The organism is Herbaspirillum rhizosphaerae (assembly GCF_001189965.1).
Lineage (GTDB): Bacteria > Pseudomonadota > Gammaproteobacteria > Burkholderiales > Burkholderiaceae_D > Herbaspirillum > Herbaspirillum rhizosphaerae.
The window spans coordinates 1-167,985 of the sequence record NZ_LFLU01000013.1 but is presented as its reverse complement, the minus strand read 5'-3'; the positions used below and the strand labels follow the sequence as shown (position 1 = coordinate 167,985).

Below are 167,985 nucleotides of genomic sequence, written 5' to 3'. Positions count from 1 at the left end.
GGTCATGGAAAACCGCACCCTGTCCATGCCGGGCAGCGTCGACAGCATCCCGTCCAAGGGCAACAGCGAAGACCACATCTCCAACTCGACCTGGTGCGCCCGCAAGGCCGCCACCGTGGTCGCCAACACCCAATACATCGTCGGCGTGGAAATGCTGCTGGCGGCGCAGGGGCTGACCATGACCGAAGAGTTGCTGAAAGACTTCGTGCTGGGCGAGGGCACGCAAGCGGCGTACGAAGAAATCCGCAAGCAGATCCCGGCGTGCCTGGACGGCGATCGCTGGTTCCACAACGATATTCAGGTGGCGCATTCCTTTATCACCAGCGGGTCGGTGCGGGAGGCGGTGGTTGGGCGGATTGGCAAGTTTGTCTGACCGCAGGAAGTTCACAACACCTTACGTAATAGCAGTCCTATAAAAAGCCAGGGAAGGGTCACCATGTTTACGTCGATCAGAACGCGTATTTTGTTTTTCAGTATTGCCTTGCTCATTGCGAGTCTGGGAGTGGTCGGTGCAGTGTCGTATGTCATCGTCAAGACCGACAACGACCTCGCCATCGACCAGAGTTCGCGTTCCATCGCCGACGGTTATGCTTCGGCGATCAACGAGTGGGTGGCGGCCAAGGCCAGCATGGCGGCGGCTGCGGCCGATGGGGTGTTGCAGGCGGATCCGGTATTCGTCATCAAGCAGTTGCAAAAGAGCGGGGGGTTCTACGTCACCACCTTCGGCAAGGAAGACAAGACCGCCTTCACCTCGGCGGCCGAGGGATTGCCGCCCGGTTACGATCCGACCGGACGGTCGTGGTATCAGCAATCGGTCAAGGCCGGCAAGGCGGTGGTGACCAAGCCTTACACCGATGTCGTCACCAAGAAACCGATGGTGTCTTTCACCGCGCAGGTGAAGAAAGACGGCGTCTTGCAGGGCGTGGTGGCGGCAGCGGTGTTTCTTGACGGCGTCAGCAATGTGGTCAAGGCGGTGCACCCGACACCGGCCAGCTTCGCCTTCCTGGTCGACCGCGACGGCATGATGCTGGCGCATCCCGATGCGCAGTGGATCAACAAGCCGGTCAAGGACTGGAATCCTGAATTGACGGCCGAGCGTCTCAATGCCTTCGCCGGTGACGACGCAAAAAGAGAGATCGTGCTCAACGGCGCCGCCAAGCTGGTGCAGGCCATCCCCGTGAAAGACACTGAATGGACCTTGCTGGTGGCGATCGACAAGGCCGACGTCAACGCCGGCATGCGTCACGCGACGCAGTCGTCGCTGATTGCCATCGTGCTGGTGGCGGCGTTGGCGGCGCTGATCCTGGGCATGATCACCAAAGCCGTATTCAAGCGCCTGTCGCAGGTGCGCAATGCCATGGACAGCATCGGTTCCGGCGACGGCGACCTGACCATGCGCCTGCCGGAAGACGGCAAGGATGAAGTCAGCCAGATCGCCCGATCATTCAACGTCTTCGTGCAAAAGATCACGACGATCCTGCAGGAGATCCGGCGCACCAGCGATGCCGTCAAAGTATCCTCGTCCGAGATCGCTAGCGGCAACCTCGACTTGTCGGGCCGCACCGAGCAGCAAGCCGGCGCGCTGGAAGAAACCGCTTCCGCCATGGAAGAGCTGACGTCGACCGTCAAGCAGAATTCCGACAATGCGCGCCAGGCCAACGAGCTGGCGCTGGCGGCGTCGGCCATCGCGGCGGAAGGCGGGGAAGTGGTCGGCAATGTCGTCGCCACCATGGAAGCGATCAATCAGTCGTCGCGCCAGATCGTCGATATCATCGGCGTGATTGACGGCATCGCCTTCCAGACCAATATCCTCGCCTTGAATGCGGCCGTTGAAGCAGCGCGCGCCGGCGAACAAGGCCGCGGCTTTGCGGTGGTCGCGAGCGAAGTGCGGAGCCTCGCGCAACGCAGTGCGCAGGCGGCCAAAGAGATCAAGGTGCTGATCGATTCATCGGTGTCGAAGGTGACCGACGGCGGCCATCTGGTGGAGAAGGCCGGGCAGACCATGGTGGAAATCGTGGCCAGTGTGAAGAACGTCAGCGCGATCGTCAGCGAAATCGCCAATGCCAGCTCCGAGCAAAGCACCGGTATCGAAGAAATCAATCGCGCCATCACGCACATGGACGAGGGCACGCAGCAAAATGCGGCCCTGGTGGAACAGGCCGCCGCCGCTGCGCAGTCTTTGCAGGATCAGGCGACGCGGCTGGCGACGATAGTCGGCGGTTTCAAGATGGATCGCTGACCGAACGCAATCGCCAACGGCGCGTTGGTGACCTCAATTGATCTGCCGGCATGGCATCTGGCGCGCCCCGAATGATCGCGTCCGGACTAGCTTTGCGCCTGATCCTGATGCACGCAACGCTTGTCAGGAAGGCAAATAAACAGGTACCCTTAGACGCCCACGATAACTACAGGGCGAATCTAACAGGAGGGGGACCTGTGCAGGCGCTATCGACCGCAGATAAAGAAGAATTCAAATCGGTTCGTGTCGTTCTTACCGACATGGACGAAACCTTGACCCATGGCGGGCGGCTTGCCGCCGCGACCTATGGTGCGCTGGAAGCTTTGCAAGCCGACGGCGTACGGGTGATCCCGGTCACCGCAGCGCCCGCGGGCTGGTGCGATCAGATGGCGCGCATGTGGCCCATCGACGGCGTCATCGGTGAAAACGGCGGCTTGTTTTTTCGCCGTGGCGAAGACGGACAGGGCGTCGTCAGGCAGTTTTGGCACGATGATCTCGGCCGGATGGAGAGTACGATGCGGCTGCAGGCGATCGTGTCGCGCATCCAGAAGGCTATCCCCGAGGCAACTGTTGCCGACGATCAAGCATTTCGCATGACCAGCATCGCCTTTTTCATTCCCAGGAATGCGGAGACGCGCGAACGCATTGTCGCTGCGCTACGCAACGAAGGCGCCGACGTCGCCATCAACAATCTCTGGATCCTCGGCTGGCTCGGCGGCTACGACAAACTATCGATGACGCGCCGCGTGCTTGCCGGATATTACGGCGTCGACATCGACGATGCCTCCGGTCGCGATGCCGTCCTGTACAGCGGCGACTCCGTCAATGACGCGCCCATGTTCGGATTTTTCCGGCATACCGTCGGTGTCAGCACCGTGGTGCATTATCTCGATCAGATTGCCGTTCATCCGCGCTGGATTACCGCCGGCCCGGGTGGCTCGGGATTCGTCGAGGCCAGCGCAGCAGTGATGCGCTCGCGGGCGGATCGCAGCCGATAATCTGCCTGCTGCGCACCGGCTTTTCCTCTCTTGCGATATGCGCATGCATGCGCAGACGCGCAACGCACCGATGAGATCGTGATAAAAAGTTTCGCATAACGACATACGAATTCATTCGTTTGTCGCCAGTTTTCCCTTACCTATACTTGATCGCAGATTTTTGCTCCGCGATGGCGGCCATTTGCATCATCAGGTAACGAAAGGGAAATCCATGACTTTGGATCGCAGAACCGTGCTCAAGCATCTTGCCGCCGGCGGCGTCGGCGCAGGTGCTGCATTACTGGGTCTGCAAGCCCGCGCAGAGAATCAGCCGGCGACCATACGCATCGGCGTGGCGCAGCCGGGCATCGGTAATCCGCCGCAGTTTTCAGGCAGTTCGGCCGCCGTCGCCAATGCCAAGGGCTGGGTCGAAGAAGAGTTCAAGGCCGACGGCATCAAGGTCGAGTGGTTCTTCTTCAAAGGCGCCGGACCGGCCGTCAACGAAGCGCTGACCAACAAGCAGCTCGACTTTGCATTCCAGGGTGATCTGCCGGCTATCGTCGCCAGGTCGGCGGGCCTCAAGACCAAGCTGGTGCTCGCCACCGGTGTGCGTTCCAATATCTATCTTGCAGTGCCGCCCGATTCTCCCATCCAGTCGGTCAAGGATTTGCGCGGCAAGCGCGTGGCGATCTTCAAGGGCACCAACGCGCAACTGCCGATCAACCGCGTGCTCGAAGCGAACGGCCTGCAGGAGCGCGATCTGCGCGCCATCAACCTCGATCAGGCGACCACGCTGGCGGCCTTGAGCACCAAGGATATCGATGCCGCATTCGGCAATATCAACCTGCTGCGCCTGCGCGACAAGAACGCCGCGCGCATCGTCTACAGCAGCAAGGGCGGCTCGCCGATTTTCACCACCCAGTCGCACGTTCTGGTGACCGAAGAGTTCGCGCAAAAATATCCTGCGATCACTACACGCGTGGTCAAGACTTTCGTGAAGACCTCGAAGTGGGCCTCGGATGAAGTCAACCGCGAAGAGGTCCTGCGCCTGTGGGCCAAGGCCGGCACGCCCTACGAGCATTGGCGCGAAGACTACGACGGCGAACCGCTGCGCGTGCGCATCAATCCCAACTTCGATCCCTTTCTCGTGGCGCGCTACAAGGACTCGGTGGAGCAGGCCTATCGCCTCAAGCTGAGCCGCGCCAAGTTCGATGTCGACCAATGGATCGATCAGAGCTACCTGAAGGCGGCGCTGAAAGAACTGCGCCTGGAAACCTATTGGCCGGTATTCCAGGTCAACGGCAAGATTCTGGGGACCTGAGCCATGAGTACGCAGCAGGCAGCGCTGGAGTTGTCGCCACCTTCACCATCTGCGCCATCCAGACCGGCTCATGCCGCGGCAGCGTCTGCGTTGCCGCAGGCGCGCTTCTACAGCAAGTGGTCGCCGCGCTGGCTGGCGCTGCCGTTTCCCTTGTTTCTGTTGCTGCTCTGGTATGTTGCGGCCCGGTTCGAATGGGTTGCGCCGCAGGTCTTGCCGTCGCCGCAGTCGGTGCTGCTGACGTTTGGCGATCTGGTCGCGTCGGGCGAAATGTTCGACAACCTCAGGATCAGTCTGCTGCGGGTGTTGTTCGGCTTCGGCGTCGGGCTGATCGGCGGTTTGCTGCTCGGCGTGGCGATGGGCTTGTCGCCGGTATTCAAGGATTACGTCTATCCCTTGTTCAAGGCCTTCAGCCAGGTGCCGGTGCTGGGCTGGCTGCCCTTGCTGATGCTGCTGGTGGGCATCGACGAAGCGCTCAAGATCATCCTGATCTCCAAGGCGGCGCTGGTGCCGATCGCACTCAATACCTACAAGGGCATCGAGAACGTGCCGGCGCGCTATGTCGAAGTGGCGCGCGTGCTGAAATTCTCGCGCTGGCAATTGCTGTGGCGCGTGATTTTCCCCGCAGCGCTGCCGCCGATCTGGAACGGCGTGCGCTACGGTTTTACGCATGCCTGGCTGGCGCTGGTAGTGGTGGAGTTGCTGGCGTCGTCGGAAGGCTTGGGCTACATGATCGTTTTCGGTCGCCAGTTGTTCCAGCTGGATGTGGTGATGGCGGCCGTGGTCGTGGTCGGGGTGGTGGGCTACACGCTGGATCAGGTGCTGGCGCGGATTGAAGTGCTCTTGCTCGGCTGGCGCCGCAGCGGATTCTGACAGGAGATCGCCATGTCCTTTTTGCATCCCGAAGACAAACATCCCGTGCCGAAAGTCTTGCGCGGCTGGGTCTTGCCGATCGTGCTGCTGGCGCTGTGGTGGCTGGCCGCCCGTTTTCACTGGACGACTTCGCCCTTGCTGGTGCCGGTCGACAAGGTGTGGGACACCGCAGTCGAACAAGTGCGCAGCGGAGAATTGTGGGACGCGCTCGCGGCCAGCCTGCGGCGCGACCTCATCGGTTTCGCCATCGGCGTCGCCGGCGGGCTGGCGTTCGGCATTGCGTTCGGTTTGTCGCGCCTGTTCGAACGCATGATCGGCCCGACCTTCCATACGCTCAAGCAGATTTCCCTGTTCGCCTGGATTCCCTTGCTGTCGGTCTGGTTCGGCCTGGGCGATGCCGCGAAGGTGGCCTTCCTGTCGCTGGCGGCATTCTTCCCGGTGGTGCTCAATACCTTTGAAGGCATACGCAGCGTGCCGGGCGAACTGATCGAAGCGGCGCGCGTGTTGAAGTTCAATCGTCGCCAGTGGCTGTTCAAGCTGATCCTGCCGGCGGCGTCGCCATCTATCCTGGCCGGCATTCATCTGGCGCTGATCTATGCGTGGCTGGCGACGCTGGGCGCGGAATACCTGCTGGTGTCGGGCAAGGGCATCGGCAACACCATGATCGACGGGCGCGAATTGTTTCTGATGGACCTGGTGATTTTCGGCGTGATCGTGGTCGGCTTTGTCGGCTTTGCGCTGAACTGGCTGGCGGCGCGCCTGGAGCGTCGTCTGCTGGCATGGCGCGGCCGCTCTGTCGCGCAATTTTAAGGAGTGAAGATGTCATTGGCCGGTACGCTGGATATCCAGCATCTCAGTAAATCCTATCCCGTCAAACAGGGCGACCTGGCGGTGCTGGAAGACGTGACGCTCACGATTACACCAGGCGAGTTCGTCAGCATCGTGGGCTCCAGCGGTTGCGGCAAGTCGACCTTGCTGCGCCTGATCGTCGGTCTTGAAGAGGATTATCAGGGGCAGGTGCTGCTCGACGGCGAGCGCATTGTCGGCACCAGTCTGCGACGTGGCATCGTGTTTCAGGAACACCGGCTGTTTCCCTGGCTGACGGTGGAGCACAACATCCAGCTGGGCTTGCTCAATGCCGAACTGACGCCGGGACAGAAGCGCCAGGCCGTGCGCGAGCACATTGCTCTGGTCGGTTTGGAAGGCTTTGAAAAATCCTATCCGCATCAACTGTCGGGCGGCATGGCGCAGCGTGTGGCGATTGCGCGCGCCCTGGTCAGCAAGCCGGAGATCCTGCTGCTGGATGAGCCTTTTGGCGCGCTCGACGCATTGACGCGCGCGTATCTGCAACAGGAACTGCATCGCATCTGGCAGGCCGAGGGCATCACCATGATTCTGGTGACGCACGATGTGGAAGAGGCCATTTATCTCGGCGATAAAGTCGTCGTGATGGAGCCGCGGCCGGGACGTATCCGGCGCATCGTGCCGGTTGATCTGGCGCATCCGCGCGAGCGTGCCGGGACAGGTTTTGCGGAAGTCAAACAAGAGGTGCTCAAGGAGTTTTCCGGCGACAGCGCCAGCCTGGCGGAGCCTCCTTTGCGCGCCGACCCTATCGATCCGGATCAGATTCGCCAGTGGCAATTCGCGATTTGAAAATAACAAGAAACCGACGGAGACGATGCGGCCATGAGCAGCGAAACAAGTCCTGAAACAGGACGCAGGCGCTTTTTGCGCGGCGGCGCGAGCCTGGGCGGAGCGCTAGTCGGCGCAGCGCTGGCGCCGGGAGCGCGCGCCGAACCGCTGGAGGTGGCGCCATGGAGCAAGACGCCGGGCGAGCCGGTGTTGTGGCATCCCTACGGCCAGCCGTCGCCGTATGAAAAAAATGTGGTGCGCCGCTCGCGTGGCGCAGCGCCGCTGCCGGGGGCGAACTCATCGATGACGCCTTTGCAGAATCTGCACGGCATCATTACGCCGACCGGTCTGGTGTTTGAGCGGCATCACGCCGGCATACCGCAGATCGATCCCGATCGGCACCGCCTGGCAGTGCATGGACTGGTGGAGCGGCCGACGATTTTCACGATGGACGATCTGGTGCGCTTGCCGTCGGTGTCGCGCATCCATTTTCTGGAGTGTTCCGGCAACACCGGGCGCGAATGGAAAGGTCCCGGCACCGCCTCGCTGCAGTTCAGCCACGGCTTGCTGTCTTGCTGCGAATGGACCGGCGTGCCGTTGGCCGTCGTGCTGGAAGAAGTCGGTATCAAGCCGGAAGGTTTGTGGATTCTGGCGGAAGGCAGCGATTCGGCAGGCATGACGCGCAGCATTCCGTTGAGCAAGGCGCTGGACGACGCCTTGCTGGTGTATGCCCAGAACGGCGAGCGCCTGAGACCGGAGCATGGTTATCCCCTGCGTCTTTTTTTGCCCGGTTTCGAGGGCAACATGAGCGTCAAATGGTTGCGCCGCCTGAAGGTCGGGCGTGAGCCTTTCATGACGCGCGAAGAGACGTCGAAGTACACGGATTCGATGCCGGACGGTACGGCGCGCCAGTTCACGTTTCTGATGGAAACCAAGTCGGTGATTACTTTTCCGGCGCCCGATCACCGGCTCAAGGACAAGGGCTTTTACGAAATATCCGGGCTGGCCTGGACCGGGCGCGGTCGCATCAAGCGTGTCGACGTGTCGACCGATGGCGGACGCAGCTGGAATGCCGCGCAATTGCAGGAACCGGTATTGGATAGAGCGTTGACGCGCTTTCGTTTTCCGTGGCGCTGGGATGGCGCGCCGACGGTGTTGCAAAGCAGGGCTGTGGATGAAACCGGTTATGTGCAACCGAAGGCGACCCAGTTGGTTGAGGCGCGCGGCGTCGAATCGAATTATCACTTCAACGCCATACAGAGCTGGAAAGTGGCAAGCGACGGAGTTATCACCAATGTCCAGGTTTAGGTCGCTTTCCATTTTTGCGATGGCTTGCTGCGCCACGATCCTGTTCGCGCTGCCGGCTGCACAGGCGCAGATCTACCGCATCGGCCGTGCCGCCGGCGAGCGCGACCTGGCGGCATGGAACATCGACGTCGCTGCGGATGGCGCAGGATTGCCGAAGGGCAGCGGCAGTGTGGAGCGCGGCCGCAGCGTCTATGCGCAGCAATGCGCGGCTTGCCATGGCGCCAGGGGCGAAGGCGGGCTGGCTGATCAGCTGGTCGGCGGCAAAGGTTCGCTGGCGACGGCCAAGCCGGTGAAAACCATCGGCAGCTTCTGGCCCTATGCGACCACCGTGTTTGATTTCATCAACCGGGCGATGCCCTACAACGCACCGCAGAGCCTGAGTGCCGACGAGGTGTATGCAGTGACGGCGTACCTGCTGAACCTGAACGGCATCGTCGCCGACAACGCCGTGCTCGATGCGCAGGCCTTGCCGAAAGTGCGCATGCCGAATCGCGACGGTTTCATCAACGACAGCCGTCCGGATACCGCCAATGTCGCCTGCCAAAAAAATTGTCGTCCGTCTTCCGCCGCTCAACCGTAAGACGTCATCTTAGCCAGCGTTATTTCAGTCAAGGAGATACAAGATGTCAGAAGCATTGCTTGATTTGCACCCCGTCGCCGGCCGTATCGGCGCGGAGATTCGCGACGTGCGCCTGTCCGGCGATCTGGGCGCAACGACCTTTGGCGCCATTCGCCAGGCGCTGCTGAAGTACAAGGTCTTGTTCTTCCGCGGCCAGCAGCATTTTGACGATGCGGGACAGGAAGCTTTCGCGGCCTTGTTCGGCGACCCGGTGGCGCATCCGACGGTGCCGGTGCGCGAGGGTACGGGTTATCTGCTGGAGCTGGATTCCGCGCATGGCGGCCGAGCAAATTCTTGGCACACCGACGTGACCTTCGATGTAGCATATCCGCAGGCATCGATTCTGCGTGCGGTGGAGATTCCTGCCTACGGCGGCGATACGGTCTGGGCCAATACCGCACAAGCCTACCTGGACCTGCCGCCGGCGCTGCGTCAGCTGGCCGACAATCTGTGGGCCTTGCATACCAACGACTATGACTACGCCTCGCGTTTCAATGCCAGCGAAACGGGCCTGAAGCGCTATCGCGAAGTCTTCACCTCGACCATCTACGAAGCCGAGCATCCGGTGGTGCGGGTGCATCCGGAAACCGGCGAACGTACGCTGGTGCTGGGGCATTTCGTCAAGAAGCTGCTGGGTTATCCGACTGCCGACTCCGAGCATCTGCTGAAGCTGCTCGACAGCTATGTCACGCGATTGGAGAACACGGTGCGCTGGCGCTGGTCGCCGAGCGATGTGGCGATCTGGGACAACCGCGCGACGCAGCACTATGCGATCAACGACTACGGCGATCAGCATCGCGTGGTCCGTCGCGTGACAATCGCCGGCGACGTGCCGGTCAGCGTCGACGGACGTCGCAGCGTGGCGCGCAACGCGCCTGAGAAGACGCGTTCTGCCGAGACGGTTTCTGCGGCGGTGGCATCATGAGCTCGCAAAAAAAACAATTGAAGCTCGGCGCCTTTTTGCAGGCGACCGGCCATCACGTGGCCGGCTGGCGCCATCCCCGGGCGCAGGCCGATGCCGGGCAGAATATCGCGCATTACCGGCAGATCGCGCAGACTGCCGAGCGCGGCAAGTTCGATGCGCTGTTCCTGGCGGATGGCGTAGCGATCCGCTCGCACGATGCGGATACCTTGCATCTGACCTCGCGTGCGGCGACCTTCGAGCCGTTGACCTTGCTATCGGCGTTGTCGCAGGTGACGGAACATATCGGCCTGGTGGCGACGGTGTCCACCACGTACAACGAGCCGTATCATGTCGCGCGCAAATTTGCGTCTCTCGATCACCTGAGCAACGGCCGCGCCGGCTGGAACGTGGTGACCTCCTGGTCGGAATCGGAGGCGCACAACTTCAATCTCGACAAGCATCCCGAACATGGCGCCCGTTATGAACGTGCGGAAGAGTTCGTCGATGTCGTGAACGGCTTGTGGGACAGTTGGGAGGATGACGCCTTCCGTTTCGATCAGGCCGAGGGCGTGCATTTCGATTTCAATAAGCTGCATGCGATCAATCACAAGGGCAAGCATTTTTCCGTGCGCGGGCCCTTGAACGTGGCGCGTCCCGTGCAGGGGCATCCGGTGGTGGTGCAGGCCGGGTCTTCCGAGCCGGGGCAGGAGCTGGCGGCGCGCACGGCTGAGGTGATTTTCACCGCGCAGCAATCGCTGCAGGATGCGCAACAGTTTTACAGCAGCCTGAAAGGGCGTCTCGACAAATACGGCCGTCATCCGGACGAGTTGAAGATCATGCCGGGCGTGTTTCCGGTGGTGGGCCGCAGCGAGAGCGAGGCGCAGGAAAAATTCGAAGAGCTGCAATCGCTGATTCATCCGACCGTCGGCTTGTCGCTGTTGCAGCAGCATCTGGGCGGCATCGATTTGTCCGGCTATCCGCTCGACGGACCGTTGCCGGAGAACCTGCAGGAGCCGAACGGCACCAAGAGCCGCTTCCAGCTGGTGACGGCGCTGGCGCGCCGCGAGAACCTGAGCATCCGCCAACTCTATCTGCGCGTGGCGACGGCGCGCGGCCATTGGTCGATTCACGGGACGCCGGAGAGCATCGTGGACCGCCTGGAAGAATGGTTCCTGAAGGGCGGCGCCGACGGCTTCAACATCATGCCGCCGACCTTGCCGGGCGGGCTGGACGATTTCGTCGCGCTGGTGTTGCCGGAGCTGCGCCGACGCGGTTTGTTCCGCACCGAATATGAAGGCAAGACCTTGCGCGAGAATCTCGGCCTGGCCCGGCCTGCGCACAAGCTGTACCGGCAGGCAGAGGGAGAATTGCTGGGCCGGGTGGCGTAAGCCTGCTGTCCCCAATGAAAAACGGCCTGGCTGCTTTCGCAGACCAGGCCGTTTTTTATGCTTTATCGATTGATTATGTCAGCGCGCGATTGACGCTCAACGCTGCCAGCGAGCAGACCGCGCCCGACAGCAGATAGATGCTGACGTATGCCAGGCCAAAGTGTGCCGACAAGCCCAGCGCCACCAGCGGTGCAAAACCTGCACCAACCAGCCATGCCAGATCGGAGGTCAGCGCTGCGCCGGTGTAGCGATACTTGGCAGGGAAGTTGGCCGTCACGGCGCCGGCAGCCTGACCATACGACAAACCGAGCAGGGCGAAGCCGACCAGGATGAAGATGTCCTGACCGGTGTCGCCGCCATTGATCAGCGTCGGCACGAAACCGCTCAGCACCGCAATCAGCACCGCCAGCGCGCCCAGTGTGGTGCGGCGGCCGAAGCGGTCGGCAATCGGGCCGGACAGGACGATACCGACCATCATCAGCACCGCGCCGAACACCTGCACCATCAGGAAGTCGCTGATCGAGCGCATCGAATACAGCGAGATCCACGACAGCGGGAATACCGACACCAGATGGAACAGCGCGTAGCTGGCCAATGCCGCCAGTGCGCCGATGATCAGGTTGCGGCCTTGCGAGCGGCCGATTTCAACCACGCTGGTCGGTTCCAGTTCGCGCTCTTCCAGCAGGCTGGCATATTCTTCCGAAGCCACCAGGCGCAGACGGGCGAACAAGGCCACCACGTTGATGGCGAATGCCACATAGAACGGATAGCGCCAGCCCCAGTCGAGGAAGTCTTCCGAAGTCAGGTTGCCCATCAGGTAGGCGAACACCAGGCCGGCGATGATGAAACCCACCGGCGCGCCGAGCTGACCCAGCATGGCGTACCAGCCGCGCTTGTTTTTCGGCACGTTCAGCGCCAGCAGCGACGGCAAGCCGTCCCACGATCCGCCCAGCGCCAGGCCCTGGCCGATGCGCAGCACCGCGAGCAGCACGATCGCGGTCACGCCGAGATGGTCGTAAGTCGGCAGGAAGGCGATGCCGGCCGTGGACAGGCCCAGCAGGAAGAGCGCCATGGTCAGCTTGACCTCGCGCCCGACCTTTTTTTGTATTGCCATGAAGATAACTGTGCCGAACGGGCGCGCGATGAAAGCGAAGGAAAAGATGACGAAAGCGTAGAGCGTGCCTTCAAGACGTTGTTCAAAAGGAAAGAACACTGTGGGAAAAACCAACACCGAGGCTATGGCATACACGAAGAAATCAAAGTATTCTGAAGCCCTTCCGATGACCACACCGATCGCTATGTCTCCTGGCGCAACGGCATGCTGGTTGCCTGGATGATCAGATTTGGCATGTCGAGAACCACCGTCAGGCGTATTTGTAGAAAAATTGCCAGGGAGTTCGCTATGAGAAGTATGAGTGCTAGCCATGATCATTGTCTCTCTTTCTTGGTTCGGTCTATAACGCCGTTTAAGTCCCGTTTTGCCATTGGATCGGACAACGAGGTAGGACAAATTGTCCAATCGCCAATGCATAGCGGTAAGTGTACATTAGCATGATTTGATAGCTCCGATTGGACTTTCCCTGCATGTTCTCACACCTCATTCGCCGCGGATTCATTTTCCTGCCTGCAATTTTGTTGGCTGGCTGCAACACGGTCGTCTTGAATCCTTCGGGTGACATCGCCAACCAGCAAGGTCGCCTTATCCTCATTTCGACAGCGCTGATGCTGCTGATCATCATTCCGGTGATTGCGCTGATCGTCCTGTTCGCATGGCGCTATCGCCAGAGCAACACCGCTGCGCGCTACGAGCCGGACTGGGATCACTCGACCCAGCTCGAGCTGATCATCTGGGGTGCGCCGCTGCTGATCATCATTGCGCTGGGCCTGTTGACCTGGATCAGCACCCATACGCTGGATCCCTATCGCAAGCTGTCGCGCCTTGATGCACAACGCCCGATTCCCGAGAACGTCAAGCCGATCACCATTGAAGTGGTGGCGCTGGACTGGAAGTGGCTGTTCATCTATCCGGAGCAAGGCATCGCTACCGTCAATGAACTGGCTGCGCCGGTTGACGTGCCGGTGCATTTCAAGATCACGGCTTCGTCGGTGATGAATTCCTTCTATATTCCTGCGCTGGCCGGTCAGATCTACGCCATGCCGGGCATGCAGACCGAACTCAACGCGGTGATCAACAAGCCGGGCGAGTTTGAAGGTTTCTCGGCCAACTACAGCGGCGCCGGTTTCTCGGACATGCGCTTCAAGTTCCACGGCGTGAGCAACGAAGGTTTCGACGAGTGGGTCAAGAAGGTCAAGGCCGCCGGCGGCGCACTCAAGCGTGACGACTACCTCGCGCTGGAAAAGCCGAGCATCAAGGATCCGGTGCGTCATTACAATGCGGTCGATGCGACGCTGTACCACGCCATCCTGAACCGCTGCGTTGAAGCCGGCCAGGTCTGCATGGACAAGCAAATGGCGACCGACGTCAACGTCAAGGAAGGCGCCAAGAAGGAAGCGGAATCAGAAGCAGGCGCCAAGGCTGACAAGTCCGCGCTGAACGCCTCGGGCGTCAAACTTGCAGCTGCAATGCCGGCGTCAGTGCCGATGGCAAGCCAGCACCACCATGAATAATCAATCGAAAGAACAGCCGGCGGCAGTAGTGCATGCAGCCGACAGGGGCGCCGTGCAGGATGTAATGCATGGCGTCGCGACCTTCTTTTTCAGCGGAAAGTAACGATGCTAGACCAAATTGACATGACCAAGCTGATCTTCGGCCGTCTCAGCTGGGAAGCGATTCCCTTTCATGAACCCATCCTGCTGATCACCTTCATCGGCGTGCTGATCGGTGGCGTCGCCGTACTCGGCGGCATTACCTATTTCCGCCTGTGGGGTCCTTTGTGGCGCGACTGGATCACCAGCATCGACCACAAGAAAATCGGCATCATGTATGTCATCCTCGGCATCGTCATGCTGCTGCGCGGCTTCGCCGATGCGCTGATGATGCGCGCGCAACAGGCGCTGTCCTTCGGCGATTCGGCCGGCTTCCTGCCGCCGCATCACTACGACCAGGTCTTCACCGCCCACGGCGTGATCATGATCTTCTTCGTGGCGATGCCGCTGGTGACCGGTCTGATGAACTACGTCGTGCCGCTGCAAATCGGCGCACGCGACGTGGCGTTCCCGTTCCTGAACAACTTCAGCTTCTGGATGACGACATTCGGCGCCGGCCTGGTCATGGCTTCGCTGTTCGTCGGCGAATTCGCCCGCACCGGCTGGCTGGCCTATCCACCGCTGTCGGGTATCCTCGGCAGTCCTGATGTGGGGGTGGACTATTACATATGGTCATTGCAGATTGCCGGGGTAGGGACGCTGCTGTCAGGGATCAACCTGATCGCCACCATCGTCAAGATGCGCGCGCCCGGCATGAACATGATGAAGATGCCCGTCTTCACCTGGACTGCACTGTGCACCAACGTGCTGATCGTCGCCGCTTTCCCGATCCTGACCGCCGTTCTGGGCATGCTGTCGCTGGACCGCGTGTTCGGCACCAACTTCTTCACCAACGATCTCGGCGGCAACGCCATGATGTACGTGAACCTGATCTGGATCTGGGGTCACCCTGAGGTTTACATCCTGATCCTGCCGGCCTTCGGCATTTTCTCGGAAATCGTCTCGACCTTCAGCGGCAAGCGCCTGTTCGGCTACACCTCGATGGTGTATGCGACCGTCGTGATCACCATCCTGTCCTACCTGGTCTGGCTGCATCACTTCTTCACCATGGGTTCCGGGGCGAGCGTCAATTCGTTCTTCGGCATCACCACGATGATCATCTCGATCCCGACCGGCGCCAAGATTTTCAACTGGCTGTTCACCATGTACCGCGGCCGCATCCGTTTCGAAGTGCCCATGCTGTGGACCATCGGCTTCATGATCACCTTCGTCATCGGCGGCATGACCGGCGTGATGCTGGCGGTTCCGCCGGCCGACTTCGTGCTGCATAACAGCCTGTTCCTGATTGCTCACTTCCACAACGTGATCATCGGCGGCGTGGTGTTCGGCATGTTCGCCGGTATCAACTTCTGGTTCCCGAAGGCTTTCGGTTACAAGCTGGACGATTTCTGGGGCCGTTGCAGCTTCTGGTTCTGGTGCATCGGTTTCTGGGTTGCGTTCACACCGCTGTACGTGCTGGGCTTCATGGGCGTTACCCGCCGCATGAGCCACTTCGAAGATCCATCGCTGCAGATCTGGTTCCAGATCGCTGCGTTCGGCGCCTTCCTGATTGCACTGGGCATCGGTTCGTTCATCATCCAGCTGGTGGTCAGCTACCTGCGCCGCGACAAGCTGCGCGACACCACCGGCGATCCATGGGGCGCCCGTACCCTGGAATGGTCGACTTCGTCGCCGCCGCCGGACTACAACTTCGCGTTCACTCCGCGCGTGCATGACAACGACGCCTGGGCCGACATGAAGGCCAACGGCTACACCCGTCCGCAGGAAGGTTTCGTGCCTATCCACATGCCCAAGAACACTGGCGCAGGCTTCATCATTGCGGCATTGAGCGCAGTGATCGGCTTTGGCCTGATCTGGCAAATGTGGCTGCTGGCCGGCGCCGGCTTCATCGCCCTGATGGCCGCGATCATCACACATACCTTCAATTACAAACGCGATTACTACATCCCGGCCGACGACGTCGTCCGTGTTGAAGCCAACCGCACACGCTTGCTGGATAGCCATGTCTGAGATTTCTAATTCCTCCGCCGCAACCATGGGCGCATCGCCAAGTTCGCGTTACTACGTCAAGGAACATCATCCGGAAAACGGCACTTTGCTGGGTTTCTGGATGTACCTGATGAGCGACTGCCTGATCTTCGCCTGCCTGTTTGCCACTTACGCCGTGCTGGGCCGCAACTATGCGGGCGGCCCGACCGGCGCCGAGCTGTTCGATCTGCCGCTGGTGGCGATCAATACTTCCTTGCTGCTGTTGTCGTCGATCACCTACGGCTTCGCCATGCTGGAAATGGCAAAGAAGAAGGTCAAGACCACGCTGATCTGGCTCGCCGTCACCGGCTTGCTGGGCGCCGGTTTCATCTACCTGGAACTGTATGAGTTCATCCATCTGATCCACGAAGGCGCAGGTCCGCAACGCAGCGGCTTCCTGACCTCGTTCTTCGCACTGGTGGCAACCCACGGTCTGCACGTCAGCTTCGGCATCGTCTGGCTGATCACGCTGATGTTCCAGATCAACAAGCATGGTCTGACACCTGAAAACGGCCGTCGCCTGATGTGCCTCTCGATGTTCTGGCACTTTTTGGACGTGGTCTGGATCGGCGTCTTCACCTTTGTTTATCTGATGGGAGTCCTGCCATGAGCGCGCCACAACATCAAGCCCACCCATCGCACGCCGAGAAGTACGGCCATGAGGACGGTTTTGACGTCCACCATCACGACCACACCGCCGACCACGGCAGCCTGAAGAGCTACACCATCGGCTTCGTGCTGGCGGTGATCCTGACCGCGATTCCGTTCTGGCTGGTCATGGGCAACGTGATCGAGAAGTCGAGCACCGCAGGTTTCGTCCTGCTGGGCCTGGCAGTGGTGCAGATCGTCGTGCACATGATTTATTTCCTGCACATGAACTCCAAGTCCGAAGGCGGCTGGACCATCCTGGCGCTGATCTTCACGATCATGGTCGTGGTCATCATGCTGGCCGGTTCGCTGTGGGTCATGTATCACCTGAATCACAACATGATGCCTGGCATGAGCCAGGATCTGATCCAGGAAGCCGTGCCGGGTTCGATGCAAAACATGCAACACAACATGCCTGGCATGAAGTGACCTGCAGCTGATTTGCATCTTCCAGGCATCTTTCAGTGACAGATAGTCAGTCTCCAGGGCGCGCTGCAGCTTCTGCAACAACGGAAGCGGCAACGCGCCCTCGGTCTTCCGGGCTGCGCGTTTTCCTTGCGCTTTGCATGCTCGTCGTTTTTCTCGGTTTCCTCGCCCTCGGCACCTGGCAGGTCAAACGCCTGTTCTGGAAGCTGGATCTGATCGAACGCGTCGATCGCCGTGTGCACGCCGCACCCGTTGCCGCACCCGGGCCTGCTGACTGGCCGGCGATCACCGCCGACTCGCACGAATATCTTCACGTTCGCGTGACCGGCACTTATCTCTATGAGCAGACTGCGCGCGTGCAGGCCGTCACCATCTACGGCAGCGGTTACTGGCTGCTGACGCCGCTGCGCAGCGCCGACGGCACGATCACGCTGGTCAATCGCGGCTATATCGCCACGGGCACGCGCGACGTGAAGGAGGGCGCAAGCGACGCTCCTGCGGACGTGACCGGGCTGCTGCGGATCAGCGAGCGGGGCGGCGGCTTCCTGCGCCACAACGATCCTGCCGCCGATCGCTGGTTTTCGCGCGACGTGCAAGCCATCGCAGCAGTGCGCAAGCTCGGCAATGTCGCGCCTTATTTCATCGATGCCGACGCCGGCTCCGCCGGTTCCGCACGGCAAGATGGGCGCGCTGTTGCAGGCGAACCTGTCGGCGGTCTGACAGTAATTGCTTTCCCCAACAACCACTTGGTTTATGCTCTCACCTGGTACGGACTGGCGCTGATGACGGCCGGCGCCGGCTTCTGGGTCATGCGCGACGAAAAACGCCGCCGCGCGGCCCGACTGAACCAGGAAAGCAACAATGGCAAGCAAGGCTGACAATACAGAATTCACCATCCCTCACGACATCCATTCCCATCAGCAAGATGCGCTGACGGACGATATCTCGCCGCTCGGCGCTGAAAAATCCGCCAACGCCCCCGACCGCGCCGCCGGTCACAAGAACATGCTGCAACTGATCCAGTTGCGCTGGATCGCGGTGTTCGGGCAGATCACCACCATCATCGTGGTGATCTTCGGTTTCGACATTCATTTGCCCTTGCCGCACATGCTGGAAGTGCTGGCCTGCCTGATCGCCTTCAACATCGCCAGCCACCTGCGCTGGCACGAGCGGCCCTTCGTGACCAACCGCGAGCTGTTCCTGGCCCTGCTGGTCGACGTGGCCACGCTGACGGCCCAGCTTTACCTGAGCGGCGGCGCCACCAATCCCTTCGCCTTCCTGTACCTGCTGCAGATCATCATCAGCGCGGTGCTGCTGGCGGCCTGGTCGACCTGGACCATCGTCGTCATCACCAGCCTGTGTTTTGCCGGCTTGTCGCAATTCTTCATACCCTTGTCGCTGCCGCCGGACCACGGCAACGGCGTCTTCAGCCTGTATGTCGAAGGCATGCTGATCTGCTTCATCCTGATCGCCGCCTTGCTGGCCATCTTCATCACGCGCATCAGCAGCATCCGCCGCGCCGGCGATGCCCAGCTGGCCGCCTTGCGCCAGCGCGCGGCGGAAGAGGACCACATTGTGCGCATGGGCCTGCTGGCCTCCGGCGCCGCGCATGAACTCGGCACGCCGCTGGCGACCTTGTCGGTGATCCTCGGCGACTGGCGGCGCATGCCTGAATTCAGCAGCAATCCGGAACTGCTGGAAGAAATCGGCGAGATGCAGATCCAACTGCAGCGCTGCAAGACCATCGTCAGCGGCGTGCTGCTGTCGGCCGGCGAAGCGCGCGGCGAGTCCTCGGTCAAGACCACGCTCAATACCTTCCTGAGCGACATCGCGGAAGAATTCCGCGCCACGCGTCCCATCGTCGCCTTCGATTTTGAAAACCGCATTGAGCAAGATATGCCGGTGGCCTTCGACTCGGCGCTCAAGCAAATGATCTGCAACGTGCTCGACAATGCGCTGGAAGCCTCGCCGCGCTGGCTGCGCTTCACCGCCACGCGCGAGGGCAACGAACTCAAGGTCGCCGTCGACGACACCGGCCCCGGTTTCATGCCGGGCATGCTGGACCAGCTGGGCAAACCGTATCAATCGACGAAGGGCAAGACCGGCGGCGGGTTGGGATTGTTTTTTGTCGTCAATGTCGCGCGCAAGCTGGGCGGCGCCGTCACCGCGCACAATCGCGAAGAAGACGGTATCATCGCCGGCGCCACGGTTTGCCTGACGCTGCCTTTGTCGGCAATCAGCCTGGAGGCAGACGCGTCAGCGACAGAGCACGAGCTGGAAGCGCAAGAAAATCCATCATCATCCATGAAAGAGAATTCGCAACATGTCCACTGAGCGTCTGCTGTTGATCATCGAAGACGACGAGGCGTTTGCGCGCACGCTGAGTCGTTCGTTCGAGCGGCGCGGATATCGCGTGTTGCAGGCGGCCAGCCAGGACGAGGCCGAAGTCGTACTCAGGCAACACAATCCCGGCTATGCGGTGGTGGATCTCAAACTCAACGGCAGCACCTCCGGCCTGGCCTGCGTGCAGATGCTGCATCAGCACGATGAAAACATGCTGATCGTGGTGCTGACCGGCTTCGCCAGCATCGGCACCGCGGTCGAAGCGATCAAGCTTGGCGCCTGCCAGTACCTCGCCAAGCCGTCCAACACCGACGACATCGAAGCCGCCTTCGGCCATGTTGCCGGCGCGACGGAAATCGAACTGACCAGCCGCTCGACCTCGATCAAGACGCTGGAGTGGGAACGCATCCACGAAGTCCTGGTGGAAACCGACTTCAACATTTCCGAAACCGCGCGCCGTCTCGGCATGCACCGGCGCACGCTGGCGCGCAAGCTGGAAAAGCAGCGCGTAAAGTAATCAGGGACGGTGCTCGGCGGACGAGCGCCGAGGTTGCTGCAACGCCTGTGCATGCATCGCGCGCTTGACGCTGCCGGCCAGTTCCGAGATCTGGAACGGCTTGCGCAGCACGGCTTCCAGCGCAATCACTTTTTCCACCGCCTGCATGTCGGCATAACCCGTCGCCATGAGGATAGGCAGGTCGGGATGACGCGCCCGGGCCGCCGCAATGACTTCCGCACCGTTCATGCCCGGCATCAGAAAATCCACGATCAGCAGATCGAAACGCCCGGCCTGCAGCTTCTCCAGGCCGAACCAACCGTTTTCCGCCTGTTCCACGGTATAACCCAGAATCTCCAGGCATTCGACGATGAACTGCCGGACTTCGTCATCGTCTTCAATCACCAGGATGTTGCCGCTTTCCTTCGGCATCAGTTCGTGGTCGAGCGGCTCCTGATACTGTTCCTGCACCGGCCGCGTGCCGGCTACCGGCAGCCAGACTTCCACCGTCGTGCCTTTGCCGACCGTGCTTTCGATGCGCGCCATGCCGCCGGACTGATCGGCGATGCCATACACCTGGCTCAGGCCGAGGCCGGTGCCTTTGCCCACGGACTTGGTGGTGAAGAAGGGATCGAACACCTTGCTCAGGATGTCTTGCGTAATCCCCGATCCCGAGTCTTTGACGGCGATCACGACATACTCGCCGCGCTTCAGTACGCCGTCGTAGGCTTCGCGCTGACGCGCCTCGATGCGCAGGTTGCCGCCTTCCGGCATGGCGTCGCGGGCGTTGATGGCAAGATTGAGAATCGCCATTTCGATCTGGTTGGCGTCGGCGACGGCGCGCGGCAGAGCAGGGGCGATATCCACCGTCACATGGATGCCGGCGCCGACCGAGACGGCGATCAGGTCCTTCATGCCGTCGATCACCGATTCGATGTCCACCGGCTTCAGATCCAGGCTCTGGTTGCGGGAGAAGGCCAGCAGCTGTCCCGTCAGCTTGGCGCCGCGCTTGGTGGCGTTGCGCGCCGCGCCGGCCATGCGCTTGATGCGCTCGTCGCCCGACAGCCGTTCGATCAGGTCGACGTTGCCGATGATGACATTGAGCAGGTTGTTGAAATCGTGCGCGATGCCGCCGGTCAGGCGGCCGACGGCTTCCATCTTTTGCGCCTGCACCAGCGCGATCTGCGTACGCTCGCGCTCGGCCATCTCGCGCATCAGGCGGTCATTGGCCTGAGCCAGCTCGGAGGTGCGTTCTTCGATGCGGACTTCCAGCGTTTCATTGAACTGCTGCAGGGCGCTCTGGCTTTCCAGCAGGCGGTTTTCGGCCTCGCGGCGTTCGCTGATGTCGAGCGATACCCCGGCCATGCGCACCGGCACGCCGACGCGGTTGCGCATGGTCTGGCCGCGAATCTGCACCCAGTGCACCGACTGATCGGGCCAGACCACCTTGTACTCGATGGCGAAATCTTCCTTCGACAGGACGGCCGCCTCGATGACGTCGAGATGGCGCTGGCGGTCGTCAGCATGGATGGCCTGCAGCAGATCGTCATAGGTGAATTCGCTCTCCGGCGCAATGCCGAAATGTATCTTGCAGGTTTCCGAGACGATCAGGATCGAGGTCTCCAGCTCCAGGCTCCACGAGCCCAGGCGGCCGGCATGCAGCGCCAGGCGAAGGTGTTCTTCGGACCGCGCGCGCTCGTGCAGATGGCTGCGGCTGAGATATTGGCGGCGACGCGCGCGCAATGCGGAGACGCTGGCCCGCAGCAGCGTTTCCGCATTGACCGGACGCTCCAGCAGGATCATGTTGATCAGCCGCTCCAGCACATCGAGCGATGGATGGCGATCCTGGCCGCGCTGGCGGGCGCTGAGAATGACGAAAGGAAAATCCGACCAGGACTCCTGCGCCTCGACCCATTGCTCAAGGATGCTGAAGTCCATGTCGACCAGCGCCTCTTCCGTGATCAGCGCCGCGCCGGCGCCGCGCGAGAGCTCTTCCAACAGCGTCGCGTAATCGGTGCAGGAGGTGCAGCTCAGCCGCTCGCGCGACAGCGTCTGCGCAATCACTTCTGCATCGCGACCGTGCGGAGCGAGTATCAGGATGCGTTCTTCAAGCGAGGAATTAACCGGCATTGTTCAGCATAGGCGTCTTGCCGCGGTAAGACGGCAGGCCGCTCATGATGCCCTCGAAGTCCTGCAAAGGTTCACCGATCTGGACTCCATGGCTGGCGCTGAGACGGAATTCGTGAATCGTTCTTGCATGATGATTGGTGCGGCTCTTGATGACCGAGACCGCAGTGGAGATGTCGCCGTGCGCCTCGAAGAAGCGGAACATCAGGATCGTGTCGCTCAGATAGCTCAGGTCCACGTCGGAACGAATCTCGCCCACCAGGCCGTGTTGTCCCAGCACCAGCAAGGCGGTTACCCCTTGCAGGCTGAGGTAGGTCAAGACCTCGTGCATCTGCAACAGCAGGAATTTCTCGCCCGGCATCGCCTGCAGATAGGCGTTGAGGCTGTCGATGACGACGAAGGTGCGGTCCTCCTGCTCGACGGCCTGGCGGATGCGGCTGGCGAATTCGCCAGGCGACATTTCGGCCGGATTGATCTGATACAGCGTCAGGCTGCCGTCGGCAATGTAGGGCGCGATATCCATGCCCAGTGCGCGCGAGCGGATCAGCAGGGTGCCGACGCCCTCGTCGAACAAATAGTAAGCCGCACGCTCGCCGCGCCTGAGCGCACTCAGCACGCAGCAGATCGAAGTGGTGGTTTTGCCGACGCCCGAGGGGCCGCTCAGCAATGTATTGGTGCCGCGCACCAGGCCGCCGCCGAGCAGCGTATCCAGCTCGGTAACACCGGTGCTGACAACGGCGTCTTCGAATTCGATGGCGTGGTCGGCCGCCACCAGCCGCGGGAACACGCGCATGCCGCCGGTTTCCAGCAGGAAGTCGTGGTAGCCGCCGCTGAATTTGATGCCGCGCATCTTGACCACGCGCAGGCGGCGGCGTTCGCTGCCGAATTCCTGCGCAAGCTGTTCGAGGGTGATCACGCCGTGCGCAATGCTGTGCAATTGCAGATCGCCGGGATCGCTGGTGCGGTCGTCCAGCATCAGCACAGTACAGTTGCGGGTCGCGAAGAAATGCTTCAGCGCCAGGATCTGGCGCCGGTAGCGCAGCGGGTTTTGCGCCAGCAGGCGCATTTCCGACAGGCTGTCGAAAATCACCCGCGACGGCTTCAGTTCATTCACGCGCACCATCACGCTCCGGATGGTTTCCCCGAGTTCGACCTCGGACGGATGCAAGATGGATTGCTGGTAGTCGGGACTGAGGTCTGCCTCGTCGATCATCTCGAACAGAGACAGCCCCTCCAGCGACCAGCCGTGCGAAGCGGCCACGGCCTTGAGTTCGGATGCGGTTTCCGACAGCGTGATATAGAGTCCGGATTCACCCTTGGCCGCCCCCTCAAGCAGAAACTGCAGGCCGAAAGTGGTTTTGCCGGTGCCGGGAGTACCTTCTACGAGATAGAGCCGATGCGCGGTGATGCCGCCTGCAAGCACGGCGTCCAGCCCTGCGATGCCGGTTGCGGCGCGATCGGAATGACCGGGAAGGCGACCTGAAGTGAGGTTATTTTTGTGTTGATCCATCACATTAATGTCGTTTGAGTTGTCAGAATAAAACGCTTTTTTATGATGACTTACTGTAGCAGGAGGGACTTTTTACCCCTGTCAGATGACTCCTGAAACCCTTGTAAGACAATCTGAAGTCCCGCCGCCAAGCCGCTATGGAAAAGGTTTCCTGCGTTTTGGCGAGAATCCGTCTTTCTGTCGCCGGCATGTGAATTTGCGACGGGGATGGATTACTATCGATGCTGTGTATCCGACAGCGGCGCCGACTGCCCTGCGCATGCATACGGTACACAACACGATGTTGAATCAACAACACTGGCAAATAATGATGACAAGCTTATCCACCTCTTTATCGACACCTTCCGCAACCGAAGACAGCGCCGGTCTGCACATCCTCGTGGTGGAAGACAACCTCGACTCGCAACAGCTGGTGTGCGAACTGCTCGCTGCGCTTGGTCATTTCGCCGAAGGAGTAGGCAGCGGCGAGCAGGCGCTCGTCGCGCTGGAGCAGCAATCCTTCGACGTGTTGTTTACCGACGTCAATCTGCCGGGCATGTCCGGCATCGAGCTGGCGCAACAGATCAACGTGCGCATTCCTGCGCTGAAAATCATTTTCGCCTCCGGCTACGGCGCACAGATCAGCAAGAACGTCGGCACTGCCTCGTTTTCGCTGCCCAAGCCCTACGATATCGACCAGTTGCAGAATATCCTCGACGGCATCAGCCGCGAGCTGCAACGCGGCGGCGGCCTGGCGCATTGACGCCCGGTGACCGACCTACAGAGGGAGAACAGTATCAACACGCTTCAGGCATTGGCAGATCTGGTGGAACGCAACCGCGAAGGCCTCCTGACGCGCTGGCGCAATCTGGTGCGGGCCTTGCCGTCGGCCCAGAATCTCAGTATTCCCACGCTCAACGATCATGTCCCGGCGCTGCTGGACGAGATCGCCATGGCGTTCCGGCGCAATTCGGACGAATCCATCGCCGAGGTGCTGGCCGACGGCACGCCGCCCGAACATGGCCTGCAACGCCTGCACAACGGCTACATGATTGAAGAAGTGGTCGCCGAATACAACCTGCTGCGCGGCTGCGTCCATGATCTGGCGACCCAGCATCAGATCAATCTGCAGGGCAAGCCTTTCCATGTCATGAACCTGGTGTTCGACAGCGCCATCGGGCTGGCGGTGCAGACTTTTTCGATCAACCGCGCGCTGGAAGTGCAGCGCCGCCGCGAAGAATATCTCTCCTTCATCGCGCACGATCTGCGTACGCCGCTCAATGCGGTCGCCCTGGCGTCCAAGGTTCTGGAAGCCTCCTTCACGGCCTTGCCGGTGGACCAGCGCGCCGCCAGGATGATCAAGATCCTGCAGCGCAATGTGCAAAGCATGTCGTCGCTGGTGGCCAAAGTCATTGAAGAAAACGACAACCTGCGCACCGAGAGCGGCGTCAAGCTGGAGCGGCGCAACATCGATCTGTGGCCGCTGGTGGAAAGCATGGTCTACGATCTGAATCCGGTCGCCGGCACCGGCAGCACGCGGCTGCTCAACGATGTCCCGGAAGATCTGGTGATCTATGCCGACGCCGATCTTCTGCGCCGCATGATGCAAAATCTGATTGCCAATGCGCTCACCCACACGCCGCAAGGCGAAGTGGTGATCGGCGCGGCGCCGATTACCGGCGGCGGGGTGGAATGCTGGGTCAGCGACAACGGCATGGGCATTTCGAAAGACCGGCTGGAATTGATTTTTGAAAAATTCGAGTCGGAAACCAAAGACAAGGGCGGCCTCGGCCTGGGGCTGGCCATTTTCAAAACCTTCGTCGAAGCACATGACGGCACCCTGAAAGTCGACAGCGAAATCGGTCGCGGATCGCGCTTCAGTTTCATTCTGCCGGGGCGTGCCCAGTACTGACGCAATAAACGCAAAGCTCAAAAAAATCGGCCGCCCAGGATTTCCTGCGCGGCCGATTTTTCTTTGGATGTATTCATTGCGTCTGTTCCTTGCAATCAAGGCAGAAGAGGGCGGGCAAGGACAAACCCGCAGCCCCGATTCAACCGTCGCTTTGCGGCGAGCTGCCGTCAAATACGCCGAAGGCTTCGTCTTCATGGCGCGGCGGCGCTGCCGGCGCGGCGCCCTTGATTGCCATGTCTTTCTGTCTGCTGCCGGGTTGCAGGCCGGAAGGCGCTTCCGGCTTGTCGCGCACATCGGCGTGCCGCTGATCGCGGCGGGCCCGTTCGTGCTCCTGATGAGATGCGTGAGACATCGTTTCCTCCTTCCAATAAGCGCACTGCAGCCGCCCGGCAAGGGCCGCTGCAGTGGCAAGAACCCATGAATCAGCGTTTCTCGGGATGCGGCTTGCCGTCGTTGCTGTCGGCCATGTCGGCGAAACCATCCACACCTTCGATGCCGGCAATGCGGATCGCCGTGCGATGACGCGCCTGCTGGACTTCCGCTTCCGCAGCATTGGCTTGCGGCGCCTGTTGCGGCAGTTTGCCGGCGGCGTTTGCCTGCGTTGTGCTGGACTTGGTCATGGTGCTTCTCCTTGAAGTAACGGGAAATGGGAAAGACGGAAATGCCTGTGTCGACATCACCTTAATCCGCCCGCCGTCCCGCAGCCATCAGTGCGCGCCGCATCATCTTGTAAGACGAGCGGCAGCGCCAGTCTCTCCTACAGCGCTTTAAGCAAGGCGCTTATAGGTTCTCCTGCGCCATCTGTCTAGCCTGAACAACCAGCCTGAACACCGTTCAGGATAGACAGTCCGCCAAAGCAAGGAGATCGCCATGAACACATCGCAGACCCGCGGCAGCCACAGCTACAAGATCATCGAAGTCGTCGGTAGTTCGGAGCAGGGCAGCGACGACGCCATCCGTAATGCCGTCAGGGACGCCTCGCACACGCTCAAGCATCTCGACTGGTTCGAAGTCATCGAGCAGCGCGGCCATATCGACGAGGGCAAGGTCGCGCATTTTCAGGTCACGCTGAAACTCGGTTTCCGCATTGGCGACTGACCGAAGAGGTTTCGGCGGACACGACGGTAGGAGGCATCCTACAGTGATATGCGCCGCTGTCCGATGGTTCACTGCAACATGATTGGCTAACGTAGAAGCTACAGAGCAAAGTCTGCAAAGAATAAACATGACCCGGACCTTGATGCCCCTCGCTTTGCTTTCTGAAAAAACCTTTCCAATCCACGCAGACAATAACGGGGTGATCAATTGCAAGCTCGCGTCCTCTTAGTCAGTTCCGAAGCCGTTCCTCTCGTCAAAACCGGCGGACTCGCCGACGTCATCACGGCGCTGGCGGTCAGCCTGCGCAAGTGCAACATCGACGCCAGCATCCTCATGCCCGGTTACGCCGCCGCCATTGCCGGCGCCGAAGCGCATGCCGCTCAATCCGGCCAGCCCTTGACGTCCGTTGCCTTGCCGCGGCCTTTGCCGGGCGGTCCCGGGCGCCTGTTGCAAGGCGTCATGCCAGGCACCGATGTGCCGGTGCTGCTGCTCGACACCGAGCGCTTCAGCCAGCGCCGCGCCAATCCCTACATCGATCAGAGCGGGCAGGAGTTCTGCGACAACGCGATCTGCTTTTCCGACCTGGCGCACGCCGCCGTCGCCATCTGCACCGGCGAGACCAGCCTGCCGGCGCCGCATGTGGTGCATGCCAACGACTGGCACGCCGGCCTGATTCCCTTCCTGTTGAAAACCGCCGGCCTGCACCACATCGGTTCCATGCTGACGATCCACAACCTGGCCTTCCAGGGCAACTACCATTTCGACCTCGCGGCTCAGCTCGGTCTGGCGCAGATGCCCTCCGACAGCATCGCCAGCCTGGAATACTGGGGCAAGATCAGCTACCTCAAGGCCGGCATCCAGCACGCCGATTGCGTCACCACCGTGAGCAAGACCTACGCCGCAGAAATCCTCACGCCGCGTTTCGGCTACGGCATGGAAGGCGTACTCAATGCACGCCGCCATGTCTTGCGCGCCATCCCTAACGGCATCGACAGCGATGTCTGGGATCCGCAGAACGATCCTTTGTCCAGGGCGCCGTTCAGCATCGACCGGATGCGCGGCAAGGTAATCTGCAAATCCGACCTGCAAGCCATGTTCGGCCTGCTGCCGGTGGATCCCTTCGCACCGATCCTCGGTATCGGCAGCCGCATGTCGCACCAGAAGATGGCCGACGTCGCCTTGCAGGCCCTGCCGGCCATCCTCGATCGCCACGAGCGCATGCAACTGGTCGTGCTCGGCTGCGGCGAGCGCAGCTATGAAGAAGGCTTCGCCGACCTGGCGCAGCGCTATCCGGGACGCGTGGGCGTACACATCGGCTATGACGAGCGTCGCGCCCACGCCTTGCATGCCGGCAGCGACATGCTGCTGCACGCCAGCCGCTTCGAACCCTTCGGCCTGACGCCGTTGTACTCAATGCGTTACGGCACGATCCCGATCGCTTCGCGTGTCGGCGGACTGACCGACACCATCGCCGATGCCGGCATGCAGGGCGCGGCTACTCCAGGCGCCAGCGGCGTGCTGTTCGACGGCGAAGCCGCGCAGGACATGGAAGCCGCCGTGCAGCGCGCCTTCGATCTCTACGGCAGCCGCAGCGAATGGCAAGCCATGCAGCGCAATGCGATGCAGACCGATTTCGACTGGCAAACCTCAGCCGCCGCCTACATCGACGCCTACAAGGAAATCGCCGCCGGCGAAGCGAAGACGGCTTTCCGCACCGCATTGCAACCGAAGACCGCGGGCAATGTTGCCGCGGTCGCCATTCAGGCCGCGTAGTTTTGAAAAAAGTGAGCGTCATCATTGGAAAACCCTGTCATGGCGGATTTTTCGCCGCGCATCTACTGTATCGATCCGACGCTGGTGGCCCGCGCCGGCTGGAACGATCTGCTCGAACGTTGCGCAGCCATGGGCTTCGATCATGTCCTCCTGTGCGGCGACAATCTGGTTGCCGATCTTCTTGCAGAATCTGAATCCGGAAGCGGCGTTGCGCCGGCTGATTCCGGCCTGAGCAGCCTGGCGCAGCTGGAACAGCTGGCGCATCTCTGCACCGAACACCGGCTGCGCGTGCTGCTCGACTTGTCGCTCACCCGCGTGCATGCCGATGACGCCGCCGTATTGCGGCATCCGGAATGGTTCGCGCTGACCGGTTCGTCGTCGGCGGCATCCACGCCGGGACGCGACGTCTTGCCGGATCCGCGTCATCCCGGCGCCGGCCTGCCGGTCAACACGCCGCGCCTCGATGTACCCGAGGTTGCCGAGGCGATGCTGGCGTGGTGGCATGCGCGTCTGGCAGTGCTGATCGACGCCGGCGTGGCCGGATTCTGCTGCCGCGAGCCGGCCAGCTTTCCGGCGCAATTCTGGTGCCGTCTCATCGACCTGACGCGCGAACAGCGCTCCTGCTGCCACTTCCTCGCCTGGACGCCGGGCTGCACGCATCGCCAGCTGGACGACATGGCCGGTTGCGGTTTCGACGGCGTGTTTTCTTCCGGCGCCTGGTGGGATTTCCGCGCGCCATGGTATTTCCGCGAATACGACAAACTGGCGGCGATTGCTCCGGTGCTGGCTTTTCCAGAGGATCCTTTCGGTCCGCGCCTGGCGCGCATCCATGGCTTTCGCGATAAGCAGGCACGTCGTCTGGGCGCGCTGCGGGCTTTGCATTTCGCCACCGTCAGCGGCGCCGGCTGGCTGATGACGATGGGTTTTGAATTCGGCCTGACCGATACCCTCAGCGTTGCCCGTCACGCCGGCGCCGCCAATCGCCTGAGCACGCCGCAAGACTACGCACAGGCCTGCGCCGATGCCGAGTTCGATCTCAGCAAGGACGTGCTGGAAGCCAATCGCGCCATGGCCAAACGCCGTATCGAGAGCGGCAGTCCTCTTTTGCGTTCATCATTGCGTCCCCTCAGCGCACCTGATGCGTCGCTATTGTTCATCGAGCGCCGCGATGCCGACGCCAGCCAACTGATCGCCGTCAATCCGCAACTCGATCATGCCGTCCGCATCAGCGACCTTGGCGACACCGGCTGGCAGCAGCGTCTGGCCGGCAGCGCCGTGCAATGGCATGGCGAGGACCGCCAGGTGCCGCCCGGCGCGGTGCGCCTGCTGGATTTGGAGGCGCCGCCTGCGGTCGGCAGCGATCCCGGCCGCCGCAAGAAACCGGTGCCGGACAAGGTGCGCTCGGCGCGCATCGTCATCGAACACATCGCGCCTGCCGTCGACGACGGCAAGTTTGCCGCCAAGCGCACGGTAGGCGAGCGTTTCATCGTCAGCGCCGACATCTTCATGGACGGTCACGAACACCTGGCCGCATCGGTGCTGGTGCGCGCCGCCGATGAGAAGCAATGGCGCCGGATTACCATGCATCATCACGGCAACGACCGCTGGCAAGCGACGCTGTCATTGACGCGGCTGGGGCGTCACTACTTTTGCATCGAAGCCTGGAGCGACGTCTTCGAGACGTATCGCGACGGCCTGAAAAAGAAACATGCCGCCGGCGTGAACGTACAGCTGGAGCTGGAAGAAGGCCGCATACTGGTCGCCGCACTGGTGGAGCAGGGGCTGGAAAACGGCGTCGACGGCACCGTGCTGGAACGCAGCGCTGCCTTGCTCAAAGCGCTGACGCCGGCTTCTGCCAAGAAGCGCGGCGCCGGCAAAGATCATGTCAAAGACAGCAAGCCCGAGGTCACTGAAGCAGAACGGCTGGCCTTATTGTGCGCTGACGACACTGCGCAGCTGATTGAACAATTGACCGCGCTGGCAGGCGCGCGCGCCTTTCTGGCGCGTAGCGCCGCCGAATATCCGCTGGAAGCCGAACGCGCCGCCGCTACCTATGCCAGCTGGTACGAGCTGTTCCCCCGTTCACAGAGCGGGCGCGCCGACGTGCACGGCAACTTCGACGACGTCATTGCCCGTCTGCCCGCCATTCGCGCCATGGGTTTCGACACTTTGTATTTCCCGCCGATTCATCCGATCGGAGAAAAGAACCGCAAGGGCAAGAACAACGCACTCGACGCCGGTCCGGAAGATCCCGGCAGTCCGTATGCGATCGGCAGCGCGGAAGGCGGCCATGACGCCATTCATCCGCAGCTCGGCACGCTGGAGGACTTCCTGCGGCTGCGCGACGCGGCCGAGGAACACGGCCTTGAGCTCGCGCTCGATTTCGCGATTCAGTGCGCGCCGGATCATCCCTGGCTGCGCGAGCATCCCGGCTGGTTTGCCTGGCGCCCCGACGGTTCGATGCGCTATGCCGAAAATCCGCCGAAGAAATATCAGGACATCGTCAACGTCGACTTTTACGCTGACGAAGCGATTCCGGATCTGTGGGTGGCCTTGCGCGATGTGGTGATCTATTGGGTGCAGCAGGGCGTGAACGTGTTTCGCGTCGACAATCCGCACACCAAGCCGTTTCCGTTCTGGGAGTGGATGATCGGCGCGGTGCGCAGCCGCTATCCGCAAGTGATCTTCCTGTCGGAAGCCTTCACCCGGCCCAAGCCGATGTACCGCCTGGCCAAGGTGGGATTCTCTCAGTCTTATACCTATTTCACCTGGCGTCACACCAAGCAGGAGTTCATCGATTACCTGACCGAGCTGACCGCCGACAGCGACGGCATTGATCAGCCGCGCGATTTTTTCCGGCCGCACTTTTTTGTCAATACGCCGGATATCAACCCCGAATTCCTGCAGCGTTCCGGCCGGGCCGGTTTTCAAATGCGCGCCGCACTGGCAGCCACCTTGTCCGGCTTATGGGGCGTCTACAGCGGCTTCGAATTGTGCGAAGCCCAAGCCATCCCCGGCAAGGAAGAATATCTCAACTCCGAGAAGTACGAAATCCGCGCCTGGGACTGGCAACAGCCCGGCAACATCATCGAGGACATTACGTTACTTAACCACATCCGCGCGGAGAACCCCGCCCTGCAGTCCCATCTCGGCGTGCGCTTCCTGACCGTGACGAACGACAACATTCTTTACTTCGTCAAGTCGACCCGTGCATCGCCGCCCTCAGTGAAGTCGTCAATGAAGTCTTCAACATCGGGAGCGGCGGCCCGCTTCGGCGACAACGTCGTGTTGGTCGCCATCAGTCTCGATCCGTTTCAGCCGCAGCAGGGCGACATCGAATTACCGCTGGAGGGTTTCGGCCTGGCCGACGACGGTCGTGTGCACGTGGAGGATCTGGTCACCGAACGGCGCTTCACCTGGAGCGGCCGCCGGCAATCGGTGCGCCTCGATCCGCACACGCGGCCGTATGCCATCTGGCGCATTCGCGCAGGGGAGGCTTGAGATGGATATTCCTTCAGACGGCGCCATCCTGCGCAAACGCGAACCGCCGGCCGGCGACGACAAAAGCGGCAAGAGCGGCAAAGACGATGGCGGCAAAGGCCGCAAACAAAGCACCAGCAAGGCGGAAAAAGCCAAGGCCACGCGTGCCGGCCGGGCCGGTCTGCGCTTCACCGACGATCCGTTGTGGTACAAGGACGCGATCATTTACCAGATCCACGTCAAGTCCTATTTCGACGCCAACGACGACGGCATCGGCGACTTCGCCGGCCTGATCAAGAAGCTCGATTACATCAAGGGTCTAGGCGTCAACACCATCTGGCTGCTGCCGTTCTATCCATCTCCGCGCCGCGACGACGGCTATGACATCGCCGATTACAAGGGCGTCCATCCCGATTACGGCAACATGAGCGATGTGCGACGCTTCATCGCCGCCGCGCACGAGCACGGCCTGCGCATCATCACCGAACTGGTCATCAACCACACCTCGGACCAGCATCCCTGGTTCCAGCGCGCGCGGCAGGCGCGGGCCGGGTCGGTGGCGCGCAACTTCTATGTCTGGTCGGACAACGACAAGAGCTATAGCGGCACGCGCATCATCTTCCTCGATACCGAAAAATCCAACTGGACCTGGGACCCGGTCGCCAAGGCCTATTTCTGGCATCGCTTCTATTCGCACCAGCCCGACCTCAATTTCGACAATCCGCAAGTGCTCAAAGCCGTGCTCAACGTCATGTCGTTCTGGCTCGACCTCGGCATCGACGGCCTGCGGCTGGATGCCGTGCCTTACCTGATCGAACGCGAAGGCACCTCCAACGAAAACCTGCCCGAGACCCACGCCATCCTCAAGCGCATCCGCGCCGAGATGGACCGCAAATATCCCGACCGCATGCTGCTGGCCGAAGCCAACATGTGGCCGGAAGACGTGCAGCAGTATTTCGGCGACAGCGACGAATGCCACATGGCTTTCCACTTTCCGCTGATGCCGCGCATGTACATGGCGCTGGCCAGCCAGGATCGCTTTCCGATCACCGACATCCTGCGCCAGACGCCGGATATTCCGGCCGAATGCCAGTGGGCGATTTTTCTGCGCAACCACGACGAGCTGACGCTGGAAATGGTCACCGACGCCGAGCGCGACTATCTGTGGAATTTCTACGCGCCGGACCGCCGCGCGCGCCTCAATCTCGGTATCCGTCGCCGGCTGGCGCCGCTGGTGGAACGCGACTGGCGGCGCATCCAGCTGCTCAACAGTTTTCTGCTGTCGATGCCCGGCACGCCGGTGATCTATTACGGCGATGAAATCGGCATGGGCGACAACATCCATCTGGGCGACCGCGACGGCGTGCGCACGCCGATGCAATGGACGCTGGACCGCAACGGCGGCTTCTCGCGGGCCGATCCGGCGCGACTGGTGCTGCCGCCGCTGATGGATCCGCAATACGGCTACCAGACCATCAACGTCGAAGCACAGAACGACGACCGCCACTCCATGCTCAACTGGATGCGCCGGCTGCTCAATGTGCGCAAGCTGCACCAGGCCTTCGGCCGCGGCACGCTGAAGCTGATTTACCCGAGCAACCGCAAGATCCTGGCCTACCTGCGCGAGTACAGCGATCCCAAGAAAGGCGGCGCGACAGAAACCATTTTATGCGTCGCCAACCTGTCGCAATCGGCGCAGGCGGTCGAACTGGAATTGTCCGCCTTCGCCGAGCGCATCCCGATCGAGATGATGGGCGGCACGGCGTTCCCGCCGATCGGCAAGCTCAACTACCTGCTGACGCTGCCGCCGTTCGGCTTCTACTGGTTCCTGCTGGCGACCGAGGCCAACATGCCGTCCTGGTACGCCGCTACGCCCGAGCCTTTGCCCGAGTATGTGACGCTGGTGCTGCGCCAGGGCGTCGGGGAAATCATGGAGTCGCCGGCACGCACCGTGCTGGAACGCGAAGTGCTGCCGCATTACCTTCTCAAGCGTCGCTGGTACGCCGGCAAGCAGCAACAGATCGATGCGGTCGAGATGGTCGACGCCACCACGCTGCCGATGTCGAAGAACGTGCCCGGCAATCTGCCGGTGGTGCTGAGCGAGATCGAAGTGCACGCCGGCGGGCAGGTGCAGCGTTACCTGCTGCCGCTGGGCTTCATCCGCGAGGAAGACACGGTCTCGGCCTTGCCGCATCAGCTGGCGCTGTCGCGTGTGCGGCGCAACCGGCATGTCGGTTTCCTGACCGACGCGTTTGCACTCGACTCTTTCATCATGACCGTGCTGGAACTGCTGGCGGAAGACGCCGAAGTGCCGGCCGGCGAGGGCAAGTTGCGCTTCGTCCCGACCGCCGCCTTCGACGCCGCCGTCCTCAAGGCGCCGCTGCAATTGCGCCGCGTCGCGCAGGAGCAGTCCAACAGTTCGGTCGTCATCAACGACGCCATGGTCATGAAGGTGCTGCGCCTGGTCAAGCCGGGCGTGCATCCGGAAATCGAGATGGGACGCTACCTGACCGGCCACGGTTTCCCCAACGTCCCGGCCACGCTGGGCGAAGTCACGCGCATAGGCGCAGACGGTACGCCGTATGCGCTGATCGTGCTGCAACGCTATGTCGACAACCAGGGCGATGCCTGGCAATGGACCATGGATACGCTGGAGCGCGCGATCCAGAGCGACGCTCCGGGCGATCCGGCCCAGCACCACCGCAGCAACACCAATACCGCGCTGGCCGAACTCGCCACCTTTTCGCGCCTGCTGGGCCAACGCCTGGGCGAGATGCACACCTTGCTTGGCAAGCCCAGCGACGATCCCGCGTTTGCACCGGAAACCGTGCGCGCATCGACCTGGCAATCGTGGGCGCGCTCGGCCGCCGCGCAGCTCAATGCCGCCTGCGAGATCCTGCGCAAGAAGAACGACTGGGTCAACATCGACGAAGCGCGCCAGGTCGGGCGTCTGCTGGCGCAACGCGAACCCTTGCTCAAACGCATCGAGCAGCTGGCGCAGGCCGGCGAAAATTCGCTGTGCATGCGCCTGCACGGCGACCTGCATCTGGGGCAGGTGCTGATCGCGTTCAACGACGTCTTCATCATCGATTTCGAAGGCGAACCGGCGCGCTCGCTGGAAGAACGGCGCGCCAAAGGCAGTCCGCTGCGTGATGTCGCCGGGCTGATGCGCTCCTTCGACTATGCGGCGGCTTTCGGCCACAACATGGGTCCGGGCGATCTGGACGAAGCCGCCCGCGCCGACAAGGAGCATGTCTTGCAGCGCTTTGCACCGGAATGCCAGGCCGCTTTCCTGGAAGGTTATCGCGTCGGCAATCCGACATTGGCGCAAAGCCTGCCGCTGTCGGCGCAGAACGACTTGCTCGATCTGTTCACCCTGGAAAAAGCAGCCTACGAGATTTGCTACGAAGCCGCCAACCGGCCGGCCTGGATGCACGTGCCTCTGCACGGCATCTACACCATCGCAAATCGATTATTGGATAGTAAAAAGCAGTAGCAAAAAAAGGGAGCAACGATGGCATTGCCGCAACTGATGAGCACCATGGACACCGACCGCGATCATTTACCAGACCTGGCCTTGGCTGCCAGCTTGCAGCAAGGCACGCTGGGCGATCCGTTTGCGCTGCTCGGGCCGCGTTACGCCAGGTTGCCGCAGGATGAACAGGCATTGCGGCTGTGCTGCTATTACCCCGGCGCCTGCGCGGTGCAGGTGTTTTCACGGCCGGCCGACGAGCCCGATCCGCATGGCGTCCTGCTGGGCAACCTGCAACAGCTGGGCGCGGAAGGCGGCGACAAGGACGGTGACAAGGGCAACGGCATCTTCTACGGTGAAGTCGTGTTGCCGGCCCATGCCGCCAGGCGCGAGATCCCCTATGTCTTGCATGTGGCGTGGCCGGCCGCCGACGGCAAGGAAGAGGTGCAGATTACGGAAGACGTCTACGCCTTCGGCTTGCAACTGAGCGATTTCGACCTGCACCTGCTTCGCGAAGGCCGCCATCGCCAGCTGGGGCGCTGCCTCGGCGCGCAGGTAGTCACGATTGACGACGTCGACGGCGTGCGCTTTGCCGTGTGGGCGCCGAATGCGCGCCGCGTCTCCGTGATCGGCGACTTCAACCAGTGGGACGGCCGCCGCCATCCGATGCGCCTGCGCCAGAGCGCCGGCGTCTGGGAATTGTTCATTCCGCGGCTGCGCGACGGCGCGCTGTACAAATATGAAATCGTCGGCCCCGACGGCCGCGTGCTGCCGGCCAAGGCCGATCCCATGGCGCGTGCAACCGAGGCGCCGCCGGCCACCGCCTCGCGCGTGATCGACGACCGCAGCGGCCGGCGCTGGCACGACGAAGCCTGGATGCGGCAGCGTGCAGAGCGGCAGTCGGCGCAGGCGCCGATGTCCATCTATGAAGTGCACGCGGCATCGTGGATGCGCATCCTTGAAGAAGACGGCCGCAACCTCGACTGGAACGAGCTGGCCGAACGCCTGATTCCCTATGTCAAGGGCATGGGCTTCACCCATGTCGAGCTGTTGCCGGTGATGGAACATCCTTTCGGCGGTTCCTGGGGCTATCAGCCGCTGTCGCAGTTTGCGCCCAGCGCGCGCTTCGGCTCTGCGGCGGATTTCGCCGGTTTTGTCGACGCCTGCCATGGCGAAGGCATAGGCGTGATCCTCGATTGGGTGCCGGCCCATTTTCCTTCCGATCCGCACGGCCTGGCGCTGTTCGACGGCACGCCGCTGTACGAACACGGCGATCCGCGCGAGGGTTTTCATCAGGACTGGAATACGCTGATCTACAACCTCGGCCGGCATGAAGTGCGCGGTTTCCTGATCGCCAGCGCGCTGGAGTGGCTGGAGCATTTCCACGTCGACGGCTTGCGCGTCGACGCTGTCGCCTCGATGCTGTACCGCGACTACAGCCGCAACGCCGGCGAATGGGTGCCGAACGTCCACGGCGGCCGCGAAAACCTGGAGGCGGTCGCCTTCCTGCGTGAGCTGAACCAGACGGTCGCCGAGCGCTGTCCCGGCGCGCTGATGATCGCCGAAGAATCCACCGCCTGGCCCGGCGTGACGGCGCCGGTGGAGCAGGGCGGCCTGGGATTTTCCTATAAATGGAACATGGGCTGGATGCACGACACCTTGCGCTATGTGGAGCAGGACAGCATCTATCGCCGCTACCACCATCACGATTTCACCTTCGGCATGATTTACGCGTTTTCGGAATCCTTCGTATTGCCGATTTCGCACGACGAGGTGGTGCACGGCAAACGCACCCTGCTCAACAAGATGTCGGGCGACTACTGGCAGAAGTTCGCCAACCTGCGCGCCTATTTCGGTTTCATGTGGACGCATCCGGGCAAGAAGCTGCTGTTCATGGGCAGCGAGTTCGGCCAGTACGATGAGTTCGACCACGACAAGTCGCCGCAGTGGGAGTTGCTCGATGATCCGCGCCACCGCAGCATCCAGCGCCTGGTGCGCGACCTCAACCGCTTGTATGTCGACGTACCGGCCCTGCACCGCTGGGATACGCGTGCCGAAGGCTTTTCCTGGGTGGTCGGCAACGACAGCGTCAACAGCGTGTTTGCCTACTTCCGCCATGGCGATGAAGGCGACGCCACCGTGCTGGTGGTCGTCAACATGACGCCGGTGCTGCGCCACAACTACCGCATCGGTGTGCCGCCCGGTGCCGCCAATCAGTACGAGTGGGAGGAAATTCTCAACACCGACGCCGACATCTACGGCGGCAGCAATCTCGGCAATGCCGGGCACGTGACTGCGCAGCAGGAGGAGTGGCACGGTTATCCAGCGTCCGTCCTGCTGACCTTGCCGCCGCTTTCCACCATCATCCTGCGCCGCCGCTAACCTGAGACAACAACAATGACACTGATCACGCCAAGAAAACTGCAAGCCGGAGCGCCGTATCCTCTGGGAGCCCGTTTCGACGGACTCGGCATCAACTTCGCCGTGTTTTCCGCGCATGCCACCAAGATGGAATTGTGCATTTTCGACGCCACCGGACGCCGCGAAGTCGAGCGCCTGATGCTGCCCGAATGCACCGATGAGGTGTGGCATGGCTATCTGCCCGACACCTCGCCGGGACTGGTCTACGGCTATCGCGCCTACGGCCCGTACGAGCCGCAAAAGGGGCACCGCTTCAATCCCAACAAGCTGCTGCTCGATCCCTATGCGCGCAAGCTGGTGGGGCAGGTGCGCTGGACCGACGCCTTGTTCGGCTATCGCCTGCATTCGCCCAAGGGCGACCTCAGCTACGACCGCCGCGACAGCGCCGCCGCCATGCCCAAGGGCGTCGTGATCGAAGAGATGCCGGTCGGCCAGAACTATCCGCGTCCGCGCGTGCCGTGGTCGAAGACCGTGATCTACGAAGCGCATGTGCGCGGCATTTCCATGCTGCGCGAAGGCGTCATGCCGCACGAGCGCGGCACTTTTGCGGCGCTGGGGCATCCCGATTTCATTGCGCATCTGCAAAAACTGGGCGTCACCACGCTGGAGCTGATGCCGGTGCATTCCTTCCTGCAGGAAAATTTCCTGCTGCAGCGCGACCTGCGCAATTACTGGGGTTACAGCACGCTGGGCTTCTTCGCCCCGGAGCCGAGCTACCTGTCCACCGGCGACCTCAACGAGGTGCGCATGGCGGTGCGGCATTTCCACGCCGCCGGCATCGAGGTGATCCTGGATGTGGTCTACAACCACACCTGTTCCGGCAGCGAACTGGGGCCGACGCTGAGTTTTCGCGGTCTCGACAATGCCAGCTATTACCGGCTGATCCCCGGGCAGGAGCGCTATTACATCAACGATACCGGCTGCGGCAACACCGTCAACATGTCGCATCCGCGGGTGATCCAGATGGTGCTGGATTCGCTGCGCTACTGGGCGCAGGCGTTCGACATCGACGGCTTCCGTTTCGACCTGTGCTCGACGCTGGGGCGCGAACCGACCGGCTTCGATCCGCATAGCGGCTTCTTCGACGCACTGATGCAAGACCCGGTGCTGTCGCAGCTCAAGCTCATTGCCGAACCGTGGGATATCGGCCCGGGCGGTTACCAGCTGGGCCAGCATCCGCCGCGTTTTGCCGAATGGAACGACAAATTCCGCGACGGCGTACGCCATTTCTGGGCCGGCGGCGAAGGCTTGCGCGGCGAGTTCGCCGGACGCATGCTGGGCTCGTCGGATCTGTTCGACCATCATCACCGCAAGCCGTGGGCCTCGGTCAACTTCATCGCCTCGCATGACGGCTTCACTTTGCGCGACCTGGTCAGTTACGAGACCAAGCACAACGAAGCCAACGGCGAAAACGGCAACGACGGCCATAACGACAACTACAGCGCCAACTGGGGCGTGGAAGGCGCGACCGACGACGCCGTCATCCTGCAATTGCGCGAGACGGTGCAGCGCTCGATGCTGACCTGCGTTTTTCTCGCGCAGGGTACGCCGATGCTGCTGGCAGGCGACGAATTCCATCGCAGCCAGAACGGCAACAACAATGCCTATTGCCAGGACAATGAGACCTCGTGGGTGGACTGGAACGCCGCCGGCAGCGAGGCGGCGGTGGCGCTGACCACCTACGTGGGCCGCCTGACTGCGATCCGGCGCGATTTTCCGGTATTGCAGGGCGATCATTTTTTGCACGGCCATCGCGAGATCAGCAAGGGCTTGCACGACGTCGCCTGGTTCGACGAGCGCGCCACGCCGATTTCCGTCGAAGACTGGCAAAACCCGGTGGCGCGCGCGCTGACGTTGCAGTACGCCGGCACGGGCAATGTCGCAACCGAAGCAGCCGATACGGAGGCGCCGCCGTCGCCGGACATCGTCCTGATGTTCTTCAACGCAGGGCACGAAGCCATCGAATTCACTTTTCCGCGTCCCGAGGATGCGCACTACCTGCTCATCGACAGCAATATTCCCGACGGTGCGGCATCCGCTGATGTTTACAACGGGACCAGTGTTGAAGTCGCGGCCCACAGCGTGCAGGTATTCGCCAATCGCCCATGCAGGGAACAATCATGAATAGTCTGGTTCCGCTTCATCCCAATAATGTTCGCTTCCACTACAAGCTGCCGTTCGGCGCCGAATACCAGGGCAGCGGCCGCACGCGTTTTCGCCTGTGGGCGCCGCTGGCCAAGACGGCTGCGGTTGAACTCGATGGACAGCGCCGGGTGCCGATGGCGCCTTCGGAATCGGGAGACGGCTGGTTTGAAGTCGAAACCGAGTGCGAGGCCCTGACCCAGTATCGCTATGTGCTGATGTCGCAGATCGATGGCGAGATCAAGGTGCCCGATCCGGCGTCGCGCTGCCAGGCCGGCGACGTGCATGCCGACAGCGTGGTCATCGACGCCTCGGCCTATGAATGGCAGACGCTGGACTGGCGCGGCCGCCCGTGGCATGAGACGGTGCTGTACGAGCTGCACGTGGGCGCGCTGGGCGGCTTTGCCGGCGTCATGCAGCGCCTGCCGGAGCTGGCCGAACTCGGCATCACGGCGGTCGAGCTGATGCCGGTCTCGGAATTCCCCGGCGCCTACAACTGGGGCTACGACGGCGTGCTGCCGTATGCGCCCGATGCCAGCTATGGCACGCCGGAACAGTTGAAGCAGTTGATCGACACCGCGCACGATCTCGGCATGATGGTCTTCCTCGACGTGGTGTACAACCACTTCGGACCGGACGGTAACTATCTGGCCAGCTATGCGCCGTTCTTCCGCAGCGACACCGCGACGCCCTGGGGCCAGACCATCGATTTCCATCGTCCCGAGGTCGCCGACTTCTTTGCGCAGAACGCCTTGTACTGGCTGCAGGAGTATCGTTTTGACGGCTTGCGGCTGGACGCCGTGCACGCCATCTGCGACCAGAACTGGCTGCGTGCACTGGCGGAAAAAGTGCGCACGGCGATCACGCTGGAAGATCAGGAAATCGGCCTCGAAAAGCGCCACGTGCATCTGGTGCTGGAGCATGACGGCAATGCCGCGTCGCTGCTCGACGGCGGCGCCGGCAAGCGCCGTGGCGGCAAGTACGAGGCGCAGTGGAACGACGACGGCCATCACGTCCTGCATGTGCTGCTGACCGGCGAGACCGGCGGTTACTACGCCGACTACGCGATCCAGCCGGCCGAGAAGCTGGCGCGCTGCCTGCGCGAAGGCTTCATCTATCAGGGCGAGCCGTCGCCGTACCGCGACAACGAGACGCGCGGCGAGAGCAGCGTGGAGCTGCCGCCGACGGCGTTCGTGCTGTTCCTGCAAAACCATGACCAGATCGGCAACCGGGCCCGCGGCGAACGATTGACGGCGCTGGCCGATCCGGCGGCCTTGCGTGCGGCCCAGGCCTTGCTGCTGTTGTCGCCGCAAATCCCGATGCTGTTCATGGGCGAGGAATACGGCGCGGCGCAGTCGTTTTACTACTTCACCAGCCACGCCGACGACAAGCTCGCCGAGGCGGTGCGCTCCGGACGGCGCAAAGAGTTTTCCCGCTTCCCGGAATTTTCCGATCCTGCAGCGCTCGACGCCTTGCCGGATCCGAACAGTTTTTCCACGTTCATGGCGTCGATTCCCGAACCGGTGGCGCCGGAAGAAGACGGCAGCGCGGGGCAGTGGATGGGCTGGTGCTACCGCCTGCTGATGATCCGGCGCGAAGCGATCACGCCTTTCCTGCCCGGCGCCGTTGCGCTGGATGCGCAAGCCATCGGCCCCGCTGCGGTGTATGCGCGCTGGCGGCTCAACAATGCCACGGTGCTGTGCATCACGGTCAATCTCGGCAAGCAGGCCGTGAACGAATCGCTGGATACGCTTGCGACGCCGGCCGGGGCCGACGTGCTGTTCGATAGCGGCGGCGTACTCGATGCACTGGCGGGCGGCGTGTTGCCGCCGCATTCCATCCTGGTGATCATGGAGGCGGCAAGATGAACACCCGGCCTGAAGAGACAAGCGTCAGCGATTACGACCAGGCCGTCTATAACCTGGCGGCGCTGGCCGGCATCGCGGTCAACTGGATCGATGCCTACGACCAGCCGCAAACGGTATCGCCGGCATCGCTGCGCACCATCCTGGCGACGCTCGGTCTGCCGTGCGACAGCCACCGGCAAGCGGATGAAAGCCGCGCACGTCTGCAAGAGATCAACCGCTCAGCCGCGCTGCCGCCGCTGATCACTGCTGAAATCGGCAAGGACATCGTCTTGCCGGCCCAATGCGGCCTGCAAGGACAATCCTGCCTGATTATTCTGGAGACCGGCGAGCGCGTGGCGCGCAAGATATCCGGCAAGGACGGTAACGGCAGCGAAGCACCGACCATTGCCGCCATCGACCGCTACGGTTATCACCGGCTGCAGGTGGCCGGCATCGAAGTCACATTGGCGGTGGCGCCGCCGCGTTGCTACAGCGTGGCGGACGCCTTTCTCGACAAGGGCGACGCCGGCCGGCACGGTTGGGGGCTGGCGCTGCAACTCTACGGATTGCGCAGCGACAACGACGGCGGCATCGGCAGCTTCGGCGGGTTGGCGCAACTGGCGGCGAAGGCCGGCAAGGAAGGCGCAAGCGCGCTGGCGATCTCGCCGGTGCACGCCATGTTTGCCGCCGACACGCATCGCTTCAGCCCGTACTCGCCCTCGAGCCGCTTGTTCCTCAATGTGCTGCACATCGACCCTGCAAATATCCTGGGACGCGATGCACTGCGCCAGGCATTGCAGGAAGCAGGCCCGGAAGCGACTGCGCTGCAACTGCGTCTGGAGCAGGCGTCCCAGGTCAACTGGCCGGAAGCGGGGCGTCATCGCCTGCAACTGTTGCGGCGCTTGTATGGCATGTTCCGCATGCAGGGCGCGCCTTCGGCCGAATTCGCCGCGTTTCGTCTGCAGGGCGGACAGGCGCTGGCCGACCACGCATTGTTCGAAGCGCTGCATCACACGCTGGCGGCCAGGACGCCGGGCATCGCGAGCGACTGGCGGCACTGGCCGGAACGCTGCCATCGTCCCGATTCGGCGGAGATGCGTCGCTTTGCGCAAGAGCAGGGCGGCGAGATCGACTTCCACATCTTTCTGCAGTGGCAGGCGGCGCGCGGTTTGCAGCACGCCCAGCAGGCGGCGCGCGACAGCGGCATGGCGGTTGGCCTGATCGCCGACCTGGCGGTAGGCGCCGACAACGGCGGCAGCCAGGCCTGGAGCCACAGCGCAGAAATGATTGCCGGCCTATCGGTGGGCGCACCGCCTGATTTGCTCAATACCCGCGGACAGAACTGGGGCATAGGCGCGTTTTCGCCGCTGGCGATGCGGGCTGAAGGATTCCGTTCTTACATCGCGATGTTGCGTTCCGTGTTTGCCCATGCCGGCGGCGTGCGCATCGATCATGTGATGGGGCTGACGCGCCTGTGGCTGACGCCGGAAGGCGCCGACGCCAATGACGGCGCCTATCTGCGCTATCCGGCGCAGGATCTGTTGCGCCTGATTGCGCTGGAGTCGTGGCGGCATCGCGCCATTGTGATCGGCGAAGATCTCGGCACCGTGCCGGAAGGTTTCGATGCGCAATTGAAGGACAGCGGATTGCTTGGCATCGGCGTGCTCTGGTTTGAGCGGGAGCAAAGGCGGTTCATGGCGCCCAAGGCGTGGCCGGCGCATGCCATCGCCACCACGTCCACACACGATCTGCCGACCGTGGCAGGCTGGTGGCGCGGCCGCGACATTGAATGGCGCGCCGAACTCGACCTGTTGATGCCGGGCGACACGGCAGCACAGGCGCTTGACGACCGCAAGCAAGACCGGAGTTCGCTGTGGCAAGCCTTGCTCGACGCCGGTTGCGTGAGCGGCGGGCAACCCGCCGACGATCAGCCGGAAGCCGTGGTCGACGGCGCCGCCGCCTACATCGCACATACGCCGGCGCCGCTGGCCTTGCTGCCGGTGGAAGATCTGCTCGGCCTCGACGAACAACCCAATCTGCCCGGCACCGTCGCCGTCCATCCCAACTGGCAACGCCGCTTGCCGGCGACGGCGGACAGCCTGCTGGAGCAGACGACATGCCGCCGGCGCATGCGCCTGCTCAAGCGCATCGGCGCAGAAAAATAATCATCCCATGTCCACCATCGATTACACCAGCGCCACCAATGCCGTCCGTCCGCCGCCAACCGCCATCCGGGCCACCATCCGCCTGCAGTTTCACCGCGGCTTCACCTTCGACGATGCACTGGCGCAGATCGACTATTACGCCGCGCTGGGCATCAGCCATGTGTATGCCTCGCCGATCCTGACGGCCCGCAGCGGATCGACGCACGGTTACGACGGCGTCGATCCGGATCGCGTGAATGCCGAGCTGGGCGGCGAAGAAGCGCTACGCCGGCTGGTGCAGGCGCTGCATGCCCGGCACATGGGATTGATCGTCGACATCGTGCCCAATCATATGGCGATCGGCGCGCAGAACGCCTGGTGGTGCGACGTCCTCTTGTGGGGCCGGCACAGCCGTTACGCCAACTGGTTCGACATCGAGTGGCTGGGCGCCGACCCGGCCTTGCACGGCAAGGTCTTGCTGCCGGTGCTGGGCCGCGCGTACGGCCAGGTGTTGCGGGACGGGGAAATCGGTTTGGGTTTCGAGCCGGCGTCCGCACGCCTGCATATCGAGATTCCCGGCAACCGCCTGCCGGTCGCGCCGGAAGACTACGTCGAGATCCTGTCCGCCGCCGATGCGCTGCGGCTGGGCGAGGCGGTGTCGGCCTTTCGCCGCGTGCAGGAAGCAGCGGTGCAGGAAGAGCGTTGCGTAGCCGCCGACCATGCCTGGCAGGTGCTGGGCAAGGCCGTGGAAGATCCCGAAGCGCTGGCGGATGTGCACGCCGCGCTGGCCAACTTCTCCGCCGCGACGCCGCACGGGATGCAGGCCTTGCACGCCTTGCTGGAACGCCAGCACTACCGCCTGTGCGACTGGCGCAATGCCGGCGACGAAATCAACTGGCGCCGCTTCTTTGAAATCGGCGACCTGATCGGCATGCGGGTAGAGCAGGACGAGGTCTTCGAGGCGACGCACGCAACCCTGTTCCGTCTGTACGGCGAGGGCCTGATCGACGGCGTGCGCATCGATCATATCGACGGTCTGGCCGATCCGGCCGCCTATGTGCAGCAGCTGCGCAGGCGCCTGCAAGGACTGCGGGCAAATATGCATCCCTACATCATCGCCGAGAAAATCCTGGCGGCCGAAGAAAACCTGCGCAACAGCTGGGGACTGGACGGCACCACCGGCTACGACTTCATGGATCAGGTCAGCGGTGTATTGCATGACGGTCAGGGCGCGACGGTGCTCGATGCGATCTGGAAGGAATACCGCGCCGACCCGGACGGTTTCGGCTTCGTCGTGCTGGCGGCCAGACGTCGCCTGCTGAGCCAGAATTTCGCCAGCGAATTCAATGCGCTCACCTCCGCGCTGCATGCGCTGGCGCGCTCCTCGGTCGGTACGCGCGACATCTCGCTGATGTCGATACGGCGCTGCATGCTGGAGCTGCTGGCATATTTTCCGGTCTACCGCACCTATGGCGATCGCGAAGGCTGCGACAAGCGCGACGCCTTCCTGATCCGCACCACGGCCGCACGCGTTCGCGACAGCCTGCGCAAGCCGGATCAGGCTACACTCGACGCCCTCTGCGCCTGGCTGGCGGATTCGCCGCAACTGGAAATGCAGGACGAGCGCCACAGTCAGTTGCACTGGCGCTCGCTGACGCGCTTCCAGCAGTTGACGCCGCCGTTGACGGCCAAGTCCACCGAGGACACGGCGTTCTATCGCTACGGCCGGCTGCTCTCGCGTAATGAAGTGGGTTCGGAGCCGGCGCAACTGGCGTTGCCGGTGGAGGATTTTCATCGCGACGTGCTGCGGCGCCAGCGCGATTTCCCTTGCAGCATGCTGGCGACGGCGACCCACGATCATAAACGCGGCGAGGACAGCCGCATGCGGCTGGCGGTGCTGAGCGAAGCGCCGGCGCACTGGCAGCAGATCTTGCAGCGCTGGCGCGCGCTTAACCACGCTGCGCGCGTGCAGACGGCTATCGATGCGGTGGATGAGTTGATGCTTTACCAGACCCTGATCGGCGTCTGGCCCTTGCAGCAGGCCGAAGAGACCAAGGCCCTGCAGTCTGGCGAGCTGGTCGGGCGCGTGTCCGAGTGGCAGCGCAAGGCCTTGCGCGAAGCCAAGCGGCGCACCGACTGGAACGCTCCCGATCTTGCCTACGAGGCTCATTGCGAGGGCTTTCTGCAACGTATTTTGCGGCTGGATGCGGACAATCATTTTTTGCCGGCGCTGCGCAGTTTCGTGCAGGAAATCGCCGCCGCCGGCGTGCTCAACAGCCTCAGCCAGACGATGCTGAAACTGACGGCGCCCGGCATTCCCGATTTGTACCAGGGCTGCGAGCTCTGGGATTTCAGCCTGGTCGATCCGGACAACCGCCGTCCGGTGGACTATGCCTGGCGGCAGGAGCTGATGGCGCGCGAGCAGGCGCACGCGCTGACCCTGGAAGGCTGGCGCGACGGGGCCTGCAAGCAGCAGCTGATCCGGACGCTGCTGCATTTTCGCAGCGGCCGCGAAATCCTGCTGACCAGTGCCGACTACATCCCGCTCACGGTAACGGGAGAACTTGAGCAGCATCTGCTGGCCTTCGCCCGCAGCACCGGCGATCTCACCGTGGTCATCTTGTGCAGCCGGCATGCCGCACGCCTGATCGCGGGCGGCCATTCGGCGCAATCGCTGCAATCTGCTGTGCCGCTGATTCCGCCGCAGCGCTGGGGCGATACCCGCGTGCATCTGCCGCTGGAATGGACCGACGGCCAATGGCAAAGCATCCTGTCGGGCGGCCGGGGCGCGGTGCGCGAACAGCGTATTGCCGTGGGCGAAGCGCTCCAGACCTTTCCGGTCGATTTGCTGGTGTTGTCGCGCTAGCGTCGGGCGCGGAGGATTAACGCCAAGTCCTACAGGCAAATGCGTGGCGCGCCTATCGCACCATCCGGCAGGCCGCGATAGCCTTCAGTGAGACCAGGCGCAGACCAGGGGCGAGCCCCATGGGACTCTCGATGACCTCTAACCGGAAGGAGATTCATATCATGTCCTCTATCATTGTCGGCAGATTTCAACTGCAGGACGAAACCGAATACGCCGTGGACGAACTGGTGCAGGCCGGTTATCCGCGCGACGCCATCACCACTTTTTATCTCAATCCGGCCGGCCAGCATGATTTGTATCCAGTCGGCGGCGACCGCGACAAATCGCCTGGCGCCAAGGACACCGATGCCGGCGTTGCCGCCGGGGCGGCTACCGGCGCGATTGTCGGCGCAACGGTAGGGTCGGCCACGGCGCCGGTGACCGGACCTGTCGGGCCTGCGCTGGGCGGTCTGGTCGGCGCCCATGTGGGTTCGCTGGTCGGCTCGCTCAATGCCACCGACGACACCGATCGCGGCCTTCGCCATACCCAGGAAGTGGAAGTGCGCAAGGCCGGCATGCGCGTGGCGGTCGAGGTGGAAGACACGCCGCAGGAAAACCAGGCGATCGCTTTGCTGCATTCGCTCAAGGCGGCCGATATCGAACGCAGCGAAGGCCATATCGATCACGGCGACTGGGACGATTTCGATCCGCTGACGCCGCCGCGCTATGTGGATTTGCAGGGCAACCGCTCCTACACCGGGCGCATCTGATCCGGCCGGATTGCGGCGGATTCATGCCCGGATCATAGCCAGATCATGGCCGGATTACGGCCAGGGCATGGGCGTCACGTCTTCGTACTGTGCGTTGGCCGGCCCGGCTTGCGGTTCTCCGGCATGCAGGCGCGCGCCCAGCAGCAACAGCAGTTCGCGGTCGCTGGCGACGAAATCGGATTGCACCAGCGGCTGTTTCGTATTGGGCCAGTTTTCCACGGCCCAGCGGCGCAGTTCTCGATAGCGGCGCACCATTTCTTCGGCGTAGTGTTCGCGCGCCTGCGTTTCGTTCGGATGGGTGTCCATGGTGGGTTCCTGAAGGGTGAGTCGATAGCGAAGCCTAACGCCGTCGCATCTGCGCAGGCATCGGACAGGACCTGAATGCCTTGTAGGACGGATGCGGCGACGTGCAGGTCCGGGATTCAATCGTCGGCGGCGAAACCCAGCCGCTGGTGCCATTCCAGCAGCGACTCCTTTGGGAATTGTCCGAACTGCTTGTCCTTGCGGCCGGCCTTGACCTCCACCCACGGCGCCTTGTCATCGAGCAGCAGGTGCGTGTATTCGGGCGGCGTCGGCAAGGGTGTATCGATGGCCGAGGCGAAGGGATGCACCAGGTCCGGCCAGGTCGGGTCGTACAGCCACAGGGCGCTGCCGCAGAGGCGGCAAAAGTGGCGCTGCGCGGTGCTGGTGTGGATGCGCTTTTCGCCTTTGCGTTTGAGGCGGGCGTGATAGACGCTGACGTCGTCGGCCCCCTTGACCTTGAGACTGTGGAAGTCGCCGCCGAGATTGACCGCATAACCGCCGCCGCCCTGGGTCTTGCGACAGATCGAGCAATAGCAGCGCTGATACGGATAGGGCGTGTCGCTGTCGAGCGAGAAGGTCACGGCGCCGCAGTGGCAGGAGCCTTTGAGTTTCATGCTTTCCTCGTGCGAAGTTGGAACAAGCGCAGTTTAGTCTTAATTTCCGCCCATGGAGATCATCGCTTCCTTGATCTTGGCCATGCCGAAGTGCCAGATCTGGTCGAGCTTGATGTGGGGCATGACCGGCAGTTCGGACGGGTCGATGAAGACGTTGAGCACGGCCGGTCCTGGCGACGCCAGGAAGGGGCCCATGGCTTCTTCCAGTTCCGCCGGCGTCTTCGCGGTATAGCCGCCGGCCCCGCAGGCGGTGGCGAACATGGCGAAGTCGAGGTTGGGGAAGTTCGATCCTTCAAAGGCGGGCAGGCCGGCTTCTTCCATTTCCAGATGGACCAGTCCCCATTCGCGGTTGTTGAACACCACCACCTTGACCGGCAGCTTGTGTTCGACCGCCGTCATGAATTCGCCCAGCAGCATGGTAAAGCCGCCGTCGCCCACCGCCACGATCACCTGCCGCTCACGGTCCAGCGCCTGGATGCCGTTGCCCTGGCCGAGCGAGGTGCCGACAGCGGCGTTGTTGAAGGAGGCCAGGATACGCTGCTTGCCGGTCTGGCGGATCCAGTTGCCGCACCAGAGCGTGACCACGCCGGTGTCGACCACGAAGACGGCGTCTTCATTGGCGCGATCGCTGAGGCGCCGCGCGAGATATTGAGGCTTGATCGGGCCTTTTTCGGGATTGGCCGGCGGGGCGGCGTGTTTGTCGAGCGTCATGTTCCAGTTGTGACGATGATCGCCGACCTTGTTCAGGAAGGCGGCATCGGTCTTGCCGTGTACCTGTTGCAGCAGTTGCGCCACCGCCGGTCCGACCGAGCCGGTGATGCCGAGATCGACCGGCATGCGGCGGCCGAGCACAAAACCGCGCTCGTCGATCTGGATGGTCTGGGTGCGTGTCGGCAGGAATTCGGAATAGGGGTAGTCGGTGCCCAGCATCAGCAGCAGCTCGGCATCGCGCATCGCATCCATGCCGGGGGCGCCGCCGATCAGGCCGACGCCGCCTATCCAGTGCGGATGGTCGTAGGGCAGCATGTCCTTGCCGCGGAAAGTATGGATCACCGGCGCCTGCAATTTCTCTGCGAGGGCGGCGATCTCCTGGATGCTGGAACGGCCGCCGTTGCCGACGAAGATGGCGACCGATCTGGCGGCATCGATCAGTCGCGCGGCCTGGCCGATTTCGCTCTCGGGAGGCATGACCTCGGGTTGCGGACGCAAGGTGTTGATGCTCACTACTGATGCGCCAGTGGCGATCTTGCCGCCGATCACATCGGCCGGGATGCTGATATGCGCCACGCCGCGCTGATGGTAGGCCTGCGCGATGGCCTGGTGCACGACTTGCACCGCCTGTGCCGGATTGATGATGGTTTGGGTATAGGCGGCGACGTCGCGAAACAGCAGGTCGGGCACGTTTTCCTGCAGGTAGTCGATGCCACGCCGGCTGGCCGGCACACCACCGGAAATCGCCAGCACCGGCGCATGGTCCTTGCACGCCTCGTACAGGCCGGCGACCAGATGGTTGGCGCCGGGGCCGGTGGTGCCGCAACAGACCGCCAGCTTGCCGGTCAGTTTGGCTTGCCCGGCGGCGGCCAGCGCTGCGCCTTCTTCATGACGCACGCCTATCCATTCGATGCGTTTGTCTTTACGCACGGCTTCGGTCAGGGGATTGAGCGCATCGCCGACGACGCCGAAAATCTGGCGTACGCCGATGCGATGCAGGGTTTCGACGAGCATCTCGGCAACGGTGGTTGACATGGGAATCCTTGGTCTGGCGGATGAATGGACGGTAGTGCAGGGCTTTGTGAACAACTGCCGTTCAGCATAGGCCTGCCCACCGGCAATCTCTATCGGCCACTGCGGTAAATCGCTGTAGGAATCGACCGTGCAGGGTTTGCCGCGGCAACACGCAAAGGCGTCGGGATTCTTCAACACTCCTCGATTCTTACAAGCAGCAGCGGCGATGTCCGATTTCTTTGCGGCGGCTGCGGCACTACATTGACACCATGTTGTTTGCCGCAATGTCCGGTTTCAGCCGGCAAAGGCGCAGACCCGCTTTCATTCATAAGGAGAATCACCATGTCGCAGCCGCAATTTCGTCCACAGTTACGCATGCAAACGGCACGCCGCTCCGGTGCCATGTTCAAGATCCTCGGCCTGACCGCCATCAGCGTGGCCGGCCTGGCGCTGGCGATTAGCCATGCGCGCGCCGACGACCTGCCGCGCGCCGACAAGAGCTTCATCAACAGCGCAGCGGAAGCCGGCAATGCCGAAGTCAAGGCCAGCAAGATTGCGCTGGAAAAGACCACCAATCCCGACGTCAAGGATTTCGCGACGCTGATGGTCGACGAACACACCACTGTCGGCGACAACCTCAAGAAGCTGGCCGCCAGCAAGAACGTGGAAGCGCCGACTGAACCGAGCATGGCGCAACGCGCCAAGATCGCGGTGCTGGAAAAACTGGACGGCGCCACCTTCGACAAGCAATACGTGCGCATGATCGGCGTGGCGGCGCACAAGGATGCCGTCAAGCTGTTCCGCAAGAACGCCAGCGACGCCAAGGATCCGGACGTGAAGGATTTCGCGGCCAAGACCTTGCCTAACCTGGAGCATCACCTGGAAATGGCCAACGCCCTCAAGGCCAAGCTGGATGCCAAGAAATAAGGCAGGTCATGCAGCCGGTACTGAATTAAGCAGTAAGCCAAAGCAGCACGCATAACAATAACGGGACCCCGCTCATCGGGTTCCCCCTCTGCCGTCAGGATGCGGTTCCCCATTGAAACGCTCCTGACGGCGTTTTTTTACTTTGCCTTTACTGTGTTGGTGACTGTTTGTGCATTCTCGTCCGGGAGGAAGCATGAGAAAGACAACCGTGAAAATCGCCGCCGCGCAAGCGGTTGAATTCATCCCGTGCGTGCTCAAGCTCGACAAGCGCAAATTCGCTTGCTACGTCGAGGAATACATCGACCGCGTGCCGCCGCTGGGCATGGCCGCGAATGCAGTGAAAATCTTCTCCAGACGAAAAAAGGCCTGGCGCACCGCCATGGCCATGGCGCGCGCCCATAGTCACGACAGTCACCACAGTCATCGCGCCGGCAACGCCGGCAACAAGAGCGGCAGCAAATCAGCCAAGAACATCCGGGCTTAGCCGGACTGCGCATCTTTCATCCGTCAACAACGCGCCGACGATCTTGTCGGCATCAACCACGGAGGATATTTGCAAATGACGACATCCACTGCCTGCGCACTGACCGCAGGCCAACGCGAAATCCATCGTCTGCTCGCAGACAATCAGGCCAAAGACGGCAACGGCGACATGAAAGAACAGATGCAGAACTGCATCGATGCCTGTACCCAATGCCACCTGGCATGCCGGCGCGTGTTGGCGGCGCTGAGCCGCCGCCGCAGCGGAATGCAGGTCGAGCCCAGCACGCAGGTCTTGCTGGAATGCAGCGACTTGTGCGCCTTGTCGGCCAGCCTGCAACTGGAGCAATCGCCTTACAGCCGGCGGGTGCGCGAGATTTGCGCCGACGCTTGCCGCGAGTGCGAGCATCAGTGCATGGGCACTGCAATCGGCGAAGAGTGCGCGCAAGCCTGCCGCGTCTGCGCCGAAAGCTGCGAGGCGATGGCGGCTTAGCGGCTCTTAGTCGTGCGGTTGTTCTTCCAGCACCAGCTCGAAGCAGATCAGCACCGGATTGCGTCCGCGCGCCAGCACGCCTTCGCAGACATTGCCGCGCGGGTCGATCAGCGCGATGTCCAGATGGCAGCGCAGGCCGTCAGCAGTCGGTCGCACCTCGCCGTTGCGCACCAGGATCTCGGTCGCGAGATCTTCCACCACACGTCCATCCTCGAACTCGGCGCCGATAATGCTGCCGACGCTGCCGCGCACCCTGGCGCGGCGGATGCCGTGCGTGCGGCAGACCTCTTCAATCGCCATGTTCAGATCCTGATCCGGACGAATACGGGCCAGCACCGTGCGTGGGCCGCCGGTCTTGCCGGCGGCGTCGTGATCGACCACGGCAGGGTGGAACAGCGTGAAATTGGTTTCCGGGTCGAAGCGCGTTTCCATCGTGGCGTTGCGCAAGCCCCAGGCGTGTGCGACAGCAGGCTCGGCGACGACGGTCTGGTCCATCAGCATGTGGCCGCCCTGGCGCTTGCCGTCGGCGTCGCGCCAGATGGCGTGGCAATGCACGAACGGGGCGCCGTCGCGGCGGCCGTAGGTGGCGCAGGCCAGTTCGATGACAACGCCGCCCGCGACTTCATGCGGCGCGCTGTAAAACGCCGCGTGCTTGCCGTCATGCGACAAGGCCGGCATCAGGAAATGATGCGGCGACACGCGCAGATTCTCGAACCGCACCGTCGCGCCGCTGATGCCAGCAGCAGCCAGCGGCGTACTGATGGCGTCGCGCAGGTTCATGCCGGCTTGCAGGGTAAAGCCGGCAGCGGCCGCATCGCCGGCAAGGCTGACGATGCGAACCGGATCCGGCGATCCGGGATGGCGGGCGCTGCGGGCGAAGGGCAGGGGTGCCGGTTGTAGTGAAGATGCTTGCATGCGTGTCTCCTGGCCGGGCGATATGTGCTCTCGGCTTGCTGGTGTGTTGTCCATGGCGTCATGGCGGGGAGCGAACATGGTAGCGCGCTTTCGGCTTTTTCGTCGGCGCTGTGTCCGGCGACGATTTCCTCAGCCATCAATGCTCAGCATGTTTCCATGTGGAATTATTTAATGCAGTGCGTGCTTTTTCCATCGGCACTGAAGCAGTAAATTTATCCTTCTTATTTCCTTTTGGTATTTTGTTGTCATGCGGAAGTAATACTTGAGTGCAAGAATGCTGCGGCGTCGAGAGTGGTTGACCGGTCGGATAACAAAACCACGCGCATGCCTACCGCCACCAGGGAAAACTCCACATGACTATCCGTCTGCGCATTACCTTGCTCGTCATTCTCACGTTCATTGCAATTTCCGCCATCGGCGGTTATGCGGTGTTCCAGTCCCGCGGCAGCGCCGTGGAAGTGAAGTCGGTCACTGAAGGCGTGGTGCCCAGCGTGCTGGCCTCGTCCGATCTGGTCGGGCAACTGAAGGATGTGCAACTGGCCGCGATGGTCATGGTGACCGAGACCGACAACAACCTGGTCGGTCAGGAAAACGAAAAGCTGGCGGCCAAGAAGGCGACGCTGGAAAAAGCGCTTGAATTCCAGGCCAGCCAGGCGGTGAGCCAGGCGCAAAAAGGCCTGATCGAACAAGCGAAGGAAAGCCTCGACAACTACTTCGGCGCCATCGACAACACCGCCAAGTTCAAGCTGGCCGGCAAGGAAGCACTGGCGCAAGCCTCGTTCTTCGGCGGCGTGGTGCAATACCAGGCCGAGCTGGAAGGCGTGGTCGATACCCTGCGCATCGAAAAGAACCGCAGCAAGGACACCGCCATCGCTGCGCTGAATGCGAACCTGGCGTCGACCACGACCATGATCTCCATCGTGACGGCGGTCGCCGTGGTGGTGCTGACCCTGATCGGCTTCCTGCTGTATCGCCAGATCACCGGCCCGATCAGCCGCATGCAGACCATGATGACCGAGATCGCCGTCAACCAGGACTTCACGCGCCGCCTGCCGGTGCACAGCATGGATGAAGTCGGCCACTCCATCGTCGCCTTCAACGGCATGATCGAGAAGATCCAGGAAGCCTCGGCCCAGGTCAAGCAAAAGACCGCCGACATGCAAGCCATGCTGCAAAACATCCCGCAAGGCATTTTGACCGTGGTCGACGGCAACAAGGTGCATCCGGAATATTCGGCCTTCCTTGAAACCGTGTTCGAGACTACCGACATCGCCGGCCGCGACCTGATGGATCTGGTCTTCACCGGCACCACGCTGGGTGCGGATACGCTGTCGCAGATTGAAGCCATCGGCGGCGCCTGTATCGGCGAAGACGTGATGAACTTCGAATTCAACGAACACCTGATGGTCGGCGAAGTCGAGAAGAAGATGACCGACGGCCGCGTCAAGATCCTCGACCTGAGCTGGTCGCCGATCACCGACGACGCCGACCAGGTGATCCGCCTGATGCTGTGCGTACGCGACGTGACCGAGTTGCGCAAGCTGGCTGCCGAAGCCAACGAACAAAAGAACGAGCTGGAAATCATCGGCGAGATCCTGGCCGTGAGCGCGCCGAAGTTCCAGGAATTCATCGTGACCTCGCGCCGCTTCCTCGACGAGAACGAACAACTGGTGCATCAGAACCCGGAAGCCACCGCCTTCGCCATCGCCAAGCTGTTCCGCAACATGCATACGATCAAGGGCAACGGCCGCACTTACGGCCTGCTGCACCTGAGCAACGTGGTGCACAGCGTTGAAGAGCATTACGACGACCTGCGCCATCCGGAAACCGGCGCCGTCTGGGATCAGGAATACCTGCTGCAGGACCTGGCCAAGGTGCGCGTCGCCATCGACCGCTACGCCCGCATCAACGAAGTCACGTTGGGCCGCCAGGCTGCGCCGGAACAGGCTGCCGCGGTCGAACGCCACATCATGACCATCGATCGCAAGCACATCCTGGAAAGCCTGCACCGCCTGGAAACCGTCAACACCGCCAACCTGCACGAACTGGTCGCGGTCCGTAATGCCGTGCGCAAGACCTTGCGTCTGCTGGGCACGGAAACGATCAATGAAGTGCTGGCCAGCGTGACCGATTCGCTGCCGGCATTGGCGACTGAGCTGGGCAAGGCTGCGCCGGTGGTCGAGATCGAAGACAACGGTTATGTTATCCACACGCATTCGTCGGCGCTGCTGAAAAATGTCTTCATGCATCTGATCCGCAACGCCGTCGACCACGGCCTGGAAGCGCCGGACGAACGTCTGGCCAGCGGCAAGCAGGAAGCCGGCACGATCCGCCTGCAAATGGGCGTGATGAACAACATGCTGCACATGGCGTTGTCGGACGACGGTCGCGGCCTGGCGCTGGCGCATATCCGCCGCACAGGCATCGAAAAGAGCCTGATCAGCGCCGACCAGGTCATGACCGATGCCGAACTGGCGCAACTGATCATGCGCCCCGGCTTCTCGACCCGCAGCGAAGTGACCGACGTATCGGGACGCGGCGTCGGCATGGACGCGGTGCTGGACTTTGTCACCCGCGAACACGGCAGCATCGAGATCCAGTTCCTGGACCAGGCCGAGGGCGCCGACTTCCGTCAATTCCAGGTCAATGTGCTGCTGCCGGAAAGCGTTGCCGTGGAAGTCGACGGCATCGACGTGGCTTACCCGGTGCCTGAACACGATCAGACGCTGCCGGTCGGCACGCTGGCGGCGGGCAACGATCCGCAGGTTGCGTAATTAGTTAGTAGAGCAGGTGGCTTGTGTAGTTTCATTGCAAGGATGTGTTTCATGATGGTGAATTCGATTCTGTTGGTTGTGCTGGGCGCGCTGTTGTCCGGGGTGCCGCTGGGCTTGCTGCTCAAGCGTCAGGGCGCGCGCATGAAGCGCATGGTCGACCTGGAGCAGGTCGAAGCGCTCAAGCGCAACGTCGAGGCGACGCTGCAGGAGCAACAGCAGAACATCGACGCGCATCAGCAAGAACTGGAAGCGCAACGGCGCGACAACGACCTGCGCCTGGTGCATACCCAGCGCGAGACCGAGCAGGTCGTCGCCCAGCTCAGTTCGCGCAATTCCGAAAGCATGGCGCGCGTGCTGGAAAACTGCGACGCCTCGCAGGAAACCATCGGCAACCTGCTCGGCCTCATGCGCACCTTCGAACGCTGGCACGACGACATGAACGTGCTGATCACGCATAACCGTGAAATGCACCGCAAGAACGACGAGTTCGCGCTGATCGTCAACCAGGTCATCATCGTGGCGCTCAACGCTTCCATCGAAGCAGCGCGCGCCGGCGCGCACGGCCGCGGCTTTGCCGTGGTGGCGTCGGAAGTGCGCGACCTGGCGCAGCGCGCCGAGAAACTGTCCAAGAGCTACCGCGCCAACCTGTACCAGAACGACCTGATCACCACCACCACCTTCCAGGATCTGCAGGCCGGCGGCAAGATGATCATCGGCGCCATCATCGGCCTCGACCTGATCAACAAGAAAACCAAAGAAGCGCTGGCGGCGTAAGGAGCGACCATCATGTTGAGTCAATCCGCCAAAGACGGTTTCGATCTGCTGCTGACGCAGTCGCTGAAGAACAGCCTGGCGCCGTCGGGCGTCGAGATGCAGATTTCGACGCTGCCGGAGACCGTCGATTTCCCGGAAAAGCAGATGGTGGTACTGACGGTGTCGTCCTATCTGTTCCGCCTGATGGTGATGTTTTACTTTTCTCCCGATGCGGCGACACGCGGCCATTTCGCGCGCCTCAACAATATCGAGGAAGAAGAGATGAGCGAGCAGACTTTCATGGACGCCATCGCCGAAAGCGGCAACCTGTGCTGCGGGATCCTCAACCGCGATCTGGGCAATTTCTTCCCGCACATCGGCATGTCGACGCCGAACGTGATCGACAAGAATTGCGCAGCGTATCTGCAGAAACTCAATAGCCAGCATATCCAGCATTTCGCCGTCGATATGGACGGTTCTCCGCGGTTTCACGTGAGCTTGTGCGTGTCGGCCTATGCGGATATCGACTTCAGTGTGTCAGCCGATGAGCTGGGAAGCGATACCGGCGAGCTCGAGCTGTTTTAAATTCACCCTTATCAAAAGAAAATCTCATGGCACAAATCCTGGTAGTCGATGACTCAAGCACCGTTCGCGCCGAAGTGGGCGATTTCCTCAAGAAGAACGGCCTGGACGTGGCGCTGGCCGTGGACGGCCGCGACGGCCTGACCAAGCTCAAGGGCGACCCGTCCATCAAGCTGGTGGTGTCCGACGTCAACATGCCCAACATGGACGGCCTGACCATGGCTGAAAAAATCCGCAGCGAACTCGGCAACGCCAGCGTCAACATCATCATGCTGACCACCGAAAATTCGCCGATCATGAAAGAACGCGGCAAGGCTGCCGGCATCAAGGGCTGGATCGTCAAGCCGTTCAAGGGCGACGCCGTGCTGGCGACGTTCAAGAAGCTGGTCGGCGCTTGATTCAACTTCAGCCGGCAGACTGAACCCGGCTGCGCCAGGCTGGTGCAGGCGCAGCCGGAACGATCCGGTTCTTCACCAAAAATGTCCGTGCATTGCGTCGGCACGGACAGCTCTTCGATGCAGTCCCCGGCAGCGCGCGTCAATTCGTTGCGGCGCGCCGATTTATATTCCGCAGGCGATGCTCCTTTGCTATATTGGTCGCTGACACCGATAAAGGTCAGCCATGTCCCTGCATCAATTCAGCCATACGGTCGGTCCCATTACCTATCAGTTTCGCGATCTTGCGGATCTGATGGCCAAGGCGACGCCGCTGCGCTCCGGCGACTTGCTGGCCGGCGTGGCGGCGGAGAGCGCCGAGCAGCGCGTGGTGGCGCAGATGGCATTGGCAGCGCTGCCGTTGCGGATTTTCCTCGAGCAGGCGCTGGTGCCTTACGAAGAGGACGAGGTCACGCGCCTGATCCTGGACGACCATGACGCTGTAGCGTTTGCCGTGATCAGCCATCTGACGGTCGGCGACTTTCGCAACTGGCTGCTCGGCGACGATGTCGACAGCGAGACATTGCGCGCCGTCGCGCCCGGCATCACGCCCGAGATGGCCGCTGCGGTCAGCAAGATCATGCGCAATCAGGACCTGATCCTGGTCGCAAAAAAATGCCGCGTCGTCACCGCCTTTCGCAACACCATCGGCTTGCCGGGACGGCTGTCCACCCGCCTGCAGCCGAATCATCCTACCGACGACGCCACCGGGATCGCCGCCAGCCTGCTGGACGGACTCCTGTACGGCAGCGGCGACGCCGTGTTCGGCATCAATCCCGCCACCGACAACCTGCCGCAGGTGATCCGGCTGGTGACGATGATGGACGAGATCATCGCGCGCTATGAAATCCCCACGCAATCCTGCGTGCTGACGCACGTGACCAATACGATCGCCGCCATAGCACGCGGCGCACCGGTCGATCTGGTGTTCCAGTCGATTGCCGGGACCGAGGCCGCCAATCGCGGTTTCGGCATCGACCTGGCTTTGCTGGCGGAGTCGCGCAGCGCGGCCTTGTCGCTGGGGCGCGGTACGGTGGGCGACAACGTCATGTATTTCGAAACCGGGCAGGGCAGCGCGCTCTCCGCGGGCGCGCATCACGGCATCGACCAGCAGACCTGCGAGGCGCGCGCCTATGCGGTAGCGCGCAAGTTCAAGCCGCTGCTGGTGAACACGGTGGTCGGATTCATCGGTCCCGAATACCTGTACGACGGCAAGCAGATCATCCGTGCCGGGCTGGAAGACCATTTCTGCGCCAAGCTGCTGGGCCTGCCGATGGGCTGCGACGTCTGCTATACCAATCACGCCGAAGCCGACCAGAACGACATGGACAATCTGCTGACCTTGCTGGCGACGGCAGGCTGCAATTTCGTCATGGGCATACCGGGTTCGGACGACATCATGCTGAACTACCAGACCACGTCTTTCCACGATGCCTTGTATGTACGGCGGGTGCTTGGCCTCAGGCCCGCGCCGGAATTCGAGGCCTGGCTGCAGCGCATGCAGATCTTCAGCAGCGACGCGCAATTCCGCCTCGGCGAGGGGGTGCCGCCGACCTTTCGCGATGCCTTGCAACGCCTGTCCTGACAACTGACGAGGCTGACATGGCAAACGACAAGGCAAACGAAAAATCTCCGGTCATCGACAATCCCTGGCAGGCGCTGCGTCGCTTCACCGCCGCGCGCATTGCGCTGGGACGCGCCGGCGTGAGCTTGCCGACGGCGCCGCAACTGGCATTTCAACTCGCCCATGCGCAAGCGCGCGATGCGGTGCATCTCGCACTCGATGCAGAGCAATTGCGCCAACGGCTGATGGATGCGGACATCGCCGGTGCAGCCGCTTGCCGCATCCTCGACAGCGCCGCCGGCGACCGGCTGACGTATCTGCAGCGCCCGGATCTGGGACGGCGGCTGAGTGAAGCATCGCGTCGTGAATTGGCGTCTGCTGCGCCGGAGCAGGGCGAGGATTGCCTTCACGACCTGGCCATCGTCATTGCGGACGGCCTGTCGTCGCTGGCGATCGCCAGGAACGCCGTTCCTTTCCTGACCGCCTTGCAGCAACGCATTTGCGCATCGGGATGGAAGCAGGCGCCGCTCACCATCGTGCGGCAAGGGCGCGTGGCGATCGGCGACGAAGTCGGCAGCCTGTTGCGCGCGAAGCTGGTGGCGGTGCTGATCGGCGAACGTCCGGGCCTGAGTTCGCCCGACAGCATGGGACTGTATCTGAGCTGGATGCCGCGTGTCGGCATGGCGGACGCAGAGCGCAACTGCATTTCCAATGTCCGTCCTGAAGGCTTGGCTTACGAGGCGGCGGCGGCCAAGCTGGAATACCTGATGTCTGAAGCAAGACGGCGTCAGCTGACCGGCGTTGCGCTGAAGGATGAAAGCGGCGACGCTGCAGAAATCGGTAGCGCCCCGGCCGGGAATTTCCTGTTGGGCGAGCGCTGACGACTCCGTACGACCGACCATCCGGCGATGGACAGGATTGCGCCCGAAGGGGAATATATTTTTTGAAAATGTGAGACAGGCGGTCAAGTCCGCCGGCAATTTTCTGCAAGAATAAAGGCCTGAGCAAGCGGAACAGGCATAGCGCGTGGTCCGAGCTTAAAAAAACGGAAGAAAGAGAAAGCAATATTCTCACTTTTGACCTCGACGCCCGATGCGCATGTATCGGGCGTTTTTTTATTTCGGTGGCGGCAACGAACAAGAAGGGCGCTTCAATCGGATTGACACCGCAGCAGGCATGCGACATCGTTGTGCTTGTCCGGATGCCCGATGGAGCGCATCGACATAATAAAAACTCACCCTGAGAAAGCCGCCTGCATGAACAATGACCAGAAACCCGACATGGTGACGATCGTCATCCAGCATGACATTCGCACCGGTTCGCAGTCCGGTTACGAGCAATGGCTTAAACGCATCCTCCCCATCGCCGCCGAAGCGCCCGGCCATCGCGGCGTCACCGTGATCAAGCCGCCGGCGGGCACGAACCGCTATACGGTCACCATCCGGTTTGAAACGCTGGAACACGCGGAACAGTGGCTGGCATCGTCCGCCAGACGCGATTTGATTCAGGAAGCGGCGCCCTTGATGGAGCAGCCGGAGACGGTCGATACCATCACCGGCCTCGAGTTCTGGTTCACGCCGCCGGCAGGCCAGGCACAGAAGCGTGCAAAGCCCTGGAAGCAGTTCTTGCTGACCTTGTCGGTGATTTATCCGCTGACGCTGGTCTTGCCATGGCTGCTCGGCCCGGTATTCGACGCGGCGCCGGTCCTGCAACATCAGTTGATCGGCAAGCTGATTGCTGCTGCGATCATCGTCGGCTTGATGACTTACGTGATCATGCCGCGCTATACGCGGCTGGCGCAGAAGTGGTTGTTCAATTGATATTTGCGAGAAGGACCGCCTTCGGTGTCCACGGAAATTGCTTGCGCTTGGCGATCGGGAACAACAGATCGAATTCGGCAACATCCCGATCGCTATATTCAACAACGCAACAGCGCTGAAACGACAAGGAAAGTCAATTGACGAAATCTTCATTGGCGCCGCATATGCTTAAGCCAAGCTCAGGCATATGCAATGCATTTTATTTTTCCCAAATGCGTTTCTGCGTTAGCCGATAAGTGAGCCTCTTTTGCATCAATGGACATTGAAAATAGTCGAGAAAAAATCTTCTGAGTATGTTGTTGTCATCGAATTGTCATAAATAAAAATCTCGTTTTCCATGTTGTAAAGATACCCAAAAGTACGATTTTTTTATGATAGAGTCCCGCTGCAAAACTGAAAAAAATCATGAGCAGGAAACCGTATCTCAAAGAGGAAATACGGACAGGGAAATAAAAAGAAACATCCGCAGTCGCCGCTGAATCTTCACACAAAAAGAATAGTTTCATTGCGAAAGGTGTCGGGTACATGATCAATGCCGCCGTGAGTCATCTGGTTGTCCAACTCAACCAGTTTCTCAAGCAAGCCTATGCGTTGACGGAGGACGTCGTGCTGATGTCCGGACTGGTCGATGCCGAAGGGCATGCCGCACCCAACACCAATAACAAATTGGTGGTATTCCTCACCAATCTCGAAAAAGATACCGTACCTTACCGCCAGCAAAGCTCTGGCGAAGCAGGCACCGCGCGCAGCGTTGTCAGCAGCGCGCCGCTCTACCTCAATCTCTATGTCATGATCGCCGCCAATTTCAGCGGCGCCAATTATTCCGAAGCATTGAAACTCATCTCCGGCGCAATCGCCTATTTTCAGCGCTTTCCGGTGTTCGACCACCAGGTCACGCCAGGATTGGATCCGCGCATTGAAAAGCTGGTGCTCGATATCGAGAATCTGAAAATACATGAACTGAGCAATATCTGGACGCTCCTGGGCGGCAAGTATTTGCCGTCGGTGCTGTACAAGGTGCGGATGGTGGCGTTCGATACGGACGACATCGTGGCGCGCGTGCCGACCGTGCGTTTGCCGGCATCGGCTGCCAATCACTGAAACTTGCTGGGTTTTTTTGTCGCCATCGGAGTGCGTCATGTCTTTCTATGCGCCGTTGTTCAGCGTTGATGTCGAGCACGCCTTCTGGGAGCGGCAGGCGACGGCGTTGACTTGTATGCCGACGCCGGAGACGGCGGACTGGATTCGCCGGCGCGACCTGCTGGTGCGGCCGCAGCGCAATGGCGTGGCGATATTTTGCGAGGCTGCGCGGCGCAGTATTTTGCTGGACGATTGCACGCCGGGCACGGCCTTGCTGACGTTCAAATGGTATGCGCGGGATCCGCTGTTTTCGCAATACACGCTGCCGTTGGTTTCATCGCAGGAGAAGATTTTGTATGCGCGCAGCGGCGCAGCCGTGACCGCGGAATCGGGAGACAACAGGCTGTGTTTGCATGCGAACGAATTTGTCGATATCGAACTGATGCACGCCATGACGGAGCCGCAGGTGGCGCGTCATCTCGATCCGCGCGATGTGTTGCGCAAGCCGGTACTGGTGGTGGAAATCGATCTGGCCGATCACGTTGCGGCGAAGGCGAAGGCGAAGACGAACGAAAAAAATGATGAGGGTAATCAAGCGGGAGCAGATGCAAATGCCGGCGTCGACTATTACCTGCGGTTTTCTGTACGCAAAAGCGTGTGGAAATATTACTTCATCAGCGATGTCGGCGCCGATGCGGAAAACCTGATCGTGGTCGATCTCGATGAAACGGTGCGCTTCATCGCCGCAGCGCCGGAAGTCTTGCCGGGAAACCGGCGCGCGCTGGTGTTCATGAGCGACGGCGAAATCGACATGCAGCAAAAATATCCGCAGCGGTTTCAGTTGCGGGAGCAGGGTGGAATGGGTGAGCGCGTAGTGATCCGGCGATTGCCCAATGCCGATGTAAGCAAGGTAACGCAGGAGATGATTGGCAGCAGGGCAGCGTTGGTTTCAGAGATCTATATCAATTGAACAATAACTGAGGGTGAAATTATGGCGCAATACAAAACACCGGGTGTTTATGTCGTCGAGAAGAACGCCTTTCCTAACTCTGTCGTCGAAGTCGCGACGGCAGTGCCCGCCTTTGTCGGCTATACCGAATTCGCCGACAACAAGGGCACCTCGCTGGCCGGGAAAGCCTGGCGCATCACGTCGATGGCCGAATTCCATGCTTATTTCGGCAGCGCGCCGAAGAGCACCTTTTCGATCAAGGCGGTTCCGGTAACGCAGACGGCGCCGGCCGATAATGCCAGCGGCGCTGCCGGCGAAGCAACCTCCACGGCGGCAGCGGGCGCAGCAGCGGAAACCGCCGTGACGCCGGCGCAAGGATCGCCTGCCATCGTTGCCGATTTTTCCGTGACCGATATCGCCACCAAGAAACGCGTCGAATATTCCATCACCCAGGACGGGACCGCTTACATCCTGTACTACAGCATGCTGTTGTTCTTCCAGAACGGCGGCGGCCCTTGCTATATCGTCTCGGTCGGCAACTATAAGGACGATCTGGACGCAGACAAGATCAAGGGCGGCATCGATATCCTGCTCAAGGAACAGGAACCGACCATGGTCGTGGTGCCTGACGCCGTGCATCTGTCGCTGGCGGATTGCACCGACGTGCAGACTGCCGCGCTGATGCATTGCGGCTTCAAGATGCGCAACCGCGTCGCCTTGCTGGACGTCTATGACGGCTACAAGGATCGGCAGGATCCAGCCGGCGACTGTGTGGCGAAATTTCGCGACGCGATCGGCACCAATTTCCTCGACTTCGGCACCGCCTACTATCCGTGGGTCAACACATCGATCGTCAAGGAAAAAGACATCGATTTCACCTCGATCAGCAATCTCGACGCCCTGACCACGCTGCTCAAGCAAGAGTTGTCGCCGATCATCGACGCCAAGGAGCCGACACCTGCGGCGAAGGTCAAGATCGACCAGCTCAACGCGGCGCTTGCGAGCATCACCGCCGATCACAGTAAGTCCAAGGATCCGGTGACCGAGATTTTGACGCTCAACAAGACCTTGCTGGCCGTCAGCAACCTGTATCCGCAGATCATCGTCGCGATCCAGAAGAAGCTCAACCTGCTGCCGCCAGGCGCCGGCATGGCCGGCCTGTACACCATGGTCGATAACTCGCGCGGCGTGTGGAAGGCGCCTGCCAACGTCAGCATGAACGGCGTCGTGTCGCCTACGGTGGCCATCTCCAACGACGAACAGGAAGATCTCAACGTCACGACCGCAGGCAAGTCGATCAATGCGATCCGTTCCTTCATCGGCGAGGGTGTGCTGGTGTGGGGCGCGCGTACGCTCGACGGCAACAGCCTGGACTGGCGCTACATCAGCGTGCGCCGCACCATGATCATGATCGAAGAGTCGATCAAGCAGGCATGCAAGGCCTACGTATTCGAGCCCAATACCGCCAACACCTGGGTCACCATCAAGAGCATGGTGCGCAATTTCCTGACCAGCGTGTGGAAGCGCGGCGGCCTGGCCGGCGCCAGCCCGGACGATGCGTTCAGCGTATTCGTCGGTCTCGGTGAAACCATGACTGCCGACGACATCCTGGAAGGTCTGATGAAGGTCTCCGTGCTGGTTGCAGTCAGCCGTCCGGCCGAGTTCATCGAAATCACGTTCCAGCAGCAAATGCAGAAATCCTGATGCTGCTTGCATCTTTAACATCCCGCTTTTTAAATAAAATCATTAGACGAGGTTTGTGATGGCAGATGACGGATCGAAACAATCAACCACCCTGTGGCCGCTTCCGAAATTCTATTTTCAGGTGAAGTGGGACTCGCAGGTCATGTCCTTCCAGGAAGTCAGCGGTCTCGACATCCAGTCGGAAGAAATCAAATACCGGCACGGCGACAGCCCGGAGTTCTCGGTCATCAAGATGCCGGGCATGAAGAAGGTCGGCAACGTGACCATGAAGAAGGGCATCTTCAAGGGCGATAACAAGTTCTGGGACTGGTTCAACCAGATCAAGATGAACACCATCAAGCGCGTACCGGTCACCATCAGCCTGCTCGACGAGGCCGGCAAGCCGACCATGGTGTGGACGCTGGCCAATGCCTGGCCGACCAAGATCACCGGTACCGATCTCAAGGCTGAAGGCAACGAAGTCGCCATCGAAACCATCGAGATCGTGCATGAAGGTCTCACTATCGCCAACAGCTAAGGTGCGCCTGCGCGCGACTGCGGCATTCTCGTGAGCCAAGCGGATGTCTTCTTTGTTTTCAGATGTGTATCCGCCTTCAGCCTTTCATTTCAAGGTGGCGTTCGCCGCCACCCTGGGGCTGACCGACACCTCTTTTCAGGAGGTGTCGGGCATTTCGGCGGAAGTCGATACGGAAACCGTCGTCGAGGGCGGCGAGAATCGTTACGTCCATACCTTGCCCAAGGGCGTCAAGCATCCCAACCTCGAACTCAAGCGCGGCATTGCGCCGCTGACGTCGCCGCTGGTGATCTGGTGCCGGTCGGTATTCGAGATGGATTTCATCACTCCGGTGGTGGCGCAACCGATCGTCGTGCAATTGCTCGACGAATCGAAGCTGCCGATCCGGGCGTGGTCGTTCGCCAATGCCTTCCCCGTGAAGTGGGAAGTGGAAAACTTCAATTCGACCAAGAATGAAGTGGCGATCGAGAAAATCGTGCTGAGTTATACCTATTCGAACAGGTTGATATAAGAATCATGTCCATCGAAATCAGGCAGTTGAGCATCAGGTCCAATGTGATACAGCGGGCAGGCGGCGAGGGAACCGGCGAAACCGGCGCAACAGGGGCGTCGTCATCGTCCGGCCACAAGCCGGCGATCGGCAGCGCCTGCGCCGGCGCACAGCTCGACGAAGACGCCCGCAACGATATCCTGGCCGAATGCCGCGCCATGGTGCTCGACCTGCTGAGCCGGTCGCGGGAGCGCTAGATGGCCATCAGCACAGGACTCAAGAAAAAACTCGGCATCGCTGCCTGCAACGTCGGCAGCGATGGCACGATCAGTGTCGACAGCAGCAAGCCGGCGTTTGAAGTCATGATCAATCCGGCCAGTTACAAGCGTCAGCTCAGCATCGACTACAACAAGAAAAAGACGCTGGGCCAGTCCAGTTCCGCCTCCAAATTCAGCGCCATCTGCCCGGAAACGCTGAGCATGGACAACCTGGTGCTGGACGGCACCGGTGTGGTCGAGCTGGTCGGCATGACCAGCGTGACAGACAAGGTCAATGCCTTGCTGGCGGTGATCTACAACTACAACGGCCAGAAGCACGAGCCGAACTACGTGCGGCTGCTGTGGGGCACCTTCATCTTCTTCGGCCGCGTCGAATCGATCTCGATCGATTACACCATGTTCAAGCCGAGCGGCGAGCCGTTGCGGGCCAAGGTAGCGCTCGGCTTCACCGGCTGGATGAGCAATGAAGAAGGCAGCCTGCGCGCCAATCAGAGCTCGCCCGATCTGAGTCATCTGGTGGAAGTGGCGATGGGCGACACCTTGCCGCTGCTGTGCAATCGCATCTATAACGATCCGTCCTATTACCGCGAAGTGGCGCGCATCAACAACCTGACCAATTTCCGCAATCTCGAGCCGGGCTTGATACTGCGTTTTCCTCCGCTGGTGTGACGTCATGGCAGATTCTCCGGCACTTAACGCCAGCGGCGTTCTGAAACTCACGATTACCAGCGATGGTTCCCCCATTAAAGACACCATCGGCATCATCTCGGTCGAGATCACCAAGGCCGTCAACCGCGTGTCGACCGCACGCATCAGCATCATGGACGGCGACATGCCCGACGACGATTTCCCGGTCAGCGATACGGATACCTTCGCACCCGGCAAGCAGATCGTCATCAGCGCCGGTTACGGCAGCCAGACCAAACCGATCTTTCAGGGCGTGGTGGTGCGGCATGGCATCAAGATCAGCGGCAAGAACGAAGCGCGGTTGCATGTCGAATGCAAGCACAAGGCGGTGTCGCTGACCATCGGCCGGAAGAACGCCAACTACGTCAACATGAAGGACAGCGACATCATCAGTCAATTGGTGTCGCCGTGCGGCGTCAGCGCCGACGTCACCGCCACGACGACGCAGCATAAGGAAATCGTGCAGTACTACAGCAGCGACTGGGATTTCATTGTCGCGCGCGCCGAGGCCAACGGCTTTCTGGTGGTGCCGGACGATAGCAGCATCATCGTCAAGGCGCCGCAGACCAGCGTGGCTGCGGTGCTGAAGGTGACTTACGGCACCGACCTGATGTCGTTCCAGGCCGACATCGATGCGCGTACCCAGTTGCAAAGCGTAGTCGGCGCGGCCTGGGATCCGGCCACGCAGGCGGTGGTGCAGCAGACCGCCAGCCAGGCCGCGCTGTACACCCAGGGCAACCTGGAAGCATCGGCCCTGGCCAAGGTGGCGGGGCCGTCCACATTCCGCTTGCAGACTACCGTGCCGCTGGAAACCGACGACATCAAAGCGTGGGCATCGGCGCGCCAGATGAAGTCGGCGCTGGCCAAGATCCGCGGCAAGATGAAATTTCAGGGCAGCGCGCTCGCCAAGCCGGGCGCGATGATTGAACTGGTCGGCGTGGGCAAGCGCTTCAGCGGCAGCGTGTTTGTCGGCGCCGTGAATCATGAGCTCAGCAACGGCAACTGGATCACCGAGGTGGAGTTCGGCATGGCGCCGGAATGGTTCACCGAAGAACGCGGCGGCGACGACGCGCCGGCATCAGGGCTGCTGCCGGGAGTGGCCGGCCTGCAGATCGGCGTGGTCAAGAAGCTCGACGCCGACCCCGAAGGGCAGTACAAGATTCAGGTTGCGATTTCGGTATTGCAGGCGGAAACCGAGGGCGTCTGGGCGCGTCTGGCAAGTTTTTACGGCTCGTCGGGCGTCGGTGCCTTTTTCATTCCGGAAATCGGCGACGAAGTGGTGATCGGTTATTTCAACAACGATCCGTCGCACCCGGTGGTGCTGGGCAGTCTGTACAGCAGCCAGCGCAAGATGCCGTACGAACTGACCGCCGACAATTACACCAAGGCGCTGTGGACCAAAGGCTTGCTGAAAGTGATTTTTGACGACGAGAAGAAAGTCGTCACCATCATCACGCCGGCCAACAACTCCATCGTGCTCAGCGACGACGCCAAGTCGATCTGCCTGACGGACGAGAATAACAACAAGATCGAAATGAACCCCAGCGGCATCTTGCTTGACAGTCCCAAGGACATCGTCATCAACGCCAAGGGCAAGATCACCGTTTCTGCGGTGGCCAACATCGAGAGTACCGCCAAGGCCGACATCAAGAATCAGGCATTGAATATCAACAATACCGCCAACGTCGGTTTTGTCGCCAAGGGATCCGCCACCGCCGAGCTGTCGGCCAGCGGCCAGACCACGGTCAAGGGCGCGATGGTGATGATCAACTGATGCGCTGTTCATCCTTCAGGAGTCTGTCATGCCCTTAGCCGCCAGGATCACCGACATGCATGCTTGTCCGATGCAGACACCCGCCATCCCGGCGCCGATACCGCACGTCGGCGGCCCGATTATCGGCCCGGGCGTGCCGACGGTGCTGGTCGGCAAATTGCCGGCATCGGTGGTGACGGACAATTGCGTCTGCGTCGGCCCGCCGGATTCGGTCGTCATGGGATCGGCCACCGTCATGATCGGCGGCAAGCCGGCCGCGCGCGTCGGCGACACCTGCGCGCACGGCGGCAGCATCGTGATGGGCTGCCCGACCGTGATGATCGGCGGATAAGGGATAAAGGACAAGGAGCTGCAGTGAGCATCAAGAAATCCTTCCTCGGCACCGGCTGGAGTTTTCCGCCGCACTTCGGCAATAGCGCCGCGCGCGGCAGCGTCGCCATGGTCGATGAGGAACAGGATATCCACGAGAGCCTGTTCATCATCCTGTCGACCACGCCGGGCGAGCGCATCATGCAGCCGACCTTCGGTTGCGGACTCAAGGCCCACGTGTTCGACGAGGTCAATGAGAGCGTCGTCACCGAAATGCGCGACGCCATTGAGCGCGCGATTCTTTTTTTCGAGCCGCGCATCTCGGTCAATGCGATCGTCATGGACGAGTCTGGCATCATCGAAGGGCGGCTGGATATCCGCATCGACTACACCATCCGCGGCACCAATACGCGCAGCAACATGGTGTATCCGTTTTACTTCCTGGAGGGCACCAATGTGCCCAACAAGTAAGCATGCAGACGGCGCGCGCTCAGCCGGCGGCATTGCTGCCGACGCCGCAGTTGCCGGTATTGCCGGCATCCGCGCGGACATGACGGCGGAACGATGAAGCAGCTCATCATTCGGGATGGCACCAGCCAGACAATGCGCGTTTTGCCCGCATTGCAGGACGGCTATTTCGATCTCAACGAGATGTCCTTTCAGGATCTGCTGGCGATGGTCACGGAGTTTGGCGCACTGGTGCGTTTTCACAATGCGAGCAATGAACCGGAAGGCGACTGGACGCCGTTCTTCCATGCCGACGAAACCGTGGTAATGAGCCGCATCCTGGCCTTGGACCTGGCCGGTGCGACGACGCATTTCGACGACTGGTGGCGCAGCACGCCGGAACAAGCCGGTATCGGCGGCGGCAGTCGGGGCTCCGTCAACGCCGCGGCGCGCGGCTGGGATCTGCATGCCTTGCCGGTGACCACGCTGGCGCACACGATCAACGGCTGGTACGTGGCGCTGCTGGATGCGCATAGCGAAAGCGCGCTGTCGCTGCGCCTGCTGATCGAAAGCGTGATCGTGCAGCTGCGTACCGACAAATCGGGCTTGCTGGCGCTATTGCAGCAGGGCGACGTCAATGTACAGCTTGATCCGATATGGTTCGGTCATGATGACGGCGCGGATGCCGCATCGCCTCTGCCTTTGCTCAGCAAGTCCTTGGTGCGCACTGACTTCCACGCTTTTCTTAAAGCCATCGAAATGATCCGCAAGGAAGCGCTGGCGCGCCTGCCGGCATCGCTTCACAGCCAGCAGCATGACCCCGCGACCGCGATGCTGATCGCCTTCGTGCAGCAGTTTCAGAAACTCAAGGGCAAGCTCAACCGTTTCACCCGCAACTATCTCGATTTCTACTACGACAGGATGCTGGGCAGCGTGCCGCTGCCGGCAGTGCCTGATCGCACCTGGCTGGTGTTTCGCAAGAATCCGTCCACGCGCAACGCGCTGGTGCCGGCGCAGACCGAGTTTCTGGCCGGGCTGGATGCGGAGAGTCGCGACATCGTCTATCTGTCGGACAACGATCTGGCGGTCAGCGATGCACGCATCGTCGCATTGCAGACCGTGTATTTCGACCACAATGGCTACAGTTCCCCGGAAAAGCTGCTCGGCGCCGACGGGACGCCGTTCCGGGCGCCGCTATCCGGCGAGCGGAGCTGGCCGACCAGCGCCTGGTTCAATCCCTTGCCGCTGAACGCCGACGGCAGCACAGGCCCGGATGCCTATCCCATTCTCGGCGCACCGAAGAACAGTCGCCAGACCGTCGCCTATGCCGATGCGCGGATCGGTTTTGCGTTGGCCAGCAAGGTATTGCTGCTCAAGGAGGGGCTGCGCAAGATCAGCGTCACGGTGTTGTTCGACGACGACCTGCTTGCGCAGCGGCTCGACCGCGTGGCTGCAGCGATGCGTACCGAAAGCGAACTTGATGGCGGTGGCGAGACCGGCTCCGCCGGCGCCACCGGCGATGATGCACTGGAAGCGATCCGCAGGCAGGACATTTTCCTGAAGGTGTTCCGCCGCATCTTCCGCATCGGGATTACGGGCGAGCACGGCTGGCTGGCGGTGCCGGACTATCTGCCTTCTTACGACGGCCATGTCCTGACGCTGAGTTTCGAGTTGCCGCCGCAAGCGCCGTCGGTGGTGGCCTACAACGCTGCGCTGCATGACGGGCAGTTCGCCGTGACGACGCCGATGCTCCGCTTTGAAATCAATCCTGGCGCCTATCTGTATCCCTACGGTTTGCTGCGCGACCTGCGCGTCAACGGCGCGCAAATCGATGTCGACGTCAGCGGTTGCCGCGATCTGGTGCTGCACAACAATATCGGCCAGCTCAGTGCGGCGGCGCCGTTCGCGCCGTTCGGGCCGCTGCCCAGGTTGGGCAGTTATCTGGTGGTGGGCAGCACCGAAATGGCGGGCAAGCGCATTTCCGCGTTCAGCGTGGAGGTGGAATGGGCCGATCTGCCCAAGGTCAACGGCGGCTTCGCGACGTATTATCAAGGCTATGACGTCAATCTTTCCAACGACGATTTCCTGGCGACTGCGGCGGTGCTGGGGAAGGGCGCATGGATGCCGGCCGGCGAGCAGGAGCGGCCGACGGTGCCGTTGTTCCGCACCGAGGTGCGGCCCGGTCGCGGCGAATGCATCGACAACCGCATCGTCTGGAATTGCAAGCGCATTACCCATCTGTTCGAGCCCGACGACGGCGTTTCGGCAAGCAAGCCGCTGACTTACGGACCGGGCGCCAAAAACGGTTTCTTCAAATTCACGCTGGCGTCGCCGGTGTTCGCCTTCGGCCATGAACAATATCCGCACGTGCTGTCGTCGACGCTGGTCAACAATGCCCGCATGAAGCGCTTGCGCCGCCAGCGGCCGGTGCCGAATGCGCCCTACACGCCGCAGGTCAACTCGATTTCCATCAGCTATCGCGCCGCCAGCACCGTGCGCATCGATCGCATCGACCGGGAGGTCGGCGAAGATGCCGATCAGTTCATCCATCTGTATCCCAGCGGCTGGGAAACGCTGAGCGTCGCCAGTTACCCGGCGGCGGCGCTGTTGCCGCGCTTCGACTTTGCCGGCAACCTTTATATCGGTATCGACGCGGTCGAATCGGGCGGGGTACTGACCTTGTTCTTCCAGTTGCGGGAAGACTCTCTGCCCTTGCCGGAGATCGATGACACTGCCCGCCCGCCGAATGAGGCGATCGACGCCGGCTTGCACTGGTTCTATCTTGCCGGCAATGAATGGAAAGCGCTCGCACGGAGTCGCGTGATTTCCGACGGCACGCAGAATTTCATGACCTCCGGCATCGTCACCTTGTCGCTACCGTCCGACATCGGCAATGCCAACAGCGTCATGCCGGGCGGCAGCTACTGGCTGCGGGTGAGCGCCGACCGCGATCTGGAGAAGTATTGCAGCCTCTACGATGTCTATACCCAGGCGGTGCGGGTGCAGCGCGGTCCCGACGTATCGCCGCACGTGCCGGTGGTGTTGCCTGCCGCCAGCATCAGCAGGAGTAAAAAGCCTTTGCCGGGGATTACCGGCATCATGCAGCCGATTGCGTCCGGCGGCGGCCGGACGGCGGAAACCCGCGCGCAATTGCGCACTCGCGTGAGCGAGCGGCTGCGCCACAAGAACCGGGCGATCTCGGCTGCCGACTATGAAGCCCTGATCCTGCAATATTTTCCGGAAGTGTACAAAGTCAAATGTTTCGCCAATCTGGCGACCGACCGGGGGCCGGACGACTGCATCCGTCCCGGACATGCGCTGGTCGTGCCGTTGCCGTACTGGCCGGCGGTCCGGCATCAGGACCAGATGCCGATGCTCAACGGCAATCTGATGCAAGAGATCCGCCAGTTTCTGCAAGAACTGGCCTCGCCGTGGAGCCGCATCTCGGTCGAAAATCCGGTCTATGAACAGATTCAGGTGCGCTGCTCGGTAAAGTTCGCCGGCGGTCTCGGCAACGGCTATTACATCAATCTGCTGAATCGCGCGATCTCGGATTTCCTGACGCCGTGGCAAAGCGGCCGCGGCTATCACACGCATTTCGGCTGGCGCATCCGTCAACATGACATCGAGGCCTTTATCGGCGAGCTGCCTTATGTGGAAAGCATTTCCGGCTTTTCCATGCTGCGCATCGCTTCATCCGATGCGCAGCGTTTTGCGCTGTTCGACACGGCCGCAGGCAATGCTGGCAGTACCGACATCACGCCGCTGTACCCGTGGAGCATCGCCATTCCGGCTTCGCGGCACGCCATCGAAGCGGTCGACGACATGTCGCCGCACAATCCGGTCCGTACGGCGCTCAGCCGCCTTGAAATCGGTTCAACCTTCATTATTTCGGAAGAAAAAAATGACCAGCAAATCAATGGCGCGGCGTAATCGCGACAGCTTAAAGAGCAAGTTCAACGATGGCGAAATGCCGTCGGCGTCGGCATTTTCCGAACTGATCGATTCGATGCTGAACATCGTCGACGAAGGCTTCGACAAGACTGCCGCCGACGGTCTCAAGGTATCGCAACTGAATCAGGGGAAGCTGCTGAGCTTCTATCAGAACATCGACATCAAGAGCCCGATCTGGTCGATTCAGCTGGACGGCCCGGAAGGCGGCCTGGCGTTCGGCAACGCCGCCAACGCCAGCGCGCTGACGCTGCGTCAGCTTAAAGTCGAACATGAGGGGGAGATGCGCGCAGGCGATTTTGAACTCGACATGGCGGGCCGCATCGTCGCAGACGGTCGCCGCGGCCGCGCAGGCCGTCTGAGCGTGCCGGCCGACGGCAAATGGCACAATATTACCGACACGCTCAAGGGCTGCAATGCATTTGAAATCACCGCCGGCGTCGGCAAGCCGGGCACCGGGAAATATGCCCTGATGCACGCGTTCGCCATGATGGCCTTCAACGGCAGAAGCGAGATCGATTACCGGCAGGCGCATTTCGGCAGCAAATGCAACCGCCTGCAATTGCAATGGGTGCCCGATCCCGATGGCGCGAAGCATGCCTATATCCTGCAGATGCGGGTCGGTTGTTCCTACGACGCCGGCCGCAACGCCAAGGACCGCACCTGGGTTTCCTACTACCTGACCAACCTGTGGTTCGATCCGCTGATGGAAGAGTGCGCCCTCGATCCCGAGCCGAAGGTGAAGTCATGAGCAAACGCGATACGGAAAGCTTGCAGCTGTCCCTGACGGCAGAGCAGGGCAACCTGGTGATCACGGCGCTGGCGGAGTGCCCGTTCAAACTGGTGTACGAACTGATCGGCAAGCTCAACCGCCAGGCCAACGTTGCTGCACAAGCCGGTGGAACCTATGCCTGCCAGGTCGGCGCTGCAGAACTGAAGCTGATGCTCGATGCGCTGGGCAAGCTGCCGTATGTTCAGGTTCACGCGCTGGTGCATGAGTTGCAGCGGCAGTTGCAGGAACAACTGCAAGAGCAGGTCGCGGCTGCGGGCAAGGCTTCCAAAACAGGCCGCAAGGCGGGGAAACGCTAAACGATGAAGACGCCCGAACACATCGAAAAGATCGTCCCCGACCGGGACGGTCTCGATTTCGATGCCTTGAGAAAGGCGGGCATTGCCATGCTGCAGGAACTCAGCGGCGAGAAATGGACCGACTACAACCTGCACGACCCCGGCGTCACCATTCTGGAGCAGCTTTGCTACGGGATCACCGATCTGGCCTACCGTTCCGAGTTTGCGCCCGAAGATTATCTGGCCGGCCCCTTCGGCAAGATCGACTTCACGCGGCACGCCTTGCACCTGGCCGATGACATTCTGCCGAGCCAGGTGCTGACCGCGAGCGACTACCGCAAGATCATCTACGACCGTATTCCGGAAATCGAAGATGTCTGGCTCATCCGCGAGCAGACGGCGGCTTGTGCCGGGCTTTACCGTATCTCGCTGAAAATCCGGGAAAGCATCCAGGATGAACTCAAGCCGGAAGAACAGGCCCGGCTCGAAGCACGTGTGACCCAACAGGTAATCGAGGTCTACAACGCGCATCGCAATCTTGGCGAAGATCTCGACGAGGTCGTCATTGTCGGTTCGCAGCCGGTGTTTTTGTGCGGCGACATCCAGATTCACAGCTTGCGCGATCCGGCGTCGATCTTTGCCGACATCTTTTTCCGTTGCGCACAGCAGGTGATTTCCGGTTTCCGCGTTGAACGCTATCTCGATGCGCGCGATGGCGGCGTCACCTTGGACGAGATGTTCAGCGGTCCGCTCACGGTGCATGGTCGCATCGCCGCCACCGGAGCCGAACGGCCCGGCGCGACGATTCCGATGGCCCGGCTGATTGCCCTGGTGCAGGCGGTCGACGGCGTCACGCATGTACAACGGCTGGCGCTGTGCGATGAGAACGGCCAGCCGGTGCAACTCGACCGGCTGGACGGCAAAGTGCTGCGCCTGCGGTTTCCGGATAAACCGCAAAGCACCTTCCTGCGCCTGCATTTCGCCAGCGGTGCGGTCGGGCACTACGATACGCCGATGGCAGCAGCAGGGGCAACCGGGGCGGAGCGCGACCGGCCGACCAATCTGCAGGAAGAGAAAGCCCTGATCGTGCTGGACGATGCCCGCATCGCCTTGCGCAAGGCGCGCTTCGAATTCGACACGGTGCGCAATACGCCGCAATCCCTGGAGCAGGTCGTCCCGGCTCCGGAGGGCGTGCAACGCTCGCTGCGCGACTACTATTCGATCCAGCATCAGTTCCCGGCGATCTACGGCATCAACCGTTTCGGCGTGCCGGCATCGGCGCCGCTGAAGAACAAGGTCAGCGCCAACCAGCTCAAGGCTTACCTGTTCCTGGCGGAACAACTGATGGCGAACTATCTGGAAAACCTGCACGGGATTCCGCAAGTGTTTTCGCTCGACGATGTGCAGCACACTTATTTCTCGCAAGTGCTGGACGACGAGGCGTTACCGCATATCGAAAGTCTGTATGTGGGGACGCTGCCGCAGATCGGGAGCATGCTGTCGCAAATGGTCGCGCGGATGGACAAGTCGGAAGACCGCCGCAGCCGGCTTATCGATGTCTTGCTGGCGATGTACGGGGAAGAGTTTTCGCAAAAATCGCTGCGTCGCTTCAACTATTACGAAGATCGTCATTCGGCGCGCTGGCTGGTCGACAACAAGCTGGCCTTCCTGCGCCATATCGCCGGCCTGAGTCGTGACCGTGCAACGGCTTTCGATTATACGAAAGGCAAGCGCCGCGACGACGACAGCCCCAATTTGTCGGGCGTCCACGCCAAGATTGCGATCCTGCTCGATCTGCGCGCACCGCCGGGCGGCGCGCCGCTGAGCCAGGAACTGTTGAAATACCGCTTGCGCCTGAGCGCCGCTGCCGGGCTGTCGGCGGATCATTACGCCGGCGCGGCGCGTCATCTTACGCAACTTGCTGCGCAGGCGAATGAGGCCGACGCCGGGACCGAACCCGCATCGGAAGGGAAGCCGGATGCGTCCGCTGCATTCCATGCCCCAGGTGGGGCGATCTTGCCTGCATCGCTGCTGACTCAGGGCGTGCGCCTGGAAAACTATATCCTCGAACAGCACGGGGAGACGATTCATGTTCATTTCCAGACCCACGATGCGCAGCTTGGCGTGGTCCGGCTGGGGCACTATCCGGATCTGGCCGAGGCCGATCGTCACGTGCAGCAGTTGCGCAGCTTTATCTGCCGTCTGAATATCGGATCGGAAGGTTTCTATCTGGTCGAGCATCTTTTGCTGCGGCCGCGCGATGCCGGCGCCGACGGTGACGAAGCCGGCGATCGGTTCGACGGCGAGTTCTACTCCAGTCGCATCAGCGTGGTGTTTCCGGGCTGGTCGGCGCGATTCAGCGATCCCGATTTCCGGAATCTGGCGCAGGAAACCGTCTGCCGCAATTTGCCGGCGCATCTGTATCCGGAATTTCACTGGCTCGATTTCATCTCGATGCGCGATTTCGAGCAACGCCATCGCCTGTGGCTGGATAGACTGCGCCGCCATGCCGAAACCGCCGATCCGGAGCGGCTCGACGGCGCTGCCGCGAGCGTGGTGAAGTTTTTGCAGCGCCAGCGCAGTGCGCTTAACTCCGCTTACTGGGTCTGATGACATGACCGCTACCCATCGCATCGGCGAGTTAGTGTTCGATCTGGCGTTCGAGTCGCCGACGATCGGCATTGCCCGCACCGAGGAGTTGCGCAGCATGGTGGTGGATAAATTGCTGCCGCTGATGGAAACGGTGTTCGATCAGTTCGGCGGCGACGATGTGGTCTGGCAGATCGACAATCTGGTCGTCGACGTCGGCGATGTGACCGAAGCGGACTTGCCGGCAACCTTGGTTGACAGGTTGCGCACGGCGCTGGAGCAGGCATTGCATGGCGAGGATGAGCCGGCGGCTGGAAGCGACGCGCCGGTCGGCCGTATCAATCGCCGTCGCGGGGACGTGGATGTGCTGCTGGCGTTTCTGGCCGACGGCACGATGGCGTGGCAAGTCGACGCCGCAGCGCCGGCATCTCACGCGACCGCACTCGCGCGCGTATTGGCGCGCGATGCCGATGCTTTCTTGCAGGCCTTGGCCGCGTCACCGTATCGCACCGTCATGCTGACCCGGCTGGCGCGGCAGTTTGCACCTGCGCAGCTGGAAATGCTGTTGCGCAGGATGCGCCCCGGCCATGCCGATGCGGTGCTGTCGCAACTGGCGGCCTTGCAGGAACTGTTGCAAGAGGCTGCCCTGACGCGCACGGTATGGAGCGGCGCCTTGCACGCAGCCTGGGAGGCAGCGTTGACGGCCGCGCTGGATGGCACAGAGGAGGCGGCGCAAGCGCCGGCGTCCACATTGACCGGACGCGCATTGCGCTGGCTCGCGGAGCGGCAGCGTGAAGACCTTGCGATTGTCGCAAGCAGGCTTTTGGCAGCGAACTCGAGCCGTCACGGCAGGGACGCAAGCGACAACGACGTCGTCCATGCGCTGCGCAGGATATCCAGCGCAAATTTTCCGGCGGAGGGCGTCGAAGGCAGCGCTTTCTCAATGGCAAAAGGCGCGATCGGAACAGTGCGAGGCGAAACACCCGGACAAGCGGCGGCCATGCCGGCGGCGCCAGGAAGGCCGACGGCCGCGGCGCTTCATGCAACGGACGATTGGCCGGAGGAGTGGCGCGTATTGGCCGCAGATCCTGGCGATCAGGCCTTGTTGACGCGGCTGGTGCGGCAATCATCGCCAGCCGTGCTGCAGACGATACTGCGGCACGTTACCCCGGATCATGTAAAACCCTTGCTGGCGCAGCTCGAAGCCTTGCAACGCGTACTTGCAGGCCTGTCCGTTTCGGATCGGACATCGCAGGAGGCACTGTCGGCTGCATGGGCGTACATCCTTGGCGCCGTTCTTGCCCGGCCGATACAGTTGCCGGCGCTCTTGCCTATGCTCGAGACGGTGATTGCCGTGCTGGCAGCAGAACAAACGAGCGCGCCGGCCGCACCGGTTTTGACCCGGATACGCGAGGCGGCCGCAGCCCTGGGCGATCCCGCCGGACTGGCTACCGCATTGATGGTGATGGAGGGAATGCGGGGAGAACGGGACGTTTTGCCATCTGCCGTGGCCGCGCCGTCATCTGCCATCGATATAGCGCCGGACGTCGATTCCCATGCGCCGCCGTCGGCGATGGCGGCGATGCGCAGCCGTGTGACTTCGGCGTTGATGAGCGGTAACGCCGGCGATATCTACGACGACTGGCGAGCGTTTCAGGAACATCAGCCGGATCTGCTGCGTTCCGCAGTCCTGCATTACGGCGGCTACGGGGAAATCCGCGAAAAGATGGCATCGACTTTCCCGCTGTCGCTGCTGCGCGACATGGAAGCCTTGTTGTCGCACGAAGCCGCAGCATTGACGGCGCGCATATGGGATGACGAAGGTTTGCGTAGTCGTTTGAACGTGGATGGCGCTGCCCGGTGGAACCATTGGCGTCGCGGCTGGTGGCGCGGCGCCGTTGCCTATCTCTTCCGGCTTGCGCGGGAACAGGCCAATATGGCAGGTTCCGCCGTAGCGGCATCCTTTGATGCCTCCGCCTATGTCGCCGCTGCGCTGGGAGGCGCGGGGATAACTGCCGCCGACCAGGACTTGTACGCTTACGTGATGGCCTTGGTGCACGACAGGGCGCCGCAACGGCAGCGTGCGTTGATGCCAAGGGCCGAAGAACCGCCCAAAAAGGAACCGCAACTGCAAACGCCGCCGGCAGTATCGCCGATGCCGTCGCTGACAGCCTTGTTCGATGCCATCCGCAGCGGCGCCGGGCTTTTGCAGATGCCGGCATTTGACGTGGACCAATTGGCGCTATGGGTGCATGAAGCGGTGCGAGAACCGTCGTTCCGGCAGGCCATCGACGATCATGCCGCGCTTGCACGGGACCGCCGTGCTTACTACGCGCACGTCTTGCAGGCGTTGGCGCAGAATCGCATTGTCGATCTGGAGGAATTCGCTGCTGCCGAAGATCTTGCCTTGCCGTTGCCGGCGTCGCAGGAAATTCCCGTGGATGTATCGGCCGCGCTGATCGACACCGTGGCTCAGGCGATTCCCGACTATCCACCCGGGACCGAAACGGCTACAACCGCTGCAACCGCGCCGGGCAACACCGACATAGACGAAGAACGCGGCAAAGCGCAACTGGTCGGCCGTCTGGCAAAAGCCTTGATGAAAGGCGATCCGGCGCCGCTATATGGCGACTGGGACATCTTGCTGCACAAGCATGCGCCGTTGCTGCGCGAAGCCTTGCGCCATTACGGTATTCGTGACGATATCCTGGAGCGTATCGTCTGGTCTTTTCCGGAAAGCATGTTGTACGACATGGCGGTTCTGTTGGCTCCGGAAGCTTTGTCGGCATGGCGGCAATTGCGTGACCAGTCCACATGGGCCGCAGCGTTGGAGATGGTTTCCGACGTCGCCCAAACGCTGCCTGCGCCGGATGGAGACGCGTCGTCTGTAGCGGAAGACCAAGACGATCTGATACTTCCCACGCCGGAGATGCTCGCAGGCTGGAAGCGGCAACTTTGGAAGGCCGCTTTGCAACAGCGATTACTGAGCGATCAGCGAGGGGAAGAACGCAGGGATGGCGAGAAGATTGCCGGTGATAACGGGAGTGCCGTCGGCAGCTCGTCGTTGACAGAAAGCATTCTTGCCATGGATGGCGGCTCAATCCATGCTCTGGCATCGTCGTTGTCAGCACATGCCGGATTGGTCCGCTCGCCCTGGCAGCGTCGGATGCTGGCGACTTGGGCAGGTTTGTCCGGGCGTTCCGAGCTTGCGCGACAAAACGACGCACGAGAACTTCTCGCAACGGAATCGGAGACCGTCCGGGGTCACCGCGAGGATGACATCCGTGCGATTCTGGATTATCAGCATCGTCTGACCGCAACGGAAAAACCGGCGGCGACGGCACGCGACGATGTGCTGCAACGCTTCGCGCGTCTCAAAGACGATCCCGTTGCCATCGATGCGTCATGGGCGGCGGACGATCTGGAGCGCCTGGTTGAAGCATATATCGTCGTGCACGGAGCGGACGATGCGAACGATGCCGGGCAGCAGCGCCGGATTTTCTTGCAGGCCATCAGGGCGCAGGCGCGGTCGGTTTCCGGGCCGGATCGCACCCGTTATTTCAATGCCGTGCTTCAGGCCTTGTTGCACGACCAGATGCTGGATCTTGAAGAGATCGCTGAAGCGAGCAAAAACAATCGCGAGCGTATTGCTGCTGACAAGGCTGAAGACAAGCAGCCCCGCAGCAAAGAAAAATACGACGCTCCGGAATTGCAAGAATCGGCAACGAATACTGCTGATCAGCGAGATTCGGAAAGCCTGGCGCATGTCGACTTCATGCTCTCACCGGATTTTCGAACGGGCATTGCATTGCCGGCCGGCCTGGCCGACTGGTTGCGGATGGCAATCGATGCCACCGCGCAGGCAGTTGTGCCGATGCTGGCGACATTGTCGCGCCATCCTGACGCCGTAGCGCGTTTGCTGGCGGTGGTGCCGGCTTCGTCCTGGCAGAAACTGCCGGCGCTGGCGCCGTATTCGCCGCTGCAGGTGCAACGCATGCGCCGCTATGCGGGCGACGTCGCCGATATCTTTGCAGAACAGAACCGGCAATTGTCCGCCACGGAAATGGCGCGTTTTGAATGGCGCTTTCTGCTGCCGTATCTGTTTGCGCCGGATCGGATTTTCGAACCTGCACGCTTCACCAGCGAACTTGTCGGTTTTCTCTCGCGGGAGAGCGGATTGCCCATCACGCATGCGCTGACATCGCACCTGCGCAGCCAGATGGGAATTGCCGTTGCTTTGCCGCGCGCCGCAGCAGGCCCCATCGCGCGTGCGGAGACGGGAGGCGCTTCCGACAAGGACATCCGCGCAACGACGACTGCGGCCAGTCTTGCCGGGGCGCGAGGCAGCAGCAACGAGGACGCAAAGACGAGCAACGATCGCACGCTGCAAACCGCACCCGCCGGCGACCAGGCAGCGCCGCAGATGTCGTCCGGCATGCATGTCGCCAACGCCGGCATGGTGCTGACCTGGCCGTTTTTGTCGCGCGCCTGGGAAGTGCTCGAACTGACGCGCGACGGCAAGTTCGTCGACGAAGTCGCAGCGCAGCGCGCAGCGTGGCTGCTGGAGTTTGCCGTGAACGAGCAGACCGCCGTGCCGGAATACCAGCTGACGCTCAACAAGTTGTTGTGCGGGATTCCGTTGCAAGCGCCGATCGTGGCGGAGATCGAAGTCACGCCGCAGGAGCGCGAACTGGTCGAACAATTGCTGACCGTCATGATTTCGCATTGGAGCGCGATCGGCAATACCTCGATTCAAGGATTGCGCGAAACATTCTTGCAACGCGAAGGCTATCTGTCGCGCAAGGAAGACGCCTGGCGCCTGCAGGTTCCGAAACGCACCTTCGATATGTTGCTGGACAAGCTTCCATGGAGCATTTCCACCATCCGCCTGCCGTGGATGGAAACAATATTATGGGTTGAGTGGACGTGAATGAATCTGAATGCGGCAATGGATCATAAAAATAAAGTCGGAAGGAAAGCAGCATGGATGCATTGAAGGCCAACGCAGCAAGCCTGGAGCGCGAAATCGCCTGGTTCGGCGACGTGCTGGCTACGCGTTTTCATGCTTACTTCATGCACGAGGGCGGTCCGCATGATATCCGCAGCCACATGCCGCCGGACCTCGGCCAGGATCCGTCGCCGTTTGCGATGGCCGTGCGCGAGCACGATATGAATTTCGATGAGCGACTGGTATTGATCCTGACGCTATTGCCGCATGTGCGGCCGCAGGCGCTCGATCTGCTGTTTACGGCCAACAAGAATACCGAGCGCAGCTATACCGAATTCGGCGGCTGGAAAGGCAAGAACCACGCCGGCTTGATGCCGACCTGCGAAACGGCCGCATTCATCCTGGCCGGCGACGATCTGGCGCGCCGTTTCGAGGTCTTGAAACTATTCGATCCCGAGCATTTCTTTACCCGTCACACCATCCTGCGGCTGGAACAAAAAGCCGAAGGGGAGCCGGCATTGAGCGCGGCCTTGAACGTGGAAAACGATTTTCTGGATCGCTGCACCTCAGGTCAGCAACACAAGCCGGACTACAGCGCCGGTTTCCCGGCGAAACGGATCACGACGCAACTGGACTGGTCGGATCTGGTGCTGGCGCCTGAGGTGCTGGAGGAAATCGACAACATCCGGATCTGGCTCAAGGGCGGGGCGGAAGTGATGCAGCGCTGGCATCTCGACAAGAGCGTCAAGCCCGGCTATCGCAGCTTGTTCTACGGGCCGCCGGGAACCGGCAAGACCTTGACGGCGACCTTGCTGGGTAAGGCTGCCGAAGTCGACGTCTATCGGATCGACTTGTCCAAGATCGTCTCCAAATACATCGGCGAGACCGAGAAGAACATGGCCAATGTATTCGATCAGGCGCAGAACAAGAACTGGATTCTGTTCTTCGACGAAGCCGATGCTTTGTTCGGCAAGCGCACCGAGGGCAGCAGCTCCAACGACCGTCACGCCAATCAGGAAATCGCCTATCTGTTGCAACGGATCGAGGATTTTCCCGGCGTGGTGATTTTGGCCAGCAATCTAAAAAGCAATATCGACGAAGCCTTTGCACGACGCTTCCAGACCGCGATTTACTTCCCGATTCCGGACGGCCTGCAACGCTTGCGGCTGTGGCAAAACCTGTTTCCGCAGCGCCGTCATCTGGCCGACGACGTCAACCTGGACGATCTGGCCGAAGACAACATCCTGTCGGGCGGCGCGCTGATCAACGTCGTGCGCTATGCCGCCATGCGCGCCGAAAGGCAAGGGCGCCAGACCATCGGCAAGGACGATCTGCTGCGCGGCATCAAGAAAGAATTCATCAAGGAAGGGCGAACGATCTGACATGACGACATCTTCGACCAGTACGGCTGCCTTCGCAGCCATTGCGCGGGTGGCTCTGACTAGCGCTTGCCTGCTGCTGCCGGCGTGGTCCGGCATCGCGGCGGAGACGGCCGGCGATGCGCCGGCGACAGTTCCTGCGACTGCCGCCGCACCTGTGTCCTTGCCGCTTGCGCCCGTACCTGAAGTCATTGCCGCACCGGCGGCAAAAGAGCCGGAGCAAGCTCCCGCAGGAACATCCGCCACGGCAGCGGATGACAGCTTCGTCATCGCGCCGGCATCGGCGCCGCGACCAGTGAGAGCTGCGCCTGCAGCCAAATCCGCTCCGGCAGCGGACGCTGTCGTCGCTCCGGCTCCAGATGCCGGCGCGCTCAAAACGCCGCCGAAGCCTGCGCTAAAACCGACGGCAACAACGCCAGGCGCAGCGCCGGCAGAATCGGAGGAAAAAACGGAGGTGAAAGCACAAGCTGCCTGGGCTGCAGGCGATAAACTCATGACGCCGCAAGCGGCGCAAGCCATCGTCAGCAAGGTCGCCATCCAACCCGAAGAGCAGGGCGGTCCGGCCGCATTGCTGTTGTCGCAAGACGTCCTGAAGAAGTTCACTCCGGCCATGCGCAAGCAGATCCAGCAGGCGTTGCTGGAAATCTACTCGGAAGATCCGGCCTACATGCAGGCTTATCGCGAGAGCACGCTGCCGCTGTCGGACAACATCGTCGGACCGATTACCTTGTCGTGGCTGAACCGTTTCTGGTTCGACTTCAAGATGGAGCCGTCCGGCAACCTGACCAATGCGTCGGTGTCGGCGCTGCTCCATTTTGCGGCGACGATCAAGGCCCATCCGGAATGGAAGGCGGATCTGATCAGCGCCGATCTGGGACGCTGGATCGACGGTTTCGACGACGAAGACAAGGCCCGTTATTACCAGATCCGCCTGGCCGGCACCGACGAGCAAATCCTCGCCATGCTGCGGCTCTATCACTATGAAACCGACAACAACCGGCGTCCCGGTCCCGATTCGGACCGCGCCTTGCTGACCATCTACAGCTACAGCCTGAGCGCGACGGACCTCAAGCTGCTGGCGTCAAAATCGCAAGTGATCGCCAAATTGTCGGCTCTGCAAGACATGGTCTACCTGAACCAGCCGTTGTTCGACGCCGCCGTGCTCGGCGCGCTCAAGGATCTGGGACCGCAGGCTGAATCCTATTTGCCGGCTGCACGGGAGGCGGCGCTGGAACAAAGCTACCGGCTCACACTGGGTTCGCTGCAACTGCTGCGGGACGGCAAGACGGTGCCCGATTCGATCATCAACGAGTTGGAGAAACTGTCCGGCACCTATCCCAGCCAGGCGTTTTTCACGGAGGCGATCCTCGACGCCACGGCCAAGGTCAATGAGCCGATAGACCAGTACATGCCGGACATCGTCAATGCGGCCGAGACCAGCACCTCCTACATCCTGACGGCGCGCGCCCTGGCTGAACTCGGCGCCAACCGCAAGAACGAGCCGGTGCCGCCGGTGATACTGGACATGCTCAAGGGCCTGCAAGACCTCGAGTATCCGCAACTGTGGCTGTTCGACAAAGCCGTCATGGCGCGCCTGCGCAACGGCATCGGCGCCTGCCCGAGCGGTACGCCGGGCAATGCCGCCAATCGTCGCAAGATCACTGCCGAACAAATGGGACAACTGGAAGCGGTGCTCAAGGATCAAAGTCTGTTCGATCAGCTCAACAAGCTCTGGAAAGAAGACTCTTGCAGCATGATCGACGCGCTGACGATGCCGCAGCAGATCGAGGCCCTGTACATCAAATATCGCGCTTCCATTCGCGCCACGGCACGCAAGCGGCCGGCTTACGACCCCAACAAACATGTGCTGTGGGACGGCAACGGCTGCGGTTGCGTGCTGGACGAGCTGGTAGGGGAGGTCTACGGCTTTTATCCGTTCTGGCTGGCCGGCAAGACGCAGAAGGTCGACTTCAGCACCTTGTCGCGCATTGCCTATTACGGTCCGACCTTCGACGACACGGGCGTGCTGCGGCAAGCCAACGACGGCCGCGATTTTGTGGCGGCGGCCGAGAACGGCGACCTGACGCAGAACGATTTCGTCAATATCGCCCAACGTCACCAGACGGCGATCGATTGGGTCATCCAGCGCAACGACTGGCGCTCGTGGAGCAAGATGGACAAGGGCCGCAAGGAACAGGTGTTCGAACGCCTGACGGCCAGCATCGTCAAGCTGATGTCGATCAAGATGCACAGCTGGACGTCGACCATCTCGAACCATTTGCCGTTCGGCGAACGCTTCGTGCCGACCAATGGCGACGGCGTCACCTTGTTCTTCGACGGCTATCCCGACGATGAGGTATCGGTCGGCGTGTTCAACAAGTTTGTCGATACGCTGCGCACCAGATTGCGGCAGGCCCGCGCCGGCGACGCCATCAACGTGATGATGCGCCATACCGCGCTGGGCAGCGGCGTCTACGACTATGCCAATTTGTACGGTCTGATCGCGACCGCCGAGGCCAATCGCAACAACAATCTGCTGGCGAAAGTGGAACGCGACCAGAATCTGCGGCCGCGCCTGCTGGTGCTGCTGGAAGAAGAAACCACCGATTCCAAGAAGCAATTGCGTTTGCGCATCGAAGGCGCTTTGCACGGCGAGCAGCGCGCCAAGCTGTTGCGCCAGGTCGTGCCGGTGATTACGTTTGACAACGACAACTGGCAGCAACTGCAGGACGACATCATCTACTTCAAGGACAACTTCGGCGGCGTCGGTTTCTGGCCGATGTCGATGACCGTGCCGGCTGCCGCCGCCGGCAAGGAAAAACCGATCGATGCAGTATTGCCGAGCACGGCAGGAGTGCAGCAATGCGATGTCAGCCGCGACGTCAGCCAGTGCCTGGCCGATTTCTACCAGACCGATCCGGGCGTGGAGGCGTCGCCGGTGTGCAAGACGGTGTGCGAAAACTTGTACCTTTTCCGGCTGGCGACTAAGCTGGTGTTCATGCTGTTGATCGGCTGCGCAGCACTGTATTACTGTTCCTGCCTGTGGCGAGAAACCATGGCGCGCTATCACCACGCGCCTGCACTGGTCGTTCTGGCGGCGTGGATGCTGTTGTCGATGGCCTTGCTGTTTTGCGATCCGTTCCTGCGATGGCTGGCGCGCGGCTACATGATTCCGATTTTCCTGGTGCTGTTTATTGTCGGGCTGGTTGCGTGGTATCAGTATTTGCTGAAAGAGCGGGATGAACAGCCATAAGATGGGGTACTGCAGGGCGATTCAGAAAATATCCAATGACGATCGATGAAGAGAGGGACTTCCATGAAAACGTATGCATCGACAGAAAATCAGCATGCTGGAGACGGCACATCTCGATCAACGGGTAAATCTTCCGATTTGGCCGATTTGCGACCGGCAGCATTGGCCCAGCGGAAATTGACGGATATCGTTGATAAAAGCAGCCGCACAATACAACAGAAAGCATTGACGGATCTTGCAAGCGATTCCTTGTTGCAGCGTAAAACCGAAATGGATGAGGAAGAGCCGAAGCAGGCAAAATTGATCGACGCTGCGATCTCTCAACGAGAGGCAAAAGGATCGGATCAGTCGAACAAGACTGGTTTGTCCGATAGCCTGAAATCTGGCATCGAGTCTCTGTCAGGCTTGTCCATGGACCACGTGAGGGTGCATTACAACTCCTCTCAGCCAGCGCAAATGAATGCGCACGCATATGCCCAAGGTAGCGACATTCACGTTGCACCGGGACAAGAACAGCATGTTCCGCATGAAGCATGGCATGTCGTACAACAAGCGCAGGGACGGGTAAAACCAACGCGACAATTGATGGAGAATACCCCAATCAATGACGATAAGGCGCTGGAGGACGAAGCAGACAAAATGGGGGAAAAAGCAGCCCAGAAAAAAGCGAGCGGCATGACGTCCGATAGCAGAAGCTCGTCCATTTCAGGGCCGGTACAACGGATGATTCAATTTCATCTTCCCCCACACGGGGTGGCAGATACAAAGAATTACTACAATGCTCAGGGGAATGCGAAAAAGCTTTTGTACGCCGGTGGCCGACCCGCTGATTTCAGTACCAAGTTCAAAGCGAATATGGTGGAACATCAATGGGGTGGTTCCTATAACAAGGAAACCGACATGTGGCACGTAGTGACCAGCGGGGAGTCGCAAGTCGTGCTGCCGACGAATGCAATTCAAATTGATCACGTCGTTCCGTGGGACAGCATTGAGACGGAATTAGGCAAGAATCCAGGCACTGTTTATGCGCCGCCTGATTTGGCAACGCTTAAAAATGCGGGCTATGTCAATCCTGCCGGGAACCAGTACACGATGTACGCAGCACGCATGTACTATCACGACGTTGACAATCTGAAGCCGATGGCCGGCTCGGAAAATGCGTCCAAAGGCGCTTCCAATGCCGCTGGTAGCGAGAAGTTGGAGTTGGCCTGGATGAATCGTACCGCTCGCAGTTCCGGTTTGCATCATCAATTGGTAACGACCGCTTTCCGAGAACTGATTGACTGGCAGAATGATGCTGCTGCTGTCGCAGAATTACTGGGGAAATTCGACGAGGTCGATAACAGCATGATTGAGGCGGAAGAGTTTTTCAAAGGATTTTGAGTTGGGCGAACAGTTTTCAAGCTGAAAACTGGCATGAGGGCAGCTCAAAAGAATATGCAAACTGGCGAATGGCGCCGCCCAGTTTCAAGGTTGGAAAGATAGACACCTATGCGGCAAAGAGGAATGCACAGTAGTTATATCGATCACACGCTGGAAAAGCCCGGGTCGGCGCCAAAGAGTGACGTGCAGAGGCACTTCTGGATGCCGGGAAAGTAACACCGTGGCCAAAAACATAAGGGCCAGATCATGCACCAAGCGCACCAATGAATAAATTCAGGAGTGCGTTTGCACGCTTCTAAAGAACGCGCGGCGATTGCATGCCGAATGCTTTCCGCTCCGCCAATCGCTCTCCGGGCGCAGCAAGGCGATTTCTCATCCACACACAGGCGATGAAAAGAGTCGTCAGGCACCGATCTCAGGCATTGGTCTGGTCCGGGTGCCGTCCAATAGCCCGTTTCCGCTGCAAATCAAAACATGATGCTACGTATGCTTACGAGCAGGGTATTCCGTTTGCCGTCAATTTTTCTCTAAACAAGAAGATCTTTTTTAAAAAGTGAGACGCACGGTATAGCCGCTTCGCGTGAAGGCGATAAGCTTGCGCTCGAAATGATCGATTGATTGGTAAGGGATACGCTACCTGACGGCTTGCCCTGTGTGGCGTGCAATTGAGGCACTGTTTTGATTGTCCAGGCGCCGGTCGCATTGCAAATGCGAATATCTTTATATTTCCTGATCCAGTCGATTCGTGATTTGTTTTTGCTTGAGCTTGCCAAGTGCTCTCGCCGCGCGATTTTCCAGTTGTCCAACAGGGTCACAGATGATATCTGGAAGGCCGGACGCTTGAGCGCGGCAGATAGTCTGATATACAAAAACAATAGGAATCAGTCTTTGTCATGGAATCGCGCACTCTGAAAGAGCAAACGCGTGGCGCCTTGCGGCATGCCGTCACTGGGGGCGACAACGCTATCCCGGCGCGCCGGCCTTTCATGCCCAAGGCTGGCTCGTCGCAGGCGCAGGCGCTGCGCGTTCCTCCCATGCAGCGGATGTCGCATGCCGTCCGTTCCCACAGCGATCACCCCTTGTCTCCCTGGTTCAATTGGCTGGATGATCGCCTGCGTCTGGCCTTGAATGTCATGCGCAGAGCAGTCGGCGTTGAATCGATGAATGACGCTTATCGGGGGCTTTACGTTACACCGGACGAAGTCGATCGTTTGCTGGCGCAGCCGTCCGGGTCGCCTTTGTTTGGCGGACTGGATGCCGGCGGTTTTCCCGACGCTGCTTTGCCGGCAGAGTTCAGCCGTGTTGCAGCGGCGGTCGGATTAACGCCGTTCGACGTCGCTGCAATATTGATTGCCGCTGCTCCAGAGCTCGATCTTCGCTATGAACGGCTGTACGCTTTTCTGCAAGACGATGTAAGCCGGAAACGGCCTTCAGTTGATCTCGTCCTCAATCTGTTGTGTCGCGATACAGAAGAAAAGCTGAGCATGCGCAAGCGTTTCATCTCCCCGGCGCCGCTGTTGCGATATGGCTTGCTGCAATTGCTGCCGGACAGTCCGCACGCCGCACCTTCTCTCGCCGTACAGGTATTGAAACCCGATGCGCAAATTCTTGCGGCACTGCTCGGAGAAAGCGGCATGGATGCGCGGCTTGGCGCCTGCGCCCAATTGCTCCCGGCCGATGCAGCCGATGCAGTCGATGTGTTTGCGGATGATTCCGGCTGGGGGCCGAAGTTTGACGTCTTGTCGCGGATCGGCAGGGAGGCTCTTCCCGGCGCTGAACCGCTGCGCTGCCATCTTCATGGCGCCGATGCGCTTGCCTTGCAAACGGCGGCTGCGGCACTGGCAAGCAATATCCGTAGCCCAATGCTGCGCCTCGATCTGGCATTGCTGAAAGACATGGCAAAAGCCGCTGCACTGGGCGAGAGAACGTTCGCGCATACCTTGGGTGCGGCATTTCGTTGTGCCTGGATGCATGAAGCAATGATTTGCTTTGACGGCATTGACGTTTTGTATGCTCCCGATGCCGTTGTCGATTTGCGTACGCTGCTCGATCACCTTGAGCATCCCATTGCGGTATGCGTTCTTACCGGATCGGAAGCGCGCAATTTCAGTATCCCCGGAAGCCGGGTATTCAATGTGGCCTTGCATGCACTCACCCGGCGCGACCGGCAGCAGGTCTGGCAGCAACAACTCAGCCGGCATGGATTGTCTGCCGATGCTGCCCCGATCCTGGCTTCCCGATTTCAGCTGAGCATGGGCCAGACCCGGGATGCGGTTCGCACTGCCGCAGATCAACTGCGTCTAACGGGAGCGGCGGGCGTTGGTTCATCTGAGTTCGAGCACATGTTGTTTGCCGCTGCGCGCCTGCAAACGCGTCATGTCTTCGCCGGATTGGCTCAGCGCATTGAGCCCCGACGCAACTGGGACGATCTGATTTTGCCCGACGACGCGTTGGCGCAATTGCATGAGATTTCGTCCCGCTTTCTGCATCAGGATCAAGTCCTCAATGGATGGGGATTTGCCAACAAGATCGGTTACGGGACCGGCACCACCGTGTTGTTTGCCGGGCCCTCCGGCACCGGCAAGACCATGGCCGCCGAGGTGCTCGCGCAAGCGCTGGGACTGGATCTGTATCGCATCGATCTCGCTGCCGTCGTCAGCAAATACATCGGTGAGACCGAAAAGAATCTCGATCGGCTGTTCAATGCTGCGGATCAAGCCAATGCCGTGCTGTTTTTCGATGAGGCCGACGCCTTGTTCGGCAAGCGCACCGAGGTCAAGGATTCCCACGATCGCTATGCCAATCTGGAAATCAGTTACCTGCTGCAGAAGATGGAGCAATACCAGGGCATCGCCATCCTGGCGAGCAACCTGCGTCAGAACCTGGATGAAGCCTTTATCCGGCGGCTGGCGTTCATCGTGCATTTTCCGTTTCCGGATGAAACGCAGCGACGAAAAATCTGGTCGTCGGTATGGCCGGGAGATGTTCGTCTGGCGGACGACGTCGATCAGGATGAACTGGCGCGCGATCTGAAGTTCAGCGGCGGCAATATAAAGAATGTCGCCCTGGCGGCAGCGTTTCTGGCCGCTGCCGACCATGCCGACGATACCGGCGGCATCATCAAACGTGAACACATACACGGTGCGGCGGAACGTGAGTTCCAGAAACTGGGGCGTCCGAATTCCATGGCCAAAGCAGCCAACACCGGGAAGGACGCCTGATGTTCGACAACCTGACCAGGGCCCTGAGCGAAGTCTTGCATCTGGCCAGTGCACCGACACTGGTCAGAAAAGCCGATGTCACCTTCGACCGGCCCGCAGAGACATATCAGCCCGGGAATACCTGCATCAATCTGTTTTTGTTCGACGTGCGGGAACGCAGCGAGTTAAGAAGCAGCGAGCCGGTGATTCAACGGGATGCAGGCGGCAAGACCGTATCGATCATGCAAGCGCCGATGCGCATTGCCTGCTCTTATCTGGTCACTGCGTGGATCGAATCAGGGCAGACCGGACAGAGCGCCATTCTCAATCAACACGATCTGCTGGCGCAGGCGCTGCTGGCGTTCTCCGCGATGCCGACGCTGTCGGGAACGAAACTGTCAACTGCTACCCGGGCCTGGCTGAACGAACAGCCATATGCCGTCGAATTGGCCGTGTTGCAGTCGGACCTGACCAAGAACATGTCTGAATTCTGGACTGCGGTGGGCGGAAAATTGCGGCCCAGCTTTACGCTCACCGCGACCGTGGCGATGGTGTCGAAGGCGGAGTCGATGTCGGCTCCGCTGGTAAGCAGCAAGGAAATTGTGATCAACAAATCGATGACGGATGCGCCGGTCATTCAACCGAAACCCCCGACCAGGAAGAACAATCGTCGGTAGCAACTCACCTCAGGAGAAATAAATCATGCCCACTTATAGTTCACCCGGAGTTTATGTCGAGGAAGTACCGCCGATCTCGCGTCCAATCGCCGGCGTCAGCACCAGCACACCTGGTTTTATCGGGGAGGTGCCAGACAGCATTTCGCTGCCCTTTCTTAAAGCCGATGCTGTCAAATGGATTACCCATACGCTTGCCGCCACGGATGGGATGGCTTATCGCATTTCTTCGTGGGCTGACTATGTGCGTCTGTTTGGAGATTTTGTCGGTACGGATTATGCGACAAAGGCAGAAAAAGAAGCAAAAGAAGCAAAGGCTGCAAAGGCAGAAAAAGAAGCAAAAGTTGCTGCTAAAACCAAGGTTGCCGTTGGGGGGGATGGCGACGTTGAAGACAAAGATAACGACGTCAAAATTGGATCCGATAGCGGCAGCATTGATCCTGGTCAGCGCATTCTGGCGCACGCCGTGTACGGTTTTTTCAATAATGGCGGCACCAATTGTTACGTGGTCCGCATTGCCGCCGTCAGCAATATCGACAAGGCGGTGACGGCCTTGGCGGCGTTTGACGATATATCGACGGTGAGTTTTCCTGGCGATACCACTTATCACACTAAACTCGTCGCTCATGCCACTGCGCTGCAGCGATTCGCCATTCTGGATCTTGACAAGGACAGCGACGTTGCCGCGCTTACGGCGCCAGATAGCAGCACCTATGCGGGCGTCTATTTTCCGTGGTTGAAAGTGTTTGATCCGGCCGCAGCGATGATGAAAGAAACCAATGGCATCGTGGTGGTGCCGCCGAGCGGCCATATTGCCGGCATCTATGCTCGCAGCGACGTCGCACGGGGTGCTTATAAAGCACCCGCGAATGAAGCATTGCTGGGCGTCCCCGCGCTCAACGACAATATCACCAAGGCGCAACAAGATGTCCTCAACGTTGCAGGCATCAATGCCATCCGGCAATTGAACGGCGCCTTGCGCGTCTGGGGTGCGCGTACCGTCGGCACGCAAAACGGTGAATACCGTTACATCAGCACCCGCCGCTACTTCAACTACCTGCGTCAGTCCATCGATAGCGGCACCCAGTTCGTCGTGTTCGAACCGCATACGCCGGCGTTGTGGCAACGTGTGATCCGCACGCTGACGGATTTCCTGACCAATGAATGGCGCTCGGGCGCCTTGTTCGGCGAGACCGCCAAGCAAGCCTTCTTCATCAAGTGCGATGCCGAGACCAATCCTGCGTCGTCACGCGAGCAAGGCCAACTGATCGTCGAGATCGGCGTGGCGATCGTCAAGCCGGCGGAATTCGTCATCTTCCGTATCCAACAAACTTCAGGCAGCTGAATCTCCGACAACTCCTTAGGACAACATCATGGCTAGAACTGATCCATATAAGAATTTCCGATTCCTGCTCGAAATCGATGGTTTGACGCAAGCAGGTTTTTCCGATTGCAGCGGCTTCGGCTCGGACGTCGAAGTCGTCGAATACCGCGAAGGCGGGGACGCGGCGACCGTACGCAAACTGCCGGGCAAGAGCAGCTATCCGGACATCACCCTGAAATGGGGCGTCACCGATTCGCGCGAGCTGTACGATTGGCATGCGACCGCACTCGACGGCAAGCTGGAACGCAAGAACGGCTCGATCATCCTGCTCGACGATCTGGGGCAGGAAAAGATCCGCTGGAACTTTTTCAGCGCCTGGGCCAGCAAGTACAAGGCGCCTGACCTGACCGGCACCGGCAAGGACGTGGCAATCGATACCCTGACGATCAGTTGCGAACGCATGGTCAGGGCCTGACCATGGAAAGTTTTGCGACAGAGTTCGAGTTCCTGCTGCCGAAGGGCTATGTCGATGCGGCGGGTACCGTGCATCGGCACGGCACGATGCGCCTGGCCACTGCCGCCGATGAAATCCTGCCGCAAAAGGATCCCCGGGTGCAGGGCAATCCAGCCTACCTGGTGTTGATCCTGCTGGCGCGGGTGGTGGTGCGTCTGGGCGATCTGGATGCGATCAATCCCAAGGTGATCGAGGGCATGTTTGCCGCCGACCTGGCCTATCTGCAGGATTTCTACAACCGCATCAACAGCACCGAGTCGCTGCAGGTGCGGGTGGAGTGTCCCAGCTGCCGGCACGCCTTTACAGTGGAGCCGGAAAGAGTGGGGGAGTCGTAGGCTACCCCGTCGACCGGATTCACGAGGAGGTAGCCTTCATTGCGTTTCATTTCCACTGGCCGCCGGAGCGCCTGATGCAGATGGAGCATGGCGAGCGGCGTCAGTGGGTGGAACAGGTATCGCGGATCAATCGCGCCTTGTCGGGCAACTGAGATGAAACATCGATCATGAGCAGTAACGTATCTACATCCCCTGCCGCAGACGGGCTCCGCCCGGGCTGGCCTGCCGGCGTGCAGGCCAGGGCGGTCTGGCTGCGCCGGCTGCAGTGGCAACCGGGTGCGCGCCGCACGGCAGTCGCAGGTCCTCACGGCGGCCTGCGCCTGGCGACATGGCAATGGCTGGATGCATTGGCGCGCCGTCCGGGGCTGCATGCCAAGGTGGTCCGCCGCAGCATGGGGATCTGGTCGTCCTGCGCGATGGATTGGCGGGCGCTGGCGCAGCAGCAAGCCGATCGCGCCCGGCGTACCGGTACGACACATGCCGGGGCATTGGCGCCGGGAGGGCAGACCTTGGTCCATTGGCACATCAGTGAACGGACCATTGTGCAACAAGGCACGATCCGCTATGCGGAGGCGCCGGTGCTGCGCATTGAAAGCGGGGAGGGGGCAGACGTAATCAAGGTGCCATTAGAGCGGGTCGGAGCGACGCGTACAACTGCCATGACGTATGTTGTCAAGGTAGCAGGCCATGAAGCGGCAATGCCGGCGCCCCCTGCATCGCCAGGCCAGGCAAGGGTACAAGAAACGGCAGTTGCACGAGGATCGATCAGTAACCCCGTCGCCATGACCCACATCAGCAATTCGCGGCACCATGAAGTGCCGAAGTCATCTTCTTCTGCAGTGCCGTCAGGGAAAACGATCGCACGGCAAGTGACAGATGGCGCCATTGCGACCCCTGTATCAGGGGCGCCAGGCAATGCCGTCGCCATGACCTACATCAGCAATTCACTACACCATGAAGCGCCGAAGCCGTCTTCTTCTGCAGTGCCGTCAGGGAAAACGATCGCACGGCAAGTGACGGATGGCGCCATTGCGACCCCTGTATCAGGGGCGCCAGGCAATGCCGTCGCCATGACCTACATCAGCAATTCACTGCACCATGAAGCGCCGAAGCCGTCTTCTTCTTCTTCTTCTTCTTCTTCTTCTTCTTCTTCTTCTTCTTCTTCTTCTTCTTCTTCTTCTTCTTCTGCAGCGCCGTCAGGGAAAACGATCGCACGGCAAGTGACGGATGGCGTCATTGCGACCGCTGTATCAGGGGCGCCAGGCAATGCCGTCGCCATGACCTACGCCACCAATCCGTCCAGGCATGAAGCGCCGGCATCTTCAGCAAAGGCAACGCCATCGCAGCCGTCGCTGGATTTTTTTGTGCTTGCGCAGCGGAAACGCGTAATGCAAGCGCTACAAGCTCGACCGCCTGCAACTCACGTGGCGACGCCATGGCCTGGCCAGGACAAGGCCGAGCAGCATGTGGCCGCGCCCGGACCAACCACACCCGCATGGGCGGTGTCGTTGCCGGATGTTGAAACAACGCGGGCCGATAGTGCGCCCCCGGTTGCGGGGCATTTGACGTATGACTACGCCGCGCGCGGGCTGCATGACACGTCGCACAGCCAGACGCGCAGCGCAATGCCCACGACAGTACCGCCGCCTTTGCACTTTGACCTGCCGCGCACGCACCGGCATGATGCAACGCTCCCGGCGACGCAGCCTCTGAAGCAGAGTGAGCAGAGTGATAAACGCGGACAGCTGCACGGACCTGCATCGGACGCCACGCATTCAGGCAGCGCAAGCAATGCAAGCAACACATCGGACGCACCGATGCTGCGCGACGATATCGAACACGTGGCGCAGCGAGTCATGCGCATCATCGCGCGCGAACAACGCCGCGAGCGTGAAGCAAAGGGGATCAACTGATGACGCTCACAAAAGCGGCAATTGTCAATGTCGACGCCGGCAATTATGTCATTCATGTGATGTTCAACCCAGCCAGTTACTCGCTGTCGCGCTCGGTTCATTACAAGGAAGAGCGCATGCCGAAAAAGCAGAAGGTGCCCGTGAAGTACATCAGCGGTACCGCCGACAGCTTGAGCATGGAGCTCTTCTTTGACACCACCAATACCGGCGCCGACGTGCGCCAACATACGCGTGTCATCGAAGATCTGATGCTGCCGCTTCCCAATACCAAGAATCCGTCGCGGCTGCGGCTGATGTGGGGATCGCTGGAATTCAACTGCCACCTCATCAGTGTGCGTTCCGAGTTCGACTATTTCAACAGCGTCGGCATGGCGCTGCGCGCCAGGATGCAGGTCGAATTCAAAGGGCAGGAAACGGCCGGCGCCACGGTCGACGCTGCGTCTCCAAGCACCGTACGACTGCCGCCTGGACAAAGCCTGCCTGACCTGGCTGCGCAACGCTACCAGGATCCGGCCAAGTGGCGCCTGCTGGCCGAAGCCAACGACATCGACAATCCGCGCAAGATATCGCCCGGTATCGAATTGAATCTGCCGGAGGCGCCTTGAGTCCGCGTGCAGAAGACTTTTCCGTTTCGTCGCGTGCGAGCGCGCTGTTGATGCGCGTCAGCAGCAACGGTGTGCCGCTGGAACAGGCTGAGCGGGATTGCATCGCGGCCGTCACAGTCGTCTCGGCGAGCAAGCAGCAAGCCAGCTTCAGCCTGGAGCTCAATGATCCGCTGTTCGGCATGATAGCGCCGGGTACGGGGCGCTTCTGCGAGGGCAACCTGCTGGAGATCGCGCTCGGCAATGAGGACGCAGAACTGACAACGGTTATTTGCGGCACGATCAACGCGATCAATCTCGACCTGGACGAAGAAGACGGCCTGCGCATCGTGGTGGAAGGACATGACGCACTGAGCACCGCTGCGGCCGGCAATGTGATCACCCGCTATCAGGAGCAATGGAGCGACTTTCAGATTCTCCAAAGCATCACCGAAACGCTCGCACTGACACTGGCAGTCGATGCCCGGACCCGCCAGGAGATGTCGGCAGTGCGGCCGCGGCCGCGCTTTCAGTCGGGCCAGAACAATCTGGCGTTCATGAATGAGTTGGCAGAAGAATACGGCTGTGACTTTTGGGTAAGCGAACGCACATTGCATTTTTGCCGTGAAACGCCGGGCAAAGAGAAGGTTGTACTGAGCGGCGGCAACAATCTGTTCCGGATTGCCATTCGCCTGAGCACCAATGGCCAGGTATCGGCGGTCGAAACACTGGCCTGGGATACCCAATCGGCTGAGATCCGGCATGCACGCGAAGATGGCAAAGACCTGCGCGCTTATCGCGGGAGCATGTCGCCGGCAGCGCGCGATCGGCTGGACCATGAAGCGCTGGTGCGTCGCTTCTCGGCGCGCGATCAGGAAGAAGCCGAACGTCGCAGCAAGGTCGAAATGCGTCGCATGGCGCGGCAGTTGGTGAGCATCGAGGGCACCACCACCGGAACCCCGGCGATGGGTGTGGGCAGCGTGGCCTTGCTTGAAAAGATGGGCCGTTTCGATGGCGAATATCTGGTGCAAACGGTACGCCACCAGATCGACAAGGATGGTTTTCGAACCCACTTCACTTTATGTCTGCATGTATGAATGAACTCAGCGGTGCAATGTATGTGGGCGTGGTTGATTCGAGCAAGCTCGATGATGACGGCTGTTTGCGTGTTCGCATCCCGGCGCTCAACGGCATCTTCGACTGCCGCGTAGCGATGCCGCTGGCAGGCGCGCAACGCGGCGTGTTTTTTTTGCCGGAGCGGCTCGATCAGGTGTTGTTGGGCTGCGTGACCGGTTCCGATGTGGAGTTTGTGCTGCTCGGCAGCCTGTTGAGCGGGAAGACGGCAGCGCCGGAGCTGGAGGGCGCCGACGACAACGACACCAAACTGATACGGACCCGGGGCGGCAACGAGATCAGGCTGTTCGACCACGACGGCACCGAACGAATTGAGATCGCCACCAAAAAACAGTGCATCAGCTTGTCGGTCAAGGACGATACCGTCGTCGTCACCGCCGGCAAGATCAAGCTGGAGGGGGACGTGGATGTGACTGGCACGCTGAAGATAGGCAAGGGCGATACCACCACCACCATCAAGGACAACCAGATTACCGGGGCGGGAGGCTGAGGCTGCATGGGCACATTGCATCTGGACGGCACATTGAAGTTGTCTGGCGCGCTAACGCTTGAAGGGAAGGTGTTATCCGGGGGCAAGGAGGTGCTGGTGGCGTTGGCGCCGCCGAAGGACGCACCTCATAGCAAGACAGCCTCGCCTGCGGATCCGTTGTCACCGGATGGGTACAAGACGTCGGTCTGGGCGGCAGGGTTGCCCTCTGTGCGCGTCAACATCCGTGGAAAAGTCATTGTCGTCAGTGGCGCGCCGTGCCAGCAAGGTGTAACTCCGGCGATAGTGGGCGTAGTGGATGCAGGAGCCGGTACGGTAACCATCGATGGCCTTGCCGTGGCGAGAACGGGGGCTTCCGCGACGATGCCGCACACGGTGGCGCCCCTGGACAACAGTGGTCAAACTTGATAGCCAACCATATATTCAGGGAAACAGATATGGCAACAACATTCTTTGGCGGGGCGCAAATGCTGGGAAGCGGCATCGCTTTTCCCCTGCGCCTGCACGGCGGCAGCCTCGGCATGAACACGGCGGACGAGCACGTCAAACAGTCCATCCTGCTGATCCTGGGCACGGGGCACAACGAGCGCGTCATGCGTCCCGATTTTGGCGGTGGCATGGAGCGGCTGGTATTTGAACCGATGAATACGGCCACCGCCATGCTGGTCCAGCATCAGGTGCGGGATACATTGAAGCGCCACGAGCCGCGTATTGACGTGCTGTCGGTGACGGCCAGTGTGCTGCCGGATGAGGGGGGGCTGGAGGTGGCGATCGCCTACCGCATCAAGCAGACCGGCATCAGCGGCAATCTGGTTTATCCCTTCTATCTTGCCGGAGAGCTGTGATGGCCGCGCGCGCTCCCGTGCTCGACCCGCGCCGCGCCGCCGATATCCGCGCGGAGACCCGCAAGGAGCTCTACAAGAATCTCGAGGAGTATGGCTGGAGCGACCCGCATGCCACCGACGCAGCTTATGGCGGCGAAGCCTGCAACGCGCTGGTGCATATTTTTGCGCAGTATTGCGAGCACATCATTGATCGCAGCAACCGCAACCGCGACAAGAGCCTGCTGGCCTTTCTGGACCTCATGGGCAATACGCTGATCCCGGCGCAACCGGCGCGTACGGTGGTGACCTTCACGCTTGCCGCAGCCGCGCGCGGACGCCTGCTGCCGGCCGGCACGCGCTTGCAGTCCATGGCGCAGGGCGCCAGTCCGGGATGCAATTTCGAAACCGAGCATGATGTCTGGCTCAGCAATCTGCGCCTGCAGGCGATGCAGGCGGATACCTCGCCCGATCCGCTGCCCATGCCGGCGTCGCTACTCAGCAGCGAGGGCCATCCGCAGCCCGTACCGATTTTCGACCGCGCCGACGACAATTTCTACACCTTGACACTGGCGCTTGCGGATGGGGTTCTTCCACTGGAAGGACAACCGGTCGAACTCCACTTCTGGCTGGACAGCCCGCTGTACGATCCCGGTACCGTGCCGGCGTCGCACGACCGTAAGCCCTTGTGCTGGACGGTGGCTTCCGGCATCGGCGCGACACAGAAACCGCTCGACATCGCTGTCGAGGATGAGACCGCGGGTCTGACCCGTTCCGGCGTGGTGCGACTGCTGACGCCGCCGATCGACTACTGGCAGCTCGGCGACAAACCGGGCGCCAGGTGGTTTACGCTGACCGTTGGCGGCGCGCAGCAAGCACCGCCGCCGCAACTGCTGGGGGTGGCACTCAACAGCGTCCCGGTAGTGCAAGCTGCCACGATCGTCGGCGAAGTGCTGGGTTCCAGCGCCGGACAGATCCAGCAGCGCTATTTTGCAACGAAGACGCCGATATTGCCGGATGCGATTGTGGCAGTGCTGGAAGTGCCGCTCCGGAATACGGCGCAGTTGCCGGCTGTGGAATCCAACTGGGTGGTCTGGCAGGAAGTCCCCGATTTCTTTGGTTCCGGACCAGGGGATCGCCATTATGTGCTGGACCATCAGACCGGCGAGTTGCGTTTTGGCGATGGCAAGCGCGGTATGGTGCCGCCGCCAGGCGCGCGCAATGTTCGCTTGAGCTGGTATCGCGCCGGCGGCGGCACATCCGGCAATGTCGCGGCCGGACTGTTGACGATTCCTGTGTCCAACACCCGCGACATTGCCGGCGTCACCAATTTTTTCGCCGCCAGCGGCGGCAGCGACGCCGAATCGCAGGAGCAATTGCTGGATCGTGCGCCGCGCGCGTTGCGACACCAGCAGCGTGCGGTAACACGGGACGACTACGAAGACCTGGCGCTACAGGCCAGTACTGAAGTGGCGCGCGTCAAGTGCGTACCGCTCCACGATTTGCGGGAAAACCCCTATATGCTGCTGCCAAGGAATCAGGAGGCGTCGGGCGCCGGCAAAGTCAGCGTCATCATCGTTCCCCACAGCGCGGCGCCGCAGCCGTTGCCGACGCTGGAGTTGATCCGGCGCGTGCGCGACTATCTGAGAAGCCGGGCCTGCGTAGAGGCGGCCGTAGAAGTGACCGGGCCGCTGTATTTGCCGGTGGATGTCAAGGTCAATCTGACCATCGAATCGGCGCGTTATGCCGACACCGTCAAGCAGCAGGTGAGGCAACGCCTGGATACCTATCTGCACCCGCTGACCGGCGGGCGCAGCGGCAAGGGTTGGATGTGGGGACGCGCACCGAAGGAATCGGATTTTTATGCGGTCCTGGATGGCATCGAACATGTCCGACATTTCAACTTGGCCGATTTAAAGCCAGCCAAAGGAGAGCGGAAAACAATCGAGGATACCCGACGTTTTCTGGTCTGCGCCGGCGTCCATGAAATCAACATTGATTGAGCTTGCACCATGCCCATCGAACTCCCCAATCTTGATGACCGCACGTTTGCCGATCTGTTGGATGAAGGTCGCAACATGATCCCCGCGCTGGCGCCGTCCTGGACCGATCACAATCCATCGGACCCGGGCATCACCATACTGGAGATGTTTGCCGCCGTCACCGAACAACTGATCTACCGCACCAATCGCATTACCAACGCCCACAAGAACGTATTTTTGCGCTGGATTGAGCCGCCTGCCGATGCCGATGCCGGTCCGTCCAGCGATTTGCCGCCATCGGAAATCGACGATGCGCTGGTAAATGCAATACGCAAGATGCGTGTGGAGAAACGCGCCATCACTGCCGCCGACTATGAGCGGCTGGCCTGCAATGCGGGCGCTGTGCGGGCGCGTTGCCTGCCGCGCTGCCAGGCCGTATATCAAGATGACGGCAGCGTGGTGTTGACGGAAGATACGCTGGGGCACGTGACACTGGTCGTGGCCAAGCTGCCGGATACGCTCCGGTCGGCACTCAATGAGCAGGTCACGGCATTGACTACTGATGCGGATCCCCTCGGTGTGAATGCGACGCCGACGCTGCATATCGTGCCGGCGCAAGCTTTGCCTGTGACCTTATCGGTCACCCTGGTATGCCTGGAAGAATATCGGGCCAATAACGGGAAAATGGTCCGCGATGAAGTCAGCGCCCGCCTGGAGGCGTATTTCCATATCGAAACCGGCGGTCCGGCGAAACAGGGCTGGCCGCTCGGGAAGGAGGTCTACAAGTCGACGCTGTATGCCCTGATCAGCCAAATCAAGGGAGTGGACTACATCACTGCCCTGAAGCTGAGCGTGAACGGCAAGCCGCTTCGGACCAATGACAATGGCGTCATGCCGGCCAGCCACGAATACGTCAAGATGAAAGTGCTATGCCATTTCTCGAACGAACAGGGCCAGTGACATGAGCGATCCCCGCGCCAATGATTTGCTGAACATCCTGCCGTCTGTGTTCCGGGAAGATTCCGACATGGCGGATTTCTTGGCGGCATTTGAAAATATTCTGCTGGCAAAAAGCCGTGATGCGACGCGGGAAAAAAGCCTCGAAGTGAAAATCGACGAGCTGGCCACGCATATCGATCCGGCGCTGGCCAGGGTTGACGACTTGCGCTGGCTGGCCGGTTGGCTGGGCCTGACGATCGATGCCGATTATCCGACCGGCAACGAGGAGCAATACCGCATCTTCGTGGCCCGGACCATGTCGCGCTATCAGCAGCGCGGCACGTTGGCGGGAATGAAGACGCTGTTGGAACAATTCACCGGCCAGCCCTCAGCCATCCGGCAAGACGAGAAGGCGCATGGATTCATCGTTTCACTGAATCTCGACAGCGTGCGCGATGTCAATGAAATGGAGCGCCTTACCCGTGTTGCGCATGCATTGATACAGCGCGAAAAGCCGGCCCACACGCATTACGAATTAAAGACCAAATTCCAGACTTTTCAGGTGGCGAATCTTAGCCGGTCCGGTGGTCAGATTCAGCCTCGCCCAAGTGCAAAAATTGTCAGTCCGGCCCAGGTCGGCCGCCGTGAAGACGGCAAGATCAAGGTTGGCAACATGATGCTCGGCCAGGCCCCCTTAAACGCCAGTAAAACTAAACCCAAGGCATCCAAATGAGTATTGAAATCAGCAGTGCCGGTCGCGTCAAAATGAAACACCCTCGGGTCGAATATTTTGCCGGGCAATTCCTCGAAGACAAAGACTTTGAAATTGAGCAGAAATACCATCTGATGCGGCGGCGCCAGCTTAATCAGGAGTTGTTCAGCCATGGCGTGCGGCGCGGTTTTGCGCTCATGCTGGAAGGAGCCGGAGGAAAAGCCGTTCGCATTCACGTTGGCGCCGCAATGGATGTGCGCGGCCATGAGATCTGGTTGGACGAGGACATCGTATGGAATTTGCCGATGCAGACAGACGGAGAATATTTTCTGTGCATGCAGGCATTGGAAGTCGAAGATGAAAAGGAAACCTATTCTGTGCCAACCCAGGCTTCCGGTGAGTCCGGCTCTAACGACGGATCGCCCTGGATAGGCTATACCCGCCGCGTAGATACCATCCAGTTCAGCCTGATGAAAGTCAGGCCGCAGCTGCCGGCGCCTCTCATTACATTGGCGAAAATTCAGTGCAGCAAGGGCGGTTTTTCCAATATGGACACGCTGGTCCGCGACATCTCGCTGACCAAGGTCGGCAACGGCGTCTCGATCAATCTTGTAGAGCCGGGCCACTACATCGACATGCAATACAAAGGGACGCCGAATGCTTATATCGGCCCCAACCTGGACAGGCAGACGCCTGACTGCGTGACTTTTTCCAGCCGATCAAAGCGCATGCATTTGTCCGGCGAGGAAGACCTCTACATCTTGAATAAGAAGGGAATGGTCGTCAGCACCGCGTGGGGAGCAGGCGGGTCGCTCACGGTGCAGGGGAAAACGTACCTGGAGGCTGGTCTTGACGTCAAGCAGGCCGTTGATATTCAAGGTTCCCTGAAAGTCAAAGATGAAATCAGGTTTGCCGGGGCAGAGCTTAAAACCAGGGACGGCAATTCCGGGGTGATCTTCGATAGCCACGCGAATGACTTATATCTTCATGGTCAAAAGACGCTCTATATCAGTAACCGAAATGGCGTGGTCATCGAAAAAGATGATGCGGGAGGGGGATTGGGAAAGGCCGGAAGCTTGCATGTGAAAGGTGTGTTGAAAGTCGACAAAGAAGTTTCCCTGAATGAATCGCTGAATGTCACCCAGAAGCTCACCGCCGGTTCTCTGGCGGTGACAGGAGTGGCCGATGTCACACAGAAACTCACTGCCGGATCCCTGGCGGTGACGGGAGTGGCGAATGTCACCCAGAAGCTCACTGCTGGTTCTCTGGCGGTGACAGGAGTGGCCGATGTCACACAGAAACTCACTGCCGGATCCCTGGCGGTGACGGGAGTGGCGAATGTCACCCAGAAGCTCACTGCTGGCTCTCTGGCGGTGACGGGTGTGGCCGATGTCACACAGAAGCTCACCGCTGGCTCTCTGGCGGTGACGGGTGTGGCCGATGTCACGCAGAAGCTCACTGCCGGTTCTCTGGCGGTGACGGGTGTGGCCGATGTCACGCAGAAGCTCACTGCCGGTTCTCTGGCGGTGACGGGTGTGGCCGATGTCACACAGAAACTCACCGCCGGTTCTCTGGCGGTGACGGGTGTGGCTGATGTCACACAGAAGCTCACTGCTGGATCTCTGGCGGTGACAGGAGTGGCCGATGTCACACAGAAACTCACTGCTGGATCCCTGGCGGTGACGGGAGTGGCGAATGTCACCCAGAAGCTCACCGCTGGATCTCTGGCGGTGACGGGGGTGGCCGATGTCATACAGAAGCTCACTGCTGGCTCTCTGGCGGTGACGGGAGTGGCTGATGTCACGCAGAAGCTCACTGCCGGTTCTCTGGCGGTGACGGGAGTGGCTGATGTCACGCAGAAGCTCACTGCCGGTTCTCTGGCGGTGACGGGAGTGGCTGATGTCACCCAGAAACTTACCGCTGGTTCTCTGGAAGTGACAGGAATAACCACGATGCGGGGGGCATTGACGGTCACAAAGGAACTCATCGTTCCCGGAGCGAAATTCACTTCTCACGGGGGCTCCATGAAACTAGAGGGCGCAGAGATACCCGACAGCGAAGAAAAAGCAAGGCAGCCCTTGCATATTTTTGGAGACATGCTGTTCCTTCTGCAAAAGAAGAAGGTCGTCATCGGAAAGGAGTGGGAGAGCAGCGGCAATCTGGAGGTACATGGAAAAAGCGCGCTCAACACCTTGGACGTCGCTGGTGAAAGCAAGTTCAAAGGCCTGGTTGTGCATTCAGCGGGGACATTCTCAAATCAGAAAGCAAACAGCGATACGATTAAGGAAAAGCTTCAAGGACGGGGAAATTTTTTCTTCTTTGTTGAGCCCGGCTCAAAAAATGGAGATTCGGAAGGCGAGGGAAATCTCATCGTCTATTGGAAAACATCGAGAGACGAGATACGCGCCTGCAAACTCACAGATAATCCCAGTGTGCGTAAATGGATATAGGAACAAAAATGAATACCAAATTACAAGCCCGCCTTGACGTATTGCAATCTGAATTCGAAAAAGGCAAAACCCGCTTGAACGAATTGCAATCGGAGCAAAACGAGTTGCAGGAAACCATGTTGCGCATCCAGGGCGCGATCACGGTCCTGCAAGAGCTGTTGGCCGATCCTGCCGATGACCCGCAGGACACGGTGGTCGATCTGGATCAGCACCGCCAGGCATGAAGGTAGCTGAAGCGCCCCGGTTCGCGCTGGAAAAAAATCAGCGGCTGTCGTCGTCGATGCTATGGCGGCTGCAGCGGCGTTTTTACAGCGAACAGACCATCGATGCCTGGCGCCAGAGCATCGTGCCGCATTACGTCACCAGCAATACCTTCATCGCGCAAGCGTATGCCAAGCTGGTATTCGGCTATCTGCGCGATGTGTTGCGCGACGGCTCGCATGATCCGCAGGCGCCGTTGTATGTGCTGGAACTGGGCGCCGGTTCGGGGCGATTTTCCTATCACTTCCTGACGTATTTTTTTTCGATGCTGGCGCAATCGGTGCACAGCGAAACGCGCGTGACGTTCGTCATGAGTGATTTTTCAGAAAAAAATCTGCGGTTCTGGCGTCAGCATCCGTCGCTGCAAGCGTTTGTGGCGCAGGGGCAGCTCGATTTTGCGCTGGTAGACCTGAGCCAGCAGAAAGACATCATGCTGCTGCATTCAGGCACGGTGTTGGCGGCAGGGCAAATCAGCAATCCCTTGGTGGTGCTGGCCAACTATGTGTTCGACAGCATTGAGCAGGACGCTTTTTATGTCGAAGACGGCGTGCTCTACGAAAGTCTGGTCAGCCTGCACAGCGCCAACGCAGAATCCGACCCTGACGACATCAGCTTGCTTGAGCGCGTGCAAGCCGACTTTGTCAATGTGCCGGTGCAAGGTAGCGCCTACTATGCCGAGCCGGCGCTGAACCGCTTGCTGGATTTTTACCGGCAAACCGTGCCGGCGGCGCATGTTCTCTTGCCCACGCAGGCCTTGCGCTATCTCGACCATCTGCGTCACATCAGCAACAACCGCCTGTTGCTGATCTCCGCCGACAAGGGCATCAGCCGTGAAGTGGATGTCGCTGCAGCCTCCGCGCCGGAAATCGCCACGCACGGCAGCATTTCACTGATGGTCAACTATCATGCGATCGGCCGTTATGTACAGGAGCAGGGTGGCCGCGTCCTCATGCCGCCGCATCGTCAACACAGCCTGCAATTTTGCGTGATGTTGTTCGATGAACGCCTGGCAGCGCCGACGCCGAGCCTGCATCTGTATGCGGAAACCGGGCAAGCGTTTGAAGATCACCTGTGCCGGATCAATCCGGATGATTTTTTTGTCCTCAAGCGTTTCATCCAGGGCAATGCAGAACACCTGTCGCTGGCGCAACTGCTGGCTTATCTGCGCATGAGCGGCTGGGATGCCGCCAATTTCTGGGGATGCTACGAGGCGTTCATGCGGCATGCGGCAACGTTGGAAGGTCCGCTCAGGCATGAAATCGCCAGTATGGTTGAATCGGTCTGGAACGTTTATTACCCCCTGGGCGAAGAACGCGACCTGGCCTTTGCGCTGGCGAGCCTGCTGTACGAGATCGACCATTATGCAGAAGCGATTACCTATCTCGAACACTCGCTGCGTTTATACGGGGACGATGCAGGCACCTTGTACAACCTGGCGATGTGTCATGCCCAGCTGGCGCAGTTGCCGGCCAGCGCACAATGCATCGACGCGGCATTGCGGATCGATCCGCACTACGAACCGGCACTGGCATGGCAAGAATCGACGCAGCTCAGGCTTGAGCCCCGCCTGAGCGTTCAAGCCGGATGAAGCGACTGAGCATTGCCGACGACGCAGGCATGCACCAGAGACGCAGCGAAATGCGGGAGAGAACATGAAACAGACGCAACAACAGGATGCCGCACAAGCAGTACGGCTCAACCAAGCGCACAGCGCCGCAGAGCCGCAGCAATCCCCGTTCAATCCGACAAGTGCGCCCGGACATCCGTTTGCCGCATTGAGCAGCAACAGCGCACGGGTCGGCGTGGTGAGTACGCAGCGCAAGGCGATATCCCAAAACGGACTGCCGGATACTTTGAAGAGCGGCATTGAAGCGTTATCAGGCATGTCGATGGATAACGTCAAGGTGCACTACAACTCGCAAGAACCGGCGCGCATCAATGCCCATGCCTATACACAAGGCAGCAATATCTATGTCGCGCCCGGTCAGGAAAAACATTTGGCGCATGAAGCGTGGCATGTGGTGCAGCAGGCGCAAGGCAGAGTCAGGCCGACCTTGCAGATGAAATCCGGCGTGCAGGTCAACGACGACGGACATCTTGAAGCAGAGGCTGATGCGATGGGACTCAAGGCGATGTCCGTGACGACAATGGGAACATCTGTACAGCGAGCGGCGTCGGAGACGGGTGAGTACCAGGAAAATCTGGTTTTACAGAAAATGCATAGGAATAGTTTTGGCTCCCGGCGATCCAGGAGGCGCAAGGGGAAAGAGGCTAAGAACAGCATAAGTATTTCTACCACAGAGCCTGACGATCAAAGCCAGTTAGATGAAGATCAGCTAACTGAATCTGTATTAGCGCCAAGCTTGAGTTCTCAACTTCCAGTCACTAGTGCGCCGGCTGCTATTCACAGTTCTTCCTCTTCCTCGGTCGCTCGAGCATCTTCTACAGATAGAGCAATATCTATGGAGTCAGGTAATTTAGTTGTGTCAGTACCAAGCTCGCGTTCTATGCTTCCAGTCGCTAGTGAGCCTGCCGCGCCCTCTAGAACATTGGGAGACGGTTGGACTGAAGACACATCATCTTCGACAGTCATTTCTAATACTCATGGCTACAGAGGTAAGAGATCTCTATCTTCGGGTACGCTTTCATCGTCATCCTCATCGTCATCGCCGGTTGGCGAGGAGCAGAAGAAAAAGAGAGCACGGACCAATCACGATGCACCTCCGCAGTGGCATGCCCGTGCCCAAAAAATAGTGAGCGCTATGGGGAACGCGCATGTTGGTCATAAAATTCCACGTGCTCATTTACTCCTCATTTATGAGGAATGCAAAGCTGCAATAAAAAAACCTCGATTCCCGCAGGAGCTGAAAGAGTTGTTTTTTAAGAGGTGGCCAAACAAAGATTCATTTGCTGATATGCACTCAAATTTGGGAGTTCAATCAGGTGATCCCCAAAAGAAAGAATACGCGCAAACAGAAGCTGAAAAAGTAAAGTTCCATGGAGCGGACTCGCCAAGATCGAAAGCGCTGGCGGCTGCTCACATCCGATGGGAGGAAGCAGGAGAAGCATTATCGAGCGTCGAAGACCTTGCATATATTCTGGAGAAATGTAACGAGGCGGAAGATCTGGGAGATAAGGACATGACAGAGAGAAACCTGGAGGGAGACAAGGGGAGATTAGCCCTGTTACTAGCTAGCAGAATAGTGACGCCGGAGTTGGATAGCAAGGATGAGGCTCCGGTGGTGGATAGCAAGGATGATGGTGAGTTGGATGATGAGTTGGATGATGAGTGAATCCGTAGAGGCAAGGAGTCGGTGATGCAAATCGTGTATTGGCTTGAGTCACTACCTCACGTGGCTCCGAAAAGTCTGTTTCGAGCCGCTCCGAACGTCGCGAAGGGGCTTCCACTGATGTAACCAATTCCTGCGGCGTGCCCACTGAGGCACTGAGAAGCCATCCGGCGCTGCCATTTGCTATGCATCCCGCACACATTGAACCCGGCATTTCCGATCGCTCCCGACAGGATGCAACGGTGCAGGCATGCCAACTGAAATCAGTAGAAGTTTCCTTGTGAAAACATTTTTTGCGTCACTTCATCTGCTGCGATACGTCCCTCCGAATAGATACGCATTTATTGCGGTGCATCATGCAGGAAACATCTGATTTATCAGGATATATTTTGAAAAATTGAGACAAGAAGTCAACTCTTGGTGCGATTCGGTGGCAATATTGCGAGCAGAAAATATCCTCATTTTTACGAGGATAAACTTAAGCATTCAATGACGTCGGCACGCCTCATAATGAGGGCGGGATGACGGTGCGTTGAGTCATAGAAAATAAGGGCAACATCAAATCACCCTTGCAGGATGGGGCTTTGCTTGTTAAGCGGATAGTTTGCCGGAATAAACAAGCTTGCCGATGTTAAGTCGGGAATGCTCAGGGGGAGCGGGATGCTGGAACGTATTGTGCCGGGGAACACTATCATCGCAGCGTTCAGGACACGGCTGCTGGCAGTGCCGGCGGTCTCGGCCGTCCATCTCGTCGCTGCAGCGACGAAGGGGGAGGCGGCTGTTGGCCTGGTCGCCTATGTCGTCGGCGGTCAGCGCAAGGCTTTGGACGCCGCCATCGCGGACTCGGGGTATCCGGGGCCGGTAGCGCTGGTGCGCGTGCACGCTTTGCCGCTGCGGCCCGACGGGGGCGTGGATGACAATGCCCTGGCCGCATTGCCGGCCTGGAGCCAGGCCTCGTTGCCGCCGACCGCGGTCTATCGGCCGATTGCGCCGTTGCGGACGCGCATCCATCTGGCGGATCTCCTGCCGGACTATCCTTTGCTGACTTCCACCGTGCAGGAAACTCTGCTTTCCCGGGCGCCGGCGAACGGCGCTGCCGACAAGCCGGCGGTTTCCCGCCTCAGATCGCTTCCTGCGCAGCCACAACAGCCACAATTGCCCGCCAATCTGGCCGAAGCATTGGTGCGCGCGGCGCAGCATCCCGAACTCGGCATCGTCCATGTTGCCGCCGACATGAGCGAAATCCGGGTCAGCTATACAGAATTGTTCGATCAGGCGTGCCGGATATTGGGCGGTTTGCGCGCACGCGGCGTTCGCAGCGGCGATGTGGTTCTTGTCGATTCTGCAGACAGCCGCAGCCTGCTGCCGCTGTTCTGGGCCTGCATACTCGGGGCCATTGTGCCGGCGCCGTTCAAAGTTGCCGCTGCGGCAGCAGGCGGCGCATCGCTCAAACGCCTGCGCGACTCCTGGGAAGTGCTGGGACGGCCGTTCATCGCCGCCGATCCGGCCAGTTTGCAGGCGCTGGCGTCGCTGGATGCGGATGCGCTGAGTGGAATGAGCTTGCTGGATACGTCCGAACTTTGCCGCGCCGAAAGCGCAATCCCTTCGCCGGCAAGCGACCTGCATGCCTTGTCCATGCTGTTCATGACCTCGGGCAGCACCGGTCTTCCCAAGGGCGTCATGCTGAGCCAGGCCAATGTGCTGGCGATGATAGCCGGCACAGCCGAGCGCGGCGCGGCGTTGACGCCGGGAGCAACGACCATGAACTGGATGCCGCTCGACCATGTCGGGGGGCTGGGTTTCTTGTCGATCTTGCCGCTGGTGCTCGGCATGAACCAGATACAGGTCGACACCGCCACGGTGCTGGAGGCGCCCGTACGCTGGCTGGATCTGGCGCACCGGCATCGGGTCTGCATGATCTGGACTCCCAACTTTGCGTTCGAGCTGTTGCAGCAAGCGGCTTCCGCGCCCGGTGCGGCGCGCGACTGGGATCTGTCGAGCCTGCGCATGATCGTCAACGGCGGCGAGGCCGTTTCCGATAGCGTGCTGACGGCTTTTACCGCACGTTTTGCACAAAACAAATTGCCCGCCGGCGCAATCTGGCCGTCGTTCGGCATGACGGAAACCGTCAGCGCATTCTGCATGTCGCAGTGGACCCCGGGCAACGGCGAAGTGGTTTCCCTCGGCCTGCCGATCTGCGGCGCCGTGCATCGTATCGTCGACCAGCATGGCGAAGTAGTCCCGGAAGGCATCATCGGCGCCGTCGAGCTGTCCGGCGACTCCCTGTTCATGGGATATTTCGGGCGCGAGGACCTGACGGCCGAAGCGATGCACGGCAACTGGTTCCGCACCGGCGACATGGGCATCATCCGCAATGACGAGCTCTTCGTGGTCGGGCGCATCAAGGAAATGATCATCGTCAACGGCGCCAATTTCTACAGCAGCGAAATTGAAGAGGTCGTGGCGCAGACGAAGGGCGTGGAGCGCATCAGCATTGCGGCGGTCGGTGTGCGTGCGCCGGCTGCGCGGACGGATCAGTTGGCCTTGTTTTTCCATGTTGCCGATGTGTCCCCTGGGCACGACGACGCTCTCAGGCGCGTCATGCAAGACATCCGCATGCGCCTGGGCAAGCAGCTGTCGCTGATGCCGGCGTATTTCATCCATGTGCCGGCCGATCGCCTGCCGCGCACCAATTCCGGCAAGGTCCAGCGGATAGAGCTCAAGCGTCAGCTGGAAGCCGGTGTGTTCGATACCGAGATCAAGCACGCCGCCTGCCTGCTCGAGGCGGCCGGCACGATCCCGCTCTGGTTCTCAGAACCGTTCTGGAAAGTTTGCCCGCTAGCTATCCCGGCAGGCGAATCCGTGCACGGGAAAAGTATCGCCGTACTGGGAGATGCCACCGCCGGCGACGCCGCAATCCGGGCGGCTCTGGCGCAGGCAGCCGGCGATATCGAATGGCGGCAGTTCGAGCTGGAAGAATCAGTCGATCCGATGTCTTTCCTGGGCCATCTTTTCAATCAGATGGCGCAGCAGGGATTGCCCGACGTCATTCTGGTATTGCCCGGCTGGGCGCGCTTGCCCCGGTTGCTGTCCTTATGCCAGGCGCTGGCGGCGACCGCGCGCGGTAACCGGCCGGCAAGATTGATCGTATGCGGAGGCGCTGAGGCTGCCCATGCCGCCGATCATGCTGCGGCGGCCGCTTTTTTGCGGACGGCGGCTGCGGAAATCGATGGCGTGCATTGCGTGCATATCCAGTTTTCAGGCAAAGACCTCGGCAGCGACGCCGGCATGATACTCGGCGACCTGCGCAACCATACGCGAAACGACCTGCGCGAAACCGAACTGGCCTACATCGACGGTGTGCGCCACCTGCGGCGCTGGCGCAACGTCGAGCTGTCCAAGGCGGATCGCCCGGCATTGCGCTCCGGAGGCTTGTATCTGATCAGCGGCGGACTCGGCGGCGTCGGACTGTTGCTGGCGCGGCATCTGCTCGATCGTCACGAGGCAAAGTTATTGATTGTCGGCCGTACCGGGCTGGCACAGCTTGACGCCGCGCGCGCGACGGCGCTGCAGGAGCTGGAGCGTAGCGGCCGCGTGCTGTACGTCAGCGCCGATGTGGCCGCCTTGGCCGACGCTGCGGCCTTGCGTGCCGCCGTGGCGCAGGCGCGCGCGCGTTGGTCGTGCGGACTGGACGGCATTTTGCATCTGGCAGGCGAGGGCCGCCAGACCGAATTGGGGCGTGAAACGGCGGCAACGCTGGCGCAGATGATGCATGCGAAAGTCGCGGGCAGCCTTGCCTTGCAGGAGTTGGCCGAAGCGCATCCCGATGCCTGGCTGGTCCTGGTCGGCTCCGTTGCCGGCATGGTTGCGGGCCGGCAGGACTCTGCTTATGCCGCCGCGAACGCCTGGCAGGCGGCGATGGCGGAACAACTGGCGGCGTCCGGCAATGGCAATACGCGCTGCCGTTACCTGGGATTTTCATCCTGGCGCCATACCGGCCTCAGCAAGAACGGCGCGCCGGTATCGACGGTGGAAGCGGCCGGGTACTTTTCGCTGGAGCCGGAATATGCCGTCGCCAGCTTCGACATCGCGCTATCCGTTTCCCGGCCGGTGCTGGCGATCGGTCTCGACCTGCAGCATGCGCGCCACGCGGGCTTGCAAGATGCGGCCATTGCAGTGGATGAAGCGCTGGTCCTTGAAACTGAAACAGGCGGCGCTGCGCAGGGCCCCGTCATGTTGCGCGACCACTTCGGCCGCAGCCTGCCGGTTGCGGTGCTGACGGTGGACGACATACCGCGCACCGAATCGGGCGGCATCGATCGCGAACAACTGACCCGGATAGCCGGTGGATTCCGGCAACAAGGGCGGCCGGGAAGTGAGTTTGAGCGCTACATGGCGCAGTTGTGGAAGCAGATCCTCGACCTGTCCGCATGCGGTGTGCACGACGACTTTTTTGCGCTGGGCGGCAATTCGCTGCGCGCAGCGCAAATCGCGGCAGCCACGCGCGAACGCTTCCGTCTCAACACGGCGACGCCCGATCTGCTGCAAAACCCCACCGTGGCAGGATACTGCGCCCACGTGCGGCGCGGCGAAAGCAAGCCGGGCATCACCGAAGCCATCGCTCGCCGCTGGCTGGAAATAGAACAAATGACACCCGAACAAAAAGCGGCACGCGTTGCTGCGAGGACTGTATGACAATACCTGAGACCGGATTGAATGCGGCACTGGATGCAGCGCTGCTGGCCGATCTGTTGGCCGAGGACGGCTTCGAACTGCCGTCGGAAGAGTCGGCAATCCCTCGCCGTGCGGCCTCTGCGCGTGTACTGGCGACGCCTGCTCAGCAACGGTTGTGGACGGTGGAACGCATCGACGGCGTGACCGGTGAATTCAATCTCGGCATGGATATTCGTTTCAATGCCCCGATCAAGGTCGCCGCGCTGGAACGCGCTTTGCTGGCTCTGCTGCAACGTCACGAAGGCTTGCGCGCCGGTTTTTCCGATCATGATGACGGCAGCCTCGAGCAGTCCTTCACGCAAGTCGATAGCGTCCCCCTGACGCAGCATGCCGTGCCCGCGGCGTCATGGCCGTCTTTCTTGCGGGAGGCTGTCGCACAGCCTTTCGACCTCGCTGCCGATCTGCTGCTGCGGGCGCAACTCTTGCACGACGGCGATGCTGAGTCTGAATCCGAACACCGGGCGAGCGCCTTGCTGTTGACCTTCCATCACAGCATCATCGACATGTGGTCGGGACATCTGCTGCTGAGCGAACTGGTGATGCTGTATGCGCGCGAGCTTGGCGCGGTCGATGAAGAGGTGATACTGCCCGAGCCGGTGCAGTTCGGCGACTATGCGGCGTGGCTGCGCGAACCGCAGCAAGTCGCTGCGCGCGAGCAGTTGCACGGCTATTGGAAGACACGGTTGGCGCAGTTGCCCGTAGCGCTGGAATTGCCTTTTTCAGGACCGCGCGGACAAGCCGGCGCGACGTTGTGCGAACGTATCCCGGTGGTGTTGCCGGCGCCGCTGACGGCAGCCGTCAAACACTTTGCCGATGCCGCCGGCACCACGCCGTTCGTGGTGATCCTGGCGGCGTTCCATGCCGTGCTGGCGCGCTATTCCGGCATGGACGACATCGCCGTCGGCGTTCCGGTCGTCAACCGTCCGCGACAGCAAGAGCAGGACATCGTCGGCTTTCTGAGCGAGAACATGGTGTCGCGCAATCGGTCGGAGCGCAACCAGAGTTTTGGCAGCCTGACCGAACAGGTGCGCGATCGCATGCTGGAAGACTTGCGCCATCAGGGACTGCCGTTCGACGATGTCGTCAAACTCGTCAATCCGGAGCGCCGCACAGGGCTTGCGCCGCTGTTCCAGGCCATGCTGGTGTTCCAGACGATGCCCCCGCTGCAGGCGCAAGCCGGCGCAGTGCGCGCACACGCCGCATCCGTGCCGCTTCCCGCGGCCCGGGCGGACCTGCTGCTGGAACTGGAAGCCGGCGCAGAACACATCGAGGGCGGACTGGAGTATCGCCGCAACTTCATCGATCCGCAGCTTGCCGCCGCGATGGCGACGTCGATTCAAGTCGTACTGGAAGCCGCGCTGGCCGATCCGCAACTGCCGTTGTCGCAACTGCCGCTGCAACGCAGCGACGCGGGGCGCGAGATGCTGGCGCGCCTCAATCCGCCGTTGCCGTCGTTGCCATCATTGGCGGCAGCCGCGCCGCGCACACTGAGCGCCTGGTTCGCCGAACAAGCCGCGAAGACGCCCGACGCCGTGGCGCTGATCGACGCGGAAGGCGGGGTTGAGACGACCTATGCCGAACTCGACCGCCGTTCCGCTGCACTGGCTGCGCATCTGGCGCAACTGGGCGTCGCTGCCGAAACGCCGGTTGCCATCTGCCTGCCGCGCTCGGCGGATCTGGCCGTGGCCATCCTGGCGACCATCCGTGCGGGCGGCGCCTTCGTCCCGATGGATCCGAATTTCCCCGCCGAGCGCCTGCGCTACATGCTCGACAGCAGCGGCGCGACGGTGTTGATGACGACAGGCGCGCCGGACTGGCTTACCGCCGATGGTCCTGCAGTACTGCAGCCCACACTGGTCGATCCTTCACAGGCATTCCCGCAGGCGTCCGCGCCGCCGGACGTCAATCGCCCCGACAGCCTCTTGTACATCCTCTATACCTCCGGCTCGACCGGCCGTCCGAAAGCGGTGATGGGCTTGCACCGGGGCGCGGTGAACCGCATCGCCTGGATGCTGGAGCGCTATCCGTTCGAACCGCTCGACCGCTATTGCCAGAAAACCACGCCGACCTTCGTCGATTTCGTCTGGGAGTTGTTCGGTCCGCTGCTGGGCGGCGTGCCGTCCGTGATCATGTCGGCGGCCCAGGTGCGCGATCCGCGTGCGCTGGCGGCGGCCATGCAGCGTTACAGCGTCACGCGCCTGACGCTGGTGCCGTCGTTGCTGAAATCGCTGCTCGACCATGTCGCCGACGTCGGCAACGTGCTCGGCGGGCTGCGCCACTGCATCTGCAGCAGCGAAGCGTTTCCGGGCGATCTGGCGCGCCGCTTCCTGAGCCTGCTGCCTGATTGCCATCTGCTGAATCTCTACGGATCGTCGGAGGCATCGGCAGATTCGACCTGCCACGACGTCGACACCGCGGACGGGCCGCAGGTGTCGATAGGCCGGCCGATTCCGGGTAATCTGCTGGCGATTCTCGATCCAGCCGGCAATGTGCTGCCGGTGGGCGCCGCGGGCGAAATCATGATCGGCGGCATCGGCCTGGCGCGCGGCTATCTCGGCAGCGGTACTGACGATCCGCGCTTTGCCACGCTGCCGGCAGATATCGCCGGCGGTCGCGCATTCCGTTCGGGCGACCTCGGACGCTGGCGTCCCGATGGCGGCATCGACTACATGGGACGACTGGATCGCCAGGTCAAAATCCGTGGCGTGCGCATCGATCCCGAGGAAGTCCGCGTCGCGCTGCGCAGGTGCCCGGGCGTAACGGACGCCGTCGTGACGGCGCGCGAAATCAGCACCGACGGCAGCAGCGAACTGATACTGATGGCATACGTCGAAGCGAAAGAATCGGTGGAGCCGGCGTTACGGCGGCGCCTCCAGGACATCTTGCCGACGGCCATGCAGCCGTCCCGTTACGTCTTTATCCCGGCCTTGCCGCTTAACTCGAACGGTAAAATAGATTTTCACGCCTTGCCCGCTCCGGACGCAGAAGCGGCGGCAGAGACACCGGCACCGCAGGCAGAAACCTCGATGACGCTGGAAGAAAATCTGCTGGCCGATATCTGGCGTCAGGTGATCGGCAGCCGTCCGCAACATCCGCAGGCCAATTTCTTCCAGTCGGGCGGCCATTCGCTCAGTGCGGTGCGGCTGGTGGCCGCGGTGGAAAAAAGTCTGGGCGTACGCCTGCCGGTGACGGCCGTGTTCGACGCGCCGAGCTTGCGCGCCATGGCATTGGAAGTGCGCCGCGCGCAGCGAGGCGCCGGACTGCCGGAGGTGACGGCAGGCGGTCCGCACCGGCGTGCGCGCGCTTCGTTCAATCAGGAGCGTTTGTGGCTCATCGAACAATCCGGACAACAGCGCGGCGCCTACAACCAGGCGGTGGTTTACCGGCTGCGCGGCCAGCTTGACGTCGAGCGTCTGGAAGCCGCATTCAGACGCGTGATGCAACGCCACGAAGCGCTGCGCACGCGGCTGGTCCTCGCCGATGGCGTGCTGTGGCAGGAGGTCGAAGCCTCACCTGAATTCGCGCTGAAAGGGATAGCTGCGGGAGATGGCCCGCAGCAGATTGCAGCATCGCTGCACGAATTTGCAGAGCGGTTTTTCTCGCTGGCGGAAGACCTGCCGCTGCGCGCCGGCCTGATCCGGCTAGCACCTGCTGAACACCTGCTGGCGATCGTGGCGCATCACACCGCCTTCGACGGCGGCTCCGGACGCGTGATTGTCGAAGAACTGGGGCAAGCCTACAGCGATACGCTCAATGCCGCTCCCGCCGCCTTGCAGCAAATCGATTTTTCCGAATGGCAACGTGGTAGCGACGAACAGGGCGCTTTCGAGGCGCAGTACAACTACTGGCGCGACCAGCTTGCCGGTGCGCCTGCCATGCTCGGATTGGCCTTGAGCAAGATGCCGGAACAACGCGACTTCCGCCTCGGACGCGTGCCGGTCACGCTCGGCCGGGAGCGTAGCGAACGCCTGCAACAGGCTGCCAGTGACGCCGGACTGAGCGTGTTCGTGCTGTTGCTCGGGGTGTGGGGACTGACGCTGGCGCGTTTCGGCGGCGAGCAGGAAGTGGTGGTCGGCATTCCTGTCGCCGGCCGCAGCCGCAGCGGGCTGGACGACATCGTCGGTTTCCTTGCCAATACACTGCCGATGCGCCTGGATTGCAGCGCCGCGAACCTGGCGGAGTTCGGTCGCCGGGTCCAGCAACGCGTGGCCGAAGGGCTGCAACACCAGGATATTTCTTTCAGCCGCATCGTCGAAGCCGCCGCGATCGAACGCGTTCCGCAGCGACCGCCTTTGCTGCAGGCGATGTTCGTGCTGGCCGATCTGCACCAGTGGCAATTGCAGCTGGACGCCATCGACGCGGTGCCGGAACCTTTGTCGACATCGCTGGCGCGCACGGATCTCAGCATGGCGTTGCATCAGGATGCGCAAGGCATCGCGGGCGAGCTGGAATACGCCGCCGACGTCATTGCCCCCGAGCTGGCCGAGCGCATCGGCGCGGGCTTCGTGCATCTGCTGGACGCCTTGCTGGCGCAGCCCGACGCGCCGCCGCTGTCGCACTCGCTGCTCGATGCGCGATCGGCCCAGGCGCGTGCCTTGCTGGCGCAGTTTGGTCGGGCGCAGACCGTATTGCCGCCGGCAACCGTGCCGCTGAGGTTGCACGACCTGCTACGCGCCCGCGCGCAGCGCAACGGCGACGCAGCAGCGCTGGCGACGCCCGAGGGCGAGCTTAGCTATCGAGAGTTGGAGCTGCTGTCCGGCGACTTTGCGCAGCGTCTGCGTACCGCAGGCCTCAATCCGGGGGACCGCATCGCGCTGATCGGGGAACGTTCCATCGGGCTGATCGCTGCGCTGCTGGGAATTTCGAAAGCCGGTTGCGTGTTCGTGCCCATCGATCCGAGCTATCCCTCGGCGCGGATCGGACAGATGCTGCAAGATGCCGGCGTCGCGCTGGTGGCGGGCGATCGTCCGGCAGACTGGAACGAGGCGCAATGGATGCGCTTGCCGGTATTGGAGGACCTGTCTTGCGTGTCTGCTCAGGCCGAATCGAAGCATTCTCACGGCGAGCTGGACCAGGACTTTGCCGCAACCGCCTGCATCATTTTCACGTCCGGTTCCACCGGCCGTCCCAAAGGCGTAGCGCTGGCGCATCACGCCTTGTGTCGTCTTGCGCAGAGCGCCGTAACCGAATTTTCCGTGACGCAGGAAAGCCGCATTCTGCAGCTGGCCGCCTTCGGTTTCGATGTGGCGGTGTCCGATATCGTGTTTGCCCTGGCCGCCGGCGCCTGCCTGTGCCTGGCGCCGCGCGAACGCCTGCTGCCCGGTTCGCCGCTGCTGCAGGCGCTGGACGCAATGCATATCACGCATCTGCAAATACCGGCGGCGCTGCTGGCAGCGATGCCGGTTGCGCCGTTGCCCAACCTTCGCACACTGATCGTCGGCGGCGAATTGTGTCCTGCTGCGGTGGCGTCGCAATGGCAGCAAGGCCGCGATCTGTTCATCGCCTACGGTCCGACCGAAACCACGGTGACCGTGACCGCCGGCCGCTATGCGGGTGCTGAAGCGCCTCTGCAGATTGGCCGTCCTCTGGGCGATGCGCGCATCTATGTGCTGGACGAGCAGGGTGCACCGGCGCCCATCGGCGTGGTCGGTGAATTGTGCATCGGCGGCCCGGGAGTGAGCATCGGCTACCTCAATAATCCGGTGCTGACGCAAGAACGCTTCCGGACGGATCCATATTCCGGCGATCCGCTGGCGCGCCTGTATCGCAGCGGCGACCGCGCGCGCTGGCGCGAAGACGGATCGCTGGATTTTCTCGGCCGCAGCGACCGCGAGTTCAAACTGCGCGGTTTCCGTATTGCCCCGGCGGAAATCGAAGCCGCCTTGTCGCAGCAGGCCGGCGTAACGCAAGCGCTGGCGATGCTGCGTCCCGACCGGGCCGGAGAGCGCCGTCTGGTGGCCTATGTGGTTGGCGCCGGCACGGATGCGGCGACGCTGCGCAGCGCACTGCGACGCAGCTTGCCGTCCTTCATGGTGCCCGATTTCATCTCGATCCTGGATAGCATGCCGCTGACCGGCAACGGCAAAATCGATGTGAACGCCTTGCCGTTGCCGGTGTTTGAGCGAGAGGGCTCCGTATCAGCTAATACCGCGAGCCGCGAAGGGCGTGATTGCCTGGCGCGTGTCGCCGGCCTGTGGCGGCAGGTGCTGAACCTGAAGGACATCGCCCCGGACGCCAATTTCTTCGACGTCGGCGGCCATTCGTTGTTGCTGGTGCGTTTGTACGACCTGCTGACGGCTGAGTTCGGTGCTGTGGCATCGATCAGCGATCTGTTCCGTTTTCCGACCATCCGCAGTCTCGCGGAACATTTGTCCGGTCAGGGAGAACTCCGGGAGACAGCGCAGGCGGTGCCGCTGCCTGCCCAGGCGGACATCGCCGTCATCGGCATGGCCTGCCGTTTCCCCGGTGCGCCGGATGTCGACGCCTTCTGGCAACTGCTGGTGGAAGGCCGCGAAGGCATCAGCCGCTTCGATCCGGCCGAGCTGGCGGCGGCCGGACGCGCTGCCGACGTACTGAAACAAGCCAACTTCGTTGCCGCCGGCGGCGTGATCGGGCAGGCCGATTGTTTCGATGCCGACTTCTTCGGCCTCGGTCCGCGCGACGCCGTCACGCTGGATCCGCAACATCGCGTTGCGCTGGAATGTGCCTGGCACGCCTTGGAACATGGCGGCTATGCAGCAGTGGAATCAAGGAGCAATGTCGACGTCGGCGTCTTCATGGGCGTCGGCATGAATACCTATTTGCAGGGACAGCTGTTTGCTGCCGGGCCGATGCCCGAAAGCGCGGATAGCTATCACGCGATGTCCGGCAACGACAAGGATTTCGGCGCCACGCGAATTGCCTATCATCTGGACCTCAAGGGGCCGGCGCTGGCGGTGCAGACCGCATGCTCGTCGTCGCTGACGGCGCTCGACATGGCCTGCCGTTCATTGCGCAGCGGCGGCGCCGGCATGGCGCTGGCGGGTGGGGTGGCGATACGCTTTCCGCAAGGCGGCGGTTATCTCCACGAGCCGGGCATGATCCTGTCGCCCGACGGGCATTGCAAACCGTTTTCCGCCGATGCGCGCGGCACCGTTCCCGGCGGCGGCGTCGGCATGGTGCTGCTCAAGCCGCTGGCGCAGGCGCAAGCCGATGGCGACAACGTGCTGGCGGTGATCCGCGGCAGCGCCGTCAACAACGATGGCGGGCGCAAGGTCGGCTACGCCGCTCCCGGCGTGGACGGCCAGGCGGCGGTGATTGCCTCGGCATTGAAGCAGGCCGGACTGGCGCCGGGCGACATCGACTACATCGAAGCCCACGGCACCGGCACCGAGCTGGGCGATCCGGTGGAAGTCGCCGCCTTGACGCGCGTCTTCGGCGGACGGCAACGGCCGCTGGCGCTGGGTTCGGTCAAGAGCAACATCGGCCACGCCGACGCGGCGGCCGGCGTCGCCGGCCTGATCAAGACGATTCTGGCCTTGCAGCACGGCGTGCTGCCGCCGAGTCTGCATTTTTCGATGCCCAATCCGCATGTCGATTTCACGGCGGCGTCGATCAACGTGGTCGGCGCTGTGCAAGCGTGGCCGGTACAGCAAGGCGAGCAAGGCAACCATCCGCGCCGCGCCGGCGTCAGCGCCTTCGGCATCGGCGGCACCAACGTGCACGTGGTGCTGGAGGAGGCGCCTGCGCGTTTGCAGACGGTCGCCGCAACGACGTCGCAGCAAATATTACCGCTCTCTGCGCGCACGCCGGCAAGCCTGCGCAGCAGCATGCTGGCGCTCGCCGATGCTTTGCAGAGCCAGCCGCAACTGGCCTTGCGCGATGTCGCCTTCACCTTGCAACAGGGACGCGCCGCCTTCGGCTGCCGCCACGCCATCGTTGCCTCCAGCAAGGAAGAAGCCATCGCCGCGTTGCGTCTGGCGGCAGAACAGTCCGGCACCGAGCTTGTGGCAACGGTCAAGGGAACGGCGCGGCTTGCCTTGCTGTTCCCGGGACAGGGCAGCCAATATCCGCGCATGGCGCAGGCGCTGTATGAGAGCGACGCCGGCTACCGGACCTGGTTCGACCGTTGCGCCGTCGCGCTCTTGCCGCATGTGGAGCAAGACATTCGCACCGTGCTGTACGGCGTCGCGGCCGACGATCCTGCCGCTGTTACGGCACTCAGGCAGACCGCGCTGGCGCAGCCGGTGCTGTTCTCGGTAATGTACGCGCTGGCGCGCAGCCTGGAGGCGCGCGGCGTCGAAGCCGTCGCCATGCTGGGTCACAGCCTCGGGGAATATGTCGCGGCATGTCTGGCCGGCGTGTTCGAACTGGATGACGCCCTGGCGCTGGTCGCCATGCGCGGCCGCCTGATGCAGGCCTTGCCCGGCGGCGCGATGCTGGCGGTGCAGGCAGACGAAGCACAGGCGCATGGGCTGATGCATGACTGCGGCGACGCGATCAGCCTGGCTGCCGTCAACGGCCCCGGACAGTGCGTGTTGTCCGGCGCGACGGACGCCATTGATGTATTGCAAGCACAGCTGAAAGAAATCGATGTGCCGGCTGTGCGCCTCGACACCTCGCACGCCTTCCACTCGGCAGCCATGGATCCGGTATTGCCGGCTTTTGTTGCCCAGTTCGACCGCCTCACGCTGAAGCCGCCGCAACGCCGCTTCATTTCAAATGTCACCGGGACCTGGATCAGCGATGCGGATGCCGTCGACCCGGCCTATTGGGCGCGCCATTTGCGCGAGGCTGTGCGTTTCGGCGACGGTCTCGCCACCTTGCAACGCGACGGCGTCGACCTGCTGCTCGAAGTCGGACCCGGCAGCGCCTTGCAAAAACTGGCGCGCACGGGCGGCTGGTCTGCGGCGCAACTGATGGCGCTGGGCATACATAGGGAAACAGCGCGGCAAACACCGCAGCAGGCATCTGCGCTGGAAGACATCGTGGCGCAACTGTGGATGCGCGGCGCATTGATCGACTGGCGCAAAGCTCAGGTAGGCCGGCCGGAAAGCGGAGATGCAGGCACGCCCTCACGCGTCGCGCTGCCCGGCTATGTGTTTGAGCGCACGCGCCACTGGCCTGCGCCGCAACCGGCTGTCGCCGCGACCGTGCACGCACAGGAGCGGCGCGCCGATATTGCAGACTGGTTCTACCTGCCGGGCTGGCAGCGCGCGCCGCAGCTGCCGGCGATTACGCCCTCAACTGCATCAACCGCGCCCGACGTCTGGCTGTTGCTGGGTGCTGAAACCGGTGCCGGCCGCGCTTTGGCGAGCAGCTTGCGCGCTATCGGCCAACAGCTTGTTGAAGTCAGGGCGGCAGCGGCATTCGAGGCTCTTTCGCCACAGGACTATGCCATCGATCCCGCCAGCGAACACGACTATCGCCGGCTGTTGGACAGCGTCACACCGACCCGTATTGTGCATCTCTGGACCAGTGTGATGCAGCCGTTCGACACGATGCTGGAACGCGGCTTTGCCAGCGTGATGCTGTTGGCGCAGGCCATCGGCGCGGGCGCGCAGGCGCGTAGGCTGCAACTCGACATCGTCACCAGCGGTGCAGCGGATGTCAGCGGCGACGAACAGTTGGCATCATCGCTCGGGACACTGCTGGGTCTGGCCAAGATTCTCCCGGTGGAATATCGCAGCCTGGGCTGCCGCGTTATCGATATCGAGGCAGAAGGCTCCGCGCCTATGCTGCTGAACGAACTCCTGCACGCAAAAACAGAGCAGCAGGTAGCGCTGCGCCGCCGCCATCGCTGGGTGCCGCAGTTGCAGCCGGTAAGGATCGCAGCGCCGGAAACGGGCGGGGATCGCCTGCGCAGGCAAGGCTGCTACCTGATCACCGGCGCCTTCGGCGGCATGGGGGCGAGCATCGCGCGCGATCTCGCCGCGCGTTGCCGCGCACGCCTGGTCTTGCTGGGGCGCCATGTTGACCGCACGCTTGTCGACGAACTCGAAAGAGAGGGAATCGAGGTCTTCGCAAGCGCTTGCGACGTTGCCGACGCCGCTCTGCTGACGGCCGCGATTGCGTCGGCGCATGCGCGCTTTGGCGTTATCCATGGCGTATTCCATTGCGCCGGCGTGGCCGACCTCGGCGGCATTATCCAGAACCGCAGCGTCGCGTCGATGCATCAGGTGATGGCCGCGAAAGTGCAGGGTACGGTATTGCTGGATCGCTTGCTGGAAGACGATGCGCTGGATTTCATGGTGCTGTGCTCGACGCTGGGCAACTTGCTGCCGCAAGCCAAGTTCGGCCAGGCCGCGTATGCCGCCGCCAACGAATTCCTCGATCTGTTCGCGCATGAGCGCAATGCGCGCGGCGGCGGGTTTACCACCGTGCTCAACTGGGACGACTGGAACGAGGCCGGTATGACCGTCGCCTCCTACCGCCGTCATGGCCAGGCTGCGCCCGATAGTAATGAAGCGATGCGGTCGCAGGAAGGCATCGAGGTCTTGCGCAGGGTGCTGGCGTCGCCGCACGCGCGCGTTGCGGTATCGATACGCGACTTGCCTGGCCTGATGGCGCGCGCCGATGCCTTGCTGGACAGACTGCCAGTGCCGCCTCTGTCTCCGGCTGGCGCCGGCATGCCGACGGCGGATGCAAGCGGCATGACAGATACGGAAGCAAAACTGGCCGCCACCTGGCGCAGCATCCTGGGTGTTGCGGACATCACGCGCGAAGCAAATTTCTTCGAGCTGGGCGGGCATTCGCTGATCGGCATGCGTCTGCTTGCATTTGTGCGCGAGAGCTTCGGCGTCGATCTGAACATTACCGCCGTGTTCGAACACGCCACGCTGGCCGCGCTGGCCGGCCATATTGATCAATGCCGTTCCGGAGACGACGGCATAGAGGAGTTCACGATTTGAACGGCGTTGAACAATTGATGGCGCAATTGGCGGAGCTCGGCGTCACGCTGACTTGCTCCGGCAATGATCTGCGCGTGCGCGGCCCGGCAGGCGCCTTGTCGCCGGCTCTGCGTGCAGAGCTCGGTGCGCGCAAGGCCGAGCTGGTTGCGCATTTGCAGGCGGTATCCGAGTCGTCCCGCACAATGTCTTTCCCCGAGCTGGCGCGCAGTCCGGTGCAGCGGGCGACGGCGCCGCTGTCGTTCAATCAGCGCCGTTTGTGGTTTCTGGATCGTCTTGAAGGCGGCGGCAGCGCCTTTGTCATCATGGCCGGATGGCGGCTGAACGGGATGCTCGACCGGTCCGCGCTGGAACGCGCCGTGAGTGCGCTCACGGCGCGCCATGAATTGCTGCGCAGCGTGATCCGCGATGAAGGCGTCGAGCCGGAGCTGCATATCCTCCCGATTACGCCGTTTGCGCTGACGGTCGAAACACCGGCTGTGGGCAGCAGTCACGCATCGGCTGAACAGTCAATGCTGGCGCGCGAAGCGGCCATGCCGTTCGACCTGACTGCCGCGCCGCCCTTGCGCGTGAGCCTGTTGCAACTGGAGCCGCAGCGCCATGTGCTGACGCTGGCGATGCATCACATCGTTTCCGATCACTGGTCCATGGGGGTGCTGATCCGGGAACTGGGCATGCTGTACGGACTGGAAACCGGCGCATCGTCGATCCGGCCGGCCGAGCTGGCGATCCAGTATTCCGACTATGCCGTGTGGCAGCGCGCGATGTTCAGCGAAGAGCGGCTGGAGCCGCATCTGCGCTATTGGCGCGAACAACTGGCCGGCGTCGTCACCGGGCTGGCGTTGCCGCTGGACCGGCCGCGTCCCGCCGAGCGCGGCCATGCCGGCGCCATGCATCAGTTGCGCCTGGCGTCCGGCAGCGTGCAAAAGGTGCAGTCCATTGGTCTGCGCGCCGGCGCGACGCCGTTCATGGTGTTGCTGGCGCTGTATGCGCAGGTCTTGTCGCGCTGGTCGGGACAGGACGAAGTGGTGATCGGATGCCCGGTCGGCAATCGCGACCGCAACGAGACGCATGGTCTGGTGGGATTCTTCGTCGACACCATGCCGCTGAGGATCAGCTTGCATGGCGATCCCGACCTCACCGAACTGATCCGGCGCATCCGGACAACTTGCCTGGAGGCGTTCGAACACCAGCAGGCGCCGTTCGAGCGCATCGTCCAGGCGGTGCGTCCGGAACGCGCGCTGAACAAGGCGCCGCTGTTCCAGACCATGTTCATGCAGCAAAGCGAGGCCGGTGCGCAGCTGGCGCTGGCCGGACTGCAGGTGGAAGCGGTGCCGCCGGCAGCGGGCGCTCCCGAGCTGGATCTCAACTTTTTCGTGCATCTCGACGGCGACGACTATCGCTGCGTGATGGAGTACGACGCCGATTTGTTCGACCAGGCCAGCATTGCCGAATTTTGCAATCAATACGCCTACGTGCTGCAGCAAGCGAGCATCGATGCGTCCACGCCGTTATCCTGCGTTCAACTTGCTGCGCCAACCGCACCGGTGTTGCCGGTGCAGGCGCCGGCGCCATTGCTGCCGCAGATGATCGCCGACAGTGCATTGCGCCACGCCGACCGGATTGCAGTGGAAGAGGGCGCAACGCGTGTTACCTATCGTGAATTGATGCACCGGGCGGATCTGCTGGCGCAAGGCCTTGTTGCCGCCGGCGTGCAGCCCGGCGCCGTGGTCGGCCTCGGATTTTCGTCCTCGGCGGCGCTGGTGGTGGCGATGCTGGCGGCATGGCGCGCCGGTGCGGGTTATGCCGTCCTGAGCCCGCAGCAGCCGCCGGCCCGGCGCGCACAGATGATCGCCGCCGCCGGTATTGCGCTGGTGGTGACAAGCACGGCCGAAGAGCGCGGCTGGCCGGTGCCGGTTTTGTTGTCTGATGCGCCATTCACAGCCGGGCGCGGCAGTGTCGGTGAGGAAGTCGCGCAACCGCAGGCGCTGGCTTATGTCTGCTTTACCTCCGGCTCATCGGGTACGCCAAAGGGCGTGGCCGTGACGCACGCCAACCTCGCCAATCATGCACGCGCGGTGGTGCAGGATTTCGGCTTGCGCGAGAGTGACCGGGTCATGCAATTCGCCGCCGCCGATTTTGACGTCGCCGCCGAAGAAATTTTTCCGGCGCTGGCGTCCGGCGCTTGCGTGGTGATTCGCGCAGAGAATGTCACCGACAGCATCGACGCGTTCCAGGAACACGTGGAGCATGCAGGCCTGAGCGTGCTGAACCTGCCGGCGGCGTTCTGGCATGAGTGGGTGCGCGCGCTCGGTCAGGCGCGCCGTGCACCGCCAGCCTGCCTGCGTCTGGTGGTGACCGGCAGCGACCGGGTGTTTGCCCGCCGCTGGCGCGAATGGCAGGCGCTATGCGCGCATCCCGTTGCATTCCGCAGTGGTTATGGCCCGACTGAGGCGACCATTACCTCTTCTTTTTTCAATCCTGCCGAGCAGCCGCTGCCGCCGGCCGCCGACGTATTGCCGGTCGGCCGGGCGATTGCCAACGTCGCGCTGGAAATCGTCGATGGCCGGGGCCTGGCTGTGCCGCCGGGCGTGATCGGTGAAATGTTGATCAGCGGCGCCGGGGTCGCGCAAGGCTATGTCGGCCAACCGGAGCAGACTGCCGCCGTGTTCCGGCCGCATCCGCTGGATCCTGCCTTGCGCAGTTACCGCAGCGGCGACCTGGGACGCCGCCGTCTTGACGGCACGCTGGAATTCATCGGCCGCAAAGACCAGCAGGCCAAGGTGCGCGGTTATCGCATCGAACTGGCGGAGATCGAGGCGGCGCTGATGGCGCATCCCAAGGTGCGCGAAGCGGTCGTGCTGATGCGGGCGGACAGCCCGGACAATGCAGGCTCGGGACAATTGCTGGCGGTTGCAGGCTGCGGTTCGGAACTGGAACTGGATGCGGGCCTGCTGCGCGCGTGGCTGGGCGAGCGCCTGCCTGCCTACATGGTGCCGGCGCTGTGCGTCACATTGCCGCAGCTGCCGCGTATTGCATCGGGGAAAACCGACCGGCGCGCCTTGCTGGAGCTGGACGTCACGCGCGAGATCGCGTCCCGGCACGATGTATCGACCACGGTCGCTGATACTGCTGCCACTGCGGCCACTGTTGCTGAGGCGCCGCTGGCGGCATTGTTCGCCCAGGTGCTGGACCGGCCCACGGTCGGTCCTTGCGACAATTTCTTCGAGCTTGGCATCGACTCCATCCGCAGCCTGCAAGTCGTGTCGCGCGCGCGCCAGTTGCAGCTGAACCTGACAGTGCGCGACATCTTCCGTTTCCAGACGGTGCGCGAGCTGATGCAGGCGCTGCAATCGCGCCGGCAAGGAATGTCAGGCGACATGCTGTCCTTGGCCACAGCCGAAGAAGACAATGACGGCGAGCTGCAGGCGACGCCGATCCAGGCCTGGTTCTTCGAACAGGCGGGAGCGCATCGCGCCCATTACAACCAATCGATCGTGCTGCAAACGCCGGCGCAGGTCGATGCCACCGCGCTCGAGCGCGCGCTGAAGGCCGTGGTGGCGCGCCATCCGATGTTGCGCCTGCAAGTCGATGGAGAAATCCTGCGGGTTGCCGCATCCGCACCGGGACCTGTGCTGCGCGTGCTGGACGAGACTGTAGCTGCAGCCGCAGCCGATTCGCCGGCGCGCCTGGCCGCCTATGAGCAGGCCCAGCGCGGTATGGATCTGCGTGCCGGCCGCGTGCTGCAGGCGGTTCTGGACAAGCCTGCCGGGCGGCTGATGATCGCGGTGCATCACCTGGCCATCGACGCCTATTCCTGGTCGGTGCTGCTGGATGATCTGAGTCTTGCCTATGCACAGGCATTGCGCGGCGACATTTCCTTGCCCGCAGCGACTGCGTCCTACCGCACCTGGTCGCGCAAATTGCACGAGCTGGCCGCTACGCCGGCGGCGCAATCAGCAGTCGATTACTTCCTCGCGCGTTTCGCGGAGCAGGGACTTTCCGTGTTGCCGGCGCATTTGCCGGCCGGAACCGCGGGCGCGGCAGAGATCCTGCCGCTGTCGCTCGACAGCGAGACCACCACGATCCTGCTGCAAGTGGCGGCCGGCGTTTTCCGCGCGCGCGTGGATGAATTGCTCATGGCGGCATTGTTCATCGGCGCCGCCCGCATCGGCCTGAAGGGTTCCCTGCTGATCGATCTGGAGCGCAATGGCCGCGTCGACCTGTTTGACGACCTCGATCTGTCCGGTGTCGTGGGATGGTTTACCGCCGTGCAGCCGGTTCTGTTGCAGTGGCCGGAGGGAGAAAACGATCCTGCCGACATCGTAATGCAAGTGTGTGAGCGCGTGCGCGAATCGCCGTGCCAGGGGCTGGCGATGGGCCTCATGCGTTACCTGTCGGCCGATGCCGGGCAGCGCGCCGCCTTGCGGGAGCTGCCGGCGGCAGAGATCCTGCTCAATTATCTCGGCAGGCTGGATATAGAAACCGCCAGCGGCGATGGCGGCAACGGCTTCAGCGCCCTCGATGAAGACAGCGGACAAGCGCAGAGCGCAGCCTTCGCGCGCAGCCATGTCATTGAAATCAATGCGGGCATTCGCGCCGGCTGCCTCAGCGGCGCCGTCAGTTTTCCTGCGGGCGCCGCCGCGCGCGAACGCATCGGCGCGTGGTTGCGTGAAGTGACGGCGGCGTTGCGCGATATCGCCGCCGCCGCAGAGCGCCGTGCCTGCTCGCGGCAAGACAGCGTGGAAGAAGAACTGCCCCTGACGCCTTTGCAGCAAGGTATCGTGTTCCATAGCCTGCGCGACCCCGACATCTACTGCAATCAGCTCTGCCTGACATTGGACGGTGAGCTGGATGCCGGTGCAATGCGCCGCGCATGGGAACAGGCGCTGCAGCGCCACAGCATGCTGCGCACCAGCTTTCACTGGCGCGATCTGCCGGCCATGCGCCAGCGCGTGCACGCCGAGCTGGCATTGCCATGGTCCGCCGCCGACTGGCGCGGCCTGGACGAGTCGGCGCGCGCGACCGCATTGGACGAGCTGATGCGCGCTGACGTCGCGCGCGGATTCGAGCTGGAGCAGGCGCCGTTGATGCGATTGCAGCTGTTGCAGGTCGGCGATACACGCCATGAGCTGGTATGGAGTTCGCATCATCTGCTATTGGACGGCTGGTCGGTGTCGGTGCTGCTGGCCGAAATCTTTGCGCTGTACCGGCAGGCGCTGGGCGATTCCCGGATAAGTCTGAAAGCGGCGCCGCGTTTCTCCGACTATGTGCACTGGCAGGAGCGGCGCAAGGGACATGGCGGACATAGCGGGTCTGATGGGGGCGTGCGCAACGACGACATCGATTTCTGGCGGCGCGCCTTGCAAGGAATCGAAGAGCCGACTTCGCTGGCTTTCGCCACGCAGGCTGGCGATGCGATGCCGGGACAAGACAAGAAGGACGCTGAAAAACACTCAGCAGTTCATACAATGGAATTGTCCGCGGTGCGCACGCAAGCCGTGCAGAAGCTGGCGCAACGCGCGCGCACCACGCTCGGCACGGTGTTGCAGGCGGCCTGGGGATTGCTGCTGGCACGCTGCAGCGCAAGCCGCGACGTGGTGTTTGGCGTCACCGTCTCAGGCCGGCCAGCGGACCTCGAGGGCGTCGAAGAAATGATCGGCATGCTCATCGCCACCGTCCCGGCGCACCTGACGATTCCATCCACAACGCCGCTGGCCGACTGGCTGGCGCAATTGCAGGAGCAGCATCTGGAGCGCGAGCAGCATGCCGGCGCGTCGCTGACGGAGATTCGCCAGGCGGCATCCTTGCCCGGCAATCAGGAGTTGTTCCAGACGCTGTTGCTGGTGCAGAACTATCCGAAGGCGCAATCCATGGCCGGCGGCGGCGTGCGACTGGCCGGCGTGCAAGTGAGGGAGCGCACCAACTATCCGCTGACGCTGGTGTGCAGTCCCGGCGAAACGCTGCACCTGGCTTTGCATCGCGAGGGCCGCATTCCCGCTGCGGCCGCCGAACGTTTGCTGGCGCAGTTGGGACGCTTGTTCGACAACATGGCCGCGCATCCGGATTGGCCGGCGGCGCGTTTGCTGGCGCTGGACGATATCGATGCGCAGGCGGCATTGCTGGCGGGAAGAGGTCCGGTCGAAGCGATCGCGCCGGCCTTCTTGCCGCAGCAAATCGATGAATGGGCAAGACATTCTCCGGACGCCATCGCCTTGTGCGATCAGGAAGGCAGCCTGAGTTATGCCGCATTGCGCGTCGCATCGCTGCGGCTGGCGCAGCGTTTGCGGACGCTCGGCGTGGGCAGCGAAAAGAAGGTCGCACTGTGCTTGCCGCGATCCGCGCGCTACGTGATTGCGGTCATCGGCATCCTGCGCTGCGGCGGGGCCTTTGTCCCGCTCGATCCCGCGTATCCGGCAGCGCGCCGGCGCTTCATGCTGGAAGACAGCGGCGCATCCCTGCTGATCGCGGATAGCGCGTGCGCCGGGGAATTGCAGGCGGAGGCGATCACGCAGGACCCGGACATCTTGTTCGCCGCATCGGATACTGTTTCTACTCTGGACGACACGCCGGACGACGGCGACTTCCCGCCGCCCGAGGCGCAGGCGCTGGCTTACGTGATCTACACCTCGGGCTCGACCGGTACGCCCAAGGGCGTCGGCAATACCCACGGCGGCCTGCGTTCGCTGGCGCATGCGCAACGCGGCGCTTTCGGCTTGCTGCCGGAAGCGCGTGTGTTGCAGTTTGCTTCTTTGTCTTTCGACGCCTCGATCTGGGAAATGACGATGGCCTTCGGCGCAGGCGCTGCCCTGATCGTGCCCGACGCCGCCACCGTCCGCGTGGGCGAGGGGTTGGAACAGTTCATGCGACAGCAGCGCATCAGCGCGGCGACCTTGCCGCCGACGGCGTTGGCGACGCTGGATGAAAGCCGCCTGCCGGATTTGCAAACACTGGTGGTCGCAGGTGAAAGCTGCGCCCCCGAACTGGTCCTGCGCTGGGGGCCCGGACGGCGTTTCTACAACGGCTACGGGCCATCCGAAGCATCGGTTGCGGTCAGCGTCGAAGCATGGTCGGACCGCGGCGACCACACCGGACAATTGGCTATCGGCCGGCCGCTGCCGAACATGCAACTGCATGTGCTGGACGCCGACATGCGACTGCTGCCGCCCGGCGTCATCGGCGAACTGTATATCGGCGGGGCGGGGCTGGCGCGCGGTTATCTGAACCAGCCGGGCCTGACCGCCGCGAGCTTCTTGCCCGATCCTTATGGAGCACCGGGGGCGCGCCTCTACAAAACCGGCGATCGCGGCTATCGTCTGGCCGACGGCAGGGTGCAGTTTGTCGGCCGCAATGACCACCAGGTCAAGCTGCGCGGTTTCCGTATCGAGTTGAGCGAAATCGAGGCGGCGTTGATGCAACATGCCGAGGTCCGCCACGCCGCGGTGCTGGTGCGCCATTGCAGCGAGGGGGAGGGTGAGCGCCGTCTGACGGCCTATCTGGAGACGCGCGCGCCGATAGCGAACGAGGTCTTGCGGATTTTCATCGGCAAACAACTGCCGCCGCACATGCTTCCCGCATCTTTCATCGCGCTGGAATCCATGCCGCTGACCGTCAGCGGCAAGATCGACCGCAAGGCGCTGGAAGCGATGCCGGAAACCACTGCACAGCCATGGGAAGCCGCTGCCGGCGATTATGTCGGCGAGACCGAACGGCAACTGGCGGCGATCTGGGCACAGGTGCTCAATGTGGCGCAAGTGCAGCGGGGACACAATTTCTTTGAACTCGGCGGCGATTCGATTCTCGCGATCCAGGTGGTCTCCAAGGCCAACAGGCAGGGCGTCGCACTGACGCTCAACCAGGTCATGGATCCCGATTTGTCGACGCTGGCAGCGTTGGCGGCGCAGGTGGACACCAGTCAGGCTGCTGAACACGCGCCGGTGTTTACTCCGCCGCCGGTCACCGGCCCGGTGCCGCTGACGCCGATCCAGCATTGGTTCCTGCATCAGGATGCGCCCGATCGGCATCACTACAACCAGAGCTTCCTGCTGGAAGTGCCGGCCGGGCTGGATGCACAGGCATTGCGCCTGGCGCTGGAGGTCGTTTGCGCGCGCCATGACGCGCTGCGGCTGCGTTTCAAACAGGTCGACGGCGCCTGGCATCAGCATCTCGCCGAACATGCCGCGGCACTGCTGGAAGTCGTGCCGCCGCCGGCAGACACGGCCGGCTGGCGAACATTGCTGGAACAAGGCGCAGCGGACAACCAGACCCGTCTGAATATCGAACAGGGGCCCTTGCTGCGGCTGGTGCTGTATGCGGCGCCGGCTGGCGAGCCCATGGCCCGCTTGCATGTCGTGGCGCATCACCTTGTGATTGACGCCGTGTCGTGGCGCGTCTTGCTGGAAGACCTGTTCGACGCTTATGCGCAAGTGCAAGCATCTTTGTCCATCGGCTTGCCGTCTGCCTCCGATAATCGCACGCACGCTTCCTTCGCCCTGTGGGCTGCGGCAGTAGAACGCCATGCGGTATCCCCGCAAGCGCTGGGCGAATTGCGCTACTGGCTGGAACAGCCGCGCAATCTGGCGCGCTTGCCGTTACTGCGCACCGATATCGCCGCGACGGCCGGCGCCGCGCAGACCACCAGCTTTGCATTGGACGAGAGCATTACCAGCGTGCTGGTGCGGGCGCTTCCGCGCAGCCATGGCGCCCAGGTGCAGGAGATTTTGCTGACCGCCTTGAGCGTGGCGCTGGATGAACTGATCGGCGGCTCAGCCGGAAGCAGCGCTGGCATTGGCATAGCGCTCGAATCTCACGGCCGCGATATTGTGCTGGACGGCATCGATGTCGGCGGTATCCCCGGATGGTTCACCGTGCTGGCGCCGTGGACCATGCCGCTGGGTGAGCATCGCATCGACAAGATCCGGGCAGCGCTCAAGGCGATGCCACGGCACGGCTTCAGTTTCGGGGTGCTGCGTTTCCTCTCTCCCGATGCGGCAGTGCGCGAGGCGCTGGCGGCATTGCCGGTGCCTGAAATCGCCTTCAACTATCTCGGTCAATGGGATACGGCCTGGCCCGACAGCTTGCCTGTGCGGCCGGCGCCGGAAGCCGACGGTGCCGGTTTTGCACCATCGACGCCGCGTCCGTATGTACTGGAAGTCAATGCCTTGATTGCCGGCGGACGCTTGCAACTGGACCTCACTTTCGATTCGCGTGTGTTGCCGCAGGCCTTTGCGGATCGGCTATGCGCCGCCATGCGCGACTGGCTGCAGGCGCTGACGCGGGATGTTCCTGCCCCGGCGGCAGCGGCAGAGGTCGCTGTCGCGGCCTGCGCATTGGCGCCCCAGCAAGCCGCCATGCTGGCGCACGCCGTGGCGTATCCGGATTCTTCCGCCTATGTGGTGCAGTTCACGGCGCGCTTGCCGGCGGAACTGGACACCGGCGGCTTCATCGCCGCCTGGCAAGCCGTGCTGGCAAGGCATCTGTCGCTGCGCGCGCATTTCACCATCGGTGAGAACGGCAAGGCGCGCCAGCATTTCGGCGAAGCGACGCCGCTTGCCTGGCAACGGCAGGACTGGACCGGTTTGCCGGACGAGGATCTCGGTGCGGCCATGGACGCTTACTGCCGGCAGGACCGGCAGCGCGGCTTCGACCTGGCCAAGCCGCCGCTGATGCGTTTTTCCTTGCTGCAAACGACGCCCGGCCAGCATTTCGTCTGGACCTATCACCATATTCTGATTGACGGCTGGTCGATGCCGGTACTGCTCAGCGAAGTCATGGCCGCCTATGGCAAACAATTGACGACAGCGCCGGCGCCGGATTTCCGTGTTTTCCTGGATTGGCTGGGGCGTCAGGATGCTGCAGCAGCGCGCGACTTCTGGCGCGCCGAACTGACGGCGACGGTACCGTCGCGCTGGCCGGCGGAGCCGGGGGCTGCCTGCAGCGGCAGCTTTGCGGAAATCAAATGGCAACCGCAAGCCGGAACCGGTGCGCGCCTTGGCGCGTTTGCGCGCCGGCATCGCTTGTCGGCGCCGAGCATTTTCATGTTGGCATGGGCGCTGGTGCTGGCGCGCCACAGCAGGGTGGACGAGGTTTGCTTCGGCGTCGTTTCGGTCTTGCGTCCTGCCGAGGTCGAGGGTATCGAAACCATGGTCGGCAATCTGATCAACACGCCGCCCTTGCGTTGCAAGATCGATCCCGACGCCGGTTTTGTCGAGGCCTGCCTGCAGCTGCAGCGCAGGCGTGTCGCGACAAGCGCGCACGCGACGCTGGATTTGTCGGAAATCGCACGGTGCGCCGGTTTGTCCGATGGCGACGCCTTGTTCGGCACGGCGCTGCGCATTCAGAACTATCCCTTGGGCGATGTCGGACGCGGCAACGCCGCACTGCAGGTCAGCGACGTTGCCATTTGCGACCAATGGCATCACCCGTTCAATCTGGAAGTCACGCCGGGAGAAGACTTTGATCTGATCGCCGTCTATGACGCCGGACTGGTGCCGCAGGCGAGAGCCGAGGCCATGTTGCGCTCTTATGCCGCGCTGCTTGAAGCGCTGGACGAGTCGTTGCTGGGACTTCTGATGGAGGGGATGCATGTCTGAAGATCAGCAGGGAGGGGCTTGCATGTGAGATGAATTCAGATGGAAACCACGTTTTTTGTGGGGAATTTGTTGAATATATTGGCTGTATGCCCAATAATTTCTGCGGCCTGCGTATATTGAGCATGCGTTGAACATGCGTTGTCCGTATATCGAGCATTGGCCATGTGTTCGACTGATTTCCCGATAGTGACGCTCTGTCAAATGCGGCAGAGTCTTTTCCCGAAGCCTTGAGCTAGCCGTCAGGTCTCATGCGCGTCAGGGCGTTTAATTTATGAAGGAGATTGCAATGAAAACTACCGATCAAGCAGAAGAAACGATCACGGCAGAAGCAGCGGCAGCCGAACATGCGACTGAGCAAACGACTGAGCAGACCGCAAAACTGACTCCGGCCGAAGTCGAAAACGAGGCGCTGCATTCCATCAAAAATCATGCAATGACAGCCATGGGCGTGGGCATCCTGCCGATCCCGGGTCTTGACCTGATCGCGCTGACAGGCGTGCAACTGAGCCTGCTGCGCAAGATCGGCGGCCTGTACGGCTTCACGCTGTCCGACGAAACCGGCAAAAAACTGCTGGGCGCGGTGCTCGGCGGCTACTTGCCGCTGTTGATTGCAGGTCCGGTCAGCAGCGTCCTGAAGTTCATCCCGGGCGTCGGCATCGCTGCAGGCGTCCTGGCGCAATCCACGCTGGCAGGTGCGACCACTTATGCGGTCGGCAAACTGTTCCTGCAGCACTTTGCATCGGGCGGCACCTTGCTCGACGTCGATACGAAAGAAATGGGGCAGAAGCTGAAGCAGCATGTTCAGGAGGGCAAGGATTTCCTGAAGAAGCATGCGCCCGGCGCCAAGAAAGACGCAGTCTGATCGCTGCCGGCACGATTTGCTGGGAATTCGGCAGAGAATCCGGCAGGAAACCCTGCAAGAAACTGCATGCCGGAAGTGAATGCACTTCCGGTATTTTTTAGACGCCCCCTGGCGCTCGCATGCGTCCCGTGGAATGACTACTTTTCGATGACAGCAGCAGAAGAATCACGTCCCTGGTTTCCTTTCGGCATGGGCCGGGAGGAGGCGCACACCCGCTTGTTTTGCCTGCCCTTCGCGGGCGGAGGGGCATCGAATTTCCTTCCCTGGCGCGCCCGGCTGGCCGAGGCCGGCATCGGCGTGGTCCCGGTGCAATATCCCGGCCACGAGACGCGCCTGGGCGAAACGCCTTTGCATGCATGGGAAGACATGCTGGCGGCCTTGCAGAAATCGCTTGCGCCCATGCTCGATCGTCCCTATGCCTTGTTCGGCTACAGCATGGGCGCGCGTCTTGCCTTTGCGCTGGCGGCCAGACTGGCTGCGGCCGGTACGCCGCCCGTGCAGTTGATCGTCGCAGCGCACCTGCCGCCGGATCTGCCGTCGCCGGCCTTGCGGGCAACGGGCATGGATGACGAGTCGTTCAAAGCGCTGTTGCTGCAATATGGTGGAATCCCGGCAGAGATGGCGCGCGAACAGGGTTTCTGGGACCTCGCGCTGCCGGTCATGCGGGCCGACTTTGCGCTGGCAGCCGAGCCGCTGGACGCGGACGCCTATGCCGGCGCTGCAGCCGCTGCGTATCCGATCGCGGGCTACGCCGGCGCCGACGACGCGCATGCCGGCGCCAGGGCGATGGCCGGCTGGCGGCGTTTCACGAGAGCCGGTTTCGTCCTGAGAGAATTTGCCGGAGATCATTTCTTTCTCCGCAGCGCCGATATCTGTCCGGCGTTGAACACCGACCTGGCGCTGGCGCGGTCGGCCGATTTATCATCACTTGTCTCCGCCTGAGCGGAGCCGCACAATGAACAACAAAAGAATATTGCCGCCCGTCGCCGCGCTGCACGCAAAAAGAATAAGCCGGTCGACGCTGATGACGCTGATCACCACGCTGGCCGGACTGGCCGCGCTGACCTGCCTGCTGCCGGTGCAAGCCCGTGCACAGGACGCCAGCCATCATCTTGGCGCGGGTGCTTTCGTGTCCGATCAGCCGCTGCAGGAGCTGCTCAAGAAACGCCGTCCGAAGGGGCTGATCTACCTGGCGGTGCCGCAGGCGATCATGGTCGCCAATGAAGGCGGCAACCGAAAGCCGAGTTGTTCGCCGCAGATCCAGTTGACCAATTCGTCCAACCAGACGCTGGAAGAGCTGGTCGTCGGCATCCGCTACAAGAAGGCGGGCAAGACCATCGGCAGCACCTTGTCGCGCTTTTATCTGATCAAGACCGGCAAGCAGGACGTGCACTATTTCCCGAGCGTGCTGGACACCTCCGCGTGCGAAGAAACGACCGGCGAAGTCGAAGTCATCCAATGCCTGTACGACACCGGCGAGAGCTGCGCCCAGGACGTGCGGGCGTTGGAATACGGTGCAGTGCCGTTAAAAACGCAAGACAAGAAATAACAAGGAGCCTTCATCATGCCTATCGCATTTTTAATCTATGTCGTGTTGTGCCTGCTGGTTGCATTCATCGCGCGCAGGAGCAAGCTTGGATCGCTGCGCACGTTGGTGCTGGCGTTTTTGCTGACGCCGCTGGTGGCGTTTATTTACATCTTGCTTTTTGCCGCCCTCGACGACAAGAGCAAGACGTATACCCACGAGCCGGTAGAGCGCTGATCTGATGCGTCTGACCGAACTTCTTGTCCGCGATGCGCGGACTTCGCTGCAACGCCTCGGGCTGATGGCGCTCCTGGCCGGCGCGGCCAGCACCGGCATACTGGCGATCGTCAATTCTGCGGCCGCCTCGCAGACCGGCCACAGCAACCATCTGGTTGCCGTCGCGCTCTACGGCATCGCCTTGCTGGTGTATATCTTCAGCCAGCGCTATGTCTTGCAGACGACCACCGACGAAGTTGAGCGGATCGTCGACGAGCGTCGCCGCAGCCTGATCCGCAAATTGGCCGACTGCGAACTGCTGGGGGTCGAAAAGATCGGCCACGGCGCCATTTTTTCCGCCATCAACACCGACACGCAGACCATCTCGCAGACCGCCGGCAGCCTGATCCTGGGTGTCCAGGCGGTGATGATGATTTTCTGGACCACGATTTACATCGCCACCTTGTCGCTGCCGGCACTGGCGCTGGTGATCGTGGTTCTGCTGGTGGCGGCGCGGCTGTATCGCATGCGCGGCGAGCGCGCCAGCATCGATCTGCGACGCGCACACGATGAAGTGGTCGCCCTGCACGAAATGGTTGAAGGGCTGCTGGCCGGTTTCAAGGAAGTGAAACTGTCGAGCCGGCGCGCTGCCGAGTTGTTGCAGGATGCGGTCATGGTGTCCGGCAGGACGGCGTTCTTCCGCTCCCTGGCGCAGCGCGCGCTGGGCGTGAATTTCGTCTTTTCGCAAGTCGCCATCTTCATCTTGCTGGGCACGCTGGTGTTTATCTTGCCGGCATTGAGCACCAGCTTCGCCGACAGTACGGTCAAGGTGCTCACGGCTGTGCTGTTCCTGGTGGGGCCGGTGTCCGGCGTGATTTCTGCTGCGCCGCAGATCACGGTGGCCAATGCCGCAGCAGAGAATCTGTTGAAACTGGAAAAATTGTTTGACGAGAATGTGGAAAAAGGCATCGTCGCCGAGGATAAGCGGGAGACAGTTGCACCGGTATTTTCAGATTTCAGCACCATCGACTTGCGGCATCTGACCTTTGCGCGAGGCGAGGGCAGCGAACGCTTTGTGGTCGGCCCGATCGACCTGAGCATACGGCGTGGCGAGACCTTGTTCATTACCGGCGGCAACGGCTCCGGCAAGACGACTTTCATCAAGATGCTGACCGGCCTGTATCCGGCCGATTCCGGCGAGATACTGGTTGACGGCAGGCTGGTGGGCAGGGCCGACATGCAGCGTTATCGCGACATCTTCGGCGCGGTGTTTTCCGATTTTCATCTGTTCCCGACGCTGTACGGCGTCGAACGCATCGACCGTGAACGCGCGGCCAGCCTGATCGATGAGATGGAAGTCGAAAACAAGGCGCATCTGGACGGCCGCCGCTTTTCCACCGTCGATCTGTCGACCGGCCAGCGCAAGCGGCTCGCCCTGGTGGCGACACAGCTGGAAAATCCCCCCATCATGGTGCTCGACGAATGGGCTGCCGATCAGGATCCGCATTTCCGCGCCAAGTTCTACCAGCTTGTCTTGCCGCGCCTGCGCGCCGCCGGCATCACCGTCATCGCGATTACCCACGACGACAAATATTTCCATCACGCCGACCGCCGCCTCCACCTTGAGGACGGCCGCGTTACCAGTATCTCCAGCAAGGGAGCCGCAACATGAGCACCATCGAAGAATTCCACCCACCGGCCGCATCGGCATGGCAGCGATTGCGCCGGCGCTTGCAGTTTTTCAGCAACGACCTGCTGATTGTGGCCGTCATCCTCGTGGTGTTGCTGGCGTTCCTGCTGCCGTCGATGATCGTCACGATTCCGGCCGGCCATCTCGGCGTGTTGTGGAAGCGTTTCGGCGGCGGCACCGTGATCGATCACGTCGAGAAGGAAGGCACACATCTCATGTTCCCGTGGAACGAGATGTACATCTACGATGCGCGCCTGCAGAGCGTGGAACGCGAATTCGAAGTCCTGTCGTCCGACGGCCTGAAGCTGATGGCGACGCTGGCCTGGCGCTTCCGCGTGATCCCCGAACACCTCGGCGAGCTGCATAAATACGCCGGCCCGGAGTACGCCGAGACGCTGCTGGGCCAGTCGGTCGGCGCCCGCGCCCGCGACGTGATTGCGATCTATCGTCCGGAGGATATCTACACCAGCCATCGCCTGGAAATCCAGAACCAGATTTCGGAATCGGTGCGCTATGACATCAAGAATCGCTTCAACACGGAACTGCGCTCCGGCCAGAACTGGATCCTGATCGAAGACGTGCTGATCAAGCGCATCGTGCTGCCGGACGGCGTGGAAGACGCCATCGTGCGCAAGAACGTGGCGCGTCACGAGGTCGAACAATATGCCCTGATTGTCGAGAAGGAACAGCAGGAGAGCGAACGCAAGCGCGTGGAAGCGCTCGGCATCCGCAACTTCCAGGAAATCATCAGCGGCGGCATGTCGGATGCCTACCTGCGCTGGCGCGGCATCGAAGCGACGCTGGAACTGGCCCGGTCGGAAAACGCCAAGGTGGTCGTGATCGGCAACGACAAGACCGGCGGCTTGCCGTTGATTTCGATCAACGGCGACGGTGCGCCGCAGGACAAGAAGGACGCCAAGAACAAGCCAATAGGGCCGCGCGCCGACCTGGGCAAGGGCGATACCGGGCTCGAGCTGAAATCCGGCAGCCTCACCGGCAAGGGCGCGACGGGAGCGGCAGAGAAGCTGTCTTCAATAAAACCTGAACCCGCCGGCAAACCGGCTGCGCCGATTCCCGACTTGCAGGCGCGAGAAACGCATCGCAAGGAACGACGCCCTTCGCCCGACCATCCCCCAGTGCGCTAGGTCACCCGGGGCGCCGGGTCAGGCTCTCATTTCAGACAATGAGGGCTTGATTTCGGCAGGCGAGGGCAGGTCTATGCGTCCGGTGGCGATCAGGCGCTCCAGCAGCGCCTGACCGAGGACGTAGGTATACGCCGCGCTCAGGCCGGCCGATGGCAGGGTGCCGGCAAAGTAACTGGCGAAAGAGAGATAGCGCAGTGCGGTCGCGCTGATGCTGCCTGGCGAAAAGCCTCCCAGGATGCCGGTGATGACGTCGCGCGCCGCGTGGCGATTGAATTCGGCGCCGTAAATCCCGCACAGCTTCTGCGCCATCCTGATCTGTACCGACATCGCCGCGGCCATGTCGAGCAAAGGCACAGGAATAACCATGCTGACGCCGGCCATGGATGTGTGGCGGACGATCACATCCTGCGCGTGCAAGCGATGCAGTTCGGATTTGGTGATTGTGGTGATCGGGGCGGGCGGATTCATCTTTTCTCCTCTGGACGGCGGACGATCACGCCGATCCGGCGACGATGTTGAGTTGCCACATGCGAATCTCGCGGCAGTCGCCATGAGCGGAAACCGCGCCGACATGATCCGGCGTCGGCGGCAGATCGGCGCAACGCCAATTCGGCAACGCCGTGCCGGGCGGCGCCTGCCTGAGCCAGTCGGTCGCGCCGATGCCACAGTCCACGGCGTAGGAATCCAGCGGCAGCGACAGGCCGCGCCCGACGGCTTTTGCCACCGCCTCCTTACGGCTCCAGCAACGCATCATCGCCTGAGGCGGGTCGGATGCCTCGCGTATCGATTGCCGTTCCTGCGGATGGAACGACGCCGCGATGTCGGCAAAATCTGCGGGCGCCTGCGCAGACTCGATATCAATCCCGATTTCGCAATCGCGTGCCAGCGCCAGCCACACCTGCATTCCCGAATGGCTGATATTGCCCTGTAGCGAGGCGCCGGGAAAGACCGGCTTTCCCCAGGGATTAAGGTCGAATTCCTGTATGCCGCGCATGACGCCATAAGCAAGCGCAGCCTGGCGCAGCAGGGCGCGTCCATACAAATGCCTTAGCGCATCCCCGGTATGCAGGAAACGTCCGGCGCGCGCTTGCTCCGACACAGACGTATATTCATAGCAACAATCCGGGATCGCAGCAAACAGCGCCGGCGCCAGCGTCACGCCGATACACAGCGCGGCGTGGGGAGGCAGCACGGGAAACGCAATCTCCAGCACAGCCTGCGCCGAAAGTGCTGCCGGAGGGATCATCTGCAAATCAGGTGCAGCCATGGTGAATCGTTTGGATTGTCGGTCTGGTTGAACAAAGATGGCGGTTGAATTCAGCCGACAGTGTATACGCGGAGACGACTGCCCGGCGGCCTTTTAAAAGGTGAGACGCATGGTATAGCCGCTCAATATGCCGATGATACTATGCCGGATAAAAGACGCCGGACGCCCATGCCCATCAGAATCCCCAAAGGTTTGCCTGCACTATCCACACTCGAAATGGAGGGTGTCATGGTGATGGACGAGGAAGGGCCTGCATGTCGGCATCACCGGCCCTTGCGCATCGGCTTGCTGAACCTCATGCCCAACAAGATCGACACCGAAACCCAGATTGCCCGCCTGCTGGGCGCCACGCCATTGCAGGTCGAACTGACGCTTGTCAAGACTTCCAGCTACGTCCCCAGGAACACATCAAGCGAACATATCGCATCGTTTTACCGCGACTGGAGCGACATCAGGGAACAGAAATTCGACGGCTTCATCATTACCGGCGCGCCGATAGAAACGATGCCTTTTGAGGCAGTCGCTTACTGGGACGAGCTCACGCATATCTTCCGATGGACGCAAACCAACGTCCACAGTTGCCTCAACATCTGTTGGGGAGCCCAGGCGGCGATGCATTATTTCCACGGCATGCCGAGATACTTGCTGGATGAAAAAGCTTTCGGCGTGTTCCGTCATCATGGACTCGATAACGCCTCGCCGTACCTGAAAGGCTTTCCCGACGATTTTCACATTCCGGTGTCGCGCTGGATGGAAATGCGCCACGTCGACATTCCGCCCGACAGCGGCATCTCGGTACTGATCGACTCGCCGGAGACGGGGATTTGTCTGCTCAACGATCCGCGGCACCGCGCGCTTCACATCTTCAATCACATCGAGTACGACGCGACCACGCTTGCCGACGAATATTTCCGCGACCGGAACGCGGGAAGAAGCATTCATCTTCCACGCAACTATTTTCCCGAAGACTGTGAAACCCGGCATCCCATAAACCGGTGGCGCGGCCATGCGCATCTGTTGTTCGGCAACTGGATCAACCGGATTTTTCAGACGGCGCCGGCGGATCTGGTCACGATTGGTAATGAATGATCGGTGAGATTGGACGAGGGGCGATTCTGCGGGCAGATCAACGAGATCGTTTTTGCTGGACTCAGCGTTGTATCCAGGTTTGATTCGAACATATGTAATTTTACATAATGTAAATTATACGAAGTTATGGTAATTCCCCAAGCCCCCCCAAAAACTCAAGGAATCTCCAGCACCGTCGTCCGCAATTCCCGGTCCGCCGCAATCTGGCTCTCGGTGAACGGCACGCTTACCCATTGCTTGCGGCCGAACAGTTCCGTCTGGTCTGCGTGGTGCGCCGATCCCGGATTGGACGATTCGGAAAACGTCATCAAGGTCGACGCATGCGGTCCTCGGGCGTCAAACGACACGACCTGTATGTAGCTCGAACCGGACACGACTTCTCGTTTGCCCTTGCTGTCCAATGGGCGGCTTTCGATGGCGTTATAGACGCCGAGCGAGCCACTGCCGCCGGGTACCGGATAGAACATGCCGTTCCTGCTGGCGCCCTGAATTTGCCCCCAACGCGCATCCGGCGTCACGCCAGCCGCGTTCAATTGGCGGGCAACGCTGACCAGCACATCTTTCATCTTGCCGGCCAGTTGCGGATCGCCCGTGCGCAGGCCGCGCGGTGTGGCCACTGGATGGCGAACGTCGAAAGGAACCGCCCAGCTGTCCGGCATTTTTGCGGCTTGTTCCATGGCCGCTGCAAAATAGACATAGCCCAGGCCGCTGTCGGCGCCGGCGCGTCGATCCCATTGACGGAGCGCGTTGCAGGCCTGCCTCAATGCAGCCGGATCGGAAGTTGCAACATCGCGGTCGCCATCTGCCTGGATGGCGGGACACAGGCGCAGCAAGTCGTCGACGGCCGATGTGGAGAGATAGACCTCGTTGCGCATCAGCAGGTCTTGCAGATCCTGTCGTGCGATGCGTGCATCCGCGCCGGCGCGGTGCGTCAGCCAATCCAGCGCAAATCGTCCGCGCCCGCTCAGCATCAAGCCGTCGCGGCTGATGATGCGCGGAAAGCCGGTTTGCGGCTGATCCGGATTGCTGAGCCAGGCGCTGTCGTTTGAGTTGTGGACATAGTCGCGGCGTTCCAGCTGCGGCATGTCCTTGCCCGCAAAAATATCCGGCTGCGGTGCGTCACCCCCCGATGCCGGCAAGGCGCATTGGCTGCGCGCACCGTCGAGAATGATCAAGCCGTCTGCGCTGCCGCTGTTGAGGCCGCAGTCTTTCAGTTTTTTTTCATCCACGCGCGGCACGGCCGACAGGTTGGCAAACATTACCCGGCCGCCGGCATCGGCCGCCAGGGTATTGACCCAGGGAATGCCAAGGGTACGTTCCAACGATTGGCGCAGACGCGGCACGTTGGCGGCGGTGCCGATCTCGTACCACTGTTGCAATGCCCGGGTGTTGGCGGCGTTCACGTCCAGAATGGCGAATGCTGCGCGGCTGTCCCATGCCATTTTGCCGGGTATGGCGAGGATGGGGCCATATGCGGATGTATAGACATCATGCGTCTGCGTGGTCAGCTTGCCGTCTTTGCCGAGCACCTCGACAGCGACCGTGGTTTTACTCATGGGCTGCGAGACGCCGTCGACCAGGTAACGGGTGGGATCGGCAGGATCGAGCGGCAGGCGGTACAACACGAAATGGCGCGACGTGTCGACCGTATGCGACCAGGCCAGCGATCGGTTGTAGCCGATATTGACCAGCGGCATGCCCGGCAATGCCGCGCCCATGACGTCCATTTTTCCGGGAATGCTCAGATGCATCTGGTAGAACCGCAAGGCGCCGTCCCAGGGAAAATGGGGATTGCCGAGCAATACGCCTTTGCCGTTGGCGGACAAGGCGCCGCCGATGGCGATCGCATTGCTGCCGGTGCGGTTGCGGAAGGCATCCCAGTCCGGCAGGCTCGCAGCATCGCCCTGCACCTGTGGCGCCGTGGGCGGCCGGGCGCCCAGAATGGCGCGCGCAAACTGGGTGGTGCCGGCGCGGATCATCAGCCTGCGCACGATGCGAACCATGTCCAACTGATCGATTTTGCCGACCCAGGCCTGCCCCTTGCAGGCGGCATCGAGCGCTGCGCCGCCCTGCTCTTCAACGACGCGACTATAGCCGGCGGCATAACCGTTGAGTAAGGCCTGCATGGCCGGCGGCTGGGCATTCCAGAAACTTTGCAGCGCGGCGTCCTGGTTGAACCAGCGATAAAACGCATCGCTTTCGAGATTGCGCATGCCGTCTGCCGCCGCGCCCTCGGGACCCAGGTAGCGCGAGCGCACTCCGCGCACAGTCATGATCTCATTGGCCAGCAGGCATCCATTGTCTTGCGCGTAGGCATAGCCGACACCGTAGCCCAGGCCGCGTTCGGTGCCGGCCTTGATGTGCGGAATGCCGAACGCGGTGCGACGGATTTCCACGCGCTCGCCGGCGCTGCTGGCGGTCGAGGCCGCGGCAAGCATCAGGAAAAGAGCTGCCAGCATCGGCTTTGTTACTTGTTTCATGTGTGACTCCCGATCGTGATTCGATGCAACGTTGTACTCATTGTGGGCCTGGAGATTACGTTGCAAGCGCTGTCTTTTGCATGGACTCCTCCGCCGCGGTGCGGTTGCGGACCCGTTCAACGATCATCGCCACGCAGCGGCTGGCCGAGCGCACGCTGCCTTCCATCCAGCCGGGAATCTGACTGGCATGTTCGCCGGCGAAATAGAAACATTCCTGGGCGTTGCTGATCGTGGCGTAGGCCGCACTCTTGGGGTCCGCCAGCGACCAGCCGCCGCGGATGCCCGGCATGTGCTGCCACGCCACGCTGACCGGCTTGCTCAATTGCCGCGATTGCCCGGGATGGACGCGTTCGACCGAACGGCGTGACGCTTGCTGCTGGTCCGGCAGGCTCAGTTGGGCGTAGCGCGTCGCTGCGGAGCCGTGCGTGTAAGCGCCCACCAGGATGCCCTTGGGCGAAAAGATGCCATGGCTGGGATACCAGATCAGGGCGCTGTCGTCATCGACAAACGAGATGCCGCCGAATTCGCTGTTGGCGGTTTCCCAGAAACGCGGGCTTTCCCAGCCGATCTTGTAGGCGGGACTGTACTTGATCGCCCGGACTGCCGCGAAGAAGTCTTCCGGCAAATTGCTTTTCAGTTCGGCCACCACCGGCAAGGGGCAGGTAACGATGGCGTAGTCGGCAGTCAAGGCTTGTTCTGCGGCGCTGCCGTCCTGACGGCAAACCACTTGCGCCCTGCCCGCGACTACGTTGATTTGCGAAACCCGGGTATTGAAACGGATCGACTGTTGCAATTGCTTGCGGAAGGCCTCGGCGATGCGGTCCATGCCGCCGACCGGCTGCAACATGGTGGATTGATATTCGAGGTGCTCGTCGTACCACAGCGGATACCAGAGGCGGCGATCGAGGAAGACGCGGAAGTCCAGCGGATCGGGCCGCGTGCCGCTGTCTTGCCCGGCGCCGGGATACACCGAGTAGCCTGACCGGCGGCTGCCGACGAAGCTGCCCGAGGCGGACAGATCGCCGAAATGCTGCAGCAATCCCAGCAGTTTTTGCTTGTCCTCGGCGTTCAGTTCGGCGTCGAGGAATCCTTGTCTGGCGCTCTTGGCGAGCAGTTCCGAGATATGGCCGCGCGCATCGCCTTGCAGTTGGCCGACGGTGTAGCGCTTGTCGGTGCCCTGGTCGTTGATGACGCACAGCGCCGTGCGTGAAAAAATCGATATCACTTCCAGCGGAACGCCCAGCTCCCGGCAATATCCCAGCAGCGAGGTATGCGTACTGGGGATACGTCCGGCCCCTGCGTTGAAATACAAATCCCGGTCGAAAGACACGGACTGGCTGCTGCCATCTTCATAACGCACCGTGTCGCCATGCCGCAAAGTACGCGTGCGTCCGCCCGGCTGGCTTTGGGCTTCAATCACTTGCACCGCAAATCCCAGACGTTCGAGTTCGAATGCCGCCGCAAGCCCGGCCACGCCGGCGCCGACCACGATGACGGATTTTCCTTTGCCGCTTTGCAGCGGCGTCGCGCGAACGCGCGCCAGGGCGGCGTCCGGCGAGGTCGCATCCACTGCGCCCAAGGCATTCATGGCTGCCAGCGCCGGTTTGTGTCCCGCCACGACGGCGAGCGCCGCAATAAAATCGCGTCTGCTGAGTCCCATTGCATCCTTTCTTGCACCTTGTCGCGACATGGCCCGGACTTTCCCGGACTTTCCCGATGCGGGCATGGCGAACAAGCGTGTCGGCTGTTCGTGAAATGTTGAAGACCGGCTTGCCGGTCATCAGCGCCGTTGCTGACGGCGCCTTGAACCTATTTGAGGCAGGTCACACGGTCGCCGGTGAGCGGATGGATCATCACATCCATATCGACCTCATAGATCGTCTTGAGTACTTCGGGCGTGAGCAATTGCGCGCTGTTTCCGCGCGCGACGACTCGTCCGGCCCGAAGCGCAATCAATTCGTCGCAATAGCGCCCCGCCATATACACATCGTGCAGCACCACGATCACGCTCAAGCCGTGTTCGCGGCTCAGCTGGCGAACCAGCCCCAGCACCTCGACCTGGTGGCGGATGTCGAGCGCCGAGATCGGTTCGTCCAGGATCAGGCAGCGCGTATCCTGGGCGACCAGCATGGCCAGCCAGACGCGCTGGCGTTCACCGCCGGACAAGGTATCGACCAGGCGATCGGCCAGCGACGCGACGTCGGTCAGCGCCATGCCGCGTTCAATCTGGCGCCGATCGGCCTCGCCGGGTGTGCGGAAAGCGCCCAGCCAGGGATAGCGTCCCAAGGCCACCAGTTCCTGCACGGTCATGCCGGGCGCCGCGGGTATCTGTTGCGGCAGGTAGCCGACCTGGCAGGCGAATTGTCGGGTGGAGAGCGATTGCGCCGGCAAGCCGCCCACGTTCAGGCTGCCGCCTTGCGGCTGCAATTGCCTGGACAAGATCTTGGCCAGCGTCGACTTGCCCGAACCGTTGTGCCCGATCACGCCCACTACCCTGCCCGCCGGGACGGACAGGCTCAGGGGATGCAGGATCACCCTGCCGTCAATCCGGTACTCGATATGTTCCAGCTCGAACACTGGGTCTTGTTCGCTCGTCGCAGGCCTTGCCGCATCTTCATGTGAAACCCACATGGCTCAGCCTGCCGTTGCGCTAATTGCCGGCGCGGTGTTGACGACTTCGCTGCTGATCTGGCCGTTGGACATGTGCACTACGCGGTCGGCGACATGGAAGTAACGGTCGTCATGGGAAATCACCACCAGCGTTTTGCCGGCGCGCTTGAGATCCGGCAGGATCTCGGTATAAAACACGCGGCGGAATGCCGGGTCCTGGTCGGCCGCCCATTCGTCGAACACGATGACCGGGCGGCGATCCAGATAGGCGTGCACCAGCGCCAGGCGCTTGCGTTGCCCGGTGGATAAATCCGTGGTTGAAAAGCTGCCGTTCTTGACGGCTACCTTGTGCGTCAGCTCCAGCCGCTCCAGGTAAGAGGCGGCTTCGTCGATGAGATCTTCGCCCACCATGACATCCTCGAACAGGTAGTAGTCGGCAAACACGGTACTGAACAGCTGCCGGTAGTCGTCGCGGTTTTCCGCCACCACGGGCTCGCCGTCGAGCAGGATGATGCCTTCCTGCGGTTCGTACAAGCCGAGCAGCAGCTTGACCAGCGTGGTCTTGCCGCTGCCGTTTTCGCCTACCAGAAACAGCATTTCACCGGCGTTGATTTGCAGGCTCGCCGGCCCCAGTGCAAAGCGCGCCGGGCCATCGGATTGCGGATAGGCATAGGCGACGTTGCGCAGTTCGATGCCGCGCGAGCAGGTCGATGCGTTGCCGGTATCCTCCGGGACCGCCAGGATATTGAGCTCGGGATTGGAGAACTTGAGCGACAGTTCCGCCACCCGTTTGAGTGCGACCTGGGTCTGTCCCAACAGCGGCAAGGCGCTGATCAGTTGCGTCAGCGGTCCCTTCACATACAGCAGCACGATGACAAATCCGGACAGTACCAACGGCTCGAACTGCATCGATCCCTGCAAGGCCAGAATGACGCCGATCACAACGAAGAACAATGCCGAACCGAAGGCGTTGGCCGACATGAACAGGCGCATGGCGCGGATGCGCAGGTCGCGGATGCGGTCTATGGTCGATTTCAGCTTGTCGTCATGAATCTGGTGGCGGCGTTTGCGGTTGATGCGCAACTCTTTCGCACCTTCGGTAATCGCCCGGTACTGTTTTTGCAGCTCGTCCTGGGCCTCGCGCGCGGCTTCGAAGCCTTTGCGCCCTTTCTGGCGCGCTGCGGCATGCGCCCAGCTGCCCAGCAAGATGGCGGCCACCGCGACCAGGCACAGCAGCGGCGACAGAATCGCCAGGTAGGCAAAACATCCCAGGGTGATGGCAATCGAAATAGCCAGGCCGGAGAAGCCGAAGGTAAAGGTGCTTATCGTGTCGACGTCCTGATTGAGCGTGGTGGTGATCTTGTGCACCCGGAAGCGTTCTATTTCGGCAATCGGCGCCGACAGGATCTTGGCGGACAAATCCTTGCGCAGATTGGCTACGACCTGTTGTCCGACGTAGCTGTTGCCGAGATCGGAGACGATCTCGCCGACGATGGTGATCACGCACAGCGCCGCAAATCCGGCCAGCAATCCCAGCGTCGGACCGTGGCCGGCATTGAGCGCCTGGTTGACCGTGGCCAGCAGCCAGGCCGATGACAGGCCGCTGATTGCGCCCAGTATGGTCGCCACGAAAGCGACTCGCCAAAAAGGCAGCAGCAGGCGCAAGCCCTCGCGTAGCAACGAGCGCTGCTTGGTCGGAGTTGCCGGGTGTTCGGATGCAATCATTGTTTTCTCCACAGGAAATACAGGAAGGTCGGTGCGCCCAGCAGCACCGCCACCAGCCCGGCAGGCACCTGCCAGGGATAGAGCATGTTGCGGCCGACCCAATCGGCGCAGACCATCAGTCCGGCGCCGATCAGCGCCACCGCCGTGATTTGTTGGCGCGGGCGCTGCAATCCCAGCGCCGTAACGAAATGCGGCGCCAGCAAGCCGATGAAACTGAGCGGCCCCACCAGGATCGTGGCGCCCGCCGTGGCCGCCGCAATCAGCATCAGGAAGCAAGCGCGCGCCATCGCCACATGCAGGCCCAACGCGCGCGCCGCCTCTTCACCGAGCGGCAATATCCGCAGCCAGCGCACACCCAGCAACGCCAGGCCGAACACCAGCACCAGCGCGACGCCTGCCGGCGCCGCGCCGGCCAGCGTGGCGCGATACGTCGACCCCGACATCCAGGTCAGCAGCGTGGCGGTGCGCGGGTCGCCGCTGGTCAGCAGGCAAGCGGCAATCGCCGTCAGGATAGTGGAAATCGCCACGCCCGCCAGCAGCAGGCGTTCAGGCGCAAAACCGGAGCGCCAGTTCAGCGCCAGCACCAGCAGCAAGGTCAACAGCGCACCGGCGAAGGCCGCCAGCAACATGCCGCCGGCGCCCAGGTCGACGCTGACGAACAGCATGGCGATGATACCCAGCGACGCTCCCGATGAAATCCCCAGCACTTCCGGGCTGGCCATCGGATTGCCGGTGATCCGTTGCAACAGCATGCCGGCTACCGCAAGCATGCCGCCGGCGATACCTGCCGCGGCCACGCGCGGCAGGCGCCAGTCGACAATCGTATTCAATGCGGTGGTCGGAAACCACTCCCAGCCATAAGGGCCGCGTCCCAGTCCGAGTCCGGCCAGCACCGTCGCCGCCAGCAGGCAGGCGCAAATCAGTTGCACCTGCCGCACTGACAGCCGCGGCCGCCGCACCATGCGCTCATAGGCGACAACGCGCGCCTGCAAACCGCTCTTCTGGCGAAACAGCAGCCACAGCATCACCGGCGCCCCCACCAGCGCCGAACCGCTGCCGGCCGGAATCGGATTCGGGAAATAGGTAATCGTCTGTACGATCTGGTCGGTCAGCCATAACAGCAACGCGCCCAGCAAAGGCGCCAGCGCCATGCGCTGCGCCAGGGTGCGCGCACCCAGCAGGCGCACCAGGTTGGGCGCCATCAAACCGATGAAGCCGACCACGCCCACCGTGCTGACGCTCAATGCGCACAAGGCCACGCCCAGCAATAGCGCGCCCAGCCGGACCCGCGCCACATGGACGCCGAGCGCCGAGACGCGCGCGTCGTCCAGCACCAACATGCCGAGCGGCCTGACCATCAAGGCCGCGCCGACCGCCAGCACCAGGATGCGCGGCCACAGATAATGAACGTTCTGCCAGCCGTTTTGCACCAGCGAACCGGTCTGCCAGATAAACAGGCCGTTCAGGTATTCGTGGTTGAGCAAGGTCAGCGAAGCGCCGGCTGCACCGCAAAACAGCGAGACGATCAGCCCGGCCAGGATCACGGTAATCGTCGAGAAACGGGAACGGCGCGACACCGTCAGCACCACTGCCGCCGCCAGCACGCCGCCGGCCAGCGCCACGCTTGCGGCGCCCCACTCCAGCAAGGCAGGCGCAAACAAGGTGGCCACCACCAATGCCAGATAGGCGCCGGAAGACACGCCGATGGTGGCCGGATCGGCTAGTGGATTCCTGAGGCTTTGCTGGAACAGCACGCCGGCCAGCCCAAGCGATGCACCGACGATCCAGCTGATCGCAATACGCGGCAAGGCGACCTGGGTGAAGATCAATTCGTTCACGGCTGCAGGCGCAGCCTGCTGCAACACCGTCCACCAGCGCAGCGGCGGCAGCACGGCAGACAGGGTATGTATGCTGAGCGCGATCCCCAGCGCACCGAACAGCGCCAGCAGCAGCCAGCGCCAACCTTGCTGCAGGTACGCAGGTCGCGCGCTTTGCGGGATAGCCAGCGGCGTGTTCATCGCCCACCTTCCAGTTGCGCCATCATGGCGGCGCCCAACAAGTTGCCGCAACGCCGTGCGGACGGCAAGCCGCCCAGCGCGTAGAACGATGCGATCGCGGTGACCCGTCCGGCGCGTACCGCCGGCAGGCTGCGCCACAAACTGCTGTCCTTGAGAATGCGCTCGGCGCGGCGCGTGCGATCGCCCTGGTCCAGATAGATCAGATGCGCGCCCGGATCGGCGGCAAAGGCCGAGATGTTGACCAGGGCATTGCCGTACATGGAGGTCTTTTCGTGCAAGGCATTGCGCATGCCCAGCAATTCGATCACGGTGTGCACCCAGCTGCCGGGGCCATAGATAAAAGCCTGGGAGCCGTTTTCATGCAGCACGGCGACATACACGCGACGCCCTTGCAGCGGCTGCAGGCGACCGGCCAGGCGCGCCATGTCGGCATCGAACTCCTGCAACGCCCGTGCTGCTTGCGACTCCTTTTGCGTCACACGTCCGGCTTGTTCCGCCAGGTCGCGTATGCGCTGGAACGGCATTTTCCGGGCGTCGAAAATCGTCGCCACGTCGGTCGGCGCAATTTTCTCAAACCGCGGCAACAGGGCTTTCTGCCATCCCGAGACAAAGATCCGCTCGGGCGCCAACATCGCCAACACCTCGAAATTCGGCTCGGTGCGGGAGCCGAGATCGACGGTATTGTCCGGCAATGCCGACTGCGGCAACCACTGGCGATAGACATCGAACTCAGGCACCGCAACCGGCATCACGCCCAGCATGGCGAGCGTTTCCGCTGCGGCCCAGTCGACCGCGGCGATACGCATACTGGACGCGGCCTCGGCGGCCTCAGCGGCTTGGGCTGCTCGGGCGGCCGGCGCCACCGCAGCCAGCAAGGCCGCCGAGAACAGACGCCCGCAACGGCGGCGGCCGGCGGAAACGCCGCGCTCAGGCCGCATGCGCATACCACCACATAGTCAGATAACTCAAACTTCCATCCAATATCAGCGTACCGGCTGCGCCCAGGCGCAGTCCGGTCATGCGTTCAATATGCACGGGCTGCCCTCTCGGGCGGCCCGGCGGTGCTTAAAAATCGACCGTTGCCGAGAGCAGGAAGGTACGCGGCGAACCGCGCGACAAACCATAGTTGGCAGAAGTCGATGCCCAATAGTCGCTGTCGAACAGGTTTTCCACCGTGGCGCGCACCTTCACCGGCTTGCCGGCGACAGTCATGGCGTAGCGGGCGCCGATGTCGACCCGTTTCCAGCTCGGAATGCTCTGGGTGTTCGCGACGTTGTAGTACTGCGACGAGGTGTAGATATAGCGGCCGCTGACGGTCAGTCCAGGCACCGATGCAAAATCCCATTCGGCGCCGAGGTTGACGTTGGTGGTCGGCACGCCGACTGCCTTGTTGCCGTCGGTGAGTGCACTGGACGTCTTGGTCAGCACGCCGTCGATGAAACTCACGCCGCCCAGCAGGCGGCCTTGTTTTGCGAAAGTACCGAAGCCGGTGAATTCAATGCCGCGATTGCGTTGCTCGCCGTCGACCACATAGGTGTTGGAGGCATTGGTGTAAGCATTCGGCTGTTTGATTTCAAACACGCTCACGCCGCCGCCCAGGCCGCCGACATCAAACTTGGCGCCGGCTTCGGCCTGCTTGGATTTCATCGGTGCAAACACGGCGCCCGGGTTGGTGACGCCGGCAGTCGGCGCAGTCGGTCCCTGGCTCAGGCCTTCTACATAATTGGCGTACAAGGAAACTTGTTCCCAAGGCTTGAACAGGACGCCCACCGTCGGCGTGACGGCGTTCTTGTTGTAGGCGGTGGTCTTCAGTCCCGTGGTGGCGCTGAAGGCGTCGTTCTGCACGATCTGGTTGCGTACGCCGGCGGTAATCTGCAGCCGGTCGGAGAACATCGCGACGGTGTCGGCGATGGCAAAACTGGTCAGCGTCGCCTGCGCGGTTTTGGGCGCCTTGCTGCTGAACGCCGCGAGGCTGGTCGGCGCCACGGTGGCAGGATTGTAGATGTTCGAGGTATACGTCGAGATCACCGGCGCCAGCACGCCCGACTCGATCTGCAATTGCGTTGCGGACACGTTAACCGTGTGATGCAATGCGCCGGTATTGAATTTTCCGCTCAGGCCTGCCTGCACCGTTTCGGTATTGGAATAGGTCGGCTGGTAATACTGATTGGCGCGGAAATTGCCGGCAGCGTTTTGCAGGTAAATAAAGTTATACAACCCGAGAAAATCATTGCGACGGCCGCCGACAACCGCATAGGCCGTTACGTCCGGCGTGATATCGACTTCTGCGCGCACCAGCCCGTAGGTGTCATGCGATTTTGCGAAGTACCAGTTCTGTCCCAGATTCTTGGAACTGTCCGGTGCGCTCGGGATCTGGAAGTTGGCGTTGTCGGTAAACACCACGCGGTTGGGCGAGTCGACGTTCATGTCGTGATAGCCGAAGTCGGCCGACAGGCGCACGTTGCGGGAGCGATAGTCCAATCCGACCGCCACCGAGCTCACGCGTTGCGCCTGGCTGTCCACCGCCGTATTGCCGTCGCGGTAGGCGGCATTGACGCGGATGCCCAGGCTGTTGTCCGGACCGAAGCGGCGTCCCAGATCGACGCTGGTGCCGAGCTGGCCGTTGGAGTAGTAGCTGCCGGTCACCTGGGTGATCGGCGTATCCGTGGCGCGCTTGGTGACCAGGTTGATGGTGCCGCCGACGGCGCCCGACGGCGCCATGCCGCTCAGGGTCGCGCTCGGTCCGCGCAGCAGTTCCACACGCTCATAGCCTTCCAGGCCGCCGGTCATTTGCGGCGGTACGATGCCGTAGATGCCGTTGACCGCCATGTCCTGTCCTTGCACCGCAAAGCCGCGCACCGTGAACTGATTGACGTAGCTGCCGTCGGACCAGATCGAACGCACCGACGGATCGCTCTTGAACACATCGCTGACGTTGCGCGCCTGCTGGTCCTGGATGGTTTGCGCCGTATAGCTGACGATCGAATACGGCACGTCCATGTAGTCGCGATTGCCCAGCAAGCCCAGGCCTGCGCCGCGCGCCACCTGTCCGCCGGAATAGGCCGGCGGCAGCGCGGTGTAGCCGGCATCGCTCTTGTCGGTGACGGTGACCGCAGGCAGACTTCCGTCCTTAGACGCTGTGGCCGCTGTATCGGCGCTGCTCTGCGCCCATGCCGATCCGGTTCCGGCCGAGCACAGCAGGCCTGCGCCCAGCAGCAGCATGTTGATTTTGTTCAATTTCATCACTACGGTCTTCGACTTCATAAATCGCCCTTACCCTTGATGTTATTTTTTATACAGACAAAAGGAACCGCGACGGAACCTTGCTTAATTAATAATACAAATGACAATCATTCTTATTTACTATCGAAATAATACGACAATTTGCTGATATACAACAAGGCTTTGTTGTCATCCGGTTCATGCGCAACTGCTGCATCGAGGCTGCGCCAGCAGCATCAGCCGGCCTCCTCCAGCGCGTCGCCTTCCAAATCTTTCAGCCATTGCTGCATCTCCGCGGCGTCATTGCGATTGAGATGCACGGCCTGATCGATCCATTGCGCCAGGGCACGGATGGTTTGCAATTCGAACAGGACCGCCAACGGCACCGCCACTCCCAGCCGCTTCTTGACCTGCGCCCCGACCTTCACCGCGCTTAACGAATGGCCGCCCAGCGCCAGGAAGTTATGGGTCACGCCGACCCGCTCCAGACCAAGCACGTCGCTCCAGATGCTTGCCAACGCAACTTCGGTGGCGCTGACCGCCGGCTCCACATCTGCGCCGCCGAACACCCCCGGCTGCAACGCCGCCAGAGCCGCCTGGTCCAGCTTGCCGTTGATCGTGAGCGGGAATCGCTCCATTGGCACCAGCGCCGCAGGCACCATGTAGTCCGGCAGCACCTGCCGCAGCGCCGCTTTCCAGGTCGTCGCCGCAGCGTCGGGCCGGGATGCCGCATCGGTCACGACATACGCCATCAGGTGGCGCTGGTCTGCCTCGCCGCGCACCAGCACGACGCCGTCGCGCACTCCGGGCAGCTCGCGCAAGCGCGCCTCGATCTCGCCGAGTTCGACACGGAAACCGCGCACTTTTACCTGCTGATCGATACGCCCCAGATAGTCGAGTACGCCGGCCTCGTTCCGGCAGACCAGATCCCCGGTGCGATACAAGCGCCCTCCTTCGTGCGCGCCATACGGATCCGGAATGAAGCGATCGGCGCTCAGGCTGCCGCGCTTCAGGTAGCCGCGCGCGAGGCCGGGCCCGCCGACGTAGAGTTCGCCCTCGCAACCGTCGGGAACCTGATTGAGATCGGCATCCAGCACATAGCCGTCAAGGTCCGCCAGCGGCAAACCGACAGGACTGCTGCGCCGTTGCGCATCGTCGGGATGCAGGCGCCGATATGTCACGTGCACGGTGGTTTCGGTGATGCCGTACATGTTGATCATGGCCGGCTGTTGCGGCCCCGCCTGCGCGAACCAGGTTTGCAGGCAGCCGACGTCCAGCGCCTCGCCGCCGAAAATCACATGGCGCAGCGACAGCGACGGCGTGTGCCGGTACAGATCGGGCAACTCCAGAATCTGCCGGAAGGCGGACGGCGTCTGGTTCAGCACCGTCACCTTTTCGTCGATCAGGAGTTGCAGGAAGGCGTCCGGCGAACGGCTCAGCAAATACGGCACCAGCACCAGCCGGCCGCCGTGCAACAAGGCGCCGAATATTTCCCACACCGAAAAATCGAAGGCATGGCTGTGGAACACGGTCCAGACGTCGTCGCGGCTGAAACCGAACTGTCCCTTGCTGGTCTCGAACAGGCGCAAGACGTTGGCATGGCTGAGCAAGGCGCCCTTCGGAACCCCGGTCGAACCCGAGGTATAGATGCAGTAGGCCAGATTGTCCGGATGGACCGGCAGCGCGAGATCGCTGTCGTCATCTGCCAGCAGCGCAGCATCGCGATCCAGGCACCAGACCGGCCCAGCCCCGGCAGGCAGCAGGCTGAGCACATCGGCATGCGCGATGATGGCCGCGGGACGCGCGTCGGCCAGCATTGCGGCCAGCCGCTGGGCCGGCTGCTTCGGATCCAGCGGCAGATAGGCGGCGCCGGCCTTGAGGATGGCGAGCAACGCGACCAGCATGTCCGGCGTACGATTTGTGGCCAGCCCGACCAGTTGCTCGGACTTCACGCCCAAGGCGCGCAGCTTCCTGGCCAGTTGGTTGGCCTGCCGGTTCAGCTCCGCATAACTCAAAGTCTGCGTACCGAGCGAGACCGCGATTGCGTGCGGCGTTTCGCGACCGCGCTGCTCGATCAAGGCGTGCAGGCTGCGCGCCGGCAAATGCTGCGGCGGCCTTGCAGGCGCCGCCTGCGACGGTATGCGCCATAACGCGCTGCCCAGCAATGCCGGCTGCGGGCGGCACCAGTCGGACAGCAAGCCGTCGATACGATCAAACAAGCTGCCGGCCTGCTTATCGTCCATGTGCTGATACTCATGCAGCACGAGGAAGCGCAGTTCGTCTTCGGGCCAGACGATCACGGTCAGCGGATAGCCGTTGCGATGCTGCGATTGAATATCGCCCACGCCGAGCCGGCGGATATCTTCTTTCAGGCGCTCGTCCAGCGGGTGATTTTCAAACACGAAAATGACATCGAACAAAGGCGTGCCGCGCGCCACGTCGGAAGCGGCCTGAATCTCCACCAGCGGCAGCATCGCGTGTTCGCGCAGTCCAATATTCTTGTCCTGCAATGCGCGCAGCCAGGCGCCGACCTCGCCGCCTTGCGCGATGTCCATGAACAGCGGCACGGTATTGATGAACAGTCCCTTCATCGCCAGGATGCCCGGTACCGGCGCATCGCGGCCGGACACCGTCACACCCACTACCGGCTGGCCCTGGCGCGTCAAGGTCGACAGCGCCTGCAACAGCGCACCCTGGACCAGGGTATTGAGGGTGATGCGTTGCGAACGCGCATAACGGCTCAGTGCGGCCGTGCGCTCAGCGCTGAAGCTGCGCTGCAGCCGGCCCATGCCAGGCAACGGCGCCGACGGCGTCATCGTCCGGCGCAGCAGCAAGGGTTCGGACAAGCCTGCAAGAGCATGTTGCCACCAGGCGCGCGCGCGACCGCGATCTTGCGCGTTGAGCCAGGCGACATAGTCGCGGAACGGTGTCACGACGGGCATGGCCGGCGCCTGTCCTGCCGCCAGCGCATGATAGGTGCGCGCCACTTCGGCCAGCAACCAGTCGACGCTCCAGGCATCCATCAGCAAGTGATGATGGGTCCAGATCAGATGCCGCTGCTGCGGCCCCAGGCGCACCAGGATCAGGCGCATCAGGGGCGCCGCATCCAGTGCGAAGTCAGTGCGATGATCGGACTCCAGCAAGGCTTGCAGGCTGGCCTGCTGTTCGGCGACGCTCTGCCTGCTCCAATCGTGCTGCGCCAGCGGCAGCGTCGCCTGGGGCTGCACGGTTTGCTGCGCCTGCCCATTGTCGTCCAGCGTAAAGCCGGTGCGCAGGATATCGTGGGTTGCCAGCGCCTGCCGCCAGGACGCCAGGAAAGCGGCTTCATCGAGCTCGCCCCGGATCTCGCAGCTGCATTGCACGATATACGTGCCCTGGTCGCGCTGGGCATAGCTGTGGAACAAAATCCCTTCTTGCATCGGTGTGAGCGCATAGGGGCTGGCGTCGAACACCGCCGGTTCGGCGAGCCCGGGCGCGGCGTCACCGGTGTCTTGCATCTGCGCCGCCAGCAAGGCGATGGTCTGGTGCTGGAACAGCATCTGCGGCGTCAGCAGCAGACCGGCCTCGCGGGCATGGCCGACCATGCGCACGGCGGCGATGGAGTCCCCGCCCAGTTCAAAGAAGTTGTCATGAATGCCGACGCGATCGGCATTGAGCACTTGTTTCCAGATGCGCGCCAGATGCTCCTGCAGGGGATCTTGCGCATCCTGGTAAACGGCCGCGGCCTGATAGGTCGGCGCCGGCAGGCTGCGCTGGTCCAGTTTGCCGTTGACGGTCAGCGGCAACACCGGCATGAGCACGAATGCCGACGGCACCATATAGGCCGGCAAGCAGGCTTGGAGGCTGCTACGCAGGTCTTCCTGCAACTGCCCTGCGGCAAGCGGCGCGCCCTCGCCGTTGGCCACCACATAGGCCACCAGTTGGACGTGACCGCCGTCATCCTTGCGCGCCACGACGACTGCGTCGGCGACCTGCGGATGTGCTCGCAGGCGGGCTTCGATTTCTCCCGGTTCGATGCGGAAGCCGCGAATCTTCACCTGCGAATCGGCACGGCCAAGATATTCCATCTCGCCATCGGCAGTACGGCGCGCGGTGTCGCCGGTACGGTAAAGACGGGCCCCGGCAAGCGCCGAGAACGGATCCGGCAGGAAGCGTTCGGCGGTCAGCGCCTGACGGCCGAGATAGCCGCGCGCCAGTCCTGCGCCGCCGATGTAAAGCTCCCCTTTGACGCCGGCCGGCGCCGGTTCGAGGTTTGCGTCCAGCACATGCCAGTACAGATCGTGCAGCGGCGCGCCGACCGGGCTGAGCGGCAACTCCGCATCGGCCGCCTTGAGCGGGCGCCAACTGACGTGCACCGTGGTTTCCGTGATGCCGTACATGTTGACGAGGGTCGGCCGGGTGTCGCCGAGTTGTGCAAACCATGGCCTGAGCGCCGGTAAATCCAGCGCTTCGCCGCCGAACACGACATAGCGCAGGCTGGCCGGCACGCCGCCCTGATACAGCCCGGGCACCTGCATCAGCTGACGGAACGCCGACGGCGTCTGATTGAGCACGGTCACGTTTTCCCGCTGCAGCAAGGCCAGGAAATCTGCCGGCGAGCGACTGGTCAGGAAGGGAACCACGACCAGCCTGCCGCCATGCAGCAGCGCGCCGAATACCTCCCACACCGAGAAATCGAATGCGTAGCTGTGGAACATGGTCCAGACGTCACGGTCGTCGAAACCGAACTGCGATTCGGTCGCCAGGAACAGGCGCTGGGCATTGGCATGCGTCAGCAAGGCCCCTTTGGGCTTGCCGGTGGAACCGGAGGTGTAGATGCAGTAAGCCAGGTTGGCCGGATGCACGGTCACCGGCAAGTCGTGCGTCTCATGCACGGCGATGTGTTCCCAGTCGCTGTCGAGACACCAGACCGGCACGTCGGTGGCCGGCAAGGCATCGCGCACGCGCGCTTGCGTGAGCACCAGCGCCGGGCGGGCGTCGGCCAGCATGAAGGCCAGGCGCTCGGGCGGGTAATCCGGATCCAGCGGCAGATATGCGCCGCCCACCTTGAGAATGCCCAGCATGCCGACGATGGTGTCCAGCGAGCGCTGCACCGCCAAACCGACCAGCACGTCCGGCCCCACGCCCTGCTGACGCAAGGCCCAGGCCAATTGGTTGGCGCGGGCATTGAGTGCGGCGTAGCTCAGGCTGCCCTCCTCGGCGCTGACGGCGATGGCCTGGCCGCGCCGTGCAACCTGGCGCTCGAAGCGCGCCTGCAGGGACTCGCTCACCTCAAACCGGGATTGCGCATGGCCAGAGGCCGCCAGCAGCTGTTGCCGTTCGGCGCTCTCCAGCAGCGGCAACTGATAGAGCAGCGTGTCGGGATTGCGCACGATTTCGCTCAGCAGGCCGCGCCAATGACGCGCCAGCCGCTCGATGGTGGCGCGGTTGAACAAGGCGGTCTGGTAGCTGAACACGCAGGCAAACCTGCCATCGATATCGGTCACGTCCAGCAGCAGATCGAACTTCGCCGTTTTGGCGTCGTTGCCTTCGAATTCCAGTTGCAGTCCCGGCGCCACCTCGCGTGTCTGCTGGAACCGCCAGCGCTGGACATTGCACATGACCTGAAACAGCGGCGAATGGGATGCGCTGCGCTGCGGCCGCAATTCGTCGACGATGGCATGAAAGGGAACGTCCTGATGCGCTTGCGCTTCCAGCGCCGCCTCGCGCACCGCCGCCAGCAGATCGGCGGCCGTCATGCCGGCATCGATGTCGCATTGCAGCACCTGGGTATTGAGGAAGCCGCCGATCAGGCGTTCGAACTCCGGCCGGGTGCGGTTGGCGATCGGATAGCCGATGCGCAGGTCGGCCTGACCGCTGTAGCGATGCAGCAGCGCCATCATGGCCGTCATGACCGTCATGAACAGCGTCACCCCATGGCGGCGGTTGAAGGCGGCCACCTCTGCCGCCAGTTCAGGCGGCAGTTCCATCGTGACAAAGTCGCCCTCGAACTGCTGCACTGCCGGCCGCGCACGGTCGAACGGCAACTCCAGCACCGGATGCTCATTGCCAAGGCGCTGTTTCCAGTAAGCCAGTTGGCGTGCGCCTTCGCCGTTGCCCAGCCAGGCGCGCTGCCACGCGGCGAAATCGGGATATTGGATCGCCAGTGGCGGCAGCGTCGATGCCCTGCCTTGCGAAAAGTCGCGATACAGCTGGGAAAACTCATCCGCAAAGACGTCCATGGCCCAGCCTTCGGCCACGATGTGGTGAATGCTCACCAGCAGCAAATGATGCGCCTGCGCCAGCTTGAGCAAATGGATGCGCATCAGGGGCCCTTGCGCCAGATCGAAGGGACGATGCGCTTCCTGTTCTGCGAAGGCGGCGACCTTGCGTTCATTTTCATGGGGGTCGCCGACGCTGAAATCCTGTTCCTGCAGGAACACGCCGGCCTCGGCCGCAACGCATTGCCGCGCCTGCCCCTGCTCCGACGGAAAGGTAGTGCGCAAGCCTTCGTGGCGCATGACCAGCGCCTGCAGCGCAGCGCGCAAGGCCGCCACATCAAGTTCGCCGCGCAGCCGCACTGCGCCGCCGACGTTGTAGGAAGCGCCCAGCGGTTCCATGTTCCAGAGGAACCACATGCGTTCCTGGGAATACGAAAGCGCCAGCGCAGCATCGCGCGCCACCGGCAGCAACGGCGGTTGACGGCTGTGCTGTCCCTGGTCGATGCAGTCTTGCACGCACAGCGCAAACGCTTGCAGGTCCTCCGCTTCAAACAAGCTGCGCAGCGGCAGTTCGATATTGAATTGCTGGCGCAGGCGGGAAACCACCTGCGTGGCCAGCAAGGAATGTCCGCCCAGTTCCAGGAAAGCATCGCTCAGCCCCACTCGCTCGACCTGCAGCAAGTCTTGCCATAACTGCGCCACCGTTTTTTCGACCGCAGTGCGCGGTGCGACGTAATCGCGCGATTCCCAGGTCGGCGCAGGCAAGGCGGCCCGGTCGAGCTTGCCGTTGGCCATCAGCGGCAAGCGCGGCATGGGCACGAAAACGGCGGGCACCATGTATTCCGGCAACTGCGCCGCCAGCTCTTTCTTCAGCAAGGCCATATCGCGCTGTTGATCGAACACTACGTAGGCCGCCAGACGCAGGCCGCCCGGTCCTTCGCAAGCCAGCACCGCCGCTTCGCGCACGTCCGGTGCCGCGCGCAGCAGGGTTTCGATTTCGCCCAATTCAATCCGGAATCCGCGGATCTTGACCTGATGATCGTCGCGCCCGAGGTATTCGAGTGCGCCGTCGGCGCGCCAGCGCGCCCGGTCCCCGGAGCGGTACAGGCGGCTGCCCGGTTCATCGCCATACGGATCGGGAATGAAGCGCTGCGCGCTCAGCGCACTGCGCCCAAGATAGCCGCGCGCCAGCGCTGCGCCGCCGATGTAGAGATCGCCTGCCACACCCGCCGGCGCCAGCTTGAGTTGCGCGTCGAGCACATACAGTGCGGTGTCGGCCAGCGGCCGTCCGATCGGCACGCCGGCATGGGCATCCGCCCTGCACGTCCAGTAACTGGCATTGATCAGCGCCTCGGTCGGGCCGTAGCGATTGTCGAAGCGCACTCCGGGCAGACGTTCCAGCACCTGCGCCTGCAATTCGCGCGTCAGCGCTTCGCCGCCGGAAAACAGGCGCCTGAGGCTGCGTAAATCGCTCGCCTCGTTCTGCGCGATGAAGAGTCGCAGCATCGACGGCACGAAGTGCACCGTGCTCACCGCATGCCGGCAGATCAGCTCGGCCAGGCGTTGCGGATCGCGATGCTCGCCGGGCGCTGCCAATACCAGTTGCGCACCGCGGCTCAGCGTCCAGAGAATTTCCCAGACCGAGACGTCAAAGCTCACCGGCGTCTTGTGCAGCAAGGTTTCCTCGGCGCCGAGCGCATATTCCTGCTGCATCCATTGCAATCGGCGCGTCAATGCGCCATGCGTGTTGGCTACGCCCTTGGGTTGCCCGGTCGTCCCCGAGGTGTACAGCACATAGGCCAGGTTATCCGCAGCCGGCCGGGTGCAGACCTGCGCGCGCAGCGGCGCATTCCAGTCAAACCGGTCGAGATCGATTGCCGGCAACGCCAGCTGCTGCGCAACGCCGGCTGCACCATGCGTGACCAGCAAGCTCAGTCCGGCATCCTCTGCCATATAGCGCAAGCGGGCCGGCGGCGCGTCGGTGTCCAGCGGCAGATAAGCCGCGCCCGACTTGAGCACGCCCAGCAGCCCGACCACCAGGTCGAAGGAGCGTTCCAGCAGCAACCCCACCACCACGTCCGGGCCTGCGCCCTGCTCGGCCAGTTGCTGCGCCAGGCAATCGGCGCGCCGGTTCAGTTCGGCATAGCTCATGCGGTGTGCGCCGAAAATCAGCGCCGTGGCGTCGGGCGCAGCCGCTGCCCGGGCAGCGATCTCCTCGTGAATCCGTTGCTGCGGGACGGGCTGCCGGGCGCCGCGGCTCCATTCCAGAATCTGCCCGATCTGCTTGCCGTCCATCAGCTCGATCTCGCCCACGCTGCATTGCGGCGCTGCCAGCAATTGCTCCAGCAGCGACACGAAATTACCGGCCAGGCGCTGGATCGAGGACTCGTCGAACAGATCGCCGGCATACACGAAGACACCAGAGATGCCGCCCGCGCCATCGTCCACCGTGTTGAGGCAAAGGTCGAACTTGGTGATGTCGCCATCCTCCGCCATCACGCTGATGTCCAGGGCGGCGTCGCCGGTCTCGACCACGGAGCGGCGCTCCTGGTGGTTGAACATGGCCTGGAACAGCGGGCTGTGCGCCAGGCTGCGCTGCGGCTGCAGCGCTTCGACCAGGCGATCGAAGGGCAAGTCTGCGTGCGCCTGCGCCTGCAAGGTCGTGGCCCGCACCTGCGACAACACGTCTGCAAATCCCTGTTGCGGCTGCCAGGTCGACCTGAGCACCAGCGTGTTGACGAACATGCCGACCAGGTTTTCCGTTTCCGCCAGCAAGCGGTTGGAAAACGGTACGCCGACGCGCACATCGGACTGTCCGCTGTAGCGATGCAACAGCACATTGAAGGCGGCGCACAGCACCATGAACGGCGTCGCATTGCCCGTCCGCGCAAACTGCTTCAGCGCTGCTGCCGTCGCCGGCGCCAGCGTGAAGCCGACCGTGGCGCCCTTGAAACTTTGCACCGGCGGCCGCGGACGATCCAGCGGCAGTTCCAGCACCACCGGCGCGCCACCCAATTGCGCAGTCCAGTAGGCCAGTTCGCGCTCCATGCGTTGCGCATTCAAACGCTGCAAACGCTGCTCCTGCCATACCGCGTAATCGGCATAGTCGACCGGCAGCGCCGGCAAAGAGGCGCCGGCGCCGGTCCTGGCGGCCTGGTACAACGCGACCAGGTCGCGTATCAGAATTTGCATGGAGGCGCCGTCGGCGACGATATGGTGGATCGCCACCGCCAGTACATGCTCGTCCTGCGCCACACGTATCAGCCTGACCCGCCACAGCGGCCCCGCAATCAGATCGAAGGGCTGCGACGCCATCTCGCGTATGCTCGCGCGCACTGCCTGCGGGCGTGATGCCGCGGCAAGGCCGTCGAGACGATCATGCTGCAGCAGCACCCCGGACGTCGCCATCACGGTTTGCCGGCAGACGCCGTCGCGGTCGTCAAACCGTGTACGCAGCCCGGCATGGCGCTGCGCCAGCGCATCCAGCGCCTGCTCCAGCGCGGCAATGTCGAGCGCGCCGCGCCATGCCAGCGAACCCGCGATGTTGTAGGCCGGGCTCTGCGGCGCCATGCGCCACAGGAACCACATGCCGCGTTGCGCGAAGGACGTGGCATGCAATTGCGCGGCGTCGCGCGGCTGCAGGGAGACGGCCTCGCCGTCTTCCGCTTCGGTTTGCGCGCGCATCACGCGGGCACAAAATTCGCCGAGCGTGCGGGTCTCGAACAACCAGGCAAGATTGACTTCGATGCCGAATTCGGCGCGCACCCGTGCCGCAACTTGCGCCGCCGTCAGCGAACTGCCGCCGAGCGAGAAGAAGCCGTCGTCGGCGCCGGCGCCTTGCGATCCCAGCACCTCGTCCCATAGCTTGCCCATCCGCTGCAGCGCGCCGTCAACCGGTGCTGCTGCGGCCATCGTTTCAGGGACTGCGGGACGCGACAATTTCCCGGCCCGGATCACCGCATAGGCATCCAGCTGATTGTTTTCCCACCGCGCCGCGCAGGCTGAGCGTTGCAATTTTCCGCTGGTGGTCCTGGGCATGCCGCCCGGATTCAGCAGCACCACCACGCCGGCCGGTTCCTGGCAATGGCGGCCGACCACTTCCGCGATGCTGTTTGCGAGCGCTTGCGGATCGGTCAGTTTTTGCGTCGCACGGCCGATCTCGGCGGCGATGCCGATTCCTTCGCGTCCCGCCAGTTGAACGGGAAAGGCGGCAACCCGTCCCTTGCGCACCAGCTCAATCTCGCTTTCCACCGCCAGCTCGATGTCTTGCGGATACAGGTTCTGGCCGCGCACGATGATCATGTCCTTGCGCCGTCCGGTGACGAACAGCTGCCCGTCGCGCAAAAATCCCATGTCGCCGGTACGCAGCCAGCGGCGGCCGTCGTGCTCCACAAAACTGGCGGCGGTAGCGTCGCGGTTATTCCAATAGCCGTCCGCCACGCTGGGACCGTGGAACCAGATTTCACCGACCTCGCCGGCGGCCAGGGGCCGCCCTTGCTCCGGTTCCATCACGGCAAGCAGATGCCCCGCCTGCACCGCGCCGGACGAGATCAGTTCGACGCCGTCTGCCGTCGCTTCGAAACGATGTTGCGCCAATGCCGCCGCGTCGGCGTGCAATGCGCGGAAGCCGTCGCCCCTGCCGGCGCCGGTCACCAGCAAGGTCGCCTCGGCCAGCCCGTAGCAAGGATACAAGGCATGCGGATCGAAGCCTGCGGAAGAAAAATGTTGGGCAAAGGTGCGCAAGGTGTCGGCCCGGATCGGTTCCGATCCGGAGAACGCCAGTTTCCATGAACGCAGATCCAGTTGCGCCAGTTGTTGCGCGGGAATGCGTTCGGCGCACAAGCGATAAGCGAAATCCGGCCCGCCGCTGACGGTGCCGCCGAAGGTCGAGATCGCCTTCAGCCAGCGCAGCGGCCGCTCCAGGAAATGACGCGGCGACAGCAGCACCAGTCGCACGCCGCTGAACAGCGGTTGCAGCAGTCCGCCGATGAGCCCCATGTCGTGATACAGGGGCAGCCAGCTGACGATGGTGTCGCCGTCGCCGATGCCGAAGGCGCTTTGTATGGCTCGCTGGTTGGCGATCAGATTGCCATGTGTGACGCGCACACCCTTGGGCTGCGAGGTCGATCCCGAGGTGTATTGCAAGAACGCCACCGCGCCGGCATGGATCGCCGGCGGCGTCCACTTGGCTGCGTCAGTCGCGCTGGCCGTCGCTGCCATGTCGTCGGTCGCCAGTATCGCAACGCCGCGCCATACTTCTTCTCCCGCAAGCATCTGCTGCAATCCCGGCAGCATGGCTGTCGCCGTCAACAGCATGCCGGCGGAGGCATCCTGGAGTATGGTCAGCAGTCGTTGCGTGTGGTGCGCCGACGCCGATTCGGGCGGATAAGCGGGAACCGCAATCAAGCCTGCGCGCAGGCATGCCAGAAAGGCGATCACATAATCCGGGCCGCTGGGATACAGCAGCAAGGCCCGCTCGCCCGGCGCCGCTTGCGCCGCCAGCCGGCACGCCAGCGTTTGCACGCGCAGCTCCAGCTGGGCAAAGCTCAACTCCTCGGTGACGCTGTCGCCATCGCCCAGAAACGTCAGCGCGATCTTGTCCGGATGCTGATGCGCCCGCCTGGTCAGCAAGGCGGAGAAATGACTGAACAAGATTGCGTCATTGGCCATAGTGGTGATCCTGTCTGTAAAGGTGTTCGATGCGCCGCCGCGAGCGGAGCATCATGAAGATCCCGCCGGCAATTGCGCCAGTCGACTGTGCAATTGCGCCAGCAGCGTGGCGTCGTGGATCACGCCGGTGTGGTCGGTATCGATTACGTCGCGCAGCTCGACGGCGCTGCCGATAGCACCCTGCCAGCTATCGACGGTCTGTTGCGCATCGGCAGGCAATGAAGCCCGGGCCAGCCACAGGCTTGCCGGCACCCTCAGCGACAGCGCCTGTTCGCGTCCGGGCAGCGTTTCAAAATGATCCCGCACCTGCATGGCTTGCGCGGCCAGTGTGCGGCCCTCCTCGCCTTGCCCGATGCGCTGGGTCCAGCCGGGCTCTTCCGCCGCCATCTGCGCCATGAAGCGATCCAGTGCTGCGGGATCGACCGAAGGACGCGCCGGCGGCGCCACCGCACCCGGTGCGGCAACGCGGACATAGCTGTCGATCAGTCCCAAAAAGGCGACCTGTTGGCCGCTCGCTTCCAGCACGGCAGCCACCTGCGTGGCGATCTGTCCGCCCACCGACCAACCCAGCAACAGATACGGCCCCTCGGGCTGGACCATGCGTATGCGTTGTACGTAGTCCTGCGCCAGTGCAGCGATGGACGGCGGCCACCAGTCCGGCTCCGAATGCAGCGGCGATTGCACGCCGTAGACGCTGAACCTGTCTTCCAGATGGCGCGCCAACGCGCGATACGGCGCCACCAGGCCGTAGCCGGGGTGAATCGCGAACAGCTTGTGCGCTTGCGGCCCGGCATTGAGCGGCAGGATATTGGAGGGAAAATTGCGCGACGCATCCTGCATCGCATGCGTGGCGGCTGCGATGTCCGGAAAGTTGAACAGCAGCTCCAGCGTATAGCCGGAAATGCCATGCCGTCGTGCCGCTTCGGCCAGACGCAACGCGGCAATGGAATCCCCACCTGCCTCAAAGAAGTTATCCGTCACACCGATATCCTCGCGCCCCAGGACGTCACGCCAGATCGCCAGCAAGATCGCCTGGGTCTGGTTGTCCGGGCCGACCAGCTGACGTGCCGCCGGCTCCTGCTGCGGCGCCGGCAAGGCCTTGCGATCGACTTTGCCGTTGGGCATGAGCGGCAAGCGCTCCAGCGTCACCAGTGCCGACGGCACCATGTAACCCGGCAGGCGCGCCTGCGCCAACAGGCGAATGTCGTCGTGCGCCGCCTCTCCCACCACATAACCGACCAGGCGTTTGCCTTCGCCTTCGCCGCACAGCTCCACCACCGCGTCCTGCACGCCCGGGCTTTGCCGCAACACTGCTTCGATCTCGCCCAGTTCGATGCGGAAGCCGCGCAGCTTGACTTGCTGGTCGATGCGTCCCAGGAAGGCGATGCTGCCGTCTTCGCGGCGGCGGCACAGGTCGCCGCTGCGATACAGCCGTGCACCGTCGTCGCGGTAAGGGTCGGGGATGAATTTCTCCGCCGTCAGCGCTGCCCGGCCGAGATAGCCGCGCGCCAGCGTGTCGCCGGCAATGCACAACTCGCCCAGGCCGCCGTCCGGCGCTTCATTGCCTTCGGCGTCCATCACGTACACGCTGCGTGAGGGATAGGCCTGGCCGATCGAGACGATGGCCTGTTCGGTATCGGCGGCGCAGGTCTGGCGGTACATGCAGGCCACCGTGGTTTCGGTCGGGCCGTACAGGTTGTCCAGACGGATGTGCTGCAAGGGGCCTGCGCGCCACTGGCGCAAGGCGTCGCCCGGCAAGCCTTCGCCGCCCACCGTGATCTGGCGCAACGCTGACAGACTAGCC

Annotated in this window: 107 protein-coding genes; 87 read left to right on the top strand and 20 right to left on the bottom strand. The window is 61.9% G+C overall.

All coding sequences use genetic code 11. The annotated features are described in order from the left end of the window. The 11 genes from AKL25_RS17350 to AKL25_RS17300 all read left to right on the top strand — a co-directional run. Positions 1–373: aromatic amino acid lyase (locus tag AKL25_RS17350; protein ID WP_167541903.1), on the top strand; the 373-nt coding region annotated here is incomplete at its 5' end. Positions 374–436: 63 nt separating this feature from the next. After that, positions 437–2,239: a methyl-accepting chemotaxis protein gene (locus AKL25_RS17345; RefSeq protein ID WP_050478962.1), complete on the top strand. Its 1,803-nt coding sequence runs from the start codon at positions 437–439 to the stop codon at positions 2,237–2,239. A gap of 92 nt (positions 2,240–2,331) precedes the next feature. Beyond that, a complete protein-coding gene (locus tag AKL25_RS17340) occupies positions 2,332–3,237 on the top strand; it encodes an HAD-IIB family hydrolase (protein ID WP_420840719.1) in 906 nt (301 codons plus the stop codon). A 211-nt stretch (positions 3,238–3,448) separates the two neighbouring features. Next, positions 3,449–4,537, top strand: coding sequence for an ABC transporter substrate-binding protein (locus tag AKL25_RS17335; protein WP_050478960.1), 1,089 nt, complete (start codon positions 3,449–3,451; stop codon positions 4,535–4,537). 3 nt (positions 4,538–4,540) lie between these two features. After that, positions 4,541–5,407 carry an ABC transporter permease gene (locus AKL25_RS17330; protein ID WP_050478959.1) on the top strand — a complete coding sequence of 289 codons (867 nt, stop codon included), beginning with the start codon at positions 4,541–4,543 and terminating at the stop codon, positions 5,405–5,407. A 12-nt stretch (positions 5,408–5,419) separates the two neighbouring features. Further along, positions 5,420–6,217, top strand: coding sequence for an ABC transporter permease (locus AKL25_RS17325; protein WP_050478958.1), 798 nt, complete (start codon positions 5,420–5,422; stop codon positions 6,215–6,217). 9 nt (positions 6,218–6,226) lie between these two features. Beyond that, a complete protein-coding gene (locus AKL25_RS17320) occupies positions 6,227–7,060 on the top strand; it encodes an ABC transporter ATP-binding protein (protein WP_050478957.1) in 834 nt (277 codons plus the stop codon). A gap of 33 nt (positions 7,061–7,093) precedes the next feature. Next, entirely contained in the window at positions 7,094–8,347 is a 1,254-nt protein-coding gene (soxC, locus tag AKL25_RS17315; protein ID WP_050478956.1) for a sulfite dehydrogenase, read from the top strand. Next, a complete protein-coding gene (locus AKL25_RS17310; protein ID WP_050478955.1) occupies positions 8,334–8,927 on the top strand; it encodes a c-type cytochrome in 594 nt (197 codons plus the stop codon). Before soxC ends, AKL25_RS17310 begins: the two co-directional genes overlap by 14 nt. A gap of 43 nt (positions 8,928–8,970) precedes the next feature. Continuing rightward, positions 8,971–9,891: a TauD/TfdA dioxygenase family protein gene (locus tag AKL25_RS17305; protein WP_050478954.1), complete on the top strand. Its 921-nt coding sequence runs from the start codon at positions 8,971–8,973 to the stop codon at positions 9,889–9,891. Further along, positions 9,888–11,258, top strand: a complete 1,371-nt coding sequence (locus tag AKL25_RS17300) for an LLM class flavin-dependent oxidoreductase (protein WP_050478953.1) — start codon at positions 9,888–9,890, stop codon at positions 11,256–11,258. The genes AKL25_RS17305 and AKL25_RS17300 overlap by 4 nt, the downstream gene beginning before the upstream one ends. Before the next feature lie 73 nt (positions 11,259–11,331). Here AKL25_RS17300 and AKL25_RS17295 read toward each other — a convergent pair whose 3' ends face one another. Next, a complete protein-coding gene (locus tag AKL25_RS17295; RefSeq protein WP_050478969.1) occupies positions 11,332–12,684 on the bottom strand; it encodes an MFS transporter in 1,353 nt (450 codons plus the stop codon). A gap of 158 nt (positions 12,685–12,842) precedes the next feature. Between AKL25_RS17295 and cyoA the strand changes: the two genes are divergently transcribed. The 7 genes from cyoA to AKL25_RS17260 all read left to right on the top strand — a co-directional run bounded on the left by cyoA (position 12,843) and on the right by AKL25_RS17260 (position 19,947). After that, on the top strand, positions 12,843–13,886 hold the full coding sequence (gene cyoA / locus AKL25_RS17290) for a ubiquinol oxidase subunit II (RefSeq protein ID WP_050478952.1): 1,044 nt from the start codon (positions 12,843–12,845) through the stop codon (positions 13,884–13,886). Positions 13,887–13,991: 105 nt separating this feature from the next. Continuing rightward, complete coding sequence (gene cyoB, locus AKL25_RS17285) at positions 13,992–15,995, top strand: cytochrome o ubiquinol oxidase subunit I (protein WP_050478951.1); 2,004 nt, start codon at positions 13,992–13,994, stop codon at positions 15,993–15,995. Further along, positions 15,988–16,623, top strand: a complete 636-nt coding sequence (gene cyoC / locus AKL25_RS17280) for a cytochrome o ubiquinol oxidase subunit III (protein ID WP_050478950.1) — start codon at positions 15,988–15,990, stop codon at positions 16,621–16,623. The genes cyoB and cyoC overlap by 8 nt, the downstream gene beginning before the upstream one ends. Continuing rightward, positions 16,620–17,090 (top strand): cytochrome o ubiquinol oxidase subunit IV, encoded by a 471-nt coding sequence (cyoD, locus tag AKL25_RS17275; RefSeq protein WP_050478949.1) that lies wholly within the window; start codon positions 16,620–16,622, stop codon positions 17,088–17,090. Before cyoC ends, cyoD begins: the two co-directional genes overlap by 4 nt. 137 nt (positions 17,091–17,227) lie before the next feature. Then, complete coding sequence (locus AKL25_RS17270) at positions 17,228–17,965, top strand: SURF1 family protein (RefSeq protein WP_083444758.1); 738 nt, start codon at positions 17,228–17,230, stop codon at positions 17,963–17,965. After that, complete coding sequence (locus AKL25_RS17265; RefSeq protein WP_050478947.1) at positions 17,949–19,421, top strand: ATP-binding protein; 1,473 nt, start codon at positions 17,949–17,951, stop codon at positions 19,419–19,421. Before AKL25_RS17270 ends, AKL25_RS17265 begins: the two co-directional genes overlap by 17 nt. After that, positions 19,411–19,947, top strand: coding sequence for a response regulator transcription factor (locus AKL25_RS17260; RefSeq protein WP_050478946.1), 537 nt, complete (start codon positions 19,411–19,413; stop codon positions 19,945–19,947). The genes AKL25_RS17265 and AKL25_RS17260 overlap by 11 nt, the downstream gene beginning before the upstream one ends. Here AKL25_RS17260 and AKL25_RS17255 read toward each other — a convergent pair whose 3' ends face one another. Next, entirely contained in the window at positions 19,948–22,056 is a 2,109-nt protein-coding gene (locus AKL25_RS17255; RefSeq protein ID WP_050478945.1) for a response regulator, read from the bottom strand. Next, positions 22,046–23,563 (bottom strand): ATPase domain-containing protein, encoded by a 1,518-nt coding sequence (locus tag AKL25_RS17250; protein WP_050478944.1) that lies wholly within the window; start codon positions 23,561–23,563, stop codon positions 22,046–22,048. The genes AKL25_RS17255 and AKL25_RS17250 overlap by 11 nt, the downstream gene beginning before the upstream one ends. A gap of 310 nt (positions 23,564–23,873) precedes the next feature. On the opposite strand from AKL25_RS17250, the gene AKL25_RS17245 reads away from it, so the two are divergent. Together AKL25_RS17245 and AKL25_RS17240 are read left to right on the top strand one after the other, a co-directional pair. Further along, positions 23,874–24,305, top strand: coding sequence for a response regulator (locus tag AKL25_RS17245; protein WP_240475782.1), 432 nt, complete (start codon positions 23,874–23,876; stop codon positions 24,303–24,305). A 6-nt stretch (positions 24,306–24,311) separates the two neighbouring features. Beyond that, positions 24,312–25,454 (top strand): sensor histidine kinase, encoded by a 1,143-nt coding sequence (locus AKL25_RS17240; RefSeq protein ID WP_240475781.1) that lies wholly within the window; start codon positions 24,312–24,314, stop codon positions 25,452–25,454. A 139-nt stretch (positions 25,455–25,593) separates the two neighbouring features. Here AKL25_RS17240 and AKL25_RS17235 read toward each other — a convergent pair whose 3' ends face one another. Next, positions 25,594–25,806: a hypothetical protein gene (locus AKL25_RS17235; RefSeq protein WP_050478942.1), complete on the bottom strand. Its 213-nt coding sequence runs from the start codon at positions 25,804–25,806 to the stop codon at positions 25,594–25,596. A 70-nt stretch (positions 25,807–25,876) separates the two neighbouring features. Then, complete coding sequence (locus tag AKL25_RS17230; protein ID WP_050478941.1) at positions 25,877–26,074, bottom strand: hypothetical protein; 198 nt, start codon at positions 26,072–26,074, stop codon at positions 25,877–25,879. 250 nt (positions 26,075–26,324) lie between these two features. Between AKL25_RS17230 and AKL25_RS17225 the strand changes: the two genes are divergently transcribed. From AKL25_RS17225 to AKL25_RS17180, 10 genes are all read left to right on the top strand, one after another. Next, positions 26,325–26,552 (top strand): dodecin, encoded by a 228-nt coding sequence (locus tag AKL25_RS17225; protein ID WP_050478940.1) that lies wholly within the window; start codon positions 26,325–26,327, stop codon positions 26,550–26,552. 207 nt (positions 26,553–26,759) lie between these two features. Further along, on the top strand, positions 26,760–28,325 hold the full coding sequence (gene glgA, locus AKL25_RS17220; RefSeq protein ID WP_050478939.1) for a glycogen synthase GlgA: 1,566 nt from the start codon (positions 26,760–26,762) through the stop codon (positions 28,323–28,325). A 39-nt stretch (positions 28,326–28,364) separates the two neighbouring features. After that, entirely contained in the window at positions 28,365–31,826 is a 3,462-nt protein-coding gene (locus AKL25_RS17215; protein ID WP_167541902.1) for an alpha-1,4-glucan--maltose-1-phosphate maltosyltransferase, read from the top strand. Position 31,827: 1 nt separating this feature from the next. Then, a complete protein-coding gene (gene treS / locus AKL25_RS17210) occupies positions 31,828–35,301 on the top strand; it encodes a maltose alpha-D-glucosyltransferase (protein ID WP_083444757.1) in 3,474 nt (1,157 codons plus the stop codon). Positions 35,302–35,337: 36 nt separating this feature from the next. Further along, the gene (gene glgB / locus AKL25_RS17205) at positions 35,338–37,659 is read left to right on the top strand and encodes a 1,4-alpha-glucan branching protein GlgB (protein WP_240475784.1); all 2,322 of its coding nucleotides are present in this window, start codon (positions 35,338–35,340) and stop codon (positions 37,657–37,659) included. Positions 37,660–37,674: 15 nt separating this feature from the next. Continuing rightward, complete coding sequence (glgX, locus tag AKL25_RS17200) at positions 37,675–39,822, top strand: glycogen debranching protein GlgX (protein ID WP_050478937.1); 2,148 nt, start codon at positions 37,675–37,677, stop codon at positions 39,820–39,822. After that, the gene (gene treZ / locus AKL25_RS17195) at positions 39,819–41,708 is read left to right on the top strand and encodes a malto-oligosyltrehalose trehalohydrolase (RefSeq protein ID WP_050478936.1); all 1,890 of its coding nucleotides are present in this window, start codon (positions 39,819–39,821) and stop codon (positions 41,706–41,708) included. Before glgX ends, treZ begins: the two co-directional genes overlap by 4 nt. Continuing rightward, positions 41,705–43,852 carry a 4-alpha-glucanotransferase gene (gene malQ / locus AKL25_RS17190; protein ID WP_050478935.1) on the top strand — a complete coding sequence of 716 codons (2,148 nt, stop codon included), beginning with the start codon at positions 41,705–41,707 and terminating at the stop codon, positions 43,850–43,852. Before treZ ends, malQ begins: the two co-directional genes overlap by 4 nt. Before the next feature lie 7 nt (positions 43,853–43,859). Next, on the top strand, positions 43,860–46,697 hold the full coding sequence (gene treY / locus AKL25_RS17185; RefSeq protein ID WP_050478934.1) for a malto-oligosyltrehalose synthase: 2,838 nt from the start codon (positions 43,860–43,862) through the stop codon (positions 46,695–46,697). Between the two features lie 161 nt (positions 46,698–46,858). Then, complete coding sequence (locus tag AKL25_RS17180; RefSeq protein WP_050478933.1) at positions 46,859–47,446, top strand: hypothetical protein; 588 nt, start codon at positions 46,859–46,861, stop codon at positions 47,444–47,446. A gap of 54 nt (positions 47,447–47,500) precedes the next feature. On the opposite strand, the gene AKL25_RS17175 is transcribed toward AKL25_RS17180, so the two are convergent. The 3 genes from AKL25_RS17175 to AKL25_RS17165 all read right to left on the bottom strand — a co-directional run bounded on the left by AKL25_RS17175 (position 47,501) and on the right by AKL25_RS17165 (position 50,109). Next, a complete protein-coding gene (locus AKL25_RS17175; protein ID WP_050478932.1) occupies positions 47,501–47,752 on the bottom strand; it encodes a hypothetical protein in 252 nt (83 codons plus the stop codon). Between the two features lie 116 nt (positions 47,753–47,868). Beyond that, positions 47,869–48,363 carry a GFA family protein gene (locus AKL25_RS17170; RefSeq protein ID WP_050478931.1) on the bottom strand — a complete coding sequence of 165 codons (495 nt, stop codon included), beginning with the start codon at positions 48,361–48,363 and terminating at the stop codon, positions 47,869–47,871. Between the two features lie 39 nt (positions 48,364–48,402). Continuing rightward, a complete protein-coding gene (locus AKL25_RS17165; RefSeq protein WP_050478930.1) occupies positions 48,403–50,109 on the bottom strand; it encodes a thiamine pyrophosphate-binding protein in 1,707 nt (568 codons plus the stop codon). A 321-nt stretch (positions 50,110–50,430) separates the two neighbouring features. Here AKL25_RS17165 and AKL25_RS17160 point away from each other — a divergent pair, with 321 nt between their 5' ends. From AKL25_RS17160 to AKL25_RS17150, 3 genes are all read left to right on the top strand, one after another. After that, positions 50,431–51,015, top strand: coding sequence for a DUF4142 domain-containing protein (locus tag AKL25_RS17160; protein WP_050478929.1), 585 nt, complete (start codon positions 50,431–50,433; stop codon positions 51,013–51,015). Between the two features lie 193 nt (positions 51,016–51,208). Next, positions 51,209–51,499: a hypothetical protein gene (locus tag AKL25_RS17155; RefSeq protein WP_157050683.1), complete on the top strand. Its 291-nt coding sequence runs from the start codon at positions 51,209–51,211 to the stop codon at positions 51,497–51,499. A gap of 75 nt (positions 51,500–51,574) precedes the next feature. Further along, positions 51,575–51,988 carry a four-helix bundle copper-binding protein gene (locus tag AKL25_RS17150; RefSeq protein WP_050478927.1) on the top strand — a complete coding sequence of 138 codons (414 nt, stop codon included), beginning with the start codon at positions 51,575–51,577 and terminating at the stop codon, positions 51,986–51,988. A 6-nt stretch (positions 51,989–51,994) separates the two neighbouring features. Here the strand turns inward: AKL25_RS17150 and AKL25_RS17145 are convergent, their stop codons facing one another. Beyond that, a complete protein-coding gene (locus AKL25_RS17145; RefSeq protein ID WP_050478926.1) occupies positions 51,995–52,903 on the bottom strand; it encodes a PCC domain-containing protein in 909 nt (302 codons plus the stop codon). A 353-nt stretch (positions 52,904–53,256) separates the two neighbouring features. On the opposite strand from AKL25_RS17145, the gene AKL25_RS17140 reads away from it, so the two are divergent. The 53 genes from AKL25_RS17140 to AKL25_RS16870 all read left to right on the top strand — a co-directional run bounded on the left by AKL25_RS17140 (position 53,257) and on the right by AKL25_RS16870 (position 139,900). After that, the gene (locus tag AKL25_RS17140) at positions 53,257–55,677 is read left to right on the top strand and encodes an ATP-binding protein (RefSeq protein WP_050478925.1); all 2,421 of its coding nucleotides are present in this window, start codon (positions 53,257–53,259) and stop codon (positions 55,675–55,677) included. Positions 55,678–55,731: 54 nt separating this feature from the next. Next, positions 55,732–56,451 (top strand): methyl-accepting chemotaxis protein, encoded by a 720-nt coding sequence (locus tag AKL25_RS17135; RefSeq protein WP_050478965.1) that lies wholly within the window; start codon positions 55,732–55,734, stop codon positions 56,449–56,451. Between the two features lie 12 nt (positions 56,452–56,463). After that, positions 56,464–57,015 (top strand): hypothetical protein, encoded by a 552-nt coding sequence (locus AKL25_RS17130; protein ID WP_050478924.1) that lies wholly within the window; start codon positions 56,464–56,466, stop codon positions 57,013–57,015. A gap of 26 nt (positions 57,016–57,041) precedes the next feature. After that, positions 57,042–57,410, top strand: a complete 369-nt coding sequence (locus AKL25_RS17125) for a response regulator (RefSeq protein ID WP_050478923.1) — start codon at positions 57,042–57,044, stop codon at positions 57,408–57,410. Between the two features lie 223 nt (positions 57,411–57,633). Continuing rightward, the gene (locus tag AKL25_RS17120) at positions 57,634–59,031 is read left to right on the top strand and encodes an ethanolamine ammonia-lyase subunit EutB (protein ID WP_050478922.1); all 1,398 of its coding nucleotides are present in this window, start codon (positions 57,634–57,636) and stop codon (positions 59,029–59,031) included. 17 nt (positions 59,032–59,048) lie between these two features. Continuing rightward, positions 59,049–59,891 carry an ethanolamine ammonia-lyase subunit EutC gene (gene eutC / locus AKL25_RS17115; RefSeq protein WP_157050682.1) on the top strand — a complete coding sequence of 281 codons (843 nt, stop codon included), beginning with the start codon at positions 59,049–59,051 and terminating at the stop codon, positions 59,889–59,891. A 375-nt stretch (positions 59,892–60,266) separates the two neighbouring features. Then, the gene (locus tag AKL25_RS17110) at positions 60,267–60,830 is read left to right on the top strand and encodes an antibiotic biosynthesis monooxygenase (protein WP_050478920.1); all 564 of its coding nucleotides are present in this window, start codon (positions 60,267–60,269) and stop codon (positions 60,828–60,830) included. A 525-nt stretch (positions 60,831–61,355) separates the two neighbouring features. Continuing rightward, complete coding sequence (locus AKL25_RS17105) at positions 61,356–61,931, top strand: Pvc16 family protein (RefSeq protein ID WP_050478919.1); 576 nt, start codon at positions 61,356–61,358, stop codon at positions 61,929–61,931. A 37-nt stretch (positions 61,932–61,968) separates the two neighbouring features. After that, complete coding sequence (locus AKL25_RS17100) at positions 61,969–62,880, top strand: hypothetical protein (RefSeq protein WP_050478918.1); 912 nt, start codon at positions 61,969–61,971, stop codon at positions 62,878–62,880. A 21-nt stretch (positions 62,881–62,901) separates the two neighbouring features. Then, positions 62,902–64,563 carry a phage tail sheath family protein gene (locus tag AKL25_RS17095; protein WP_050478917.1) on the top strand — a complete coding sequence of 554 codons (1,662 nt, stop codon included), beginning with the start codon at positions 62,902–62,904 and terminating at the stop codon, positions 64,561–64,563. Between the two features lie 58 nt (positions 64,564–64,621). Then, on the top strand, positions 64,622–65,080 hold the full coding sequence (locus tag AKL25_RS17090; RefSeq protein WP_050478916.1) for a phage tail protein: 459 nt from the start codon (positions 64,622–64,624) through the stop codon (positions 65,078–65,080). Positions 65,081–65,123: 43 nt separating this feature from the next. Next, positions 65,124–65,588 (top strand): phage tail protein, encoded by a 465-nt coding sequence (locus AKL25_RS17085; protein WP_050478915.1) that lies wholly within the window; start codon positions 65,124–65,126, stop codon positions 65,586–65,588. A gap of 5 nt (positions 65,589–65,593) precedes the next feature. Further along, positions 65,594–65,824 carry a DUF5908 family protein gene (locus tag AKL25_RS17080; protein ID WP_050478914.1) on the top strand — a complete coding sequence of 77 codons (231 nt, stop codon included), beginning with the start codon at positions 65,594–65,596 and terminating at the stop codon, positions 65,822–65,824. Further along, a complete protein-coding gene (locus tag AKL25_RS17075; RefSeq protein ID WP_050478913.1) occupies positions 65,825–66,514 on the top strand; it encodes a CIS tube protein in 690 nt (229 codons plus the stop codon). It begins immediately after the preceding gene. Positions 66,515–66,518: 4 nt separating this feature from the next. Further along, complete coding sequence (gene vgrG / locus AKL25_RS17070) at positions 66,519–68,306, top strand: type VI secretion system tip protein VgrG (protein ID WP_050478912.1); 1,788 nt, start codon at positions 66,519–66,521, stop codon at positions 68,304–68,306. A 28-nt stretch (positions 68,307–68,334) separates the two neighbouring features. Next, positions 68,335–68,637: a PAAR domain-containing protein gene (locus AKL25_RS17065; protein WP_050478911.1), complete on the top strand. Its 303-nt coding sequence runs from the start codon at positions 68,335–68,337 to the stop codon at positions 68,635–68,637. A gap of 23 nt (positions 68,638–68,660) precedes the next feature. Beyond that, entirely contained in the window at positions 68,661–69,086 is a 426-nt protein-coding gene (locus AKL25_RS17060) for a GPW/gp25 family protein (RefSeq protein ID WP_050478910.1), read from the top strand. A 93-nt stretch (positions 69,087–69,179) separates the two neighbouring features. Continuing rightward, positions 69,180–72,995, top strand: coding sequence for a baseplate J/gp47 family protein (locus AKL25_RS17055; RefSeq protein WP_050478909.1), 3,816 nt, complete (start codon positions 69,180–69,182; stop codon positions 72,993–72,995). Continuing rightward, the gene (locus tag AKL25_RS17050) at positions 72,967–73,764 is read left to right on the top strand and encodes a hypothetical protein (protein ID WP_157050680.1); all 798 of its coding nucleotides are present in this window, start codon (positions 72,967–72,969) and stop codon (positions 73,762–73,764) included. Before AKL25_RS17055 ends, AKL25_RS17050 begins: the two co-directional genes overlap by 29 nt. After that, entirely contained in the window at positions 73,761–74,102 is a 342-nt protein-coding gene (locus AKL25_RS17045) for a hypothetical protein (RefSeq protein WP_050478907.1), read from the top strand. The genes AKL25_RS17050 and AKL25_RS17045 overlap by 4 nt, the downstream gene beginning before the upstream one ends. A gap of 3 nt (positions 74,103–74,105) precedes the next feature. Next, complete coding sequence (locus AKL25_RS17040; RefSeq protein ID WP_050478906.1) at positions 74,106–76,691, top strand: hypothetical protein; 2,586 nt, start codon at positions 74,106–74,108, stop codon at positions 76,689–76,691. Between the two features lie 4 nt (positions 76,692–76,695). After that, positions 76,696–81,600 (top strand): contractile injection system tape measure protein, encoded by a 4,905-nt coding sequence (locus tag AKL25_RS17035; RefSeq protein ID WP_050478905.1) that lies wholly within the window; start codon positions 76,696–76,698, stop codon positions 81,598–81,600. A 53-nt stretch (positions 81,601–81,653) separates the two neighbouring features. Beyond that, complete coding sequence (locus tag AKL25_RS17030) at positions 81,654–83,000, top strand: ATP-binding protein (protein WP_050478904.1); 1,347 nt, start codon at positions 81,654–81,656, stop codon at positions 82,998–83,000. A 1-nt stretch (position 83,001) separates the two neighbouring features. Continuing rightward, complete coding sequence (locus tag AKL25_RS17025) at positions 83,002–86,250, top strand: hypothetical protein (protein ID WP_050478903.1); 3,249 nt, start codon at positions 83,002–83,004, stop codon at positions 86,248–86,250. Between the two features lie 63 nt (positions 86,251–86,313). Continuing rightward, positions 86,314–87,633: an eCIS core domain-containing protein gene (locus AKL25_RS23815; protein WP_083444760.1), complete on the top strand. Its 1,320-nt coding sequence runs from the start codon at positions 86,314–86,316 to the stop codon at positions 87,631–87,633. Positions 87,634–88,565: 932 nt separating this feature from the next. Further along, the gene (locus AKL25_RS23810; RefSeq protein WP_167541901.1) at positions 88,566–90,854 is read left to right on the top strand and encodes an ATP-binding protein; all 2,289 of its coding nucleotides are present in this window, start codon (positions 88,566–88,568) and stop codon (positions 90,852–90,854) included. After that, positions 90,854–91,510, top strand: a complete 657-nt coding sequence (locus AKL25_RS17000) for a Pvc16 family protein (protein WP_050478899.1) — start codon at positions 90,854–90,856, stop codon at positions 91,508–91,510. Before AKL25_RS23810 ends, AKL25_RS17000 begins: the two co-directional genes overlap by 1 nt. 25 nt (positions 91,511–91,535) lie before the next feature. Next, complete coding sequence (locus AKL25_RS16995; protein ID WP_050478898.1) at positions 91,536–92,852, top strand: phage tail sheath family protein; 1,317 nt, start codon at positions 91,536–91,538, stop codon at positions 92,850–92,852. Between the two features lie 28 nt (positions 92,853–92,880). Beyond that, positions 92,881–93,306 carry a phage tail protein gene (locus AKL25_RS16990; protein ID WP_050478897.1) on the top strand — a complete coding sequence of 142 codons (426 nt, stop codon included), beginning with the start codon at positions 92,881–92,883 and terminating at the stop codon, positions 93,304–93,306. Then, positions 93,282–93,680 carry a phage tail assembly protein gene (locus tag AKL25_RS16985; RefSeq protein ID WP_338034499.1) on the top strand — a complete coding sequence of 133 codons (399 nt, stop codon included), beginning with the start codon at positions 93,282–93,284 and terminating at the stop codon, positions 93,678–93,680. Before AKL25_RS16990 ends, AKL25_RS16985 begins: the two co-directional genes overlap by 25 nt. After that, positions 93,623–93,832: a DUF6760 family protein gene (locus tag AKL25_RS24775; RefSeq protein ID WP_276203018.1), complete on the top strand. Its 210-nt coding sequence runs from the start codon at positions 93,623–93,625 to the stop codon at positions 93,830–93,832. The genes AKL25_RS16985 and AKL25_RS24775 overlap by 58 nt, the downstream gene beginning before the upstream one ends. A gap of 195 nt (positions 93,833–94,027) precedes the next feature. After that, positions 94,028–95,593 (top strand): hypothetical protein, encoded by a 1,566-nt coding sequence (locus AKL25_RS24290; RefSeq protein ID WP_157050679.1) that lies wholly within the window; start codon positions 94,028–94,030, stop codon positions 95,591–95,593. Further along, positions 95,593–96,198, top strand: a complete 606-nt coding sequence (locus AKL25_RS16975) for a CIS tube protein (protein ID WP_050478894.1) — start codon at positions 95,593–95,595, stop codon at positions 96,196–96,198. Before AKL25_RS24290 ends, AKL25_RS16975 begins: the two co-directional genes overlap by 1 nt. Further along, positions 96,111–97,271, top strand: a complete 1,161-nt coding sequence (locus tag AKL25_RS16970; RefSeq protein WP_167541899.1) for a phage late control D family protein — start codon at positions 96,111–96,113, stop codon at positions 97,269–97,271. The genes AKL25_RS16975 and AKL25_RS16970 overlap by 88 nt, the downstream gene beginning before the upstream one ends. Next, positions 97,268–97,798, top strand: a complete 531-nt coding sequence (locus tag AKL25_RS16965; RefSeq protein WP_157050678.1) for a phage baseplate assembly protein V — start codon at positions 97,268–97,270, stop codon at positions 97,796–97,798. The genes AKL25_RS16970 and AKL25_RS16965 overlap by 4 nt, the downstream gene beginning before the upstream one ends. Before the next feature lie 6 nt (positions 97,799–97,804). Then, entirely contained in the window at positions 97,805–98,203 is a 399-nt protein-coding gene (locus tag AKL25_RS16960; protein WP_050478891.1) for a hypothetical protein, read from the top strand. 29 nt (positions 98,204–98,232) lie between these two features. Next, a complete protein-coding gene (locus tag AKL25_RS16955; RefSeq protein WP_083444754.1) occupies positions 98,233–98,640 on the top strand; it encodes a GPW/gp25 family protein in 408 nt (135 codons plus the stop codon). After that, positions 98,640–100,619 (top strand): putative baseplate assembly protein, encoded by a 1,980-nt coding sequence (locus tag AKL25_RS16950; RefSeq protein ID WP_050478889.1) that lies wholly within the window; start codon positions 98,640–98,642, stop codon positions 100,617–100,619. Before AKL25_RS16955 ends, AKL25_RS16950 begins: the two co-directional genes overlap by 1 nt. A 9-nt stretch (positions 100,620–100,628) precedes the next feature. Then, positions 100,629–101,558: a baseplate J/gp47 family protein gene (locus AKL25_RS16945; RefSeq protein WP_050478888.1), complete on the top strand. Its 930-nt coding sequence runs from the start codon at positions 100,629–100,631 to the stop codon at positions 101,556–101,558. Between the two features lies 1 nt (position 101,559). Next, the gene (locus AKL25_RS16940) at positions 101,560–102,270 is read left to right on the top strand and encodes a phage tail protein (RefSeq protein WP_050478887.1); all 711 of its coding nucleotides are present in this window, start codon (positions 101,560–101,562) and stop codon (positions 102,268–102,270) included. Beyond that, on the top strand, positions 102,267–104,699 hold the full coding sequence (locus tag AKL25_RS16935; protein WP_050478886.1) for a hypothetical protein: 2,433 nt from the start codon (positions 102,267–102,269) through the stop codon (positions 104,697–104,699). The genes AKL25_RS16940 and AKL25_RS16935 overlap by 4 nt, the downstream gene beginning before the upstream one ends. Before the next feature lie 8 nt (positions 104,700–104,707). Beyond that, a complete protein-coding gene (locus AKL25_RS16930; RefSeq protein WP_050478885.1) occupies positions 104,708–104,923 on the top strand; it encodes a hypothetical protein in 216 nt (71 codons plus the stop codon). Continuing rightward, complete coding sequence (locus tag AKL25_RS16925) at positions 104,920–106,548, top strand: tetratricopeptide repeat protein (protein ID WP_050478884.1); 1,629 nt, start codon at positions 104,920–104,922, stop codon at positions 106,546–106,548. Before AKL25_RS16930 ends, AKL25_RS16925 begins: the two co-directional genes overlap by 4 nt. Before the next feature lie 64 nt (positions 106,549–106,612). Further along, positions 106,613–108,253, top strand: a complete 1,641-nt coding sequence (locus AKL25_RS23800) for an eCIS core domain-containing protein (RefSeq protein WP_083444753.1) — start codon at positions 106,613–106,615, stop codon at positions 108,251–108,253. Positions 108,254–108,910: 657 nt separating this feature from the next. Continuing rightward, positions 108,911–112,945 (top strand): SDR family NAD(P)-dependent oxidoreductase, encoded by a 4,035-nt coding sequence (locus tag AKL25_RS16910; protein ID WP_050478881.1) that lies wholly within the window; start codon positions 108,911–108,913, stop codon positions 112,943–112,945. After that, on the top strand, positions 112,942–123,873 hold the full coding sequence (locus AKL25_RS16905; RefSeq protein WP_050478880.1) for a non-ribosomal peptide synthetase/type I polyketide synthase: 10,932 nt from the start codon (positions 112,942–112,944) through the stop codon (positions 123,871–123,873). Before AKL25_RS16910 ends, AKL25_RS16905 begins: the two co-directional genes overlap by 4 nt. Continuing rightward, on the top strand, positions 123,870–134,462 hold the full coding sequence (locus tag AKL25_RS16900) for a non-ribosomal peptide synthetase (protein WP_240475780.1): 10,593 nt from the start codon (positions 123,870–123,872) through the stop codon (positions 134,460–134,462). The genes AKL25_RS16905 and AKL25_RS16900 overlap by 4 nt, the downstream gene beginning before the upstream one ends. A 286-nt stretch (positions 134,463–134,748) precedes the next feature. Beyond that, positions 134,749–135,324: a YcjF family protein gene (locus AKL25_RS16895; protein ID WP_050478878.1), complete on the top strand. Its 576-nt coding sequence runs from the start codon at positions 134,749–134,751 to the stop codon at positions 135,322–135,324. 147 nt (positions 135,325–135,471) lie between these two features. Next, positions 135,472–136,266 (top strand): thioesterase II family protein, encoded by a 795-nt coding sequence (locus AKL25_RS16890; RefSeq protein WP_050478877.1) that lies wholly within the window; start codon positions 135,472–135,474, stop codon positions 136,264–136,266. Between the two features lie 13 nt (positions 136,267–136,279). Then, on the top strand, positions 136,280–136,873 hold the full coding sequence (locus tag AKL25_RS16885) for a hypothetical protein (RefSeq protein ID WP_050478876.1): 594 nt from the start codon (positions 136,280–136,282) through the stop codon (positions 136,871–136,873). Positions 136,874–136,888: 15 nt separating this feature from the next. After that, on the top strand, positions 136,889–137,086 hold the full coding sequence (locus tag AKL25_RS16880; protein WP_050478875.1) for a hypothetical protein: 198 nt from the start codon (positions 136,889–136,891) through the stop codon (positions 137,084–137,086). 4 nt (positions 137,087–137,090) lie between these two features. Then, complete coding sequence (locus AKL25_RS16875) at positions 137,091–138,737, top strand: cyclic peptide export ABC transporter (RefSeq protein ID WP_050478874.1); 1,647 nt, start codon at positions 137,091–137,093, stop codon at positions 138,735–138,737. After that, positions 138,734–139,900 (top strand): prohibitin family protein, encoded by a 1,167-nt coding sequence (locus AKL25_RS16870; RefSeq protein ID WP_050478873.1) that lies wholly within the window; start codon positions 138,734–138,736, stop codon positions 139,898–139,900. Before AKL25_RS16875 ends, AKL25_RS16870 begins: the two co-directional genes overlap by 4 nt. Positions 139,901–139,918: 18 nt before the next feature. On the opposite strand, the gene AKL25_RS16865 is transcribed toward AKL25_RS16870, so the two are convergent. Beyond that, positions 139,919–140,368 carry a DUF697 domain-containing protein gene (locus AKL25_RS16865; protein ID WP_050478872.1) on the bottom strand — a complete coding sequence of 150 codons (450 nt, stop codon included), beginning with the start codon at positions 140,366–140,368 and terminating at the stop codon, positions 139,919–139,921. 25 nt (positions 140,369–140,393) lie between these two features. Continuing rightward, entirely contained in the window at positions 140,394–141,167 is a 774-nt protein-coding gene (locus AKL25_RS16860; RefSeq protein ID WP_050478871.1) for a 4'-phosphopantetheinyl transferase family protein, read from the bottom strand. A 141-nt stretch (positions 141,168–141,308) separates the two neighbouring features. Here AKL25_RS16860 and AKL25_RS16855 point away from each other — a divergent pair, with 141 nt between their 5' ends. Continuing rightward, positions 141,309–142,256, top strand: a complete 948-nt coding sequence (locus AKL25_RS16855; RefSeq protein WP_240475779.1) for a homoserine O-succinyltransferase — start codon at positions 141,309–141,311, stop codon at positions 142,254–142,256. 155 nt (positions 142,257–142,411) lie between these two features. On the opposite strand, the gene pvdQ is transcribed toward AKL25_RS16855, so the two are convergent. The 9 genes from pvdQ to AKL25_RS16810 form a co-directional block, all read right to left on the bottom strand. Next, entirely contained in the window at positions 142,412–144,736 is a 2,325-nt protein-coding gene (gene pvdQ, locus AKL25_RS16850; RefSeq protein ID WP_083444750.1) for a bifunctional acylase PvdQ, read from the bottom strand. 55 nt (positions 144,737–144,791) lie between these two features. Continuing rightward, on the bottom strand, positions 144,792–146,396 hold the full coding sequence (locus tag AKL25_RS16845) for a flavin monoamine oxidase family protein (RefSeq protein ID WP_050478868.1): 1,605 nt from the start codon (positions 146,394–146,396) through the stop codon (positions 144,792–144,794). Between the two features lie 149 nt (positions 146,397–146,545). Next, on the bottom strand, positions 146,546–147,367 hold the full coding sequence (locus AKL25_RS16840) for an ABC transporter ATP-binding protein (RefSeq protein WP_050478867.1): 822 nt from the start codon (positions 147,365–147,367) through the stop codon (positions 146,546–146,548). Between the two features lie 3 nt (positions 147,368–147,370). After that, positions 147,371–149,071 carry a cyclic peptide export ABC transporter gene (locus AKL25_RS16835; protein WP_050478866.1) on the bottom strand — a complete coding sequence of 567 codons (1,701 nt, stop codon included), beginning with the start codon at positions 149,069–149,071 and terminating at the stop codon, positions 147,371–147,373. Beyond that, positions 149,068–151,089, bottom strand: a complete 2,022-nt coding sequence (gene fhuB, locus AKL25_RS16830; RefSeq protein WP_050478865.1) for a Fe(3+)-hydroxamate ABC transporter permease FhuB — start codon at positions 151,087–151,089, stop codon at positions 149,068–149,070. The genes AKL25_RS16835 and fhuB overlap by 4 nt, the downstream gene beginning before the upstream one ends. Further along, positions 151,086–152,033 carry an ABC transporter substrate-binding protein gene (locus AKL25_RS16825; protein WP_240475778.1) on the bottom strand — a complete coding sequence of 316 codons (948 nt, stop codon included), beginning with the start codon at positions 152,031–152,033 and terminating at the stop codon, positions 151,086–151,088. Before AKL25_RS16825 ends, fhuB begins: the two co-directional genes overlap by 4 nt. Before the next feature lie 121 nt (positions 152,034–152,154). Further along, positions 152,155–154,332, bottom strand: a complete 2,178-nt coding sequence (locus tag AKL25_RS16820; RefSeq protein ID WP_276203017.1) for a TonB-dependent receptor — start codon at positions 154,330–154,332, stop codon at positions 152,155–152,157. Positions 154,333–154,547: 215 nt separating this feature from the next. Next, on the bottom strand, positions 154,548–166,181 hold the full coding sequence (locus AKL25_RS16815) for a non-ribosomal peptide synthetase (protein WP_050478863.1): 11,634 nt from the start codon (positions 166,179–166,181) through the stop codon (positions 154,548–154,550). 51 nt (positions 166,182–166,232) lie between these two features. Further along, positions 166,233–167,985, bottom strand: a 1,753-nt coding sequence (locus AKL25_RS16810) for an alpha/beta fold hydrolase (RefSeq protein ID WP_157050676.1), incomplete at its 5' end; no start/stop codon positions are given.

Excerpts from the sequence above, each read along its gene's own strand:
- AKL25_RS17225 (WP_050478940.1), top strand. The coding sequence starts at position 26,325 with ATGAACACATCGCAGACCCGCGGCAGCCACAGCTACAAGATCATCGAA.
- AKL25_RS17050 (WP_157050680.1), top strand. The coding sequence starts at position 72,967 with ATGACCAGCAAATCAATGGCGCGGCGTAATCGCGACAGCTTAAAGAGC.
- treZ (WP_050478936.1), top strand. The coding sequence starts at position 39,819 with ATGAATAGTCTGGTTCCGCTTCATCCCAATAATGTTCGCTTCCACTAC.
- glgB (WP_240475784.1), top strand. The coding sequence starts at position 35,338 with ATGAGCACCATGGACACCGACCGCGATCATTTACCAGACCTGGCCTTG.
- pvdQ (WP_083444750.1), bottom strand. The coding sequence starts at position 144,736 with ATGAAACAAGTAACAAAGCCGATGCTGGCAGCTCTTTTCCTGATGCTT.
- AKL25_RS16960 (WP_050478891.1), top strand. The coding sequence starts at position 97,805 with ATGGGCACATTGCATCTGGACGGCACATTGAAGTTGTCTGGCGCGCTA.
- AKL25_RS16905 (WP_050478880.1), top strand. The coding sequence starts at position 112,942 with ATGACAATACCTGAGACCGGATTGAATGCGGCACTGGATGCAGCGCTG.
- AKL25_RS17345 (WP_050478962.1), top strand. The coding sequence starts at position 437 with ATGTTTACGTCGATCAGAACGCGTATTTTGTTTTTCAGTATTGCCTTG.
- AKL25_RS16925 (WP_050478884.1), top strand. The coding sequence starts at position 104,920 with ATGAAGGTAGCTGAAGCGCCCCGGTTCGCGCTGGAAAAAAATCAGCGG.
- fhuB (WP_050478865.1), bottom strand. The coding sequence starts at position 151,089 with ATGAACACGCCGCTGGCTATCCCGCAAAGCGCGCGACCTGCGTACCTG.
- AKL25_RS17125 (WP_050478923.1), top strand. The coding sequence starts at position 57,042 with ATGGCACAAATCCTGGTAGTCGATGACTCAAGCACCGTTCGCGCCGAA.
- AKL25_RS17140 (WP_050478925.1), top strand. The coding sequence starts at position 53,257 with ATGACTATCCGTCTGCGCATTACCTTGCTCGTCATTCTCACGTTCATT.
- AKL25_RS16815 (WP_050478863.1), bottom strand. The coding sequence starts at position 166,181 with ATGGCCAATGACGCAATCTTGTTCAGTCATTTCTCCGCCTTGCTGACC.
- AKL25_RS17025 (WP_050478903.1), top strand. The coding sequence starts at position 83,002 with ATGACGACATCTTCGACCAGTACGGCTGCCTTCGCAGCCATTGCGCGG.
- AKL25_RS17255 (WP_050478945.1), bottom strand. The coding sequence starts at position 22,056 with ATGCCGGTTAATTCCTCGCTTGAAGAACGCATCCTGATACTCGCTCCG.
- AKL25_RS17330 (WP_050478959.1), top strand. The coding sequence starts at position 4,541 with ATGAGTACGCAGCAGGCAGCGCTGGAGTTGTCGCCACCTTCACCATCT.
- glgX (WP_050478937.1), top strand. The coding sequence starts at position 37,675 with ATGACACTGATCACGCCAAGAAAACTGCAAGCCGGAGCGCCGTATCCT.
- AKL25_RS17075 (WP_050478913.1), top strand. The coding sequence starts at position 65,825 with ATGGCCATCAGCACAGGACTCAAGAAAAAACTCGGCATCGCTGCCTGC.
- AKL25_RS16835 (WP_050478866.1), bottom strand. The coding sequence starts at position 149,071 with ATGATTGCATCCGAACACCCGGCAACTCCGACCAAGCAGCGCTCGTTG.
- AKL25_RS17175 (WP_050478932.1), bottom strand. The coding sequence starts at position 47,752 with ATGGACACCCATCCGAACGAAACGCAGGCGCGCGAACACTACGCCGAA.
- AKL25_RS17235 (WP_050478942.1), bottom strand. The coding sequence starts at position 25,806 with ATGTCTCACGCATCTCATCAGGAGCACGAACGGGCCCGCCGCGATCAG.
- treY (WP_050478934.1), top strand. The coding sequence starts at position 43,860 with ATGTCCACCATCGATTACACCAGCGCCACCAATGCCGTCCGTCCGCCG.
- soxC (WP_050478956.1), top strand. The coding sequence starts at position 7,094 with ATGAGCAGCGAAACAAGTCCTGAAACAGGACGCAGGCGCTTTTTGCGC.
- AKL25_RS16870 (WP_050478873.1), top strand. The coding sequence starts at position 138,734 with ATGAGCACCATCGAAGAATTCCACCCACCGGCCGCATCGGCATGGCAG.
- vgrG (WP_050478912.1), top strand. The coding sequence starts at position 66,519 with ATGGCAGATTCTCCGGCACTTAACGCCAGCGGCGTTCTGAAACTCACG.
- AKL25_RS23800 (WP_083444753.1), top strand. The coding sequence starts at position 106,613 with ATGAAACAGACGCAACAACAGGATGCCGCACAAGCAGTACGGCTCAAC.
- AKL25_RS16950 (WP_050478889.1), top strand. The coding sequence starts at position 98,640 with ATGGCCGCGCGCGCTCCCGTGCTCGACCCGCGCCGCGCCGCCGATATC.
- AKL25_RS17300 (WP_050478953.1), top strand. The coding sequence starts at position 9,888 with ATGAGCTCGCAAAAAAAACAATTGAAGCTCGGCGCCTTTTTGCAGGCG.
- AKL25_RS17150 (WP_050478927.1), top strand. The coding sequence starts at position 51,575 with ATGACGACATCCACTGCCTGCGCACTGACCGCAGGCCAACGCGAAATC.
- AKL25_RS17295 (WP_050478969.1), bottom strand. The coding sequence starts at position 12,684 with ATGGCTAGCACTCATACTTCTCATAGCGAACTCCCTGGCAATTTTTCT.
- AKL25_RS17130 (WP_050478924.1), top strand. The coding sequence starts at position 56,464 with ATGTTGAGTCAATCCGCCAAAGACGGTTTCGATCTGCTGCTGACGCAG.
- AKL25_RS23815 (WP_083444760.1), top strand. The coding sequence starts at position 86,314 with ATGAAAACGTATGCATCGACAGAAAATCAGCATGCTGGAGACGGCACA.
- AKL25_RS16945 (WP_050478888.1), top strand. The coding sequence starts at position 100,629 with ATGCCCATCGAACTCCCCAATCTTGATGACCGCACGTTTGCCGATCTG.
- AKL25_RS17270 (WP_083444758.1), top strand. The coding sequence starts at position 17,228 with ATGCTCGTCGTTTTTCTCGGTTTCCTCGCCCTCGGCACCTGGCAGGTC.
- AKL25_RS16895 (WP_050478878.1), top strand. The coding sequence starts at position 134,749 with ATGAAAACTACCGATCAAGCAGAAGAAACGATCACGGCAGAAGCAGCG.
- AKL25_RS16860 (WP_050478871.1), bottom strand. The coding sequence starts at position 141,167 with ATGGCTGCACCTGATTTGCAGATGATCCCTCCGGCAGCACTTTCGGCG.
- AKL25_RS17095 (WP_050478917.1), top strand. The coding sequence starts at position 62,902 with ATGGCGCAATACAAAACACCGGGTGTTTATGTCGTCGAGAAGAACGCC.
- AKL25_RS16910 (WP_050478881.1), top strand. The coding sequence starts at position 108,911 with ATGCTGGAACGTATTGTGCCGGGGAACACTATCATCGCAGCGTTCAGG.
- AKL25_RS17310 (WP_050478955.1), top strand. The coding sequence starts at position 8,334 with ATGTCCAGGTTTAGGTCGCTTTCCATTTTTGCGATGGCTTGCTGCGCC.
- treS (WP_083444757.1), top strand. The coding sequence starts at position 31,828 with ATGGATATTCCTTCAGACGGCGCCATCCTGCGCAAACGCGAACCGCCG.
- AKL25_RS16955 (WP_083444754.1), top strand. The coding sequence starts at position 98,233 with ATGGCAACAACATTCTTTGGCGGGGCGCAAATGCTGGGAAGCGGCATC.
- AKL25_RS16865 (WP_050478872.1), bottom strand. The coding sequence starts at position 140,368 with ATGAATCCGCCCGCCCCGATCACCACAATCACCAAATCCGAACTGCAT.
- AKL25_RS16990 (WP_050478897.1), top strand. The coding sequence starts at position 92,881 with ATGGCTAGAACTGATCCATATAAGAATTTCCGATTCCTGCTCGAAATC.
- AKL25_RS16935 (WP_050478886.1), top strand. The coding sequence starts at position 102,267 with ATGAGTATTGAAATCAGCAGTGCCGGTCGCGTCAAAATGAAACACCCT.
- AKL25_RS17085 (WP_050478915.1), top strand. The coding sequence starts at position 65,124 with ATGTCTTCTTTGTTTTCAGATGTGTATCCGCCTTCAGCCTTTCATTTC.
- AKL25_RS17305 (WP_050478954.1), top strand. The coding sequence starts at position 8,971 with ATGTCAGAAGCATTGCTTGATTTGCACCCCGTCGCCGGCCGTATCGGC.
- AKL25_RS16820 (WP_276203017.1), bottom strand. The coding sequence starts at position 154,332 with ATGAAATTGAACAAAATCAACATGCTGCTGCTGGGCGCAGGCCTGCTG.
- AKL25_RS17215 (WP_167541902.1), top strand. The coding sequence starts at position 28,365 with ATGGCGGATTTTTCGCCGCGCATCTACTGTATCGATCCGACGCTGGTG.
- AKL25_RS17180 (WP_050478933.1), top strand. The coding sequence starts at position 46,859 with ATGTCCTCTATCATTGTCGGCAGATTTCAACTGCAGGACGAAACCGAA.
- cyoA (WP_050478952.1), top strand. The coding sequence starts at position 12,843 with ATGTTCTCACACCTCATTCGCCGCGGATTCATTTTCCTGCCTGCAATT.
- AKL25_RS17325 (WP_050478958.1), top strand. The coding sequence starts at position 5,420 with ATGTCCTTTTTGCATCCCGAAGACAAACATCCCGTGCCGAAAGTCTTG.
- cyoB (WP_050478951.1), top strand. The coding sequence starts at position 13,992 with ATGCTAGACCAAATTGACATGACCAAGCTGATCTTCGGCCGTCTCAGC.
- AKL25_RS16965 (WP_157050678.1), top strand. The coding sequence starts at position 97,268 with ATGAATGAACTCAGCGGTGCAATGTATGTGGGCGTGGTTGATTCGAGC.
- AKL25_RS16885 (WP_050478876.1), top strand. The coding sequence starts at position 136,280 with ATGAACAACAAAAGAATATTGCCGCCCGTCGCCGCGCTGCACGCAAAA.
- AKL25_RS17055 (WP_050478909.1), top strand. The coding sequence starts at position 69,180 with ATGAAGCAGCTCATCATTCGGGATGGCACCAGCCAGACAATGCGCGTT.
- AKL25_RS17035 (WP_050478905.1), top strand. The coding sequence starts at position 76,696 with ATGACCGCTACCCATCGCATCGGCGAGTTAGTGTTCGATCTGGCGTTC.
- AKL25_RS17100 (WP_050478918.1), top strand. The coding sequence starts at position 61,969 with ATGTCTTTCTATGCGCCGTTGTTCAGCGTTGATGTCGAGCACGCCTTC.
- AKL25_RS16930 (WP_050478885.1), top strand. The coding sequence starts at position 104,708 with ATGAATACCAAATTACAAGCCCGCCTTGACGTATTGCAATCTGAATTC.
- AKL25_RS17000 (WP_050478899.1), top strand. The coding sequence starts at position 90,854 with ATGTTCGACAACCTGACCAGGGCCCTGAGCGAAGTCTTGCATCTGGCC.
- AKL25_RS16890 (WP_050478877.1), top strand. The coding sequence starts at position 135,472 with ATGACAGCAGCAGAAGAATCACGTCCCTGGTTTCCTTTCGGCATGGGC.
- AKL25_RS17080 (WP_050478914.1), top strand. The coding sequence starts at position 65,594 with ATGTCCATCGAAATCAGGCAGTTGAGCATCAGGTCCAATGTGATACAG.
- AKL25_RS17160 (WP_050478929.1), top strand. The coding sequence starts at position 50,431 with ATGTCGCAGCCGCAATTTCGTCCACAGTTACGCATGCAAACGGCACGC.
- AKL25_RS17105 (WP_050478919.1), top strand. The coding sequence starts at position 61,356 with ATGATCAATGCCGCCGTGAGTCATCTGGTTGTCCAACTCAACCAGTTT.
- AKL25_RS17120 (WP_050478922.1), top strand. The coding sequence starts at position 57,634 with ATGTCCCTGCATCAATTCAGCCATACGGTCGGTCCCATTACCTATCAG.
- AKL25_RS17260 (WP_050478946.1), top strand. The coding sequence starts at position 19,411 with ATGTCCACTGAGCGTCTGCTGTTGATCATCGAAGACGACGAGGCGTTT.
- malQ (WP_050478935.1), top strand. The coding sequence starts at position 41,705 with ATGAACACCCGGCCTGAAGAGACAAGCGTCAGCGATTACGACCAGGCC.
- AKL25_RS17090 (WP_050478916.1), top strand. The coding sequence starts at position 64,622 with ATGGCAGATGACGGATCGAAACAATCAACCACCCTGTGGCCGCTTCCG.
- AKL25_RS16940 (WP_050478887.1), top strand. The coding sequence starts at position 101,560 with ATGAGCGATCCCCGCGCCAATGATTTGCTGAACATCCTGCCGTCTGTG.
- AKL25_RS17170 (WP_050478931.1), bottom strand. The coding sequence starts at position 48,363 with ATGAAACTCAAAGGCTCCTGCCACTGCGGCGCCGTGACCTTCTCGCTC.
- AKL25_RS17335 (WP_050478960.1), top strand. The coding sequence starts at position 3,449 with ATGACTTTGGATCGCAGAACCGTGCTCAAGCATCTTGCCGCCGGCGGC.
- cyoD (WP_050478949.1), top strand. The coding sequence starts at position 16,620 with ATGAGCGCGCCACAACATCAAGCCCACCCATCGCACGCCGAGAAGTAC.
- AKL25_RS16840 (WP_050478867.1), bottom strand. The coding sequence starts at position 147,367 with ATGTGGGTTTCACATGAAGATGCGGCAAGGCCTGCGACGAGCGAACAA.
- AKL25_RS17030 (WP_050478904.1), top strand. The coding sequence starts at position 81,654 with ATGGATGCATTGAAGGCCAACGCAGCAAGCCTGGAGCGCGAAATCGCC.
- AKL25_RS17230 (WP_050478941.1), bottom strand. The coding sequence starts at position 26,074 with ATGACCAAGTCCAGCACAACGCAGGCAAACGCCGCCGGCAAACTGCCG.
- AKL25_RS17065 (WP_050478911.1), top strand. The coding sequence starts at position 68,335 with ATGCCCTTAGCCGCCAGGATCACCGACATGCATGCTTGTCCGATGCAG.
- AKL25_RS16875 (WP_050478874.1), top strand. The coding sequence starts at position 137,091 with ATGCGTCTGACCGAACTTCTTGTCCGCGATGCGCGGACTTCGCTGCAA.
- AKL25_RS17135 (WP_050478965.1), top strand. The coding sequence starts at position 55,732 with ATGGTGAATTCGATTCTGTTGGTTGTGCTGGGCGCGCTGTTGTCCGGG.
- AKL25_RS17045 (WP_050478907.1), top strand. The coding sequence starts at position 73,761 with ATGAGCAAACGCGATACGGAAAGCTTGCAGCTGTCCCTGACGGCAGAG.
- AKL25_RS16845 (WP_050478868.1), bottom strand. The coding sequence starts at position 146,396 with ATGGGACTCAGCAGACGCGATTTTATTGCGGCGCTCGCCGTCGTGGCG.
- AKL25_RS17265 (WP_050478947.1), top strand. The coding sequence starts at position 17,949 with ATGGCAAGCAAGGCTGACAATACAGAATTCACCATCCCTCACGACATC.
- AKL25_RS16975 (WP_050478894.1), top strand. The coding sequence starts at position 95,593 with ATGACGCTCACAAAAGCGGCAATTGTCAATGTCGACGCCGGCAATTAT.
- AKL25_RS16855 (WP_240475779.1), top strand. The coding sequence starts at position 141,309 with ATGCCGGATAAAAGACGCCGGACGCCCATGCCCATCAGAATCCCCAAA.
- AKL25_RS17320 (WP_050478957.1), top strand. The coding sequence starts at position 6,227 with ATGTCATTGGCCGGTACGCTGGATATCCAGCATCTCAGTAAATCCTAT.
- AKL25_RS17110 (WP_050478920.1), top strand. The coding sequence starts at position 60,267 with ATGAACAATGACCAGAAACCCGACATGGTGACGATCGTCATCCAGCAT.
- AKL25_RS17165 (WP_050478930.1), bottom strand. The coding sequence starts at position 50,109 with ATGTCAACCACCGTTGCCGAGATGCTCGTCGAAACCCTGCATCGCATC.
- AKL25_RS16995 (WP_050478898.1), top strand. The coding sequence starts at position 91,536 with ATGCCCACTTATAGTTCACCCGGAGTTTATGTCGAGGAAGTACCGCCG.
- AKL25_RS16825 (WP_240475778.1), bottom strand. The coding sequence starts at position 152,033 with ATGCGCATGCGGCCTGAGCGCGGCGTTTCCGCCGGCCGCCGCCGTTGC.
- eutC (WP_157050682.1), top strand. The coding sequence starts at position 59,049 with ATGGCAAACGACAAGGCAAACGAAAAATCTCCGGTCATCGACAATCCC.
- AKL25_RS16880 (WP_050478875.1), top strand. The coding sequence starts at position 136,889 with ATGCCTATCGCATTTTTAATCTATGTCGTGTTGTGCCTGCTGGTTGCA.
- AKL25_RS17040 (WP_050478906.1), top strand. The coding sequence starts at position 74,106 with ATGAAGACGCCCGAACACATCGAAAAGATCGTCCCCGACCGGGACGGT.
- AKL25_RS17250 (WP_050478944.1), bottom strand. The coding sequence starts at position 23,563 with ATGGATCAACACAAAAATAACCTCACTTCAGGTCGCCTTCCCGGTCAT.
- AKL25_RS17245 (WP_240475782.1), top strand. The coding sequence starts at position 23,874 with ATGACAAGCTTATCCACCTCTTTATCGACACCTTCCGCAACCGAAGAC.
- AKL25_RS17145 (WP_050478926.1), bottom strand. The coding sequence starts at position 52,903 with ATGCAAGCATCTTCACTACAACCGGCACCCCTGCCCTTCGCCCGCAGC.
- AKL25_RS17155 (WP_157050683.1), top strand. The coding sequence starts at position 51,209 with ATGAGAAAGACAACCGTGAAAATCGCCGCCGCGCAAGCGGTTGAATTC.
- cyoC (WP_050478950.1), top strand. The coding sequence starts at position 15,988 with ATGTCTGAGATTTCTAATTCCTCCGCCGCAACCATGGGCGCATCGCCA.